Source organism: Pseudomonas soli, from assembly GCF_900110655.1.
GTDB classification, from domain to species: Bacteria; Pseudomonadota; Gammaproteobacteria; order Pseudomonadales; family Pseudomonadaceae; genus Aquipseudomonas; species Aquipseudomonas soli.
This window is the reverse complement of record NZ_FOEQ01000002.1, coordinates 1-224,856: the sequence shown is the minus strand read 5'-3', so window position 1 is coordinate 224,856 and position 224,856 is coordinate 1. Positions and strand designations below refer to the sequence as shown.

General features: G+C 63.3%; 212 protein-coding genes, 6 tRNA genes and 5 pseudogenes (1 of these 223 only partly in view). 90 read left to right on the top strand and 133 right to left on the bottom strand.

Translation table 11 applies throughout. The features are described 5' to 3' along the window. A protein-coding gene (zwf, locus tag BMY03_RS05675; RefSeq protein ID WP_023630066.1) for a glucose-6-phosphate dehydrogenase crosses the window boundary here: on the top strand, positions 1-1,279 show its 3' portion. 230 nt of this gene lie to the left of the window's left edge; the window shows 1,279 of its 1,509 coding nt (coding positions 231-1,509); the start codon falls outside the window, past its left edge; its stop codon occupies positions 1,277-1,279. 46 nt (positions 1,280-1,325) lie between these two features. On the opposite strand, the gene BMY03_RS05670 is transcribed toward zwf, so the two are convergent. Beyond that, entirely contained in the window at positions 1,326-2,375 is a 1,050-nt protein-coding gene (locus BMY03_RS05670; protein ID WP_023630065.1) for a 3-oxoacyl-[acyl-carrier-protein] synthase III C-terminal domain-containing protein, read from the bottom strand. A gap of 243 nt (positions 2,376-2,618) precedes the next feature. On the opposite strand from BMY03_RS05670, the gene BMY03_RS05665 reads away from it, so the two are divergent. After that, complete coding sequence (locus BMY03_RS05665) at positions 2,619-4,418, top strand: glycoside hydrolase family 15 protein (RefSeq protein WP_094010495.1); 1,800 nt, start codon at positions 2,619-2,621, stop codon at positions 4,416-4,418. Between the two features lie 141 nt (positions 4,419-4,559). Here the strand turns inward: BMY03_RS05665 and glpT are convergent, their stop codons facing one another. From glpT to BMY03_RS05635, 6 genes are all read right to left on the bottom strand, one after another. Beyond that, positions 4,560-5,912 (bottom strand): glycerol-3-phosphate transporter, encoded by a 1,353-nt coding sequence (gene glpT / locus BMY03_RS05660; RefSeq protein ID WP_046856272.1) that lies wholly within the window; start codon positions 5,910-5,912, stop codon positions 4,560-4,562. A 176-nt stretch (positions 5,913-6,088) separates the two neighbouring features. After that, positions 6,089-7,375: a PQQ-dependent sugar dehydrogenase gene (locus BMY03_RS05655; protein ID WP_038705791.1), complete on the bottom strand. Its 1,287-nt coding sequence runs from the start codon at positions 7,373-7,375 to the stop codon at positions 6,089-6,091. Then, entirely contained in the window at positions 7,372-7,794 is a 423-nt protein-coding gene (locus tag BMY03_RS05650) for a DUF2231 domain-containing protein (RefSeq protein WP_094010494.1), read from the bottom strand. Before BMY03_RS05650 ends, BMY03_RS05655 begins: the two co-directional genes overlap by 4 nt. A 137-nt stretch (positions 7,795-7,931) precedes the next feature. Further along, positions 7,932-8,237, bottom strand: coding sequence for an NIPSNAP family protein (locus BMY03_RS05645; protein WP_094010493.1), 306 nt, complete (start codon positions 8,235-8,237; stop codon positions 7,932-7,934). Between the two features lie 129 nt (positions 8,238-8,366). Continuing rightward, positions 8,367-8,921 (bottom strand): lipocalin family protein, encoded by a 555-nt coding sequence (locus BMY03_RS05640; protein ID WP_094010492.1) that lies wholly within the window; start codon positions 8,919-8,921, stop codon positions 8,367-8,369. A 63-nt stretch (positions 8,922-8,984) separates the two neighbouring features. Then, complete coding sequence (locus BMY03_RS05635; protein ID WP_094010491.1) at positions 8,985-9,572, bottom strand: hypothetical protein; 588 nt, start codon at positions 9,570-9,572, stop codon at positions 8,985-8,987. A gap of 190 nt (positions 9,573-9,762) precedes the next feature. Between BMY03_RS05635 and BMY03_RS05630 the strand changes: the two genes are divergently transcribed. From BMY03_RS05630 to BMY03_RS05620, 3 genes are read left to right on the top strand one after another with little or no spacing between them, the layout of a single operon-like run. Continuing rightward, on the top strand, positions 9,763-10,275 hold the full coding sequence (locus BMY03_RS05630; RefSeq protein WP_023629408.1) for a (2Fe-2S)-binding protein: 513 nt from the start codon (positions 9,763-9,765) through the stop codon (positions 10,273-10,275). Next, positions 10,272-11,258 (top strand): FAD binding domain-containing protein, encoded by a 987-nt coding sequence (locus tag BMY03_RS05625; protein WP_094010490.1) that lies wholly within the window; start codon positions 10,272-10,274, stop codon positions 11,256-11,258. Before BMY03_RS05630 ends, BMY03_RS05625 begins: the two co-directional genes overlap by 4 nt. Next, positions 11,255-13,453, top strand: coding sequence for a xanthine dehydrogenase family protein molybdopterin-binding subunit (locus BMY03_RS05620; protein ID WP_094010489.1), 2,199 nt, complete (start codon positions 11,255-11,257; stop codon positions 13,451-13,453). Before BMY03_RS05625 ends, BMY03_RS05620 begins: the two co-directional genes overlap by 4 nt. Here BMY03_RS05620 and BMY03_RS05615 read toward each other — a convergent pair. From BMY03_RS05615 to BMY03_RS05590, 6 genes are all read right to left on the bottom strand, one after another. After that, positions 13,450-14,463 (bottom strand): XdhC family protein, encoded by a 1,014-nt coding sequence (locus BMY03_RS05615; protein ID WP_094010488.1) that lies wholly within the window; start codon positions 14,461-14,463, stop codon positions 13,450-13,452. The two genes, BMY03_RS05620 and BMY03_RS05615, sit on opposite strands and share 4 nt — an antisense overlap. 41 nt (positions 14,464-14,504) lie before the next feature. Beyond that, the gene (locus BMY03_RS05610) at positions 14,505-15,839 is read right to left on the bottom strand and encodes a c-type cytochrome (protein WP_094010487.1); all 1,335 of its coding nucleotides are present in this window, start codon (positions 15,837-15,839) and stop codon (positions 14,505-14,507) included. Between the two features lie 17 nt (positions 15,840-15,856). Beyond that, positions 15,857-18,103 (bottom strand): xanthine dehydrogenase family protein molybdopterin-binding subunit, encoded by a 2,247-nt coding sequence (locus BMY03_RS05605; RefSeq protein ID WP_094010486.1) that lies wholly within the window; start codon positions 18,101-18,103, stop codon positions 15,857-15,859. Continuing rightward, positions 18,103-18,558 (bottom strand): (2Fe-2S)-binding protein, encoded by a 456-nt coding sequence (locus BMY03_RS05600; RefSeq protein ID WP_023631311.1) that lies wholly within the window; start codon positions 18,556-18,558, stop codon positions 18,103-18,105. Before BMY03_RS05600 ends, BMY03_RS05605 begins: the two co-directional genes overlap by 1 nt. A gap of 148 nt (positions 18,559-18,706) precedes the next feature. Continuing rightward, positions 18,707-20,209, bottom strand: coding sequence for a glycine betaine/L-proline transporter ProP (gene proP, locus BMY03_RS05595; protein ID WP_023631310.1), 1,503 nt, complete (start codon positions 20,207-20,209; stop codon positions 18,707-18,709). Between the two features lie 169 nt (positions 20,210-20,378). Next, the gene (locus tag BMY03_RS05590; RefSeq protein WP_094010485.1) at positions 20,379-20,837 is read right to left on the bottom strand and encodes a GNAT family N-acetyltransferase; all 459 of its coding nucleotides are present in this window, start codon (positions 20,835-20,837) and stop codon (positions 20,379-20,381) included. Between the two features lie 154 nt (positions 20,838-20,991). Between BMY03_RS05590 and BMY03_RS05585 the strand changes: the two genes are divergently transcribed. From BMY03_RS05585 to BMY03_RS05560, 6 genes are all read left to right on the top strand, one after another. Continuing rightward, positions 20,992-21,567 (top strand): hypothetical protein, encoded by a 576-nt coding sequence (locus tag BMY03_RS05585; RefSeq protein ID WP_094010484.1) that lies wholly within the window; start codon positions 20,992-20,994, stop codon positions 21,565-21,567. A gap of 12 nt (positions 21,568-21,579) precedes the next feature. After that, entirely contained in the window at positions 21,580-22,272 is a 693-nt protein-coding gene (locus BMY03_RS05580; protein ID WP_094010483.1) for a hypothetical protein, read from the top strand. 419 nt (positions 22,273-22,691) lie between these two features. Then, on the top strand, positions 22,692-24,401 hold the full coding sequence (locus BMY03_RS05575) for a ShlB/FhaC/HecB family hemolysin secretion/activation protein (RefSeq protein ID WP_094010482.1): 1,710 nt from the start codon (positions 22,692-22,694) through the stop codon (positions 24,399-24,401). Positions 24,402-24,439: 38 nt separating this feature from the next. Then, positions 24,440-28,660, top strand: coding sequence for a hemagglutinin repeat-containing protein (locus BMY03_RS05570; RefSeq protein WP_094010481.1), 4,221 nt, complete (start codon positions 24,440-24,442; stop codon positions 28,658-28,660). Positions 28,661-28,866: 206 nt separating this feature from the next. After that, positions 28,867-31,587, top strand: coding sequence for a hypothetical protein (locus BMY03_RS05565; protein ID WP_094010480.1), 2,721 nt, complete (start codon positions 28,867-28,869; stop codon positions 31,585-31,587). 2 nt (positions 31,588-31,589) lie between these two features. Beyond that, complete coding sequence (locus tag BMY03_RS05560) at positions 31,590-32,648, top strand: ComEC/Rec2 family competence protein (protein ID WP_094010479.1); 1,059 nt, start codon at positions 31,590-31,592, stop codon at positions 32,646-32,648. Between the two features lie 95 nt (positions 32,649-32,743). On the opposite strand, the gene glsB is transcribed toward BMY03_RS05560, so the two are convergent. From glsB to BMY03_RS05540, 5 genes and pseudogenes are all read right to left on the bottom strand, one after another. Then, positions 32,744-33,661 carry a glutaminase B gene (gene glsB, locus BMY03_RS05555; RefSeq protein WP_038705799.1) on the bottom strand — a complete coding sequence of 306 codons (918 nt, stop codon included), beginning with the start codon at positions 33,659-33,661 and terminating at the stop codon, positions 32,744-32,746. A gap of 149 nt (positions 33,662-33,810) precedes the next feature. Then, complete coding sequence (locus BMY03_RS26545; RefSeq protein WP_237750150.1) at positions 33,811-34,317, bottom strand: GNAT family N-acetyltransferase; 507 nt, start codon at positions 34,315-34,317, stop codon at positions 33,811-33,813. 9 nt (positions 34,318-34,326) lie between these two features. Beyond that, positions 34,327-34,884, bottom strand: a pseudogene (locus BMY03_RS26540) (HD domain-containing protein); the annotation flags it as partial. A gap of 96 nt (positions 34,885-34,980) precedes the next feature. Continuing rightward, positions 34,981-36,186, bottom strand: a complete 1,206-nt coding sequence (locus tag BMY03_RS05545; protein ID WP_094010478.1) for a diaminopropionate ammonia-lyase — start codon at positions 36,184-36,186, stop codon at positions 34,981-34,983. Positions 36,187-36,220: 34 nt separating this feature from the next. Continuing rightward, positions 36,221-37,456 (bottom strand): Zn-dependent hydrolase, encoded by a 1,236-nt coding sequence (locus tag BMY03_RS05540; RefSeq protein WP_094010477.1) that lies wholly within the window; start codon positions 37,454-37,456, stop codon positions 36,221-36,223. 131 nt (positions 37,457-37,587) lie between these two features. Here BMY03_RS05540 and BMY03_RS05535 point away from each other — a divergent pair, with 131 nt between their 5' ends. Further along, positions 37,588-38,049, top strand: coding sequence for an Lrp/AsnC family transcriptional regulator (locus BMY03_RS05535; protein WP_023632458.1), 462 nt, complete (start codon positions 37,588-37,590; stop codon positions 38,047-38,049). Positions 38,050-38,056: 7 nt separating this feature from the next. Here BMY03_RS05535 and BMY03_RS05530 read toward each other — a convergent pair whose 3' ends face one another. The 4 genes and pseudogenes from BMY03_RS05530 to BMY03_RS05515 form a co-directional block, all read right to left on the bottom strand. Then, entirely contained in the window at positions 38,057-38,710 is a 654-nt protein-coding gene (locus BMY03_RS05530; RefSeq protein WP_094010476.1) for an HD domain-containing protein, read from the bottom strand. Between the two features lie 174 nt (positions 38,711-38,884). Next, positions 38,885-39,178, bottom strand: coding sequence for a hypothetical protein (locus BMY03_RS26900; RefSeq protein WP_371041473.1), 294 nt, complete (start codon positions 39,176-39,178; stop codon positions 38,885-38,887). Positions 39,179-39,312: 134 nt separating this feature from the next. Next, positions 39,313-39,701, bottom strand: a pseudogene (locus BMY03_RS05520) (tautomerase family protein). 96 nt (positions 39,702-39,797) lie between these two features. Beyond that, positions 39,798-40,115 carry a hypothetical protein gene (locus BMY03_RS05515; protein WP_023632462.1) on the bottom strand — a complete coding sequence of 106 codons (318 nt, stop codon included), beginning with the start codon at positions 40,113-40,115 and terminating at the stop codon, positions 39,798-39,800. A gap of 226 nt (positions 40,116-40,341) precedes the next feature. On the opposite strand from BMY03_RS05515, the gene bla reads away from it, so the two are divergent. After that, entirely contained in the window at positions 40,342-41,217 is an 876-nt protein-coding gene (gene bla / locus BMY03_RS05510) for a class A beta-lactamase (protein ID WP_094010475.1), read from the top strand. 61 nt (positions 41,218-41,278) lie between these two features. Here bla and BMY03_RS05505 read toward each other — a convergent pair whose 3' ends face one another. The 7 genes from BMY03_RS05505 to BMY03_RS05475 all read right to left on the bottom strand — a co-directional run bounded on the left by BMY03_RS05505 (position 41,279) and on the right by BMY03_RS05475 (position 46,293). Continuing rightward, a complete protein-coding gene (locus tag BMY03_RS05505) occupies positions 41,279-42,142 on the bottom strand; it encodes a sensor domain-containing diguanylate cyclase (protein ID WP_094010474.1) in 864 nt (287 codons plus the stop codon). Between the two features lie 227 nt (positions 42,143-42,369). Further along, a complete protein-coding gene (locus BMY03_RS05500) occupies positions 42,370-43,185 on the bottom strand; it encodes an isocitrate lyase/PEP mutase family protein (protein WP_094010473.1) in 816 nt (271 codons plus the stop codon). Between the two features lie 167 nt (positions 43,186-43,352). Beyond that, complete coding sequence (locus tag BMY03_RS05495; RefSeq protein WP_094010472.1) at positions 43,353-43,733, bottom strand: hypothetical protein; 381 nt, start codon at positions 43,731-43,733, stop codon at positions 43,353-43,355. A 180-nt stretch (positions 43,734-43,913) separates the two neighbouring features. After that, positions 43,914-44,519, bottom strand: a complete 606-nt coding sequence (locus BMY03_RS05490; protein ID WP_094010471.1) for a hypothetical protein — start codon at positions 44,517-44,519, stop codon at positions 43,914-43,916. A 78-nt stretch (positions 44,520-44,597) separates the two neighbouring features. Next, on the bottom strand, positions 44,598-45,356 hold the full coding sequence (locus tag BMY03_RS05485; protein ID WP_094010470.1) for an ATPase: 759 nt from the start codon (positions 45,354-45,356) through the stop codon (positions 44,598-44,600). Beyond that, the gene (locus tag BMY03_RS05480; RefSeq protein WP_023631519.1) at positions 45,328-45,606 is read right to left on the bottom strand and encodes a hypothetical protein; all 279 of its coding nucleotides are present in this window, start codon (positions 45,604-45,606) and stop codon (positions 45,328-45,330) included. The genes BMY03_RS05485 and BMY03_RS05480 overlap by 29 nt, the downstream gene beginning before the upstream one ends. Before the next feature lie 222 nt (positions 45,607-45,828). After that, entirely contained in the window at positions 45,829-46,293 is a 465-nt protein-coding gene (locus BMY03_RS05475) for a nuclear transport factor 2 family protein (RefSeq protein ID WP_046856235.1), read from the bottom strand. 179 nt (positions 46,294-46,472) lie between these two features. Here BMY03_RS05475 and BMY03_RS05470 point away from each other — a divergent pair, with 179 nt between their 5' ends. Continuing rightward, a complete protein-coding gene (locus tag BMY03_RS05470; RefSeq protein WP_023631521.1) occupies positions 46,473-46,664 on the top strand; it encodes a hypothetical protein in 192 nt (63 codons plus the stop codon). A gap of 1 nt (position 46,665) precedes the next feature. On the opposite strand, the gene BMY03_RS05465 is transcribed toward BMY03_RS05470, so the two are convergent. From BMY03_RS05465 to nhaR, 3 genes are all read right to left on the bottom strand, one after another. Beyond that, entirely contained in the window at positions 46,666-47,304 is a 639-nt protein-coding gene (locus tag BMY03_RS05465; RefSeq protein ID WP_038705805.1) for a YceH family protein, read from the bottom strand. 124 nt (positions 47,305-47,428) lie between these two features. After that, complete coding sequence (gene sstT, locus BMY03_RS05460; RefSeq protein ID WP_038705806.1) at positions 47,429-48,640, bottom strand: serine/threonine transporter SstT; 1,212 nt, start codon at positions 48,638-48,640, stop codon at positions 47,429-47,431. A 72-nt stretch (positions 48,641-48,712) separates the two neighbouring features. Beyond that, positions 48,713-49,606: a transcriptional activator NhaR gene (gene nhaR, locus BMY03_RS05455; protein ID WP_023632244.1), complete on the bottom strand. Its 894-nt coding sequence runs from the start codon at positions 49,604-49,606 to the stop codon at positions 48,713-48,715. A gap of 131 nt (positions 49,607-49,737) precedes the next feature. On the opposite strand from nhaR, the gene BMY03_RS05450 reads away from it, so the two are divergent. After that, positions 49,738-49,977 carry a hypothetical protein gene (locus BMY03_RS05450; protein ID WP_023632245.1) on the top strand — a complete coding sequence of 80 codons (240 nt, stop codon included), beginning with the start codon at positions 49,738-49,740 and terminating at the stop codon, positions 49,975-49,977. Between the two features lie 15 nt (positions 49,978-49,992). Next, on the top strand, positions 49,993-50,745 hold the full coding sequence (locus BMY03_RS05445; protein ID WP_038705807.1) for a TerC family protein: 753 nt from the start codon (positions 49,993-49,995) through the stop codon (positions 50,743-50,745). 96 nt (positions 50,746-50,841) lie between these two features. Here the strand turns inward: BMY03_RS05445 and BMY03_RS05440 are convergent, their stop codons facing one another. Further along, the gene (locus BMY03_RS05440; protein WP_081941225.1) at positions 50,842-51,021 is read right to left on the bottom strand and encodes a hypothetical protein; all 180 of its coding nucleotides are present in this window, start codon (positions 51,019-51,021) and stop codon (positions 50,842-50,844) included. A gap of 328 nt (positions 51,022-51,349) precedes the next feature. On the opposite strand from BMY03_RS05440, the gene BMY03_RS05435 reads away from it, so the two are divergent. Beyond that, positions 51,350-52,093, top strand: a complete 744-nt coding sequence (locus tag BMY03_RS05435) for a peptidase C39 family protein (RefSeq protein WP_094010469.1) — start codon at positions 51,350-51,352, stop codon at positions 52,091-52,093. Between the two features lie 79 nt (positions 52,094-52,172). Here BMY03_RS05435 and BMY03_RS05430 read toward each other — a convergent pair whose 3' ends face one another. After that, the gene (locus BMY03_RS05430) at positions 52,173-53,456 is read right to left on the bottom strand and encodes an NAD(P)/FAD-dependent oxidoreductase (RefSeq protein ID WP_094010468.1); all 1,284 of its coding nucleotides are present in this window, start codon (positions 53,454-53,456) and stop codon (positions 52,173-52,175) included. 203 nt (positions 53,457-53,659) lie between these two features. On the opposite strand from BMY03_RS05430, the gene BMY03_RS05425 reads away from it, so the two are divergent. The 3 genes from BMY03_RS05425 (at position 53,660) to BMY03_RS05415 (ending at position 54,739) form a co-directional block, all read left to right on the top strand. Beyond that, positions 53,660-53,736: transfer RNA gene (locus BMY03_RS05425), tRNA-Val, on the top strand. A 202-nt stretch (positions 53,737-53,938) separates the two neighbouring features. Further along, positions 53,939-54,015 (top strand) — tRNA-Val (locus BMY03_RS05420). A 154-nt stretch (positions 54,016-54,169) separates the two neighbouring features. Then, positions 54,170-54,739 carry an SPOR domain-containing protein gene (locus BMY03_RS05415; protein WP_038705819.1) on the top strand — a complete coding sequence of 190 codons (570 nt, stop codon included), beginning with the start codon at positions 54,170-54,172 and terminating at the stop codon, positions 54,737-54,739. 39 nt (positions 54,740-54,778) lie between these two features. On the opposite strand, the gene BMY03_RS05410 is transcribed toward BMY03_RS05415, so the two are convergent. Next, complete coding sequence (locus BMY03_RS05410) at positions 54,779-55,819, bottom strand: helix-turn-helix domain-containing protein (protein ID WP_094010467.1); 1,041 nt, start codon at positions 55,817-55,819, stop codon at positions 54,779-54,781. Between the two features lie 135 nt (positions 55,820-55,954). Here BMY03_RS05410 and BMY03_RS05405 point away from each other — a divergent pair, with 135 nt between their 5' ends. Beyond that, the gene (locus BMY03_RS05405; RefSeq protein WP_094010748.1) at positions 55,955-56,776 is read left to right on the top strand and encodes a class I SAM-dependent methyltransferase; all 822 of its coding nucleotides are present in this window, start codon (positions 55,955-55,957) and stop codon (positions 56,774-56,776) included. Between the two features lie 58 nt (positions 56,777-56,834). Here the strand turns inward: BMY03_RS05405 and BMY03_RS05400 are convergent, their stop codons facing one another. The 4 genes from BMY03_RS05400 to BMY03_RS05385 form a co-directional block, all read right to left on the bottom strand. Further along, the gene (locus BMY03_RS05400) at positions 56,835-57,602 is read right to left on the bottom strand and encodes an SDR family oxidoreductase (protein ID WP_046856224.1); all 768 of its coding nucleotides are present in this window, start codon (positions 57,600-57,602) and stop codon (positions 56,835-56,837) included. A 26-nt stretch (positions 57,603-57,628) separates the two neighbouring features. Then, entirely contained in the window at positions 57,629-58,696 is a 1,068-nt protein-coding gene (locus BMY03_RS05395) for a phosphotransferase family protein (protein ID WP_094010466.1), read from the bottom strand. A gap of 197 nt (positions 58,697-58,893) precedes the next feature. Further along, positions 58,894-59,211 (bottom strand): SCP2 sterol-binding domain-containing protein, encoded by a 318-nt coding sequence (locus BMY03_RS05390; protein WP_023630010.1) that lies wholly within the window; start codon positions 59,209-59,211, stop codon positions 58,894-58,896. Positions 59,212-59,265: 54 nt separating this feature from the next. After that, positions 59,266-59,979, bottom strand: a complete 714-nt coding sequence (locus BMY03_RS05385; protein WP_038705820.1) for a histidine phosphatase family protein — start codon at positions 59,977-59,979, stop codon at positions 59,266-59,268. Between the two features lie 199 nt (positions 59,980-60,178). On the opposite strand from BMY03_RS05385, the gene sohB reads away from it, so the two are divergent. Both sohB and BMY03_RS05375 read left to right on the top strand, forming a co-directional pair. Next, positions 60,179-61,195: a protease SohB gene (gene sohB, locus BMY03_RS05380; RefSeq protein WP_094010465.1), complete on the top strand. Its 1,017-nt coding sequence runs from the start codon at positions 60,179-60,181 to the stop codon at positions 61,193-61,195. A 144-nt stretch (positions 61,196-61,339) separates the two neighbouring features. Continuing rightward, positions 61,340-61,413: transfer RNA gene (locus tag BMY03_RS05375), tRNA-Cys, on the top strand. Positions 61,414-61,509: 96 nt separating this feature from the next. Here BMY03_RS05375 and BMY03_RS05370 read toward each other — a convergent pair. Next, positions 61,510-61,770, bottom strand: a pseudogene (locus tag BMY03_RS05370) (site-specific integrase); the annotation flags it as partial. A gap of 798 nt (positions 61,771-62,568) precedes the next feature. Between BMY03_RS05370 and BMY03_RS05360 the strand changes: the two are divergent. The 3 genes from BMY03_RS05360 to BMY03_RS05350 all read left to right on the top strand — a co-directional run bounded on the left by BMY03_RS05360 (position 62,569) and on the right by BMY03_RS05350 (position 64,544). Further along, positions 62,569-63,531: a DUF6242 domain-containing protein gene (locus BMY03_RS05360; protein WP_094010463.1), complete on the top strand. Its 963-nt coding sequence runs from the start codon at positions 62,569-62,571 to the stop codon at positions 63,529-63,531. Positions 63,532-63,728: 197 nt separating this feature from the next. Next, entirely contained in the window at positions 63,729-64,166 is a 438-nt protein-coding gene (locus tag BMY03_RS05355; protein ID WP_143067521.1) for a hypothetical protein, read from the top strand. Positions 64,167-64,328: 162 nt separating this feature from the next. Beyond that, complete coding sequence (locus BMY03_RS05350; protein WP_094010461.1) at positions 64,329-64,544, top strand: hypothetical protein; 216 nt, start codon at positions 64,329-64,331, stop codon at positions 64,542-64,544. 23 nt (positions 64,545-64,567) lie between these two features. Here BMY03_RS05350 and BMY03_RS05345 read toward each other — a convergent pair whose 3' ends face one another. Then, positions 64,568-65,461, bottom strand: a complete 894-nt coding sequence (locus BMY03_RS05345; RefSeq protein WP_023628802.1) for a LysR family transcriptional regulator — start codon at positions 65,459-65,461, stop codon at positions 64,568-64,570. Positions 65,462-65,572: 111 nt separating this feature from the next. Here BMY03_RS05345 and BMY03_RS05340 point away from each other — a divergent pair, with 111 nt between their 5' ends. Together BMY03_RS05340 and BMY03_RS05335 are read left to right on the top strand one after the other, a co-directional pair. Continuing rightward, positions 65,573-66,223, top strand: a complete 651-nt coding sequence (locus tag BMY03_RS05340; RefSeq protein WP_094010460.1) for a DsbA family protein — start codon at positions 65,573-65,575, stop codon at positions 66,221-66,223. Continuing rightward, positions 66,220-66,612: a nuclear transport factor 2 family protein gene (locus BMY03_RS05335; RefSeq protein ID WP_023628800.1), complete on the top strand. Its 393-nt coding sequence runs from the start codon at positions 66,220-66,222 to the stop codon at positions 66,610-66,612. Before BMY03_RS05340 ends, BMY03_RS05335 begins: the two co-directional genes overlap by 4 nt. Positions 66,613-66,678: 66 nt before the next feature. Here the strand turns inward: BMY03_RS05335 and BMY03_RS05330 are convergent, their stop codons facing one another. Continuing rightward, positions 66,679-67,488, bottom strand: a complete 810-nt coding sequence (locus BMY03_RS05330) for an META and DUF4377 domain-containing protein (RefSeq protein WP_023628799.1) — start codon at positions 67,486-67,488, stop codon at positions 66,679-66,681. 244 nt (positions 67,489-67,732) lie between these two features. Between BMY03_RS05330 and BMY03_RS05325 the strand changes: the two are divergent. Next, positions 67,733-67,918 (top strand): annotated as a pseudogene (locus BMY03_RS05325) (anti-virulence regulator CigR family protein); the annotation flags it as partial. Positions 67,919-68,148: 230 nt separating this feature from the next. Here the strand turns inward: BMY03_RS05325 and BMY03_RS05320 are convergent. Then, positions 68,149-68,580, bottom strand: a complete 432-nt coding sequence (locus BMY03_RS05320) for a hypothetical protein (RefSeq protein ID WP_094010459.1) — start codon at positions 68,578-68,580, stop codon at positions 68,149-68,151. Positions 68,581-68,678: 98 nt separating this feature from the next. Continuing rightward, positions 68,679-69,371, bottom strand: a complete 693-nt coding sequence (locus tag BMY03_RS05315; RefSeq protein WP_094010458.1) for a polysaccharide lyase family 7 protein — start codon at positions 69,369-69,371, stop codon at positions 68,679-68,681. A gap of 242 nt (positions 69,372-69,613) precedes the next feature. Between BMY03_RS05315 and BMY03_RS05310 the strand changes: the two genes are divergently transcribed. Then, positions 69,614-69,802: a hypothetical protein gene (locus tag BMY03_RS05310; RefSeq protein WP_094010457.1), complete on the top strand. Its 189-nt coding sequence runs from the start codon at positions 69,614-69,616 to the stop codon at positions 69,800-69,802. 15 nt (positions 69,803-69,817) lie between these two features. Here the strand turns inward: BMY03_RS05310 and BMY03_RS05305 are convergent, their stop codons facing one another. From BMY03_RS05305 to BMY03_RS05295, 3 genes are all read right to left on the bottom strand, one after another. Continuing rightward, the gene (locus BMY03_RS05305) at positions 69,818-70,231 is read right to left on the bottom strand and encodes a DoxX family protein (protein ID WP_023628793.1); all 414 of its coding nucleotides are present in this window, start codon (positions 70,229-70,231) and stop codon (positions 69,818-69,820) included. Positions 70,232-70,336: 105 nt separating this feature from the next. Further along, a tRNA-Leu gene (locus BMY03_RS05300) sits at positions 70,337-70,421 on the bottom strand. Positions 70,422-70,669: 248 nt separating this feature from the next. Next, the gene (locus tag BMY03_RS05295) at positions 70,670-70,882 is read right to left on the bottom strand and encodes a hypothetical protein (RefSeq protein WP_094010456.1); all 213 of its coding nucleotides are present in this window, start codon (positions 70,880-70,882) and stop codon (positions 70,670-70,672) included. A 101-nt stretch (positions 70,883-70,983) separates the two neighbouring features. Here BMY03_RS05295 and BMY03_RS05290 point away from each other — a divergent pair, with 101 nt between their 5' ends. The 4 genes from BMY03_RS05290 (at position 70,984) to BMY03_RS05275 (ending at position 74,325) form a co-directional block, all read left to right on the top strand. Then, a complete protein-coding gene (locus BMY03_RS05290) occupies positions 70,984-71,268 on the top strand; it encodes a hypothetical protein (protein WP_177182885.1) in 285 nt (94 codons plus the stop codon). Between the two features lie 80 nt (positions 71,269-71,348). Further along, on the top strand, positions 71,349-72,509 hold the full coding sequence (locus BMY03_RS05285) for a two-component system sensor histidine kinase NtrB (RefSeq protein ID WP_244891299.1): 1,161 nt from the start codon (positions 71,349-71,351) through the stop codon (positions 72,507-72,509). Positions 72,510-72,515: 6 nt separating this feature from the next. Continuing rightward, complete coding sequence (locus tag BMY03_RS05280) at positions 72,516-73,961, top strand: ATPase domain-containing protein (RefSeq protein ID WP_094010455.1); 1,446 nt, start codon at positions 72,516-72,518, stop codon at positions 73,959-73,961. A 4-nt stretch (positions 73,962-73,965) separates the two neighbouring features. Next, positions 73,966-74,325 (top strand): response regulator, encoded by a 360-nt coding sequence (locus tag BMY03_RS05275; RefSeq protein ID WP_094010454.1) that lies wholly within the window; start codon positions 73,966-73,968, stop codon positions 74,323-74,325. A 77-nt stretch (positions 74,326-74,402) separates the two neighbouring features. Here BMY03_RS05275 and csrA read toward each other — a convergent pair whose 3' ends face one another. From csrA to BMY03_RS05240, 7 genes are all read right to left on the bottom strand, one after another. Further along, entirely contained in the window at positions 74,403-74,597 is a 195-nt protein-coding gene (gene csrA, locus BMY03_RS05270; RefSeq protein ID WP_023628788.1) for a carbon storage regulator CsrA, read from the bottom strand. A gap of 251 nt (positions 74,598-74,848) precedes the next feature. After that, on the bottom strand, positions 74,849-75,871 hold the full coding sequence (locus BMY03_RS05265) for a DNA topoisomerase IB (protein ID WP_094010453.1): 1,023 nt from the start codon (positions 75,869-75,871) through the stop codon (positions 74,849-74,851). 58 nt (positions 75,872-75,929) lie between these two features. Next, positions 75,930-77,021 carry a molybdenum ABC transporter ATP-binding protein gene (modC, locus tag BMY03_RS05260; protein ID WP_094010452.1) on the bottom strand — a complete coding sequence of 364 codons (1,092 nt, stop codon included), beginning with the start codon at positions 77,019-77,021 and terminating at the stop codon, positions 75,930-75,932. Between the two features lies 1 nt (position 77,022). After that, on the bottom strand, positions 77,023-77,703 hold the full coding sequence (gene modB, locus BMY03_RS05255; protein WP_038705823.1) for a molybdate ABC transporter permease subunit: 681 nt from the start codon (positions 77,701-77,703) through the stop codon (positions 77,023-77,025). Further along, positions 77,703-78,461, bottom strand: coding sequence for a molybdate ABC transporter substrate-binding protein (gene modA / locus BMY03_RS05250; protein WP_094010451.1), 759 nt, complete (start codon positions 78,459-78,461; stop codon positions 77,703-77,705). The genes modB and modA overlap by 1 nt, the downstream gene beginning before the upstream one ends. Positions 78,462-78,647: 186 nt before the next feature. Further along, positions 78,648-79,934: a Zn-dependent hydrolase gene (locus BMY03_RS05245; RefSeq protein ID WP_094010450.1), complete on the bottom strand. Its 1,287-nt coding sequence runs from the start codon at positions 79,932-79,934 to the stop codon at positions 78,648-78,650. 65 nt (positions 79,935-79,999) lie between these two features. Continuing rightward, complete coding sequence (locus BMY03_RS05240) at positions 80,000-81,490, bottom strand: NCS1 family nucleobase:cation symporter-1 (protein ID WP_094010449.1); 1,491 nt, start codon at positions 81,488-81,490, stop codon at positions 80,000-80,002. A gap of 613 nt (positions 81,491-82,103) precedes the next feature. On the opposite strand from BMY03_RS05240, the gene hydA reads away from it, so the two are divergent. The 3 genes from hydA to preA all read left to right on the top strand — a co-directional run bounded on the left by hydA (position 82,104) and on the right by preA (position 86,349). Then, positions 82,104-83,543 carry a dihydropyrimidinase gene (gene hydA / locus BMY03_RS05235; protein ID WP_094010448.1) on the top strand — a complete coding sequence of 480 codons (1,440 nt, stop codon included), beginning with the start codon at positions 82,104-82,106 and terminating at the stop codon, positions 83,541-83,543. A 163-nt stretch (positions 83,544-83,706) separates the two neighbouring features. Then, entirely contained in the window at positions 83,707-85,074 is a 1,368-nt protein-coding gene (locus BMY03_RS05230) for an NAD(P)-dependent oxidoreductase (protein WP_094010447.1), read from the top strand. Next, a complete protein-coding gene (preA, locus tag BMY03_RS05225) occupies positions 85,075-86,349 on the top strand; it encodes an NAD-dependent dihydropyrimidine dehydrogenase subunit PreA (protein WP_094010446.1) in 1,275 nt (424 codons plus the stop codon). A 48-nt stretch (positions 86,350-86,397) separates the two neighbouring features. On the opposite strand, the gene BMY03_RS05220 is transcribed toward preA, so the two are convergent. Continuing rightward, positions 86,398-87,306, bottom strand: coding sequence for a LysR family transcriptional regulator (locus BMY03_RS05220; protein ID WP_094010445.1), 909 nt, complete (start codon positions 87,304-87,306; stop codon positions 86,398-86,400). 94 nt (positions 87,307-87,400) lie between these two features. Between BMY03_RS05220 and BMY03_RS05215 the strand changes: the two genes are divergently transcribed. The 9 genes from BMY03_RS05215 to surE all read left to right on the top strand — a co-directional run bounded on the left by BMY03_RS05215 (position 87,401) and on the right by surE (position 97,566). Then, complete coding sequence (locus BMY03_RS05215; protein ID WP_038705829.1) at positions 87,401-88,573, top strand: MFS transporter; 1,173 nt, start codon at positions 87,401-87,403, stop codon at positions 88,571-88,573. A gap of 49 nt (positions 88,574-88,622) precedes the next feature. Beyond that, positions 88,623-89,453, top strand: coding sequence for a hypothetical protein (locus BMY03_RS05210; protein WP_094010444.1), 831 nt, complete (start codon positions 88,623-88,625; stop codon positions 89,451-89,453). Between the two features lie 216 nt (positions 89,454-89,669). Continuing rightward, complete coding sequence (locus BMY03_RS05205; RefSeq protein ID WP_094010443.1) at positions 89,670-90,908, top strand: ATP-grasp domain-containing protein; 1,239 nt, start codon at positions 89,670-89,672, stop codon at positions 90,906-90,908. An 85-nt stretch (positions 90,909-90,993) separates the two neighbouring features. Continuing rightward, entirely contained in the window at positions 90,994-92,037 is a 1,044-nt protein-coding gene (locus tag BMY03_RS05200; RefSeq protein ID WP_023630163.1) for an AbrB family transcriptional regulator, read from the top strand. Positions 92,038-92,064: 27 nt separating this feature from the next. Next, positions 92,065-93,078: a 4-hydroxy-2-oxovalerate aldolase gene (dmpG, locus tag BMY03_RS05195; protein WP_023630164.1), complete on the top strand. Its 1,014-nt coding sequence runs from the start codon at positions 92,065-92,067 to the stop codon at positions 93,076-93,078. 15 nt (positions 93,079-93,093) lie between these two features. Beyond that, positions 93,094-93,972, top strand: a complete 879-nt coding sequence (locus BMY03_RS05190; protein WP_094010442.1) for an acetaldehyde dehydrogenase (acetylating) — start codon at positions 93,094-93,096, stop codon at positions 93,970-93,972. Between the two features lie 24 nt (positions 93,973-93,996). After that, positions 93,997-95,184, top strand: coding sequence for a pyridoxal phosphate-dependent aminotransferase (locus BMY03_RS05185; RefSeq protein WP_094010441.1), 1,188 nt, complete (start codon positions 93,997-93,999; stop codon positions 95,182-95,184). A 54-nt stretch (positions 95,185-95,238) separates the two neighbouring features. After that, positions 95,239-96,756, top strand: coding sequence for an FAD/NAD(P)-binding protein (locus BMY03_RS05180; protein ID WP_094010440.1), 1,518 nt, complete (start codon positions 95,239-95,241; stop codon positions 96,754-96,756). 48 nt (positions 96,757-96,804) lie between these two features. Continuing rightward, positions 96,805-97,566: a 5'/3'-nucleotidase SurE gene (gene surE, locus BMY03_RS05175; RefSeq protein ID WP_094010439.1), complete on the top strand. Its 762-nt coding sequence runs from the start codon at positions 96,805-96,807 to the stop codon at positions 97,564-97,566. A 29-nt stretch (positions 97,567-97,595) separates the two neighbouring features. Here the strand turns inward: surE and BMY03_RS05170 are convergent, their stop codons facing one another. Both BMY03_RS05170 and BMY03_RS05165 read right to left on the bottom strand, forming a co-directional pair. Then, positions 97,596-97,997: a DUF4440 domain-containing protein gene (locus BMY03_RS05170; RefSeq protein ID WP_023631690.1), complete on the bottom strand. Its 402-nt coding sequence runs from the start codon at positions 97,995-97,997 to the stop codon at positions 97,596-97,598. After that, positions 97,990-99,345 (bottom strand): MFS transporter, encoded by a 1,356-nt coding sequence (locus BMY03_RS05165; protein ID WP_094010438.1) that lies wholly within the window; start codon positions 99,343-99,345, stop codon positions 97,990-97,992. The genes BMY03_RS05170 and BMY03_RS05165 overlap by 8 nt, the downstream gene beginning before the upstream one ends. 90 nt (positions 99,346-99,435) lie before the next feature. On the opposite strand from BMY03_RS05165, the gene BMY03_RS05160 reads away from it, so the two are divergent. Next, positions 99,436-100,338, top strand: a complete 903-nt coding sequence (locus tag BMY03_RS05160) for a LysR family transcriptional regulator (RefSeq protein ID WP_094010437.1) — start codon at positions 99,436-99,438, stop codon at positions 100,336-100,338. Between the two features lie 9 nt (positions 100,339-100,347). Here BMY03_RS05160 and BMY03_RS05155 read toward each other — a convergent pair whose 3' ends face one another. The 5 genes from BMY03_RS05155 to BMY03_RS05135 form a co-directional block, all read right to left on the bottom strand. Continuing rightward, positions 100,348-100,968 (bottom strand): TetR/AcrR family transcriptional regulator, encoded by a 621-nt coding sequence (locus tag BMY03_RS05155; RefSeq protein WP_023631488.1) that lies wholly within the window; start codon positions 100,966-100,968, stop codon positions 100,348-100,350. 156 nt (positions 100,969-101,124) lie between these two features. Then, positions 101,125-101,367: a hypothetical protein gene (locus tag BMY03_RS05150; RefSeq protein WP_094010436.1), complete on the bottom strand. Its 243-nt coding sequence runs from the start codon at positions 101,365-101,367 to the stop codon at positions 101,125-101,127. A 130-nt stretch (positions 101,368-101,497) separates the two neighbouring features. Further along, positions 101,498-102,199: a YoaK family protein gene (locus BMY03_RS05145; RefSeq protein WP_038705833.1), complete on the bottom strand. Its 702-nt coding sequence runs from the start codon at positions 102,197-102,199 to the stop codon at positions 101,498-101,500. Between the two features lie 34 nt (positions 102,200-102,233). Then, positions 102,234-102,707, bottom strand: coding sequence for a GNAT family N-acetyltransferase (locus BMY03_RS05140; protein ID WP_094010435.1), 474 nt, complete (start codon positions 102,705-102,707; stop codon positions 102,234-102,236). 96 nt (positions 102,708-102,803) lie between these two features. Next, positions 102,804-103,418, bottom strand: coding sequence for a dihydrofolate reductase family protein (locus BMY03_RS05135; protein ID WP_094010434.1), 615 nt, complete (start codon positions 103,416-103,418; stop codon positions 102,804-102,806). A 118-nt stretch (positions 103,419-103,536) separates the two neighbouring features. Here BMY03_RS05135 and BMY03_RS05130 point away from each other — a divergent pair, with 118 nt between their 5' ends. Further along, positions 103,537-103,911: a GFA family protein gene (locus BMY03_RS05130; RefSeq protein ID WP_094010433.1), complete on the top strand. Its 375-nt coding sequence runs from the start codon at positions 103,537-103,539 to the stop codon at positions 103,909-103,911. A 52-nt stretch (positions 103,912-103,963) separates the two neighbouring features. Here the strand turns inward: BMY03_RS05130 and nhaB are convergent, their stop codons facing one another. After that, entirely contained in the window at positions 103,964-105,466 is a 1,503-nt protein-coding gene (nhaB, locus tag BMY03_RS05125) for a sodium/proton antiporter NhaB (protein ID WP_094010432.1), read from the bottom strand. A 151-nt stretch (positions 105,467-105,617) separates the two neighbouring features. Here nhaB and BMY03_RS05120 point away from each other — a divergent pair, with 151 nt between their 5' ends. Beyond that, positions 105,618-106,430 carry a crotonase/enoyl-CoA hydratase family protein gene (locus BMY03_RS05120; RefSeq protein ID WP_023630716.1) on the top strand — a complete coding sequence of 271 codons (813 nt, stop codon included), beginning with the start codon at positions 105,618-105,620 and terminating at the stop codon, positions 106,428-106,430. Between the two features lie 35 nt (positions 106,431-106,465). Beyond that, a complete protein-coding gene (nudC, locus tag BMY03_RS05115; protein WP_094010431.1) occupies positions 106,466-107,296 on the top strand; it encodes an NAD(+) diphosphatase in 831 nt (276 codons plus the stop codon). A gap of 365 nt (positions 107,297-107,661) precedes the next feature. Here nudC and BMY03_RS05110 read toward each other — a convergent pair whose 3' ends face one another. From BMY03_RS05110 to BMY03_RS05085, 7 genes are all read right to left on the bottom strand, one after another. Next, positions 107,662-108,414: an RHS repeat-associated core domain-containing protein gene (locus BMY03_RS05110; protein ID WP_023630714.1), complete on the bottom strand. Its 753-nt coding sequence runs from the start codon at positions 108,412-108,414 to the stop codon at positions 107,662-107,664. A gap of 621 nt (positions 108,415-109,035) precedes the next feature. Further along, entirely contained in the window at positions 109,036-109,209 is a 174-nt protein-coding gene (locus tag BMY03_RS26290; RefSeq protein WP_177182884.1) for a hypothetical protein, read from the bottom strand. A 254-nt stretch (positions 109,210-109,463) separates the two neighbouring features. After that, the gene (locus BMY03_RS05105; protein WP_038705836.1) at positions 109,464-110,237 is read right to left on the bottom strand and encodes a TSUP family transporter; all 774 of its coding nucleotides are present in this window, start codon (positions 110,235-110,237) and stop codon (positions 109,464-109,466) included. Positions 110,238-110,401: 164 nt separating this feature from the next. Further along, positions 110,402-111,754, bottom strand: coding sequence for a glutamine synthetase family protein (locus tag BMY03_RS05100; protein WP_023632200.1), 1,353 nt, complete (start codon positions 111,752-111,754; stop codon positions 110,402-110,404). A gap of 10 nt (positions 111,755-111,764) precedes the next feature. Next, complete coding sequence (locus BMY03_RS05095; RefSeq protein WP_023632199.1) at positions 111,765-112,316, bottom strand: helix-turn-helix domain-containing protein; 552 nt, start codon at positions 112,314-112,316, stop codon at positions 111,765-111,767. Beyond that, positions 112,309-113,598 (bottom strand): NAD(P)/FAD-dependent oxidoreductase, encoded by a 1,290-nt coding sequence (locus BMY03_RS05090; RefSeq protein WP_094010430.1) that lies wholly within the window; start codon positions 113,596-113,598, stop codon positions 112,309-112,311. Before BMY03_RS05090 ends, BMY03_RS05095 begins: the two co-directional genes overlap by 8 nt. An 86-nt stretch (positions 113,599-113,684) precedes the next feature. Next, positions 113,685-115,631: a DNA topoisomerase III gene (locus tag BMY03_RS05085; RefSeq protein ID WP_094010429.1), complete on the bottom strand. Its 1,947-nt coding sequence runs from the start codon at positions 115,629-115,631 to the stop codon at positions 113,685-113,687. 236 nt (positions 115,632-115,867) lie between these two features. On the opposite strand from BMY03_RS05085, the gene BMY03_RS05080 reads away from it, so the two are divergent. Beyond that, positions 115,868-117,718, top strand: a complete 1,851-nt coding sequence (locus tag BMY03_RS05080; RefSeq protein ID WP_094010428.1) for a polyurethane esterase — start codon at positions 115,868-115,870, stop codon at positions 117,716-117,718. A 125-nt stretch (positions 117,719-117,843) separates the two neighbouring features. On the opposite strand, the gene BMY03_RS05075 is transcribed toward BMY03_RS05080, so the two are convergent. The 7 genes from BMY03_RS05075 to BMY03_RS05045 all read right to left on the bottom strand — a co-directional run bounded on the left by BMY03_RS05075 (position 117,844) and on the right by BMY03_RS05045 (position 125,611). Beyond that, positions 117,844-118,278 carry a GNAT family N-acetyltransferase gene (locus BMY03_RS05075; RefSeq protein WP_023631510.1) on the bottom strand — a complete coding sequence of 145 codons (435 nt, stop codon included), beginning with the start codon at positions 118,276-118,278 and terminating at the stop codon, positions 117,844-117,846. Next, positions 118,271-119,437: a ribosomal protein uL16 3-hydroxylase gene (locus BMY03_RS05070; protein WP_038705840.1), complete on the bottom strand. Its 1,167-nt coding sequence runs from the start codon at positions 119,435-119,437 to the stop codon at positions 118,271-118,273. Before BMY03_RS05070 ends, BMY03_RS05075 begins: the two co-directional genes overlap by 8 nt. A gap of 81 nt (positions 119,438-119,518) precedes the next feature. After that, a complete protein-coding gene (gene purB, locus BMY03_RS05065; RefSeq protein ID WP_046856178.1) occupies positions 119,519-120,889 on the bottom strand; it encodes an adenylosuccinate lyase in 1,371 nt (456 codons plus the stop codon). Between the two features lie 152 nt (positions 120,890-121,041). Beyond that, entirely contained in the window at positions 121,042-121,668 is a 627-nt protein-coding gene (gene hflD, locus BMY03_RS05060; RefSeq protein WP_038705842.1) for a high frequency lysogenization protein HflD, read from the bottom strand. Further along, complete coding sequence (gene mnmA, locus BMY03_RS05055; RefSeq protein ID WP_023630404.1) at positions 121,665-122,789, bottom strand: tRNA 2-thiouridine(34) synthase MnmA; 1,125 nt, start codon at positions 122,787-122,789, stop codon at positions 121,665-121,667. The genes hflD and mnmA overlap by 4 nt, the downstream gene beginning before the upstream one ends. Before the next feature lie 51 nt (positions 122,790-122,840). Then, positions 122,841-123,281, bottom strand: coding sequence for an NUDIX hydrolase (locus tag BMY03_RS05050; protein WP_094010427.1), 441 nt, complete (start codon positions 123,279-123,281; stop codon positions 122,841-122,843). 104 nt (positions 123,282-123,385) lie between these two features. Continuing rightward, entirely contained in the window at positions 123,386-125,611 is a 2,226-nt protein-coding gene (locus tag BMY03_RS05045) for an NADP-dependent isocitrate dehydrogenase (RefSeq protein ID WP_094010426.1), read from the bottom strand. A gap of 451 nt (positions 125,612-126,062) precedes the next feature. Here BMY03_RS05045 and icd point away from each other — a divergent pair, with 451 nt between their 5' ends. Further along, complete coding sequence (gene icd, locus BMY03_RS05035; protein ID WP_023630408.1) at positions 126,063-127,319, top strand: NADP-dependent isocitrate dehydrogenase; 1,257 nt, start codon at positions 126,063-126,065, stop codon at positions 127,317-127,319. Positions 127,320-127,392: 73 nt separating this feature from the next. Here icd and cspD read toward each other — a convergent pair whose 3' ends face one another. Continuing rightward, positions 127,393-127,647 carry a cold shock domain-containing protein CspD gene (gene cspD, locus BMY03_RS05030; protein ID WP_023630409.1) on the bottom strand — a complete coding sequence of 85 codons (255 nt, stop codon included), beginning with the start codon at positions 127,645-127,647 and terminating at the stop codon, positions 127,393-127,395. 231 nt (positions 127,648-127,878) lie between these two features. On the opposite strand from cspD, the gene clpS reads away from it, so the two are divergent. Next, a complete protein-coding gene (gene clpS, locus BMY03_RS05025; RefSeq protein WP_023630410.1) occupies positions 127,879-128,253 on the top strand; it encodes an ATP-dependent Clp protease adapter ClpS in 375 nt (124 codons plus the stop codon). A gap of 30 nt (positions 128,254-128,283) precedes the next feature. Then, a complete protein-coding gene (clpA, locus tag BMY03_RS05020; RefSeq protein WP_038705843.1) occupies positions 128,284-130,554 on the top strand; it encodes an ATP-dependent Clp protease ATP-binding subunit ClpA in 2,271 nt (756 codons plus the stop codon). A 128-nt stretch (positions 130,555-130,682) separates the two neighbouring features. Here clpA and infA read toward each other — a convergent pair whose 3' ends face one another. From infA to aat, 3 genes are all read right to left on the bottom strand, one after another. After that, the gene (gene infA / locus BMY03_RS05015) at positions 130,683-130,901 is read right to left on the bottom strand and encodes a translation initiation factor IF-1 (RefSeq protein ID WP_002553999.1); all 219 of its coding nucleotides are present in this window, start codon (positions 130,899-130,901) and stop codon (positions 130,683-130,685) included. Between the two features lie 103 nt (positions 130,902-131,004). Next, positions 131,005-131,712 carry an arginyltransferase gene (locus BMY03_RS05010; RefSeq protein ID WP_023630955.1) on the bottom strand — a complete coding sequence of 236 codons (708 nt, stop codon included), beginning with the start codon at positions 131,710-131,712 and terminating at the stop codon, positions 131,005-131,007. Positions 131,713-131,769: 57 nt separating this feature from the next. After that, the gene (aat, locus tag BMY03_RS05005; protein ID WP_023630956.1) at positions 131,770-132,450 is read right to left on the bottom strand and encodes a leucyl/phenylalanyl-tRNA--protein transferase; all 681 of its coding nucleotides are present in this window, start codon (positions 132,448-132,450) and stop codon (positions 131,770-131,772) included. Positions 132,451-132,865: 415 nt separating this feature from the next. Here aat and BMY03_RS05000 point away from each other — a divergent pair, with 415 nt between their 5' ends. The 6 genes from BMY03_RS05000 (at position 132,866) to cysG (ending at position 140,444) form a co-directional block, all read left to right on the top strand. Further along, positions 132,866-135,346, top strand: a complete 2,481-nt coding sequence (locus BMY03_RS05000) for a DNA translocase FtsK (protein ID WP_052062188.1) — start codon at positions 132,866-132,868, stop codon at positions 135,344-135,346. Positions 135,347-135,408: 62 nt separating this feature from the next. Continuing rightward, positions 135,409-136,032, top strand: a complete 624-nt coding sequence (gene lolA, locus BMY03_RS04995; RefSeq protein ID WP_031315274.1) for an outer membrane lipoprotein periplasmic chaperone LolA — start codon at positions 135,409-135,411, stop codon at positions 136,030-136,032. Positions 136,033-136,044: 12 nt separating this feature from the next. Further along, positions 136,045-137,370, top strand: coding sequence for a replication-associated recombination protein A (locus BMY03_RS04990; RefSeq protein ID WP_038705844.1), 1,326 nt, complete (start codon positions 136,045-136,047; stop codon positions 137,368-137,370). Continuing rightward, positions 137,367-137,741 (top strand): fluoride efflux transporter CrcB, encoded by a 375-nt coding sequence (gene crcB / locus BMY03_RS04985; RefSeq protein ID WP_023630958.1) that lies wholly within the window; start codon positions 137,367-137,369, stop codon positions 137,739-137,741. The genes BMY03_RS04990 and crcB overlap by 4 nt, the downstream gene beginning before the upstream one ends. A gap of 30 nt (positions 137,742-137,771) precedes the next feature. Then, positions 137,772-139,052 carry a serine--tRNA ligase gene (gene serS / locus BMY03_RS04980; protein ID WP_038705845.1) on the top strand — a complete coding sequence of 427 codons (1,281 nt, stop codon included), beginning with the start codon at positions 137,772-137,774 and terminating at the stop codon, positions 139,050-139,052. Continuing rightward, positions 139,053-140,444, top strand: coding sequence for a siroheme synthase CysG (cysG, locus tag BMY03_RS04975; protein ID WP_094010424.1), 1,392 nt, complete (start codon positions 139,053-139,055; stop codon positions 140,442-140,444). 116 nt (positions 140,445-140,560) lie between these two features. Here the strand turns inward: cysG and BMY03_RS04970 are convergent, their stop codons facing one another. The 8 genes from BMY03_RS04970 to BMY03_RS04935 form a co-directional block, all read right to left on the bottom strand. After that, positions 140,561-141,520 (bottom strand): glutathione S-transferase family protein, encoded by a 960-nt coding sequence (locus BMY03_RS04970; RefSeq protein WP_094010423.1) that lies wholly within the window; start codon positions 141,518-141,520, stop codon positions 140,561-140,563. A gap of 97 nt (positions 141,521-141,617) precedes the next feature. Further along, entirely contained in the window at positions 141,618-142,634 is a 1,017-nt protein-coding gene (locus tag BMY03_RS04965) for a glycosyl transferase family protein (RefSeq protein WP_094010422.1), read from the bottom strand. Beyond that, a complete protein-coding gene (locus BMY03_RS04960; protein ID WP_023632846.1) occupies positions 142,631-142,966 on the bottom strand; it encodes a TusE/DsrC/DsvC family sulfur relay protein in 336 nt (111 codons plus the stop codon). Before BMY03_RS04960 ends, BMY03_RS04965 begins: the two co-directional genes overlap by 4 nt. After that, the gene (tusB, locus tag BMY03_RS04955) at positions 142,963-143,259 is read right to left on the bottom strand and encodes a sulfurtransferase complex subunit TusB (RefSeq protein WP_094010421.1); all 297 of its coding nucleotides are present in this window, start codon (positions 143,257-143,259) and stop codon (positions 142,963-142,965) included. The genes BMY03_RS04960 and tusB overlap by 4 nt, the downstream gene beginning before the upstream one ends. Beyond that, a complete protein-coding gene (gene tusC / locus BMY03_RS04950) occupies positions 143,259-143,618 on the bottom strand; it encodes a sulfurtransferase complex subunit TusC (RefSeq protein ID WP_094010420.1) in 360 nt (119 codons plus the stop codon). Before tusC ends, tusB begins: the two co-directional genes overlap by 1 nt. A 1-nt stretch (position 143,619) precedes the next feature. Then, positions 143,620-144,012 carry a sulfurtransferase complex subunit TusD gene (gene tusD, locus BMY03_RS04945; RefSeq protein WP_023632843.1) on the bottom strand — a complete coding sequence of 131 codons (393 nt, stop codon included), beginning with the start codon at positions 144,010-144,012 and terminating at the stop codon, positions 143,620-143,622. Positions 144,013-144,097: 85 nt separating this feature from the next. Next, complete coding sequence (locus BMY03_RS04940; RefSeq protein ID WP_094010419.1) at positions 144,098-145,477, bottom strand: nucleobase:cation symporter-2 family protein; 1,380 nt, start codon at positions 145,475-145,477, stop codon at positions 144,098-144,100. Positions 145,478-145,689: 212 nt separating this feature from the next. Continuing rightward, entirely contained in the window at positions 145,690-146,361 is a 672-nt protein-coding gene (locus tag BMY03_RS04935; RefSeq protein ID WP_028692373.1) for a Bax inhibitor-1/YccA family protein, read from the bottom strand. A gap of 146 nt (positions 146,362-146,507) precedes the next feature. Here BMY03_RS04935 and BMY03_RS04930 point away from each other — a divergent pair. Continuing rightward, a tRNA-Ser gene (locus BMY03_RS04930) sits at positions 146,508-146,595 on the top strand. A 222-nt stretch (positions 146,596-146,817) separates the two neighbouring features. On the opposite strand, the gene BMY03_RS04920 is transcribed toward BMY03_RS04930, so the two are convergent. The 6 genes and pseudogenes from BMY03_RS04920 to BMY03_RS04900 form a co-directional block, all read right to left on the bottom strand. Continuing rightward, positions 146,818-147,147 (bottom strand): DHCW motif cupin fold protein, encoded by a 330-nt coding sequence (locus tag BMY03_RS04920; protein WP_094010418.1) that lies wholly within the window; start codon positions 147,145-147,147, stop codon positions 146,818-146,820. A 108-nt stretch (positions 147,148-147,255) separates the two neighbouring features. After that, on the bottom strand, positions 147,256-148,071 hold the full coding sequence (locus tag BMY03_RS04915; protein WP_023629164.1) for an alpha/beta fold hydrolase: 816 nt from the start codon (positions 148,069-148,071) through the stop codon (positions 147,256-147,258). A 97-nt stretch (positions 148,072-148,168) separates the two neighbouring features. After that, on the bottom strand, positions 148,169-149,125 hold the full coding sequence (locus tag BMY03_RS04910; RefSeq protein ID WP_094010417.1) for a nucleoside-specific channel-forming protein Tsx: 957 nt from the start codon (positions 149,123-149,125) through the stop codon (positions 148,169-148,171). A 531-nt stretch (positions 149,126-149,656) separates the two neighbouring features. After that, on the bottom strand, positions 149,657-149,842 hold the full coding sequence (locus BMY03_RS04905) for a hypothetical protein (protein ID WP_102682584.1): 186 nt from the start codon (positions 149,840-149,842) through the stop codon (positions 149,657-149,659). Between the two features lie 297 nt (positions 149,843-150,139). Continuing rightward, a pseudogene (locus tag BMY03_RS26535) lies at positions 150,140-150,280 on the bottom strand (alpha/beta hydrolase); the annotation flags it as partial. A 116-nt stretch (positions 150,281-150,396) separates the two neighbouring features. Then, positions 150,397-151,308: a LysR substrate-binding domain-containing protein gene (locus tag BMY03_RS04900; RefSeq protein WP_094010416.1), complete on the bottom strand. Its 912-nt coding sequence runs from the start codon at positions 151,306-151,308 to the stop codon at positions 150,397-150,399. Between the two features lie 103 nt (positions 151,309-151,411). Here BMY03_RS04900 and BMY03_RS04895 point away from each other — a divergent pair, with 103 nt between their 5' ends. From BMY03_RS04895 to BMY03_RS04885, 3 genes are all read left to right on the top strand, one after another. Further along, complete coding sequence (locus BMY03_RS04895; protein ID WP_023631240.1) at positions 151,412-152,116, top strand: SDR family oxidoreductase; 705 nt, start codon at positions 151,412-151,414, stop codon at positions 152,114-152,116. A 78-nt stretch (positions 152,117-152,194) separates the two neighbouring features. Then, positions 152,195-152,686, top strand: coding sequence for a GNAT family N-acetyltransferase (locus tag BMY03_RS04890; RefSeq protein WP_177182883.1), 492 nt, complete (start codon positions 152,195-152,197; stop codon positions 152,684-152,686). Between the two features lie 47 nt (positions 152,687-152,733). Continuing rightward, on the top strand, positions 152,734-153,087 hold the full coding sequence (locus BMY03_RS04885; RefSeq protein ID WP_023631242.1) for an SH3 domain-containing protein: 354 nt from the start codon (positions 152,734-152,736) through the stop codon (positions 153,085-153,087). Here BMY03_RS04885 and BMY03_RS04880 read toward each other — a convergent pair whose 3' ends face one another. Beyond that, positions 153,088-153,648, bottom strand: a complete 561-nt coding sequence (locus tag BMY03_RS04880) for a cysteine hydrolase family protein (RefSeq protein ID WP_094010415.1) — start codon at positions 153,646-153,648, stop codon at positions 153,088-153,090. It lies immediately after the preceding gene. A 610-nt stretch (positions 153,649-154,258) separates the two neighbouring features. On the opposite strand from BMY03_RS04880, the gene BMY03_RS04875 reads away from it, so the two are divergent. Further along, complete coding sequence (locus BMY03_RS04875) at positions 154,259-154,450, top strand: hypothetical protein (RefSeq protein WP_031315428.1); 192 nt, start codon at positions 154,259-154,261, stop codon at positions 154,448-154,450. A gap of 121 nt (positions 154,451-154,571) precedes the next feature. Here BMY03_RS04875 and BMY03_RS04870 read toward each other — a convergent pair whose 3' ends face one another. Further along, on the bottom strand, positions 154,572-155,489 hold the full coding sequence (locus BMY03_RS04870; RefSeq protein WP_094010414.1) for a LysR family transcriptional regulator: 918 nt from the start codon (positions 155,487-155,489) through the stop codon (positions 154,572-154,574). Positions 155,490-155,590: 101 nt separating this feature from the next. Here BMY03_RS04870 and BMY03_RS04865 point away from each other — a divergent pair, with 101 nt between their 5' ends. After that, entirely contained in the window at positions 155,591-156,352 is a 762-nt protein-coding gene (locus tag BMY03_RS04865; RefSeq protein WP_023631840.1) for a sulfite exporter TauE/SafE family protein, read from the top strand. 1 nt (position 156,353) lies between these two features. On the opposite strand, the gene BMY03_RS04860 is transcribed toward BMY03_RS04865, so the two are convergent. The 5 genes from BMY03_RS04860 to lpxO form a co-directional block, all read right to left on the bottom strand. Further along, positions 156,354-157,772, bottom strand: a complete 1,419-nt coding sequence (locus tag BMY03_RS04860; protein ID WP_094010413.1) for a GGDEF domain-containing protein — start codon at positions 157,770-157,772, stop codon at positions 156,354-156,356. Between the two features lie 115 nt (positions 157,773-157,887). After that, positions 157,888-159,717, bottom strand: coding sequence for an SLC13 family permease (locus BMY03_RS04855; protein ID WP_094010412.1), 1,830 nt, complete (start codon positions 159,715-159,717; stop codon positions 157,888-157,890). 144 nt (positions 159,718-159,861) lie between these two features. Then, on the bottom strand, positions 159,862-160,431 hold the full coding sequence (locus BMY03_RS04850) for a GNAT family N-acetyltransferase (RefSeq protein ID WP_094010411.1): 570 nt from the start codon (positions 160,429-160,431) through the stop codon (positions 159,862-159,864). Between the two features lie 78 nt (positions 160,432-160,509). Continuing rightward, complete coding sequence (locus BMY03_RS04845; RefSeq protein WP_094010410.1) at positions 160,510-160,854, bottom strand: carboxymuconolactone decarboxylase family protein; 345 nt, start codon at positions 160,852-160,854, stop codon at positions 160,510-160,512. A 139-nt stretch (positions 160,855-160,993) separates the two neighbouring features. Beyond that, complete coding sequence (gene lpxO / locus BMY03_RS04840; protein ID WP_023632669.1) at positions 160,994-161,893, bottom strand: lipid A hydroxylase LpxO; 900 nt, start codon at positions 161,891-161,893, stop codon at positions 160,994-160,996. A gap of 216 nt (positions 161,894-162,109) precedes the next feature. Between lpxO and thpR the strand changes: the two genes are divergently transcribed. Further along, entirely contained in the window at positions 162,110-162,655 is a 546-nt protein-coding gene (gene thpR, locus BMY03_RS04835) for an RNA 2',3'-cyclic phosphodiesterase (RefSeq protein ID WP_094010409.1), read from the top strand. Here thpR and BMY03_RS04830 read toward each other — a convergent pair. The 3 genes from BMY03_RS04830 to BMY03_RS04820 form a co-directional block, all read right to left on the bottom strand. Continuing rightward, positions 162,619-164,046, bottom strand: coding sequence for an ATP-binding cassette domain-containing protein (locus BMY03_RS04830; RefSeq protein ID WP_094010408.1), 1,428 nt, complete (start codon positions 164,044-164,046; stop codon positions 162,619-162,621). The genes thpR and BMY03_RS04830 overlap by 37 nt on opposite strands. Positions 164,047-164,170: 124 nt before the next feature. Then, complete coding sequence (locus BMY03_RS04825; protein ID WP_007956027.1) at positions 164,171-164,383, bottom strand: cold-shock protein; 213 nt, start codon at positions 164,381-164,383, stop codon at positions 164,171-164,173. 163 nt (positions 164,384-164,546) lie between these two features. Beyond that, positions 164,547-164,849: a hypothetical protein gene (locus BMY03_RS04820; RefSeq protein WP_094010407.1), complete on the bottom strand. Its 303-nt coding sequence runs from the start codon at positions 164,847-164,849 to the stop codon at positions 164,547-164,549. Between the two features lie 336 nt (positions 164,850-165,185). On the opposite strand from BMY03_RS04820, the gene thrS reads away from it, so the two are divergent. The 11 genes from thrS to BMY03_RS04765 all read left to right on the top strand — a co-directional run bounded on the left by thrS (position 165,186) and on the right by BMY03_RS04765 (position 176,026). Further along, on the top strand, positions 165,186-167,108 hold the full coding sequence (thrS, locus tag BMY03_RS04815) for a threonine--tRNA ligase (RefSeq protein ID WP_028691465.1): 1,923 nt from the start codon (positions 165,186-165,188) through the stop codon (positions 167,106-167,108). After that, positions 167,108-167,659 (top strand): translation initiation factor IF-3, encoded by a 552-nt coding sequence (gene infC / locus BMY03_RS04810; protein ID WP_023629190.1) that lies wholly within the window; start codon positions 167,108-167,110, stop codon positions 167,657-167,659. The genes thrS and infC overlap by 1 nt, the downstream gene beginning before the upstream one ends. Before the next feature lie 63 nt (positions 167,660-167,722). Further along, positions 167,723-167,917, top strand: a complete 195-nt coding sequence (gene rpmI, locus BMY03_RS04805) for a 50S ribosomal protein L35 (protein WP_003250667.1) — start codon at positions 167,723-167,725, stop codon at positions 167,915-167,917. Positions 167,918-167,944: 27 nt separating this feature from the next. Beyond that, positions 167,945-168,301: a 50S ribosomal protein L20 gene (gene rplT, locus BMY03_RS04800; RefSeq protein WP_003250671.1), complete on the top strand. Its 357-nt coding sequence runs from the start codon at positions 167,945-167,947 to the stop codon at positions 168,299-168,301. A 111-nt stretch (positions 168,302-168,412) separates the two neighbouring features. Continuing rightward, entirely contained in the window at positions 168,413-169,429 is a 1,017-nt protein-coding gene (gene pheS, locus BMY03_RS04795; RefSeq protein ID WP_023629191.1) for a phenylalanine--tRNA ligase subunit alpha, read from the top strand. 31 nt (positions 169,430-169,460) lie between these two features. Then, entirely contained in the window at positions 169,461-171,842 is a 2,382-nt protein-coding gene (gene pheT, locus BMY03_RS04790; RefSeq protein WP_094010406.1) for a phenylalanine--tRNA ligase subunit beta, read from the top strand. A 4-nt stretch (positions 171,843-171,846) separates the two neighbouring features. Next, positions 171,847-172,149 carry an integration host factor subunit alpha gene (ihfA, locus tag BMY03_RS04785; protein WP_009394049.1) on the top strand — a complete coding sequence of 101 codons (303 nt, stop codon included), beginning with the start codon at positions 171,847-171,849 and terminating at the stop codon, positions 172,147-172,149. Continuing rightward, complete coding sequence (locus BMY03_RS04780; RefSeq protein WP_023629031.1) at positions 172,130-172,486, top strand: MerR family transcriptional regulator; 357 nt, start codon at positions 172,130-172,132, stop codon at positions 172,484-172,486. Before ihfA ends, BMY03_RS04780 begins: the two co-directional genes overlap by 20 nt. Before the next feature lie 102 nt (positions 172,487-172,588). Next, positions 172,589-172,665: transfer RNA gene (locus BMY03_RS04775), tRNA-Pro, on the top strand. 202 nt (positions 172,666-172,867) lie between these two features. Further along, positions 172,868-173,806 (top strand): HamA C-terminal domain-containing protein, encoded by a 939-nt coding sequence (locus BMY03_RS04770; RefSeq protein ID WP_094010405.1) that lies wholly within the window; start codon positions 172,868-172,870, stop codon positions 173,804-173,806. A gap of 3 nt (positions 173,807-173,809) precedes the next feature. Then, positions 173,810-176,026 (top strand): DEAD/DEAH box helicase, encoded by a 2,217-nt coding sequence (locus BMY03_RS04765; RefSeq protein ID WP_094010404.1) that lies wholly within the window; start codon positions 173,810-173,812, stop codon positions 176,024-176,026. A 314-nt stretch (positions 176,027-176,340) separates the two neighbouring features. On the opposite strand, the gene BMY03_RS04760 is transcribed toward BMY03_RS04765, so the two are convergent. Next, positions 176,341-177,432 carry an HNH endonuclease gene (locus tag BMY03_RS04760; protein WP_094010403.1) on the bottom strand — a complete coding sequence of 364 codons (1,092 nt, stop codon included), beginning with the start codon at positions 177,430-177,432 and terminating at the stop codon, positions 176,341-176,343. Positions 177,433-177,904: 472 nt separating this feature from the next. Between BMY03_RS04760 and BMY03_RS04755 the strand changes: the two genes are divergently transcribed. From BMY03_RS04755 to BMY03_RS04745, 3 genes are all read left to right on the top strand, one after another. Continuing rightward, the gene (locus BMY03_RS04755; RefSeq protein WP_094010402.1) at positions 177,905-178,141 is read left to right on the top strand and encodes a hypothetical protein; all 237 of its coding nucleotides are present in this window, start codon (positions 177,905-177,907) and stop codon (positions 178,139-178,141) included. A gap of 76 nt (positions 178,142-178,217) precedes the next feature. Further along, positions 178,218-178,526, top strand: a complete 309-nt coding sequence (locus tag BMY03_RS04750; RefSeq protein WP_177182882.1) for a DUF3077 domain-containing protein — start codon at positions 178,218-178,220, stop codon at positions 178,524-178,526. A 148-nt stretch (positions 178,527-178,674) separates the two neighbouring features. Continuing rightward, entirely contained in the window at positions 178,675-179,139 is a 465-nt protein-coding gene (locus BMY03_RS04745; RefSeq protein WP_094010400.1) for a DUF6998 domain-containing protein, read from the top strand. A 105-nt stretch (positions 179,140-179,244) separates the two neighbouring features. Here BMY03_RS04745 and BMY03_RS04740 read toward each other — a convergent pair whose 3' ends face one another. Together BMY03_RS04740 and BMY03_RS04735 are read right to left on the bottom strand one after the other, a co-directional pair. Next, positions 179,245-179,634, bottom strand: coding sequence for a hypothetical protein (locus BMY03_RS04740; protein ID WP_094010399.1), 390 nt, complete (start codon positions 179,632-179,634; stop codon positions 179,245-179,247). Continuing rightward, on the bottom strand, positions 179,631-180,194 hold the full coding sequence (locus BMY03_RS04735) for a hypothetical protein (RefSeq protein WP_094010398.1): 564 nt from the start codon (positions 180,192-180,194) through the stop codon (positions 179,631-179,633). Before BMY03_RS04735 ends, BMY03_RS04740 begins: the two co-directional genes overlap by 4 nt. Before the next feature lie 283 nt (positions 180,195-180,477). Between BMY03_RS04735 and BMY03_RS04730 the strand changes: the two genes are divergently transcribed. Then, complete coding sequence (locus BMY03_RS04730) at positions 180,478-180,687, top strand: AbrB/MazE/SpoVT family DNA-binding domain-containing protein (RefSeq protein WP_094010397.1); 210 nt, start codon at positions 180,478-180,480, stop codon at positions 180,685-180,687. A gap of 97 nt (positions 180,688-180,784) precedes the next feature. On the opposite strand, the gene BMY03_RS04725 is transcribed toward BMY03_RS04730, so the two are convergent. From BMY03_RS04725 to BMY03_RS04660, 14 genes are all read right to left on the bottom strand, one after another. After that, entirely contained in the window at positions 180,785-182,608 is a 1,824-nt protein-coding gene (locus BMY03_RS04725; RefSeq protein WP_094010396.1) for a YaaW family protein, read from the bottom strand. A 68-nt stretch (positions 182,609-182,676) separates the two neighbouring features. Then, a complete protein-coding gene (locus BMY03_RS04720; RefSeq protein WP_084942470.1) occupies positions 182,677-183,099 on the bottom strand; it encodes a hypothetical protein in 423 nt (140 codons plus the stop codon). A gap of 479 nt (positions 183,100-183,578) precedes the next feature. Further along, positions 183,579-184,187 carry a His-Xaa-Ser repeat protein HxsA gene (hxsA, locus tag BMY03_RS04715; RefSeq protein WP_094010395.1) on the bottom strand — a complete coding sequence of 203 codons (609 nt, stop codon included), beginning with the start codon at positions 184,185-184,187 and terminating at the stop codon, positions 183,579-183,581. Next, positions 184,184-185,413, bottom strand: a complete 1,230-nt coding sequence (gene hxsC / locus BMY03_RS04710) for a His-Xaa-Ser system radical SAM maturase HxsC (RefSeq protein WP_094010394.1) — start codon at positions 185,411-185,413, stop codon at positions 184,184-184,186. Before hxsC ends, hxsA begins: the two co-directional genes overlap by 4 nt. Before the next feature lie 5 nt (positions 185,414-185,418). Continuing rightward, a complete protein-coding gene (hxsB, locus tag BMY03_RS04705) occupies positions 185,419-186,906 on the bottom strand; it encodes a His-Xaa-Ser system radical SAM maturase HxsB (RefSeq protein WP_094010744.1) in 1,488 nt (495 codons plus the stop codon). After that, the gene (gene hxsD, locus BMY03_RS04700) at positions 186,903-187,202 is read right to left on the bottom strand and encodes a His-Xaa-Ser system protein HxsD (protein WP_094010393.1); all 300 of its coding nucleotides are present in this window, start codon (positions 187,200-187,202) and stop codon (positions 186,903-186,905) included. The genes hxsB and hxsD overlap by 4 nt, the downstream gene beginning before the upstream one ends. Before the next feature lie 174 nt (positions 187,203-187,376). Continuing rightward, entirely contained in the window at positions 187,377-188,321 is a 945-nt protein-coding gene (locus BMY03_RS04695; protein ID WP_094010392.1) for a carbohydrate kinase family protein, read from the bottom strand. A gap of 41 nt (positions 188,322-188,362) precedes the next feature. After that, positions 188,363-189,853: a xylulokinase gene (gene xylB, locus BMY03_RS04690; protein WP_094010391.1), complete on the bottom strand. Its 1,491-nt coding sequence runs from the start codon at positions 189,851-189,853 to the stop codon at positions 188,363-188,365. Positions 189,854-189,869: 16 nt separating this feature from the next. Next, positions 189,870-191,339, bottom strand: a complete 1,470-nt coding sequence (locus BMY03_RS04685; RefSeq protein WP_094010390.1) for a mannitol dehydrogenase family protein — start codon at positions 191,337-191,339, stop codon at positions 189,870-189,872. An 11-nt stretch (positions 191,340-191,350) separates the two neighbouring features. Further along, positions 191,351-192,463, bottom strand: a complete 1,113-nt coding sequence (locus tag BMY03_RS04680; RefSeq protein WP_094010389.1) for an ABC transporter ATP-binding protein — start codon at positions 192,461-192,463, stop codon at positions 191,351-191,353. A gap of 54 nt (positions 192,464-192,517) precedes the next feature. Beyond that, the gene (locus BMY03_RS04675) at positions 192,518-193,351 is read right to left on the bottom strand and encodes a carbohydrate ABC transporter permease (RefSeq protein ID WP_094010388.1); all 834 of its coding nucleotides are present in this window, start codon (positions 193,349-193,351) and stop codon (positions 192,518-192,520) included. A 10-nt stretch (positions 193,352-193,361) separates the two neighbouring features. Next, on the bottom strand, positions 193,362-194,285 hold the full coding sequence (locus BMY03_RS04670; RefSeq protein WP_038705865.1) for a carbohydrate ABC transporter permease: 924 nt from the start codon (positions 194,283-194,285) through the stop codon (positions 193,362-193,364). Positions 194,286-194,356: 71 nt separating this feature from the next. Next, positions 194,357-195,667 (bottom strand): ABC transporter substrate-binding protein, encoded by a 1,311-nt coding sequence (locus tag BMY03_RS04665; RefSeq protein ID WP_094010387.1) that lies wholly within the window; start codon positions 195,665-195,667, stop codon positions 194,357-194,359. Between the two features lie 236 nt (positions 195,668-195,903). After that, a complete protein-coding gene (locus tag BMY03_RS04660; protein ID WP_094010386.1) occupies positions 195,904-196,809 on the bottom strand; it encodes an AraC family transcriptional regulator in 906 nt (301 codons plus the stop codon). A gap of 368 nt (positions 196,810-197,177) precedes the next feature. Between BMY03_RS04660 and BMY03_RS04655 the strand changes: the two genes are divergently transcribed. Beyond that, on the top strand, positions 197,178-197,474 hold the full coding sequence (locus tag BMY03_RS04655) for a DUF3077 domain-containing protein (RefSeq protein WP_160291170.1): 297 nt from the start codon (positions 197,178-197,180) through the stop codon (positions 197,472-197,474). Between the two features lie 84 nt (positions 197,475-197,558). Here the strand turns inward: BMY03_RS04655 and BMY03_RS04650 are convergent, their stop codons facing one another. Then, on the bottom strand, positions 197,559-199,238 hold the full coding sequence (locus tag BMY03_RS04650) for an alpha-keto acid decarboxylase family protein (RefSeq protein WP_094010384.1): 1,680 nt from the start codon (positions 199,236-199,238) through the stop codon (positions 197,559-197,561). Further along, positions 199,235-200,989: a flavin monoamine oxidase family protein gene (locus BMY03_RS04645; RefSeq protein ID WP_094010383.1), complete on the bottom strand. Its 1,755-nt coding sequence runs from the start codon at positions 200,987-200,989 to the stop codon at positions 199,235-199,237. Before BMY03_RS04645 ends, BMY03_RS04650 begins: the two co-directional genes overlap by 4 nt. Before the next feature lie 259 nt (positions 200,990-201,248). On the opposite strand from BMY03_RS04645, the gene BMY03_RS04640 reads away from it, so the two are divergent. Next, complete coding sequence (locus BMY03_RS04640; RefSeq protein WP_143067519.1) at positions 201,249-202,676, top strand: hypothetical protein; 1,428 nt, start codon at positions 201,249-201,251, stop codon at positions 202,674-202,676. A 59-nt stretch (positions 202,677-202,735) separates the two neighbouring features. On the opposite strand, the gene BMY03_RS04635 is transcribed toward BMY03_RS04640, so the two are convergent. The 6 genes from BMY03_RS04635 to BMY03_RS04610 form a co-directional block, all read right to left on the bottom strand. Continuing rightward, the gene (locus BMY03_RS04635) at positions 202,736-203,797 is read right to left on the bottom strand and encodes a PDDEXK-like family protein (protein WP_094010381.1); all 1,062 of its coding nucleotides are present in this window, start codon (positions 203,795-203,797) and stop codon (positions 202,736-202,738) included. A 72-nt stretch (positions 203,798-203,869) separates the two neighbouring features. Beyond that, positions 203,870-204,637 carry a hypothetical protein gene (locus BMY03_RS04630; RefSeq protein WP_094010380.1) on the bottom strand — a complete coding sequence of 256 codons (768 nt, stop codon included), beginning with the start codon at positions 204,635-204,637 and terminating at the stop codon, positions 203,870-203,872. A gap of 63 nt (positions 204,638-204,700) precedes the next feature. Then, a complete protein-coding gene (locus BMY03_RS04625; RefSeq protein WP_023629910.1) occupies positions 204,701-205,978 on the bottom strand; it encodes a bifunctional O-acetylhomoserine aminocarboxypropyltransferase/cysteine synthase in 1,278 nt (425 codons plus the stop codon). Positions 205,979-206,077: 99 nt separating this feature from the next. Then, on the bottom strand, positions 206,078-209,308 hold the full coding sequence (locus tag BMY03_RS04620; protein WP_094010379.1) for a DEAD/DEAH box helicase: 3,231 nt from the start codon (positions 209,306-209,308) through the stop codon (positions 206,078-206,080). Between the two features lie 202 nt (positions 209,309-209,510). Then, positions 209,511-210,473: an SCO family protein gene (locus BMY03_RS04615; protein WP_023629912.1), complete on the bottom strand. Its 963-nt coding sequence runs from the start codon at positions 210,471-210,473 to the stop codon at positions 209,511-209,513. Positions 210,474-210,642: 169 nt separating this feature from the next. Further along, entirely contained in the window at positions 210,643-214,038 is a 3,396-nt protein-coding gene (locus BMY03_RS04610) for an Ig-like domain-containing protein (RefSeq protein ID WP_094010378.1), read from the bottom strand. A gap of 429 nt (positions 214,039-214,467) precedes the next feature. Between BMY03_RS04610 and BMY03_RS04605 the strand changes: the two genes are divergently transcribed. Further along, a complete protein-coding gene (locus tag BMY03_RS04605; protein ID WP_094010377.1) occupies positions 214,468-215,208 on the top strand; it encodes a hypothetical protein in 741 nt (246 codons plus the stop codon). Positions 215,209-215,270: 62 nt separating this feature from the next. Here the strand turns inward: BMY03_RS04605 and BMY03_RS04600 are convergent, their stop codons facing one another. After that, positions 215,271-216,188 (bottom strand): LysR family transcriptional regulator, encoded by a 918-nt coding sequence (locus BMY03_RS04600; protein ID WP_094010376.1) that lies wholly within the window; start codon positions 216,186-216,188, stop codon positions 215,271-215,273. Between the two features lie 259 nt (positions 216,189-216,447). On the opposite strand from BMY03_RS04600, the gene BMY03_RS04595 reads away from it, so the two are divergent. Genes BMY03_RS04595 through BMY03_RS04585 form a run of 3 tightly spaced genes read left to right on the top strand, consistent with a single transcriptional unit; the run spans position 216,448 to position 220,032 of the window. Continuing rightward, positions 216,448-217,752: an MFS transporter gene (locus tag BMY03_RS04595; protein WP_038705870.1), complete on the top strand. Its 1,305-nt coding sequence runs from the start codon at positions 216,448-216,450 to the stop codon at positions 217,750-217,752. Between the two features lie 16 nt (positions 217,753-217,768). Further along, on the top strand, positions 217,769-219,010 hold the full coding sequence (locus BMY03_RS04590; RefSeq protein WP_094010375.1) for a Zn-dependent hydrolase: 1,242 nt from the start codon (positions 217,769-217,771) through the stop codon (positions 219,008-219,010). Then, positions 219,010-220,032: a histone deacetylase family protein gene (locus BMY03_RS04585; RefSeq protein ID WP_094010374.1), complete on the top strand. Its 1,023-nt coding sequence runs from the start codon at positions 219,010-219,012 to the stop codon at positions 220,030-220,032. Before BMY03_RS04590 ends, BMY03_RS04585 begins: the two co-directional genes overlap by 1 nt. Before the next feature lie 84 nt (positions 220,033-220,116). On the opposite strand, the gene BMY03_RS04580 is transcribed toward BMY03_RS04585, so the two are convergent. Further along, entirely contained in the window at positions 220,117-221,541 is a 1,425-nt protein-coding gene (locus BMY03_RS04580; protein ID WP_094010373.1) for an aminotransferase-like domain-containing protein, read from the bottom strand. 438 nt (positions 221,542-221,979) lie between these two features. Between BMY03_RS04580 and BMY03_RS04575 the strand changes: the two genes are divergently transcribed. Further along, positions 221,980-223,389: an amino acid permease gene (locus BMY03_RS04575; protein ID WP_094010372.1), complete on the top strand. Its 1,410-nt coding sequence runs from the start codon at positions 221,980-221,982 to the stop codon at positions 223,387-223,389. A 138-nt stretch (positions 223,390-223,527) separates the two neighbouring features. After that, on the top strand, positions 223,528-224,304 hold the full coding sequence (gene tam / locus BMY03_RS04570; protein WP_023631698.1) for a trans-aconitate 2-methyltransferase: 777 nt from the start codon (positions 223,528-223,530) through the stop codon (positions 224,302-224,304). Here the strand turns inward: tam and BMY03_RS04565 are convergent. Continuing rightward, a complete protein-coding gene (locus BMY03_RS04565; protein WP_094010371.1) occupies positions 224,281-224,655 on the bottom strand; it encodes a DUF2784 domain-containing protein in 375 nt (124 codons plus the stop codon). The two genes, tam and BMY03_RS04565, sit on opposite strands and share 24 nt — an antisense overlap. Positions 224,656-224,856: the final 201 nt, after the last annotated feature.

The following is a 224,856-nucleotide window of genomic DNA, read 5'->3' as shown; positions in this document are numbered from 1 at the left end:
GAGTGCCAAGTGCCTGGACGAAAAGCTCTGGGCGCGCCTGGCCAAGCGCCTGGACTATCAGACCGGCGACTTCCTCGACCCCGAGACTTACCAGGCCCTGGCGCGGCGCATCGCTAAAACCGGCCATGGCAATGCCATTTTTTACCTGGCCACCTCGCCACGCTTCTTCCCCGAGGTGGCCCAGCGCCTGGGCGACGCCGGCCTGCTCGACGAGTCGGGCGGCGGCTTTCGCCGGGTGGTGGTGGAGAAACCCTTCGGTACTGACCTTGCCAGCGCCGAAGCGCTCAACGCTTGCCTGCTCAAGGTGATGAACGAGCGGCAGATCTACCGCATCGACCATTACCTGGGCAAGGAAACCGTGCAGAACATCCTGGTCAGCCGTTTCTCCAACGGCCTGTTCGAATCGTTCTGGAACAATCATTACATCGACCACGTGCAGATCACCGCCGCCGAAACCGTCGGCGTCGAGACGCGCGGGGCGTTCTACGACAACACCGGCGCTCTGCGCGACATGGTGCCCAACCACCTGTTCCAGCTGCTGGCGATGGTCGCCATGGAGCCGCCGGCGGCCTTCGGCGCTGATGCCGTGCGCGGTGAAAAGGCCAAGGTGATCGGCGCCATCCGTCCCTGGTCGCAAAAGATGGCCCTGCGCAATTCCGTGCGTGGCCAGTACAGCACCGGCAAGCAGGGACGCAAGAAACTGCCCGGCTACCGCGAAGAAGCCAATGTCGCCCCGCACAGCCAGACCGAGACCTATGTCGCGCTCAAGGTGATGATCGACAACTGGCGCTGGGCGGGGGTGCCGTTCTACCTGCGCACCGGCAAGCGCATGAGCGTGCGCGACACCGAGATCGCCATCTGCTTCAAACCGGCGCCCTACGCGCAGTTCCGCGAAAGCGAACTGGAGCGGCCCAAGCCCAACTATCTGAAGATCCAGATTCAGCCCAACGAAGGCATGTGGTTCGACCTGCAGGCCAAGCGCCCTGGGCCGGAGCTGGTGATGGAAAATGTCGAGCTGGGTTTCGCCTACAAGGACTTCTTCAAGATGACCCCGGCGACCGGCTACGAGACGTTGATCTACGACTGCCTTACCGGCGACCAGACCCTGTTCCAGCGCGCCGACAATATCGAGAACGGTTGGCGTGCCGTGCAGCCGTTCCTCGATGCCTGGGCGGCCGAGGGTGGCGAGGTGCATGAGTATGCGGCGGGAGAGGATGGCCCCGAGGCCGGTGATGAGTTGCTGGCGCGGGACAAGCGCGAGTGGCATACGCTGGGGTGAGCTTGCAGCAACCTACCGCCGTTGGCGGTAGGCGCGCAAATATGCCCTACAAAGTGAACGACAGCGCCGAGAACACCATCCCGCCACTGCCCGCCCAGCCCATGCAGAACTGGCCTTGCTCGGCTTCGCCCCGGCTCATCGCATCAAAGATGCCGAAGGGAATCGACGCGGTAATGATGTTGCCGGTCTTGTGCCCGACGTGATGCAACTTGTGATCGACGCCGATCATCTGGCCAATATGTTCCCACATCTTTGGCGAGCCGGTATGGATGAACACTTTGTGCACGTCGTCCGCGGTGAGTTTTTGCAGGTTGAAGACTTTGATCGCTTCGTTACGACCATCTTCGTGCAGGGCGGCGGCATAGGAGTTGAATTGATATTGGCCACCGGTGGGTTCGATCTTGGCGATATCCGCCTCGTTGCAGAACAGTTTCCAATCCGGCAACGAGATGGTTGACAAGTCACTCAGGTCGGGTCGGTTGATGTACGAGAACTTGAAGTTGTCCGTTGCTTCATTACTGAGGATGGTGACAACGGCGGCTTCACCGATGGTAAAGCTCGGGAACTTGTAGGCCAGTTCGGCCGGCGACTGCAGCGAGAAGTTCTTGGGCATCACCGGCCCGCCCGCCGACATGCCGAACTCCATGTTGACGATGGCGGCGTAGCGGATTTCACCCGCCTGCATCTTGCTGTTGATGACGTCCATCGCCGTCACCCAGCCGTTGCAGGCGTCGACCACATCGAAGTTGCGGCAGTTCAGCCCCAGTGCCTTGGCTATGAAGGTACTGTTGGCCGGCTCGATGAAGCCACGGGTGACGTTGGGGTAGATCAGCAGGTCCAGGTCGGCCTTGCTGATATTGGCCTGGGCCAGCGCCGCGTCGAAGGCCGCTTCCATCAATTGCATCGGCGTCTCGTCAGCCGCCAGCCAATGGCGGGTGTCGCTGCCGCTTTTTTCCAGCAACTTGCCGATGGTCTTCAGTGTTTTCGGCAAGTCTTCCTGGAAAGTGTTGCGGGAGTGTTCTTCCACCAGGTTGATAACGTCCTGGTTGCTGACGCAGCGTGAGGGCAGTATTCCGGATAATCCGACAATCTTCATAAAACGTCCTTGTTGAAAGTAGTGACTCAGCGCAATGGTTGCGCACGGGCAGAAGCTTAATCATCCTGATAAGCAACCACTGGCGCGGTATTTCTAACACAGCGCAACAGTGAATCAGTGCCGTGGATCAATGTTCCTGCGCATCGATTCCAACGCCTCGGCAACCTGCGCCAAGTACATCTCAACGGAACCGGCAATCGCGCTTCGGCATCCAAACTCACGCCCACCGCCTGAGGATCCGAGATGCCCGCCCTGATCGAAGACTACGCCCTCATCGGCAACTGCCGCAGCGCCGCCCTGATCAACCGCGACGGCGCCATCGACTGGTTGTGCCTGCCGCGCTTCGACGCCCCCGCAGTGTTCGCCGCGTTGCTGGGCAACGAGGAAAACGGCCGTTGGCGCATCGCCCCCAGCGACCCGGTCGAGCACAGCGCGCGCCGCTACCTCGACGACACCCTGGTACTGGAAACCACCTGGACCACCGCCAGCGGCCGCGCCCGCGTACTCGACTGCATGCCCCTGGGCGAGGCCAATGCGGTTTTGCGTATTGTCGAGGGCCTGGCCGGCGAGACGGCGTTCGAGATGGACCTGGTGCTGCGCTTCGACTATGGCCGCAGCGTGCCCTGGGTGGAGAAGCTCGACCCGCTGACCCTGAGCGCGGTGGCCGGCCCCGATCGCCTTATCCTGCGCAGCAGCACCGAGACCCATGGCCGGGACCACCACAGCGTTGCCCGGTTTCGCGTGCGCGCCGGTGAGCGTCAGGTGTTCAGCCTTTGCCATCAGCCCTCGCACCTGCCTGTGCAGCCCGGTTGCGATGTCGACCACGACCTCGAGCAGACCATCAACCAATGGCAGGCCTTCGCCGCCCGCTGCCCCGACGTCGGCCCATACACCGAGCGGGTACGCCGTTCGCTGCTGACCCTCAAGGCCATGACCTACGCGCCCACCGGGGGCATGGTCGCCGCCGTCACTACCTCGCTGCCCGAGCGCGTCGGTGGCGAGCGCAACTGGGACTACCGCTACTGCTGGCTGCGCGACGCCACCATGACCTTGCTGGCGCTGATGAACCTCGGCTACTTCGACGAGGCCCAGGCCTGGCGCGAGTGGCTGCTGCGCTCGGTGGCGGGCAACCCCGAGCAGATGCAGATCATGTACGGGCTGGCCGGCGAGCGCGACCTGCCGGAGTTCAGCCTGCCCTGGCTGCCCGGTTACGAGCATTCGCAGCCGGTGCGGGTCGGCAATGCCGCGTCCGAGCAGTTGCAGCTGGATATCTACGGCGAACTGGCCGACGCCATGACGCAGGCCATCAAGGGTGGGCTGCCGCGTCATCCGCGCAGCGCCGCCATCGCCCGCTCGATCCTGCCGTACCTCGAAAGCATCTGGCGCGAGCCGGACGAGGGGCTGTGGGAGGTACGTGGCGGTCGTCAGCACTTCGTGCACTCCAAGGTCATGGCCTGGGTTGCCTTCGACCGCTCGGCGAGCCTGGCCGACACCACCGAGGAAGGGCGTGAACGGGGGCGACATTACCGCCAGGTGGCGGACCAGATCCGTGACGAGGTCTGCCGTCGCGGGCTGGATGCCGACGGGCGTCACTTCGTTCAGGCCTACGGCTCGACCGAGCTGGACGCGAGCCTGCTGCAGATCGCCCTGACCGGCTTTCTGCCGGCCGACGATCCACGTTTCCTGCGCACCCTCGAACAGATCGAAACCCGCCTGCTGCGCAACGGCCTGCTGCTGCGCTACGACAGTGACAGTTGCAGCGACGGCCTGACGCCAGGGGAAGGGACGTTCCTGGTGTGTTCGTTCTGGTTGGCGGATGTCTACGTGCTGCTGGGGCGGCAGGAGGAGGCGCAGGCGCTTTATGAGCGGCTCACGGCCTTGTGCAATGACGTGGGATTGCTGGCCGAGCAGTACGATCCGGTGGGCAAACGGATGCTGGGGAATTTCCCGCAGGCGTTCAGCCATATTGGCATCATCAATACGGCGTTGAACCTGCACCGGGCGCAGTGTCCGGTGCGGGAACGGGCACGGTGCGGTGACTGAGGTCAGGTGGTTTGATCTTGGTAGGAGCGGGCTCGGCCGCGATCACCAGCGCAACCGGTGATCACGCGGTTGCATCAAGCCGCTTGAAAAAAAGCCCGAGGTGCAGGCCCCGGGCTTTTACTTGAGCGTCAGCCGAGGCTGTCAGGCCACTGCCTCACGACCGGCACTGGCCACCTTGGTATGGCGCAAGGTCGGAATCAGGAACGCGATCGCCAGCACGCACGCGCTGACCAGCATCACGAAGCCACCGTCCCAACCGAAGTGGTCGACGGTGTAGCCCATCGCGGCGCTGGCCGCGACCGAGCCGCCCAGGTAGCCGAACAACCCGGTGAAGCCGGCTGCGGTACCAGCGGCTTTCTTCGGCGCCAGTTCCAGCGCCTGCAGGCCGATCAGCATCACTGGTCCGTAGATCAGGAAGCCGATGGCGAACAACGCGATCATGTCGATGGTCGGGTTGCCCGGCGGGTTGAGCCAGTACACCAGGGTGGCCACGGTCACCAGGGCCATGAACACGATGCCGGTCAGGCCACGGTTGCCGCGGAAGATCTTGTCGGACATCCAGCCGCACAGCAGGGTGCCGGGGATGCCGGCCCACTCGTAGAAGAAGTAGGCCCACGAGGTGGTGTCGACGCTGAAGTGCTTGGCTTCCTTCAGGTAGGTCGGCGCCCAGTCCAGCACGCCGTAGCGCAGCAGGTAGACGAACACGTTGGCCAGGGCGATGTACCACAGCAGTTTGTTGCACAGCACGTACTGGACGAAGATCTGCTTGGCGCTGAACTCCTGCTCGTGGCTCTCATCGTAGCCTTCGGGGTAGTCGTTCTTGTACTGCTCGACTGGCGGCAGGCCAACCGACTGCGGAGTGTCGCGCATGGTGGCGAAAGCGAACACGGCCACCAGCACGGCAACCGTGGCAGGCACGTAGAAGGCCGCATGCCAGTCGTTGGTCCAGGCCAGGCCCAGCAGGAACAGCGGGCCGATCAGGCCGCCGCCGACGTTATGGGCGACGTTCCACACCGACACCACGCTGCCGCGCTCTTTCTGCGACCACCAGTGCACCATGGTCCGCCCGCTTGGCGGCCAGCCCATGCCCTGGGCCCAGCCGTTGATGAACAGCAGCACGAACATGATCGTCACGCTGGACGTGGCCCAATGCGCGAAACCGAAAATGAACATCACCCCGGCCGAGATCAGCAGGCCGAAGGGCAGGAAGTAGCGTGGGTTGGAGCGGTCCGAGACCAGGCCCATGAGGAACTTGGACAAACCGTAGGCGATGGCGATGGCGGAGATCGCCAGGCCCAGCTGGCCGCGGGTGTAGCCCTCTTCCTCGATGAGGTAGGGCATGGCCAGGGAGAAGTTCTTGCGCAGCAGATAGTAGCCGGCATAGCCGAAGAAAATCCCGGCGAAGATTTGCCAACGTAGGCGGCGATAGGTGCTGTCGACGCGCTCGTCGGGCAGCGGCGCCTGGTGCGCGGCAGGGCGGAAGAAGGCAAACATGTGAAGCTCCCAGCTTGTTATAGGTATGCGAAAACGAATTTTACATTTTCGTTACAGAAAAAATACCGGTTTTGCTGGGAAGTACTGTTGTTTTGTGAACCTTGGCCAGCGCTATCCGCACCCGAGCCCTCTCCCGCGCGAATTTCGCGCAAGAGGGGCTGTTCAGCGTCAGGCGCTTACTGATTGCGTGTAACCCGCCAAACCGTGTTGGCCAGGTCGTCGGCGATGATTAGCGCGCCTTTCGGATCGACCGTGACCCCCACCGGGCGCCCACGGGTCTTGCCGTCCTCACCGAGGAAACCGGTGGCGAAATCCACCGGCTCGCCGGCCGGCTTGCCGTCACGGAACGGCACGAAGATCACTTTGTAGCCCACCGGGTTGGGCCGGTTCCAACTGCCGTGTTCACCCACGAACACGCCGTCGGCGAAGGTTCCGCCCATGGCCGGGTTGGAGAAGGCCACGCCCAGCGCCGCCACATGCGAGCCGAGGCTGTAGTCGGGCTTGATCGCGGCTTTCACCTTGTCCGGGTTCTGCGGGCGCACGCGCTCATCGACGTTCTGCCCCCAGTAGCTGTACGGCCAGCCGTAGAACGCACCTTCGCGCACCGAGGTCAGGTAGTCCGGGACCAGGTCCGGGCCCAGTTCGTCGCGCTCGTTGACCACTGCCCACAGTTGGCCGTCCCCCGGTTGGATGGCTAGCGCGGTCGGATTGCGCAGGCCGGTGGCATAAGGCCGGTGGGCGCCGCTCGCGGCATCGACCTGCCAGACCATCGCGCGGTCGACCTCCGCTTCCATGCCACGCTCGGTGATGTTGCTGTTGGAGCCGATGCCGACGTACAGGTAGCGACCGTCGGGGCTGATGGCCAACGACTTGGTCCAGTGGTGGTTGATCTCGGCGGGCAGGTCGGTGACCTTGGTCGGCGGGCCACCGGCCTGGGTCTGGCCGTCCTGGTAATCGAAGCGCACCAGCGCGTCCTGGTTGGCCACGTACAGCTTGCCGTCGGCATAGGCCAGGCCATAGGGCGCATTGAGGTGTTCGGCGAACACCGTCTGTAGTTCGTAGCGGCCATCGCCGTCGGCGTCGCGCAGCAGGGTAAGGCGGTTGCCGCCCTTGACCTGGGTGTTGCCCTTGGCCTTGATCTGGCTGGCGATCACATCCTTGGGCTTGAGTTTGGCGGCGTTGCCGCCACGCCCCTCGGCAACGAGGATGTCGCCATTGGGCAGCACCAGGATCTGGCGCGGGATCTTCAGGTCGGTGGCGATGGCGCTGACGCGGTAGCCCTGGGGCACTTGGGGTTTTTGCTCACCCCAGGCGGCCGGCTGGGCGATCTTCATGCTTGGCAGCAGCCCGCGTTCGGGGGCCGGCAATTTTGGATCCGGGCCATGGGCCTGGGTCTTCTCGCCATCGCCGCCACAGGCGCTGAGCAGCAGGGCCATGCTCAGGGCGCTCAATGCGTGCTTCATGCTTCGCCCTCCGTGCGCAGGCGGGTCAGGCCGGCCCAGGTGGCGAGGATGGCCAGCACCGTGACCACCACTGACAGCACCAGGCCTGCGGGCATCACGGCCCAGGCGTCCTTGGCGTGCTCGAAGGCGTTGACCAGGCCCAGTACCCAAGTGACAAGCAGCAACAGCACGTACAGCAGCGGGCGACCGGCCTTGCGTGGCGCACGGATCAGGTTGGCCAGGGCGAACAGCAGCGCCAGGCCGCTGGATAGCAGGGCCCCGGCGATCAGCCAGGCGGCGAAGTTGCTCCACTGGATCTGGTAGCTCTGGTAGTAGGCGATGTCGCTGAGCAGGGCGCCTAGAAACAGCGGCACGCTGCCGGCGAGCAGGGTCGCGTGCAGCGGCCCTGGGGTGCTACGGGGGAGGGTGGTGGTGGTCACTGGCTAGGCTCCTTGTCGATCGACGATCCTGGGTCGAGGGTGCTTAGATGAGGATCGTGATCGAGGCGCAATAGTTCAGTGGCGTTTGCCGTTGGCTTTACCGGCGCCTGCAGGAGCCTGGGTCTTGCCTGGGAAATTCAGTCGAGCACGGGTCGCAGGAAGCTTCGTTCATAGCTGAGGATGAAACGCTGCTCGGTAGCCAGGGCGAAGGCGGCGATGCACTCCGGGTCGGTTTCCGAGGCTTTGCGGTACTCCTCGTAGGTCGCCAGGCTGGGGAAGCTGAACAGCGCGTAGGCGACGTTGTTGGCGCCTTCGCTGGGCAGGAAGTAGCCATGGTGGCTGCCGCCCATGCGGTTGACCAGGCCGATCCACAGCTTGCCGTAGGCTTCGAAGGCGGGGACCTGGTAGGGGTCGATGATGTACTTGAGGTGGCAGGTGATCATTGCACGCAATCCTTTGGGTGAGCCGGCTGGCTCACCTTACAGGGCGTGGGTGTGGGCAGCTAGTGTGGTGTTTTGCAATTACGACCAAAAATCGCCGCGAGTTATGGTCGTTATTTGTGAAACACCACACTAGGGCATGGCCTGGCGCCAGATCAATTGCTCGGTGGGATAACCCTGCTTGCGCGCCAGCGCCAGTAGCTGGTCACGGGTCTGGTCACTGACGGTGGGGGTGCGCGACAGCAGCCACAGGTATTCGCGGTTCGGGTGGCCGACCACGGCCACGCGGTAATCCGCGTCGTGATACAGCACCCAGTACTCGCCCTTGGTCAGGTCCAGTGCCAGGCGGCTGAACCAGTTGTCGAAGCGTACCCAGAGCTTGTCGGTACGGCCGGGCACCTGCGCCTCGGCGATGCCGTTGGCCTGGTTCCATTGGCCGTCGTTTTCCAGGCAGCGGTTGGTGACGTCGATGCGCCCGTCCTCGCGCAGGCCATAACGGGCCTCGGACTGCACGCAGTTGCGCTGGAAGAACATCGGCAGGCGCGCCAGTTCGTACCAGGTGCCCTGGTAGCGCTGGAGCTCGACCTGTTGCGTGGTGGGTGGTGGCTGCTCGTCGCGGGCGCTGGTGCAGCCCGTGAGCACGAGGGTGAGACAGCAGCAAAACGGCACGGCCAGGCGCATCGACATGGGAAACCTCCTGATGGGGGGAAAGGCTCGCATGGCTTTCGATGCGCGGGCCGGCCAAAGGTTTTACTGGGCTGGGCGGGAAGTTTCCACGCTCAGTACTTCGGTAAAGATGGCTTCGACGGTCTGGTCGACCTTGAGGTTTTTCATGCGTGCCTGCAGCTCGGGATTTTCGACCTTGACCACCTGCAGTTTGCCTTCGGGCGGCAGCAGGGTGACTTCATGCGTGTTGAGGTCGATCTTCTTGATCTGCGAGGTGACCTTGACCTGGCGGAAAGCCTCGCCACCAGGGTTGGGGTTGGCCGCGGTGGCGCGGATGGTGCCCGATTCCTCGGAGGCCTTGGGCGCGCCGCCGACATTGGTGTTCAGGACATAGGCGATGGCACGGGTGACTTTGATGTCGACCTGGTCGCCGACCTTGAGGTTGGGCAGAGCCTTGGCCTGTTCGGTGAGCTGGAAGGTCACGTCCTTGTCGTGGGGGCCCTTGACCGTGACTTGGCGGTTGGACAGGTCGATCTTGGTCACTTCGGTGGTGATATGGCTTTCCAGCGCCTCGCTGGCGATGGGCAGTTCGGCTGCGTGGGCGCTGAGGCTGGCGGCGGACACTAATGAGGCGAAAGCGACAGCGCGTGCGAAGTAGCGGGTTGGCGTCATTGGCCTGTCTTCCTTGTGGTCGATACCAGGGTGGGGTTGCGAGGTGAAGCATAGTCATTGGCTTGCGATGTGCACGCTACCCAGCGTCACGTTCCTGGCAATCGCTTTGAACGGCCGGACTCCACCCTGGGTCGCACCTGAAAAAGCAGCCGTCGCTGCTGCTGCCTGAACCCACCGTGAGGCCTTGATCATGAGCGATTGCGAACCCCTGGCAGCATTGCTGCCCATCCAACTGACCGTCAATGGCCAGCATCACCTGTTGCAATTGCCGCCCTGGCTGACTTTGCTCGACCTGTTGCGTGACCAGCTCGACCTGGTGGGCACCCGCAAAGGTTGCGACCACGGCCAATGCGGGGCGTGCACGGTGTTGCGCAATGGTCGGCGGGTCAATGCCTGTCTGACCCTGGCTGTCATGTGCGACGGTGATACGTTGACCACCATCGAAGGTGTGGCCCAAGGGGGCACGCTGCACCCGTTGCAGCAGGCGTTCATTCGCCATGATGCTTTCCAGTGCGGCTACTGCACGCCAGGGCAGATCTGTTCGGCGCTGGGCCTGGCGAGTGAGGGCAGGGCGCATACGCGTGATGAGATTCGTGAGGGCATGAGCGGCAATTTGTGCCGCTGCGGCGCCTACTCCAACATCACCGCAGCGGTGGAGGAAGCGTTGCCGCTGATGAATGGGCAGGGAGGTTGCAGGCCATGACGCCTTTTACCTACGCCAAACCCTCCAGCATCGACCAGGCTGTGCAGCTCGCAGGGCCGGGCGCACGTTTTATCGCCGGTGGCACCAACCTGCTCGATCTGATGAAAGAGAATGTCGCCCGCCCCGCTCAGTTGATCGACATCAATGACCTGCCGCTGCGTGATATTTCCCCCACTCCTGACGGTGGGCTGCGCATCGGCGCGTTGGTCAGCAATGCCGAGCTGGCCTGGAACACGCTCGTTGAACAGGGCTATCCGTTGCTCGCCCAGGCGATCCTGGCCGGTGCCTCCCCGCAGTTGCGCAACATGGCCAGCACTGGCGGCAATCTGCTGCAGCGCACCCGCTGCCTCTACTTCTACGACACGGCGACACCGTGCAACAAACGGGCACCTGGCAGCGGTTGCCCGGCTCGTGACGGTCTCAACCGCAATCATGCGATTCTGGGCGCCAGCCCTCTGTGCGTGGCGGTTCATCCATCGGATATGTGCGTCGCCCTGGCCGCCCTTGAGGCCCGGGTGATCGTCCGCGGACGGAGTGGCGAGCGATGCGTGGCCTTTGCCGATTTTCACCGGCTACCTGGGGATACGCCGGAACGTGACAATACCCTGGCCGACGATGAGTTGATCCTGGCCATCGAGCTCCCGGCGCCGCGTTTCGCCGCGTACAGCCATTACCTGAAGGTCCGGGATCGCGCCTCCTATGCCTTTGCGCTGGTGTCCGTGGCCGCGGCGCTGGAGCTCGACGGCAGCGCCATCCGTACACTGCACGTGGCGCTGGGAGGGGTGGCCCATAAGCCCTGGCGCGATGCCGCGCTCGAGCGACAGGTCGTTGGCCAGCCGGCCACCGCAGACACCTATACCCATTTCGCCGACTCACTGTTGCGTGCTGCCCGGCCCTTGCCAGGCAACGTCTTCAAGGTTCGCCTTGCGCGCAACGCCATCGTCCGCGCCCTGATCCAGGCCCAACGAGGGAAATGCCAATGAACCTGCCACAACCTTCAAACGGCCAACCTCTGGACCGCATCGACGGGCCCGCCAAGGTAACAGGGACGGCGCGCTATGCGGGCGAATATCCCGCGCCTGGCCTGCTGCATGGCAGCGTGGTCGGCAGCCCGATTGCGCGCGGTAGCGTGCGGGCCATCGACTGTTCTGCGGCGCTGGCAGTACCGGGCGTGATCGCCGTGCTGCATCACCAGAACCGTCCACCCATGGCCGGCGACGACGCGCCCTACCAGGACGCCGATGCTGCCGATGGCCAGCCGTTTCGCCCCCTGTTCAACGACCAGGTGCTGTACAGCGGTCAGCCGCTGGCGCTGGTCGTCGCGCAAACACTGGAACTGGCCAGGTACGCTGGCACCCTGGTGCGGATCGAGATCGATGAACAGCCCCACCAGACCGATTTGCTCTGCGCTTTCGACCAGGCTCATGATGCGCCGGTTGAGTTGCCCAAGCCCCGTGGCGATTTCGCCTCGGCATATGCCCAGGCGCCGTTCAAGGTCGATGCCACCTACAGCACTCCGGTGGAGCACCACAACCCCATGGAGCCGCATGCCTCGACGGTGATCTACCAAGACGATGGTAGCCTGCTGGTGCATGACAAGACCCAGGGCACGCAAAACAGCCAGGACTACCTGGTACAGGTGTTCAACTTGCCCAAGGACCGTGTACGGGTACGCGCCGCCTACGTCGGCGGTGCGTTCGGTTCCGGCCTCCGACCGCAGTACCAGCTGGTGCTGGCGACGATGGCCGCGCTGAACCTCAAGCGGTCGGTCAGGGTCAGCCTGACCCGTCAGCAGATGTTCACCTTTGGCTACCGGCCCCGGACCGTGCAGCGCCTGCGCCTGGCCGCCGATGCCCAGGGCCGGTTGCAGGCGATCCATCATGAGGCCATTGCCCAGACTTCACGCTTCGAGGATTTCACCGAGCACGTGGTGGAGTGGAGCGGCATGCTCTATCGCTGCGACAACGTGGCTATGGCCTACAAGCTGGTGCCGCTGGATGTCTACACGCCGCTGGACATGCGCGCCCCCGGAGCCGCGCTGGGCTTGATCGGCCTGGAGTGCGCCATGGATGAACTGGCGCGGCAAGTCGGTATGGATCCGCTGGCCTTGCGCCGGGTCAATTTCACCGACATCAATGGCAACGAGGGCAAGCCCTATTCCAGCAAGGCGCTGCTGGCTTGCTACGACCAGGGTGCCGCCGTTTTCGGTTGGCACAGGCGCGAAGCCCGGCCGCGCTGCCGCTGCGAGGGCCATGAGCTGATTGGCTGGGGGATGGCTGGCGGCGCCTGGGAGGCGATGCAGATGAAAGCCAGTGCGCGGGCCCGACTCGACAGTGAAGGCCACCTGTGGGTGGGCAGCGCGACGACCGATATCGGGACGGGCACCTACACCGTGATGACGCAGATCGCTGCCGATGCTGCCTCTATGGCGGTGTCGGACGTGACCTTCGAACTGGGCGACAGTGCGCTGCCGACCGCGCCGTTGCAAGGGGGCTCGTTCACCGTGTCCTCGGTCGGCTCGGCGGTGCGCCAGGTGTGCCAACTGCTGCGCGGGGCCTTGGTCAAGGCGGCCAAGGCGCAGTATCCGGCGCTGGCTGGCGAAGCGCCGGAACGCTTCGTGGTGCGCGAGGGCAAGCTGTGGGTCGGTGACAGCGGCTACGCCCTGGACACGATCCTGCAGGGGCATGCGCTGGAGGTGAAGGTGGACGCCGAGCCGTCCGCGCGTCGCCAGGGTTTCGCCACTGCCACCCATTCAGCGGTGTTCGTCGAGGTGCGGGTGGACGAGGCGCTGGGCACGGTAAGGGTAACGCGCGTGGTCAGCGCCATTGCCGCTGGGCGGGTAATCAACCCCAAGACTGCCCGCAGCCAGATTCTTGGTGGAGTGGTCTGGGGGCTGGGCATGGCCTTGCAAGAACATACCCAGACCGACCATGGCCTCGGGCGCTTCATGAACCACAACCTGGCGGAGTATCACATGCCGGTGAACGCCGATATCGGTGACATCGAGGTTATCTTCGTTGACGAGCCGGACGACATCGTCAATGAACTGGGCTCCAAGGGTGTGGGCGAGATCGGCATCATTGGTGTCGCTGCAGCGGTAGCCAATGCCGTGCAGCACGCCACGGGCCGGCGCATGCGCGACTTCCCGCTGACCGTGGACAAGCTGCTGGCCGATTAAGCCATCGGCAGTTGCCACGCCTTGGCAGTGGAAACGCTGACAGTGCGTGGCAGGTCGACCGCATTCTTGGCGGCCAGGACCTCGGCCATCACGCTCACCGCGATTTCTGCTGGGGTCTTGCTGCCGATGTAGATGCCGATGGGGCCATGCAGGCGCTCAAGGGACTGTTCGGTTTCGCCGAAGTGCTCGATCAATCGCTCGCGGCGCAGTTGGCTGTTGCGCCGCGAACCGATGGCGCCGATATAGAACGCCGGGCTGTGCAGGGCCTCGAGCAGCGCCAGGTCGTCGAGCTTGGGGTCGTGGCTGACGGCAATGATGCAGGTGCGCAGGTCTGCGTTGAAGGCGCGCACCGCATCGTCCGGCATGCCCTTGAGGTGCTCGACACCGGCCACCGCCCAGGTCGCCATGTGTTCGGGGCGAGGGTCGCACACCGCCACGCGAAAACCGTTGAACAAGGCCATGGTCGCCAGGTATTCGGCCAGCGCGCCGGCGCCGATCAGCAGCATGCGGTAGCCGGGGCCGAGGGTGTTGATCATGTGTCGGCCATCGAAGCTGAACTGCTCGGGGGTGGCAGTGGCGGCCAGGCTCACCGCGCCACTGTGCAGGGTCAGTTGGCGGCGCATCAGCCGGCCCTGGTCGAGGTGATCCAGCAGTTGCTGCAGGGGCAGCTCGGCCGGTTCGAATTCCAGGATCAGTTCCAGGGTGCCACCGCAGGGCAGGCCGAAGCGGTGGGCCTCGTCGGCGCTGACGCCATAGCGGATCACCTCGGGCCTGCCCAGGGGCAGGCCGGGGCCGCCATGGGCGGTGGTGTAGCGATGGATCAGGTCGTCCTCGATGCAGCCGCCGGACACGCTGCCGACCACCCGGCCATCGTTGCGCAGGGCCATCATCGAGCCGACCGGGCGAGGGGAGGAGCCCCAGGTGCGGGCGACAGTGGCGAGCAGCACGCGGTGCCCGGCCTGGAGCCAGTCTTGGGTGGTACGCAGGACCAGCAGGTCGATGCTTTCCATGGTGTCCTCGGTTGTCTGTGGCCCACGCTGAGAATGTTGTATCAGCGCATATGCAGGATGATCGGGCTACTGCTGGCAGGGTCGGTATGCCCGCGCAGCTCGCCCACCGCCTTGGCCTGTACCGCGCCACCCTGATTGCCCCAGGCACTGCGGGCGAAACTCAGCACCTCGGCGATCTCCCGGTCCGACAGCTGCTCACGGAACGCCGGCATGCGGTAGGCGTCCGGCACCCCCGCGGCGACGATGCGCTGCGAGCCGTTGAGGGTGATGTTGATCGCCGAGGCATTCTCTGCGGCCAGCATCGAGGTGGCTCCCGCCAGCGGCGGCATCCACTCGGCCTGGCCCTTGCCATCGGCGCCATGGCAGCTGGCGCAACGGGTCGCGTAGGTGTGCGCGCCGGGCGCATCAGGCGCTGCGGCCGTCGCCTGGTACTGCCAGGGCGCACCATCACGCCGAGGTTCACCGGGCAATGCCTTGAGGTAGCGGGCGATCGCGCTCAGGTCGTCGTCGCTCATGAACTGCGTGGAGTTGTTGAACGCCTCGGTCATCGAACCGTACACCACTGCATGGCGATTGCGCCCGGTCTTGAGGAACTGCACGATCTCGGCTTCGCTCCAGCGCCCGAGCCCGGTGTTGTGGTCCTGGCGCAGGCTCGGCGCGTACCAGCCATCGAGCAGGGCCCCGGCGAGGAACGGCGCGCCGCTTTCGTCCAGGGCTTTCTCGTTGAAGGCCAGGCCCCGAGGCGTATGGCAACTGCCGCAGTGGCCGGGGCCCTGGACGATGTAGGCGCCGCGATTCCACAGCGGATCCTGGTCGGGTTTCTGCGCATAGGCGGTGGTCGGCGCGAAGAGGCCGTTCCACAGGGCTATGGGCCAGCGCAGGTTCAATGGCCAGGGAATGCTGCTGGGAATATTGGCTTCGGCTGCCGGTTGCACGCCCTTCATGAAGAACGCATAGAGCGCCCGCACATCGTCGTCGCTGAGCTTGGCATAGGACGGGTAGGGCATGGCCGGGTATAGCCGTCGACCTCCTGGCGCGACACCCTGGCGCACGGCGCGGTCGAAGTCGGCCAGGCTGTAGGCGCCGATGCCGTGCTCGCGGTCCGCGGTGATGTTGGTGGCATGGATCGCCCCCAGCGGCGTGGCCATTTCCAGGCCTCCGGCAAAGGGCGCCTTGCCCGGCAGGCTGTGGCAGGCCACGCAGTCGCTGAGGCGGGCGACGTATTCACCGCGGCTGACCAGGGCGGCGTTGGCGCTGTCCGAGGCGCTGAAGGGCGTGGCAGGCTCGCGGGTGACGTACCAGGCCAGCAGGCCTGCCGCGACCAGGCACGGCAAGGCCAGCCAGCCTGCGGTTCTTGCGAATCGGCTGTTGTTCATGGGCTGTCCTTGTCGTGTCAGCTGAAGGTATGGCGGCTCAGGGGCATGCTGCGCACGCGCTGGCCGGTGAGCTGCGCCACGGCGTTGGCCACCGCAGGCGCCACCGCCGGCAGCGGCGGTTCACCGATGCCGCCCATCTTTGCCCCGCTCTCGACGATGCGCACATGCACCCGGGCCATGCGCGACGGCGGCAGCACCGGGTAGAGGTCGTAGTTGCGCGCCCGTGGCATGCCGTTCAGCCACACCGATTCTTCCAGCAGCACCTGGGACAGACCCAGGGATACCGCGCCGTTGACCTGGGCCTCGATGATCGCCGGGTTGACGATGCTGCCCGGGTCGATGGCCTGCCAGATGTCGTGCACCTTGACCTGGCCGCCCTCCAGCGACACTTCGGCGATGACCGCCGCCTCCGAGCCGAACGGCGAGGCCATGGCCACGCCACGGGCGCGCTTGCTGCCGTCCTCGGCGGTGAACGGGCCGCGCTTCCAGCCGCCGGACAGCTCGCCCACCGCCTGCAGCAGGGTGGTCAGGCGCGGGTTGTCCCGCAGCAGTTGCAGGCGCAGCTCGAAGGGATCGTGGCCGCCCTTGTCGGCCAGCTCGTCGAGGAACGACTCGTAGAAGAAGTCGTTCAGCGAATTGCCCACCGAGCGCCAGTAGCCGAGCATGGCCGGGCCTTTGACATAGATCTGCGCGATGCGCTTGTTGGCGATGGCGTAGGCCTTGCCCGACAGCCCTTCGAGGGCGGTGGGGTCTACCGTGTCGCCCTGCTTGCCGGCAATGGCTTCAGTCGGGCCTTCGGTGGCGCTGATCGCCTCGATGGCCACCGGCAGGCCTTTTTCGTCCAGCGCGGCGCGGAACTTGACCACAGCCATGGGGCGCATGGCATCGCGCAGGAACTCCTCCTCGCGGCTCCAGATCAGTTTCACCGGCCTGCCGACCGCCTTGGCCAGGGCGATGGCCTGCGGGTAGGGGTTGGCCGAGTCGTACAGGAAGTGCCGACCGAAGAAACCGCCGAGCAGTGGCGAATGCAGGGTGATCCGCGCCGGGTCCAGGCCGGTGCGCTTGGCGATGTCGTCGCGGAACATGTCCTGGGCCTGGTTGGGCAGCCACACTTCCAGCGAGCCGTCGGGGTTGAAACGGGCGGTGGCGGAGGGCGGTTCCAACTGCGCGTGGTTGAGGAACTGGTTGTGGTAGGTGGCTTCGACCTTGGTCTTGGCCGCGGCCAGGGCGCCGGCGACATCGCCGTGGTTTTCCTCGTCGCGGCTTGGCCCGGTCTGGGCGGCCAGGTGTTCGCGCCAGCCATCGCTGGAGAAATCGGCAGGCATAGGCCGCACCTGGCTGTCGGCTGCCACTTCCTTCCAGTCCACCTGCAGCGCTTCCACCGCACGCTTGGCGTGCCACCAGCGTTCGGCGACCACGGCGACCGCACCGGGCAGTTGATGCACCGAGTGCACGCCCTTCATCGCCTTGACCTGTTCCTCGTTGCGCAGGTTGCCTACGGTCATGCCCAGGCGCGGGGCATGCTGCACGGCGGCGTGGAGCATGCCGTCGACCTTGACGTCGATGCTGTAGACGGCCTTGCCGGTGGACTTGTCGTAGGCGTCGAGGCGCTGCACCGGCTTGCCGATCCAGCGGAACTGGCTGGGGTCGCGCAGCTTGACGCTGGCAGGGTCAGGCACAGGCAGGTCCATGGCCTTGGCGGCCAGTTCGCCGTAGCCCAGCGCACGGCCCGAGGCCGCGTGCACCACCTTGCCAGGCTCGGTGCTCAGTTCACCCACTGGCACCCCCAGCTGCTCGGCGCCGGCCTGCAGCAGCATGGCGCGGGCCAGGGCGCCGAGGCGGCGCATGGTCGGGTAGCTCATGCGCACCGACATGCTGCCGCCGGTGATGCGCAGGCCGTTCTCCATCACCACGTAGGCCTCGCCCGCCGGCGCGCTTTCGACCACGAAGGTGGCCGGGTCGGCGTCCAGTTCTTCGCCGATGATCTGCGCCATGGCCGTGTTGACGCCTTGCCCGCCCTCCATGAACGGGCTGAGCAGGTGCACGCTGCCGTCGGGGCGGATTTCCAGTAAGGCTGGCACCTGGGTGCCGCGCTCGGTGTTCGCGGTGGCGGCCTGCACCCGCGCCGAGCCCAGCGGCAGGCCGAAGCCCAGCACCAGGGCGCCGATGGCGCTACCGGCAAGAAAACGCCGGCGTGACAGGTTGACCGTTTCGCCGCTGCGCAGCCGTGCCAGGTCGTCAGGGGTGTCGAGACGCGCGTTCATCAGGCGTTCTCCCCTTGGGCTAGTTCGTGCACGGCGGCATGGATGGCGTTGTAGGTGCCGCAGCGGCACAGGTTGACCATGGCCGCGTCGATCTGTTCGGTGCTGGGCTTGGGGGTGTGCTTGAGCAGCGCGGTGGCCGCCATCACCTGGCCGGACTGGCAGTAGCCGCACTGGGCCACCTGGTGCTCGACCCAGGCGGCGACCACGCGCTTGCCTACGGCGTCGGCTTCGATGGCCTCGATGGTGGTGACTTCACGACCGACCACGCCGGCCACCGGGGTGACGCAGGCGCGCACCACATTGCCGTCCACCAGCACCGAGCAGGCGCCGCATTGGGCCAGGCCGCAACCATACTTGGTGCCGGTCAGGCCGAGGTCGTCGCGGATTACCCAGAGCAAGGGCGTGTCGGCGTCGGCCTCGACCTGGTAGGTCTGCTGGTTGATTCTTAGTTCCATGGGCTCACCTGCTGATCATCGGTTCTGGAAGCGGGGAATACGCTGTTCCCCAATCCAGAAACGCTAGCACATGGCCTCGTTGCGCAATCGATGCACCCCGCAGGTTCAGAGGATCAGGCAAGCAATCCGGCGGAATGCGCAAGCCTCCTCAATCGATGCGTGGGTGCTGCTGGGCCAGGGTCTTGCGCTTGGCCTCCAGCTCGGCGATCTGCGCGTCGATGTCCTCGATCTTCTGTTCGATGTTGTCGTGGTGCTCCTGCAAAAGTTCGCGGGCTTCGTCGATATCCGAGGCGGCCGGGGCGGCGCCGCGCAACGGACGGTTGGCGGTCTCCTTCATGGTCAGGCCGGTGAGCAGGCCGATCACGGCGATCACCATCAGGTAATAGGCCGGCATGTACAGGTTGTCGGTGGTTTCCACCAGCCAGGCGGCGAGGGTCGGGGTCAGGCCGGCGATCAGCACCGAGATGTTGAAGGCGCTGGCCAGGGCGCTGTAGCGGATGTGGGTGGGGAACATCGCCGGCAGGGTCGAGGCCATCACGCCGATGAAGAAGTTCAGCAGCACGGCGAGGATCAACAGGCCGGCGAAGATCACCGCCAGCTTGCCGCTGGTGATCAGCATGAACGCCGGGATCGCCAGGGCGAACAGGCCGACGCTGCCGATGATGATGAATGGCTTGCGCCCCCACTTGTCGCTGAGCAGGCCGATGATCGGCTGCACGAACAGCATGCCGACCATGATCGCGATGATGATCAGCACGCCGTGGTCTTCGCTGTAGTGCAGGTTGTGCGAGAGGTAGCTGGGCATGTAGGTGAGCAGCATGTAGTAGGTGACGTTGGTGGCGATCACCACGCCGATGCAGGTCAGCAGGCTGCGCCAGTGCTGGGTCGCCACCTCCTTGAACGATACTTTCGGCCCGCTGGCCAGGCCTTCGCGGTCACCTTGCTCGAGTTTTTCGACGTGTTGCTGGAAGGCCGGGGTTTCTTCCAGCGCGTGGCGCAGGTACAGGCCGATCAGGCCCAGCGGCAGGGCCAGGAAGAACGGCAGGCGCCAGCCCCATTCGAGGAACTGTTCCTCGCCGAGGAGCGTCGAGATCAGCACCACCACGCCAGCGCCGAGGACGAAGCCGGCGATCGAGCCGAAGTCCAGCCAGCTGCCGAGGAAGCCGCGCTTGCGGTCCGGGGCGTACTCGGCGACGAAGATCGAGGCCCCGGTGTATTCACCGCCCACCGAGAAGCCCTGGGCCATCTTCGCCAGCAACAGCAGGATCGGCGCCCAGATGCCGATGCTGGCGTAGGAGGGGATCAGGCCGATGGCGAAGGTGCTCAGGGACATGATCACGATGGTCGCGGCCAGCACTTTCTGGCGCCCGTAGCGGTCGCCCAGGGCGCCGAAGAACAGCCCGCCCAGCGGGCGGATCAGGAAGGGCACGGAGAAGGTGGCCAGCGCCGCGATCATCTGCACGCCGGGGCTGGCGTTGGGGAAGAACACCTTGCCCAGGGCATAGGCGACGAAGCCGTAGACGCCAAAGTCGAACCATTCCATCGCGTTGCCCAGCGCGGCGGCGGTGATGGCCTTGCGCATCTTGGCGTCGTCGACGATGGTGATGTCCTTCAGGCCGATGGGCTTGACGGGTTTTCTGCGTGATTTCATGGGCCGTTGTCCTTGAAGGCTTGGGGGCATGGCCATGGTTTGGCCAGCCTTGTACCTAGGGTCAGATACAACGGCGCGCTAAATAATTCCCTGCTGGATCATTTGTGTGAGGCACGGATGGCTCTGACGCGGGGCAAGCCCGCTTCTACATAGGCCATCGGGCAAGCGATCAGAGCGTGCGTGACATCAGCCAGTGCTGCTGCCCCCAGGCCTCGAAGGGTTCCAGCGGCACCCAGCCACGCTTGGCGTAGTAGGCGCTCTGGTCGTGGGTGTGCAGGTAGAGCGTGGAGACCCCGCTGCTGCGTGCATGGTCGCAGATGCCTGCGATCAGTTGCTCCGCCAGGCCTTGCCCTCGTGCTTGCGGGGTGACGAACACGCAGGCCAGCCACGGACCAAGGTCGCCGCGCCCGGGCAGGTCGTCGCTGGCCAGGGCGGCGCTGCCCAGCAGGCGGTCGCCGTCGAGGGCGACCAGGCATCGCCATTGGCCGTTGCGCTGGCCCTCGGCGAACTCGCGTTGCCAGTCGCTAAGCGGCACGTCCGCGTACTCGTAGTGGAACTGTTGGTGCAGCCACTGGGCGAGGGTATCGCTGTGGGCCATGTGGTGTTCAAGCCAGTCCAGGCGGGGCATGACGATGTCCTTTTCAGGGGCAGGGAGGCCGCAGGTGGCTGCTGGCCTTTGCGCGAAGCATACACCGCGGGGCGTGAATCATAAGGGTGATGGCATTTTGATTTTCAGGGGGCGCAGCCGCTATCCTTGCGCCTGCATTTATCAAGGAAGAACCATGCGTCTGTCGTCCTGCTTCAAATCGGTTGTCGCCCTGTCACTTGCCGGCCTGCTCGGCGCCTGCTCCAACTACCACTACAAGGAATACCAGGGCGACTGGGCGCCGGAAACGATGGCGCCCCATGATCTGTCCGGTAACCAGGCCGACGCACCGGTCGTGTACTTCGCCACTGTCCGTTACCGAGCCTTGGGCGTGCCGTTCCATCGGCTACTGCTGGCCACCCATGTCGATGACCAGTTGCTCGAAGGGGCCGGGCGCCGGTCGATTCTCGATATTGCAGGCAAGCAGGCGCTGCGCCTGACGCCGGGCAAGCACTCGCTGAGTTGGTGCTGGGCCTCGATGAATGCGCTGGGAACCGGTGGCGGCAAATGCGGTTTCACCGCGCGTGACGTCGAGTTTCGTGCAGGCAAGCGCTACATCGTCGACTTTGATACGGTTGATGCCATCAATGGCCCACCTGGGCGAGAGACGATGACCATCACTATTACCTCCGAGATTCGCGACCTCGATACCCAGGAGGTGGTCTACCCGCCCAAGGGTAGCGAAGCGTTGACCAAGCGCATGGGCGGTTGAGGATTTGCTCTGATGCAGACTTACTGGCCACTGTTCTGGCCCAATAGCAGCAAGGTCGATCACAGCGCGCCGCAGGTGCGTCTCGATGCGCTGTTGCCGGTCGTAGGGACGGTCACGCTTGCCTATTTCGAGCGTCATGAGCGCATTCAGATTGATGAAACCGTACGGCTCATCTGGTGCCCAAGTGTTTCTGATCTCAATGGCTGGAGTGAGCAACCTTCTGAAATCGCCTTCAGCCATGTGCTGCAGGCCAGGGTGGTCGCACTGGATGCTGCTCCTGAATCGACAATCAACGCTGCGCATTTCGGTTTGCGTGGGCACATGCTTGAGGTTTTGTCCCTCGAGCGATTGCTACCGGCCTTGCGTGGGTGGGCAAACGGTACCGGGGCATGGTCGTTGCCTCAAGCAGCAGCCGGGGATGGCAGTCTGCAGCTCTGGGCAGAACTGAACTGGTGCGGTCGGGCAGAGGTAGCAGGGTACATTTATCTTGTCGGTAATACGCGGGCCGAGTCGCATCTTGAACTGATTTTAGAACGTGATGGCGATAATCTAGTCGGCTTGTTTCACGTACAGCGAAATCCCGCCGGGACCTTTTTCGATTTCGGCGCGACGTATTCTACCGAATTAGAACGTTGCTTGCTCGAGCGGGTGCTGAATAGCGCGCAGCCCTTGTGTGATACTCATCCCCTTTGTCTGCTCGAATAACCCGGGGCACAGAACACTTGATCAGTGACGCGATGTTTGGTTTTTAATCGATGTTCGCCAGGTTTTCCTTCTGCCCGCAAACCGGGAAGTTGAACCAGCAGGCCGCGTACGACTAAAGTCCGGTGTCTCCCGCTCGTGTCTAGAAGTACCGTTGGCTCAAACAGTCGGCAAGTTTGATTGTTGGACAATCTAGCGCGTCAGTCCCTCTAGCCTCTGCAATACGGGGTGTCGGGTGACCAGGTGGTCATGCGAGGCTTCGGGTGGTAATTGCCAGTCATTAACTTTTCCGTGAGCGTTCCAGTGAATAACGCTCAACTTTCTAAAGTTATTGCACGTGTGCCGATAACTCTCGGTAACCGTGCCGGGAAGTTCCAAGTGCTGCGATTCTCGCTGTGCCTTTGCCTGCGAATGGGTGTTGTATGTCGTACCTGTCTGCTATTGATTGCCGTCGCGTATCGCTGTGTGTCGTACTGGCTTGCCTGTCCCTGGGCAACGTGCGTGCCGAGACGTTCGTGCCCGGCCAGGAAGTGTTGCGCCAACAGCAACAGCAACAACAGGACCTGCAGCAACTGCAACTGGAACAACGCCGCCGCCAATTGCAGCGCGGTGCGTTCACAGGGCCCGATACTTCCGCGCAGGTCCCCCAGGCCGCGGCCCCGGACACGCACTGCTGGCCGCTGGCCGGAGTGCGGGTGGGCGGCGTCACCCTGATCGACCGTGCCGCCCTCGATGCGCGCATCGACCCGCTGGTGGCGGCGTGCATGGGCGTGGGGCAGATCAACCAGCTGCTGGCGAGTATCACCGCGCTCTATCTGGAAAAGGGCTATATCGCCAGCCGACCGTATCTGACCAGCGCCCCGGCGGCCGGGCAGTCGCTGGACATCCTGGTGGACGAAGGCTACCTGGAGGCCATCGAACTGGCCGACCAGCGCCTGCCGGTGTCCCTGGCCGGGGCCTTCCCCGGCATGCTCGGCGAGCCGCTGAACCTGCGTGACCTGGAGCAGGGCCTGGACCAGCTCAACCGCCTGCGCTCGGTCGACCTGACCGCCGACATCGCCCCCGGCAGCCAGCCGGGCGCCTCGCGGATCATCCTGCGCCCGCGCAGCGCCGGCCAGCCACGGGTGGCCGTGGGCCTGGGCCTGGACAACCTCGGCAGCGCCAGCACCGGGCGCGACCGTCGCGTGCTCAGCCTGGGCCTGGACAACCCGCTGGCACTCAACGACCTGCTCAGCCTGTCGGCCAGCGATACCCTCAACCAGGGCGACCGTTACAGCCGCAACGCCAGCCTGTACTACGCGATCCCCTATGGATACTGGACCTTCAGCCTGTTCGCCAGCCATGCCGAGTACCGCTCGCCGGTCAAGCTCAGCAGGCTGACCCTGCATAGCCGCGGCATCACCGACCAGCTCAGCCTGCGCGGCGAGCGCGTGCTGTGGCGCGACCAGCGCCATCAACTGAGCGCCAGCCTGCAACTGGCGCACAAGGATGTCGACAGCGAGTTCGCCAAGGTGCGCCTGGACGTGCAGAGCCCGACACTGACCGTGGCCGAGGCCGGGCTCAACCTGTTCTGGCTCGACCGCGCGGTGTGGAACCTGGACCTCAACTACGCCCAGGGGCTGCACTGGTTCGGGGCCGACGATGACGCCGATCGCCCGGTGCCCGACCTGCCCAGGGCGCAGTTCCACAAGTACCGCGCCGGGCTCAGCCAGTGGCGCAATGGCCAGCTGCTGGGTCAGGCCTGGCAGTGGCAGAGCCAGCTCAACCTGCAGTACAGCCCCGACCCGCTGCCGGCCATCGAGCAGTTGCTCGGCACCGACGATTCGGCCGTGCGCGGCTACCGCATCAGCAGCCTGTCCGGCGCCAGTGGGGCGGTATGGCGCAACACCCTGCGCCTGCCGTTGCGGGCGCAGGGGCCGTTGAGCGTCACGCCACGGCTGGGCCTGGACCACGGCTGGATCAAGGCCGACTACGGCGCCGCCAGCCAGCGCCTGAGCGGCGCGAGCCTGGGCGTGAACCTGGGCTGGAAGGCGCTGCAGCTGGACATCGACTACCAGCGCAGCCTCAACACTCCCCGCGGTTACCAGCGCGAGCCCGAAGTCTGGCTGTTGCGGGCCGCCGTGCAGATTTGAGCGCACCGATTCAGCAGTACCTACATGGAGAGTGACCTATGCCCAAGACCCCCTTTACCTTCAATTTGTCCCCGCAAGGCAAGCTGCGCTGGGCGATCGCCAGCCTGCTGCTGGCCACCAGCCTGCCCCAGGCGCTGGCCGGCGGCGTGGTGGTCGCCCCCGGGCCCGGGGGCACGGCGCAACTGCAGACCCAGGGCGGCGTGCCCATCGTCAATATCGTCGCCCCCAACGGCGCGGGCCTGTCGCATAACCAGTTCCTCGACTACAACGTTGACCGCCAGGGCCTGGTACTGAACAACGCCCTGCAGGCCGGGCACTCGCAGCTGGCCGGCGAGCTGGCGGCCAACCCGCAGTTCCAGGGCCAGGCGGCGAGCGTGATCCTCAATGAAGTGGTCAGCCGCAATGCCTCCGCCATCAATGGCGCCCAGGAAATCTTCGGCCGTGCCGCCGACTACGTGCTGGCCAACCCCAACGGCATCTCGGTCAACGGCGCCAGCTTCATCAACGCGCCCAACGCCAGCCTGGTGGTGGGCCGGCCCGAGCTGGAAGCGGGCCGGCTCAAGGCCCTGGGCACCCAGGACGCCAACGGCCGGTTGCAGGTGCAGGGCGCTGGCCTGCGCAACGACGGCGGTTCGGTCAACCTGATCGCCCCGCGCATCGACAGCCAGGGCCGCCTGGATGCCCGGGACCAGCTCAACCTCACCGTGGGCCGCAACCAGGTGGATTACACTAGCGGCCAGGTCAAGGTGCTTGACGGGGGCGCGGCCAGCGGCGAGCAGCGTATCGACGCCAGCCTGTTCGGCGCGATGCAGGCCGGGCGCATCAATATCGTCAGCACCGCGCAGGGTGCCGGGGTGCGGGTCGGGCCGGAGCAGATCGAAGGCCGCGACGGCGTGCGCATCGACTCGGCGGGTGACCTGAACATCAGCGGCGCCGCCGTGGCCGACTCGCTGCAAGCGACCCGCGCGGGCGTGCGCAGCAGCCAGGGCAATGTGCAACTGCGTGGTGCCCAGGACCTGACCCTGGCAGCCGCCGACGTGGCCGGGCGCGACGTCAAGCTCGACGCAGGGCGCAACCTCACCCTGAGCACCGTGCAAAGCCGCAAGCTTCAGGAAAAACGCGAGAACTGGCGCAGCGGCGCGTTGGGCATCGATTGGGAAACCTACCAACGCACCCAGACCGACAGTGATACCCGCGAGCATGGGGTGCAGGTCGTGGCCCAACGTGATGTACGGGCGAACGCCGGCCAGGATCTCACCGTCAATGCCACCAGCATCGAGGCGCCCGGCCAACTGAGTCTGAACAGCGGTGGCGACCTGCGCCTGACCGCCGCCACCGAACGCCAGGTCAACAGCGACCAGGGCAAGCACACCAAGGGCTTCTGGAAGGCCGACTGGGACAACCGCAGCGAAACCCAGCGCAGCGTCACCAGCCAGCTCAAGGGCGGCGATATCGAACTGCGGGCCAAGGCTTCGGTGCTGGCTGAAGGTGCCCAGCTGACCAGCGGCCAGGACATCCGCATCGCCGGCAAGCAGGTGCAGATCAGCAACGCCTCGCGCACCGACCAGCGCGACAGTCAGAACCAGCAGAGCAAGTTCTTCGGCGTCAGCCACAACGAAGCCAAGCAGAACAGCCGGGAAAGCACCGCCGTGCGCAGCGAGCTGGTGGCCGGTGGCAGTGTCGGCCTGAACAGCGCCGAAAGCATCGAGGTGGTCGGCTCCACGGTCAAGGCCACCGGCGCGTTGAACGCTGACGCGGCGGGCGACCTGAAAGTCGCCTCGGCCCAGGACACCCGCGAGCATGGCAGCGCCAGCAGCAGCCGTGGTTTCGTGGCCTCGGCCAAGGAGACCGCGTCGGGCTCGGGGCAGTATCGCGCTGGCGTCGGCTATGCGAGCGATCGCCAGAGCGCCACTGGCAGCCAGGTCAGCCAGCAGGGTTCCAGCCTCAGCGGCAGCGAGGTTCAGCTGACCGCCGGCGCTGACCTGACCGTCAAGGGCGCAGCGGTGAAGTCCACCGCAGGCGATACCACCCTGACCGGCAAGCAGGTGTCGTTGCTGGCCGAGCAGGACAGCCGCAGCGAGTCCCGCGACAGCAGCCACACCGGGGGTGGCGTCTACCTCACCGCCGGCCTCGACCGTGCCGGCGCCGGGGTCGAATTCGCCCATGGCACCCAGCAGGACACCTCGAACAGCAGCACTGCCAAGACCACCGGCATCGACAGCGCCGGCAGCTTGACCATCAAGGCCGACACCCTGGCCAGTGAAGGCGCGCAGGTCAACAGCGCCGGCACCCTCAGCGTCAGCGCCAACCAGGTGGACAACCGCGCGGCTCGCGACACCACCAGCAGCAGCCACCAGCAGAGCAACTGGACGGCGGATGTCGGCGTCAATGTCGAGTACAAGGACATCGCCCGGCCGATCGCCGGGGTGGTCAAGGATGTGGTGGGCGGCAAGGTATCGGTGAAGGACGCGCTCGACGGCAAGCTGCCGCTGGGCGATGTCAAGGACGTGCTTGCCGGCAATACCACGTTGACCGACGCCTTGGGCAAGCTCGGCACGCCGAACCTGGGCGTCGACCTGGCCGTGGGCCATGCCAGCCAGCAGCAGGGCGAGCAGGCCGGCACCGCGGTGGTCAGCCAGTTCAACGGCCAGGGCGTCCAGCTGGACGTGGCCGGTGCGCTGAAGGACCAGGGGACCCAGTACAACGCCAATGGCGGCGCGCTGAACATCAAGGCCGGCGCGTTGCAGGCCGACGCCGCCAGCAACACCCACAGCCGCAGCGAGCAGCAGGTGAATGCCGATGTATCCGCCCGGGTCTACACCAAGACCGGCGAGGACCTGAATGTAACCGCCAGTGGTTCGGGGGGGAGCAAGAGCCTGGCCGAAGACCGTTCCACTGCCGTGGTCGGCACCTTCACTGGCAATCAGGGCCTGAACATCCAGGTCGGCGGCGATGCCCGCTTCGAAGGCAGCCGCCTCGACGGTGGCCAGGGCGCGGTGGCCGTCAACACTGGCGGCAAGCTGGCCCTGCAGCAGGCCAGCAACCATGAGCGTCGCGACACCAGCAGCCTCGCTGGCAGCGCTTCGCTGACCGTGGGTACCTTGCCGGTGGGCGACAAGGTCGACCTGGGCGCGGGGCTGCAACTCGACCATGCCGGCGCACACAGCGCCGACAGCAAGGCCCAGGTGGCGAGCATCAGCGGCAGCGGCCCGGTGCGGCTGGGCAGCGGTGGCGACCAGACCTTGCAAGGTACGCGCATCGACGCGGCGGGCCCGGCCGAACTCAAGACCGGTGGCGCTCTTGACCTGCAGGCCGCCAGCGACACCCGGACCGTCAGCGGCAGCCACCTGGGCGGCGGCCTCAACCTCGGCGGCAAGGCAGCCACCGGCGAGCAGGGCCGCGACCTGAGCGGCAAGCTGGGCGGCAACTTCAATGTGGGCCAGACCAACGAACGCTCGCAGACCCTGAGCGGCGGCCAGCTGAACAGCCACGCCAATGTGGACCTGGCTGGCCAGTCGGTGCATCTGCAGGGCACGCAGGTCGCAGCTAGGGGCGTCAACGTCGGCGCAGGCGAGGGTGGCCTGGCGCTGGAATCGGCGCAGTCCACCCAGAGCCGCAACAACTGGGGCGTCGAGCTGAAGGCCGGCGGCAACCTGAGCCGCAATACCCCGGTCGACGCCGGCCAGCAGGCCACTGCGTCCCATGATTTCGACCTCGGCGGCAAGGTGCATGTGGATCATCTGCAGGGCACCACCCAGCAGAACAGCCGGATCGCCGCCGACACGGTGGCGTTGAACAGCACGGGCGCGGCGCAACTGAGCGGCGCCCGTGTCGAAGGCCAGCACATCGGCGGCAAGCTCGACGGCGGGCTCAGCATCCAGGAGCGTCAGGACACCACCACCTCGGTGCGTCTCGACCTGGGCGCCGGCCTGGTCGGCAAGCCGGGCGAGGCCAAGGAGGGCGAAGCCAAGCCCGCCTTCGGCTACACGCCGTCGTTCAATGCCCAGGGCGAGTTCGTGCGCAAGGCCGGGGTCCAGGAAACGTCGCAGATCACGGCGCAGCGCGAGCTGGGGCTGCAGGTCAAGGGCGTGGAGCAGGGCGGTAACACGGTCGGGGCCGAGGTGAAACCGCTCGGTTACCAGGTCAAGGCTACCCTCGACCTGCCCAAGCTGCCTGAAGCCGGCCTGCCCAGCGTATCGCTGGATGACGGCAAGCTGAAGGTCGGGCCGGTGACGGTCGAAGGTCATGTCGATGGCTGAGCATCTGCCCTCACACCAATGAGGTCCGGGGCGCTTTGCGCCCCTTTTTGTTGGTTTGCATTGGGGCGCGGTGCCTGTAGTCCGATCAATGATGCAGAGATGGCTTTAGGCCAGCGTTAAGCGTTATCTTCCCCTCCAATTTTGCTTTTGCGACCCACGCCGACTCGATACGGCACGGCGTTGCGTCGAATGGAAGGACGCCAGGAATGAATCGAAAGGAAAAAGACATCCTGTGGTTGGGTGAGGAGTACGCCTCGCTTGGGCCTGCAGTACGTGCGGCATTGGGTATCCTGCTGGAGCGCGGTGAGTGGGCGTGGTGGGATGCTCGAGCGCTGATACCGGTCCACCTGGAGAAAGCTGTTTGGCGCAACGGGCCGGTCAGTTGGGGGGGGGATGCCAGCGTGCTCGATGCAGAGCAGTGGGTCGATCCTCTGCGCGCCATCGCGCTTGGGCGGGCCTTTGAGAGTTTGTCATGGCGAGAGATGCCAGCGATCAAGCTTTCAAGATCGGTATGGGATTGGGAGGGGGGAGCCGATACCATCGCCTCGGTTTTAAGCGAGCTTTCCCTGCTGGTGGGGCCGGGTTATGTCTTTCCAGAATGGCAGCGTAATGCCAAACCTCGCTTTCCGCGGATCCACAAGGAGCGACCACGATCCTATGTGGCCGCTGGCCCTGATTTACCCTTAGAGAATCTATTGGTGGGGGAGTCGGAGCAACTGTCCTGGGAGCTGGCCACGCGTCGTGACGATGTGGTCGACATTCTGGTAGTCAGCAACCTCGAGTCCTTACGCGCGGTCGCTGCTGCAAAACTGGTCATCGTTCAGGGCAATCCACTGGGTAGCGTGCTCGCACAGGTCAGCCGTTTGCGTGATGACCTGAGTGCACAGTGTGTGTTGCAGATTAACGCTGCTAACCACGGCGTCATTCATTGGCTACATAATGTGCTGTGGTTGTGGTCCTATGCAGGCATGACCTTCGTCCAGGCAGTCAGGCAGGCAACGGATGAGCGTGGTCTGCAGTTCCACGTCCTTTCTTCCACGCAATCCTTCTTGAATGTTCGTGGGGGTTTTCCCGAAGACTCAATGATCAAGGCACGGAGGGTTCCTGACCCTGTACGCCGCGATCCAGGACCGGATCGACTTACGCCTGGGGTTATCGATTCCGTATCGAAAGAGCTCGTCAAGGAGACGCCGTCCATCGTGCCGCCCAAGGAGCCCCCGCCAAAGGTGTTGCCGCCGGAGATTACAGAGCGGCCAGTCGAGGATTACCGCGTTCCTGTTTTGCGCCCAATGCCTGATACTCGGCCGCCTTCTCCCTCTAGGGAGGCCGTTTCTCGGCCTCGGCGTCCAGTGAAGCCGAGGCCGTCCCCGCCGATCGAAAGGGTGCTGACTGCATCGGCCCGACAGGGCCAGAACCCAGTCGATTACTGGCCGACAACAGGCCAGGTCGAGTTGGATCTTGCGATTGTGGTAAAGACGCCGTTGCAATCCGGCACCCCGACATTCCCGGAGGACAGAATCGAGTGGGTAGATGATTACAAGGGGCTGCAGATCCACTTGTTCGAGTTTGGGCAAGCCCCCGTGACTCGTCCGCTGTACTTGCCAAAGACTGATGGGTCAGGAGTCGTTACCTTTATCCGGGAGGGGAGATGTGGCGAGGTCGACCTGCGCTTTGTGGTAAGCGACGGTGCGCAAATCCTTCAAACCGCCCGGTTGCAGGCTAAGCCGAATGAAACCATCAGTTTCTTTATCGAGAATGTGGTCACACCGCTGCATCGTGAAAAGAAGACGTTCGACCTTGCCCTGCTGGTCAACGACAGTCTGGGTAACCAGCCCAGCGTTTCTATCATTACCCAGGCAGGGAAACCGATATTCGTTCCGTTGGGCAATGATGAAATCGCAGAGGCCCGTAAAGAACTGCTATTTACGCTGCAGAGTGCGGTGAATAACCCCGAGGCAGATCTGGCCCCGCTGATGATGGACCTGGCAAACGACGGCGCGCTGCTTCAGCGATTTTTGACAGAGCGCGAACCGCAGTGGCCGGGCAGTGAAGGGCGTTTGCAGCTGGTTTCGCAAGATCACGCATTCTTTCCGATCGAGTATCTATACGATGGGCCGATCCCACCGTCCAGAAAGGCTCCGCTGTGTAGTCAACGCGTGACGTGCCTCAAACGAGGAAGTGCCGAGCCGGGCTGTGGAATCCGAAAGGCCCGTGAGCAACTATGCCCAATGGGGTTCCTGGGTATATCGGGCATCATTGAGCGGCATACCTGGACGCCGGGACAAGCGCCGAACCTATGGAACAGACCGCCCGTTGAACAGCCCGGAAGGCATCGGATCGATGACCTGTCGAAGGTGGTCTTTACCGCCAGTGACCGGGCCGATGTGTTCTGGGACGGTGATGTCGAACAAGAGGTCGTGCGGCTCCACACGATTGAAACAGCACTTGCGGTCAAGCGGGTGGCAACGTGGGAGGATTGGACTTACAGGCTGGAACTGGAATCACCTTCGATGTTGCTCATGATTCTGCACAAGGACAAAAACTGGCTGTACACAGGGGCGGAAGATTCACTCTCACTTGGCGGCATGAGCGAGCAGCATGTAGGCGGTGCTCCCCTGGTGATCGCAATTGGGTGTTCGACTGGGTTGGGCGAAATGCCCGGGAGCAGTTTGCCGGCAATTTTGCGCAACTGTGGAGCGAGTGTAGTGATCGCGGCCATGACCAGCGTACTCGGCCGCCATGCCAACCGCGTGGCCCGTGATCTGGCCAAGCACTTGCGTCAGGCGGCCAGCGCATGGGGCACCGTTCATATTGGAGAGATCATCAGTGCGTTGCGCCGCCAGTTGTTGATCGAAGGCGTGGCGCTGGGGCTTGCCGTGGTCGCCTTCGGTGATGCCGATATCGCCCTGGGCAAGGATGGCAGGTGAGCATGTTCAGAGTCAGGTCTATACAGGTTGACCACGGTGATTCGCTGCTGGTCAGCTACACGAGCGATGGCCATGTCCGTCATCTTCTCGTGGACGGTGGTCCGGCAAATCCCTCTAAAACCTTGCAGAAGGTGCTGAACAAGGTACTCGGGGAAGAAGGTGTGAATGGCCGGCTTCGCCTTGAGGCACTGGTTGTCACGCATTATGACCTTGACCACATCGAAGGCGTGATCGAACTGTTGCAGCAGAAACCGTCCTGGCTTGAGATCGGTGATGTCTGGTTCAACGGTTACGAGCACCTGCAGCCCGTGGACAAACTTGGCCCTGCGCAGGGCGATAAGTTGAGCAGGTTGATTCGATCCCTTGGATTACCCTGGAATGCATCTTTCCCAAATGACAGGGCGGGTGGCGAAGGAGGGGCGATCCACCAGGGCGTCTTGCCAGTAACCCTGCCAGGAGGGCTTGAAGTGCGTGTGCTTTCTCCCGATGAGCCAGGTTTGAAAGCGCTCGCCAGAGTATGGACGAACCCTCAATCACCGCCGCCCGATGAAGGCGTAGTGCACGGTGATAGTTTAGGCCCGAATGATCGCTGGCCGCTGAATGACTATCGTGACTACCGCATCGGGGGGTTCACCGCTGATGGATCGACGCCCAATCGAAGTAGCATTGCTTTGCTTCTGACCTTCGACAACAAGCGGGTATTGCTGGCGGCCGATGCGTTAGCTTCAGTGGTCACCAGCGGTCTCAAGATGCATCTGCCCGATATCAGACCCATTGATCTTTTGAAGGTTTCCCACCATGGCAGCAAGCGCAACACAGATCGGGATTTGCTGGACAGGATCAACTGTCGGCGATTCTTGATCAGCACGAGTGGCGCGAAGCATAAACACCCTGACTTTGATCTGATTGCTTTGTTGCTGAGCAGAAACAACTGTCCAGACATCATTTTCAATTATGGCAAGGGCCATTGGCCTGGAGAGTGGCGAAACAAGCCGCCCAGCTGGCGGTTTAACGCTGTCTTTCCTCGGTCTAACGATCTGTTTGTGGACATTGAACTCTAGGCTTTGTACGAACAAGCGCTGGGCGGGGCGAGCCCTAGGCATGACGTCATCGCAGGTCATGTGTGCAACCAGGCCCTTGCCTGCAACGCCCTCGCTCAGACCGCCGAAAACACCGACCCGGTAATCCGTTCGCTCAACAGCTCCAGAACCCGCAACCCCGCCAGCGAGTTGCCCGAGGCGTTCAGCGCAGGCGACCACACGCAGATGCTGTAGCGCCCCGGCACCACCGCGACGATACCGCCGCCCACGCCGCTCTTGCCCGGCAGGCCGACCCGGTAGGCGAAATTGCCCGCCTCGTCATACAGCCCGCTGGTGGCCATGATCGCGTTCACCTGCTGCGCCTGGCGTGGGCTGAGCACCTGCTCGCCGCTGTGCGGGCAGTAGCCGCTGTTGGCCAGGAAGGCGAAGCCACGGGCGACGTCGGCGCAGCTCATCGACAGCGCGCAGTGATGGAAGTAGCTGCGCAGCACCGCGTCGACATCGTTGTGGAAGTTGCCGAAGGCCTGCATCAGGTAGGCCATGGCCGCATTGCGTGCGCGGTGCTGGTACTCCGACTCGGCCACCACCGTGTCGCTGACGATACGCGGGTTGGCCGCCAGGCGGCGGACGAAGTCGCGCATCGACAGGGTAGGTGTGGCATAGCGCGATTGGTTGATGTCGCAGATCACCAGCGCCCCGGCATTGATGAACGGGTTGCGCGGGCGGCCCTTTTCCACCTCCAGCTGCACCAGCGAGTTGAACGCCTGCCCCGAAGGCTCGTAGCCCAGCCGCGACCAGATGTCCTCGCCGCTGTGATTGATCGCCTGCACCAGGCTGAACACTTTGGAGATGCTCTGGATCGAGAACGGCGTGCGCGCATCCCCGGCGCAGTGCAACTGGCCGTCCAGGCTCTGCACGGCGATGCCCAGCTGGTTGGGGTCGACCTGGGCGAGGGCGGGAATGTACTGCGCCACCTGGCCCTGGACGAGCAGGGGGCGGACGTGGTCGAGGATCTCTTGCAGGAGTGCTTGCATCGGAAAACCTGGTGCGGAGGAAAGACGCGGTGGAAAACGTTCAGGTAGACGATGGTCGCTGGCTGTGGAGCACATCTGCCCGCGTCGACTCTTGTGATGATGCGTTACCTGCAGGCGCAGGCTTGCCCCGCGCCTGCAGCGACCATGCTTTACGCGTTGGAGGTTGCCTCGAACGCCGTGGCGTACTGCACACTGCCCTTCGGCACATCACCGCTGAAGGCCAGGGCCTGGAAGTACTCGGCAGGCACGCCTGGCAAGGTCAAGCCCGGCTGGGCCTTGAAGCCGAAGCGGGCATAGTAGCGCGGGTCGCCCAGCACCACGCAGCCCTGGCCGCCCAGCCCATGCAGCCGGGCCAGCGCGGCATTGATCAGCGCCGAGCCGATGCCTTGCCCTTGGCGCGCCGGCGACACCGACACCGGCCCGAGGCCGAACCAGCCGCTGGCGCCCGACGCCAGGGTGACCGGGGAAATCGCCACATGGCCAACGACGGTGCCGGCTTCCACTGCCACCAGCGAGACAGTGAGCTGCCCCGCCCGACGCAACGCCGTGACGATGAACTGCTCGGTGTGGCTGCTGTGCTCGGCGTCGGCGAAGGCGGCTTCGGTCAATTGGCCGATGGCGTCGATGTCTTCGGGGCGTTCGTCGCGCAGGGCGATGCCATTGTCCAGGTGTCTGCGCGTGTCGGCGTCGATCAGGCCGCGCAGGGCCTCGAACAGCGGAGTGGCGGCGGTGTAGCGCTTGCCGTAGTTGAGGTTGAAGGCGTAGTCGAAGCCCGGAGGGTTGCGGCCCTGGTTGTGCTGCAACAGGGTCTCCAGTTTGTCCAGGGCCTTGACCGCCTGGGCCTCGGCGGACGTCGCGGCTTCATAGTCTTCCCACAGCCCCATGATCTCCTCGCGCAGGGGCGCATCCAGGCTCGCCATCAGTTGCAGCAGGTCGTCGCGCTCCTGCTGGCTCTTGTCGGGGAAACCCTGCTTGCTGACGGCGGGCACGTCGCCGCTGATGGCCTCGCCGAGGTCGTGGACCAGGCACATCTTCAGGACCTTGAGCAGGTCGAGGTCGCCCAGTTCGTCGGCGAAGGTGATGGCCATCAGGCACAGCCGCCAGGTGTGCTCGGCGGTGCTTTCGGCACGGCCGCTGGAGGTATGGGCGCTGCGCAGCACGCTCTTGAGTTGTTCGGCCTGGCGCAGGAAGTCCAGGCGGTTCTGCAGCTTTTCGATGTTCATGGTCACTCCATGTCCTGGGGCGGTTCAGCGTGTCGGCATGATAACCCCAGACGCCCGTCGGCTTTCATGGATCTGACGCTTGCATGTTCGGGGTACTCAATCCCACGCCCGTTGCCTGGCCAGCACCGAGGCCGGCGTTTCCCCCACCAACTCGGTATACAGGTTAGGCGCGGTGGCCCCTTCGGTGCTGATGAGCAACACCCTCGAATCGCGCCCGAGGCCCACCCGGGCCGCCAGCGCAGGCACCGCCATCAACCGCACCAACCCTGCCAGCCCGGCCACCGCCGACTCACCCGCCAGCAACGGAATGTCCCGGGCACCGCCTTGCGCCAGGCGACGCATCGCCGCGATGGCATCGCAGTCACCCAGGGTCATGAAGAAGTCGACGCTCGGCTGCAGGAATCGCCATGCCAACGGTGAAGTTTCCCCGCAGGCCAGCCCGGCCATCAACGAGTCCACCGAGCCGCTGGCGGCACCGGGCTGGCCGGCCATGGCGCTTTGCAGCAGGCAGTCGGCTTGCTCAGGTTCGACCACGATGAAGGTCGGACGCTGCTCACCCATCAGCTCCCACAGGTAGCTGACGATGCCCGCCGCCAAGCCACCCACGCCTCCTTGCAGGAACACATGGGTGAAGGCCGGGTCTTGTCCTCTGGCCTCGACCAGTTCGGCGGCGAGGGTTCCGTAACCCTGCATCACATCGCCGGGAATCTGTTCGTAGCCATCGTAGGACGTGTCTGAAACGACCTGCCAGCCGTGGGCCTGGGCCAAGCCCGCGGCGTGCGCCACCGAGGCGTCGTAGTTGCCCTCGACCCGTACGATCTGCGCGCCGTAGGCGGCAATGGCCTGTTCGCGCTCCATGCTGACGTGGGCGTGCAGGACGATGACGCAGCGACATCCCACGCTTTGCGCGGCGGCGGCCAGGGCGCGACCATGGTTGCCGTCGGTGGCGCTGACTACGCTGAAACCGGCCAGCTGGCTGGCGTACCGCCCGGCGAACAGGTCGGCGGCGGTGAAACCGTGCCCGGGGAAGGTGCGCAGGATCAGGCGCACCAGGGCGATGGGCGCCCCCAATGCCTTGAAACTGCCCAGGGGTGAGCGCACCGATTCGTCCTTGACCCGCACCTGGCCGACACCCAGTTCGGCGGCCAGGTCCGGCAGGTCGTAGAGTGGCGTGCCCGTGGCACGCAGTTGCGGCCAGTGCGCCAGCCATTGGCGGCTCTCGTTTGCCTGGCGGATGTTCATCAGGGCTTGCAGGGCGCGAGGGTAGGGCGTGCGGGTGGCGTTGGGGTTGGCGAAAAGCATGTGATTCTCCAATAGGTAGAGCAACAGGGCGGGATCAGCGTGTGGGGTTCAGCCGCGTGGTGACCACGTCCAGCAACACCCGCGCGCCGTCGAGCAACTGGGCGTCGTCGGTATGCTCGCGGGGGTTATGGCTGATACCGCCCTGGCTGGGCACGAAGATCATCGCCGCCGGGGCGATACGCGCGATCATCTGCGCGTCGTGCCCGGCGCCTGAGGTCATGCGCCGATGGCTCAGGCCCAGGCGCCGGGCGCTGGCCTCGATGGTGTTGGCCAGCGTGGCGTCGAATGTCACCGGCTGGAAACGCACCAACTGTTCGGTTTCGAGGGTGACCCCTTCGGCTTCGGCAAGCGCCCGGAGTATCCGCGCCAGGTGCGCCTCGGCCTGTTGCAGGCGCTGTTCATCCGGGTCGCGCAGGTCGACAGTAAAGGTGGCGCGGCGTGGGATCACGTTGATCACGTCGGGCTCGAAACGCATGCAGCCGGTGGTGGCCAGTGTCGTGCCGCTATCCCGGGCCAGGCGCCGCAGCTCGGTGACCGCGGCGCAGGCGACGAAGCCTGCGTCGTGGCGCAAGCGGGTCGGGGTGGTGCCGGCGTGGTTGGCGTTGCCTGTTACCGTCACCTGCTGCCAGGAGATCCCTTGCAGATCTTCGACCACCCCGATCTGCGTCTGCTCGGCTTCCAGTAGCGGCCCCTGTTCGATATGCAGCTCGAGGTACTCGTGGGGCATGATCGCGCCAGGTTCCATATCGCCGGCGTAGCCGATGCGTTGCAGCTCGTCACCCAGGCGGGTGCCATCGGTGCCGAGAGTATCCAGCGCCGTCTGCAGCGCGAGCCCGCCGGCATGCACCAGCGAGCCCATCATGTCCGGCTGGTAGCGCACGCCTTCCTCGTTGCTGAAGGCCGCCACGGTAATCGAGCGTGCGGGCGTCACGCCGGCCTCGCGGTAGGCCCGCTGTACCGCGAGCCCGGCCAGTACGCCATAGCAGCCGTCCAGGGCGCCGGCATTGGTAACGCTGTCGATATGCGAACCGATCATCAGCGGTGCGGCATCGCCGGGGGCGCGCAGCGTGCCGAAGATATTGCCGATGCGATCGATAGCGACTTCCAGTTCGAGCTCGCGCATCCAGGCAACCAGTCGGTCGCGGCCGGCCTTGTCCGTGTCGGTGAGGGCGATGCGCGTGCGGCCTCCGTTCTGCGCATCGGCGCCGATCTCGCCCAGTGCACGGATCTGTTCCAGCAGTTTCGGGCCGTTCAGGTGCAGTTTGATCATGCGTTTCTCCAGGGCCTCGTTCAAGCGGTGTGGGCGAAATGATATTTGCTTGTGCTGAACTGAAAGATTGATTTTCAGGCCAAAAGCGTAATTTCATTGCGGGTGCATACGCCTGCCAGGACCCCACCTACATGAGCCTTGACCCCTTCGACCGCGCACTGCTCGACGCCGTGCAGCGTGATGCCAGCACTTCCCAGATCGACCTAGGCGTGCAGGTGAACCTGTCGTCGGCTGCGGTTAACCGCCGGCTGAAGAAACTCACCCAAGACGGCGTGATTCAGCGCACCGTGGCCCAGGTCGATCCGCTGGCGCTGGGTTACACGCTGACGGTGATCACCGAAGTGGAGGTGGAGAACGAGCGGCTCGACCTGCTCGACGCCATGAAGCGCACCTTCATGGCCTGCCCGCAGGTGCAGCAGTGCTACTACGTGGCGGGAGCATGCGACTTCGTGTTGATCATGCTGGTGCGGGACATGGCGCAGTACACCCAGTTGACGCGGGAGCTGTTCTTCCAGAGCAACAATGTGAAGCGCTTCAAGACGCTGGTGTCGATGAGCAATGTGAAGACCGGCTTGCAGGTGCCGGCGACCTGAGACGAGCTCAGGCCACGCCGATCTCATCCATGAAGTCGTCCAGGAACGACGCCAGCCGTTCATGCCGCAGCATGGCCAGGCGAGCCCCCGCAGTTGTCTGGAACCCCGAGGCGAGCTTGAGCAGCTTGGTGTGGAAATGCTCGATGGCGTACCGGTTGTCCTGGTGGTCTCGCCCTTCGGCGGTGGGGTTTTCGAAGTCGTACAGTGACGAGCCCATGCGGCCCGCGACATAAAAACAACGGGCGACGCCCACCGCGCCGAGGGCATCGAGGCGGTCGCTGTCCTGGAGGATCTTCGCCTCCAGGCTCAGCGGCGCGATGCCCGCCGAGAAACTGTGGGTCTGCACAGCATGGGCCGCTTGTTCGACGCGTGCCGATGGCCAGCCCATGTCAGTGAGGATCGCGGCGGCCCGTTCGGCCGACAGTGTCGAGGCCTGGCTGCGCAGAGGCGAGTTCTTCTCCACCGCCACGCAATCGTGCAGCACGGTGGCGGCGAGCAGCAGTTCAAGGTCGCCACCTTCCTTGGCCTGGATGCGCCGGACGTTGCTCCACACCCGCTGCACATGGGCGAGGTCGTGGGAGCCGTCGGTGCTGGCAACGGGCAGGCAGGGCAGCAGTTCGTCCGCCAGGGGCTGCAGGGGAAAGAACGGCGCGTTGGCCATCGCGTGTGCTCCATCAATCAGGGGAGGGGTTGAACATTGTTTCGGCGCGGCAACGGTATACCAATCGTCGCTGCTTCGGGCAGGGCGTGCGGTCAGCGGCAACACAGGCAACCACCGCGATGACGACAGTTGTCGGTATTGAGCGGGCGTGAGCTCGCGGTCAATACCGCAAGTTCAAAGACTGCCTGTTGTTCTGCCGGCTGGCTGGGCGAGAAATGCTGTTATCAGTGAAGTGACCTGCTGCTGGATCACCTCGCGGGCGCGGCCGTTATCGCCGTCCAGGCAAAAGATGCCATCGCCGGGCACTTGCGCTTCGAGCAATGACTGTGCGCCAGGCTTGCACGCATTGTCGGCGATCAGTTGCGCGGTGGTGGTCGCTGCGGTCGGGTACCAGACCACCATCTGCAGTGGGCGGCCAGTGTGCGAATCCTGCAGTGTGGAGGATTGGAAGCCGATGGGCGTTCTCATCGGCAAAGGCAAGCGTCGTCAGGCAAGCCCACAACAGTGCGCCGAAAACTGTTTTCAATCTCTTTTCTTCCTTGAATGGGTGCGTGTCATGCCGGGGTGGACGCAGGTCCTCTGCGACAGGTGATCGTTTTACCTCAGAGCGCGTACTGGGCGATACCGTTGCCGAACGACCAGTTCTCCTTGCGCACTTCGACCAGGTTGATGAACACGTCCTGCGGGCGGACCCCGGCCTCGCGTTCGAAGCCTTCGGCGATCGCCTGGTACAGCGCTTTCTTCTGCTCCAGGGTGCGGCCTTCGCTGAGGGTGATCTGGATGAACACCTGGCCGTCGGAGCGCTGGATGCCCAGGTACTGCGGGTCGAACACCAGGCGATCACCGTCGTGCTCGGTCAGGACCTGGAAGTTGTCGTGCTCGGGGACATTGATCGTGCGCCGCAGGCAGTCGTAGACGATCTGGCCAAGCGTGCGCAGGTGGGTCGGGTCGGGTCGGGGTGGCGCTTGATGTCGATGCGTACCAGGGGCATGTGGACTCCTTGGGCTATGCCAGGCGAGACGCAGAAGCAGGTAGGACAGGGTCGGGGCAGGGCAGAGCCCGGCATGTGGCCGGGCTCTAGAAGGCATTACTGAGGCAACAGCTTGTGGGCGCGTTCGCTGGCGTTATTGAAGACCTCGATCAGTCTTTTCGCCAGTACGTCTTCGATTGCCGCGGCGGTGAGCAGGCCCTGGGTAAATCCGATGCCCTGATCCTTGGCGACCGCCAGTTGCTGGCTGTTCTCCGCTTCGGCCAGGTCGCCCAGGTAGTGTGCTGCACGAAAGGCGTAGCGCTCGGGGAGGGTCAGCTGTTCAAGCTCCTTCAACGAAAGGGCGAACTGGCTGGCGGCGGCGGGTTTCAGGCTGAGGTGCTCGAACTGGAGCAGGCTCAGGCGATCGGTAGTCAAGGCGAATCTCCGTTTCTCTGCGGGAATACCCGGTTACTGTCCTGCCTTTTGCCGGTCAGCGCAAGGGTGGCCAGGGCGGTGGCGCGAAAAGAATTGTCCTGGGGCGGTGACAGGAGAGGCGCGTGTCATGCGCCGCGCAGGCAGGCCTGGGCGCATCCTCTGCTTGGCGCGCATGCTAAAACGTTCTAGCCTTTGCGTTTTGCTCATTGCCGTAAGGAACACCCGCATGACTCCCACCCTCAGCCGCCGTCGCGTGCTCCAGGGCGCGCTCGGCGGCTTGGCCCTGCTGGCCCTGCCAACCTGGGCGGATGACCCGCTGCGCAAAGCATTGCAGCAACTGGAGGCCACAACCGGCAGCACGATCGGCCTGTGGGCCCTGGACACCGGCAGCGGCCAGCAACTCGCCTGGCGCGCCGAGGAGCGCTTCGCGTTCTGCAGCACCTTCAAGGCCATCCTCGCCGGCGCCATCCTGCACCGCAGCCAGGCCGAGCCGGGATTGCTGGAGCGGCGTATCGCCTACGGCGCCGAACAGCTGGTGGTGTATTCCCCGGTCACCGAAAAGCACGTGGGCGCCGGCATGACCGTCGCCGGGCTCTGCGCCGCCGCGGTGCAGTACAGCGACAACACTGCCGGCAACCTGTTGCTTGAGCTGGTCGGTGGCCCGTCGGGTCTTACGGCGTTTACCCGCAGCCTGGGTGACCCGACGTTCCGCCTCGACCGCAACGAACCGACCCTCAACACCGCCTTGCCGGGCGATCCGCGTGACACCACCACACCCCTGGCGATGGGGGTGACCCTGCAGCGTCTGTTGCTGGGCGATGGCCTGGCTGCTGCCGAGCGCCAACAGCTGCAGGATTGGCTCAAGGGCAACACCACGGGCGATGCCCGCATCCGCGCCGGTGTGCCGAAGGATTGGGTGGTGGGTGACAAGACCGGGTCGGGTGACTACGGTGTGGCCAACGATGTCGCGGTCATCTGGCCCAAAGGCCGGGCGCCGTGGATCGTGGTGGTGTTCAGCCGTGGAACCAAGGCGGATGCGCCATGGAACAGCGAGACGATCGCGGCAGCCACGCGGGTGGTCGTGGAGGCCTGGAAGGGCTGAGCAATCGCTTGGACCATTACCCGAACGCGTGGGAGTGGGCTTGCCCCGCGATGAGGTCGGCTCACCCTACGCGTACGCGCCGCCGTTTCTTGAGGTACATCTGGCCATCGGCGTGGCTGAGCAAGGTGTCGGCATCCTCGCCATCGCTGGGGTAGCAGGCCACGCCGATGCTGCAGGAAGGCATCAGGACCTCGCCGAACTCGGCGCCGAGCGGTTGCTCCATGACCTTGGCGATCTGCTCGACCATCTCGTACACGGCATCCTCCGAGGGCACGTCAGTCAGCAGCACGATGAACTCGTCGCCGCCGATCCGCGCCACGGTGTCCGCCGCCTGCACACTGTCCTGCAGCCGGCGGGCGATGGTGCACAGCACGCGGTCGCCAGCAGCATGGCCATGCACATCATTGATGCCCTTGAAATCATTGACGTCGAGAAACAGCAAGGCCAGCCGTCGGCGCTGCTGGCGAGCCATGCGCAGGGCCGTGGCGAGGCGATCGTTGAACAGCGAGCGGTTGGTCAATTTGGTCAGCGGGTCGTGATGGGCGAGGAAGCGTAGTTCCTGCTCGGCCTGGGTGAGGGCGGTGACGTTGCGGGCCACACCGATCCGCGCGCCTACTTCATCGGACCAGGAGGCCGCCCAGAGAATGTGCACGATCTCGCCATCCTTGCGCACATAGCGGTTGCGAAAGTCACAGTGGGCGTTGCCGTTCATCACCCGCACGATCGAGGCGCGGGTGGCCTCCAGGTCATCCGGGTGCATGTAGCGGGTGATCGGGGTGCCGGTGAGCTCGTCGGCGCGGTAGCCGAGCAAGGCCTCGCAGGCATCGCTCACGAACACGATGGTGTCCTCCCGGTCGACCACGAACACGGTGTCCAGCATCAGGTGGATCAGCCTGGGGTAGAGCGCTTGCAGGTCGACGGGCATAGGGCGGGGGTGTCCGATACGGGTAGCCCGGTCATGGTCCGATCACGCAGGGCGGCCGCGCGATGTCCTGCAAGCCGCCGTGGGCCGCTTGCCGCGCCCGAGCAGCATACACAGGGTCGGGGGCGGGGCACTACCGGTATGACGTTCATGTGTTGCGACCCGGCGCGTGGAGCCGCGAAGGTTTGCACGTGCAGCCTCAGCTTCTGCACGTGCAGCCTTTGCTTCGTTCAGGTGTTATCAGCCTTGGTGGCCATCAGTGCGTTGAGTTCTGCATAGCTGTGGGCCTTCAACCCGCTGGTGTCGAGCTGTCCGTTTTCCAGGAAGCGCTGGGTCAGGCCGCTCATGGCACCGTAGAGAAACTCGGCGATGCTCGAACCGGCGCTCAGGCGGCGAACGCCAAGCCGTTGCAATTCGGCAGAGCTGGGCAAGCCTGCGCGCCAGAGTAGGTTGACCGGCAACGTCACCTCCCGGCACAGCGTGGCGATCTCGCCGGGCTCGACCACGCCGGCGGCGAACAGCCCGTTTGCGCCACCGGCGGCATACTGCGTGGCGCGACGCAGGAGCTCTTCGAGGCGTTGCTCGGCGGGCAGCAGGTGCTTCAGGTAGACATCGCTGCGCACGTTGATGAACAGGTCGACCCCGCGCTGGCTGGCGGCGTTTCTGGCGGCGTCGAGCTTGCGCAGGAGCTGTTCGGGGGGGTGGGTGCCGTCCTCGATGTTGATGCCCACCGCGCCGGCGGCGATGACGGTCTCGACGACCTTGGCGACCTGTTCGGGAGCGTCCGAGTAGCCGCCTTCTATATCAACGGTCAGCGGCACGTTGAGTACCCTTGCCATCGACTCGACGGTGCCGGCCAGCAGCGCCAAGGGCAGCTTGTCACCATCCTGGTAACCATGGGACCAGGCCACGGCGGCGCTGCTGGTGGCAACTGCCTTGCTGCCCTGGCGCTCGACCAGGCGTGCACCGCCGGCGTCCGCCACATTGGCCAGCAGCAACAGCCCTTGCCGGTGAAGGTCATGAAAAACGCGATCCATTGCTGCCATGAGTGCATGACTCCGTCGAATATCCTGAAGAGGGTTTGCTGCGCGCCCTAGATTGCCATTCAACAGGTCGGGCCTGCACGATTTTTCAAGATATTCCAGCGAAGCGTTGCGGTGGACTCCAGCCCCCAGTGGAGCTTCAGCGCGGAGCTGAATACACGGGGTGCTGATCAGCGGCGATAGTAACGACGCTCGTCGTCATAGCGATGGTGCAGGGCGCGATCATGGTGGCGGTCCCAGTAGCGTTGCCGCTCCATTGCCCGGCGGTGCTGCTCCCGGCGCCATTGTTCGCGGCGCCACTGCTCTCGGCGCCAGTCGTCGCGGTGGTCATGCCAGCGCTCGTCGTGGCGGTAGCGGTCGTCATGGGCCAGCAGCGCTGCCGATGGCGCGCTTGCCAGGCTGGGCCAGGGGTGTTCGGCTGCGGGATGGCTCGCCGCGTCGAGGACCAGGGCGGAAGGTACAACAGTCTTCATCGGTGCGGCGGATGCCGAGCCTGCGGCCGCGAGTGCGAACAGGCCAACGAGCAGCATGCATGGGGCAGGGATTTTCATCAGTGAAGACAACCTCTGTGGGCAATTGAGCGTGTGGCCAGCGGATGCCAGGACAGCCGCGTGGCGCACTCACCCAATAGACCGGCAAAACGGAAAAAGTTCTGCCGGGCCCATGGCGGAATCATCAACGACTTCAGTGCGTTGCGCCTGGCGCGAGCCGGGCCACCTGATCGCCCTTGATCACTTCACCTGGCCGTTGTACACCACGGTCGCGGCGCCGTCCTTCTTGATGGTCAGCTTGTTGCCCTCGGCCATGCTTTCGACCATTTCCGAACAGCCGTCCACCTCCGCCTTGCCGTCCACATGCTCGCTGGCGGTGTCGAAGCTGAAGACATAGGTGGACGCCGGGCAGGCATTGCCGCCTTCGCCCGTGGACACAACGAGTACATAGCGGTTGGGGCCGAACGTATAGGCCTTTTCGATGGCAACGTAGCCGGTGCTTTCGGCATCGGCGACGACGGCCTCCATGACGTTCATCACGCCCGCCCGGGACTGGTAGTTCAGCGCGGTGCCCAGTTCCATGCCTTGCACGGTGAACGGCCCGGCGCCTTCGTCGCCGACTGGCAGCGGCTCGTAGGCGATGCTCGGCGCCAGTGGCGCGCTGGCCGGTTTGGCCAGCAGCGCGGGTTGCGGCTGGGGGTTGATGCACTGTCCACTTTCACAGATGCGCTCACCTTTGCAGTCGGTGTCCTTGGCGCATTGGCCAGACACTGCAGCGGTCTGTTCGGCCTTGTCGCAGCCGGCGATGGCCAGGGTGAGGAGGGCGAGGGTAAGCAGTCGCTTCATCAGCGAAGTCCTTTTCATGGATGAGGGCTGCGCAGTATCGCCAAACTGTGGGCAGATGTCGCGGGGCTCTATCTCAACCTAGGTCTCTGCTGGCTGCTCCACTTCATCCACGTAGGCTTCGAAAAACCAGTCGGGTATATCTTCGTTGCGGTACTCCAGTTGCACGCCATCGGTGATTTCCGCCAGCCACACCGCGCTCTGCCCGGAGTTGTCGAACACATAGGCACGATGGCTGGCGGCGATGGCCTCCGGGAGCAGGTCGAGGGAGCGCTCGTAGCGGCTGCGCACCAGATCGTCCCTGACGGGATGGCCGCCCGCGCGCACGCGAATGGCGACCCGCTCGATATTGATCCGCGGGTTTTCGGTCGAGACGAAATAGAGGTAGGTGCGATAGCCCTGGGTTTGTGCCAGGCGCATGAATTCGATCTTGCTCGGGTGCGACATGACGCTTTCGAAGGTGAAACTCTGCTTCGCCTCCAGCAGGCGCTGGCGAATGAAGTCGGCGATCACCGAGGCGAAGTACGAGTCCACTGGCACTGCACGGTAGTCGATCCGGTTGTCGAGCACTTGCAGTTGCCGGGCGTGCATGGCCAGTTGCCGGGAGGCAATCAGATGATGATCGAGATGGAACGTCAGCAGTTCGGCCTGAGCGGCCTGAATACCAAACGGGGCGAGGTCGACGAAGCCGCTGTCCTTTGCCTCTTGCTCGAGTTCGTCGGCATTGACGAAAAGGCGTGTCAGCGCCGCAGGCAGGCTTGCCTTGATGGTGCTCTTGCCCGAGCCGTTGGGGCCCGCAAAAACACGCAGCCTAGGCACGCCCGCCGGCCGTCTGGTCATCGACCCTGCGTACACTGATTATTTCGCCGACCCGGACCTTGCGCCGGGGGCTGGCTTGGCCCAGCACGGTCCGGGCACCATCGGCACCGACGCGCACCAGTTCACCGTCATCGACACACAGCACGCCGCGCTGGCTGGCCTGCAGGGCACGCAGGTAGGCCGAATGCGTAGCCTCGCTGGCGTGCAGGGGAATCTGTTGTTCAAGGGTATCGAGGTCCCGTTCGGAGACCTTCTTCGCTTTTGCTGCCATCGCTGGACACCTCCGCGCAATGTGAAACCGCTTGCGCACATGGGAGGCATCATAGCGTCGACGCTGTAAAAAGGCATCAAGGAGGGTCATCGGGCTGTCCTGAAGTGGATTCGCCGCAAAGTCTGGCACAGCGCTGCGCTCACTGTTTCCCCAGGCCGCGTAGTCCGTTTCCCAAACCTGAAACGGGGCCGTCGAGCGGCCCCGCTGATCCGGTGTCGGTCTTCAGAAGCCGAAGTCGCTCAGGCCCGGGTGATCGTCCGGACGGCGCCCCAGGGGCCAGCGGAACTTGCGCTCGGCTTCGCTGATGGGTTGTTCGTTGATGCTGGCGTGGCGATTGCGCATCAGGCCGTCCTCGGCGAACTCCCAGTTCTCGTTGCCGTAGGCGCGGTACCACTGGCCGCTGTCGTCGCGGTACTCATAGGCGTAGCGCACGGCGATGCGGTTGTCGGTGAAGGCCCAGAGCTCCTTGATCAGGCGGTATTCGAGCTCGCGGTTCCACTTGCGGGTGAGGAAGGCCTGGGCCTCTTCGCGGCTGCTGCAGAACTCGGCGCGATTGCGCCAGTGGGTGTCGGTGGTGTAGGCCAGGGCCACTTTGGCGGCGTCGCGGCTGTTCCAGCCGTCTTCGGCAAGGCGGACTTTCTCGATGGCGGTTTCACGGGTGAAGGGGGGCAGTGGTGGGCGGGACATCGTGGTCAATCCTCAAGGTCGGTGGGCTTGGTTTGCAGGATCGAGATTAGTCCGTTCGGCAGGTGGGGAGAATCGGTGCTCTCGGCACTTCATAATTGCTCTTTGCGGAACAATCCCCGCCTGGTTAGTCGGGCCCGTCTGTCTTCTATAGTTACCCCAGACATTCGCTGGAGCCCGCCATGACCCTGATCAGCCGCGAACCCTGGTGGCTCGTCCCGCCCAAGCCCGGGCAGACCGAGCAAGACCTGCACTGGGGCTACCTGGAAATCTACGCCGACGGCCGCACCGTGTTCGTCGACCAGCGCCCCAGTGAGCGGGAGCTGGCCGAACGCAAGAGTTGCCGTAACTTCCCCGACGCCGAAAAGCCCTGAGTCAACCTTCGAGCTGGGCCAGGCGCGCCTCCAGCGCAGCGACCCGTGCTTCCAGCGCCTCGATGCGCTCGTCCGCCGCGCTGGCGCGCGTGCCGCCTTCCTGCTGGCGGGCAGCGAGGATCGCCTCGATCTCGGCCGGGTCGCCCAGGGCGTGGGTGTAGCGGTCTTCGCGCTGGCCGGCCTGGCGCGGCAGGTGCAAGGCCAGGCCCCGCGAGACCAGGCGCTCGAGCTGGTGCTGGACCTGATCGACATCCTCGAACTCATGCAGGCGGTTGCTGCGCGTCAGCAGTTCGCTGAGGGTCTGCGGGCCACGCAGGAACATCAGGCCCATCAGCACCAGCTGCGCCGGTACCAGCTCCAGGCCTTTATCCACCCGCTGTTCCCAACGGTCGGCGCGGCTGCCCATCTGCAGGCGAGCCATCCCCTGGTTCTCCAGGGCGCGCAGGGCCTGGCCGACCTGGCCGGGGGAGAGGTTCATCACCGGTTCGCGGCTGGTCTTCTGGTTGCAGGCCAGGACCAGGGCATTGAGGGTCAGGGGGTAGGTTTCCGGGCTGGTGGCCTGTTTCTCGATCAGTGAGCCGAGCACGCGGATCTCGATGCTGTTGAAACGGCCTTCGCGGGTGCTTTCGTGTTCTGACATGGCCCTGTCTCATTGCGAGGAAAAGGCCACTAGCCTAGGTAAAGCGCCGGGCTTAAGCAATCACTGCTGGCGTCGCCGGCCAAGCCAGCTCCCCTGTGGCGTTGGAGCTGGCACGGCCGGGGTTTCAGCTGCTGGGCCGCTCCATGGCCTGGCAGGCCGCGGCGGTGAACAGCACGTCGGTCGAGGAGTTCAGAGCAGTCTCGGCCGAGTCCTGCAGTACGCCGATGATGAAACCGACCGCCACCACCTGCATGGCGATCTCGCTGGGCACGCCGAACAGGCTGCAGGCCAGCGGGATCAGCAGCAGCGAGCCACCGGCCACGCCCGAGGCGCCGCAAGCGCAGACCGCCGCCACCACGCTGAGCAGCACCGCGGTCGGCAGGTCGACCGGGATGCCCAGGGTGTGCACGGCGGCCAGGGTCAGCACGGTAATAGTGATTGCCGCGCCGGCCATGTTGATGGTCGCGCCCAGCGGGATCGACACCGAATAGGTGTCTTCGTGCAGGCCAAGCTTCTCCGACAGCGCCAGGTTGACCGGGATGTTGGCCGCCGAGCTGCGGGTGAAGAACGCGGTAATGCCGCTTTCGCGCAGGCACAGCAAGGTCAGTGGATAGGGATTGCGGCGGATCTTCCAGTAAACGATCAACGGGTTCATCACCAGGGCCACGAACAGCATGCAGCCCATCAGCACGGCCAGCAGGTGCAGGTAGCCGAGCAGTGCGTCCAGCCCCGACTGCGCCAGGGTGGCGCTGACCAGGCCGAAGATGCCCAGCGGGGCGAAGCGGATCACCATGCGCACGATCAGGGTCACGCCGTTGGACAGGTCCTCGACCACGGTGCGGGTGGTGTCACCGGCATGGCGCAGGGCCACGCCCAGGCCGATGGCCCAGGTCAGCACGCCGATGAAGTTGGCTTTGAGCAATGCGTTGACCGGGTTGTCCACGGCGCTGAGCAACAGGTTCTGCATCACCTCGGTGATGCCGCCGGGGGCGCTCAGCGTGGCCTCGCCGGTGCTCAGCACCAGGTTCGAGGGGAACAGCATGCTGGCCACCACGGCCACCACCGCGGCGGCGAAGGTGCCCAGCAGGTACAGCCAGAGGATCGGGCGGATGTGGGTTTCCTGGCCATGGCGGTGGTTGGCGATCGAGGCCATCACCAAAATGAACACCAGGATCGGCGCCACGGCCTTCAAGGCGCTGACGAAGACCTTGCCGAGGAACCCCAGGTCGCGGGCCACGTCGGGGGCGAGCAGGGCCAGGGCGATGCCGGCCACCAGGCCGATGCAGATCTGCGTCACCAGGCCGGTGCGGTTGATGAGGCGGAGGATGGGGGTCATGTGCAGCGCAATCCAGTTACGTGAAAGCGCGCGACTTTACCACAGACCACGCTGGCGCCTGTAGGCACGGTCCTACCAGTGAAACAGCTCGCGCCGCGCGCCCTCGGTGATCGCCAGGATCCCCGGGTGCTTGACCTTGCGCTCCACCGAAATGGCGTAGAACGACTCGTTCACCGCCTCGGTCTGGCCGATCAGGCGCACGCCGTACTGGCGGCAGACCTCTTCGGCGATGACGCTGGGGGCGACGAAAATGCCGCTGCCCGATTGACCGAAGGCTTGCATGAGTGCGCTGTCGTCGAACTCGCCGACGATTCGCGGTTGTACCTGCTGCTCGGCCAGCCAGCGTAGCAGCCGGCTGCGCAGCACGGTTTCCTGGCCCGGGATCAACAGTGGCGCATCGTCCAGGCAGGCGGGGAAGGGCCGAACCAGGCGCTCGGCCAATGCCGGTGTAGCGAAGAAGCTCAGGCCGCACTCGCCGAGCTTCTGGCTGTAGCCCTTGATGTCCAGGTGGCTGGGCATGGGGCTGTCGGAGATCACCAGGTCCAGGCGCTGGATTGCCAAGTCCGCCAGCAGGCGCTCGAGCTTGTCCTCGCGGCAGTTGATACGCAGTACCTCGTCCAATTCCATGGTTGGCGCCAGCAGGCGGTAGACGATGGACTTGGGCACCACATCGGCCACGCCCACGCGAAACAGGATCTGCTCCTGCGGTCCGGCCCGCAGCATGGCCTCCAGTTCGCCGCCGATCTGGAACATCTGCTCGGCGTAGGCCAGGGCCTGGCGCCCGGTCTCGGTCAGTTCCAGCTGGCGCCCGACGCGCTGGAACAGCTCCAGGTTCCAGGTCTGCTCGAACAGGCTGATCTGGCCGCTGATGGTCTGCGGGGTGAGGTTGAGCTGTTCGCTGGCGCGGGCGATGCTGCCGGTCTTGGCCACCGCCCAGAAATAGTGAAGCTGGCGATAGTTGAGCATGCGTTTCTCGATTCGGGAAAACCGAAGTATATACGCTGAAAATACGAATTTTCCGGATGTTTCAGCCCCACTAGAATGCCACCCCATCAGGCGCATGAAGCGCCGCCCGGAATTCGACAAGCGAGGACCTCATGCTACAACTCAAATCCATTGGCACACCGCTGGTGCTGGCCCTAGCCCTGTTCGCCATGTCTGGCTGCGACCAGGCCGAAAAATCCGCCCAGCAGATGCTTGACCAGGCCGCCGAATCGGCCAAGCAGGCCATCGACAAGACCAATGACGCCGCCCAGCAGGCCTTGAGCGACGCCATCGGTGGCGATGGCGGGAAAGCCAAGACCGAAGACGACAAGAAAGACACCCAGGACATCTGAGAGCAGGACTGACCAATGGAATATTTGCTGGAACTCGCCGCAAGCCCCACCGCCTGGGTAGCGCTTGCCACCCTGGTGGCCATGGAGGTCGTGCTCGGCATCGACAACCTGATCTTCATCTCCATCCTTACCAACAAGCTGCCCGAGGCCTATCGTTCCAAGGCGCGGCGCATCGGTATCAGCATGGCTCTGGTCATGCGCCTGGCGCTGCTCAGTACGGTGGCCTGGATTGTCCAGCTGACCGAGCCGGTGATCGAAGTCTTCGGCCACACGTTCTCGTGGAAGGACATGATCCTCATTGCCGGTGGCCTGTTCCTGCTGTGGAAGGCGACCAAGGAGATCCATGAAAGTGTCGACCCTCATGGCGCCAAGGAAGAGTCCAAGGCCGGCAACGTCGTGACTATCGGCTTCACCGCGGCGATCTTCCAGATCCTGCTGCTGGACATCGTCTTCTCGATCGACAGCATCATCACCGCCGTTGGCATGACCGAGCACCTGCCGATCATGATCATCGCCGTGATCAGTGCCGTGATCGTGATGCTGGTGGCCGCCGACCCGCTGGCCAAGTTCATCAACGACAACCCGACCGTGGTGATGCTGGCCCTGGGCTTCCTGATCATGATCGGCATGACCCTGATCGCCGAAGGCTTCGGCGCCCATGTGCCGAAAGGCTACGTATACGCTGCCATGGCGTTCTCGACCGCGATCGAGATCCTCAACATCATGGCCCGCCGGGCGCGCTTGAAACGTGAGGCGACCGAGGGCTGACCTGGCGTGAATCATCGCGGGGCCAGCCCGCCGCCACAAGACATGTAGCTTGTGGCGGCGGGCTGGCCCCGCGATGCGTTTCAGGAAAGCTTCAGCTCAATGCGCCCCGGCATGCCGACGCGCACGGCGCACAGGTTGTGGTTTGACCAGGGCTTGAGGGGGTAGGTGATGTGGGTGCGCATGGCGGCGCACGATGCGCAGTACGCCCCAGAGCATGGCGGCTGCGACGCTCAGCCACATGCCAACCAGCATTAGAATTGCCATTGTCAGGCTCATGTGTGCCTCCTTCTCTCTGGCGAGCCAGGCCCGCCATCCAGACACTGCTTTAGTCTAGCCTTTTACCTGTGACGTTCCATTGACCGAAGGTCTAGGCTTTGTACGAAAAGTGCCTGCGCGACGATCATGCTGCGTAGAAAACAGTCTGGTGCGCCAGCCCGGTCGGAATGCTCATTGACAACCAGTCAAGTCGGGCGCGACCCCGGTCGTTCCTCGCCTGTTTTGGCCTTGCCTGATCGCCGCTCGGCTACTTTTCATACAAACCCACGTGCTCGGGCCGTTTCGTTCCAAGCCCGCGTCGGGCTATACCCAAAGCCGCCCGCGCCCTATGATCGGCACTCATGGCCGGGCACCGCCTGCCTGGCGCTGGATCATGCGAGTGTCCATGTTGCAAAAACTCATCACGTCCCGGGCCCTGGGCCCACGTCGCCTGTTGGCCGCCTGCCTGGTGGCGGCCACGTTGTCGGGTTGTGCCAGCGCGCCACCGGCCGCGCTCAAGGGCCTGCCGCAGCGGGTCGAGATCAGCAGGGTTCCCTTCTACGGCGGCAACGCCAACCACAGTGGCTCGATGGCCCTGGCCGCCGTGTTGTCGCAGCAGGGCGCGCCGATCACGCCGGGCCTGCTCGACAAGTCGCTGGGCCTGCCTGCCGCCGCCGAGTCCCTGGAAACCGGCATTCCTCGGGTTGCCCGTGAATACGGCCGGGTCGTCTACCCGCTGGACAAACATCTGGATGCCTTGCTTGCCCAGGTGGCGGCGGGCTACCCGGTGTTGCTGCGTTATCAGGAAGGTTCGGCGTGGTGGAGCGAGCCGCGCTATGCGGTGCTGATCGGCTATGACCGCTACAAACAGCGGGTATTGCTGCGCTCGGGCATGCATCGGCGCCAGTTGATGGCCTTCGATGATTTCGAGTCGGCGTGGGCCAAGGAGGGTAACTGGGCGGTGTTGCTGCAATCACCACGGCAATTGCCGGCCCAGGTGGATCGCCAGCGCTGGTTGCAGGCGGCGGATGAACTGGCCCGTTCGGGGCAGGAGATCGCGGCGAGGCAGGCTGTCACCAGCCTCGGACGCTGAGGCTGAAATGATCGCGGGGCAAGCCCGCTCCCACAAGATTGGCCTTGTGGGAGCGGGCTTGCCCCGCGATGGCTTTACATCAGAAGCCCAGGCGATCGCGCAGGCTGTAGTACCAGGCGCCGATGGCGCTGAACGGCACACGGAGCATCTGGCCACCCGGGAACGGGTAGTGCGGCAGGCCGGCGAACGCGTCGAAGCGCTCGGCCTGGCCGCGCAGGGCTTCGGCCAGCACTTTGCCCGCCAGGTGGGTGTAGGTCACGCCGTGGCCCGAGCAACCCTGCGAGTAGTAGATGTTGTCACCGATGCGGCCGACCTGGGGCAGGCGCGACAGGGTCAGCAGGAAGTTGCCGGTCCAGGCGTAGTCAATCTTGACATTCTTGAGCTGCGGGAAAGCCTTGAGCATCTTCGGACGGATGATTGCCTCGATGTTTGCCGGGTCGCGCGCACCGTATACCACGCCGCCGCCGAAGATAAGGCGCTTGTCGCTGGTCAGGCGGTAGTAGTCGAGCAGGTAGTTGCAGTCCTCGACGCAGTAGTCTTGCGGCAGCAAGGTGCGGGCCAGTTCCTCGCCCAGCGGCTCGGTGGTGATCACCTGGGTGCCGCAGGGCATCGACTTGGCAGCCAGCTCCGGTACCAGGTTGCCCAGGTAGGCATTGCCGGCGACGATGATGAACTTGGCTCGCACTTTGCCCTGCGGGGTGTGTACCACAGGGTTGGCGCCACGTTCGATGCGCACGGCCGGGGTTTGCTCATAGATGATGCCACCCAGCGACTCGACCGCGGCGGCTTCGCCCAGGGCCAGGTTCAGCGGGTGGATATGGCCGCCACTCATGTCGAGCATGCCGCCAATATAGTTGTCGCAGGCCACCACTTCGCGGATACGCTTCTGGTCCATCAGCTCCAGCTGAGTATGGCCAAAGCGTTCCCACAGGCGTTTTTGCGATTCCAGGTGGCCCATCTGCTTACTGGTCAGCGCGGCGAACACGCCGCCGTCCTTCAGGTCGCACTGGATGTCATACTTGGCCACGCGCTCACGGATGATACGCCCGCCCTCGAAGGCCATCTGGCCGAGCAGTTGCGCCTGCTTGGGGCCGACGGTGCGCTCGATGACATCGATGTCGCGGCTATAGCTGTTGACGATCTGGCCACCGTTGCGGCCCGAGGCGCCGAAACCGACCTTGGCGGCCTCGACGATGCTCACCTTGAAGCCGTTCTCCAGCAGGAACAGGGCGCTGGACAGGCCGGTGTAGCCGGCACCGATGATGCACACATCGGTTTCCACCTCACCCTGCAGCGCCGGACGTGGCGGCACCGGGTTGGCCGAGGCGGCGTAGTAGGACTGGGGGTAGGGGGTGTTAGCCATGCTCGAGGAACCTCGTGTTTTATATTTTTAACGAATGTACCGATGCTATCAATAATAATAAACACCCGCTAGTCGTCCGGTGAAAATCCTTTACGCCCCCCCTGAAGCTCGGCCTTTCTATAAATAGTTTAAGATTCAGTAGCTTAGCGTGAAAAAAACAGTTGACAGGGTATCTGGATCGCGTAGAATGCGTCCCACACGACAGGCACATAGCTCAGTTGGTTAGAGCACCACCTTGACATGGTGGGGGTCGTTGGTTCGAGTCCAATTGTGCCTACCAAATCAGAAGAGGGCGATCCGCAAGGATCGCCCTTTTTGCTTTTGGTCGCGTCCAGCGGGCGAACCAGATGCGAGCTCGGCCGGTAAAAGCCTTTTCCGCAGGTCGCCGGGGCGGTTCGGATGAATTTCGCAAAGTTTTTGATTTTTTTGAAAAAAACGCTTTACAGGCGCGCAGTCGATCACTAATATGCGCCCCACACGACAGGCACATAGCTCAGTTGGTTAGAGCACCACCTTGACATGGTGGGGGTCGTTGGTTCGAGTCCAATTGTGCCTACCAAATCAGAAGAGGGCGATCCGAAAGGATCGCCCTTTTTGCTTTCCGCCGTTCCTGGCCGCCGACACACGCTGCAACTTTCCACCTTCGCCTCATCCCTGCGGCCGAGCGGTTCGCTCATGCTAGAATCCGCTCCTTCGAATCTGGAGGTACAGGCGTGCGCAAACTGGCGGTGGTAATGGCGGTGTTGGCCCTGGCGGGCTGTAACAACGAGGTCGAAGGCGTGCACAAGCAGGTGGCCGAGCACCTGAACAACCCCAAGACGGCCAAGTTCGCCAACGTGCGTTTCGACACCCAGGGCTCCATCTGCGGCCAGGTGCGCGGCAAGGATGATGCCGGTCAGTACGAGCCTTACCGCAGCTATGTGGCGATCAAGCACGATGGCCAGTACGAGATCCTCATCGACGAGACCGGCAACAACCTGCGAATCCGCGAAGTCTGCGGTGGCGCCGACCTGCAGCGCCGCGCCGAGGCGCTGGCCGACCAGCCGGCGCCGGAAGGTTGGGATGTCGAGGTGATCCAGGGGCCGAACATGGGCGCCCTGACCGACATGACCGCACGCCTGATCGAAAAGGGCATTCCGTCCTGGGTCGAATACCGCGACGGCAAGCCGGTGGTACTGATGGGGCCGTTCCCGGCCAAGGCCGAGGCGGACGCGCGCAAGGCCGAGGTGATGGCCAAGCTGGGCACCGACTCGATCGTCATCCAGCACGGCGTCAAACGCTGACTGTCACCTGTACCTATCAGGTTCGACGCTGGGCAGGTGTCAGTTAGGACGCGTGCTTGCCTCGCGTTCGGTGCCGATCTCCTCGAACACGCTGATCAGATGTTCCGGCTGCCCGTCGGCGCGGCGCTCCAGCGAGGTGCGTGCCCGCACCCAGAGGTAGTGCCCGTCTTTATGGCGAACACGCTTCTGTACTTCGTATCGCTCGATCTCGCCGGCCAGCAGGCGCCGCAGTAGCGCCAGGTTGTCCGGCAGGTCCTCGGGGTGGGTGAGTTGCTGGAACGTCGTTCCGTACAGCTCGTCCTCACGGTAACCCAGCAGTTCGCAAAGGCTGCCGTTGACCCGCTGCCAGCTGCCATCCGGGTCAATGTAGGCCAGCGCGCCCCAGGCCAGTTCGAATATGGTGCGAAAGCGCGCCTCGCTCTGGCGCAACTCTTCTTCAGCCACCTTGCGCTCGGTATTGTCCATGCTGATGCCAACCATTTTCACCGGGCGGCCGGCGCTGTCGCCCAGCACCGTCGCGCGCGAGGCGATCCAGCGTTGACCGCCGTCGGGGCGGGTGATGCGGAAGTCGCACTCGCAGCCAGTACCGTCGGCCACGGCCTGGGCATACATGCCCTGCATGTGGCTGGCGTCCTCGGGGTGGATGTGCTCCCAGAAGTCCTCGTTGCGCCGTAGTGGCCAGCCATATACCGCCTCGACATTGGGCGAGTAGGTCACGTCGTCGGTGACCAGGTTCCACTCCCAGGTGACGATGCGCGCACCCTCCTGCGCCAGCTTCATGCGTGTCTCGCTTTCCATGATTTCGGCGGTGTAGCGCCGGCGCACGTCGGTCATCGGCAGCTCGACCACCTCGGCCTGCTGCACGCTGTGCAGGGCCTCCTCGCCGTAGCGCAGCCAGATCCAGTTGACCTTGAGCAACTCGGCCAGTTTGCGCAGGTTGGTGTAGTCGATTTCGCCACCGCGGGTCCACTTGTGCACCGCCGTGCGCGAGATTCCAAGGGCCGTGCCCACCGCCTGCAGGGTCAGCTTGTGGTGTTCGAGCAGTTCCTTGAGGCGAAAGGCGAAGCTGTTTTCCGTCATGGGTGCTGGATCCTTGGGCATGGACGAGGCGCTCAGTATACCTGAGCTGTCAACCTCAGGTTGACAGAGCGGTTGCGGCGCCCGACGGCGCCAGTTAACGTGGCGCCTGACCTATTCAGGACAGGGATGCACCGCATGAGCCGATCACTGGAACTCAACCGCGCCAGTTGGAATGAACGGGCGCCACTGCACGCTGCCTCGAAGGACTACGAGGTCGAACGCTTTGTCGCCGAACCCGGCCATCTGTCCGAGGTGGTGCGTTTCGACCTGCCGCGCCTGGGCGATATCCATGGCCTGCGCGCGGTGCACCTGCAATGCCATATCGGTACCGACACCTTGTCGCTGGCGCGCCTGGGTGCGGATGTCTGTGGCCTGGACTTCTCTGCCGCCTCGCTGACCCAGGCGCGTGACCTGGCCGAACGGTGCGGCGCTGGTATTGCCTATGTCGAAGCGGACGTCTACCAGGCGGCACAGGTGCTGCCTGCCGATAGTTTCGATCTGGTCTACACCGGTATCGGCGCGTTGTGCTGGCTGCCGAGTATCGAGCGCTGGGCGCAGGCAGTGGCGGCATTGCTCAAGCCGGGCGGACGCCTGTTTCTGCGCGACGGCCACCCGATGCTGATGGCGGTCAACGAAGACCATGCGGACCGTTTGCAACTGGAGTATCCGTACTTCGAGCGCGAGGCGCCCACTGTGTGGATCAGCGACCAGACCTACGTCGACACCGACCAGGCCCTGACGCAGACTGAAACCCATGAGTGGAACCATGGCCTCGGCGAGGTGATCACCGCGCTGTTGCGCAACGGCCTACGCATCACTGCCCTGGACGAGCACCAGAGCATTCCCTGGGAGGCCTTGCCTGGGCAGATGGCGTTGGGTGATGACGGCGAGTGGCGCCTGGTCGAGGCGCCATGGCGGCTACCGCTGAGCTACACGTTGCAGGCAATAAAGGTCTAGGCCGCAAGCTTTGTGGGAGCAAGCCCGCTCCCACAAGCCAGTCAGGCCTGGTGCACCGTCAGGACAAGAACCCGCCGTCCACATTGAGCGCGGTACCGGTGGTATAGCTGGAGGCGTCGCTGGCCAGGTACAGCACCGCCCCGGCCATCTCGCTCGGGTCGGCCACGCGCTTGAGCGGGATCTGCTGCAACGCGGCATTGCGGATGCTGTCGTTCTTCACCAGCGCCGAGGCGAACTTGGTGTCGGTCAGGCCCGGCAGCAGGGCGTTGCAGCGGATGCCGAACTGCGCGCACTCCTTGGCAAACACCTTGGTCATGTTGATCACGGCCGCCTTGGTCACCGAGTAGATGCCCTGGAACAGCCCCGGTGACACTCCGTTGATCGAGGCCACGTTGATGATGCTGCCACCGCCGTGCTCGCGCATCAGCTTGCCGGCTTCCACCGACATGAAGAAGTAACCGCGGATATTGACGTCGACGGTCTTCTGGAAAGCGCCCAGGTCGGTATCCAGCACGTTGCAGAACTGCGGGTTGGTGGCGGCGTTGTTGACCAGGATGTCGAGGCGCCCGAACTGTTCGCGGATGCCGGCGAACACCTGCTGGATCTGCTCCATCTCACCGATATGGCAGGCCACCGCGGTTGCCTTGCCGCCGGCGGCTACGATCGCCTCGGCCACTTGCTGGCAGCCGTCGAGCTTGCGGCTGGAGACGATCACATGGGCGCCCTGCTGGGCCAGCAGGTGGGCGATGGCTTCACCGATGCCACGGCTGGCACCGGAAACGAAGGCGATCTTGCCGTCGAGGTCGAACAGGTGGGTCTTGGACATTCGGGTATTCCTTGTTGTGGGCCGGGTTACAGGCTGGATTTGCCGATCAGTTGCAGGCTCATGTGCTCCAGCAGCTTGTTCATGTGGATGAACTGGGCGAAGCGTTTGTCCTGGGTCTGGCCGTGGAAGAAGCGGTAGTAGATCTGCTGGACGATGCCGGCCAGGCGGAACAGGCCGTAGCAGTAATAGAAGTCGAAGTTGTCGATACGGATGCCGGCGCGCTCGGCGTAGTAGTCGACAAACTGCTGGCGGGTCAGCATGCCCGGCGCATTGCTCGGCTGGCGACGCATCAGCTGTACTGGCGCTGGGTCGCCGGCCTCGATCCAGTAGGCCAGGCTGTTGCCCAGGTCCATCAGCGGATCGCCGATGGTGGCCATTTCCCAGTCCAGCACGCCGATGATGCGCATCGGGTTGGTGCTGTCGAGGATGACATTGTCGAAGCGGTAGTCGTTATGCACGATGCCCGGGCGCGGGTGGTCGGCGGGCATTTTCTCGCGCAGCCAGGCGATCACCTGTTCCCAGCGTGGCGCGTCGGGGGTCAGGGCTTTTTCATAGCGGCTGGCCCAGCCTTCGATCTGGCGCTGCACATAACCTTCCGGCTTGCCCAGGTCGGCCAGGCCGCATGCCTGGTAGTCCACCTGGTGCAGCTCGACCAGGCGATCGATGAAGCTCTTGCACAGTGCCTCGGTCCGACCGGCGTCCAGGTCGAGTTCGGCGGGGATGTCCGAACGCAGGATGATGCCGTTGACCCGCTCCATCACGTAGAACTCGCCGCCGATCAGGGCTTCATCGGTGCAGTGCACGTGGGCCTTGGGGCAATAGGGGAAACCGGCGTTGAGCTGGTTGAGGATACGGAACTCGCGGCCCATGTCGTGGGCCGACTTGGCTTTGTGGCCGAACGGTGGGCGGCGCAGGACGAATTCCTTGCCCGGGTAGGCCACCAGGTAGGTCAGGTTCGAGGCGCCACCGGGAAACTGGCTGATGGTCGGGCTGCCCTGCAGGCCAGGTATATGACCCTTGAGGTACGGATCGATGACGGCCGCGTCGAGTTCTTCGCCGGGGCGTACCTGGGTGGACTGGTCGGTGAGCGTCATGCGATTTCCTTATGATCGATAGCAAGGACTATTGGCTAATCTAATTTCCTGTCGAAGCTGGTACAAGCGTGCCAGGCGCTTATTGGCCTGGGTGTTGCCGGCCGATCAATGGCCCTGATGGACCGGCGTTGCGCGGGCGAAAAAAAACCGAAGCGCATCAGGCTTCGGTCTTTTTCATTCGCGATCTACCGCGCCAATCAGGCCGGGAACAGCTCGCTGAGCTTCATCGACAGCATCATGTCGCCTTCGACGCGCAGCTTGCCGCCCATGAAGGCCTGCATGCCGTCGGTGTCACCGCTGACGATGCCCTTGAGGGTTTCGCTGTCCATTACCAGGGTGCAGTTGGCGTCGGCGTTCTCGCCTTCCTGGATCTCGCAGGTACCGTCCTTGACCAGCAGGGCGTAGTGCTTGTCTTCGTCGGTGATGTTGAAGCCGAACACCAGGTCCAGGCCGGCGGCAGCTGCAGGGTTGAATTTTGCCTTCATCGCCTCGACGGCTTTAGCTACATCGCTCATGGTGTATTCCTTGTTAAGTGATATTCGCGTCCGCAAGGACACAACAGACCGGGCTCATCGGTAGGTGACGAGCTCCGGCAACCGCAACAGCCGCACATGGGCTTGGCTGTTGAAGGAAGCCAGGGTGACGTCGCGGCCACGGAACTTCAGGTGGCTGAGCGACGTGTTGATGATCTGCCAGTTCAGGGTGAATGCCTGAGCCGGCGTGATTCCGCTTACCAGGTGGAGCAGGGCGGCGATGGTGCCGCCGGAAGTGAACAGGGCGATGTTGTCGCCGCTGGCGGCGCTGTCGAGCAGGCGCTCCAGGCCGTCGCCGACCCGGCCAGTGAAGGACTGCCAGGTTTCCAGGCGGTCGTCGTGGTCGTGGTCGCCATCGTGCCAGCGCTGCACCATCAGCGCGAACAGGCGCTGGAACTCGCTGCGGTGCTGGGCACCGTTGCGCAGTACATGCAGGGCTTCGGGCTCTTCAGGCAGCAGGCGCGGGAGCAGGGCGCGAATCACGCCATCGGCGTCGAACTCGTTGAAGGCTGCATCGGTCTCAATGGCCGGCACCGGGTTGCCATGGGCATGCAGCGCGTCCAGGGCCAGGCGGGCGGTATCCTGCTGGCGGCGCAAGGTACCCGCCACGCAGCGGTCCAGGCGCAGGCCCAGTTGGGCGAGGTGTTCACCCAGCGCCTGGCTCTGACGTTCGCCCACGGGCGACAGCACGTCGTAGTCGGCGGCACCAAAGGAGGCTTGGCCATGTCGGATCAGGTAGAGGTTTCCCACGTTGAAGTCCGGCCCGGTTGGAGGTTGTTGCGAGGTTAGGTTGCCCCAGGCGGGCTGTCAACGAAAAAACATACAAGTGTTTGAAAAGGTCGTTTGAACTGTGTTGCCAGCATTTTCACCCGCTGGCAGCGCCTCTGGCGCCCCGGTATGCTTGCATCCAGTTCGCGCCCTTGCGGCGCTGGTTTATCAAGGAGTCAATGTGGAGTTTCTTGCCGAATACGCAAGCTTTCTCGCCAAAACCGCCACCCTGGTGATCGCTATCCTTGTGGTGCTGTCGGCCATCGCCGGCCTGCGTGGCAAAGGGCGGCGCAAGCCGGGCGGGCAACTGCAGGTCACCCGCCTCAACGAGTTCTACAAGGAACTGCGCGAGCGCCTGGAGTCGGGCCTGCTCGACAAGGCCCAGCTCAAGGCTGTGCGCAAGCAGCAGGCCAAGGCGGAAAAACAGCAGAAGAAAAAGCCTGAGGACAAGCGCCGGGTGTTCGTCCTCGATTTCGACGGCGACATCAAGGCCTCGGCCACCGAGAGCCTGCGCAACGAGATCACCGCGCTGCTGACCCTGGCCACCCCACGTGACGAGGTGGTGCTGCGCCTGGAGAGTGGCGGTGGCATGGTGCACAGCTATGGCCTGGCGGCCTCGCAGCTGGCGCGCATCCGCGAGGCCGGTATCCCGCTGACCATCTGCATCGACAAGGTCGCCGCCAGCGGTGGCTACATGATGGCCTGTATCGGCGAGAAGATCGTCAGCGCGCCGTTTGCCGTGCTCGGTTCCATTGGCGTGGTGGCGCAGATGCCCAACCTCAATCGTCTGTTGAAGAAGCATGACATCGATTTCGAAGTGCTCACCGCCGGCGAATACAAGCGCACCCTGACCGTGTTCGGCGAGAACACCGAGAAGGGTCGGGAGAAGTTTCAGGAAGACCTGGACATCACCCACCAGCTGTTCAAGGATTTCGTCGCCCGCTACCGCCCGCAGCTTCATATAGACGAAGTGGCGACCGGCGAGGTCTGGCTCGGCATCGCTGCGCTCAATCGCCAGCTGGTCGACGAGCTGGGCACCAGTGACGAATACCTGAGCCGCAGCGCCCGCGAGGCCAACGTGTTCCACCTGCGCTTCGCCGAGCGCAAGAGCCTGCAGGAGCGCATCGGCGTGGCTGCCAGCGGGGCAGTGGAGAACACCCTGGTTGGCTTGTGGAGCAAACTCGGGCGTCTGCGCTAACACCTTGAACCCCTTGAAGATTTTTTTCTTCAAGGGGGTTGCAAGGTCCATCGAATGCCGACATAATGGCCTCCATCGAAACGCAGCTGACTTGAAAAAGCCCAGCGGTTTCAAGGAGATAGCGAAAGCTGACTCCGACTTTGAGGCCGAGTAGCAAAGTGGTTATGCTCCGGATTGCAAATCCGTCTACGCCGGTTCGATTCCGACCTCGGCCTCCACTATTCGAAACCCCGCAGATCTAGGTCTGCGGGGTTTTTCTTTGTACGCAAGAAACGCCAAGAGTTCCGAAACAAAAGGCATGGAGTTCCGAAACTTTAGCCTTTTGAAGGCTTGGCGATCGCTCCGACTCGACGATAAACGCGCTCGGTGATTCCCTCTTTCGAGTGGCCCAACAGCACACTTGCATCGCTCAGATCGTTGATCTCCGACGCCGCCTTCGGTCGGATGCCCCTGAACTGGAACTGCGCTATCCGGTTGACCAGGTCGGGTTTCTTCTCCAGTTCAGCCTTCACTCTGGCTGCCTCTCTTGCTTCTGCCCATCGGTTGCGAAGCATCCCCCAGCTCATGCGCTTCCCGACCCCACCAATTCAACGATGGACTAGCTCCAGCGAAAGCTGAAGAAAAACTCGAAACCGTGTCCGGGATGAGTTGACCACTACACAGTGGAGGTCCCGTTGGGTGCATCGGCTTGGCGCCGTGAGGCCACAGTGAGAGCTGCGGTTGCGGCAGGACAGGCTGCGAAGAAGCGCATCGAGGCGCTTGAAGAGGGTGTGATCACCCTGCCGGAGCTTCTACGACATGAACACCTGGGATCTTTGTGCTACGCCGGAGTCCACGCGCCGTCGATGGAGGCTGGAGATAAATGAAAAGTGGTTCTTCTTGCTCAAAGCGATTCACAAGTGCCATTCGATGTCCAATCAAAGCCAATTGTATTTTATCGAAATAATGACGAACTAGCTGACAGGTTGAATACGATGGTAGGTCGAGCAATGGTTGCTGGTCGAATGTATCGTTAGGCTTGACACCACTGAGCGATTGAGCGAAATTATCCCCATCCTGTCATTCCTGCGCGTGTTGAGGAGTGGCGCCAAAAGCCCGGCTACTACGTCGGGCTTTCGCGTTTTTGAGGCATGTGAATCCACTCAAACGCGGTGGATGCGTCGAAGTTCAGTGAATAAAAACTTCAGAATACTGGTTGAATATACAGTGCTCGTGTGGCATAATTTCCTACATCAGCGACAGGTCTGAGGTTGGTGAAACCTCGTCACCCCTGATCTTCGCCAGAAGACCTCGAGTCTCGAACCATCGCCCATGAGCGCCATACGCCCAATACAGAGGCCTGAACTTAAATCAGCTCAGTAACGGAGTTTAAAATGGATAACGCAAACTCGGCGTCTCAAACCTTGCAAGATCTTTGGACTCAAGTAGACCCGGTGGAGAACACCGGCATGCTTAGGCGCGTGGTTTTTGCGCAAGGCAAGTTTTATGCGGCTGGTGGCAACGGTCTTCCCACAACCACTCAGCTTGTCACTGGAGACGCAACTGGTACAGCGTGGACCAAGCTCAAGGGCGCCGTCACCTCTGATAGCGGAAAGGTCCTCAACGAGCTGTACTGGAACGGTCTTGGGACAACGCTTCAAGGCCTTTCTCAATCCGGCAATGTGGTCCAGGGCAGCATTGCACGCCCTTTAAGGGATTGGACAGACCTTACGGCAGCTGCTCGCGCGTATGTAGACTTGCATGGCATTGTGTATTATCAGCCAATTTACGGCGACATCGCGACCTGGATACTGGTTGGGTCTAACGGTAAAGTCTTTTCCCGTTATGAGGATTGGTCAGGCACGGTGGAGCGCACTACGACCTTCACTTCTAGCGAGACTGTGTACTGCGTCAACGTCATTGGCGTTTTTGTGTTGATTGCGGGATCGAATGGGAAGCTGCTTAGCGCTGTGAAGATGCCAACGGGTAATCCGCAATCATTCGCGACCAGAACCAGCACCTTCGGCACTAGCACCATCCTTTCCATGAAGCTTTGCAACGGGAAAATGTTTATCGTTGGTGCGGATGGCAAGATGGCATATTCATCCGATGGGCTTACCTGGACTGCTGTTGAAGATACCAGTTTCGGTGGAACCATCATCCGCGACATTGCTTACGGTAATGGCAAGTATGTAGCTGTCGGCGACGGCGGCAAGACAGCCGTTTCCGAGGATGGGATCGGCTGGGTTCAGCAAGCCAACACTTTCGCAGGAACCGATATCCGCAGCGTCGCCTACGGTAACGGCAATTTTGTAGCTGTTGGTGCAGCCGGCAAGATTGCTTACTGGACTCCATGATCTTCTATCTCCTTGCGTAATAGAGCCCAGCCGTCGCGCTGGGCTTTTTTCATTTCTGATTCAGGCTCGCCACAGCCAGGGTGGCGATTGCGCCGACGCGACGGTAAACGCGCTCGGTGATCCCTTTTTTGAGTGCCCTGCTGTATGCAATTGCCTTAGAATGGCCGCTTTTCACCCCTCAAAGGAATGATTACGTGGTGAGCAACAACGCCATCTGCTGCCCGCATTGCCAAGGCCAAAATGTCCAGCTGCTATCCGTGATTCACGCTGCTGGTACCACTCGCATTCAAGCAACTCACCAGACCAACTCCAGCTATGGTCCTGTCACGATAGAAACAACTGGTCGGCATCAGACCGATTTGGCTGCTAGCGTAGGTCCGCCCCCGGGCAAACGCCTGTTGGGTCCTGTGATCATGACCGGAGTAGGTATCATCATCCTCTACGATGGTCTCAAGCTGATTAACACTTACTGGGGTGTCGATTGGACCAGGTTCTTCATCGGAGCCACGCTCGCCACCATCGGTGTGATCGGATTTGTGCGCCACTGGAAGTTCAACGTTGCGCAGTACGACAAGCTGGAAGAATGGCGCCGCACATGGCTATGCCACGCGTGCGCCACGCGATTCCAGCCTTGAGCTACCTGGAAAGGCGCCTTCGCAGACTCTGTGAAAACTTGATCTCTTCGAGCCATTAAAAGCAAAGTCCGTTTACGTCGGTTGGATTCCGGTCTCGGTCTCCACCATTCAAAACCCCGCAGATCCAGGTCTGCGGTTTTGGTTATTCAAGGATGAAACGCAATGAAGAAACTCAAAGAACTGGACGCAGCCGCCACCCGTTACCTGAACAGGTACTCTCGCAAGCAGTTTTTCTCGATGTTCGTTGTGATAACGGCAATCAACTATTGGTGCGCCTACAACGTAGAGGGATACAAATCGATCTGGCTGGCAATGATCGGCGGCTGGTTCTTCGGTATGACCTTCGCGCCGTTCCATGCTAAAAAGAGCCAATCCTGAAGTTGGCTGCCGGCTAGCAGTCATTAAGCCAGGCGGCTTGCCAGAAGCTCGATAAACGCCCGCACCTTGACCGGTCGAAAGCGGGCCGTTGGAAAGACCGCATGGATCTCGCCTCGGGGCAGCGACCACTGCGGCAGCACTTCGATCAGCCGGCCTGCTTGCAGGTCAGGTTCAGCCACATAGTCCGGAAGGACCGATAGCCCGGCCCCGAGCAGCGTGGCTTCGCGCACTGCCAAGGTGGCGTTGAGCGACAGGCTGGCTTTCATCTCCACTGTTTCGCGCTGCGAGGCACCCTTGGCAAATAGCCAACGGGTCGGTTCTCGCAGCGCCAGGTTCGCCACGATCGGCAACTCGGCCAGATCCGCCGGGGCCTGCAGTTTGTCCACTCGCGCTTGCCACTGAGGGCCGGCCACCAATCGTTGCGCAAACTCGCCGATTCGCCGTGCCTGCAGATGTTGCTCGGTAATCCAGCCAACACGAATGGAAAGGTCCAGATCGTTGGCGCCCAGATCCAGGGTATGGTCGCTGAAGTGTGCCTCGACCTTGCACTGCGGATATCGCTGCGAGAATGCGGTAATGGCCGGCACCACGACACCGATGCCGTAATCGAAAGGGGCGGTCAGGCGTAGGGTGCCCGTCGGCTCGCTGGCGGCTTCGGACAATTCCTCGAAAGCCTCTTCAGCCTCCTTGAGGATCAATGCACAGCGGTGATAGAACTGTTGACCCGCCTCGGTGGTGCGGACTTTCCGCGTGCTGCGAACCAGCAGTGTGGTGCGACAGTCGCTTTCCAGTCGCGCCACCTGCTGGCTGACCACGGCCTTGGTGATGCCGAGGCGCTCGGCAGCGGCGGTGAAGGAGCCGGTTTCGACCACCGCGGTGAAGTACGCAAGCCTGTTCAGGCTGGAAGCGCCGGTCATTGATTTACCCTTGATGTATGCCAATAACATACAGTGTGTTTATTTTGTATGCGTTTAAATGTCAATTCGCGCGCTATAAGATTCGAGGCATTCCCCTCAAGGCGCGTCACTATGAACAAGACCCTGGTTTACCTCTACGATCCACTGTGCGGCTGGTGCTACGGTGCAGGGGGACCGCTGCCTCAGGTTCTCGAATCCACGGGCATTGCGTTGCGCCTGATACCGACGGGGCTGTTTTCTGGCAGCGGTGCTCGCGCCATGGATGATGACTTTGCGGCCTACGCCTGGAGCAACGACCAGCGTATCGAGCGCCTGACCGGGCAGGTCTTCAGTGAACGCTATCGTGACCAGATACTCGCCGACCGTCTTCAGGGGTTCGACAGTGCTCCGTCTACCCTGGCGCTCAGCGCAGTGAGCCTGACTTCGCCTGAGCACGAGTTCGAAGCGCTCAAGGCGATTCAGGCGGCGCGCTATGTCGATGGCCTGGACGTGACTCGACTGGAGACGTTGACAGCAGTGCTGGAGGACTTGGGTCTGGATGCCGCCGCGCAGCGGCTGACGTGTCCGGATTCGGGCTTGCTGCAGGCCAACGATGATCGTGTGGGGCAGGGGCGTGCCTTGTTGCGTCGCGTGGGCGGTCGAGGCGTGCCGACATTCGTTCTGCAACAAGCGGACAGCGCCATGCAGTTGTTACCTGCCAGCGCTATCTTTTCAGATCCGCAGGCTTTCATTCGCGAGCTGAACGTGGGGGTAAATCCATGAGCAGGAGCAACCTGGACATCATTCGAGCCTCGTACGAAGGCTCAGCCGAACAGAATGGCCGTAATCTTCTGGCAGCACTGGCTGCGGACGTGACCTGGACCGAGGCGGCTGGCTTCCCTTATGCCGGTACCTATGTCGGCCCCCAGGCGATCATGGAGGGTGTGTTTCATCGTCTGGCCACCGAATGGGATGGCTACCAGGCCAAGGTGCATACCTATCTGGCCGAGGACGACCGCGTCGCCGCCTTTGGCGTCTACTCGGGCACCTATCGCAAGACCGGGAAGGCGATGACTGCTAGCTTTGCCCATCTGTACCGGCTGAACAACGGCAAGATCGTCAGCATGGAGCAATACGTGGACAGTGCGCAGGTCAACGCGGCGCTTACCTGAGCCGTTTCACGGTCGCCGTCGGCTCCAGGCGCAGGCCGCTGCAGGGCGGCCTGCGCTGACAGACAATTATTTGCCCGAAGCGTCCTGCTCGACCACCAGGTCCAGCACATAGACCTGCGACGAAGCGTCGGCCGGCGGGTTCTTCCATTCGTATTGCTTCACACGCACCACGGTACGCACGCCATCACGGTGCTCGTAGCCCTCGATGGACTGGTACAGCGGGTGCCAGTTGTCCTGGGTCGGCAGTTGCAGGCCAGCGTCGTCATAACGGCGCTCGCGCACTTGCAGGCACTGATAGTTGGGGATCAGCGGATGGCTGCACTTGACGGTCTTGGCGGCAACTTCCAGGAACTTGGTCTCACCTTTGCTGCCATAGCGGGTCTCCGGAGTGGGTTCGCCTTGGAACTTCAGCACCGAGCCGTCCTGGGTGGTCAATTGCAGCACAGGTGCATGAGTTTCGCCGCTGAAGGCTGCACGCAGATCACCTTTCAACTGGCGTCCGATCTCGGCATCCAGGTCCATCAGGCGCTTGTCGCAGGCCATCATGGTCGAAGCCAGTTGCTGCACCTTCAGGACACCGTTCTGGTAGCTGTAGCCACCGAACTGGTTGTTGCAGCCACCGCTGATGTTCAGGCGCTGGTCACCGAAATTCAGGCGCAACTTGCGCTCGTTGCTTGTGGCCAGGGCTGCGATAGGCTTGCCGGCTGCATCGCTGGCCGATGCCAGGTTCCAGTAGTAGGCCGAGAGCTCAGGCTGGGTTGCGGCAGACGAGGTGGTGGCCGGCATGGAAGGCGTCCCTTCATGGGAGGTGGAAGCCGGGGCACATGCCTGGAGCAGGGCGGCACAGACGGCGACGAGGAGGATGTTATGTTTCATGATGCGCTCTTTCAGCCTTGAAAAAATGAGGGCGCCGTCCTCGAAAGAGGGAGGCGCGCGCCAGTTGAACCGGGGTTCGAGGTCGATTCAGGCCACTACCATTAATGGCGCTCACGACCTCGGCGGTAACCGATGGCAATCGGACAGCATTGACCCGACCTGGGTTCATAAACCGGGCGAATAATAAATGTTACGAGATCTTGCGCCATGGTCATGGCTTCGCGCACCAATGCGGATAACCGAAATCCAGCAGAATCTGGCCCGTGGCAAGCCGCTTCCTCCGGGTATTGCCAAGACGCTCGATGCTCGGCTTCTGGACCAGCTGCCGCACTCTGACGGCTACGAGTGGATGCAGGCGGGTGTGGACCTGATCCTGGTAACCGTTGCCCCAGGCGAGATTCACGAACTGCTCAAGGGTGCCTTCGACTGAGCGGGCAAAGAAAGGCCCGCTGGGGAGTGCGGGCCAAGGATGTTTCACGGATGAGGCTCCACCTTGGCACAGCGGAAGTGAAAATGTTGTCAACGAACGAACAGGGCGCTGATGAAGGCCCAGAAAAAAGAAAACCCGCCAGACCGGCGGGTTGAACAGAACGTATCGAAGCCAAGCCAGTCTGCCTTCTCGATTGTCAGAATTTCGTGAAGGCCACAGGTTGGAGGGGCTTAGTAACCGTTACTGAATTTTTCATCAATCTTGCGTCTTTCCAAGGCGTAATGCTTGGGATCGATTTCTTCAGAGATCAACCTGGTGTCGAGCGCATCCATCTGGCTTTTCTTCATGCGTGAAACATGGGCACGGGTGGCCTGGTAGTTGATCGATTCGGCCGCGTTGTAGCCACTGACTGGGTCCCAGAAGATCGAGACAGGCCACAGCAGCAGGTTGGCGACGCCATAGCCATAGGCACGGCCGTAGAATGAACCACCACCGGGCAGCAGGCCCAGGGCTGCTGCGGCACCTGGGCTTTTCTCCCTCACTTCGAGATTCTGCGCACGGTAGTAGCCGAGCTCCTGTTCCTGCACGGAGTTCAGGCCGCTGGCGCACCCGGTGGTCAGGGCGATGAGGCTGGCGGCGATCAGATGACGAGCAAATTGCATTGCGGATTCCTAGGCGTTTCAGTGATTTACCTCGCAGTCCAAGGCAAGGCGGCGGAATCCTACCTGAGATGATGGCACTATGCCTTGATTTATTGCATTCAGATGAATGTATCGACCTGGCGGTGAAATAAATCGAGCTGGCTGATCACACAGGTCGAAGCGTCCGTTGGGGGCGTGCTGTCACTGAAATCCACCTGGTTATAGACGCCGCCATGGAAGTTGAATGTTCGCCCACTCCAGCTCGCGGCCATTTTCAGCATCCCGCTGCTGCCGGTGCGGCCGGTGCAGGCGGCCGACACCGTAGCGGCGCCTGTCGCAGTGACCTCGATGGTGATGTCGAAAGGCATGCCCAACGGCACATCGGCCAGGACGGTGCTGCTGGTCGGTGTCACCTGGTTGAAGTCCTGGCGAAAACCGAGGGTGATCTTCCCTTTGTTCCAGAACACCTTGATCGCCGGGCTGTCGTCATCTTTTACATGCATTTGCGCGATCACCACCTTCTGTGCCGAGTTGACCCGCTCCAGCACCATGCGTTGGTGATTGACATGCCGGCCGGCGCTGGCCAGCGTCCAGTAGACCGCTTCCTTCCACTCGCAGCGGGTGCGATGGGTGCTCTTGCTCGCCGCCCCTTTGGTCGGTGCGTTCATGCGCACGGCGCCATCGGCCAGGCGGCTGATCACCTGGGGCAGGCTGGCGAGTGCCTGGGCGCCGGTCAATTCCAGCGCCACTGGGTTGCTGGATGACTTCGCCACTGGGGTAGTGATGATCAGGTTGTCGATGTTCACGGTCATGCTGAAAACCTCCTTGATGATAAAGATCCTGTACCGCATGCGAGCTCTGAAAGGGCACTCGGTTCATCGGGCGAGGGAGGCCCAGGCAAAAAAATGCCCGCCAGGGCGGCGGGCAAAGAACGTTTTTGAAGGGAGAGCCTGCACTGTGCGCCTGGTCGGTTAAGCCGGGGTTAAGTGCCATGAGGATTGACCCGGTGAGCCGATACGCCTATACAGGCCTGCCGTTGTTACCGGAGCCTGTAATGCACGACGAAGACGATCTGCACGAACCTGAGCACGACCATCTGCTCGACCCAGAATTCAACGAGGGCTACGACCCCGAGGCGGATGCCTACGGGGCTCTTGATGAAGTCGAGGAGGACGAAGAGTCACTCGACGACTTCGATGAGGAAGAGGACCACCCGGCCTGGCATGACGACTGCGACGACTGATGTCGACGCGAGTCCTCAGCGGCGGTCGAGGGAGAACCGTCCGGGACCGCTAACGGCCAGCAGCAGCAAACCGCCAATGATGCTGAGGTTCTTCAGGAACTGGGTCATGTTGGCGCTGCGCTCAGGTTCGACCATGTTCCAGAACGGATGACCGATCAGTGCGGTGCCGAGCACGAAGAGGGCGAACAGCAAGGCCAGGGGTCGGGTGTAGAACCCCAGGATCAACAGGATGCCGACCAGCAGCTCCATGATCACGGCGATCGCCGCAGCCAGCATCGGCGCGGGGGCACCCAGTGAGGTCATGTAGCCCACCGTGCCTTCGAACCCGGTCAGCTTGCTCCAGCCGGAGAGCACGAACAGGATCATCAGCAGGATGCGGGCGAGCAGCAGAATGAAGTCGCGTTGACCGTCGAGCAGGCTATAGCGCATGGCGGCGCTCCAGTGAACAGGGACAGGTTCCACTCTAGCAGCTGCGCGGCGGATTTCCGGCGTGTACGAAAAAGGCGCCGCAAGGGCGCCTTCATCGACAGAAGATGGTGCGAGTGGCGGGACTCGAACCCGCAAGGCTCACGCCGACAGATTTTAAGTCTGCTGTGTATACCAATTCCACCACACTCGCACGATTGGCTGGCGCGCCGCAGGGCAGCCTGGCCCAGACAATCAGGCGCGCTTTATAACCTATTGTTATAGAAGCGTCAACCAGCCTAGGCTCTGTACGAAATGTATCTGCACTCGCCCATACTGCGTTGAAACGGGGCTCGGAATGCTCATGTACTCCAGTACAGCCGGGCGCGACCCCGGCCGTTCCTCCCCCCGTTTCGCCTTGTCTGGCCTTCGCGCAGACACATTTCGTACAGACCCTGAGGTTCAGGGTTCGATAGCACGCGCGATATCTCGCATCTCACAGGCGCTATGGCGCAGGTCATCTACGTGCCCACCCATGGCGTGCGCATCGGCTTGATGAATCGAATGACGCAGGTAACGGACATGGCCTTCCAGCGCCTGGCTCAGTTCATCGAGTTCGCTGGCGCTGCGTATCAGGTCGTCCTGCAGCCCTTGCATGCGAAGGTTAAAGGTCATGATGGTTCCTGTGGGATCCGGGGCGCGGGCACTATAGTTCAATTGACAGGATGCTGCCATTGCGCCACTGTCGCGCATTGGATCCAACCAGGCCTGTTGCCATGTCATCGCTTTCCCCTGGCCCGGACGCAACGCGGCGTATCCGCCCGAAGTTGTTCTGGCGCCTGCTGTTCCTGCTGGTCTGCCTGCTGGCGGCGTTCCTGTATGCGGGCTTCATCAGCCTGGGTGGTTACCTGCTGATGCTCGGCTTCGACCAGGAGGCTGCCCAGCCCAGGCGCTTGCTCGCCTTTGCAGGCGCAGCGCTGATCCTGTTGGTGGGGGGGTGGCTGCTCAAGGTGGCGATGCCGCGCAAGCTGGTGCCGACCGTGGTGGATCGCGAGCGCTGACGATCGTCGTATAAGGTGCAGTACAGGCTGGACTTTTGACTACGCTCAATATGTCCTTTCGCGGTGCTTGTGGAGCTCGCATGGTTTCGACAGACCGCCCCACCCATTCGGTGATGTCAGAGGCACGCTACGAGCAGTTGGTCCAGGCGGTGGTGGACTACGCCATCTATATGCTCGACCCAACCGGCCATGTGGTGTCCTGGAACGCTGGCGCGCAGCGGATCAAGGGCTACGATGCCGATGAGATCATCGGCCAGCATTTCTCGCTGTTCTTCACCGCCCAGGATTGTGCCGACGGCCGCCCGCAACGCTTGCTGCGCCAGGCACTCGAAGAAGGCAAGGCGCAGGACGAAGGCTGGCGCGTGCGCAAGGACGGCACGCAGTTCTGGGCGCTGGCGGCGTTGGATGTGATTCGCGACGCACAAGGCGAGGTCATCGGCCTGGCCAAGGTCACCCGCGACATCACTGATCGCCGCGAGTCGGCCCTGCAGCTCGATGGCATGCGTGCGCAACTGTTCCAGGCGCAAAAGCTCGAGGCCCTGGGGCAACTCACCGGGGGCCTGGCCCATGACTTCAACAACCTGCTGACCATCATCCTCAGCTCTGCGCGGCTTGCCAGCAGCAGCCAGGATCCGGCACGCGTGAGGCGCTTGCTCGAGCATATCCTCGATGCCGGCCAGCGCGGCACCCAGTTGACTCAGCAACTGCTCAGCTTTGCCCGGCATCGGCAACTCAGCATCACGCGCATCGTGCCGGCCGAGGCGATCGATATCATTTGTGGGCTGGCGGAGCACGCATTGCCCCGGGAAATCGAACTGCTACCCCAGTTACAGCCTGACTTGCCGCTGATCGAGGTGGACGCCGGGCAGTTGCAGATGGTCTTGCTGAACCTGGTGTTCAACGCCCGCGACGCCATTGCCGCCACCGGGCAGATCCGTCTGGTGGTCGAAAGTGTGCAGTTGTCCGGGGAGGTGGATGGGTTGTACGGGCAGTTCGTGCGCTTCGATGTGCGTGATGACGGCCAGGGCATCGACCCGCAGGTGCTGCCTCGGATCTTCGAGCCATTCTTCACCACCAAGGCCTTCGGCAAGGGCACTGGCCTTGGCCTGAGTCAGGCCTATGGCTTCGCCCGGCAGAGCAATGGCATGATCGAGGTATCCAGCCGGCTTGGCGAGGGCACCTGCATGAGCTTGTACCTGCCAGCCCGGACGGGCCCCGATTCGCTTTCGACCGACGGATAGACAGCCATGGTAGAGCAACTGAAGCGACTGGCCACGGGCATCGAGGGGCTCGATGCGCTGCTCAAGGGTGGGCTGGTGGTCGGCGCCTCTTATATCGTTCAGGGGCATCCCGGCTCGGGCAAGACCATCCTGGCCAACCAGCTGGCGTGCAACCATGTGCGTGAGGGTGGTCGGGTCCTGGTGGCGACGTTGCTCAGCGAGTCCCATGAACGGTTGTTCCAGTATCTATCGACCCTGAGCTTCTTCGACGCGGCGCTTGTGGGCGACACCATCCAGTTCGTCAGCGCATTCGACACCCTCGAGCAGGACGGCCTGGACGCGGTGGTCAGGCTGTTGCGCCAGGAAATTGCCCGGCAGCAGGCCACCCTGCTGATCGTCGACGGGCTGCTCAACGCTCGCTCCAGGGCGGAAACCAGCCTCGACACCAAGAAATTCGTCTCCGAACTGCAGGGGCATGCGGCGTTTGCCGGCTGCACGTTGCTGCTGCTGACCAGTGCGCGGCTGGACGAGGGTAGCCCCGAGCACACCATGGTCGATGGCGTTATCGAACTTGGCGAGCACCTGGTCGGCAGCACGGCGGTGCGCCATGTCCAGTTGCGCAAGACGCGTGGCAGTGGCGCGTTGTCCGGGCGCCACGAATGCCTGATCACGGAGGCGGGGTTGCAGGTCTACCCGCGCCTGGAGTCGCTGTACAGTCGCCCCAGCCAGGCAGGGGCGCAAACCCTGAGCTGGGTCGCCACGGGTGTTGCCGACCTCGATGCCATGCTCGGTGGCGGGCTGGCCGAGGCGTCGGTGACCCTGCTGATGGGGCCATCAGGCGTAGGCAAGACAGCGCTGGGCATCGCGTTCCTGGCCGCTTCGACCAAGGCTGCACCGGGGCTGCACTTCGGTTTCTACGAGACGCCGGCGCGGTTGCGCTTGAAGGCTTGCGCGCTGGGTTTCGACCTGCCGGCACTCGAGCGTGAAGGCAGCGTGCAACTGAGCTGGCAATCGACCACCGAAGGCCTGCTGGACCAACTCGGCGCCCAGCTGTTGGCGCAGGTCGAGGCGCTCGGGGCCAGGCGTGTGGTGGTCGACAGCTTGGGAGCGTTCGGCCGACTGGCCCTTGAGCCCGCCCGTCTGAATGCCTTTTTCCGCGCGCTGACCGGCGAATTGCGTGCCCGTGGTGTGACAGTGCTGCTGACCTGGGAGATGCGTGACATCTTCGGTTCGGAGATCACCGCGCCGGCCCCCGACCTGTCGAGCATCGTCGACAACCTGATCCTGATGCGCTTCGCCGAGCTTGACGCGCAACTGCACAGGGCCCTGTCGGTCATCAAGGTGCGTGACAGCGATCACGACCCTGCCCTGCAGGCGTTGAGTCTTGGACCGAATGGCATCAGCCTCGCGCGAGCGTTCGATGGTGCCAGTGGCGTGCTCAGTGGTTCGGCGACACCGCCGGGAGATCGGTGATGGGGTGAACACTATCCTGGTCGTCGATGACGAGTACCTGATTGCCGACATCCTCGGTTTTGCCCTGGAGGATGAGGGTTATCTGGTTGAAAAGGCGAGCAACGGGCGCAAGGCCCTGGATGCCTTGAAGGAAAAGCGCGTGGACCTGGTAATCACCGACTACATGATGCCGGTGCTCAATGGCGAAGAACTGCTGCAGGCCATACGTGAAGAGCTGGAACTGGCGGACCTGCCGGTCATTCTCATGAGCGGCGCCCAGGCCAGCCAGGGCCGGGCCTGCCCCGGGAAGTTCGCGGCCGTGTTCGACAAGCCATTCGACATGGACCGGATGATCGCCACGGTGCGCGAATTGCTGGGCACCTGAGATTCAGGAGAGGCTCCCCGCATGGGCGGGCAATCGATCAGGCGCATCCGTGCGGCATGATGCGGTTGGCTTGCGGGTTACTCGTCGTTGCTTTTTTCGGGCGCGGGGCTACCGGCCTGGATACGCTTGTAGATCTCTTCACGGTGCACCTGGACATCTTTCGGTGCATCGATACCGATCCTCACTTGCATCCCCTTGACGCCCAGAATGGTGACTTTGATGTCATCGTCGATGACGATGCTTTCGCCAACCTTGCGGGTGAGTATCAGCATGTAGTTCTCCTTGGTGATGTAGAAAACCGCCGAGCCAGGTGCTCTGCGGTGGGAGCCTGTCCCTCTTCCTTCTCATTAAAGACGCTTTCGGCGGATAGTAATTCCCCGCCAGACAAATTCTGTCGTCGATCTTTAGTTGCAGGCGCCAGTGGGGCTGCGGCACAACCCCGCGGCAAGGTGCTCGATGGCAAGGATAGGGTGCTTGGTGCCATATGGGAAATTTCTCTATTCGATGAAGTAAATAGTGACCGTCAATGTTCGTCTTGGCGCTCGAGCATCTGCAGGAAACGCAGTAATGCCACTTCTTCGATTTCCAGCCCCTTGCGTGGGCGTGCGCGGGGCAAGGCAGACAGGCGCCCAAGGTGGAAATGCTCGAGGACTGCGGGATGGATGTAGCAGCGTCGGCAGACCGCTGGCGTGTTGCCCAGGCGCGTGGACACTTGGCGGACGATGGCGGCGACCTGGCGGCGAGCCTCGCTATCGGGTTCCCAGGCTAGCGGCTGGAGCAGGTTCAGCGCCAGGCTGCTGCCGGCCCAGGTGCGGTAGTCCTTGGCCGTGAAATCGGCACCGGTCAACTGCTGGAGGAACTGGTTCACCTCGGTGGACCCGATGCCATGGCGCTGCCCCTGTTCGTCCAGGTACTGAAACAAGGCCTGGCCGGGCAACTCCATGCAGCGCTTGACCAGGCCGGCCAGGCGCCGGTCGGTGAGGGTGACGTTGTGCTCGACGCCGCGTTTGCCGCGGAACTGGAAGCGGATACGGCTGCCCTTGACCTGCACATGGCGGGTGTCGAGGGTAGTCAGCCCGTAGGAGCGGTTCTGCCGCAGGTACTGGCGGTTGCCAATGCGGATCAGCGTGGTGTCGAGCAGGCTGATCACCAGCGCCATGACCTTCTCTCGCCCCAGGCCGGGGCAAGCCAGGTGGGCGTCCAGTTGCTTGCGCAGCCTCGGCAGTACCTCGGCAAAAGCCAGCATGCGTGCATATTTATGCTGATCGCGCACTTCGCGCCATTGCGCGTGGTAGCGGTACTGCTTGCGCCCTCGGGCATCGCGGCCGGTGGCCTGCAGATGTCCTTGGGGGTCGGCGCAGATCCACACGTCGGTGTAGGCCGGAGGGATCACCAGGGCGGCGATGCGCGCCAGGGTTTCTTCATCGCGCACCCGCTGGTTCCCGGCGTCGAAATAGTGAAAGCGATCGCGCCAGCGTCGGCGGGTCAGGCCGGGTTGGCTGTCATCGACATAATGCAGGGCGGCAGGCAACGGGCAATCGGGCATCGGCGCAGTCCATCGAGAACACTCTTGCTGCAATGGACAGCATTGGCCGCGACATTGCTCAGCCCAACAGCGCCACCGACTTTATCTGCGCACACAGCAACTGGCCTGGGCGTACATCGAGCTGGTCCGCCGAATAGCGCGTGATGCGCGCCAGCAGCGCAGTGCCAGAGGCATCCAGGCTGATCAGCACATGGGCCGGGTTTTCCGCCGGGTGGCATTCGCGTACCCGGACCGGCAGGCGGTTGAGAATGCTCGAGGCCCCCTGCGCAGCCAATGCCAGGCTGACATCCCGGGCCTGGACCTTCAGGCGCAGGGTGCTCCCCACCTGCAAGGCGGGGTGGGCGATCCGCAGCAGTTGCCCGTCCGCGCCTGGCAGGCGCAGGTCAAAAAGCCCGTAGTGCGGGTCGTGGCCCACCACCACACCTTCGAGCACCACTCCGGCATCCTCGCCCTGGGCCAACGGCAGGTCCAGGCGGGCCAAAGTCTCGCCGATTGGCCCGCTGGCCAGCGCCTTGCCCTGCTCGAGCAGGACCAGGTGGTCGGCCAGGCGCGCGACTTCGTCCTGGGCATGGCTGACATAGATCAGCGGGATATCCAGCTCGTTGTGCAGGCGCTCCAGATACGGAAGGATTTCGCGCTTGCGCGCGCTGTCGAGGGCCGCCAGAGGCTCGTCCATCAGCAACAGTCGCGGGCTGCTGAGCAAGGCTCGGGCGATGCCGACCCGTTGTGCCTCTCCGCCGGACAGCGTGGCCGGCTTGCGCGCCAGCAGGTGGCTGATACCCAGCAACTGGCATGCCTGTTCCTGGCTGATTTTACGGGCCTGGGGAGCAATCCGGCGCCAGCCAAACTCCAGGTTGCCTTGCACCGACAGGTGCGGGAACAGGCTGGCCTCCTGGAACACATAGCCGACCGGGCGTTGGTGTGGTGGGATGAAGCGCCCGCGGCTGCTGTCCTCCCAGACCTCGCCATTGATTTCGATGTACGCGCTGGCGGCCCGTTCCAGGCCGGCCAGGCAGCGCAGGCACGAGGTCTTGCCTGAGCCGGAGTGACCGAACAAGGCACTGATGCCGCGACCGGGCAGCTTCAGGTCGACGTCGAGGGTGAAATCGTCACGCGCGAGCTTCAGGCGTGCCTTTATCGATGCGCTCATTTCAGCTCCAGCCTGGTTTGCCACGGCGGCCGGCATAGAGCATCAGCAGCACCAGGAACGAGAACACCAGCATGGCCCCGGCCAGCCAGTGGGCCTGGCTGTATTCCATGGCCTCGACGTGATCGAAGATCTGCACCGAGACCACGCGGGTCTTGTCGGGAATGTTGCCACCGATCATCAGCACCACGCCGAACTCGCCGACGGTATGGGCGAAACCGAGGATGCTGGCGGTAATGAAGCCGGGGCGAGCCAGGGGCAGCACCACGTTGACGAAGGTGTCCCACGGGCTGGCGCGCAGCGTCGCGGCCACTTCCAGGGGGCGCTGGCCGATGGCGCCGAAGGCGTTCTGCAGTGGCTGCACCACGAAGGGCATCGAATACACCACCGAGCCGATCACCAGCCCGCTGAAGCTGAACACCACGCTGCCCAGGCCGAGGGCCTGGGTGGCCTGGCCGATCCAGCCATGGGGGCCGAGGGCCAGCAGCAGGTAGAAGCCGATTACCGTCGGCGGCAGCACCAGGGGCAGGGCCACCACCGCGCCGATCGGCCCGCGCAGCCATGAGCGGGTACGCGCCAGCCACCAGGCGATGGGCGTGCCCAGCACCAGGAGGATGGCGGTGGTGAGGCTGGCCAGCTTGATGGTCAGCCAGATGGCACCCAGGTCACTGGCGTCGAGGGGCATCAGAGCTCATAGCCATAGGACTTGATCACCGCGGCGGCCTTCGGGCCCTTGAGGTAATCGACCAAGGCCTTGGCGGCCGGGTTGTCCTTGCCTTTGTTGAGGATCACCGCATCCTGGCGGATCGGGTCATGCAGCTCGGCGGGCACGATCCAGGCCGAGCCTTCGCTGACCTTGCCGTCCTTGTAGATCTGCGACAGCGCGACGAAGCCCAGCTCGGCATTGCCGGTGGAGACGAACTGGAAGGCCTGGGTGATGTTCTGGCCCTCGACGATCTTGGCCTTGGTCGCTTCGGTCAGCTTCAGCTTGTCCAGCACCTGGGTGGCTGCCAGGCCATAGGGCGCGGCCTTGGGGTTGGCGATGGACAGGTGCTTGTACTCGTTCTTCTTCAGCACGTTACCCTTGGCGTCGACATAGCCTGGCTTGGCCGACCACAGCGCCAGGGTGCCGATGGCATAGGTGAAGCGCGAGCCTGCAACGATTTCCTTTTCCTGTTCCAGCTTGGCCGGGGTGCTGTCGTCGGCGGCGAGGAATACCTCGAATGGCGCGCCGTTCTTGATCTGTGCGTAGAACTGGCCGGTGGCGCCGTAGGCAGCGACCAGCTTGTGGCCGGTGTCCTTCTCGAAATCCTTGGCGATGGCCTGGATGGGCGCTGTGAAGTTGGCCGCGACGGCGACCTGGACTTCATCGGCCCAGGCGCTGTTGAGGCAGATCAGGCTGGCAAGGGCGCTGGCGGCCATATGGGACAAGCGAATACGCATGAAGACGGCTCCTGGGGATTATCGTTATGTTGCGAAATATATAGCGATAAGCCGTCTTTCGGGAAGGGGCTGGCATGATTCACCGTGGGGCAAGCCTTGTCGTGGCGCTGCGTGGCAGCGGCGCACGGCCGCTCCCACGCAGATGATGCTGAACGCTAGCGGCCGCGCGCAGTTCCGCGATCATCGCTACGCCGCCAACCGCCCGCCGGCAATCGCCTCCGACGCCGCCAGCATTGCCCGCAGCAGTACCGCGCAGCCGGCCGCGAGGTCCTCGGGGGCGGCGTTCTCGATTTCGTTGTGACTGATCCCGCCCTCGCACGGCACGAAGATCATCCCGGCCGGGCCCAGTTCCGCGAGGAAGATTGCGTCGTGCCCGGCGCCGCTGACTATGTCCATGTGCGCCAAGCCCAGGTTGCGCGCCGAATCACGCACCGCCTCGACGCAGCCTTTGTCGAAGTACAGGGCCGGGAAGTCGGCGGTGGGCACCAGGTCGTATTCCAGCCCGTGCTTGGCCGTGGTGGCCTCGATCACCTGGCGCACCTCGGCGATCATCGACTCCAGTCGCTGGCCTTCCAGGTGACGGAAGTCCAGGGTCATGCGCACTTCGCCGGGGATCACGTTGCGCGAGCCGGGGTAGGCCTGCAGGCAACCGACGGTGCCGCAGGCATGGGGCTGGTGGGCGAGGGCGCTGCTGTTGACCGCCTCGACCACGGCGGCGGCACCGACCAGGGCGTCCTTGCGCAGATGCATCGGGGTGGGGCCGGCGTGGGCCTCGACGCCGCGCAGGGTCAGGTCGAACCACTTCTGGCCGAGGGCGCCGAGCACCACGCCGATGGTCTTGTGCTGGTCTTCGAGGATCGGGCCCTGTTCGATATGCGCCTCGAAGTAGGCGCCGACCGGGTGGCCGGACACGGCGCGGCTGCCGGCGTAGCCGATGGCGTTCAATGCCTCGCCGACGCTCACGCCCTGGGCGTCGCGCTTGGCCAGGGTCTGCTCGAGGGTGAACTTGTTGGCGAACACCCCCGAACCCATCATGCACGGGGCGAAGCGCGAGCCTTCCTCGTTGGTCCACACCACCACCTCCAGCGGCGCTTCGGTTTCCACGCCGAGATCATTGAGGGTGCGGATCACCTCCAGCCCGGCCATCACGCCGAAGCAGCCGTCGAACTTGCCGCCGGTGGGCTGGGTGTCGATATGGCTGCCGGTCATCACTGGCGGCAGCTTGGCGTTGCGCCCGGGGCGGCGGGCGAAGATGTTGCCGACCGCGTCGATGCTCACCGTGCAACCGGCTGCTTCGCACCACTGCACGAACAAGTCGCGGGCCTGGCGATCGAGATCGGTCAGCGCCAGGCGGCATACGCCGCCCTTGGGCGTGGCGCCGAGGCGGGCCAGCTCCATCAGCGATTGCCACAGGCGGTTACTGTCGATGTGGCGTTGGCTGGATTGCAGGATTTCCTTGGCGGGGATGGTCATGGGGTGTCTCCTCAGGCTGTTATTTTTACCATCACGTGGGCGGGCTTGCCCCGCGATGCGGCGCATCAGGGCAGCGGCTTGGCCAGCCGCGCCGGGCCGCGCACCGCGATGCCGCCGAGGGCGTAGTAGAGCCCGCCGCCGAGCAGCGAGCCGGTGAACCAGCCGTAGTCGTAGAACCAGCTGAAACTGCTGTTGCCGATGGCCATCACGGTCAGCGCCACCGGTACGCCGAAGGCGATGAACCCGGCCCAGTTCCACGCCGGATACACGTCGTCGCGGTACAGCCCGGCGAGGTCCAGCTGCTGGCGGCGGACCAGGAAGTAGTCCACCACCATGATCCCGGCGATCGGCCCGAGCAGGCTGGAATAGCCCAGCAGCCAGTTGGAGTACACGCTCTCCAGGCTCAGGTCGGAGACGATCCAGCCGAGCTTCTTGAGCAGCTCGTGGCCCATCAGCGCCAGGCCGATGAAACCGGTCAGCCAGACCGCGCGGCTGCGCCCGATCAGGCGCGGGGCGATGTTCTGGAAGTCGTTGGTGGGCGAGACGATGTTGGCCGCGGTGTTGGTCGACAGCGTCGCGATGATGATCAGCGCCATGGCCAGGGCCACCCAGCCGGGGCTCTGGATATGGCCGATCAGGCTCACCGGGTCGGACACCGTCTGGCCCACCAGCGAGGCGGAGGCGGCGGTCATGATCACGCCCAGGGCGGCGAACAGGAACATGGTCAGCGGCAGGCCGAAGATCTGCCCGAGAATCTGGTCCTTCTGGCTTTTCGCATAGCGGCTGAAATCGGGGATGTTCAGCGACAGCGTGGCCCAGAAACCGACCATGGCGGTGAGCCCGGCGCAGAAGTAGCTGACCACGCTGGCGCCCTCGGGGCGTTTGGGCGGCTGCGCGAGCAGCTCGCTCATCGACATGTGCGGCAGCGCCCAGAACAACAGGCCGACACCGACCGCCACCAGCAGGGGGGCAGAGAGCGTCTCCAGCCACTTGATCGACTCGGCGCCGCGCAGCACCACCCAGAGGTTCAGCGACCAGAACAGCATGAAACCGATCACCTCGCCAGTGCCGCCCAGTGCTTTCCACTCGGGGAACAGCGAACCGAGGAACAGGTGGATGGCCAGCCCGCCGAACATCGTCTGGATGCCGAACCAGCCGCAGGCCACCACGGCGCGGATCAGGCATGGCACGTTGGAGCCGAAAACGCCGAACGAGGCGCGTAGCAGCACCGGGAACGGGATGCCGTACTTGGTGCCGGGGAAGGCGTTGAGGGTCAGCGGGATGAGCACGATGAGGTTGGCCAGCAGGATCGCCAGCAGCGCCTCGCCGACACTCAGGCCGAAGTAGGCGGTGAGCACGCCACCGAGGGTGTAGGTGGGCACGCAGATGGACATGCCCACCCACAACGCGGTGATGTGCCACTTGTTCCAGGTGCGCTGGTGCACCTTGGTCGGGGCGATGTCGTGGTTGTAGCGGGGGCTGTCGAGGACGTCGCTGCCGGCGTCGAGCTCGTACAGGCCATGCTGCTCGACCACATGTGATCTGCTCTGTTGCATGGGGTTCTCCAGGTCTTTTTCTTGTAGTTGTCGCTCATCGGGCTGACGCGATGGCCGGAGTACACACACCACCAGTACTGCACCTCCGGCCCGGCCAGGCGGTTATGGCCTGCGTTTTCAACAAACGTGCCGGGAAAGCCCGCGCCTTCCCGGCGGGCCGCCGCCGACCGGAGGTAACTCACTGACCTGCAAAGGCATTCATCAACACGGCAGGCGAAGCGGGAGCGCCCGCGCATGCCGTCTGTCTGGCCGGTCCATCACCCGCGTGATTCAAACGGGTGCAACCTGGAAAACCACCGGCGCGGCCTGCGCCATCCAGCCAGGAAACAAACACCTGATTTTGCGTAGAAAATCTTGACCAATTTGGCTTCCTGTCAAGTGCGTCAAAATGGTGAGGGGGTGTAACTTTTTGGTGATTTGTTAAATAAACCATTAAAAATCAGTTATTTAGTGTTTTTAATGGTTGCATATATTTTTTCTTGATCAATATCCGATCAGATACTAGCCTCGATTCTTGTCAGGCCTGACAGGATTGATGAACTCACCTCCAGCGCCCGGCCAACACAATTCCAAGAACCGGCCAGAAGACCGGTCAGCCTGCGAGGAAGACGGCATGTCCCTGTTGATCCGTGGCGCCACTGTGGTTACCCATGAAGAGAGCTACCCCGCCGATGTCCTGTGTGCCAATGGCTTGATCCGTGCCATCGGCAAAGACCTCGAAGCCCCCACCGACTGCGAGATCCTCGACGGCAGTGGCCAGTACCTGATGCCTGGCGGCATCGACCCGCACACCCACATGCAGCTGCCGTTCATGGGCACGGTGGCCAGCGAGGACTTCTTCAGCGGCACTGCCGCTGGCCTGGCCGGCGGCACCACCTCGATCATCGACTTCGTCATCCCCAACCCGCAGCAGTCGCTGCTCGAGGCCTTCCACACCTGGCGCGGCTGGGCGCAAAAGAGCGCCAGCGACTACGGCTTCCACGTCGCCATCACCTGGTGGAGCGAACAGGTCGCCGAGGAGATGGGCGAGCTGGTCGCCCAGCATGGGGTGAACAGCTTCAAGCACTTCATGGCCTACAAGAACGCGATCATGGCCGCCGACGACACCCTGGTGGCCAGCTTCGAACGCTGCCTGCAACTGGGCGCGGTGCCCACGGTGCACGCCGAAAACGGCGAGCTGGTCTATCACCTGCAGCAAAAATTGCTCGCCCAGGGCCTGACCGGCCCCGAGGCACACCCGCTGTCGCGTCCGTCCCAGGTCGAAGGGGAGGCCGCCAGCCGCGCCATCCGTATCGCCGAAACCCTGGGCACGCCTCTGTATCTGGTGCATGTCTCCAGCCGCGAGGCGCTGGATGAGATCACCTATGCCCGGGCCAAGGGCCAGCCGGTGTACGGCGAGGTGCTCCCGGGGCATCTGCTGCTCGACGACAGCGTTTACCGTGATCCGGACTGGGCCACCGCCGCCGGCTATGTGATGAGCCCGCCATTCCGCCCGCGCGAGCACCAGGACGCGCTGTGGGGTGGCCTGCAGTCGGGCAACCTGCACACCACGGCCACCGATCACTGCTGCTTCTGCGCCGAGCAGAAGGCCATGGGCCGCAATGACTTCAGCCGGATCCCCAACGGCACCGCCGGCATCGAGGACCGCATGGCGGTGCTGTGGGACGCCGGGGTGAACAGCGGGCGCCTGTCGATGCACGAATTCGTCGCGCTGACTTCCACCAACACCGCGAAGATCTTCAATCTGTTCCCGCGCAAGGGCGCGATCCGTGTCGGCGCCGACGCCGATCTGGTGCTGTGGGATCCGCAGGGCAGCCGTACCATCAGCGCCCAGACTCACCACCAGCGGGTCGATTTCAACATCTTCGAAGGCCGCACAGTGCGCGGCATCCCCAGCCACACCATCAGCCAGGGCAAGGTGCTCTGGGCCGATGGCGACCTGCGCGCCGAGCCGGGCGCGGGGCGTTACGTGGAGCGCCCAGCCTATCCGTCGGTGTACGAGGTGCTGGAGCGGCGTGCCGAACGGCAGAAACCGACGCCGGTTCAGCGCTGAAGCAGTTGGGGCTGCTGCGCAGCTCTATCGCCGGCAAGCCGGCGATACGGGCGCAAGGCGCCCCCTGATAACCACACACATGTTCCTGTTGACTGCCATCCCCCCAGAACGGACCGGCGCCTGACCACCGCCGCCTCCAATAAAAACGAGAGAGGCTACAACCGTGATCGATGCCCTGAACCACTTGCCGCGCCCCCGCGCCGGCGCCGACCAGCTGGCCGAGGCCTTCAGCGACCTCGCGCCCCCACTCACCGCCCGTCAGGCCGCAGTCGAGAGTGCACGCTGCCTGTACTGCTACGACGCGCCGTGCGTCAATGCGTGCCCCAGCGAGATCGACATCCCTTCGTTCATCCACCGTATCAGCGACGAGAACCTGCAAGGCGCCGCCGAGCGCATTCTCTCGGCCAACATCCTCGGCGGCAGCTGTGCCCGGGTTTGCCCCACCGAGATCCTTTGCCAGCAAGCCTGCGTGCGCAACAACGCCCAGGAGTGCGCTCCGGTGCTGATCGGTCAATTGCAGCGCTACGCTCTGGATCATGCTGACTTCACCGAGCATCCGTTCCAGCGTTCGCCGGCCAGCGGCAAGCGCATCGCCGTGGTCGGCGCCGGCCCCGCCGGGTTGTCCTGCGCGCACCGGCTGGCCATGCACGGCCACGACGTGGTGATCTTCGAGGCGCGGGAAAAGGCCGGCGGTCTCAACGAATACGGTATCGCCCGCTACAAGCTGGTGGACGACTACGCCCAGCGTGAAGTGGAGTTCCTGCTGGGCATTGGCGGAATCGAGATCCGCCATGGCCAGCGCCTGGGCGGCAACCTGTCGTTGGCCGAGCTGCATGGCCAGTACGACGCGGTGTTCCTCGGCCTGGGCCTGGGGGCCGTGCGCCAGCTGGGCCTGGCGGACGAAGACGCGCCGGGCCTGCTTGCCGCCACCGACTATATCCGTGAATTGCGCCAGGCTGACGACCTCGCCCAGCTGCCGCTGGCCGACCGCTGCCTGGTGCTCGGCGCTGGCAACACCGCCATCGACATGGCCGTGCAGATGAGCCGCCTGGGCGCCCGCGACGTCAACCTGGTGTATCGCCGCGGCGAAGCCGACATGGGCGCCACCGGCCATGAGCAGGAAATTGCCAAGCACAACCAGGTACGCCTGCACACCTGGGCCCGGCCCGATGCCGTGCTGCTGGATGATGCCGGGCGCGTGCGCGGCATGCGCTTTGCGCGCACGCAATTGATCGACGGACGCCTGGGCGATACCGGCGAAACCTTCGAGCTGGCTGCCGACGCGATCTTCAAGGCCATCGGCCAGCGCTTCGATGAGCAAGGCCTCGGCGATCCGCTGGCGGCGCAACTGGCCCGCGACGGCGAGCGCATCCAGGTGGACGCGCACATGCGCACCTCCATCCCCGGCATCTACGCCGGCGGCGACTGCACCGCCCTGGGCCAGGACCTCACCGTCCAGGCGGTGCAACATGGCAAGCTGGCCGCCGAAGCCATCCATGCCCAACTCATGCTCAATGTGGAGGCTGCGTAAATGGCCGACCTGTCCATCGTATTCGCCGGCATCAAGGCACCCAATCCATTCTGGTTGGCCTCCGCACCACCCACTGACAAGGCCTACAACGTGGTCCGCGCCTTCGAGGCCGGCTGGGGTGGTGTGGTATGGAAGACCCTGGGCGAGGACCCGGCGGCGGTCAACGTGTCGTCGCGCTACTCGGCGCACTACGGCGCCAACCGCCAGGTGCAGGGCATCAATAACATTGAGCTGATCACCGACCGTTCGCTGGAGATCAACCTGCGCGAGATCACCCAGGTGAAGAAGGACTGGCCCGATCGTGCGCTGATCGTGTCGCTGATGGTGCCGTGCGTCGAAGAATCCTGGAAGTTCATCCTGCCGCTGGTGGAAGCCACCGGCGCCGACGGCATCGAACTCAACTTCGGCTGCCCCCACGGCATGCCCGAGCGCGGCATGGGCGCCGCCGTCGGCCAGGTGCCCGAGTATGTGGAAATGGTCACCCGCTGGTGCAAGACCCATTGCACGCTGCCGGTGATCGTCAAGCTCACCCCCAATATCACCGACATCCGCCAGTCGGCGCGCGCTGCCCACCGGGGCGGGGCGGACGCGGTGTCGTTGATCAACACCATCAACTCGATCACCAGTGTCGACCTGGACCGCATGGTTGCCCACCCCATCGTCGGCGACCAGAGCACCCACGGCGGCTACTGCGGCTCGGCGGTCAAGCCGATCGCCCTGAACATGGTCGCCGAGATTGCCCGCGACCCTGAGACCCGCGGGCTGCCGATCTGCGGCATCGGCGGTATCGGCACCTGGCGTGACGCCGCCGAGTTCATTGCCCTGGGCAGCGGCGCGGTGCAGGTCTGCACCGCAGCGATGCTGCATGGCTTTCGCATCGTCGAAGACATGCAGGACGGCCTGGCGCGCTGGATGGACCAGCATGGCCACCGGAGCCTCGAGGCGTTTCGTGGCCAGGCCGTTGGGCATACCACCGACTGGAAGTACCTGGATATCAACTACAAGTCGGTGGCGCATATCGACCAGGACGCCTGCATTGGCTGCGGGCGCTGCCACATCGCCTGCGAGGACACCTCGCACCAGGCCATCGCCAGCACCCTGAAGGCCGACGGCACCCACGCCTACAGTGTGATCGAGGCCGAGTGCGTGGGCTGCAACCTGTGCCAGATCACCTGCCCGGTGCAAGGTTGCATCGACATGCAGGCGCAGGACACCGGCAAGCCGTACATGAACTGGACGCAGGATCCGCGCAACCCCTATCGCGAGGCGGGTTGAGGTCGCTGGGACGCCGACCTCACGCAGGTCTCTCGTGGGAGATTTGGTCTAACCACTCTGACCACTGCGCAAGGTCTGCTCGATCACCTCGACGAACGCCCGCACCAGCGGACTGCGCTCGTGCCTGCGCGTCAGTACCAGCAGCGGCGCGCAGGCGCCGGGCTCGGCCAACGGCAGGTAGGACACGCCACGCCTGACCAAGGACCGGGTGCACTGCGGTACCACCGCGACGCCGCGGCCCGCAGCGACCAGGGCGATGATCGAGGTGATCTGCCGGCCGCTCGGAGCCGGCCGTGGCGTCAGCCCGTGGCGGCGGTACAGGCCGAGGATGATTTCGTTCAAGCCCGAGCCGTAATCCGCGGGGAAGGTGATCAGCGGCAGTTCGCCGAGCTCGGCCAGGTTGACCTGCAACTGCCCGGCGAGAGGGCTGTCGCTGGGAACGGCCGCGACCAGCGGCTCGTTGTCCAGGCAGATGGCCTGGACCTGAGGGTTGTCGCCCGGCGGGTGCATGCGGCTCATGCCGATATCCAGGCGGCCTTCGAGCAGTTGCGTCCACTGGGTGCTGGAAGCACCTTCCTCCACATTCAACTGCACATCCGGGTACTTCGAGCAGAACGCCTGGATGGTATGGCTGAAGGTGTCCGAGAGGGCGATCGAACTGGCGTAGCCCACCGTCAGTTGGCCGGCCGAGCCCGCCGCCAGCTTGCTGGTGATCGTTGTGGTCAGGTCGACCTGCTCGAGCACGCCGCGAGCGTAGGGCAGCAGGTGACGGCCCGCGGTGGTCAGGCTGACATTGCGGGTGCTGCGGTCGAACAGGCGAAACCCAAGCTCAGTCTCCAGTGCCGATATCTGTCGCGTCAGCGGCGGCTGGGCCATGTGCAGGCGCGCAGCCGCACGGCCGAAATGCAATTCCTCGCTCACAACCAGGAAACAGCGCAGTCGGCGCAAATCCATGATGTTCTTCCTTGAGTATCAATCGGTCGGCAATAGGTATTGGATCCAAAATTCGTCCTACCTTATAAACATGTAAAAATTTTTTACGAGTGTTTGCATGCGTTTTTCCGCCGACTTCCCCCGGATTGCCCTATTTCTTGGCGGATGTGCCGCATTTCTAAACCTGTATTCCACCCAAGGCCTGCTTACTGAATTGACCCGTGCCTTTGCGGTCACGCTGCGACAGGCCAGCTGGAGCATCACCGTGACGATCCTGGTCGTGGCCTTGACCGCGCCTTTTGTCGGCTGGCTGACGGCTCGGGGTGAACAGCATCGGGTCATCGCCGGGGCGGCGCTGTTGCTGGCGCTGCCGGCGTTGTTGGCGGCGTGGGCGGGCAGCTTTGGTGAATTCCTGCTGTGGCGTTCGGTGCAGGGGTTGTTCATCCCGATGGTGTTCGCCACCAGCGTGGCCTACATCGGCGTGCGCTGGCAGGGCGGTGCCGTGACCGAAATGACCAGCGTCTATGTTGCCGGCACGATCTTCGGCGGTTTCTGCGGGCGTTTCCTCACCGGCCTGGTCACCGAGCTTGCCGACTGGCGTGTGGCATTGACGGTCCAGGCAGGGCTCAGCCTGGCGGTTGCGCTGGGCATCGCGCTGCTGTTGCCGCGCAATCCGCCAGCGGCCCGGCGTGAGCCGCTGGCGCTTGGCGAGCTTGCCAGCAGGCCGCTGCTGGGGGCCTATGCCGTGGGGTTCTGTGTCTTGTTCGCCCAGGTCGCGACTTTCACCTATGTGGGCCTGCACCTGAGCGAGGCCCCGTTCGCCCTGGGCACTGCAGCGCTGGGTGCCATCTACGCAGTGTTCCTGCTGGCGCTTGTGGTGGTGCCGCTGGCCGGACGCCTGAGCAAGGCGCGACCCCATGCCGACCTGGTGCGGGTGGCCGGATACCTGGGCATCGCCGGCTCGGCCCTGACCCTTTCCCCGTCGCTATGGTTGATCGTGCTGGGCCTGGCGCTCAGCTCCACCGGCGTGTTTCTCGCCCAGGCCGCTGCCAATGCCTTCATCACCGCCCAGGCACCACGGCAGAAATCCGCCGCGGTCGGTCTGTACCTGAGCTGCTACTACCTTGGCGGCAGCTTCGGCGCCTTCGTGCCCGGCGGCCTGTGGGAACGCTGGGGCTGGGGCGGCTGCGTCGCCCTGATCGTGGTGTTCCAGCTGCTGCCGCTGCTGATCGCGCGGGGCAGCTGGCGGGTGGCGCCGGTCCGCGGGCCGGCGGTCCAGCCATTGCAATGAATCGTTTCCTCAACGCGCTACATCATCATCCAACAAGGAAAAGAGTGAGATGACCGTGAGTAACTTGCCGACCGTGCACAGCCAGTTGCTGAGTGTGATTGAACCGGTGTTGCAGGAGATGCCTGCCGGCGTGCTGAAACAGGCGCTATGGGATGAGTTCCGCAACCAGGAGGCCGCGCTGGTCGACATCGAGGAGGCGTTCCAGGTGCTGACTTCGCGCCGCCATGACGCCGCGGCGTTACGCAAGTTCTTCGCCAGCTGGTCGAAGACCAACAACTCGGCCGCCAGCGTCTCCGGCCTGGCCAATCGCTTGACCCTGCTGGCGCGTTCCGAGCAGGGCAGCGCCGCCGCGCAGCAGATCTACCAGGTGTGCGGCAGCCTGCAGCGAATCACCGACGAGGACCTGGGGGCGCTGGGCAACATCTTGCATGCCGACCTGTTCTACAACATGGCCACGCCACTGTGTGGCGACGACCAGTGGCTGCTCAAGGAAAACTGCCTGCCGTCGGCGCAGGCGTTCAAGGACTGGACCGATACCCGCCGTCTGCGTGACCGTGACCTGCTCCAGGGCCTGCTGACCACGCTGGTGCATGAGGTCTACACCCACGGTGAGGTGGAGTACATCCATCCGTTGTACACCCGCTGGTTTGAGCGCGACATGGGGGTCCCGCCCGAGCAGGTGCGCAAGACTGTGGCCTGGGTCACCGTGCACACCGGGGGGACCGAAAGCAATCATTTCGCCCACGCGGTCGAGGCGGTCGAGGCCTTCGTCAAGGCCATGGGCATCGCCGTGGACAGGGCTACGGCCCGTGAAGTCTTTGCCCAATACCTGCAGCGCAAGGCCGAGGTGATGCGCGACTGCGCCGCCTGCCTGATCTGACCGGCTGAGTCCCGCCTGAAAGACGCCTGCCATGTTCCCCGACATGGCAGCGCTTTCGCACGCCTTGCAAACCACCTGCATGGGCTAGGTGGGGAGTATCAATAACGACTGAATCGGTATTGGCATCGGCCGCCGACTCCTCAGCAGAATCAGTGGTGAGCCTGGCCCTGGTGCCTGGTCACTTTCTGACTTATGCAAGCACGCAAGGAACGCCTCATGCAGCTGATCGTCTTCTGCCCACCCAAGATCATTCTCCAGCACAGCGCGCAAAGCTGGGCCGACGCCCTAGGGCCGGGAGGCATGCTGCTGAGCTGCAACTCCCGCGCCCAGGAAATCACCGCGCATCTTGGCGATCAAGTGGTGTACCGGTTGTTCGACTATTTCAACGACAACGCGCTGGTCGAGGTGGATGTCCATGACATGGCCCGCGAGATGCGCGATCCGTTGTGCGTGGCACTGGCCGAGATCGATGTGCTGCGGGTGGCGCGCATCAACGACCGGCTGGGTGTCAGCCAGGGCGCCGAGGGGCGCGCTATGTTCTATCGCGACAAGTTCTTCATGAAGCAGAGGGCCCGCGACCGTGGTTTCGCCGTCGCCGACATGGCGCCGCTGACCCATGCCACCGCAGCGATCCAGTTCAGTGAGCAGCACGGCTTCCCGGTGGTGGTCAAACCGCGCGATGGTCGTGGCTCGAACGGCGTGGAAGTACTCAGGGACATGTCGCAGCTTCGCCAGTGGCTGGCTGCGCGTGGCGCCACCACCTTCCACAACCTGATGATCGAGCGCTATGTGCGGGGCAGCCACTACATCGTCAACGGCCTTTACATCGACGGCAAGCCGATCCTTGTGTCGCCTGTGCGGGTGATGACCTCGGCGCTGGACTTCCTCGGCGGCAAGGCCCACGACCTGCACATGCTCGATGCCAGCAATCCGATGCGCGACAAGCTGGTGCGCTATGCCCGTGCGCTGGTCGAGGATGTGCTGCCTTCCGAGCCGACCCTGCTGTTCCACCTTGAGCTGTTCGTCACCGACACGGGCGAGATTGTCCTGTGCGAAATCGCCTCGAGGCTGGGCGGGGTGTTCTTCAACCAGGAGATCAGCCATGCCTGGGGCCTGGACCCGCGCATGACCTTCCTGCGCGCGCTGCGCGATCCCGCGTATCGTCCGGCGTCCATGATCGAACCGCGGCAGATGGTCGGGCACATCAGCATTCCACCGCGAGTCGGCCTGTTGCGCGAGGTGCCGAGCGACTGCCCGCTCGACGGCGTGCTGGAGTACCGCATATCGGCGAGCAGGATGACCGCCTACCGGTCGATGGAGTTCACCAACTCGGAAATCCTCAATGCCATCGTCGCCGGGCGCAACGAGCGTGAGCTGCAACTGCGGCTTGGCGAAGTCGAGCGCTGGTTCCACGAAAGCTGCGACTGGGCGGGCAACGAAGCGGCCGCCGTCTAGCCGCCTGACTGTCCTGTTCCTCAATCACTTTTGCTGACCGTGCCGCCAGTCGGGACGGTCATGCCTGCAGACAGGTGACGATGCCATGAAACCTTTGATCGAGAGCCTCATCCCCATTCCGGTCGCGGCCCTGGGGGCCTGGCTGGGATTTCTCAGCGGACTGCCGCTCGGTGAACTGATCGGCGCCATCTGCGCGGTCACGGCGCTGAGCAAGTGGGGCGTGCGCATGCGCATGCCATTCCCGTTCGTGGCCACCGTGCAGTTGCTGTTGGGGATCAGTGTCGGCTCCACGGTCACCGCCTCGATGATGCACGAGCTCACTGACTTCAGCATTCTGCTCGGGCTGCTGGTGTGCATGACCACACAGATCCTGGTGGGCTACAACTGGCTGCGCCGCATGGAGAAGTGGGGCCATATCGAAAGCCTGCTCAGTGCCATTCCCGGCGCCATGGCGGCGGTGATGACGGTGTCGGGGGAGGAGGGGCCGGCCTCTGGCCGAATCGCCTTCGTGCATATCGTCCGATTGTTGGCGCTGTTGCTGGTGGTGACGCTGATCGCAGGCGGGCATGGCGACAGTGCGGTGCCGGCCACCGGCACCCTGGGCGACTACCTGCGGATCGTCCCGGTGGCGCTGGTCGCGGTCGCCGCCGGCTATCTGCTGGAGCGCTTCGATGTGCCCGCGCCGTACATGCTTACCGGCCTGGTCTGTGCGGCCGCCGTCAACATCGGCATGCCGTCGGTCAACCTGCACGTGCCCGACCCGGTGGCGATGGTGGCGTTGATCCTGCTGGGTGGCTTGATCGGTATTCGCCTGCGCGACATCACCTTGGGAGACGTACTGCGATACGTGCGTGCTGGCCTGGTGGTGACCACGCTGACGTTTTGCACCACCTTGCTGGTGGCCGCGCTCGCCGCCCAGCTCACCGGCAAACCTTTCCTGGCGCTGTTCATGTCCTGGGTGCCGGGCGGTGTCGAGGTGATGACCGCGGCCGCCCTGTTGCTCAAGCTCGATCCTGCCTTCGTCATGCTCAACCACGTGGTGCGCATGTCGATCATTCATATCTCTCCGGCGTTCCTGCCCAAGCGGTTGCTCCAGCCCGAACCGGTTACCGATGCACCGCGCAACTGAACCTTCGATCACAAGGACCTGATCTCGATGACCGCTGCAATCGCCATTCATGATCCGACCCTGCGCGACGGCAACCATGCCGTCTCCCATTCGTTGAGCCTGGAAGATATCGCCGCCTATTGCCGTGCAGTCGACGGCTGCGGCCTGAGCGTGGTCGAGGTCGGCCACGGCAATGGCCTGGGAGCATCGTCCCTGCAGTTGGGGCTGGCCCGCCACGCCGACACCGAGATGCTCGAGACCGCGCGCGCCAACCTCAGTCGCACGCGCCTGGGCATCCACATGATTCCAGGCTTCGCCAGGCTGGACGATATCGATACCGCGCTGCGGATCGGTGTCGAGGTGTTGCGCATCGCCTCCCATTGCACCGAGGCGAGCGTGACCGAAAGCTATATCGAGCATGCGCGCGCCAACGGCGCGTATGTGCATGGCGTACTGATGATGTGCCACATGGCCAGCCCCGAGCGGTTGCTCGAGGAGGCGACGAAACAACAGGGCTATGGTGCCAACGCCATCGTGCTGATGGATTCGGCTGGCCACCTCGATCCGGACAGCACCCGTGAGCGGATTGCCTTGCTCAGCAGCGAACTGTCGATTCCGGTGGGCTTCCATGGCCACAACAACCTGGGCCTGGCCATCGCCAACTCGCTGGCCGCGGTCCAGGCCGGGGCGACGATCGTCGACGGTTGCATGCGCGGCTTCGGTGCCGGTGCCGGCAACACCCAGCTGGAGACCCTGTGCGCGGTGCTTGAGCGTTACCGCTTCGCCACCGGCGTGGACATTTTCGCCCTGTGCCGCGCCATCGAGCAGTTGGAGAGCATCGCCCCGGTCAGCACGCCCACGGTCGTCAAGACCGCCAACCTGATCAGTGGCCTGTACGGCGTGTGCAGTGGTTTCGAAAAACATGTCGCGCGCGCCGCCAGCGAGTTCGGCGTCGAACCACGGCGAATCTACGAAGCCCTGGCCCAGTGCAATGCGGTGGCTGGCCAGGAAGACCTGATCATCTCGGTGGCCAGCCGCCTTTCGCAACCTTCCGTTGCCTGACTCTGGAGTGCGTTAATGTCCCTGAAAACCGCCATCATCGGCAGCGGCAACATTGGCTGCGACATCCTGTGCAAGGTCCTGGCCCATCCGGACCTGGACTGCACGCTGGTCGCCGGACGCTCCCCACACTCAGCGGGCCTTGCCTTCGCCCGTGAGCGCGGGGTCGCCATCACCGCCGACGGTATCGAAGGCCTGTTCGCCCGGATCGGCGAGTTCGATCTGGTGTTCGACGCCACCTCGGCCGCCGACCATGAGCGCCATGCGCCGCGCCTGATCGAGGCCGGCAAGGTGATCATCAACCTCACCCCGGCAGCCCTGGGTCAACTGTGCGTGCCTTCGCTCAACGGCCTGGAGCTGACCGGAGCGAGCAACGTCAACATGATCACCTGTGGTGGCCAGGCCTCGATCCCGCTGGCAGCCGCCATCGCCCGGGCCAACCCTGGGGTGCGCTATATCGAGGTGGTGTCGTCGATCAGCGCCGAAAGCGCAGGCCCCGCCACCCGCCGCAACCTGAGCAACTACATCACCACCACCGAGCAGGCGCTGCGTCGCTTCACCGGCTGCACTCAGGTCAAGGCGATCCTTAACATCAACCCGGCCAAGCCCAATGTCTACATGCAGACGGCGGTCTCGGCACTGATCGCCCAAGTCGACCTGGCCGCCACCCGACGCGAGGTGGAGCGGGCCGTGGCGCTGGTGCGCGAGGCCGTTCCGGGCTACGAGGTGATCGTCGACCTGCACTACAGCGAAGGCCGCCTGTTCACCATGGTGCGGGTCGAGGGGGCGGGGGACTACCTCGATCCGAGTGCCGGCAATCTCGACATCATCACCGCGACGGCCACCCACATGGCTGCGCTCATGGCGCGTGGTCGCTCTGCCGTGCGCGCCGCTTGAAACGGAATTTCTGGAGAATCCTGCATGCCTTCGCTTTCACCAGATCTGGAATTCGCTCGATTCTGTCCGATCCTCGGGGTGGCGCAGAAGGTCAGTGAAGCGCCACAACCGGTCATCGACCTTGGGGTCGGCGTACCTGGCTTCTTGCCGGCGCCCCATATCGTCGAGGCGGCGGTGCGGGCGGCCCACGAGGACACCGGTGGCTATGGCGCCAGTCGTGGCGACCCGGCGTTGCTCAAGGCTTACCTTGGCTACCTGCGTCGCCTTGGCCATACGCATTTCGACGAGCGCAACCTGGTCGCGGGCCTCGGCGCCAAGCACCTGTTGTTCAGCGTGCTGCGGGCGATCATCCGGCCGGGGGACAAACTGCTGGTCTCGACCCCGTGCTGGCCAACCTATTTCGATATCGCCGAACTGGTCGGGGCGGATGTCGTCGATGTGCGCTGCACCGCGCACAGCGGCTACAAGATGTCCCCCCAGGCCCTGGAACAGGCCCTCGACGAACAGGTGCGGGTGGTGCTGCTCAACTCCCCCGGGAACCCTACGGGCGCTGTGTATTCGGCCGAGGAGCTCCAGGGGCTGGCGCAAGTCCTGCGCAAACATGACGTCTGGATCATTTGCGATGACGTCTACCAGCGCTTCGTCTATGACATGGACAGCTGTCCCGACCTGCTGACGGTGGCGCCGGATCTTGCCGGGCGCATCATCAAGATCGACAGCGTTTCCAAGCTCTACGGCATGCCGGGGTGGCGGGTCGGCTTGCTGGCGGCGGATCGACGCATCGCCGATGCGGTCACCACGCTGAATTCCAACTCGATCTCCAACCTGCCGGCCCCCGCTGCTGCGGCGGCGACAGCGGCACTGGAGGGTGACCAGGCTTTCTCCATTGCCGCCCGGCAGCGTCTGGCCGGGCAGCGTGAGGCCTTGCTCGAAGTGTTGCGCGGTGCGCCGTTGCTGCGCTTCTGCGAGCCTGCCGGAGCGTTCTACCTGTTTCTCGACATCGGCCAGGCGCTGGGCCGGTCGTTCCGCGGCCAGGTGATCGGTGATGACGAGTCGTTCTGCGACGTGCTGCTCAAGGAGTTCGGCGTTGCCCTGATCCCTGGCAGTTTCTTCGGCGCGGCGGGGCATGCCCGGCTGTCGTATTCCGGCGATGCCGGAAAAGTCCTGGCCGGTGCCGAGCGCATCAAGACTTTCCTGGGCGAGTTCGCCTGAGGCTGGAACGTAATCCGTGGACAGGGAAGCCATACTGGAGAGGGACGCAAGTTGATGAAAAACGCCTTTGCAATCGTCGGCTGCGGTGCGACGGCCATCGCCTTCCTGCAGCGCCATCTGGATCGTGTGGCCTCCGGCAGCGCGCCGGCCGGCGTCATCCACCTGTTCGAGAAACGGGATGACTTCGGCCGCGGCGCGGCTTACGAGGCCGACCTGGAGAGCAACCTGCTCAACACCAGGACCGGTCTCATCACGCCATACCCGCATCTGCCAGGGCATTTCCTGCAGTGGTTGCAGCAGAGCCCGCAGGCCTGGCGCCGCGCGTACCCCGATTTCCGCCCCGAGGCGGACGGGTTCGCGCCTCGGGCGCTGTTCGGTATCTATCTGCAGCATCAGCTCAAGCAGATCGTATTGCGTGGCGCGACCCTGGGCTGCCAGCTGGTGCAGTTGCAGGCAGAGGTCTGCGCGATCGACCTGATCGATGGCGTGGAAACCCTGCGCACCCGTTGCGGCCTCAGCTTGCCGACCGGCAAGGTCGTGCTGTGCTGTGGCCCGCTGGGCAAAAAGCCAGAATTGTCCGGTGATCCACGGGTGCTGGACACGCCGTATCCAGTTTCCCGTCTGCTGCGCGTGGTGGCGCCCCACGAGCGGGTGGCGGTGGTCGGCGCGCGACTGAGCGCCATCGACACCGTCATCGCGTTGATCGAACGGGGGCATAGAGGCCCCATCCGCATGCATTCGCGCAGTGGTTACTTTCCCGTGGTGCGGGGCACCCAGGAGCCGGTCACGCTGCGCTACCTGACCCGTGAAGGCGTCCATGCGCTGGTGGCACAGAACGGCCGTTTGCAGATCAGCGACCTGGTCGGCCTGTTCCGCAAGGAGCTGGCTTTCCAGGACCCGGGCAAGGCCAGCGCGGTCATCCCCATGCCCGCGCCGCCGGCCGACATCGCCTCTTTCATCGAAGGGGAACTCGAAAACGCCCGCTCACCGCGTATCTGGCAGGCAATCCTCTATGCCACCAACGAATTCGTCGAGGACATCTGGCAGGCACTGGATGATGCCGCGCAGGCGCGCTTCCTGCGCGAGTACTTCAGCTTCTTCATGGCCTATCGGGTTTCCATCCCGGCGCAGAATGCGCGCAAGATCCTCAGCTATCTGCGCAGTGGCCAGCTGGAGTTCGTCACCGGTCCGTTCGCCGCGCCGCAGCCGGGCGGCGACGGGCTGGTCCTGCAGGGCAGCGGCTGGCGCCATGTCTATGACCGGCTGATTCATGCCATCGGTTCCCCGCGCGACGTCGACCTGCTGGACTCGCCGTTGCTGGCTGCCTTGCTGGACAATGGCACGGTCACCCGCCATCCACAGGGGGGGATCTGCATCGACCCGACGAGCTATCGCGTGCAGGGCCGTACCGGCAGCTCCCGGCAGATCCATGCGGTGGGCGAACTGACAGTGGGCCAGTTCTTCTTCACCTCCGCGCTGGAGATCAATGGCCGCCACGCCGCCAGCTGTGCCGATGGGCTCGAGTGGAAGCAGGGCGTGCGTGCGGTCGGACGGGTGGAGGAGCATGTCTGAGCTATCGTTGCCGGGGCAACTTTGACCGGCAACTTCACAGGATTAACCATGACCTACCGATTCGAACGCATTCTGCTGACCAACGACGATGGCATCGACGCGCCCGGCCTGGCCGTGCTGGAACAGGTGGCGGCAGGGCTGGCCAGGGAGGTGTGGGTGGTGGCTCCCCACCGCGACCAGAGCGGCACCTCCCACTCGCTGAGCCTGCACGCGCCGCTGCGAGTGAGCAGTCATGGCGAGCGGCGCTTCGCCGTCACCGGCACGCCGGGCGACTGCGTGGCGCTGGCGCTGGGGCACCTGCTCAAGGGCGCCAGGCCCGACCTGGTGTTGTCCGGAATCAACCGTGGGGCGAACCTGGGCACTGAAACCGTGTTCTCCGGAACGGTCGGCGCGGCGATGACCGGGTTGCTGCTGGGCGTGCGCTCGATCGCCCTGAGCCAGGCCTACAGCGACCGCGAAGCGGTGCCTTGGAACATCGGCCTGAACCTGGCGCCCGAGGTGATTCTCGGTGTGCTGGACATGCCATGGCCGGCCGATGCCTGTCTCAACGTCAACTTCCCTGACTGTGCCCTGGAGGCCGTACGGCCGTTGAAAGTGACGCGCCAGGGCGTCGGGCCGTTGAACAGCATATCGGTGCGTACCGAGGTCGACCCGCGGCACTTCGAGTACCACTGGCTGCAGTTGAACAATCACCGCACCGAGGATGAGCCCGGCAGCGAAATGGCGGAACTGGCGCGTGGCCATGTCACGGTGACGCCGTTGCAGTTCGAGCGCACGCATGGCGCTGTGGAGCAGTCCTTGTCTGGATGATTGACGAGGGGTCGCAGGAGCGCAAACGCCTAGGCAGTCGCGGTTTCATGCAAGCAGCGCCACACCACGCCGCGATTGCTGCACTCCAACAGTGCCAGTGAGTAGCGAGCCTGAACCATCCCCTGCAATCGGTGGATTTCCTTGTAGCGCACCGCCACGTTCACCCCAGCTTGCCAGACCACCCGCACCTCGCTGATCTCGATCTCCAGGCCCGGTCGTGCGCCGGCCGCGCCCTTGAACAGTTGCTCCACCTGGGCGCGGGTCACCACCGTGCCCGCCGTGCCGACCATGCTGAAATCATCGGCGAACACCGCCATCAGCCCGCCGAGCACTGCCTGGGTCTCGGCCGCTGGGCGGGTGAAGATTCTGTGGATCAGCTCATGGACGTGATGAATGCTGCGCTCGGCGCGGGCAATCGCGTGGTCAGGCATGGCGAGGGTTCTCCGGGGGTAGTGTGTGCAGTGTCATCAGTGGCGCCAGCCCCAGCAGCGCGGCCAGGCTGAAGGTCAGGTGATAGGCGTCCGGCGTGCTCAGGCCTGCTAGCAACAGGTTGAAGATCATCAGCAGCAAGGCGGCGCCGACGCTGAAGGCCATCTGTCGATTGAGGTTCCACAGCACGCTGGCCTGCTGCATCCGCTCGCCGCCGAAGTCGAGCAGCGCGGTGGTCTGGGCGGTGTTGGCGCCGATGCCGCCGCCGATGCCCATGAGGCCGTAGGCCGCCATCAGTAGGGCGTTGTCCGCCGGCGTCTCGACCATGACCAGCAGGCAGATACCCAGGCTGTGCATGAGCATGCCGAGCAGCAACAGGCGGGCGGCACCGACGCGGTTGTACAGGCGGCCGGCCAGCAACATGGCGGCGAACGCCCCGGCCGCGTAGAGCAGCATGAACAGGCCGGTGGCCTGGGCGCTCAGCTGCAGCACATCCTGCAGATAGAAGATGTTCAACAGGTTGACCCCGGTGAAGACCCCGGGGATCGCATGGTACACCTGCATCGAGACCCGCAGGCGCGGGCTGGCTAGCAGTTTGAGTTCGACGATGCCTGTCGCCGCGCGTTGGTAGTGGGTGCGGTACAGCAGGGCGCAGGATACACCCGCCAGCAGGCAGGCGATGGCCAGCAGGGCGCCATGGCCGGCACCATACAGCGACAGGCCCAGCAGCAGGCAGGCCAGGGCGGCGCTGACCAGCAGCAATCCCTTGAAGTCCGGGCGTGGCGCTGTCGGTCCCGGCGCTTGGTCAAGCCAGGCCCAGGCCAGCGCCGCCGTCACCAGGGTCAGCGGAATGTTGCTGTGGAAGACCCACGGCCAGCGGCCATGGTCGACGATCAATCCGCCAAGGGTGGGTGACAGCGCCGGCGCCAGCAGCGCAACGGCCATCACCAGGGTGGACACGCGGGCGCGCTCCGGGCCCTGGAAGAGCTCGAAGGTCAGCGCCTGTCCTACGGGGATCAGCAAGCCACCGGCCATGCCCTGGACCAGGCGCCAGGTAATCAATGCAGCAAAGCTCTGCGCTTCGCCGCAGCCCCACACCGCCACGCTGAACGCCAGCATGGCGGCGCTCAACAGCCGCCGTGCGCCCCAGCGATTGGCCAGCCAGGTGCTCACCGGCACGGCCAGGGTCAGCCCGAGCATGTAGGCATTGCCAACCCATGCGCTGCTGGCGTTGCCAATGGCGAACTCGGCGGCGATCCGTGGCAACGCCACGGTCGGCATGAACAGGTTGATGCAGTCGATGAAGAACCCCATCAGGAAGATCGTTGCCACGCGATACCGGTACGTCATTGCCACTCCTTTTCGACGCGCAGAGTAGGTGTCGTGGACTGTCCCTGTCGATGTCGCTACCCTTGAAACTCTGTTTGATGGAAGTGAACAATGCCGCGCACGGCCCTCCACACCCAGCTCAACCGGGTGCAGACGTTTCTGGCGGTGGTCGATTTCGGCTCCTTCACCAAGGCGGCGGACTTTCTCGGCATCAGCAAAGCCATGGCCAGCCAGCACGTCAAGGCGCTGGAGCAGGCTCTGGGGGTGACGCTGCTGGCGCGCAGCACCCGTGCTATCGCCCCGACCGAAACCGGCCAAAGTTTCTATGAAGATTTCAAGGTGATCGTCAGCGATGTCGAGGGCGCCTTCGCCAGTGTGCTGCACCGGCACAACGGCCTATCGGGCAAGCTGCGCATCAGCACCACCGGGGAGTACGGTGAGCGCTTCATCCTGCCGCTGATCCCGCTGTTCGCCGCGCGCTATCCGGCGTTGTCACTCAGCTACGATACCGACTCGTCGCTGAGCGACCTGATTGCCGAACGGCTCGACCTGGTGGTGCGCCTTGGCGCGCTGCCGGATTCGAACCTGCGCAGTCGCCAGCTGGCCGAATACGACATTGTGGTGGTGGCTGCCCCGGCCTTTCTCGCCCGCCATGCCATCGAACGGCCCGAGGCACTGACGGAAACACCCTGGATTGCCAACAGCAATCTACAGGGCCCGACCGCCTGGACCTTGCACAGCGCGCAGGCGGGGAGTGCAAGCGTCGTCGGCCGGGTGGCCTACCAGTCCAATGCGTCGCACGCCATCCGGGCGATGGCTTGCGCCGGCCTGGGCGTGGCCGTGCTGCCGGCCTGGCTGGTCGAGCAGGACCTGGCCGACGGCACCCTGCGGCGGGTACTGCCGGACTACAGTCTGCCGAGGCAGCCGATCAGCGTGGTGTACCCGAACAGCAACCATGTGCCGCGCAAGACCCGGGTGTTCATCGATTTTCTGTGCGAGCACCTGGGGCGCTAAGGGCGCCGCTCACGGCTCCAGGCCAATGCCGCGCAGGATGACGCCGGTCACCGTCTGCACAGCTTGCTCGAACGCCATGTCCGACAGCGGCTCACCGTCATTGAGCAGGGTCACCTGGAAACCGAAGTCGGCGTAGTGCTGGGTCGCCGCCCAGATCATGTACAGCAGCGCCGATGGTTCCACCGGCAGGATGCGTCCGTCCTCGACCCAGCTGCGGATCTTCGCCTGCTTGAGCTGCGCCCAGGGCACCAGGATCTCGTCCAGGCTGGGGCTCAGCAGCGGGGCGCCGTGGAGAATCTCCTCGGCCCAGATCTTCGAGCCCAGCGGCCGCGAGCGCGAGTGGCCCATCTTGGCGCGGATGTAGCTGGTCAGTACCACCCGCGGGTCGTCGAAGTGCTCGAAGCACAGGGCATCCTGCTTCCAGACATCCAGCAGGTCCTGCAGCACGGCGCGGTACAGGTCGTCCTTGGTGCTGAAGTAGTAGTGCAGGTTGGAGCGCGGCAGTTGCGCCCGTTCGGCGATATCGCCCATGGAGGTGGCGGCGTAGCCCTTGTCGGCGAACACCTGCTCGGCGGCTTGCAGGATCTTTTCGACATTGCGCCGGCGGATTTCGATCTTGTGGTTGGCCATGGGCTGTCCGTGGTGACCTGAACAGGGCAAGGCTAACAGCTTTAGCGGGGCCGCGATAAGGTCAAGGTTGCCGTAAAAGGCCGTGGAGCGAGGTGCCCGTAGAAAAACCGGTGGCGGCCGAGGAGCACCTGCTCACGCTCCTGAACCACGTCGAGGTCAACCGCTGATCGCGGTCGTGGCCCTGGCGGCGTTGGTCATGGCTTGCTGGTGATCGGCGCGCACCACGGCCAGTTTGCGGCGTTCGTACTCTTCCTGGCTCAGGCCCTGGCGTTGCAATGCTTCGAGTTGCAGTTGACGGGCTTCCTCGGCGCTGTAGGGGCGTAGCTCAGGATGGCTGGCGCAACCGCTCAGCACAGCGATGGCCAGAGCGGCGAGGAGGAAGCGGGCGGTGGTGTTCATCGGGATGATTCCGGGGGCTGTCGGATCGATGAACCCAGGTTATTGGCCACAGTGGCACGATGGAAATCGCTGTGCTCGATAGTGACTATCGACGGCTGCGCGCCTGCTGTTCAGCGCAAGCTCTAGGCCCTCAGCGCGGCATGTAGCCCAGTTGCCAGGCTCGCGGAATGAACAGCGTCACCAGCGCCAGCACGCATGCCAGGGCGCAACTGGCCGCCAGCGCCTGCAAGCCCAGCCGTTGCTGCAGCCAAGCCCCGAGCGCGGCACCTAGCAACATGCCGCTCCAGGGCACCAGCTGTACCCGCCAGCCGTGGCGCCGCTCACCCAGCAACCAACGCCCCAGGCCACGGCCGAAACGCGACAGCGCGCCAGTGACGTAGGTCAGGCCGATTGGCAGGCCGTTCACCTGTTCGACTACGGCATTGAGCATGCCCATGGCCAGGGTGGCCGCGATTAGTGCAGGGAACGTGGTGGCGGCAGGCCAGGCCGTGGCAAACGCCAGCAGGCTGGCGACGATCAGCAGCAAGGGCGCGGCGCGGCGGCGCAAGCGGCGGGCCAGCAATACGCCCAGGGTGTTGCCCAGCACGAAACTGAGAATCGCCAGGGCCAGGCGCAGCATCAGCGAAAAGTCCGCCTGGCTGATGGCCACCGCCAGGCGCGTGGTGTTGCCGCTCATGAACGACACGAAGTCGCCCAGCGCCAGCAGGCCGATGGCGTCAGTCATGCCGGCCAGCACCGACAATCCGGCCACCAGCCCTAGGCCGACCCGCCCGCGCAGGGCCTGCAAGCGGACCCGACGGGCACTGTGCTGGGAGGTGGCGGTGGGCAGCATGGGGCGAGTCTCCGGGGCGCAGGGGGCCCTGATCTTATACCCCGACCAGCACCTTGCGCATGGGGATGCAGGACAGTTCGAGGCCGAATGGGGATTGGTAGACCGACAGCGCATCGCCGGTGTAGCCGCAGCGGCGATAGAACGCCGCTGCGTTCAGGGTCGAGTCCAGGTTGACCGCCTCCAGACCTTCGGCCCTGGCGATGCCTTCGAGGTGTTCGACCATCGCCCGGGCGATGCCACGGCCCATGAACGCCGGCAGCACGAACAGGGCACCCAGTTCACCGCTGTCCAGGTCGAGCATGCCGGTGGCGACGATCGTGTCGCCCATGCAGGCGAGGTGGAAATGCTCGGCGACCAGGGCCGCGTAACCTTCGGTGAAAGGTACGTCGGCCCAGGCCTGGGCCAGGGCGGCATCGTAGGCTTCGGTGCACTGCCACAGGATCGCCTGGCGGCGGATGGCGTACGTGTCCAGCGCGTCGTGACGGCTGGCGCGGCGTATGTCGAGCATGGGTTCCCTCCCGGTTGAGCCTGGATGATAACAAGGCGCCGGGGCAAACGGACGCAGGCCTCGCCAGCGCCATCAACCGCCTGCTCGACTGACTGGTCAGAACGATCCCGTTTGCACCTCGCCGCTGCGCACGTAGTGGGCGAGCAATACACCCTTGGGCGTGCTGCTCGACTCCACCAATGTGAAGGCCACAGCCTGGGCATCGTCACCGAACAGGCGCTTGCCACGCCCAAGAAGCAAGGGGTGGATCAGCAACCGCAGCTCATCTACCAGGCCCGCCGCTAGCAGTTGGCGTACCAGTTCGCCGCTGCCTTGGGTCAGCAGCGTCGGGCCGTCCTGTTGTTTGAGAGCGCGGACAGCTCCAGGCACGTCAGCGCCCAACGGGTAACTGTTTTGCCAGTCGATGGATTCGGGATGGTGCGTGGCGACATGCTTGGCCACGCCATTGAACAGGTCGGCCAAGGGCCGGTCCGGCGCCTCGGGCCCGACCTTTGGCCAGAACCCGGCGAAGATATCGTAGGTGCGTCTTCCCAGCAGCAGTTCGAACGGTTGGCTGAACAAGGTCTGCATGGCCTGGCCGAAGGCCTCGTCGGCCAGGGGCGGGATCCAGCCACCAAATGTGAAGCCGCCGCTGGTGTCTTCCTCCGGCCCGCCGGGGGCCTGCATGACGCCGTCGAGGGTGACGAAGGCGGCGACGATGAGCTTGCGCATGGGGTGAACCTCCTCTTGGGTGTGCTGGATAGTCGAACGGGGGTGGCATGAATCGACAGGAACCTTGAACGATAGTGGAGGTTCAACCATTGCATGGGACCACCAGAGGAGGTGAGTGATGGACAAGGTTACCGGCGGCTGCCTGTGCGGCCAGTTACGTATCGAAGCCCAGGGGCGGCCGCGACGGGTCGGGCTGTGCCATTGCCTGGATTGCCGCAAGCATCACGGTGCGTTGTTCGGCGCTTCTGCGATGTTCGCCGAGCAGACCGTGAGTATCAGCGGGGAAGCCTCGAACTACGGCGACAGGTATTTCTGCCCGCATTGCGGCTCGTCGGTGTTCGCGCGCAGCGGTGATGAAGTGGAGGTGCACCTTGGGGCACTGGACGCGCCGGATCGCTTCACGCCGACCTATGAACTGTGGGTGATCAGGCGCGAAGCGTGGTTGCCGGCTTTTGCGGATCTCGAGCGGTTCGATCGGGACCGGGCGGGTTAGCCGTTCCCAGCCCCGGCCAGTGAGGAGCGGCGCAGCGCCGCTCCCACGTGTTTCACAGCCAGAAGGTCACCGCCCACCAGCCCAGGCCGCCCATGACCACGGTATAGGGCAGCGCCATCCACACCATGCGTCCATACGACAGGCGAATCAGCGGCGCAATCGCCGAGGTCAGCAGGAACAGGAACGCCGCCTGGCCATTGGGCGTGGCCACGCTGGGCAGGTTGGTGCCGGTGTTGATCGCCACCGCCAGGGTCTCGAAGTGCTCGCGGCTCATCGCGCCATTGACGAACGCCTGCTTGACCTCGGTGATGTAGATGGTGGCGACGAACACGTTGTCGCTGATCGCCGACAGCAGCCCATTGGCCAGGTACAGCATGCCCGGCTGCTGCTCGCTGGGCAGCGCCAGCACCCAGGCGATCAGCGGGCTGAACAGTTGCTGCTGGTGGATCACCGCGACCACGGCGAAGAACACCACCAGCAGCGAGGTGAACGGCATGGCGTCCTGGAACGCACGGCCCAGGCGATGTTCGTCGGTGATGCCGGTGAAGGCGGTGATCAACACGATGACCAGCAGGCCGATCAGGCCCACTTCGGCAATGTGCAGCCCCAGGCAGACAATCAGGATCAGTGCGGCCAGACCCTGGACCACCAGTGCCACCCGTTGTGCCTGGGTGCGCGCGGCATCGTCCTCGGCGGCGTAGGTGGCCAGCACCTGGCGCACGCGCTCGGGCATCAGCGTGCCATAGCCGAACAGCCGCAGTTTCTCCAGCAGTACGCAGGTCACCAGGCCCGCCGCCAGAACCGGCATCGACACCGGCGCGACCTTGCGGAAGAAGTCGGCGAAATGCCAACCCATTTCATGGCCGATCAGCAGGTTCTGCGGCTCGCCCACCAAGGTGCAGACGCCACCCAGCGCGGTACCCACCGCGCCATGCATCAGCAGGCTGCGCAGGAAGGCGCGGAACTGCTCGAGGTCTTCGCGGTGCAACTGCTCGACCTCATGGTCGCTGTCCAGCGCCGACTCTTCGCGCGGATTGGCGCCCGAGGCGACCCGGTGGTAGACGGCATAGAAGCCGACTGCGGCGCTGATGATCACCGCGGTCACGGTCAGGGCATCGAGGAACGCCGAGAGAAACGCCGACAACACGCAGAACAGCAGGCTTAGCACCGCCTTGGAGCGCACTCCGAGCAGGATCCGCGAAAACAGGAACAGCAGCAGCTCTTTCATGAAATGGATGCCGGCGACCATGAACATCAGCAGCAGGATCACCGGGAAGTTGTGCTGCAACTCCTCGTACAGGGCTTCGGGCGTGGTCAGGCGCAGCAGCAGCGCCTCGACCAGCAGCAGGCCGCCGGGCATCAGCGGGTAGCACTTGAGTGCCATCCCTAAGGTGAAGATGAACTGGATCACCAGCACCCAGCCGGTGACCACCGGGCCGAGGGTCGCCAGCAGCAAGGGATTGAGCAGCAGGAACAGGCAGATGACGGCCTTGTACCAACGCGGCGACTGGCCCAGGAAGCTGCGGGCGAGGGCACCGGTCAGGGAACGGGACATGAATTTGTATCCTTTTGATTCAGCAGTGGCGCACGGTGCCGGATCGTGCGTCAGGGTGCAAGTTGTCCAGTCCGGCTTTTGGCACATGCACCGCCTTGCGGGTGCGCTAAGATCCGCCGTTGTGAATCCTTTCCCCACAGGAGTGCCGTCCGTGACCGAATACACCGCGTTCAAGGTCGAACTGACCGACAACATCGCCCACGTGCAGATCAACCGCCCGGAAAAGATCAACGCGATGAACGCCGCCTTCTGGGAGGAGCTGGTCCAGATCTTCCAGTGGATCGACGACACCGACGCGGTGAGGGTGGTGGTACTCAGCGGCGCCGGCAAGCATTTTTCCTCGGGCATCGACCTGATGATGCTGGCCGCGTTGGCTCAACAGCTGGGCAAGGATGTCGGCCGCAACGCCCGGGTGATGCGCCGCACCATCTTGCGCCTGCAGGGTTCGTTCAACGCCGTGGACAACTGCCGCAAGCCGGTGCTGGCGGCGATCCAGGGCTACTGCATCGGTGGCGCCATCGACCTGGTCTCGGCCTGCGACATGCGCTACTGCGCCAGCGACGCGCAGTTCTCGATCAAGGAGATCGACATGGGCATGGCCGCCGATGTCGGCACCCTGCAACGTTTGCCGCGTATCATCGGTGACGGCATCATGCGTGAGCTGGCCTACACCGGCCGTATGGTCGATGCCCAGGAAGCGCTGCGCATCGGCCTGGTCAACCGCGTCTATGATGACCAGGCGGCGCTGCTCGACGGGGTCTTTGCCATTGCCCGCGAGATTGCCGCAAAATCACCGATCGCCGTGGCCGGCACCAAGGAGATGATCAGCTACATGCGCGACCATCGCATCGACGATGGCCTGGAGTACATCGCCACCTGGAACGCCGCCATGCTGCAGTCCGAAGACCTGCGCGTGGCCATGGCCGCCCACATGAGCAAACAGCAACCGACGTTCGCCGACTGACTGACAGTGGCGGGCGCCATCTAGGGACCCGAACTATGTCAGCACGTTGGACAACCGCAGTACTCGACCCGCAGACCACCGGGGGGCTGGCCGTCGCCCGCAGCCCGGACGGGTTCCTGATGGACGCCAACGGCGCGCTGTTCCCCCGTGACTGGCTCAAGCGCCAGGACCTGGACGTGTTGTGCGAGCATGGCATCGGTCATCTGGACGGCGAGCCGGTGTTTCTGCTGGAGCTGCGCAGTGCCAGCGAAGTGTCGGGTTGCGGCTGGCAGGGGTTGCGGCGGTTCATGCTTGAAGGCGACTTCGATGCGTACAAGGTGCTCGGTTACGCCGCGCAGATCGGTACCTGGGCTCGCGAGCACCGGTTCTGCGGCAGCTGTGGTCAGCCGATGACGCAGATCCACTGGGAGCGGGCGATGTACTGCCAGGCGTGCGATTTGCGCAGCTATCCGCGGATTTCGCCGAGCATGATCGTGTTGATTACTCTCGGTGACGAGGTGCTTTTGGCCCGTTCGCCACGCTTTGTCACCGGGGTCTACAGCACCCTGGCCGGGTTCGCCGAGCCGGGGGAGTCGGCCGAGGATTGCCTGGTGCGCGAGGTGCGTGAGGAGGTGGCGGTCGAGGTGAAGAACATCCAGTACGTCGGCAGCCAGTGCTGGCCGTTTCCGCATTCGATGATGCTCGGGTTTCATGCTGAGTATGCGGGAGGGGAGATTGTCATGCAGGCGGATGAGATCGAGGATGCGCAGTGGTTCAATGTGCATGAGTTGCCGCCTTTACCGGCGGGGCGGTCGATTGCGCGGTACCTGATTGATTTGTATGTGGCGCGGCGGTTGGGGATGCCTGAACCGGTTTTGCCTGCCTGATATCTGGTTTCTGGTTTCTGGTTTCTGGTTTCTGGCTTTAGTTGGGTTGGTTAGTTTTGAAAGTTGTAGGCGCATTCATTTGCGATGGCGATGCTTATTCACCTTTCGGCCCGTACGGCCATTCCTTTCAAGGTCTTTGATACAGTCCGCTGAAATCCAGTCAGGAAGGCCCCCAGCGATGCGGACTAAGTGCAAGGTACGGCTGTGCATGCCTACGTTTTAACGGATCGGCTCATCACGGCCGCTAAATACAAAAGACCTTGAAAGGGATGATGATAAGGCCGGGCTTGGTCAGGCCAATGTTGCCGCGTCGAAAGTACAAGCGTTACCAGCTCCATTGAGGTGATTGAATTTGTATGTTTGGTTCACGTAACTTCCCTGATTTCTTTTTGATTTGATTGCATCTGAAGTGTTTGCAGATTTGGTAGTGGATCAATTTTGACAGGGGGTTCAGGCTTAACTTCAACGCTGGTGATAATTCTCAAGGTTTTGCTCAGGGTTTCGACATAGTGCTGCTGGGCCAATTTCCTTTGGTCCTCGGCCGAAATGATTGCTGACAAGCTAGGGTCAGGCTCGAAGGTGTCAAGTGCTAATTTTTTCTGGCTAAGTTTTGCAGCCTTCTTCAGGTGTGTTTTTGTCACGTGTGGGCTGTCGAACCATTTGCCATGAACAGCTAATTCGGGTATCGCTTGAGTCGCGGCGACAGCATTTTTGTAATAGTCTTTATTTTTATCTTTAATGCCGAAGGTGCTCTTCAGTGCTTTAAACATGTGCCCGGATGGGTCGATATAGTTGACCGGATTACCTGCGCAATAGACATAGGCGTTAATACCACCTTCACCAAATGGACTGAGGTAGTCCGGCGAACGGAACCTCATCAGGCAAGGATCGTAGTCACGGTAGCCATTGCCGAGTGGATAGCACCCTGTCACTGGGGCCTTCCTTTGCCCGTTGAAGCCAAGCATGACTTCGAGGCCAAGGCATCCCGGTCTGTATCCGTATGCCGTATACACCAAGGGATAGGGAGTTACGGGAGGCTTAGCCCCAATAACCGAGCCGTGATTATCGGTAACCAGGAGATATGCTTCGATCTTGGTCTTTTGCCCGTATCTATGCATGGGGTTCTCCGGAGCAGCGAGTGAATAGCAGTACATTCACTCATTTTTTGGGAACGGGCTACTGGCAAATTTACCAGGTACGGTTCATGGTCGGCTCATGGAGCTCGAGCTTGTCCGAGCCCGTGCTGCCGTTGCCGACGGGGCGGTCGATTGCGCGGTACCTGATCGATTTTTCTGTGGTGCGGCGGTTGGGTCTGCCTGATTTCTGATTTCTGATTTCTGATTTCTGATTTTAGTTGGGTTGGTTGGTTTTGGAAGTTGTATGCGCATTCATTTGTGATGGCGACGCTTATTCACCTTTCCGCCCTTACGGCGGCCTACTTTGGTCTTGGCCAAAGTAGGCAAAGCCGCTCGCTCCATTCATACGGCCCCTACGCTTCGCTCCGGGGTTCCCTCACTCCGGCCTTGCTCCCGGGAGGACCGCGCTGAACGCCCCATCCTGGGGCGCAGCGCTTGACGGGCATCCATGCCCGTCACCTCCCTCCGCAAGACCTCCGTTCGGCCTCCTGAAGTCGCGAAGTTACGAGCGGCGTCTGGACTGGCGCAGCTGTCGCTAGTTGGAAGCTTAGTTGATCTGTCGATTGTCGCTGGGCAGCCAATATATAACCAACTGTCAGTTAACTAGGTTTGAATTTTCATCTCTTGCTCTTGCTCTTGCTCTTGCTCTTGCTCTTGCTCTTGCTCTTGCTCTTGCTCTTGCTCTTGCTCTGCTTCTAAGCGCGCAATATTCCAGGCGCCGCCAATTGCGACTTCAGGAGGCCGAGTGGAGTTCTTGCGTAGTGGGGCGACGGCCATGGATGGCCGTCGAGCGCTGCGCCCCAGGATGGGGCGTACAGCGCGGTACCCACGGGAGCAAGAACGGAGCGAGGGGACCCCGGAGCGCAGCGCAGGGGCCGTATGAATGGAGCCAGCGGTTTTTGCCTACTTTTGCCCAAGAGCAAAAGTAGGTCGCCGTAAAGGCGAAAAGGTGACTAGATGTCGACACATTTCAAGAAGATGTATGCAAAATCAAAACAATCGAGCCAGGGCCAGAGCCAAATTTCTGATCCCTACCCAAACCAATGCTGCCAAGCCAACCGCACAGTCAACGCCAGCACCACAGTAACAAACACCGGCCGAATGAACTTGCTACCCCCGCTGATCGCCGTACGCGCCCCAAAAAACGCCCCGACCATCACCGACACCCCCATGCACAACCCAACGATGTAATCCACCTGCCCGGAAATGACAAACACCGTCAACGCCGCAATGTTGCTGACAAAGTTCATGCTGCGCGCCACACCACTGGCCCGAACCAGGTCGATGGGATAGAGCAGCAACGTGCTCACGGTCCAGAAAGCACCGGTACCCGGCCCGGCCACGCCGTCGTAGAAGCCCAGGGTGAAGCCCTGCGGAAACTGCCACTTCCTTTTGATCGGCGCATCGGCATCCACCGGCGCCTTCGGTGTTCCGCCGAACAGCAGGTAGACGCCACAGGCGAACACGATCACCGGGAGCATCTTGTTCAACCACTCGGCCGGCATGTAGTGAGCCACCACCGCGCCGATCAACGCGCCTACCAGGGTACCGACGATCGCCAGGCGCCATTGCGCCGGATGGAACAGCTTGCGCCGGTAGTAGGTGATGCTGGCCGTGGCCGCGCCGAAGGTCGAGCTGAGCTTGTTGGTGCCCAGCACCAGGTGCGGCGGCATGCCGGCAGTGAGCAGCGCCGGGGTCGTCAGCAGGCCGCCGCCACCGGCGATGGCATCGATGAAACCTGCAACAAAGGCGACCAGGGCGAGAATCAGCAGGGTGAGCGGTTCTACGGTGAGTTCGAAGGGCATGAGGGCACGGGCAGGCTGGACGGCGGGGTGCGGCAAACGGCCGCGCTAGAGGGGCACATGGTAATCCCGGATGGTAGGGGTTGCCAGTGCCGCCTCATCGCGGGGCAAGCCCGCGCCCACGTCTGTTCGTAGCGCGTGGGAGCGGGCTTGCCCCGCGAGGGATGTCACAGGAACCAGCGATACTCCCGCGCGCTGACCTCATGGAGAAACGCCAGCTGGTCCTGGCGCTTGTTCTCGCAATAGACCATCACGAACTCCGCGCCCAACCCCTCGTTGACCGCCGGATGCCCACGCATCGCTGCCACCGCGCCGAGCATGTCCTTGGGAAAATCGATCCCGCTGCCACGGTCCTCGTTGAGCGGCGCGATGGGCTCCTGCGCGGCATCCAGCCCGTGCTCCATGCCGCACAGGATCGCCGCCAGCACCAGGTACGGATTGGCATCCGCCCCGGCCAGCCGATGCTCGATCCGCAGGTTGCGCGGATCCGACTCAGGGATGCGGATACAGGCGTCGCGATCCTCGAAGCCCCAGCTGGCGCGGCTGGCGGCGTTGACCATGGCCCCGTAGCGGCGAAACGCATTATGGTTGGCGGCGAATATCGGCATGCAATGCGGCAGCAACGCCAGGCAACCGGCCACAGCATGACGCAGCGGCCGTTGGTTATCGGCAGACAACAGGTTGTTGCCCGCCGGGTCGTACAGGCTGACATGCACATGCATGCCGCTGCCCGGCGCGTGCAGATAGGGTTTGCTCATGAACGAGGCGCGCAGCCCGTGCTTGAGCGCCACGCCCCGGGTGCTGCGGCAGAACAGCGCCGCCCAGTCGGCGGCGCGCAGGCCATCGTCGCAATGGCCGAAATTGATCTCGAACTGGCCGGGGCCAAGTTCGGCGGTGATGACATTGGCGTCCACTCCTTGGGCATTGGCGGTCTCGACCATTTCGCGCAGTACGTCGGCAAAGCGCGACAGGCGCTCGATATGCATGTTCGGCTGGTCGTCGGCATCGCCACTGGCCGGGTCGCGGGGGAACTGCGGAAGGCCCTCCTTCAGCGTCCTGTCGAACAGGTAGAACTCCAGTTCGAACGCCACCACCGGGCGGATGCCTCGGCTTTCGAGGCGTTGCAGGACGCGGGCCAGCACCTCGCGTGGTTCGAATTCGATGGGCGCCGCAGTGCCGTCCGAGGTGATCAGCATCTGCCCCAGCGGCTCTCGCTCCCAGTTCACCGGCTTGAGCGTACCGGGTACCAGGCGGCGCGGGGCGTCCGGGTCGCCGTCGTTGAAGCAGTAGTCGCCAATCGGGAACAGCCCGCCCTGCACGCCGAGCAGTACGCAGTTCTGCGGCAGCTTGAGCGGGCTGCCGGCGGCGACGTTTTCCAGCATGTCGATGGGGTAGCGCTTGCCGTAGAAATGCCCGGGGATGTCCAGGCTGATCAGGTCAACGTAGCGCACGTCGGGGTGTCGGGCGCGGAAGGCGCGCACTTCGCTGAGCAGATCGGGGAAGCCTGTTGTACTTGTCATTGGCATGCTCTCAACGGAAGACCCAGAGAACCCGGGTGGTTCGGGCGGTCAGGTTGGCGTAGCGGAACTGGCTGTGGGGTGGCAGCTGGAAGCTGTCGTTGGGGCTGAGGGTGACGGCGTCGTCGCGGCCCTCGAGCCACAGGGTCAGCTCGCCCTCGAGGACGAAACCGCCTTGTTCCGAGCTGTCGTCCAGATGCCCCTCGCCACTGCTGGCACCGGGCGCCAGGTGGCTTTCGAGCATGGCGAAGCGGCCATTGAGGGTCGGCGAGACCAGCACGTCGGTGACCCCGGCGGCGTAGTACAGGGTGCGTCGCTCGCCGGGGCGGGTCACCCAGTCGATCTCGCGGGGCGGCACGGCCTGATAGAAATAGGTGGTCGGTACGCGCAGCGCTTCGCTGATGGCGGTCAGGTCGGCCACCGTCGGCCGCGACAGGCCGCGTTCGACCTGGGAGAGGAAGCCCAGCGAGCGGTTGACGCGAGTTGCCAGCTCGTCGAGGGTCAACCCCCGATGCTTGCGCAGGTCGCGGACCTGGCGGGCGAGGGTTTGGATATCGTCAGACATGATCGCGCATCCTGTACCAGGCCTTGGCCGCCGCTTCCAGCGGCGCGGCCAGCAGGTCGCCACCGGGGAAGCGGCCGTTATCGATGCCCTGGTAAAGCTTCAGCAGGTCGTCGTCACCGAGGATCGCGTCGCTGACCGCGCGTGCACCGGCCAGGGTCGGCAGTACGCCGTGGCCGGAAAAACCCTGCAGCCAGTAACGTTGGCCCTGGCGCCCGATATCCGGCGTGCGCTGGATGCTGCAATCGATGTGGCCGCCCCAGGCATGCTCGATGGCGACCCCTTGCAACTGTGGGAACACCCGTTCCAGGCACGGCCGGGTGGCGCCGGCGACGTCCTTGGGGATGCCACCGAGGTACGTGCAGCCACCGCCGAACAGCAAGCGGTGGTCGGGTGTAAGGCGGAAATAGTCGGGGACGAACTGGTTGTCGATCACGCAACTGTTGCGTGGCAGCAGCGAGGCGGCGAAGTCGGCGTCCAGCGGCGCCGTGGCCACCTGGTATGAGCCCACCGGCAGCAGACGACGCGACAGCGTGCGGTCGAGGCGGTCGATATAGGCGTTGCAGGCCAGCACCATTACGCGACTGCGCACCTCGCCCTGATCGGTTCGGGCGGCGAAGCCGTCGGCGTGTTCCTGGTAACCCATCACCTGGCTCTGCTCATAGATCCGCCCGCCATGCGCTTCGATCACGGCGGCCAGGCCCTGGGCCAGCTTCAGCGGGTTGAGGTGGGCGCCATTGGGATCGTACAGCGCGGCCTGGTAGCGGGGGCTGTCGACCCACTCGGACAGTTCCTCACGGTCGATCAGGCGCAGGCAGTCGTAGTCGAGCTTCTCCTGTGCTTCACGCCGGGCGTCCTCCAGCAGTTTTACCCGGCGCGGCAACACGGCGGTCCACAGACTGCCCAGGCGGTAATCGACGTCGAAGCCATGGCGCAGGGGCAGTTCGCGCAGCTCGCCGGCGGCCCAGCACATGCTGTCCCACAGGCGCCGGCTGCGCTCCAGGCCCAGGGCTCGCTCCAGCGGGGGCATGTCGGACGACCAGCCCAGCAGCGCCTGGCCACCGTTGCGCCCCGAGGCGGCCCAGGCCACCCGGCTGGCTTCCAGCAGGGTCACGCGCTGGCCGGCCAATGTCAGGCGCAGGGCCGTATGCAGGCCGCTGAAGCCGGCACCGACGATGAGGATGTCGGTGTCGTGGGCGCCCTGCAGGGTGGGGCGCAAAGGGATGGTGGCGGGGTAGGTGCGGGCGTAGTAGCTGGCGACGTGCTGGGCGGATTGCTTGAACATGCCGGGGCCTCGTGAAATTTTTTCTGATTATTTTCATGAAAAAATAGCAGAGGATTTTCATTTCGCCAGTAGATGGCGTCATCGTGCTAGGTAGCTGCCTTGCGCCGCGGCTGTCGGGGTTTGCCGGCTGCTGACTTGCCCTTGCCAGCGCTTTTGCGCTTCTTCTTCCAAGGTGCCGCGGCTTTGCCCGCCGCCGGCCCGCTGATGGTCAGGCGCATGCCGCTGCAGCGTTGCACCAGCTTGCCCATCCACGCCGATTGCCGGGCGACGAACTCCTCCAGGCTCATTTCCCCGCTTTGCACCATGTCCAGCGCCTGCTCCCAGATCGCCGTGGTGCCAGGATCGGCGATGGCCCGGGGCACGGCGTCGATCAGGCTGAAGGCGGCAGGCGTGGCCGACAGGGCCTTGCCGTTCTTGACCAGGTAGCCACGGTCGAGCAGGCCCTGGATGATGCTGGCGCGCGTCGCCTCGGTGCCGATGCCGGTGGTTTCCTTGAGCTTCTGCTTGAGCCTGGGGTCGTCCACCAGCTTGGCGACGTTCTTCATCGCCTTGATCAGGTCGCCTTCGGTGAAAGGCTTGGGGGGCTGGGTCCACAGGTCCTTCAATTGCAGATCCCGCACTGAACAGTCCTGGCCTTCGCGCAACGCCGGCAGCACTTGGGCCGGTGGCGCTTCGCGACCCTTGGCCGGGGCCAGCGCCTCAGGCAATGCCCGGCGCCAGCCCGGTTCGACGATCTGCTTGCCCACCGCCCGCAACGCATGGCCGGCGCAATCGAACTCGGCCTGGGTGCGGTCGTACTCATGGTTGGGCAGGAACTGCGCCAGGTAGCGGGCGCGGATCAGGGTGTACACCGCCTTGTACTTGGGTGGCAGGCGCGCCGGGTCGCTGGCGGCGGCGGTGGGGATGATGCCGTGGTGGGCGCTGACCTTCTGGTCGTTCCACGCCCGTGAACGGCGCTGTGGGTCCAGGTGGTCCCGCAGTGGCGCGAGGCTGCTGTCGGCGCGCTGCAAGGCAGCGAGGATGGCTGCGGCCTCGCCATGCTGGCTGAGGGGCAGGTACCCACTGTCGCTGCGCGGGTAGGTGATGAGCTTGTGGGTTTCGTAAAGGGCCTGGGCAATGTCCAGGGTTTCCTGGGCGCCGAGGCCGAGCTTCTTTGAACACAGCTCCTGCAGGGTGCCGAGGTCGAAGGGCAGCGGCGCGGCTTCGTGCACCCGTTCGGTGGCGATCTTCAGCACCCGGGCGCTGCCGGCAGCCTGCATGGCGGCAGCGGCTTGTTGCGCCAGGTCCTGTTTCAGGCAGCGGCCCTGATCGTCGCAGGCGTCCTCGGGGGCGCGCCATTGGGCGTTGAACACGGCGCCCGCACTTTCCAGCTGCACGTCGATGGCCCAGAACGGCACGGGTACGAAATCGGCGATGCTGCGGTCGCGGTCCACTACCAGGCGCAGCGTCGGAGTCTGTACCCGGCCCACCGGCAGCACGCCCTGGTAGCCGGACTGGCGGCCGAGCAGGGTGAACAGGCGGCTCATGTTCATGCCGATCAGCCAGTCGGCCCGCGAGCGGCCCAGGGCCGAATGGTAGAGGCTGAACGTCTCCTGGCCGGGCAGCAGGCGCCCAAGGGCCTTGCGGATCGAGGCATCGTCCAGCGCCGACAGCCACAGGCGCTGGATCGGCCCGCGGTAGCGGCAGTGCTCGACCAGTTCGCGGGCAATCATCTCGCCCTCGCGGTCGGCATCGGTGGCGATCACCAGTTCGCGGGCTTCGCCCAGCAGGCGCTTGACCGCCTTGTACTGGCTGGCGGTCTTGGGCTTGACCGTCATCTTCCATTTTTCCGGGATGATCGGCAGGTCTTCTAGGGTCCAGCGTTTGTAGCGCTCGTCGTAGCTGTCCGGCGGGGCGGTCTCCAGCAGGTGGCCGATGCACCAGGTCACGCAGACATCGGTGCCTTGCCAGCAGCCATCGCCGCGGCGATGGGCGCCGAGGACCTTGGCGATGTCTTTTGCCTGGGAGGGCTTTTCGCAGAGAAAGAGGCGCATGGCCGAAAACGCTTCATCGTGAAAGTGGCCCCTAGGATGCGCAAACCAGGGCGCGCAGGCAAGTTTTATCTGTATGTATGTACAGGTTTTTTGCCCGCATCTTTGGCAGGGACGTCATCCCTTCGGGTTGGACGAGGTGGCAAATGCGTGCCAGCTTTGCCTTTCGCCCGTCAGTCGTGTCACCGGACGATGTCGCTGGGGTGTCCTTCCTACAAGAACAACAGGGATGTAAACCAATGCCCGTATTCGATTACCGACAGCTCGACAGCACTGCCTCCTCTGCGCTGTACAAGGACGCCATGGCGCTGGCCACCTATGCCTACCATGGCATCGACGATGGCTTCAGCGCCGGCTACCAGAAGTACGGCTTCGGCCTTGGCCTGCCGGCCACGCTGGTCAAGGCGCTGATCGGCGGCACCGACAGCCAGGGCGTGATCCCCGGTATCCCCTGGAACCCCGACTCCGAAGCTCGGGCCCTGGCCCAGGTCAAGGCCGCCGGCTGGTCGCCGATCAGCGCGGCGCAACTGGGCTACCAGGGCAAGACCGACGCCCGCGGCACCTTCCACGGCGAAGCGCCGGGCTACACCTCGGCGCAGGTGGAGATCCTCGGCCGCTATGATGCCGCCGGCCAGCTCAGCGGTATCGGTATCGCTTTTCGCGGCACCAGCGGCCCACGCGAGAACCTGCTGGGCGACACCATCGGCGACGCCATCAACGACCTGCTGGCGGCGATCGGCCCGGCAGGTTATGCCCGTGATTACGCCGGCAACGCATTCGGGCAGCTGCTCGCCGATGTGGCGGCCTTTGCCAAGGCCAACGGCCTGAGCGGCGCGGATATCACCGTCAGTGGTCACAGCCTCGGCGGCCTGGCAGTCAACAGCCTGGCCGACCTGAGCGGCTCGCGCTGGGGCGGTTTCTACCAGGATGCGCGCTACGTGGCCTTCGCCTCGCCAACCCAGGCCGCCGACGCCAGCAAGGTGCTCAATATCGGCTACGAGAACGACCCGGTGTTCCGTGTGCTCGACGGCACCTCGGCAACCTGGGGCACCCTGGGCGTGCACGACGGCGCCAAGGCCTCGGCCACCAACAACATCGTCAACTTCAATGACCACTACGCGTCCGACGCCTGGAACCTGCTGCCGTTCTCCATCGGCAACATCGCCACCTGGCTGTCGCACCTGCCGACGGCCTACACCGATGGCCTTGGGCGTGTGCTGGACTCCTCCTTCTATCAGTGGACCAGCCGCGACTCGACCATCCTGGTCAGCAACCTGTCGGACGTGACCCGTGGCTCGACCTGGGTCGAGGACCTCAACCGCAATGCCGAGCCGCACAAGGGCAGCACATTCATCATCGGCTCGGACAAGGACGACCTGATCCATGGTGGGCGCGGCAACGACTACCTCGAAGGCCGGGCCGGCAACGATACCTTCCGCGATGACGGCGGTTTCAACCTGATCGACGGCGGTGCCGGCCATGACACCCTGAAGCTGCAGGATGCCTTGGCCAACCTGAGCATCGCCCGGGATGGCGAAGGCACGCTGTACGTGCGTGACGCCGAGGGCGGCATCAGCCTGGTGCGCAATGTCGAAAACCTGGTGAGCAAGGAGTCCAGCCTGCTGATCTTCAGCAAGGAAGTCAGTCACGCGGTGGCGGCGCAGGGGTTGTTCGAAAGCGGCAAGATCACCCCCTATGCGTCCTCGCTCAACGGCACCCAGGCAAGCGACCAGTTGGTGGCGGGCAACCAGGGGCAGTGGCTGTTCGGCCTGGGCGGTGACGACCGTCTGCAGGGCGGCGCCGGCAATGACGTGCTGGTCGGTGGCTCGGGCAACGATGTGCTGATGGGTGGCGGCGGGCGCGACACCTTCCTGTTCAGCGGCCATTTCGGCCAGGACCGGGTGCTGGACTTCACAGGCCAGGACCGGCTGGTATTCATTGGCGTGGAAGGCGGCACCGCCGCGCCGGACTGGCGTGCCCATGCCAGCCAGGTGGGGGATGACCTGGTGCTGAAGTTCGGCGGGGACAGCGTGACGCTGGTGGGGATTGCGGGGCAGGGGGTTGGGGATGGGCAGATCGTGATTGCTTGATCCTGGGGCTGCGGTTCGTCGGCACGACAAGTTGGCTCCCACAGCGACGGCGCTTGGCTTGAGAGGGGCGCGGTCGGTGTGGGAGCCGGCTTGCCGGCGATGGCCGGCGCTAGCCGGCCCACTGCTCAGGCGATTTCGCGCGAATCCCGTACCATGTCGACGTGCGGGATGCCTGCCTCAAGGAATTCCTCGCTGACCACGCGGAATCCCAGGCGCTCGTAGAATGGAGTGGCATGTACCTGGGCGCTGAGCATCTGCTTGGTAAGGTCGCGGTTCTGCGCCTCGACAATGACCGCACGCATCAATGCATCGCCCACGTTCAAGCCGCGCCAGTCCCTGAGCACCGAGACCCGGCCGATGGTGCCGTCAGGCAGCAGGCGCGCAGTACCGATCGGGTAGTCGCCCTCCAGGGCCAGGAAGTGCACGGCGGTCGGGTCTTCTGCGTCGAATTCCAGTTCCGGCGGCACGTGCTGCTCGGCGACGAACACGGCGCTGCGGATGCGGTGGATGTCGGCATTGTCCTTGTGCCAGTCGGCCAGTCGAACACTGATCTTATTCATCGGCGAATCCCAGGCTGCCTTGCATGACCAGCTGTTGTACCAGCATCAGGCCGTCTTCGTCCTGCAGCCACTGGCCAAGGTTGTCGATGTGCAGGGCATCGGCGGCGCACACCAGCTTGAGCAGCTCGCGCAGTTTGGCCGGCAGTGGGCAGCTGCGCCCGCTGGCGAACAGCATCAGGTCGTCGTTGAGCTCGGACCAGGCCATGCGTGCGCTTGGGTTGCGGATCAGCACGGCGCCCTGTTCGAGGTAGTTGATCAGCTCCTGCTCGCTCAGCTCTTCACCGACAACCTGCTCAGGGTAGCGCGGCTCGGTCATGAACTGGCCGAACCAGGTCAGCAGCAGGTCCTTGTCGGACATATGCTTGTCGATCAGCGCCTTGAGGCGGTCCAAGGCATCGTGCTGGATCTGGTGCGGGTCGCTGACCGGCTGGGCGTCGGCATCGCTGTAGCGCTCTTCATCCGGCAGGAACTGGCCGAGGAAATCGGTGAAGTGGGTCAGCACTTCGGCGGCGCTTGGGGCGCGGAAGCCGACCGAGTAGGTCAGGCACTCGCTCTCGGCGACGCCGTAATGGGCCAGGCGCGGCGGCAGGTAGAGCATGTCGCCGGGTTCCAGGGTCCACTCGTCGCTCTGCTCGAAATCAGCGAGGATGCGCAGATCGGCGTGGTCGATCAGCGCGCTGTCGCTGTTGCACATCTGGCCGACTTTCCAGTTACGCGTGCCGTCGCCTTGCAGCAGGAATACATCGTAGTTGTCGAAGTGCGGGCCGACGCTGCCGCCAGGCGCGGCGTAGCTGATCATCACGTCGTCGATACGCCAGCTGGGCAGGAAGCGGAACTCCTCCAGCAGCTCGGCCACTTCCGGGACGAACTGGTCCACGGCCTGTACCAGCAGGGTCCAGTCGCGCTCGGGCAGGTCGCTGAAGGCGTCCTCGGCGAACGGGCCGCGGCGCAGCTCCCACGGGCGCTCGCCGTGCTCGAGCACCAGGCGCGACTCGACTTCCTCTTCCAGGGCCAGGCCAGCCAGCTCGTCGGCGTCGATGGGGCTGACGAAGTCAGGGAAGGCCTGACGTACCAGCAGTGGCTTCTTCTGCCAGTAGTCGCGCAGGAATTCACGGGCCGTGAGGCCGCCCAACAGTTGCAGTGGAGTATCAGAATTCATGTTCAACCTATTGAAAAAACGTAATTTTCGTACGGGAATAAAAACGCCCGGCCAGGCCGGGCGTTGCACGCGACGGTCAGCTTAGATGCGTTTGGCCTGGGCCACCGCGTTGCCGATGTAGGTCGCTGGGGTCAGCTGCTTGAGCTCGGCCTTGGCTTCGGCCGGCATGTCCAGGCCGTCGATGAAGGTCAGCAGCGCGTCAGGGGTGATGCCCTTGCCACGGGTCAGCTCCTTGAGCTTCTCGTAGGGGTTCTCGATGTTGAAGCGGCGCATCACGGTCTGGATCGGCTCGGCCAGGACTTCCCAGCAGGCATCCAGATCGGCGGCGATACGGGCTTCGTTGACTTCCAGCTTGCCGATGCCCTTCAGGCTGGCCTCGTAGGCGATGACGCTGTGGGCGAAGCCCACGCCCAGGTTGCGCAGCACGGTGGAGTCGGTCAGGTCACGCTGCCAGCGCGAGATCGGCAGCTTGCTGGCCAAGTGCTGGAACAGCGCGTTGGCTATCCCTAAGTTGCCTTCAGAGTTCTCGAAGTCGATCGGGTTGACCTTGTGCGGCATGGTCGAGGAGCCGATTTCGCCGGCAACGGTCTTCTGCTTGAAGTAGCCCAGCGAGATGTAGCCCCAGACGTCGCGGTCGAAGTCGATGAGGATGGTGTTGAAGCGGGCGATGGCGTCGAACAGCTCGGCGATGTAGTCGTGCGGCTCGATCTGGGTGGTGTAGGGGTTGAACACCAGGCCCAGCTCGTCTTCGATGAAGGCGCGGGCGTTGGCTTCCCAGTCGATCTGCGAGTAGGCCGACAGGTGGGCGTTGTAGTTGCCCACGGCGCCGTTGATCTTGCCCAGCAGCGGCACGGCGGCCACTTGCGCGATCTGGCGCTCCAGGCGGTAGACGACGTTGGCCAGTTCCTTGCCCAGGGTGGTCGGCGAGGCCGGCTGGCCGTGGGTGCGCGACAGCATCGGCACGGCGGCGTGGGTGTGGGCCAGGGTGCGGATCGCTTCGGCGATCTGACGCATCAGTGGCAGCAGCACTTCGTCACGGCCGGCGCGCAGCATCAGGGCGTGGGACAGGTTGTTGATGTCCTCGCTGGTGCAGGCGAAGTGGATGAACTCGCTGACCTTGGCCAACTCAGGCAACTGCGCGGCCTGCTCCTTGAGCAGGTACTCGATGGCCTTGACGTCGTGGTTGGTGGTGCGCTCGATTTCCTTGACGCGTTCGGCGTGCTCGAGTTTGAAATCGGTGGCCAGGCTGTCCAGCACGGCGTTGGCTTCGGCGCTGAACGCCGGCACTTCGCCGATCTGCGGGTGGGCGGCCAGGCGCTGCAGCCAGCGCACTTCGACCAGGGCGCGGAAACGGATCAGGCCGAATTCGCTGAAAATGGGGCGCAGGGCCTGGGTTTTGCCGGCATAACGGCCGTCTACAGGGGAAACCGCAGTGAGCGAGGAGAGCTGCATGGGGTGTTCTCGGACAGTCAGGCTTTTGGAAGGGCGCATATCATACATGAAAAACGCGCCCGGGTCGGGTGGCTGACCAAAGGTCGGGCCATTTCGAAGCGTGTGGTGTCTGGCGTGGGAGCGGCGGCGCACCGCCGCTCCCACGGTTCATTTCAATCGGCGGTACGCATCATCCCGTACAGCTCGTTGAGCAGCTTGCGCCGGCTGAACACCAGCTGCCAGCGGTGCCCGCCCAGCTGGCGCCACAGGCGCGCGGCGCGAATGCCGGCCAGCAGCAGGGCGCGGATCTTCGAAGCGTTGCTGGCCTGCTGCAGGAAGCGCATGTCGCCATGCACCTGGATGCGCTGGCGCAGGGTGCTCAGGGTGTCTTGGTACAAGGCTCCGCTGGAGGCGATGACGTTTTCATGAACCAGGCCGAAATGCTCGGCCTGGGACTGGATCTGCGGCAGGCGGTTGCCGATGGTATCGAGCATGTCGCCACGCTTGTTCAGCTGGCGCTCGAGGCCCAGCATCGACAGGGCGTAGCGCAGCGGCTCGCGTTGCAGGCTGCTGGGGTCGCGCTCCAGGGCGCCGACCAGCGCCCGGTAGCCGTCGCGCAGGTTGATGTCGTCGCCGCCGAACACTTCCAGGGTGTCCTTGGGGTCGACCACCAGCAGGCTGCCGAGCATGCAGCCGATATTGGCTTCGCTGGCCTGGCCGGTGCGGGCGATACGGTCCACCAGCACGGCGGCCTGGAACACGCCGCCCAGGGCAATCAGTTGCTCCTGGAGGTTGTTCATGGGCGCGGGCTCCAGGGCTCGGCGACTTCGATCACGCCGCCGCCCAGGCATACCTCGCCGTCATAGAACACTACCGACTGGCCCGGGGTGACGGCGCGCTGCGGCTCGTCGAACACGGCGCGGTAGCCGCTGGCGGTCTGCTCCAGCGTGCACTGCTGGTCGGCTTGGCGGTAGCGCACCTTGGCGGTAAGTTTGCGCGGGCTCGACAGGTCGATCGGGTTGACCCAGAAGATTTCCGAGGCCAGCAGGGCGCGGGAGAACAGCCACGGGTGCTCGTTGCCCTGGCCGACCACCAGCACGTTGCGCGACAGGTCCTTTTCCAGCACGTACCACGGCTCGTCGCTGGCGTCTTTCAGGCCGCCGATGCCCAGGCCTTGGCGCTGGCCGATGGTGTGGTACATCAGGCCGTGGTGCTGGCCGATCACTTCACCCTCGGTGGTCTGGATCTCGCCCGGCTGGGCCGGCAGGTACTGCTTGAGGAAGTCGCTGAAGCGGCGCTCGCCGATGAAGCAGATACCAGTGGAGTCCTTCTTCTTGGCGGTGGCCAGGCCGTGTTTCTCGGCGATGGCGCGTACCTCGGGCTTTTCCAGTTCACCCACCGGGAACAGGGTGCGGGCGATCTCTTTGCCGCCGACGGCGTGCAGGAAGTAGCTCTGGTCCTTGTTCGGGTCCAGGCCCTTGAGTAGCTCGGTCAGCTCGCCAGTGTCGCGGCGGCGCACATAGTGGCCGGTGGCGATCAGGTCGGCGCCCAGGGACAGGGCGTAGTCGAGGAAGGCCTTGAACTTGATTTCGCGGTTGCAGAGGATATCCGGGTTTGGCGTGCGGCCGGCCTTGTATTCCTCGAGGAAGTGCTCGAACACGTTGTCCCAGTATTCGGCGGCGAAGTTGGCGGTGTGCAGCTTGATACCGATGCGGTCGCACACGGCCTGGGCGTCGGCCAGGTCTTCGCGGGCGGTGCAGTATTCGGTGCCGTCGTCCTCTTCCCAGTTCTTCATGAACAGACCTTCCACCTGGTAGCCCTGCTCCATGAGCAGAAGGGCGGAGACGGAAGAGTCCACGCCGCCGGACATGCCGACGATGACGCGGGTCTTGGCGGGGTCTTTGAGTGCTGGGCTGGTCATGGCTACCGATGTGTATCAGAGGGGAAAAACGCCGATTCTATCAAACCGGCGTCAGTCGCGCAGCAGGTCAAGGCTGTGCAGTGGGCCTTGGAGGTAGTCGTCGAGGCAGCGTGGCACCAACTCGCTGCGCCAGCGCGACGGCTCGGCCAGCAGTTCGTCGCGGGTCAGCCATACGGCGCGGACGATGTCGCTGTCCAGGGCGCGGTCCTGGTGGTGGCGCACGGGGCGGGCGGCGAAGCAGATGCGCTGGTAGGTGACGCCGTTGCTGGGGGCGGTGTACAGATAGATACCGACCACGCCGGTGAGCTCGACTTCCCAGGCGGTTTCCTCGAGGGTTTCGCGCAGGGCGGCCTGGGTGATGGTTTCATTGGCTTCGAGGTGGCCGGCGGGCTGGTTGAAGACATGCTGGCCGGCCTTGAATTCCTCGACGAAAAGGAACTTGCCCTCGTGTTCGACGACGGTGGCGACAGTGATGTGGGGTTGCCAGGTCATTGGGGTTGTCCTTTTGCATGCTGGGGGCTGCGCAGCAGACCCAGTCCCAGAAAGCACAAACCCCGGTGCGTGGCCGGGGTTTGTGTTGTTACGTCAAGCGAACCTTACAGTGCGGCGATGGCGCTGTTCAGGGTCTGGCTTGGGCGCATCACCTTGGCGGTCAGCTCGGCATCCGGGGCGTAGTAGCCACCGATGTCGGCCGGCTTGCCCTGGACGGCGTTGAGCTCGGCGACGATGGTCGCTTCGTTCTCGCTCAGGGTCTTGGCCAGCGGGGCGAAGCGCGCCTGCAGGGCGGCGTCGTCGGACTGGGCGGCCAGTGCTTCTGCCCAGTACAGGGTCAGGTAGAAGTGGCTGCCACGGTTGTCGATACCGCCAACCTTGCGCGAAGGCGACTTGTTGGTGTCGAGGAACTTGCCGGTGGCCTGGTCAAGGGTGTTGGCCAGGACCTTGGCGCGCGGATTGTCGTAGGTGTTGCCCAAGTGCTCCAGGGAAGCGGCCAGGGCCAGGAATTCACCCAGCGAGTCCCAACGCAGGAAGTTCTCTTCAACCAGCTGCTGCACGTGCTTCGGTGCCGAACCACCGGCGCCGGTCTCGAACAGGCCACCGCCGTTCATCAGCGGCACGATCGACAGCATCTTGGCGCTGGTGCCCAGCTCCATGATCGGGAACAGGTCGGTCAGGTAGTCGCGCAGCACGTTGCCGGTCACCGAGATGGTGTCCTTGCCTTCGCGGATGCGGGCCAGGGAGAACTTGATGGCGTCGACCGGGGCCAGGATGCGGATGTCCAGGCCGGCGGTGTCGTGATCCTTCAGGTACTGCTGCACCTTTTCGATCATCACGCCGTCGTGGGCGCGGGCCGGGTCCAGCCAGAACACCGCCGGTGTGTTGCTCAGGCGGGCGCGGTTGACGGCCAGCTTGACCCAGTCCTGGATCGGCGCGTCCTTGGTCTGGCACATGCGGAAGATGTCACCGGCTTCGACGTTCTGCTCCAGGACGACCTTGCCCTTGCCGTCGACCACGCGCACGACGCCGTCGGCCTTGATCTGGAAGGTCTTGTCGTGGGAGCCGTACTCTTCGGCTTTCTGCGCCATCAGGCCGACGTTCGGCACGCTGCCCATGGTGGTCGGGTCGAAGGCGCCATTGGCCTTGCAGTCTTCGATGGTGGCCTGGTAGATGCCGGCGTAGCAGCGGTCCGGGATCACGGCCTTGGCGTCCTGCAGCTCACCTGCGGTGTTCCACATCTTGCCCGAGTCGCGGATCATTGCCGGCATCGAGGCGTCGACGATGACGTCGCTCGGTACGTGCAGGTTGGTGATGCCCTTGTCCGAGTTGACCATGGCCAGGGCCGGGCGAACGGCGTACAGGGCCTGGATATCGGCTTCGATCTCGGCTTGCTTTTCAGCAGGCAGGTCCTTGATGCGGGCGTACAGGTCGCCGATGCCGTTGTTGGCGTTGAAGCCCACTTCGGCCAGCGCGGCGGCGTGCTTGACGAGCACGTCGTTGTAGAACTCTTCGACGATCACGCCGAACATGATCGGGTCGGAAACCTTCATCATGGTGGCTTTCAGGTGCACCGACAGCAGCACGCCGGAGGCCTTGGCATCGGCGATCTGCTCGGCGATGAAGGCTTTCAGGGCCTTGCGGCTCATGGTGGCGCAGTCGATCACTTCGGCGGCTTTGACGGCGGTCTTTTCTTTCAGCACGGTGGTGCTGCCGTCCTTGCCGACCAGCTCGATGCGCAGGCTGTCGTCAGCCTCGATCAGCGCGGCCTTCTCGCTGCCGTAGAAGTCGCCCTGGGTCATGTGGGCAACGTGCGACTTGGAGTCGGCGGCCCAGGCGCCCATCTTGTGCGGGTGCTTGCGGGCGTAGTTCTTGACCGACAGCGGCGCGCGGCGGTCGGAGTTGCCTTCGCGCAGGACCGGGTTCACGGCGCTGCCCTTGATGCGGTCGTAGCGGGCGCGCGATTCTTTCTCTTCGGCGCTGGCCGGCTCGTCGGCGTAGTCGGGGATGTTGAAGCCCTTGGCTTGCAGCTCCTTGATCGCGGCCTTCAGCTGTGGAACCGAAGCGGAAATGTTCGGCAGCTTGATGATGTTGGCTTCAGGGGTGGTGGCCAGCTGGCCCAGTTCCGCCAGGTGATCGCCTACCTGCTTCTCGGTGCCCAGTTGCTCCGGGAAGGCGGCGAGGATACGGCCGGCCAGGGAGATGTCGCGGGTTTCGACGGCGATGTCGGCGCAGGCAGTGAAGGCCTCGACGATCGGCAGCAGCGAGTAGGTGGCGAGGGCGGGGGCTTCGTCGGTGAAGGTGTAGATGATCTTGGAACGGGTGGGCATGCGGGTTAACTCTCTATGTGCTGAGCGTACTCGAGTCTCGAGGTGCGCAGGGTAGGCGCTTCGCCCTGGCGACGCCATGAGCGGAAAGTCGAGAGGCTGCGAGCGGTGATGGTGGATGCATCAGTCGAGCGTCAAGTGCTGGGCCGCGGTAACGACCCAGGCTTTGTGGTCATTCATGACCAAGGGCGAGCCGCATTTTCCTAGGGTTCGCCCCGGTGACCCTATGGTCGCGCCGGAGTATATCAAACCCTTTGGGCTAATCAGCAAGGCGAAGTGGTATCAGCGTATTTATAAGACCAAAGACGTAGGGGCAATGTGGCGTGTTGCCGCAGGCATTTGCCAGCTGTTTGCCGGTGTTGGCGGGCTCCTGCCTTGCAGGTCGGCGGATGTGGTTTAGGCTCAGTGGATCGCACGATTTCCAATCACACCAGGAAAAGCGGAGTAGTGCAGCATGGGATACCAGAAAATCAAGGTTCCGACTGATGGTGCCAAGATCACCGTCAATGCAGACCATTCGCTCAATGTTCCCGATAACCCCATCATTCCCTACATCGAAGGCGACGGCATCGGCGTGGACGTCTCGCCGGTGATGATCAAGGTGGTCGATGCCGCCGTGCAAAAGGCCTATGGCGGCAAGCGCAAGATCGCCTGGATGGAGGTGTATGCCGGCGAGAAGGCCACCCAGGTCTATGACCAGGACACCTGGCTGCCCCAGGAAACCCTGGATGCGGTGAAAGACTACGTGGTGTCGATCAAGGGGCCGCTGACCACACCGGTCGGTGGCGGCATCCGTTCGCTCAACGTGGCGTTGCGCCAGCAACTCGACCTGTATGTGTGCCTGCGTCCGGTGGTGTGGTTCCAGGGCGTGCCGAGCCCGGTGAAAAAGCCAGGCGACGTCGACATGGTGATCTTCCGCGAGAACTCCGAGGACATCTATGCCGGTATCGAGTGGAAGGCCGGCTCGCCCGAGGCGAACAAGGTGATCAAGTTCCTCAAGGAGGAAATGGGCGTCACCAAGATCCGCTTCGACCAGGACTGCGGCATCGGCGTCAAGCCGGTGTCGAAGGAAGGCACCAAGCGCCTGGTGCGCAAGGCTCTGCAATATGTCGTTGATAACGACCGCAAGTCGCTGACCCTGGTGCACAAAGGCAACATCATGAAGTTCACCGAAGGTGCCTTCAAGGACTGGGGCTACGAGGTGGCTCGCGACGAGTTCGGCGCCGAATTGCTCGATGGCGGCCCGTGGATGAAGTTCAAGAACCCGCGGACCGGCCGCGAGGTGATCGTCAAGGATGCCATCGCCGACGCCATGCTCCAGCAGATCCTGCTGCGCCCGGCCGAGTACGATGTGATCGCCACGCTCAACCTCAATGGCGACTACCTGTCCGACGCACTGGCGGCGGAGGTGGGCGGTATCGGCATCGCGCCGGGGGCCAACCTGTCTGACACCGTGGCCATGTTCGAGGCCACCCACGGCACCGCGCCGAAGTACGCCGGCAAGGATCAGGTCAATCCGGGGTCGGTGATCCTGTCGGCCGAGATGATGCTACGCCACATGGGTTGGACCGAGGCCGCGGACCTGATCATCAAGGGCACCAATGGCGCCATTGCGGCCAAGACCGTGACCTACGACTTCGAACGCCTGATGGAGGGCGCGACCCTGGTCGGCAGCTCGGGCTTTGGCGAGGCGCTGATCAAGCACATGTAAGCGTGAAAAAACCGGTCGCCTCTTTGTTAAAGGGGCGACCGGTTTTTTCGTTTACCGGCAGACAGCTCAGAGATCAGACTTCGACGGTGCTGCCTGGGTTCGTGGCGCTGGCCTGTACCGTGCTGGTGGCGCTTTTGATCTCTGTCGCGTGAAGCCCTTTGGGGCCCTGGATGATCTCGAAGTTCACGGATTGGCCGGCTTTCAGCGTCTTGTACCCGTCCATCTGGATCGCTGAATAGTGGGCGAACAGATCATCGGTCTTACCGTCCTCGTTGATGAATCCGTAGCCCTTGGCATTGTTGAACCACTTGACTTTACCGCTTGCCATCCCTATGTCCCTCTGCAAAGGACTCCATCACTGGAGTATCATCCACTTCATCCGCATACGAACCTTGCGAGAAAATCTGGTTGACTGCGCGGATCTTTATCGACCACGGTGGGTTCTTATTGGTTGTAACACCGTTTTGCCGATAGTCAAGGTCAGCCGGCGCCCGCGCCGGGAGGGGCCTGCGCGGTCAACCCACAACCTTAACCTGTCGATCATGATGAAATTCTTTCCATGCATGTACTCAGTGAGATTCGACTAACATTCAATCAGGATCGCCCGCAGTCGCATGAGGACGGGCACGAGGACGATGGCGCGGGCCTTGCCGTCCAGGAGGCCAAGCCGATCCTGCAGGCGCCACCGATGTACAAGGTGGTTTTGTTCAACGATGACTACACGCCAATGGATTTCGTCGTCGAAGTGCTCGAGACGTTCTTCAATCTGAACCGCGAGCTGGCGACCAAGATCATGCTGACCGTCCATACCGAAGGGCGGGCAGTGTGCGGATTGTTTACCCGTGACATCGCCGAAACAAAGGCCATGCAGGTCAACCAATACGCCAGGGAAAGCCAGCATCCGCTACTCTGTGAAATCGAGAAGGACGGTTAATCGCCGACCACTTGGGTATGAGGTGAAGCTATGTTAAACCGCGAGCTCGAAGTCACCCTCAATCTGGCCTTCAAGGAGGCCCGTTCGAAACGTCATGAGTTCATGACCGTCGAACACCTGCTGCTGGCACTCCTTGACAATGAGGCTGCCGCGACCGTTCTGCGCGCCTGTGGCGCCAATCTCGACAAGCTCAAGCACGACCTGCAGGAGTTCATCGATTCCACCACCCCGCTGATCCCCGTGCATGACGAGGACCGCGAGACGCAACCGACGCTGGGCTTCCAGCGCGTGCTGCAGCGTGCCGTGTTCCACGTGCAGAGCTCCGGCAAGCGCGAAGTGACCGGCGCCAACGTGCTGGTGGCGATCTTCAGCGAACAGGAAAGCCAGGCGGTGTTCCTGCTCAAGCAGCAGAGCGTGGCGCGTATCGACGTCGTCAACTACATCGCCCATGGCATCAGCAAGGTGCCGGGCCATGGTCCGAACACCGACAGCGACCAGGACATGCAGGATGAGGAGGGCGGCGAGGCTTCCTCTTCCAGCAACCCGCTGGACGCCTACGCCAGCAACCTCAACGAACTGGCCCGTGCCGGTCGTATCGATCCGCTGGTTGGCCGGGAGCAGGAGGTCGAGCGCGTCGCGCAGATCCTAGCTCGTCGGCGCAAGAACAACCCGTTGCTGGTCGGCGAGGCCGGCGTCGGCAAGACAGCCATCGCCGAAGGCCTGGCCAAGCGCATCGTCGATGGCCAGGTGCCCGACCTGCTGGCCCAGAGCGTGGTCTATTCCCTGGACCTCGGCGCGCTGCTGGCTGGCACCAAGTACCGTGGCGACTTCGAGAAGCGCTTCAAGGCGCTGCTCGGCGAGCTCCGCAAACGGCCGCAGGCGATCCTGTTCATCGACGAGATCCACACCATCATCGGTGCCGGCGCGGCTTCCGGGGGCGTGATGGATGCCTCCAACCTGCTCAAGCCGTTGCTGTCGTCCGGTGAGATCCGTTGCATCGGCTCCACCACGTTCCAGGAGTTCCGCGGCATCTTCGAGAAGGATCGTGCCCTGGCGCGTCGCTTCCAGAAGGTCGATGTCACCGAGCCGTCGGTGGAAGACACCGTGGGCATCCTGCGTGGCCTGAAAGGCCGCTTCGAAAGCCACCACAACATCGAGTACAGCGACGAGGCCCTGCGCGCCGCCGCCGAACTGGCTTCGCGCTACATCAATGACCGGCACATGCCGGACAAGGCCATCGACGTGATCGACGAAGCCGGTGCCTATCAGCGCCTGCAGCCGGAAGCCAACCGGGTCAAGCGCATCGACGTGCCGCAGGTCGAGGATATCGTCGCCAAGATCGCGCGGATCCCGCCAAAGCATGTCACCAGTTCCGACAAGGAGCTGCTGCGCAACCTTGAGCGTGACCTGAAGCTGACCGTGTTCGGCCAGGATGCCGCGATCGACTCGCTGGCCACTGCCATCAAGCTGTCCCGTGCCGGCCTCAAGGCACCGGACAAGCCGGTGGGCTCGTTCCTGTTCGCCGGCCCCACCGGCGTGGGCAAGACCGAGGCTGCTCGGCAGCTGGCCAAGGCCCTGGGGGTCGAGCTGGTACGCTTCGACATGTCCGAGTACATGGAGCGGCACACTGTGTCGCGGCTGATCGGTGCGCCGCCCGGCTACGTCGGGTTCGACCAGGGTGGCCTGCTGACCGAGGCCATCACCAAGCAGCCGCACTGCGTGCTGCTGCTCGATGAAATCGAGAAGGCCCACCCGGAAGTCTTCAACCTGCTGCTGCAGGTGATGGACCACGGGACCCTGACCGACAACAACGGGCGCAAGGCGGACTTCCGCAACGTGATCCTGATCATGACCACCAACGCCGGTGCCGAAACTGCCGCGCGGGCCTCGATCGGCTTCACCCACCAGGACCACTCCTCCGACGCCATGGAGGTCATCCGCAAGAGCTTCACGCCAGAGTTCCGCAACCGCCTGGACACCATCATCCAGTTCGGCCGCCTGTCCCACGAGACGATCAAGAGCATTGTCGACAAGTTCCTTATCGAACTGCAGGCTCAGCTGGAAGACAAGCGTGTGTTGCTGGAGGTCACCGACGCCGCGCGCGGCTGGCTGGCGGCCTCGGGCTACGACGTGCAGATGGGCGCGCGGCCAATGGCGCGGCTGATCCAGGACAAGATCAAGCGGCCGCTGGCCGAAGAGATCCTGTTCGGTGAGCTGGCCGAGCATGGCGGTGTGGTGCACATCGACCTGCGCGATGATGAGCTGGTGTTCGATTACGAGACCACGGCCGAGGTTGCGTAACGACCATCGCGGGGCCAGCCCGCTCCCATGCCAGCAGAAACTGACGTGGGAGCGGGCTGGCCCCGCGATGCTTTTAAGCGTCCACAAAAAAGCCCGGCACAATGGCCGGGCTTTTTCATGGCTTGAGCTTAGCGCGCACGGTAGGTGATGCGGCCCTTGCTCAGGTCGTACGGCGTCAGTTCGACGCGGACCTTGTCGCCAGTGAGAATACGGATGTAGTTCTTGCGCATCTTGCCAGAGATGTGCGCGGTAACGACGTGCCCGTTTTCCAACTCCACGCGGAACATGGTGTTGGGCAGGGTGTCGACGACAGTGCCTTCCATTTCGAAGCTGTCTTCTTTCGACATGCAGTAAAGCCCTCGGTATCCAGTGATGGCCCGACGCACGACTGCACCGGGCAAAAAAGTGGCGTGGATTATGCCCGAAAATTGTGTTTCAAGCCAATGCCTTTCAGTTGAGGGTGACCCAGCGCTGATTGATCAGCAGTTCAATGGGGCGATACTGGGTCTTGTAGTTCATCTTCTTGCAGTTCTTGATCCAGTAGCCAAGGTAAACGGCCTCGAGGTTTTGGCGCAGGGCTTCGGTGATCTGCCAGAGGATCGCGTAGCGGCCGAGGCTGCGGCGCTCTTCCTCGGGCTCGTAGAAGGTGTAGACCGCTGACAGGCCGTTGGGCAGCAGATCGCACACCGCCACGGCCAGCAGTCGGCCTTCCAGGCGGAACTCGTAGAACCAGCAGAACGGCAGGTCGCGCACCAGGAAGGTGGAGAACTGGTCGCGGCTTGGCGGATACATGTCGCCATCGGCGTGGCGCTGCTCGATGTAGCGCCGGTACAGGTCGAAGTACTCTTCCTTGTACGCTGGACGGGCGGCGGTGACGGTCAGGTCGGCGTTACGTTTGAGGATGCGTCGCTGCTGGCGGTTGGGAATGAAGCGCGCAGCAGGAATGCGCGCCGGCACGCAGGCGTTGCACTGCTGGCAATGCGGGCGATAGAGGTGGTCGCCGCTGCGACGAAAGCCCATTTCCGAAAGGTCGGCGTAGACATGCACATCCATCGGCTGGCTAGGGTCGAGAAACAGTGTGGTTGCCTGCTCATCCGGCAGGTAGCTGCAGGAGTGGGGTTGAGTGGCATAGAACTTCAACCGCGCCAGCTCTGTCATGATCAACCCCTTAGGTGAGACGTTGTATCTAAGTGTAAGCCAGCTCCGGGAACTCGCCTAGGCAACCCAGCTGGCCGCACTGGGCTGATCCAGGTGTTGCGCCAGGTAATCGGCGAAGCTGGCCCGGCTGATGGCGCGGGCGCCCAGGCTGTGCAGGTGATCGGTGGGCATCTGGCAGTCGATCAGCACGAAGCCTGCCTGCTTCAGGTGTTCGACCAGTGTCACGAATCCCACCTTGGAGGCATTGTCGGCGCGGCTGAACATCGATTCGCCAAAGAACAGGCGGCCCATGGCCAGGCCATACAGGCCGCCGACCAGTTCACCCTCCCGGCGTACCTCGACCGAGTGGGCGATGCCGCGCCGATGCAGCTCGCAGTAGGCGGCGCGCATGGTGTCGGTGATCCAGGTGCCATCGGCGTAGTCCCGGGGCGCGGCGCAGGCAGCAATCACCGCCGCGAAGTCGCTGTCGAAGCTCACCTGGTAGCGGCCTTGGCGGATCAGCTTGGCCAGCGAGCGCGAGACATGCAGTTCGTCCGGAAACAGCACGGTGCGCGGGTCGGGCGACCACCAGAGGATCGGCTGGCCGTCCTGGTACCAGGGGAAGCAGCCGTGGCGATAGGCTGCGACCAGACGCTCCGGGGTCAGGTCGCCACCAGCGGCCAGCAGGCCGTTGGGGTCGTGCAGGGCCTTTTCCAGGGGCGGGAAAGTCAGCGAGTCGCGGGTCAGCCAGGTGAGCATGGGGTTCTTGAGCGGCGGGGGAGGGGAGGGCCTCCAGCATGGCGTGGCTTGTGGATGAGGTCAACGACCGTCCTCGCGGGCGCGGTCCGCGTGGGAGCAGCGATGCGGCGACCCGACTTGCCCCGCGACAGGGCCGGACCTGGCAGAATCTACCGCCAATCAACCACCCATTCGAGCCGCCACCGGCACCATCTGGCACATTTGCTGTCACACCTGTGCAAAAACACAGCATAAGCCTTTGTCACAAAAGAAAATGCATGCTCAAATTGCATCAATATGAAAGTCGCCCCGTTCACGCGCCATACAGCGTGCCGCCATGGCGGCGGGTGGGCAGTAATGTTAAAAGTAGTGGTTCATTGGCCGGTGACCGGCCAATCACTATTGGACGCGCAGCACGCGCAGGAATAGACGCGTTTTGAAGAAATCCACCGCAACCCCAGCCCCCTTGCCAGTGCCCCTGTGGCGGCAGCAGCTGCACTATCGCCTGAAGGAAGGTGCGCTGATTGCCGTCGGCGCCCTGTGCCTGTACCTGTGGATGGCACTGGTCACCTATGACACCGCCGACCCGGGCTTCAGCCACACCAGCAACGCCGAGCAGGTGCAGAACGCCGCCGGCCGCGCCGGGGCCTATTTCGCCGACATCCTGTTCATGGTGCTCGGCTACTTCGCCTACATCTTCCCGCTGCTGCTGGCGATCAAGACCTGGCAGATCTTCCGCGAGCGCCACCAGCCCTGGCAGTGGAGCGGCTGGCTGTTCTCCTGGCGGCTGATCGGCCTGGTGTTCCTGGTGCTGTCGGGCGCGGCCCTGGCGCATATCCACTTCCACCCCTCGGCGAACATCCCGTTCTCCGCCGGCGGTGCCCTGGGCGAAAGCCTGGGCGATCTGGCGCGCAACCTGCTGAACGTGCAGGGCAGCACGCTGATGTTCATTGCCCTGTTCCTGTTCGGCCTGACGGTGTTTACCGACCTGTCCTGGTTCAAGGTGATGGACCTGACGGGCAAGATCACCCTCGACCTGTTCGAACTGGTGCAAGGCGCAGCCAGCCGCTGGTGGGAGGCGCGTAATGAGCGCAAGCGCCTGGAAGCCCAGCTGCGTGAAGTCGACGACCCGGTCTTTGACCTGGGCGGCAAAGGCGACAGGCGCGAGCCGGCCAAGGCGCAGCTGCGCGAGCGCGCCGAACCTGTGATGACGCGTGACGAGCCGCCGGCCCGCCCGGTGGTGCCGCGCGAAGCTGCGGTGGCCCGCGAATCGGCCGCGCCGCGCGAAACCGTGGTAGCTCGCGCACAGCCCGCCGCCCCGGTGATCATCCCGCCGACCGCGGACAAGGCGCCGGAACCTAGCAAGCGGGTCATGAAGGAAAAACAGGCGCCGCTGTTCATCGACAGCGCGGTGGAAGGTACCTTGCCGTCCATTTCCATCCTCGACCCTGCCGAGCAGAAGAAGATCGAGTACTCGCCTGAGTCCCTGGCCGGTGTCGGCCAGTTGCTGGAGATCAAGCTCAAGGAATTCGGCGTGGAAGTCGCGGTGGACTCGATCCACCCGGGGCCGGTGATCACCCGTTACGAAATCCAGCCGGCCGCGGGCGTGAAGGTCAGCCGCATCGCCAACCTGGCCAAGGACCTGGCGCGTTCGCTGGCAGTGACCAGCGTGCGCGTGGTCGAGGTGATCCCCGGCAAGACTACCGTGGGCATCGAGATCCCCAACGAGAACCGCCAGATGGTGCGCTTCTCCGAAGTGTTGTCGTCGCCGCAGTTCGACGAGAACAAGTCGCCGGTCACCCTGGCCCTGGGCCACGACATCGGCGGCAAGCCGGTGATCACCGACCTGGCCAAGATGCCCCACCTGCTGGTGGCAGGTACCACCGGCTCCGGTAAGTCGGTGGGGGTGAACGCGATGATTCTGTCGATCCTGTTCAAGTCCGGCCCGGAAGACGCGCGGCTGATCATGATCGACCCGAAGATGCTCGAACTGTCGATCTACGAAGGCATCCCGCACCTGCTGTGCCCGGTGGTCACCGACATGAAGGATGCCGCCAACGCCCTGCGCTGGAGCGTCGCCGAAATGGAGCGGCGCTACAAGCTGATGGCGGCCATGGGCGTGCGCAACCTGGCGGGCTTCAACCGCAAGATCAAGGACGCCCAGGAAGCCGGCGAAGTCATCCATGACCCGTTGTACCGTCGCGAGAGCATGGACGACGAGCCGCCGACGTTGAAGACCCTGCCGACCATCGTGGTGGTGGTCGACGAATTCGCCGACATGATGATGATCGTCGGCAAGAAGGTCGAGGAACTGATCGCGCGTATCGCCCAGAAGGCCCGTGCCGCCGGTATCCACCTGATCCTCGCCACCCAGCGCCCGTCGGTGGACGTGATCACCGGCCTGATCAAGGCCAACATCCCGACCCGCATGGCGTTCCAGGTGTCGAGCAAGATCGACTCGCGGACCATCATCGACCAGGGCGGCGCCGAACAGCTGCTCGGCCACGGTGACATGCTCTATATGCCGCCGGGCACCAGCCTGCCGATCCGCGTGCATGGCGCCTTCGTCTCCGACGACGAAGTGCACCGCACGGTCGAAGCATGGAAGCTGCGCGGCGCGCCGGACTACAACGACGACATCCTCAATGGCGTCGAAGAGGCCGGCAGCGGCTTCGACGGCGGTGGCGGTGGCGGCGGCGATGGCGAAGACTCGGAAAGCGACGCCCTGTACGACGAAGCCGTGCAGTTTGTGCTGGAAAGCCGCCGGGCGTCGATCTCGGCGGTGCAGCGCAAGCTCAAGATCGGCTACAACCGCGCCGCGCGCATGATCGAGGCGATGGAAATGGCCGGTGTGGTCACGCCGATGAACAGCAACGGCTCGCGGGAAGTGATTGCCCCGGGCGGCCCACGCGATTGATGAACAACCTGCCGGGCGCCATAGACGGCGCCCGGCCCCTTCACTGTGCAATGAGGATTTCCATGCGCGCGATTCGCATGCTGTTGGTTTCTGCCCTGGCTGCGGCCAGCCTGTCGGCCCACGCCGGCGAACAGGACGTCCAGCGCCTGACGCAATTGCTGGAGAAGTCGCAGACCATCGAGGCCAATTTCTCCCAGCTGACCCTGGATGCCAGCGGCACCAGCCTGCAGGAGACCAACGGCAAGATGACCGTCAAGCGCCCGGGCCTGTTCTACTGGCACACCGACGCGCCCCAGGAGCAGGTGGTGGTGTCGGACGGCAAGAACGTCACCCTGTGGGACCCGGACCTGGAGCAGGCCACCGTCAAGAAGCTCGACGTGCGCCTGAACCAGACCCCGGCGCTACTGCTGTCCGGCGATGTGTCGAAGATCAGCCAGAGCTTCGACATCACCTCCAAGGAGCAGGGTGAGGTCATGGACTTCACCTTGAAGCCCAAGACCAAGGACACCCTGTTCGACTCGCTGCGCGTGTCGTTCCGCCGGGGGCTGATCAATGACATGCAGCTGATCGACAGCGTCGGCCAGCGCACCAACATCCTGTTCAATGGCGTCAAGGCCAACCAGGCGGTGCCGGACAGCAAGTTCCAGTTCGACATCCCCAAGGGCGCGGACGTCATCAAGGAGTAAGCGGAGCCCGTGATGGACCTGTTTCGAAGCGAACCCGTCGCCCAGCCCCTGGCCGCCCGCCTGCGCCCGTCGAATCTGGACGAGTACGTCGGCCAGGAGCACCTGCTGGCGCGCGGCAAGCCGCTGCGCGAGGCGCTGGAGCAGGGTGCGCTGCACTCGATGATCTTCTGGGGCCCGCCCGGGGTGGGCAAGACCACCCTGGCGCGGCTGCTGGCGCAGTTCTGCGACGCCCACTTCGAAACGGTGTCGGCGGTGCTGGCCGGGGTCAAGGAGATCCGCCAGGCCGTCGAGGTGGCCAAGCAGCAGGCCGGACAGTATGGCCGGCGCACCATCCTGTTCGTCGATGAAGTGCATCGTTTCAACAAGTCGCAACAGGACGCCTTCCTGCCCTACGTGGAGGACGGCACGCTGATCTTCATCGGCGCGACCACCGAGAACCCGTCCTTCGAACTGAACAACGCGCTGCTTTCGCGGGCACGGGTCTATGTGCTCAAGAGCCTGGACGAGGCCGCGCTGCGCAAGTTGGTCGATCGCGCCCTGAGCGAGGAGCGCGGCCTGGGCAAGCGCAACCTGCGGGTGGGTGACGAAGCCTTCAAGATGCTCATGGCCGCCGCCGACGGCGATGGCCGGCGCATGCTCAACTTCCTCGAGAACGCCTCGGACCTGGCCGAAGATGGCGGCGAGATCGGCGTCGAGCTGCTGCAGAGCCTGCTCGGTGACAGCCGCCGCCGCTTCGACAAGGGTGGCGAGGCGTTCTACGACCAGATCTCGGCACTGCACAAGTCGGTGCGCGGCTCCAACCCCGACGGTGCGTTGTATTGGTATGCGCGCATGCTCGACGGCGGCTGCGACCCGCTGTACATCGCCCGGCGCGTGGTGCGCATGGCCAGCGAGGATATCGGCAACGCCGACCCCCGCGCCCTGAGCCTGTGCCTGGCAGCCTGGGACGTGCAGGAGCGCCTGGGTAGCCCCGAGGGCGAGCTGGCGGTGGCCCAGGCCATCACCTACATCGCCTGCGCGCCGAAGAGCAACGCCGTTTACATGGGCTTCAAGGCGGCGATGCGTGAGGCCGCCGAGCACGGCTCGCTGGAGGTGCCGCTGCACCTGCGCAACGCGCCGACCAAACTGATGAAGCAACTGGGCTATGGCGAGGAGTACCGCTATGCCCACGACGAGCCGGACGCCTATGCCGCCGGCGAGGACTATTTCCCCGAGCAGCTCGAACCGCGCCAGTACTATCAGCCAGTGCCCCGTGGCCTGGAACTGAAGATCGGCGAGAAACTCAAGCACCTGGCCGAGCTCGATCGCGCCAGCCCCCGCCAGCGGAGAAAACCGTGATTGCACTGATTGCCGCAGTCAGCGCCGGCGGCATCGCCGGCACGCTGTTGCGTTTCGCCACTGCCAACTGGGTCACGGCCCACTGGCCGCGACACTTCTATGCCGGTACGCTGGCGGTCAACCTGGTTGGCTGCCTGCTGATCGGCCTATTGTACGGGCTGTTCCTGCACAAGCCGCTGGTGCCGGTCGAGCTGCGCGCCGGGCTGATCGTCGGCTTTCTCGGCGGCCTGACCACCTTTTCCTCCTTCTCGCTCGATACCGTGCGCCTGATGGAAAGCGGGCAGGTCCCGCTGGCCTTGGGCTATACCATTATCAGCGTGGTGGGCGGCCTGCTCGCGACCTGGGCTGGCCTGTCCCTGACCCGATTCTGAACCAACACCTACTTATAACGAGAGAACGATATGCTCGATTCCAAACTGTTACGCGGCCAACTTCAGGAAGTGGCTGACCGCCTGGCCTCCCGTGGCTTCAGCCTGGATGTCGCGCGCATCGAATCGCTGGAAGAGCGTCGCAAGGCCGTGCAGACCCGCACCGAGCAGCTGCAGGCCGAGCGTAACGCCCGCTCCAAGTCCATCGGCCAGGCCAAGGCCAAGGGCGAGGACATCGCCCCGCTGATGGCCGACGTCGAGCGCATGGCCAACGAGCTGGCCGCCGGCAAGACCGAGCTGGATGGCATCCAGGCGGAACTGGACGGCATCCTGCTGACCATCCCCAACCTGCCGGACGCCAGCGTGCCGGTCGGCGCCAGCGAAGACGACAACGTCGAAGTGCGCCGCTGGGGCACGCCGAAGGCCTTCGATTTCGAAATCAAGGACCACGTCGCCCTGGGCGAGGTCAGCGGTGGCCTGGACTTCGAGGCCGCGGCCAAGCTGTCCGGCGCCCGCTTTGCCGTGCTGCGTGGCCCGGTGGCCCGCCTGCACCGCGCCCTGGCGCAGTTCATGATCAACCTGCACACCGGCGAGCACGGCTACGAAGAGCACTACACCCCGTACCTGGTGCAGGCCCCGGCCCTGCAGGGCACCGGCCAGCTGCCGAAGTTCGAGGAAGACCTGTTCAAGATCACCCGCGAAGGCGAGGCTGACTTCTACCTGATCCCGACCGCCGAAGTGTCGCTGACCAACCTGGTGGCGGGTGAGATCCTCGACGCCAAGCAGCTGCCGCTGAAGCTGGTCGCCCACACCCCGTGCTTCCGCAGCGAGGCCGGTGCCTCGGGCCGTGACACCCGCGGCATGATCCGCCAGCACCAGTTCGACAAGGTCGAGATGGTCCAGGTGGTCGAGCCGTCCAAGTCGATGGAAGCGCTGGAAGGCCTGACCGCCAACGCCGAGCGCGTGCTCCAGCTGCTGGAGCTGCCGTACCGCGTACTGGCGCTGTGCACCGGCGACATGGGCTTTGGCGCGGTGAAGACCTACGACCTGGAGGTCTGGGTGCCAAGCCAGGACAAGTACCGCGAGATCAGCTCCTGCTCCAACTGCGGCGACTTCCAGGCGCGCCGCATGCAAGCCCGCTGGCGCAACCCGGAAACCGGCAAGCCGGAGCTGGTGCACACCCTCAATGGGTCGGGCCTGGCCGTCGGTCGTACCTTGGTCGCCGTGCTGGAGAACTACCAGCAAGCCGACGGTTCGATCCGTGTGCCTGAGGTGCTCAAACCGTACATGGGTGGCGTCGAGGTCATTCGCTGAATGGACTACCTGCCGCTGTTCCACAAGCTGCAGGGTGGCCGTGTGCTGGTCGTCGGCGGCGGCGAGGTCGCCTTGCGCAAGGCGCGCCTGCTGGCCGATGCTGGCGCCGCGCTGCGGGTGGTAGCGCCTGAGGTCGACAGCCAGCTCGCCGCAATGGCCCGAGAGGGCGGGGGCGAAGTCCTGGTGCGTGGCTACCAGGCCCCGGACCTGGACGGTTGTCGGCTAGTGATCGCGGCGACCGACGACTCGGCGCTCAACGCCCAGGTCTCGGCCGAGGCCCAGGCGCGCAGCCTGCCAGTCAACGTGGTGGATGCGCCGGCCCTGTGTACGGTGATCTTTCCGGCCATCGTCGACCGTTCACCGTTGGTGGTGGCGGTTTCCAGCGGCGGCGACGCTCCAGTGTTGGCGCGCCTGATCCGCGCCAGGCTGGAGGCCTGGATCCCTTCCGCCTACGGCGAGTTGGCTGGGCTGGCGGCGCGCTTCCGTCACAAGGTCAAGGCCTTGTACCCTGACGTGAACCAGCGTCGTGGCTTTTGGGAAACCGTGTTCCAGGGGCCGATCGCAGAGCGCCAGCTGGCCGGGCAGGGCGCCGAGGCCGAGCGCCTGTTGCAGGCGATGGTCGATGGCGCGCCGGTGCAGCAGGGCGGCGAGGTGTACCTGGTGGGCGCGGGGCCGGGCGATCCGGACCTGCTGACCTTCCGCGCCCTGCGCCTGATGCAGCAGGCCGACGTGGTGCTGTACGACCGCCTGGTGGCTCCTGCCATCATCGATATGTGTCGGCGTGACGCCGAGCGCATCTATGTCGGCAAGCGCCGCGCCGATCATGCCGTGCCGCAGGACAAGATCAATCGCCTGCTGGTCGACCTCGCTCGCCAGGGCAAGCGCGTGCTGCGGCTCAAAGGTGGCGATCCGTTCATCTTTGGCCGGGGTGGCGAGGAGATCGAGGAGCTGGCCGACGAAGGTATTCCGTTCCAGGTGGTACCGGGCATCACGGCAGCCAGTGGTTGTTCGGCCTATGGCGGGATTCCACTGACCCACCGCGACTATGCCCAGTCGGTGCGCTTCGTTACCGGCCACCTGAAGGATGGCACCAGCAACCTGCCCTGGAATGACCTGGTGGCTCCGGCCCAGACCCTGGTGTTCTACATGGGCCTGGTCGGCTTGCCGACCATCTGCGCCGAGTTGATCCGCCATGGCCGTGCGGCGAGTACGCCGGCTGCGCTGGTGCAGCAGGGCACCACCCGCAACCAGCGGGTGTTCACCGGCACCCTGGCCGACCTGCCAGCGTTGGTGGCACGCCACGAAGTGCATGCGCCGACCCTGGTGATCGTCGGGGAAGTGGTGCAGTTGCGCGAGAAGCTGGCGTGGTTCGAAGGCGCGCAAGACGCCTGAAATGACTGGGGCCGCCTTGCGGCCCATCGCCACGATAAGCCGGCTCGCACAGGATCATACAAGCCCCTGTGGGAGCCGGCTTGCCGACGGTGGGCTGTAAAGCAGCCCCAGCTTTATCAAGCCTTCCAGATCCCTTTGCCCATTAACCGCTCCCGGTCATGCGGCAAGCCGAAATCCTGCAACGGCCCCTTGGGCACGATGCCGTTCGGGTTGATGGTCTTGTGGCTCATGTAGTAGTGCTTCTGGATATGCTCCATGTTCACCGTGCCCGCCACGCCCGGCCACTGGTACAGCTCGCGCAGCCAGTTGGACAGGTTCGGGTAGTCGCTCAAGCGGCGCAGGTTGCACTTGAAGTGCCCGTGGTACACCGCATCGAAACGCACCAGCGTGGTGAACAACCGCACATCGGCTTCGGTCAGGTACTCACCGGCCAGGTAACGCTGGCGGCCCAGTAGCTCTTCCAGGTGGTCCAGTTCGTTGAAGACATCGTCGAAGGCGGCCTCGTAAGCTTCCTGCGAGGTGGCGAAGCCTGCGCGGTACACGCCGTTGTTCACGGCCGGGTAGATACGTTCGTTGAGCCCATCGATGGTAGCGCGCAGCGGCTCGGGGTAAAGGTCCAGGGTGTTACCGGTCAGTTCGTTGAATGCGCTGTTGAAGATACGAATGATCTCGGCAGACTCGTTGTTGACGATGCGCTTCTCTTGCTTGTCCCACAGCACCGGCACGGTTACGCGCCCGGTGTAGTGCGGGTCGTCCTGGGTGTAGCGCTGGTGCAGGTACTGCAATGCGTCCAGATGATCGCCGCTGGAGCCCTGCTGCTGGTCGAAGGTCCAGCCGTGCTCGCCCATCAGCCAGCTGACCACGGAGACGTCGATCAGCGGTTCCAGGCCCTTGATGGCGCGGAAGATCAGGGTGCGATGCGCCCAGGGGCAGGCCAGTGACACGTACAGGTGATAACGGCCGGCCTCGGCGGCGGGCAGTTGATTGCGGCGTTGAGCGTTCTCGCGCTTGAACGCGCCATCCTGGCTGGTCTGGTACCACTGGTCATGCCAGCGGCCATCGATCAAAAGGCCCATTGCAAAGCTCCTCGGAACAAAGTCGTTTGTCGTTGGAGCTCAGTCTAGTGAAAAGCGTTCGAATAAATAGCGCAAAGACTGCGCCCTATCTATCGGCTTATTCGATGCTTCTGCGGTTGGTCCAGTAGTCGCGAGCGCGGCTGAACGCCTGCTCGCGGTCCTGGCCCAGCCCGCGCAGGGCTAGGGCCATGGTCGCGACCACGGCCAGCTCGCCATAGCTGTCCTGTGCCTCGCCACGCCATACCGCCAGCAGGTGCTCGGGCTGCAGGCTGGCCGGCTTCACATGGCGCTGGGCGCTGAGGGCCGGCCACTCCTCGTCCCAGGCCTCGCCGGCCGAGGTGCCGTACAGGTGGCTGATGACATCCGGGTTGACCTCGATCTCGCCGCCGTCACCTTTGATCACCACTGTGTGGTCGCCGAGCAAGCGGCTGGCCTCGCGGTGCACCGCCTGGTAGCCGGGGTGGAAGATGCTCTGCAGGCCGCAGCGGGCGCCGAGCGGGTTGAGCACCCGGGCCAGGGAGTGGATGGGCGAGCGCAGGCCCAGGGTGTTGCGCAGGTCGATCATGCGCTGAAGCTGTGGCGCCCAGTCCTGCAACGGGAAGAAGGCCAGTCGACGACTGTCCAGGGCTTGCTCCACGACCGTCCAGTTGCGACACAGCGGGATACCCAGCAGGTCGAGCAGTTGCTCGGTGTACAGCCTGCCCGCCGTATGGGCGCCGCCGCCGTGCATCAGGATCCGCAAACCGTTGCCCGCCAGGCACTTGGCCGCCAGCAGGTACCATGGCAGATGGCGCTTCTTGCCGGCGTAGCTGGGCCAGTCGAGGTCGACGGTGATCTGGGGCGCGTGCAGATGGGCGCGCAGGGCCTCGGTGAAGCCGGCCAGCTCTTCGGCGCTTTCCTCTTTATGCCGCAGCAGCATCAGGAAGGCGCCCAGCTGGGTGTCCTCGACCTTGCCCTCGAGCAGCAGGGTCATCGCGGCGCGGGCTTCCTCGCGGGTCAGGCCGCGGGCGCCACGCTTGCCCTTGCCGAGGATGCGTACGAACTCGGCGAACGGGTGTTCGGCCGGGGTTTCCAGGGTCAAAGGGCGTGCTTCGTTCAGCTGTGGCTCGGTCATATGCAGTTGGTCGGCTTGGGCAGGCCCGCCAGCTTGGCGGCAAGTTTGGCGGGGGTGCCGTTGAACAGGCGGTTGAGGTGTGGGCTGTTGCCTTTCTCGGCGCCGAGCTTGAGCGCGGTGTACTTGATCAGCGGGCGGGTGGCCGGTGACAGCTGGTACTCCTGGTAGAACTGGCGCAGCAGCTCGAGGATTTCCCAGTGGTCCGCGGTCAGGGCGATGCTTTCGCGCGTGGCGAGGGCCTCGGCGACTTCGCGGGACCAGTCCTGCAGCTCGACCAGGAAGCCGTCCTTGTCCAGGGCGATGTTACGATCGCCGACAGTCAGGGTACTCATAGCCAGCTGTTGACCTTGTCGTGGTGCAGGGTGAGCTCGACAAAGGCGGGGTAGTCCACTACCTTGGCCAATTGGCTGTCGAGGGCGCGGGCCTGCAGGTCTTCGGCGAGGGCGAACAGGCGCTCGCCGAGATTGGCGGCCTGCAGGGCAGCGAAGGGCTCGGTGCCGGCCTGGAGCGCGTAGGTGGCGTCACCGCACAGCAGCAGCGCGTCCTGCGGGCCGAGTAGACGCAGGCAACTGGCCAGGCGCTCGTCACCGAAGGGCGAATGGGCGATTACATGCAGGGTCGTCATCAGAGCGTCACCACCTGGTCGAAACGGGCAATCAGTGCGGTCAGCGCGGCGTTGTCGAGCACTTCCACCGGCAGTGACAGGGCGTCGTTGTCCAGCCCTCGGCGGGCGAGGCTGTGACCACAGGCGAACAACTCCTCCACACCGAACATAGGCAGGGCCTGGAGATTGGCGGCCAGGTTCTTCTGTTGCACGGCGTCTGGCTGCTGTGCGGCGGCGAGCTGGAACACGCCGTCATCGAGGAACAGCATGCCCAGCGGCAAATCGAAGGCGCCGCCGGCCAGGGCGATATCCAGCGCTTCGCGAGCGGACGGGCCGCTCCACGGCGCCTGGCGGCTGATGATCAGCAGGGACTTGGCCATTTCAATCACCTCCGAAGCAGACCAGGCGGTCGGCCAGTTGCGCGGCTTCGTGCAGCTGGCCCAGGCCGGACAGCTCCCACGGCATTGGCAGGTTTACCGCCGGGCGCTGGTAGCGGTTGGCCTCGGTGTCGTCGAGTACCCCACGACGCAGGGCGGCGGCAATGCACACCACGGCGTCGAGCCGGTGATCGCTGACGAAGGCACGCCACTGCGCGGCCACGTCCAGCTCATCCTGGGGCGCGACGATATTGGCCGAAGCACTGTGTACCCCGTCCTGGTAGAAGAACAGCCGGGCAATTTCATGCCCGCCGGCCAGCACCGCCTCGGCAAAGCGCAAGGCGCGGCGCGAGGAGGGCGCATGGGCCGGGGAAAAGACCGCGATGGCGAATTTCATGTAAGGCTCGAGCAAATGAATGCGGCCATGATAAAGCAAAAAGCCCGTGCGGGTGGGCACGGGCTTCTGCTCTGGCTGGCGGGGCTCAGGCCTGGTCTTTGCTTTCTGGCAGGAACCAGTTGAGCACCAGGGCACAGATGCCGCCGGTGGCGACACCCGACTCCAGCACGTTGCGCAGCGCCGCCGGCATATGCGCGAGGAACTCCGGTACCTGGGCCACGCCCAGGCCCAGCGACAGCGACACGGCGATGATCAGCAGGGCACGGCGGTCGAGGCGGGTGCTGGCGAGGATATTGATGCCCGAGGCCGCGACGGCGCCGAACATCACCATGGCCGCGCCGCCGAGCACCGGCTCCGGCACTGCCTGGATCACCCCGGCAACCGACGGGAACAGGCCCAGCAGGATCAGCATGGCGGCGATCCAGATGCCGATATGGCGGCTGGCGATGCCGGTCAGCTGAATCACGCCGTTGTTCTGGGCGAAGATCGAGCTGGGGAAGGTGTTGAACAGGCCCGCCAGCAGCGAATTGGCGCCGTTGACCAGCACCCCGCCCTTGATCCGCTGCATCCATACCGGGCCCTCGACCGGCTGGCGCGAAACCTTGCTGGTCGCAGTCACGTCACCGATGGCCTCCAGCGAGGTGACCAAGTAGATGACCAGCATCGGGATGAACAGCGACCAGGAGAAGCCCAGGCCGAAGTGCAGCGGCGTCGGCACCTGGAACAGCGCGGCCTGGTGCATGCCGGTGAAGTCCAGGCGGCCCAGGTAGCCGGCCAGGGCGTAGCCCACCGCCAGGGCGATGACGATGGCGCAGCTGCGCATCCATACCACCGGGACACGGTTGAGGATGACGATGATCGCCAGCACCACTCCCGACAGCAGCAGGTTCTCGCCATCGGCGAAGGTACCGTTGGCCATGGCGCCAAAGCCGCCGCCCATGCTGATCAAGCCGACCTTGATCAAGGTCAGGCCAATCATCAGTACGACGATGCCGGTCACCAGCGGCGTGATCAGGCGCTTGACGAAGGGCAGGATGCGCGACACGCCCATTTCCACGAACGAACCGGCGATGACCACGCCGAAGATCGCCGCCATCACGCCTTCAACTGGCGTGCCCTGCTTGACCATCAGCGCGCCGCCGGCGATCAGCGGGCCGACGAAGTTGAAGCTGGTGCCCTGCACGATCAGCAGCCCGGCGCCGAACGGCCCAAAACGCTTGCACTGGACAAAGGTGGCGATGCCCGAGATCACCAGCGACATCGACACGATCAGGTTGGTATCACGCGCCGACACGCCTAGCGCCTGACAGATCAGCAAGCCCGGCGTGACGATCGGCACGATGATCGCCAGCAAGTGCTGCAGAGCCGCCAGCAGGCCGATCAGCAGGCGAGGCTTGTCCTCCAGGCCAAGGACCAGTTCATTGGCAGGCGACGCCGCGCCTGGGCCGTGTTCGTGTGAACTCATGGGAAAATGCCGCCCCGGAAGGAAAAAGGAGCGCATTCTACGGGCAGAACGGCCATTGCGGTAGAGGCAAGCACGATGGGCGCACAATCGCGGAGGAAGGCGCTAATAAGCTGACTTTTGAGTCAATGTTTGTGAGGTGCCCGCCGCGGTTCAGCGGGCACGAAAAAGCCCGCCGAAGCGGGCTTTTCCTGTGGCGCTGGCAACCGATTCGATCAGTCGTCGCGGCCCATGATGCCAAACAGTTGCAGCAGGCTGACGAACAGGTTGTAGATCGACACGTACAGGCTGATGGTAGCCATGATGTAGTTGCGCTCGCCGCCATGGATGATGGCGCTGGTCTGGAACAGGATGCAGACCGACGAGAACAGCACGAAGCCAGCGCTGATCGCCAGTTGCAGGCCGCTGATCTGGAAGAAGAAGCTGGCCACCACGGCACCCAGCAGGACGAAGAAGCCGGCGGTGATGAAGCCGCTGAGGAAGCTCATGTCCTTGCGGGTGATCAGCACGTAGGCCGACAGGCCGCCGAACACCAGGGCGGTCATGGCGAAGGCCGAGCTGACCACTTCGGCGCCACCGGCCATGCCCAGGTAGCGGTTGAGGATCGGGCCGAGGATGAAGCCCATGAAGCCGGTGAGGGCGAAGGTGGACACCAGGCCCCAGGCCGAGTCACGCAGCTTGTTGGTGAGGAAGAACAGGCCGTAGAAGCCGATCAGCACCACGAAGATGTTCGGGTAGCCGACACGCATCTGCTGGGCGACGAAGGCCATGATGCCGCTGAAGGCGAGGGTAAGGGCCAGCAGGCTGTACGTGTTGCGCAGGACCTTGCTGACCTCCTGCTGCTCGACCTGCTGGCCGTGTTGGACGGCGTAATCCTGTTCGCGCATGGCGCACTCCTTTGGGGTGAGACCGCGGTCCGAGACCTGCGGTAGTGGAACGTATAGTGCAGAGCATATCAGAGCTGTCGCAAGCCGCGACACAGAGAGTTTGACAGCTTGTTACATTAAGGTATTATTGCCGCCGCAAAACAGCTGGAAGCGTGGCCGAGTGGTTTAAGGCAACGGTCTTGAAAACCGTCGATGGGCAACTATCCTAGAGTTCGAATCTCTACGCTTCCGCCATTTTTGAAGCCCTGACAATGTCAGGGCTTTTTGCGTTTCTGGGGGGGATTGTCCAGGAGGACGTTCTTGGAGGGACGAGCAGTTAAGGACCCGGAATCCAAGAATTTCACAGTTGATCCTCAGGTTTTCATCACCACCCAGCCTGATTGCATTCTGCAAATGATTTTGTCGTTAGCACCGTTGCGCGCCAGCTCCACCCGCTGTGCAATCAGAGCCATCTGTTTAATCCACAATGAAGAGCTTGGCTCCGATAGTCGTCGATGACCGGTGCGCCTCCGCATTGTCGCCCACCTGATAGCTCATGCCCGGCTGCAGGGTGAAAGTCCGACCATCCTCCAGCTCAGTGTCCAGTCGACCTTCCAGGCAAAACAGAATATGCCCCTTCCGGCACCAATGATCGGCCACATATCCAGGGGTGTACTCAACCCATCGAACCCGAACCTCCCCAAACAGACAGGTACGCCAATACGCCGTACCGTTCTCGCCCGGATAAGCGACGGGATCGATCTTTGACCAGTCCGTGGTGCCAAACGGGATTGCTGTCAGGTCCATGACAACCTCGTAGAAACAGTGAGGCCTGAACCGTACCGATGAAGTCGCTCTGCCGATAGGCACAGACCGCTGGGAATTTGAACATACAGACAGCCCAGCGAACCTGTCTCAGAGGCCAATCTGCTTCAAAACCGCCGCCACAATCGCTTCCGGCCTGTCTTCTTGCATCAGATGGCCTGAGTTCTCCACTCGGACGCAGGGCTGTTGGGAGATAAGCCCAGCAAGACGCTCCCCTTGGGAATAGGGAATCCAGGCGTCCTCCGAGCCCCAAAGCACCGACACGGGGCAATCCAGCTTCCCGTAAAGCGGTTCAATTTCCTCGGTATAGACCTGATCCATCTGTGCGATCTGTCGGTAAAAGGCCGCCTGGCCAATCGGCCCCAGCCATGGTGCGCTGTAAACCTGCAGGGCTTCGTCACTGAGGGGATTGGCCGCAGAGGTTTGCAGATAGGCGGCCAGTAGCGCGCGGTGCATGTAGTCGGGCATCCCGGAAAAGGCGGCCTCATATTGACGGACATGCTGAACAAAAGGAGAGCCCCAGGGTGCCAGGGCTACGGCATCAAAAATGGTGAGGGATGCATAGCGCAGACCGTTCAGGTAGTACGCGCGCAGCGCTGTAGCGCCGCCAAAATCATGGGCCAGGACGTCGGGGCGCTCGATGCCCCACTCCTCGAAAAGCGCAGTCATGACGTTGTTCTGAATCGCCAGTGAAACGTCCTGGCCCTCCCGCATTTCAGACAGGCCATAGCCAACCAGGTCGAAGTAATACACGGTTCTGCGGTCAGTGAGGTGCGGTATGACGCGCCTCCAGACCTGCGAAGAGAAAGGGGTGCCATGGATGGCGACCAGCGGCGCGCCTGTGCCTATTTTTCCCCATCTGACGGTGTTGCCTTCGATGCTCGATGTGTAGGGTAAATCCAACATGGCTCACCTCATCTAGTCAAAGATTCTACAACGCCCGTGCAAATCCACTGCTCGGCATCGCTCCGTGTAGCAGGGTAGGCCTCCATGGCCCAAGTAATCAGAACTGGTAACCAACCCCGGCGTAATACCCCCAACCATCGGACCGACCGCGGAAATCGCCGTCGCCGAAATTCAGCTGGCTGCCGTCCTGCCAGTTGCCGCCATTGTGGAAATGACGGCCCACCAGGGTGAAGCGCAGGTGAGTGAAGGCGTACAGCAACACGTTGGTGGATACCGTGGCATTGGCCGTGCGGTTGGGGTTGTCCTTGTGCAGGTCCGAGCCGAAATCGAAGTTGGTGAAACCGATATAGGTCAGCGAGGCGCCGTTGTCGAACTTGCCAAGGGGCACGATGTACTTGAGCTGGGCCCGGTAACCGTCCCACGAATACTCGTTGCTGGCGCCATAGTTTTCCCACTGGTAGCGGCCGTAGAAGTTGGCCGACAGGTTGACCCGCGAATGGGTGTCGATGTCGGTGCCCAGGCCGCTGAAGAGGGTATTGGCACGGTTGGCGCTGTTGCTGCCGTGGTCGTAGATCCAGTCGAAGGCTAGGTACCACTCCTTGAACGGGCCGACGGCCAGGCTGCGTCCGGCCAGGTAGTCGATGGAGATCCGCGGCTCATGCTCCATGAACAACGGTGAGCCGTGGTCCCACGCGCCTTTGTCATGGCTGTTGCCGATGTCGAGGATCTTCGGGATGTCGATGTAGCCGTACAGCTCGAACGGCCCCCTGCGGCCGAAGTACTCGTATTCGAGGTAGATATCATCGACCGGGCGGGGGCCGAAACTGATGTCCTTGGTGCCGATCAGGGTGAAGTTCTGGTTGTACCAGTCCGACAGATAGGGGCCCGATTTGGCAGGCGCGGCGGCCGGGCTCAAGGTCTCGCCCTGGGCCGACTCGCTTGCGGGATTGTCTTGGGCCTGGGTGGTGACGCTGAGTAGTCCCGTAACAGCGCCCAGTAGCAGTTTGGCAGGCAGGGAGAAGTGGGCGGTTGCGGGTAAAGACGGTCGGTGCATTGAAAATCCTTGTTCATGCAGTGGTAAGCCCCTGGAGGCTGCGATGTGGCGAAAGCTGCAGCGATTGTTCGCTCAAAGGTTTGGAGCAAACGTTTGCATAGTCTGTACCAAATCACCCGAGGTCTTTGAAATAACAAGCCGATTCGGCGCTTGAGCTGATCATTGAGATAGAAAAACGCCCCGAAATCAGGCATGGCGCGTGCGCATGAACGCATGGAGGGGTCTGATCGTTCTGTGTTGCAACAACCCGTTCGATTGAAACAATCCAGCAAAAAATGCTTTCTGGCATGACCGCCGCCCTCGGGAGGCATGTGTGCCCAGGGAACAGAGGAGCAGGCCGAGGCCGCGCCCTCCGCTGAACCGCGGCGAAGCGGGCTTCAGCTAAGCCATGAGGGCGACGTACCGTGGAACTTGAACGTTGGTCTGCGAGCGCCTTCGGCAATGCCGGCTGGCTGTTGACCCTGCTTCGGGGCTGAGCGATGGGGAGCCCGGAGCACACCGCATACCCATCGCCATTTGCCGGGTATCACTTCACTGCAACGTCTCGGGCTTCCTCCCCTGGGAAGCCTCCTTCAATCCCTGTTCCATCCGCCCGATCACCTGCGCCAGTATCGCCGCTCTTTCCAGCTCTCCTGACGCCTTCATTCGGGCATGATCTCTTCGCAGGTTCAACAGGCATTTTTGCAGTCCAAGTGCCGAGCTGTCGTAGTTGTCCATGCTGTACTCGTTGGTCGTGGGCATCCGTGCCGTTGTAAGTGAGGCTCGACGGTATCAGCTCAATTCTCCCGCCAATACTGATTATTCATACACAGGCTCACAATCCCGTAGAAACGTCCTACGGAGACGAAAGAGGCGTCTTACAAGATGGTTTGGGTGACTGTTTCGGGATGCTTCCGCGCATTTTGCGGCAGGCCCCGAAATACAAGGCCTGCCGCGCAAAAGACCGGTTGTAGCGATAATGCGAGCATCCCGGCACCCGACACGCGCTACTGAAACGATATGTTGCAATTACCCCTATAGATGGTCCGCATCCACCACCGCCTTGACGAACGCCTCAGGCGCTTCCTGCGGCAGGTTGTGGCCGATCCCGCCGCTCACCAGGCGATAGGCGTACTTGCCGGTGAAGCGCTTGGCATAGGCGTCGGCCGGAGGGTGTCGCTGGCGAAGCTATGTCTGAAAGGATCTTTCTAAAAAACTCCCTTCAAGACAGTTGCTCCCACTCCGACCGCGCCGCCCTCAGGCCAAGTGCCGTCGCGTGGGGCGATACAGGCTCAGTCTTGCTTGTTCGCTTGCATCTGCAACCACTGCACCACCTGCTCGGCGGCCGAGCCTGCCAGCGGTGCATGGCTGGCCAGCAAGTGGAAGCCAGCGTCGCTGTGCAATTCATGGCCTTCCAGGGCCAGCACCAAGGTCCCGGCCTTGAGCGCGTTCTCCACCAGCAGGCGGGGCACCAGGGCGATGCCCATGCCTTGCTCGGCGGCCTCGATGGCGAGGATGGTCTGCGAGAACACCGGACCGTTGAAGCGTGCGCCGGGCAACGCGTAGTGATCGAACCAGCGCTTCCAGTTGTTGTGGCTGTCGGAGATCAGCGGGTGGTGCGCAAGATCCGCGGCTTGCCGCCAAGGGTGCGCGCCGCGCAACCCCGGCGCGCACACTGGCACCGCCACGCCGGGCAGCAGGGGCAGGGCGTAGGCTTCGACGAAGGGCGGCGCCCCCCAGCGCACGGCCAGGTCCACCGCACCCTTGCCGCTCAGGGGGCGGGTACTGTCGGAGGCGTCGATCATCAGGGCCACCTGCGGATGCGCCTCGGCCAGGCGCCCCAGGCGTGGGATCAGCCAGCGGCTGGCGAAGGCGGGGGTGGTGCTGAGCAGGACCTGCTGCGGATCGCGCTGGTTGTCCCGCTCCAGCAGTTCGCCGGTGGCGTCCTCGATGATCTCCAGGGCCAGGCGCACGCGGGCCAGGTAGTCGGCGCCGTCCCGGTTGGGCCGCAGGCCGCGGGGCAGGCGCTCGAACAAGGGGCGGCCGAGCTTGTCTTCCAGGGTGCGCACCTGCTGGGCGACCGCGCCCGGCGTGACATGCAGCTCGTCGGCGGCAGCGCGGAAGCTGCCCAGGCGGGCGGCGGCCTCGAAGGCCACCAGGTGATTGACGATGGCGGGGGCGTTGCGTCGCTTGGGCGCGCTCATCCAGTAGATTTCCTGCAGGCTGCTGCCAGTATTCGTGATTGGTGCGTTGAGCCGGATTCTGGCTTCATGGGCCCACTTGATCAACTCCCGGAAGGAGCGGTATATGTCTTCTCAGAAAGTGGCAATCATCACCGCAGGTGGCAGTGGCATGGGCGCGGAGGCTGCGCGGCGGCTGGCTGCCGACGGTTTCAGGGTGGCGATCCTGTCGTCCTCGGGCAAGGGCGAGGCCCTGGCGGCCGAGCTGGGCGGCATCGGTGTGACGGGCTCCAACCAGTCAGCAGAGGACCTGCAGCGTCTGGTCGATACCGTGATGCAGCAATGGGGGCGTATCGATGTACTGGTCAACAGCGCCGGGCATGGCCCGCGTGCACCGGTGCTCGAGCTCAGCGACGAGGACTGGCACCGAGGCATGGAGGTGTATTTCCTCAACGTGGTGCGCCCGACCCGCCTGGTGACCCCGATCATGCAGCGGCAGCAGGGCGGGACCATCATCAATATCTCGACCTTTGCCACCTTCGAGCCGGATCCGGCGTTCCCGACCTCCGGCGTGTTCCGTGCCGGGCTCGCGGCCTTTACCAAACTGTTCGCCGACCGTTACGCGGCCGAGAACATCCGCATGAACAACGTACTGCCAGGCTTCATCGACAGCCTGCCGGAGAAGGAGGAGTTCCGTAGCCGGATTCCCATGGAGCGGTACGGCAAGGCCGAGGAGATCGCGGCCACTGTCAGCTTCCTTGCCTCCGAGGGCGCGGGTTACATCACCGGGCAGAACCTGCGGGTCGATGGGGGTATTACCCGTTCGGTGTAAGAGACATGGCGAGCCTGTAGCAGGGCGGCGACTTCCGTTAGGATGTCGCCCCTGTTTCCCGCTATCCGGATTCCGCCCATGAGCACACCGACATTCCGCCAGGCCACCTCCAGCGACGTGGACCATTGCTACCAGATCGAGACCAGCGCCTATGAAGGCGACGAAGCCGCCACCCGGGAAAAGATCGCCACGCGCATCGCCCAGTATCCGGAAGGCTTTCTCGTGCTGGAAACCGAGGGCCAGGTGATTGGCTTCATCAACAGCGGTTGCGCCGACCAGGTGGTGATGTCGGACGAGGCTTTCAAGGAACTGGTCGGGCATGACCCCCAGGCGCCCAATGTGGTGATCATGTCGGTGGTGCTCGACCCCGCGTACCAGGGCCAGGGCCATGCCAGCCGGTTGATGGCGCGCTTCGTCGCGCAGATGCGCGAGCGCGGCAAGGCCACCATCCACCTGATGTGCAAGGAGCGCCATGTCGGGTTGTACGAGAAGATGGGCTACGCCTATGTACGCCCGTCGGCTTCCGACCATGGCGGCATGGCCTGGCATGAAATGGTCATGGTGCTGTAGAGGCCCTTGGTCTAGCATCGACGCTTTTCGCAGCCAGGGAGAGGCCTGTGAAGTACGTCGTGATCGAGACACATCGCAGTGAGTACCCTGCGCCCATCACTTTCGCCCGTGGCACGCTGCTGGAGATCGGCCAGCGCTATGAGGGCGACGAGCAGTGGGAGGACTGGTACCTGTGCAGTTGCCAGGGCCAGGCAGCGGGTTGGGTGCCAGCCCAGTTCATCGAGCGGCTGGGCGTGGGCCGGGGCAGGGCGCTGGAAGCCTATTCGGCCCATGAACTGGACGTCGACCCCGGCCAGCAGCTCGATAGCCTGCGCCCCTTGAATGGCTGGGCCTGGTGCCGCCGTGTGAGCAATGGCGAGCTCGGCTGGGTGCCGCTGGCCAAGCTGCGCGCCCTGGCGTGATCAGCCTGCGGCCAGCACCGCCGTGCTGTCCAGAATGCGCGCATAGTCCATGGCCAGGTTGCTCAGGGCCAGGGCATGGACATCCTCCGCCGACCACAGCCGGCCTTGCAGATCGCGCTGGTCGAAGGTGTAGCAGGCGTCGCCCACCACCACCGTTGCAAACCCCAGGTTGCCCGCCGAGCGTGCAGTCGATTCCACCGAGTTGTTGGTGACCACGCCGAGGATGACCAGTTGATGAATGCCGCGCTGGTGCAGCCAGTGTTCCAGGCCGCTGTTGCAAAAAGCATCGGGCAGGTGTTTTTCAAACACGGCCTCGTGAGCCTGCGGGACGAACGCGGGTTGAAACTCGCAGCCGGGCTGACCTGGCCGGAACACCGAATCCGGATCGCGGGAGATATGCCGCACGTGCACCACCGGGCGCATGCTCGCGCGCCAAAAGGCCAGTAGTTCGCTGATGCGCTGTTCGGCTTCGGGGTTGTTGCGACGGCCCAGGCGAGGGTGGTTGATGCCGTTCTGCATGTCGATGATCAGCAGGGCGGCATTGCTGGCGAGCGCGGTCATCTGCGGTAGTTCTCCTTGTCTGGGCTTCGGACCGTAGCACAGGTGTGCTGCCTGCGCGGATGTATCGCTGGGCAAGCCCGCTCCCACGCCAAGCGCATTGACCTCCGGTTGTGCACACGCGTGGGAGCGGGTGCCCCGCGATGGTCGGCTACCATCTGATCCGCTTTTTTTCCGCGAACCTGAATCTGTAACCGTATCAGCCGCTGCCGGACAATACGTTCAGGCCCAGCCTTCCAATCCGGTGTGCGCTGGGCAGGCTGCCCTGCTGCACTACCGCAGCGGCCAGCCCCGCCGTTACGTCATTACACTGTAGAGGTTCCGATGGGCAAGCTCGCGCTGTTTCTGGGTGGTTTTCTGCTGCTGACTATCATGATTGGCCTGCTGGGCACCATTCCGCCAAGCTGAGCCGCAATTTTTCCTGTCCCGGCCCGCCTGCCGCAATGGCGGGCCAGACCCTTCCCTCCAGGCTTCCCCGCCAAAGACCGCGGTCGTCTAGACAAGCGGTAGCTGCATGTCGTTCTCAAGTTCAAGGCGCTCGTGTAATCTCCCGCCCCCAATCAAAGGGCCCGGGCACACGGGCTATTCACTTGCCTTGGAGACAATACACACTATGGAATGCAAGAAAGGCACTGCAGCGATGCTGGAGTGGCGCGGTCGTTTTCTCGGCGAGGGCATCCTCCACGAAGAGGATTACGATCAGGCACTGCGCCGTGCCGAAGAGTTGGAGCGTTCCGGTGTGATCAGTGCAAGCGAATGGATCGAGTTGGTCAAGCTGGCCAACGTGGCTTTGCTGCGTTTGTAATTTTTCCTTCAAGCCTTGCGGAAACTGTCCACAAAAATCGTGGGTAGGTCTGTGGATAAAACGCTACAGGCCAGTATTGGCAAGCACTCTGTTAGATTGAGCAGAAATTGAGCAGCCCTGTTCAGGGCTGTTCCCCCAGGCGCGGACGGCCATCGCGCAGTGCCTGCAACAGGTCGCGAGCCCGCGCCGGCAGGTCGCCGGCGGGGTATACGGCATGCATCTGCGGGTCGTGCCCCGTGCTGGATGTCAGGTGAAAGTCAGGGCAGACCCGCACCAGCCGTCCGGCGCGTACCTCCGGCTCCCCCAGCCAATCCGCCAGCCGCGCGATGCCGGCCCCCGCCAGCGTGCTTTGCAATACTGCGGCCCCCGAACCCAGTCGCAAACGTGGCCGTGGGCGCAGGCTGGAGATACGCCCGTTCTTGCTGAAATGCCAGGCCTTGAGGATGCGCGGCGCGGTATGCAGGATCAGTGCATGCCGTTCCAGGTCTTCCAGCCCTTGGGGGGTGCCAGCCTGGGCCAGATAGTCGGGGCTGGCGTACAGGTGGCGGCGGTAACGCCACAGTGGATAGCCAATCAGCTCGCTGGACTGCGGGAAGGCTCCGCGGATCACGAAGTCCAGCTTGCCCTGCAGCGGATCCAGGGCCTGGTCGCTGTACTGCACGTCGAGGGTGACATGGGGGTGGCGACGAGAGAACTCGGCCAGCACTCCCGGCAATACATGCTGGGCTAGCACTTCGGGCGCGGCCAGGCGAATCCAGCCCTGGGCGTTGCCAGTCAGCGCGGCCAATTCGTCGGCGGCATCCCGTTGCACATCCAGCAAGCGTTCGGCGTGGGGCAGCAGGCGTTCGCCAGCCTCGGTCAATGACACCGCGCTGGCGCTGCGGTTGAGCAGCTTGGCGCCGCTGTTGTCCTCCAAGGCCTGTACGGCCCGTGTAACCGCGCTGGGCGAACGGCCCAGCGCGCGGGCGGCGCTGACGAAGCTGCGCTTGTGCGCAACACTGACGAACGCTTGTATTTCACGCAGCATGTCCAGGGCCATGCGGGAGCTCCTTATTGCAGTTTTTGCAATGTGGCATTTCAACACAACAGCACCACTTTGATTAGTCTGGCAGCCTGTTTTGTGCCGCCTGGTCCCCCGAGATGATGGATATTGCCCTGCTTTCGCTGTTTGCCTTTGCCGCTGGCCTGATCGACGCTGCCGTCGGTGGCGGTGGGTTGATCCAGATCCCCGCGCTGTTCAACGTGCTGCCCAACGCCCAGCCGGCGGCGCTGCTGGGCAGCAACAAGCTGGCTTCGGTGTGCGGGACCTCGTTCGCGGCGCGCTCTTTCATCCGCAAGGTCAAGCTGGACTGGGGGTTGATCGTGCCGGCGGCGCTGAGCGCCTTCGTGATGTCGTTCTTCGGCGCGGCCACCGTGTCCCTGGTGCCGGCAAGCGTGATGCGGCCGATGGTGCTGGTGCTGATCGTGCTGATGGCCATCTACACGTTCTGCAAGAAGGATTTCGGCACCCTGCACAAACCCATGGCCATCGGCCGCAAGGAGCAATGCCTGGCGGTGCTGATCGGCGGCGCCATCGGCTTCTATGACGGGCTGTTCGGGCCGGGCACCGGCAGTTTCCTGATCTTCCTGTTCATCCGTTTCTTTGCCCTGGATTTCCTGCATGCCTCGGCCTCGGCGAAGCTGGTCAACATCGCCACCAACCTGGCCGCGCTGGTGTTCTTCATCCCGTCGGGCAATGTGCTGTGGGCCATTGCACTGCCGATGGCGCTGTTCAATGTCCTTGGCGCGCTGACCGGCACCTGGCTGGCGGTGCGCAAGGGCGCGGGGTTCGTGCGAGGGCTGTTCCTGGTGCTGCTGTGCGTGCTGATCGCCAAACTGAGCTGGGACCTGCTGGCAGGTTGACTCACACCACCTGGCGCTGCCCGTCGGCCTGTTCGACGCGGTTGCGGCCCTGGGCCTTGGCCCGGTAGAGCGCCTGGTCGGCGCTGGCCAGCAGCTCGTCGAGGCTGGGGGCCAGGGTGTCGGCAGCGCACCCGCTCACACCGATGCTCACGGTGATCCGCAGCGGCTGCCCGGGCTGTGCGATGTGTTGGTCCTGCACCGCGCGGCGCAGGCGCTCGGCGGTAAACCTGGCCAGCTCCGGCGCCAGCCCCGGCACGACGATGACGAACTCCTCGCCGCCCAGGCGGGCGAACAGTTCACCGTCGTGCAACTGGTCCTGCAGGGTCGTGGCGAACTGGCGCAGCACCTGGTCGCCGACAGCGTGGCCATGCTGGTCGTTGATGGTCTTGAAGTGGTCGATGTCGAGCATCATCAAGGTCAGCGGCGCTTGCTCGCGGTTGTCGAGCAGGGCGTGGGCACGGCGGATGAAGGCGCTGCGGCTGAGGGCACCGGTCAGGTGGTCGATGGTCGCCTGATGCGCCAGGCGCGCCATCAGGCTGCGGTTGGCGCTGCTGACGCAGGCCAGCACCAAGGGGCCGAGCACCAACATGGCGATGCCCAGGCGCGCCGACATCAAGGTAGTGACCCCAGTCTCGCTCTGCGGGATGTTGAAGTGCATGAGGTTCTGCGCTACAGCGACGATCAAGGTGCTGCCCGAGGTGAGGGCCAGCAACGAGACGAGGAAGGGCGAATAGCTGAGCGCGCACCACAACAGCGCGGCAATCGGGAAGGCGATGGCGCCGGGGCCGCCGAAGACGATGCTGACGCTCAGCGAGGCCAGCAGCACCAGCAACGGCGCTAGGCGCACCGTTTGGCTGGCACTGCCCGGCCGCGTCAAGGCTCTGGGTGATGGCGCGGTGAGTAGCACCGGCAGCACCAGCACGCTGGTGGAGAACTGTTCGCTGAACCAGGCCAGCCAAGTGGCGCGCAGCGATTGTTCGAACCACGGCGCGGCCATCACGCAGGCCAGGCTTGCGGCGACAATCGCCCCAGCGGCGCAGGCGCCGAACAGGCACAAAGTACCATGCGGGGTGCGCAGGCGACGATGCACGCGTGGCAGCCGAGCCATCAAGAACCAGATGGTGGCGATGGCGCCGAGGTTGCACAGATTGAACCACACGGCCGGACGCCAGGCACTGCCACAGGCCAGGTCGGCAGCGACCATGGCCAGGTAGATCAGGGCGAAGCCGCCGGGGTTGGCCTGGCGGGAATTGCGCAGCAGCACGCCTGCGAGCACCGCGTTGACTGGCCAGAACAGCGACAGTGACTCGATCGGGCGGGCGAGGATGCCGCCCAGCGTCAGTGCCAGGGTCAAGCCGAACAGGATCAGCGGGGGCAGCAGGCGCGACGGGACTGGAGACACCATGGGCTCGACCGGCAAGCGAAGACAGAATCCAGGAAAACGGCTGTAGGCACCTGGGACGATGTCATGTCAGTGTCTTTCAACTGGTCATTTGATGTCAATTCGCCGCAATCAGCGCGGTTCGTGCCGACGATTACAGCCCGAATACCCACGGCACCATCAGCACGGTCACCAGCATCACCAGCAGGGTGAACGGCACGCCAACCTTGACGAAGTCGGCGAAGCGGTACTGACCGGGCCCCAGAACCAGGGTGTTGACCGGCGACGACACCGGCGTCATGAACGCCGCCGATGCCGCCAGGGCCACGGTCATGGCGAACGGGTAGGGCGACATGCCCAGCTGCTGCGCAGTGCTCACCGCCACCGGGGCCATCAGCACCGCAGTTGCGGTATTGGAGATGAACAGCCCGATCAGCGCCGTCACGGCGAACAGGCAGGCAAGGATCACGCTGGGCCCGGCACCGCCGAGCGCACCGACTAGCGCACCGACGGCCAGGTCGATGCCACCGGTCTTCTGCAGAGCCAGGGCAAAGGGCAGCATGCCGACGATCAGCACCAAGCTCTGCCAGTGGATGGCGCGGTAGGCGCTGTTCATGTCGATGCAGCGCCCGGCGCCCATCAGCAGGCAGCCGATCAGCGCGGCGATGACGTTGGGCACCAGGCCGCTGACCATCAGCCCGACCATTACCGCCAGGCTGATCAGTGCATAGGGTGCTCGGGCGCGCGCCGGCGCGACCTGGTCGATTTCCGCCGGCAGGCTCAGCACCAGGAAGTCGCGCGGCTTGCCCTGCAGCTGGCGTACAGCCTTCCACGGGCCGACCACCAGCAGGGTGTCGCCCAGGCGCAGCTTTTCTTCCACCAGTTGCCCTTCGATGGCTTGCTGGTCACGGCGCAGGCCGACCACGTTGAGGTCGTAGCGGGTACGGAAGGCCAGTTCGAGGATGCTCTTGCCGATCAGTTGCGAGCCGGGCGGCAGCGAGATCTCCGCCATGCCCAGCTCCTGGGACTGGTCGATGAAGTAGGCGGCCTTGAAGTGCAGGGGCTCGAGCAGCATGGTCTGGCACAGGCTGCGCAGGTCGTCGCGGTTGGCGAACAAGTCCAGCAACAGCACGTCGCCCTGCTGCAGCAGGGTGCCGGAGTCGGCGCTGATCACCCGGGTGGTGAACTTGTGCTGGCGCTCGATGCCGATCACGTTGGCGCCGTGGCGGGTGCGCAGTTCCAGCTCGCCAAGGGTATGACCGATCAGCGGCGAATGGGGGCGGATGCGCAGGCGCCGCTCGCGGCCGTTGAGCTTGTAGTCCAGCACCAGGTCGAGCAAGGTGCGGCGGCTCTCGACCCGGCCGTCCTTGCGCACCTCGCCGTTGAGCCAGTGGCGGGTCAGCAGCATGTAGCCGATCCCGAGCACCAGCACCACCAGGCCGAAAGGGGTGAAGCTGAAGAAGCCGAAACCCTGTTCGCCGTGGCGCACCAGTTCGCTGTGCACCACCACGTTCGGTGGCGTCGCCACCAGGCTCAGCATGCCGCTGATCAGGCCGGCGAAGCTCAGTGGCATCATCAGCCGGCTGGGCGAAAGCTGCTGGCGCGCGGCAATGCTCAGCACCACCGGGATAAAGATCGCCACCACGCCGGTGGAGCTCATCGCCGAGCCCAGCCCGGCCACGGCCACCATCAGCAGCACCAGCAGGCGCGCCTCGCTGTTGCCGGCGCGCTCGCTCATCCATTCGCCGATGCGGTAGGCGATGCCGGTGCGCACCAGCCCTTCGCCGATCACGAACAGCGCGGCGATCAGCACCACGTTGGGGTCGCTGAAGCCGGCCATGGCCTGCTCCACGGTGAGGATGCCCGACAGCGGCAGGGCGACGATCACCAGCAGGGCGACCACGTCCATGCGCGGGCGGTTGAGGATGAACAGGAGGACGACGACGGCCAGCAGGCCAAGGACCCAGAGCAGCTCATGGTTCATGGGGAGGGGGTGTTCCTTCACACAGGCACGAAAGGCAATGGCTCTAGTGTGGCAGCTTGACGCGACGGCGTCGTTGACGTGCTGCAGTGTTTTGCCGGGTGATGACCCGGCAAGGGGCGGGGGCGCGGCCCGCTGGAGCAGTCGCTAGCGGCCGCGCCGCCGCGACACCCGCGCCTCGATGTTCTTGCGCCCGATCAACAGCGGCGGTTTCTCCACCACCGGCTCGTCGGCCAACCACTTGTACATCACCAGGCAATCGACCAGGCCCAGCTCGCCATGGCGGTAGGCCTTGGGCAGGCGGCCGACAGTCTCGAAGCCGAGCTTGTGCCACAGCGCCACTGCCACTCCGTTGGTCGCCACCACCGAATTGAACTGCAGGGCCAGGAAGCCTTCCTGGCGGGCGAGCTTCTGCGAATGCTCGCACATCAGCCTGGCCACGCCGCGGCCACGGGCGTTTTCGCACACCATGTAGCCGCAGTTGCCCACATGCCCGCCAGGGCCGGCGGCATTGGGCTTGAGGAAGTAAGAGCCGAGCAGCTCGCCGTCCGCCTCGGCCACCAGGGTGCGCAACGGGTTCTCCAGCCACAGCGTGCGGGCCTGGTCGATATTCAGGGCGGGGTCGAAGGCGTAGGTCTGGCGAGCCTGGACAATGGCCTGGAAGGTCGGCCAGAAGCGCTCGAAGTCTTCCGGGGTCATGGGGCGAATCTGGATCATAGCGGTTCCTGCACGGGCTGGGCCGCCAAGTCTGGGTGGCGCGGCGTCGTCGCGCAAGGGCGGCGACGCCTTGGTGTGTCAGGCGCCGGTCTTGCCCACCGCGTCCAGGGCCCGGGCCGAGTAGACCAGTGCCGCGCCGGCGTTCATCGCCACCGCTACCCCCAGGGCCTCGGCGATCTCCTCGCGGGTGGCGCCATGCTTGACCGCCTGCTGCGAGTGAACGGCGATGCAGCCGTCGCAGCGGGTGGTGACCGCCACGGCCAGGGAGATCAGTTCGCGGGTCTTGGCGTCCAGGTGGTTGGTGTTGGCCCCGGCGCCACTGGCAGTCATGTAGCCGGCCACGGTATCGGGGGACAGTTGCCTGAGATCGCCGATGCCGGCCATCAACTGCTTACGGTAGGCGTCCCAGTCCATCATGCTCATCGTCTTCACCTTGTCAGGTTGGCAACAGGAGCTTTCAGGCTAGTCGAAGACGGGGTGTGCAGCGGAGAAAACACTCGCGGGGCAAGCTCGCTCCCACTGTTGGCAGGAGCGGGTTTGCCCCGCGAGGACGACGTCCGGATCAGATGTAGATGAACACCAGTACCAGCGCCGCGACCACTGCCCACTTCTCCAGGTAGTAGCGGGTGCGGTTGCGCTTTTTCATGGCCTTGCCGCGCTCACGGATCTTGTAGATGCGCGTGAACAGGCGGTTGATACCCCCGGTCTTGTCATTGGCGTCGTTGGGCGCGGCGGCGGCGGCCATCACGTTGCGGCTGAACCAGCGGTTGAACGCGGCTGCCCAGCGGTACTTGAGCGGGCGCTCGACGTCGCAGAACAGGATGATGCGGTTGTGCTCGGTGGTGTTGGCGGCGTAGTGGATGTAGGTCTCGTCGAACACCACGCCCTCACCGTCGCGCCAGGAGTACTTCTCGCCGTCCACGTCGATGTAGCAGCCATCGTCATTGGGCGTGTCCAGGCCCAGGTGGTAGCGGTACGAGCCGGCGTAGGGGTCGCGGTGGCGCACCAGCTTGGCGCCCGGCGGCAGGGTGGCGAACATCGCCGCCTTGACCGTGCCGATGCCTTGCAGCAACTCGGTGGTACGTGGGCACAGGGTCATCGCCGAGGGGTGGCTCTCGCCGTACCACTTCAGGTAGAAGCGCTTCCAGCCGGTCTTGAAGAACGAGTTGAAGCCGACATCGTCATAGTTGTCGGACTTCTTGATCTCGCCGGCCTGCAGCAGTTGCTGGCCTTCCTTGCGGATCTCCTGCCAGTGGTCCTGCAGTACCTGCAGCTCGGGGAAGGCACTGACCGGCAGGTAAGGCTTGGCCGGGTGCTTGGAGAACAGGTACAGGAAGGCGTTGACCGGGGCCAGGAAGCTGGAGTGGTCGCCCAGCTGGCGGGTCAGCTTGTGACGTACCCGACCGCGCAGGTGAACATAGGCGATCGAGAGGACGAAGATCAGTACGAGTGCAATTTTCATGGACGTTTACTTGTCGAAAAATGGCCATGCGCCATGGCGTAAGCCAGCCAGCATAAACAATCGTGGCGCGGGTTTGTACTTATTGTTACGACAAAACCGCCCGACTTAGGTGGCATGGCCTACAGCTTGCGCAAACGATTCATCCGTATGTGCGGGTATTTTCTGGCGACCCGGCGTTTACAATCGGGTGGACGTCCATCCAGCAAGGAACTCCCGATGATCCAGGATGTACGCCCCAGCGGGGCTCCCTTCAAGCGGCTGTTTTTCGCCCTGTCACTGGGCGAAGAACAGCGCCGTGGCATCAGCCAGTGGCGGCGTGGCCTGGGCTTGCGCAGCGGCAAGCCGGTGCCCAGCGAGAACTTCCATGTCACCTTGCTGTTCCTGGGCGATGTCGATGCCGCCCAGGTGCCGGCGGTGTGCGCCGTAGTGGATGCACTGCGGCTTCCTGAAGCCAAGCTGCGCCTGGTCCTGGACCAGTTGCAGGTATGGCCGCGGGCTTCGGCGTTGGTGCTGGCGCCGGCGCAGGCGCCGTTGGCCCTGCGCCAGCTGGTGTACGACTTGCAGCAGGCGCTGCTGCCGCTGGGCATCGAGCCGTCGGTGCGTGAGTACCGGCCGCACCTGACCCTGTCCCGGGATTTTCGCGAGCCATTGCCGGAGGCGGGCGAGGCGCCGACGTTCCACCTCGTCGCCCGCCACTTCACCCTGTACGAGTCACGCAAGGGCCGCTACTGGCCTTTGGCCGAGTGGTCCCTGACGCAGTGAAAGTGACGGTCGATGCCCAGGCCGTCGAGGAAGTCCCGGTCGTGGGAAATAACCAGCAGCGCGTTGGGGTAAACCACCAGCACTTCCAGCAGGTGGGCACGCATGCGCAGGTCGAGGTTGTTGGTCGGCTCGTCGAGGATCAGTAGCTGCGGCGGCCGCGCGGCGATGCAGGCCAGGGACAGGCGCGCCTTCTCGCCGCCGGACAAGCCCGCCACCGGCGCCTGCACCGCATCGGCATGGCGGAACAGAAAGTCTGCAAGGTGGGCGCGCAACTGTTCCAGCGGCCAATCCGGCACTTGTCGCGACAGGGCTTCCTGCACATTGGCGTCGGCAGGCAGGGTGGCGTAGTGCTGGTCGATGTAGCCGATCTGCTCGGGCGCCGGCAGCAGCCAGTCGCCGCGCCGCCAGACCCGTGGATCGCCGAGGATCGCCCGCGCCAGGGTGGACTTGCCGCTGCCGTTGTTGCCGGTCAGGGCCAGGCGTTCGCCGCCGTCCAGCTGCAGGTCGATGCCGTTGAGCACCGCTGTGTCTGCGTAGCCCACACAGCCGTCACGCACCTGGATCAGCACCCGCGATGACTGGCCCGTCGCCGGCAGATGGAAGCGTGGCACGATCACCGGCTCCGGGCGCAGTTCGGCCAGCTGTTCGCCGAGCTCGCGCTGTTGCTGCAGGATCTGCGCTTGCTTGCGCCCGGCCGTGGTGTTCCCGCGGCCCAGCTTGGTCGGCGAGCGCACGGTAGCCCACTTGCTGTTCTGGATCGCCTTGGCCCCACGCTTGCGGGCGCCGGCGGCGCGGGCCTGTTCCTGCATCAGTGAGTCGTGGGCGTCGTCGCGGGCGCGGCGCACCTCGGCGATGCGCTTGTCGAGCAAGCCGCGCTGCAGGTCGCGCTCGGCCATGTAGTCGGCGTAGCTGCCGTTGAACACGTCCAGGCGCCCGTTGTGCAAGTGCCAGAGCGTGTTGCAGGTCTGGTTCATCAGCGCCACGTCGTGGGTCACCAGCACCAGGGCGCCGTGGAAATGCTCGAGCATGCGTGACAGCGAGCGGCGGTTGGCGGCGTCCAGGTGGTTGGTCGGCTCGTCCAGCAGCAGCAGGTCGGGGTCCAGGGCCAGTGCCTGGCTCAATGCCTGGTTGACACGCTGGCCGCCGCTGAGCGACGACTCGCCGCCCAGTACCTGTGCCACATGGCCGACACGCAAACCGCCGTGGCGCTCCATGTGCCCCTCGCTGGGTGCCAGGCCGCCCTGCAGCAAATGCAGCAATGACGACTTGCCGCTGCCATTGTCGCCGATGATGGCGATGCGCTGCCCCCATTCGATGCGCGCGTCGAGTTCGCTGAAGAGGTGTTTGCGGCCATGGAACAAGCCCAGGCCGTGTAGTTCGATCATTGCCATGGGATGGTGGCCCTCCTGGCCACTGTCGCGCTTGATCGGCAGCGCACATGGGCCCAGCCTGCCTTGGCAGGCGCCCAATAAAAAACCCGCCACAAGGGCGGGTTTTTTTGCAGCTATCCGAAAATTACTCCGGACGAACCTGCGCAGCCTGCATGCCCTTCTGGCCTTTTTCGGCAACGAAGGAAACAGTTTGGCCTTCTTTCAGGCTTTTGAAACCGTCGGTTTCGATAGCCTTGAAGTGTACGAACAGGTCGTCGCCGCCGCCTTGAGGAGTGATGAAGCCGAAGCCTTTTTCATCGTTGAACCACTTGACGGTGCCGGTTTGGCGATTGGACATGGGGTGAATCTCCAGAAACATGATTTTTTATCGGGGTGCAGTGTCGCCTAAGCTTCAGTGGCACCGACGACACTATAGTCTAATTCTTCGCATCTAGCGCCTATTACCTTCGCCGGATGTTGATCCAAGGCAAAAGATGCGACGGAACGCCGGAAAATCCGGCCTATTTTGGCTTGCAGCTGGCCTGGACCACATGCTGAGCCTTCTGCATCAGCTTGGCGTCTACGCCGTCCTGGCTGTCGAGGTCCTCGATCTCCTTATCGTTGAAATTCTTCTTGATGGCTTGGGCACCACACTCGCAGTGCTTCTTGGCTGTTGCCGCATCCACGCCTTGGCCGCTCGCCACTTGTTGGCACTGCGCCATATAGGACGCTTCCTTGCCGGCGGGGAAATCGCCTGCGTTGGCAGCCAGGGGCAGCAGCAGGGCGCTCGCGGCGCAGGCAGCCAGAAGGGACTGAAGTCGCATAACCGGACACTCCTTGGTTAATGGTCTCATCAAGAGTAGGTTGCTTCAGAAAGTCTGATAGGAAATTTTCCGCAAGAGTTCACCTCCACGGCGTAAATTCCAAATATTTCTGCCGGCCGCTCTAGCCCCGTGCTAGCATGCCTCCCTTGCACCACGCCCTGTGCGGGCGCATTTCTTTTTATACCTTCCAGTCACTCTGGTTCGTCCCTGGCAGGCCGAAAGGTCTCTGCCACTGTGAGGCAGGCTTTCCCGCGGGAAAGGCAGGGCGGATCTTGTACTGGCTCATCCCAACCCACGTGACCTTTGGTAGGGGTCACCACTAGGAGAGGAGGCGCCATGCCCGTTATTACTCTTCCCGATGGCAGTCAACGCACGTTCGACCAGCCGGTATCCGTAGCCGAAGTCGCCGCCTCGATCGGCGCAGGCCTGGCCAAGGCCACCCTGGCCGGCAAGGTCGACGGCAAGCTCGTCGATGCCTGCGACAAGATCGACCACGACGCCACCCTGCAGATCATCACCCCTAAAGATGAAGAGGGACTGGAGATCATCCGTCACTCGTGCGCGCACCTGATCGGCCACGCAGTGAAGCAGCTGTACCCGACCGCCCGCATGGTGATCGGCCCGGTGATCGACGAAGGCTTCTATTACGACATCGCCTACGAGCGTCCCTTCACCCCGGACGACCTCGCCGCCATCGAAAAGCGCATGCAGCAGCTGATCGACACGGACTACGACGTCGTCAAGAAGATGACCCCGCGCGCCGAAGTCATCGACGTGTTCACCCAGCGTGGCGAAGACTACAAGCTGCGCCTGGTCGAGGACATGCCGGATGAACAGGCCATGGGCCTGTACTACCACGAAGAATACGTCGACATGTGCCGTGGCCCGCACGTGCCTAACACTCGCTTCCTGAAAGCGTTCAAGCTGACCAAACTGAGCGGCGCCTACTGGCGCGGCGATGCCAAGAACGAGCAGCTGCAACGCGTGTACGGCACCGCCTGGGCCGACAAGAAGCAGCTGGCCGCCTATATCCAGCGCATCGAAGAAGCCGAAAAACGCGACCACCGCAAGATCGGCAAGCAGCTCGACCTGTTCCACCTGCAGGAAGAAGCCCCGGGCATGGTGTTCTGGCACGCCAACGGCTGGACCGTGTACCAGGTGCTCGAGCAGTACATGCGCCAGGTCCAGCGCGAAAACGGCTACCAGGAAATCAAGACCCCGCAGGTAGTCGATCGCATCCTCTGGGAGCGTTCCGGCCACTGGTCCAACTACGCCGAGAACATGTTCACCACTTCGTCGGAAAACCGCGACTACGCGGTAAAACCGATGAACTGCCCGTGCCACGTGCAGGTGTTCAACCAGGGGCTGAAGTCCTACCGCGACCTGCCGCTGCGCCTGGCCGAGTTCGGCGCCTGCCACCGCAACGAGCCCTCCGGCGCGCTGCACGGCATCATGCGCGTGCGTGGCTTCGTGCAGGACGACGCGCATATCTTCTGCACTGAAGACCAGGTGAAGAAGGAAGCCGCCGACTTCATCAAGCTGACCCTGGACGTATACAAGGACTTCGGTTTCACCGACGTCGCCATGAAGCTGTCGACCCGTCCGGCCAAGCGCGTGGGCTCCGAAGAGCTGTGGGACCGCGCCGAAGGCGCGCTGGCCGACGCCCTGAACGAGTCGGGCCTGGAGTGGGAATACCAGCCGGGCGAGGGCGCCTTCTACGGCCCGAAGATCGAGTTCACCCTGCGCGACTGCCTGGGCCGTAACTGGCAGTGCGGTACCCTGCAGTACGACCCGAACCTGCCCGAGCGCCTGGACGCCAGCTACATCGCCGAAGACAACAGCCGCGTGCGCCCGGTGATGCTGCACCGCGCCATCCTCGGTTCGTTCGAACGCTTCATCGGCATGCTCATCGAGCACTACGCCGGCGTGTTCCCGGCCTGGCTCGCCCCGACCCAGGCCGTGATCATGAACATCACCGACAAACAGGCCGATTTCGCCCTCGAGGTGGAAAAAGCCCTGAATGGTAGCGGATTCCGTGCCAAGTCGGACTTGAGAAATGAGAAGATCGGCTTTAAAATCCGCGAGCATACGTTGCTGCGGGTCCCTTATCTTTTGGTTATAGGGGATCGCGAAGTCGAAACGCAAACCGTCGCTGTGCGCACCCGCGAAGGCGCAGACCTGGGCTCGATGCCCGTCGCGCAGTTCGCTGAGCTGCTGTCGCAAGCGGTTTCCCGGCGTGGTCGCCAAGAATCGGAGTAATGACTATTAAGCGTGAAATGAGAAACGATAAACGAACTGCACCGAAAGCCCCGATCAACGAGAATATCTCGGCACGCGAGGTTCGGTTAATTGGTGCTGACGGCGAGCAGATTGGCATCGTCTCGATTGATGAAGCGCTGCGTATCGCTGATGAAGCGAAGCTGGATCTGGTGGAAATCTCTGCAGACGCGCAACCGCCCGTCTGCAAGGTGATGGACTACGGCAAGCACCTCTTCGAGAAGAAGAAGCAGGCCAACGAAGCCAAGAAGAACCAGAAGCAGATCCAGATCAAAGAAATCAAGTTTCGTCCAGGGACGGAAGAAGGGGATTACCAGGTAAAACTACGCAACCTGGTACGTTTCCTTAGCGATGGGGACAAGGCCAAGATCTCTCTGAGATTCCGCGGCCGTGAGATGGCCCACCAGGAGCTGGGCATGGAGCTGTTGAAGCGGGTCGAAGCTGACCTCGTGGAATACGGCACCGTTGAGCAGCATCCGAAGATGGAAGGACGCCAGCTTATGATGGTCATCGCCCCCAAAAAGAAGAAGTAATCTCCCGGGCACGGCAGGCCTGATGATTATTGTGTAATTTTTATTCGAATGCGGAGTTCCAACATGCCAAAAATGAAAACCAAGAGCGGTGCTGCGAAGCGCTTCCTGAAGACGGCTTCCGGCTTCAAGCACAAGCACGCTTTCAAGAGCCACATCCTGACCAAAATGTCGACCAAGCGTAAGCGTCAACTGCGCGGTGCCAGCTTGCTGCACCCGTCTGACGTGGCAAAAGTCGAGCGCATGCTGCGCGTTCGTTAATTCTGGTTAAGATAGAGGAAGTTACTCATGGCTCGTGTTAAGCGCGGCGTTATCGCTCGTAAGCGTCACAAAAAAATTCTGAAACTGGCTAAAGGCTACTACGGTGCACGCTCGCGCGTATTCCGCGTTGCCAAGCAAGCGGTCATCAAGGCAGGCCAATACGCCTACCGCGACCGTCGCCAGAAGAAGCGTCAGTTCCGCGCACTGTGGATCGCTCGTATCAACGCCGGTGCCCGCACCAACGGTCTGTCGTACAGCCGTCTGATTGCTGGCCTGAAAAAAGCGTCGATCGAAATCGACCGTAAGGTTCTGGCTGATCTGGCAGTGAACGAAAAAGCGGCGTTTGCTGCGATTGTCGAGAAGGCTAAAGCCGTACTGGCTTAAGTACCCACGACAATCATCCGGCGGCGCCTGCGCCGTCGGGTGTAAAACGTCATCGGATAGGGGAAGAGCCTTCAAAAGCTCTTCCCCTATTTTCGTATCTGGAGTCTGTACATGGAAAACCTGGACGCGCTGGTCGCCCAAGCCCTCGAGGCCGTGGAACGCGCTGAAGACATCACTACCCTGGAACAGATCCGGGTCCAATATCTTGGCAAGAAAGGCGAGCTGACCCAGGTGATGAAGACCCTGGGCAACCTGCCAGCCGAAGAGCGCCCCAAGGTCGGCGCGCTGATCAACGACGCCAAGGAACGCGTCACCGACGTGCTCAACGCACGCAAGGCCGCCTTTGAAGAGGCCGAGCTCAACGCTCGCCTGGCCGCCGAATGCATCGACGTGACCCTGCCAGGCCGTGGCCAGACCACCGGCGGGCTGCACCCGATCACCCGTACTCTCGAGCGCATCGAGCAGTTCTTCACCCACATCGGCTACGGCATCGCCGAAGGCCCTGAGGTCGAAGACGACTACCACAACTTCGAAGCGCTCAACATCCCCGGCCACCACCCGGCCCGGGCGATGCACGACACCTTCTACTTCAACGCCAACATGCTGCTGCGCACCCACACCTCGCCGGTCCAGGTGCGCACCATGGAAAGCACCCAGCCGCCGATCCGCATCGTCTGTCCAGGCCGTGTGTACCGTTGCGACTCGGATATCACCCACTCGCCGATGTTCCACCAGGTCGAAGGCCTGCTGGTCGATCGCGGCATCAACTTCGCCGACCTCAAGGGCACCATCGAAGAGTTCCTGCGGGTGTTCTTCGAGAAAGAACTGGCCGTGCGCTTCCGCCCGTCGTTCTTCCCCTTCACCGAGCCGAGCGCCGAAGTCGACATCCAGTGCGTGATGTGTTCCGGCAAGGGCTGCCGCGTGTGCAAGCAGACCGGCTGGCTGGAAGTGATGGGCTGCGGCATGGTCCACCCGAACGTGCTGCGCATGTCCGGCATCGACCCGGAAGAGTACCAGGGCTTCGCCTTCGGCATGGGCGCCGAGCGCCTGGCCATGCTGCGCTATGGCGTCAACGATTTGCGTCTGTTCTTCGACAACGACCTGCGGTTCTTGGCTCAATTCCGCTAGGCCCAATCGACGCAACTTTCAGGAGAACAGCATGAAATTCAGTGAACAGTGGCTGCGCGGTTGGGTAAACCCGCAAGTCTCCCGTGACGAACTGGTCGCCCGCCTGTCCATGGCCGGCCTCGAAGTCGACAGCGTGACCCCCGCTGCCGGCCAGTTCAGCGGCATCGTGGTGGGCGAGATCCTCACCACCGAACAACACCCGGACGCCGACAAGCTGCGCGTGTGCCAGGTAAGCAACGGCGCGGAGACCTTCCAGGTGGTCTGCGGCGCCCCGAATGCCCGCCCAGGCATCAAGATCCCGTTCGCCATGATCGGCGCCGAACTGCCGGGCGACTTCAAGATCAAGAAGGCCAAGCTGCGCGGCGTCGAATCCTTCGGCATGCTCTGCTCGGCTGCCGAGCTGCAGATCAGCGAAGAGAACGACGGCCTGCTGGAACTGGCCGCCGACGCCCCGGTTGGCCAGGACATCCGTCAGTACCTGAACCTGGACGACGCCAGCATCGAGATCGGCCTGACCCCGAACCGCGGCGACTGCCTGTCCATCGCTGGCCTTGCCCGTGACGTCAGCGCCCTGTACGACGTGCCGGTCACCCGCCCGGTGGTGCCAGCCGTACCGGCTGCCCACGACGAAGTACGCCCGGTCGAAGTCAGCGCCCCGGCCGCCTGCCCGCGCTACCTGGGCCGCGTGATCCGCAACGTCGACCTGAGCAAACCGACCCCGCTGTGGATGGTCGAGCGCCTGCGCCGCAGCGACGTGCGCAGCATCGACGCCGCCGTCGACATCACCAACTACGTGATGCTCGAACTCGGCCAGCCGATGCACGCCTTCGACCTCGCCGAAATCAACGGCGGTATCCGCGTGCGCATGGCCGAGGAGGGCGAGAAACTCGTCCTGCTGGACGGCCAGGAAGTTGCCCTGCGCGCCGACACCCTGGTGATCGCCGACCACACCCGCGCCCTGGCCATTGCCGGCGTGATGGGTGGCGAGCACAGCGGCGTCAACACCGAGAAGACCCGCGACCTGTTCCTCGAGAGCGCCTTCTTCGAGCCGATTTCCGTCGCTGGCAAGGCCCGTTCCTACGGCCTGCACACCGACGCCTCGCACCGCTACGAGCGCGGCGTGGATTCGCAACTGGCCCGTGAAGCCATGGAGCGCGCCACCGCCCTGGTACTGGAGATCGTCGGCGGCGAAGCAGGCCCTGTAGTCGAAGCCGTGAGCGAGCAGCACCTGCCGAACATCGCGCCGATCACCCTGCGCGACGAACGCATCACCCAGATGCTCGGCATGCAAATGCAAGCCGCCCAGGTCGAGCAGCTGCTCAACGCCCTGGAGCTGAACACCAGCGCCAATGGGGCAGGGGAATGGACCGTCACCGTCCCAAGCCACCGCTTCGACGTCAGCCTGGAAGTCGACCTGATCGAAGAGCTGGCCCGCCTGTACGGCTACAACAACCTGCCGGTCCGTTACCCGCAGGCCCGCCTGGCCCCGCAAGCCCGCCCGGAAACCCGTGGCGAGCTGCCGAACCTGCGCCGCTTGCTGGTTGCCCGCGGCTACCAGGAAGCCATCACCTACAGCTTCATCGACCCGAAACTGTTCGAGCTGTTCACCCCAGGCGTCGAGCCGCTGCTGCTGGCCAACCCGATCTCCAACGACATGGCCGCCATGCGCGCCTCGTTGTGGCCGGGCCTGGTCAAGGCCATGCAGCACAACCTCAACCGCCAGCAAGACCGCGTTCGCCTGTTCGAAAGCGGCCTGCGCTTCGTCGGCCAGCTCGGTGACCTCAAGCAGCAACCGATGATCGCCGGCGTCGTCACTGGCAGCCGCCTGCCGGAAGGCTGGGCCAACGGCCGCGACAGCATCGACTTCTTCGACGTCAAAGCCGACGTGGAAGCCCTGCTGGGTTACTCCGGTGCCCTGAGCGACTTCACCTTCGCTGCCGGCAAGCACCCGGCCCTGCACCCCGGCCAGACCGCCCGCATCGAGCGCGACGGCAAGGAAGTCGGCTACCTCGGCGCCATCCACCCCGAGCTGGCCAAGACCCTCGGCCTCGACCGCCCGGTGTTCGTCTTCGAGCTTGTGCTCGGCGATGTAGTCGAAGGCCGCCTGCCGAAGTTCAGCGAACTGTCCAAGTTCCCGGAAACCCGTCGTGACCTGGCTTTGATCGCAGGACGTGATGTAGCTTCTAGCTCGGTGCTTGAAGTAATTCGTGACAATGCGGGCGAATGGCTCACAGACCTCAGGCTGTTTGACGTCTACCAGGGTAAAGGCATTGATCCTGATAGAAAAAGCCTGGCGGTCGGCTTGACCTGGCAACATCCATCGCGCACTCTTAACGACGATGAGGTGAATGAAACCCTGCAAACCATCCTCACCTCGCTTGAACAAAGGTTGAACACCACGTTAAGGAAATAACGGCATGGGTGCTCTGACGAAAGCTGAGATGGCCGAAAGGCTGTACGAGGAGCTGGGGCTTAACAAGCGTGAGGCCAAGGAGCTGGTCGAGCTGTTTTTCGAAGAAATTCGGCACGCGCTTGAAGACAACGAGCAGGTCAAGTTGTCCGGTTTCGGCAACTTCGACCTTCGCGACAAACGCCAGCGGCCGGGCCGCAACCCCAAAACAGGGGAAGAGATCCCGATCACCGCGCGCCGCGTCGTCACCTTTCGTCCAGGGCAGAAGCTGAAAGCCCGGGTAGAGGCCTATGCTGGAACCAAGCCATAACGACGAGCTGCCCCCCATCCCGGGCAAACGCTACTTCACCATCGGTGAAGTCAGCGAGCTCTGTGCGGTAAAACCGCACGTGCTGCGCTACTGGGAGCAGGAATTCACGCAGCTCAACCCGGTGAAGCGCCGTGGCAACCGGCGGTATTATCAGCGCCAAGATGTGCTGATGATCCGCCAGATCCGCGCTTTGCTGTATGACCAGGGCTTTACCATTGGCGGGGCGCGACTGCGGCTCTCCAGTGATGAGGTCAAGGATGAGTCCAGCCAGTACAAGCAGCTGATTCGGCAGATGATTGCGGAGTTGGAGGATGTGTTGGTGGTGCTCAAGAAGTGATCAGAGCCGACGAATGGAAAGTTTTTTGAAAAAAAGCTTCCATTAATCAAAAGGTTAGGGTACATTTCTTCTCGTTCTCGGCAACATTGAGAGCCGCCTTGTCGGGGCGTAGCGCAGCCCGGTAGCGCACTTGCATGGGGTGCAAGGGGTCGAGTGTTCGAATCACTCCGTCCCGACCATTATTGAAACGAAAAAAGCCCAGTCGGTAACGACTGGGCTTTTTTCGTTTCAATAATGGTTCTAGCCCGGCCACTCCATAGTCAATAAAGCTTGCTCCACGGTGATGGCAATGAGATATTGCCAATGAAGTATGCTTTCTATGGATCTTAGTGTCCATCCGGAGTTCCCTCTTAACGCGAGAAAGGAAGCGGGTTAAGCGTGATGACAGGCTATTTTGGCTCACGAGACATCATTCAAGAAATCACTGTAAATGAAAGTATGCGGTGTTTTTTTGTCGGCTATGATCTTGCTGATGATTCTCAAAATGGGCAGTACAGATGGAAAGATTTCGTTAATGTTCTGATTTCTGCAGTTCATGAATTTGCTTTCGGAATGCATGAGGGAGACTCAGTTCAGAGCAATAATTTGGTTGTCACGTTAAGTGATGCAGCAAAATCAATATATAAAATTGATAATTTCAATCGCGTTAAAGATATTTATTTGTCTGGCGGTCACTTGGATGACGAACTAGAAGATAAGTACTTGCGAAGAGGTGAGTTTGGGGAGCTTCTACTTCATTTGATTTTGCGTGATAACTTCGGAACTATTCCTCTCCTCTCGAAAATCTATTTTAAAGACTCTTACGGTCATACTGTCCATGGCTTTGATTCGGTTCATATTAATCCGGAGACGAAAAGCTTATGGTTGGGAGAGTCGAAGCTCTACATGGACCCTTTCAAAGGAGTTGCTGCACTTGTAAAGGATCTAGAAGAGCACATTCGCTTAGACTACATGGCGGATGAATTTTCTATTATTTCTAAAAAGATAAAGCACTTCTCTTTCCATGAAGATGTAGAGTATTGGACTCAATGGATGGCCAGTGCTACTCGACTCAAAGACAAGCTTTCCGATATTTACATACCGATGCTTTGCACATACTCTTGTGATATCTTTGATCTTTATGATGATGAGGTCGAGGGTTTTAAGGCGCAACTTGTAGCTCAAGCCAAGGAGGTTGCGGACAAGTTTCATGATGCGAATAAGCATCCTTGGAAAGCCAAAATCAATATTGTTCTAATTTTGCTCCCGGTTAAATGTAAGAAAGAGTTGGTTAAGAGGCTGCATCAGAAGTTAGGTATTATGCAATCCCTAGGAGATTGATGAATGGATTCGTCAGGGCTTTTGTCATTACTTTTATCAGTCGACAAGCTGAATTTTGATGAGGCTTTTCATGTCTTGAGGGCTGCTGCAGATTTACTTAGAAATGGAAAAGATCCAGAAAATGAGCTAGCTATTTCAATTTTGGAAAATCGTGGGAAGTTTCCAAATACTTTTGATGAGATGCTTGCTGATGTTATCGAATCATATGGTCTGTACCCTTATTTACAACGAGAAAATTTGGCACCTTCGTCCACAAGTCACTCCATTAGGGTGGCTTACCATCAAGCGGTCTCTGGTGGTAATCGGTTGCTCCATGAAGAACAGAAGTACATTTACAATTTATTGGTCAATCGTCGCTCTAATCTCGTGGTTAGTGCACCCACGAGCTTTGGTAAGAGCTTAATAATCGAAGAGCTTGTTGCCTCCGGAATTTATAAGAACATTGTAATTATACAGCCTACGCTTGCTTTGCTTGATGAAACCAGACGAAAGCTTTCGAAATATAGTGATAAGTTTAAGCTGGTGGTGAGGACTTCTCAAGAGCCGTCTGAGCAACTCGGTAATATCTATCTGCTTACAGCTGAGCGAGTTAATGAGTATAAATACTTTGCTGCAATTGATTTGCTCGTCATGGACGAATTTTATAAATTGAGCGCGAGGCGTGAGGATGAACGCTCAGATGCTCTGAATAATGCATTTTACTACATGTTGACAAAGTTCTCTCCTCAGTTTTATTTATTGGGGCCAAATATTGATGGTATTTCTCCGGGTTTTAATGATAAGTATGGGTCGATATTTTTTAAAAGTAACTATAAGCTCGTTCTAAATAGTGGTGTTAATGTATATGAAAATTATCCTGGGCAGTTTGGGGCTCGGGGGAAGAAAAAGGAAATAAAAGAAAAGGCCCTTTTTGAGCTGCTGGATAGTTTTGACGGGCAGCAAACAATTGTATATTGTTCGTCGCCTGCTCGCGTTAGGTCGTTAGCAAGGGTTTACCTGGAACATTTGGCATTTTCAGGCAGAACCCTCATGCAGGATGAACTGAGCATTATTCCTTGGATAGAATTGAATGTTGGCTCCGAATGGGTGTTGATAGATCTATTGAAATCAAGGATTGGGATCCATGATGGGGCGCTGCAAAAACATATCACAAATAGCATGCTCGGTTTTTTTGAAAGTGGTCAGTTGGACGTTCTGTTTTGCACCTCCACGATCATTGAGGGGGTAAACACTAGTGCAAAAAATGTCGTATTTTATGATGATGTAAAAGGTGATAAGCCTATTGATTACTTTGACTATTCAAATATCAAGGGGCGTGCGGGGCGAATGATGCAGCACTACAGTGGTGTGGTATTCAACTTCAACCCTGTGCCTGAAAAGCAAGAAACCATTGTTGATATTCCTTTCTATGAACAACTCCCAATATCTGACGAGGTGCTCATACAGTTAGATGGTTCGGAGGTTAAGGATAAAGAGAGTAAGCAATACCAAGATCTAATGGCTTTGCATTGGGATGTACGTGAGCTCGTAAAGTCTAATCACATGAGTGTCCAAGGTCAGGTTAATCTGATCAGGTTTCTGCGGGAGAATGTAAGGTCTAAATATGACTTGTTGAGCTGGCGTTCTTACCCTGACTACAATCAGTTGCTTTTCGTTATGGGGCTTGCATGCGAGTTTTTGGCGCAGCCAGGGGAAATAAAGAATCCCATGTCTGCTGCTAGATTGACCAAGTTGACGTATGATTATGGCAGGCAGAAAAGTATTTATTCTTTAATTAGGAATATGCAAAGCTATAATCTTGGTAAGTTGGATCCAGATTCTCTGAGTCCTGAGGATTACTTGCGAAAGCGGAAGAATATTTTAGATGATTCTATAAGGGATGGTTTTCAAATACTGAAGCATTGGTTTCAGTATAAGGTTCCTAAATGGCTTAGTGTTGTAAGTAGTATTCAGGATTTTGTTTGTCGCGAAGCTGGTCTTAGGCCTGGAAGTTATTCACACTACGCTTCCGAGATTGAAAATGATTTTATACAGTCTAATTTGTCTATTCTCGATGAGTACGGTGTTCCGGCGACAGCAGCAAAAAAATTAGAAGGGGTGGTGCCTAAGGATATTCCCGAGGACAATGTTCTCAGATATATTCATGAGCGGCGTTTGTATTTAAGGTCCGATTTTCTAGATTACGAACGAGACAAAATTATAAATTTGTTGAAGGGTTAATTTTTTTGGTGATATCCCGGCATCACATGTGGACTAGGGCGTCAATCTTTTCTGTAGATGATGGGCTTAACATGTTTTCATGTGAGGATTAATTGAAATTCTCCTTTCATTTTTATCTGGCAAAGAGGTGTGTGCTGAGATGTACAAGATTTCTCGGAAGAGCGTTTGAGTCGAGTTTATTATTTTTACGATCCAGAGAGCGTTGGCAGCGATCGGAAGGGGCGGGTTGACTAGCCCCAAACTAGGTGTTCGACCCTAGAGGGTCATGATGTATCACTAGGTATAGGCGGCGTTGTCAATTTTATATATTAATTTTATCCTTCAATTGCATTAAGTCGCTGTTTCAACTGCTCATTGAGCGACACGCCGTGCACACCTGAGTGAATCTCACGATGGCAAGATGGGCAGATAGCACCTACATACCGAGGGTGGTCGAGACCTCCATCGGAAAGCCGATTTACATGATGCGGCTCCAGGTATGGGCTTCCATCTTTCTTAAAAAACGGAGCTGGCTTGTCACAGCTTTCACATAAGCCTTTGGCACGCATGAGGACGTAATGAGCGACCTTTCGGCTGCGCTGGTAAATTTTGCGTTGCGCTGATTGGCCCATTGCATTCGTTACCGGCTTGCAGGCAGCCAGAGCGGCTATCCGAGCAGCAGCTAACGAATCTTCGAGTTCAACCCCCGTCCCCAACTCAGTTTCGATATTCAGCTCTGGACTGCTCACAGACACCAATCTGAATACAAGAGCAGTACGATCCTTGCCATCAACATCCGGCTGGGTTCGCTCAAAGACGTCGGCGCAGCAGAACTCACCTATATAGCGATTACCTTTTCCTTTGCCGAGCGATTGGAACAGATGAAGCGCACGACCTGTCTCCGCGTGCTCAGCGACAGCTCTGTTGCCACGATTCAATGTCATAGGCCCACGCTTCCCTTCACCGGTGTAGAGAAACGCACCGTTGTCCCAACTGTCGGCATAGCCATATTGCTCGCCACTATCGCCTGTAAACAAGAAAATCGCCGGGTGGGTAGCGGATGCCGCTATGCCGCTCTGCCGGCTACCCCCGAATGGTCCGTTGATTTCAGTCACGCGATCGTAAATGGCCCCAGGCTCGAACTGCAGGACTGGTTCTAGACCAGTGCTCTGCAGCTCGATGATGGAAAATCCACGCTTTTCTAAATAGCGGTTTGTGAGGTGTCCGCCTGGGAATTGGCTAACTGCGATGCCGGTAGCCAAGGAGACTATTTTCTTTGCTGGGTACGATGTACCCCCTACAGCAATCGCGTAGCGGTGGGCAGGGTTCGTCTCCCAACCATGCCACTCTCGTCTTCCTCTAAAGTCGCGGTCAAATTCCAGCAAAGCCTCATCAATACGTTCCTTCGATACAGCTTTGATCGCCACGTGCGCTGCCCTTTGTCGCCGATGTTTGTAGGAAATTTCCCCATCGTCGCCAAAGTGATCAAACGGTTCAAGAAAAACTGGCAAAGCGCCACTGCGATCGTAGCGTCCGCGCGAGAGTTCGTATGCGTTCCAGGTCCATATTCGTTGTGGCAGCAGGCGTGCCTAAGGTCTACGGAATCGGATTTTCCCTCTTCTCTGTAGTCCGTTTCCGAAACATACTTCTACCCCCTTACAGCCCGTTGCAGCCGCTGCATCACCCATCTAGTCTCGCCAAGTCGCTGCCAATTCAGCGACCGGTTTTGACAGACCGGGAAGATAGTAACGCGCGTGCATAGCCGTCTATGGTGGCTGTACGTGGGGCACTTCGGTGCGCCGGTTTCCTATTTTCCCGGTCTGTCAACCCGCGTACAGCTGCCACCTTTCTGTTTGACAGCAGAGAACGGTAGCTCCATTTGAAAATAGGAGCTCTACCATGCTGAAAATAGTCCCCGATCCACCCCTACACGACAAATGCACCACCCACACCCTCGAAGACCTCCTGGTCCAAATCTCCGAATACCTCGTCTGCGCCCTCACCGTCAGCCAGCAGACCGTCCTGCTCCACGCCAAACCCCCAGGCCAGGTCCTGACCCTCGCCGCCATGCACGAAATCGACAGCGCCCGCACCTTGGTGGAAGTGGCGCTTAGCCGCCTGCAGTCCCGCCACTGACCTGCCGAGCCTGGGCTCGCACTTCATGTTCACCAATCAGGCCCCGCGCCGTTCGCGGGGCCGCAGGAGGAATGGTATGGAGAAGGAATTGCAAATCCCGCGCATCAAGAAACTCGCCACAACCGGCGTCGGGCATTTCGGCGAGGGCGCGGAGGTGGGGGTGCAAGACCCGCTGTTCCGCGTCGTGGCGGGGCATCCGCTGGACCATGCGGTGGAGCAGGCGACCGTGTTGATGTGTGCGGTGCACAAGATCAGTGATCTGGCGATGGTGGAGACTGATCATCTGCCTACGCTGCAGACGGCGGTGCATTACCTCAGTGGCATGGCCAAGGCGTTGGCCCAGGATGTGAATCATGGGCTGACGGTTCGCTTGCCGGCCGAATAGCGATTGAGTACATCGCCCGGGCAATGTTGCCTGGGCGCTTTCCCATTCTGACGTTGTGAGGGAATATTCAGCTGCACTAATCCAGCGCTACCGAGCAAGGTTGTGCGCTGTACCGCCGACGACACCGCTTTCAGCTATAGGCCCGCCCATGGATGCGACCATTGAACTGAAGATCAAAAACGCACTGCACGATCTATTCGCCGCTGTCGGGCAACTGCAGGCGGCCTATCCTGGCAAGCCTTTTACGCTGGACGGCAGGCTGGTCGGCGATATCGGAGAGGTGGTGGCGAGCCTGGCGTACAGGCTGACGCTCAATGACGGGCTCACCAGGCATCACGATGCGGTTTGTGATGTGGGGCGTAATGTGCAGATCAAGACCACCTTCGGCACCACACTGACATTCCCTGTGCACCACGTGCCTGACTATTACCTCGGTATTCGCATGAGCCGTGACGGCACGTTTGAAGAGGTCTACAACGGTCCGGGCTACTTGATTCAGCAGCAACTGGCTGGGCGTAGGCCTACGCGTACGGGGTTGCATGGGAATCTGATGGCCATGCTCAGGCGGTTGAATGGCACGGTGGCTGAGCAGGATCGAATACCGCGGCGTTGAGCGGGGCTGTTTTGGCAGGGTAGGCCCCCGTTCGCTACGAAGCTAGATGGCACCGGCTGCGCCGGTGTAAGCCCGCTCCCAAAGGATTTGTTTTTCGCCTTGTCGCTATGGCGCTAGGTTCACCCCGTTACAGCGCCCCTTGGTGGAGAAGTCGTTGATCTGCCGCGCCTTGTTCACCGACATCAGGATCGTGCAGCCGCCAGGATGGGCCACATCGTCCCAGTAGTTGGTATGGACCATCACGTTGCCTTGCATCTCGGCGGTGCTGCCGACCACCTCCTTTTGCACGTAGGTGGTATCGCGGTACCAGCCCAACTGCACCCCAGTGCCGCCGGGCAACGGCTCCATGCGCATGGGTGGGCCGAAGAAGTCGATGGCCTGCTTGGCGTCGCGCCCTTGCCATTGGTTGCCCGCCATCAGCTCCGGCAGGGTCGGGATGCAGCCGGCCAATGTCGGCAGCAACAGGCCAAGGATCAGCAGATGGCGCGTGTTCATCGTGGGGTGTTCGCCAGCATGTCGTCCAGCTCCTGCACCGCCTGGCTGTTGGCCTGGACGCCGATCAACTGGATGAACATGGCCTGGATGGTGGCGACCATCTTCGCCGCCGGCATCTTGCCGATCGACAGCATCTGGTTGCGCGCACGGTTGTCGGGGGCGCAGACGAAGGCGAAGGTGCGCTGCAGCCAGTAGTCCTTTGGTGCGACCCAGTCTTTGGCGTTGGTTTTCACATCGCGCACGGCACCGTCGAAGCGACGTATCGCCCGGGCGCTGTCCAGGCGGATCTGGCGCTGTTTGCATTTGACCTGCACCTCGTAGGCGGCGAGGGTCGGGAAGGCCGGGTCTTCGAACAGCTGCATGACCTGGGCCGATTGCACCCCGCCGGGCTTTTGCAGGATGCCGGCGGCATCGGCGACGTAGACCTCGTTGTGCAAGCGTTCCCCTTTGCCGTAGATGATCCAGTAGTCGCCTGCGGCTTGTTCGGCCAGGGCCGGGGTGCTGCAGGCCAGGGCCAGGATGGCCAGCCACTGGCAGAGGGGTGGAAGTTTGTAACCCATGGCGTCCTTTCCCGGTTTTTTGTAATCCAAGGGGGACTATACGAGGCATAAGGGAGGAGGGTCGATTAGGGCACTTGTGCTAATGGCCAAAGGCCTGCGGCGTTCAGGTGCGGTGTAGAGCAAGCGCCTGTGTTGATCGAACGGCAATGGGTATGTAGTCCCGTTCTGAAACCATGCAACGGTGGGCTTGCCCTTCATTTCTCTCGAGTAATTCTGCTGTACATTCCCTTGGTCAGATCGCACATGCGGCAGTCGTCGCATGGTCCGGATGAAGGAGCAAAACATGTCCGAATCAAAGGGGAGCGTGGCTCTTTTAGCCATCAAACGCGAAGCACAGGAGGCCCAAGAAACCATTCTTGAGCTTGTGCACACGGACATGACCGAGAGCCCGGAACTTCTCCAGCCCATCCCTGCATCGTTGCTGAGTCGCATGGCTGATCTTCGGGCACGGGCACAAGCGAATCGCAAGCGCACCGTGCTGTTCGAAGGTTGAGAGCGTGATCGTCAGCAGACAATTTCTGCACGCGCGCCCCCGGTCCTGCCTATGGCATCCTTCGTTTCGCTTACGCCAAAGGCTACGTTGGTTGTCTTCAGACCGCCCGTTCCAGCAGTTGGGCTTCAGCGATCTGTCCGTTCTCATAACGCAGCAGTATCTGACGCTCCCCTTGATCGAACAACGACTGCTGTAGTTGCTGGGTGTCCCGCGGGCCTTGGACCAAGGCGCTGGTCAGGCCGTCCAGTTGTGCCGTGAAGCTCTGTTTCAGCGAGGCGTCGAGGCTGAACATGCGTGAGCTGGTCAGTTCCATCTGCGAGCTGTAGATGCTACGGCTCTGGTTGCCGATTTCATCCAGCTGGCCGAGGCTTTCGAGAGCCTTGGCCGCCTGGGCGCGATAGCGTTGCAGTGGCTCGGCCAGGTAGCGCAAGGCACTGCTGACCACTTGCAACTGTGCGGTTTGCAGGTAACCGCTGACCCAACCCTCCATCTTCGTCAGGCTGTCCTGCAATGCCTGGCGGGTGCTGTCCACACCGAACAGTTTGTCAGCCTGCACATCCTGGGCGCGCTTCAGTTCTTCGCTCATCTTGCGAGCGAAGTACTGGGCCAGGGAGGTGATCTGGCTATGATGATTTTCCAGAGTCTGGCGGGCAGTGCTGTCGATGCCTTCTTGCGCATAGTGATCGAGCACGCCTTGGGTGTACTCGAACATCCCGGTCAGCTTTTCCCACTGCTTTTCGTCCAGATCGTGCTGCACGGCATCCAGTTGACGCTTGATGACGTCCAGCTTTTCGTTGATGTCGTGCAGGTGCTTCTGGCCCACCGCCGAGGACACTGCGTTCCACACCGCGCCACTGAGCAGCACGTTCTGCAGGTCTTCAGGGAGCGACAGGCTGGCCTGTTCACTGATCTTGCCGCCGGTACGCACGAAGGCCCGGACGCTACCGTCGCCGTTGGCGTTCTTTGTCAGTGTCTCGAACGGCAGGCTGCACATCACGTAGTTGCCGCTGGCCAGCTCGCCCATGGCGGCCAGGCCGGGCACATTGGCCAGCAGCGGGTTGAGCGCACTGATGTGGTCGGTTGGCAGCGGGCGGTGGGTACCTGCGGGCGGACGTTGTACGACGTTGAGCTTGAGCAATGTGCCGCCCTGGCCGTCCTGGATCACCAGGTCGGCAGTGGTCTGGGAAGATGTGGCCACTGGCTGGGTGTCGGGGCGTGTGGCCGGGGGCGTGGCGGGCGACTCCCGGCGTAGGCGGATCCAGCCCATCTGGGCAACGAAGGGCACGGTCACGCGGTAGGCTTCAGCCACGCTGCTATGCAGGCCCACGCCAGCAGTGAAGGCGGCGCCAAAGGGGTTCAGGCGCAATCCGGTGGTCGCGGCCATGGTGAACAGTGCTGCGCTGCGCGAGGCGGAAAGGCCGATCATGCTGGCGGCCCCTTTGGGCAGCGCCTCTTCAAGTTTGAACAGCCCGGTCAGCACCTTGGTGCTGGTGGCCCGCTCGAAACGCTCGCTGGCCGGTAGCTCCCGCCAGCCAGCGCCGAACAGCGCCAGGGCGATCTGGCGTTCCTTGTCCGCCACGCTGGTTGCGCCGCTGCCGTTGAGCTTCTGGTACACGTCGTTGACGATCTCGGCGTAGGGCACCGCCGACTTCTTCAACAGGCGGCGGGCCAGGTTCATTGCCGAATGCCCGCCGAATTGCTGCAGCTCGTGGCCCAGCAGGTCGAGTTGCTGCTCGGTATAACCCGCCGGTCGCGAGCTGTGCTTGGCTTGTACCAGCTGCTTCTTGATGTCCGCATCCAGGCCGGCGCGGCCCCGGGAGAAGTCGGTGATGATGTCCACCAGAATGTCCACTTCCTCGGGCGTGGCGCTGATGAGGCTGGTGAACAAGTCGTCGTCGCAATCGATTCCTGAGGTTGCCATCGTGTGTCCTTACCTTTTGAACGGTGTATCGGGTAAAGGGAGCTGGTGCCCCCTACAAGGTGGGGGGCTCAAGGCACCAGCCAGGTGCTGGTCGGCCTGGCGTCTCGCTGAATGGCGACAGCCTGGCAGTGTTCCAGTATCGGCAGGATGTAGGTGATGACGACGGTTCCTGGACGGCCGTCGGGTTGGCGACGAGCGGCGTGGCAAAGCGGGCCGGCGTTTTCTGGCGCTAGATTGGAGCGAATCTCCACTGCGTGTGCTTCCCCGAAGTGTCGGTTGCTGGCCAGGTAATCCAGCGTTTGCTGGAAGGCCGCACGGGTCAGGGTGATCGAGCTGTTGTTCGTGCCGGTTACCACCCTTACGTGGTCGTTGTTGACCGCCGCGATTCTGAAACGGGTGTTGCTGGCGTTGGAGGGCGTTCGCAGCTCCGTGCCCTGCAAGCGGCTGATCAGTGCCCAAAGAGTGTTATCGACTTGGGTAATGTGCTGCATGGCGTCCTTCCTTGTTGTTCGCTGGTCGTCTTTCTAGATTAGCGTGGCTTGATGTCCGAATGACATCATCCTTTGGACTTACCAGTGTAACGATCCACGGCGGTCCTGCAGCTGCAATTAGGGGTGCAGCAGGTGTCCTGCCGCGTGTCGCCTGCATCGCGGGGCAAGCCCACTCCCACGATGATTTCGATGGTGTCGATTGCCCTTCGCGGAACGTGCCTTCGTCTCTTTAATGTTGTAGTCCCTGGGCTACTAAAATGAGGATGTCTACGAATTTTGTAGCCTCGGTGACACAAAGCCGCCTGGATGAACCACGGTCTGGAGTTGCTTGACCATGACCTTGACGTCCATGTCCGTTCAAGGCTCGTGGCCAAGCTTTATCGGCGCATGACAATAACGCGGCGATGATCGAGCAGCTTTGCGTCTGAATTGCTGGGCAAAAGGTAATCCCGCTCGGGGTTGTCAGGTGAGCCTTGCCTTTATGGAATCTTGATCCCCAGTGAATTGAGAGTGGGTGTATCCATTCTGCCATTCACGGTCAGCGCACTATCCATTTGGAAGGCCATTAACGCGCCACGAGTAGCCTTGCCCATGACCCCATCAATTGTGCCTTGATAATACTGGCGAACCATAAGTGCAGTCTGTACGCGCTTGACCAGGTTGCTTTTCTGTTCGTTGGTCGCGCGGGTCTTTGACGTACCCGGGCTCGCTCCGGGAGTTGTGCCGGACGACTGATAAAGGCTATTGCTACCTGAAGTACTGTGCGAGGTACTCGGCGCACTGTAGCTCCGTGTGCTGGTTGCGGGCGGGCTGTAGTAGCGAGGTGCGCTATAGCCACCCGACCCGCTGTAATGGGAGCTGTGGGAGCTATGGGACCGATGTGAGCTGTGCGAGCGATGTGCCGCATAAATGTTCACTGCGTCTGCGGCATTGAGCGTATCGGCAAAGACTGGAGGCTGCAGTTTGTCGTTTGGTTGCCAGTTCGCATCGGCGAGCGGTGTGTGGCCCGCCTGTGCCAATGTGGTACCAGCCATTGGCAACAAGGTGATGCCACTGATCAGGATTTTCCAGCGGTCAAGCAATTTCACTGTGCACTCCTTGCATAGGCGCTAAAGGCCTCGGTCGATAATTGTCGTACGCCGCGGCTCTGCCAGCGGTCAGTGTGGGATTTGAAGAACCCTGAGCAATGTTTGACGGCAGCGCATTGCTGGCAGGTATCGATGAACAGGTTTTTCCAGTCGGAGATGCTCTGGCGGGCGAATCGTGAGAGATGGGGTGGGATCAAACACAAGGGCAGGTTGTAGATCGAAACCGGCATCCCACGGTTGAAGAGGAAATAGGCGGTTTGGCTCAATGCCTCTTGATAATCCAGCGGGTCAATCCACAACTCCTCGTAGTGCTTTCTGGCCAGACCAGTACTTTCGATACCCATCAACGCAACGTGCCGTACGAAGGGGAGGTTCCTGAACACGTAATGGGCTAATTCAGGCAAGCGTGGTGTGGTCAGGCGACTGAGTACCACGCGTATCTCAATGATCTGGTTAGCGCGCGCGAGGTTATAGAGTCCTTGCACGGTTTCGCTGAAGGCGCCCGGGGCCTGAACTACATGGTCATGGTCGACTGCGTTGTCTGCATACAACGGAATGCCCCAACTCAGCTGGGGGTGGCCCAGGGCCGCGAGGGCTGCGATCCAGCTCGGATCTTTGAACAACCGTCCATTGCTGAGCACGTGTACGGACTTCTGTGGCAAAACGGTTTTGCACTTGGCCAGAATCTCAAGCAGGCCATCACGATAAAGAGTGGGCTCTCCGCCGCTGATCCCCAGGTTTTCCTCGCCCGCGTCCATCAGGTCGATCAGTCGAAGGTTTTCCTCGATATGCCAACGGTCATCAATATCTTTAGGCGGTTGTGAGCACATCAGGCAGAGGCTGTTGCAACGATCCGTCATGAAAAGCAGGTTACTGTCTGATCCGCGTCGATAGAGCACTCTTACCAATGTATTGCCAGGGGTAATGGCAATGACATCACCAGGTTGAACGACATCCGGATTTTTGGGGGAATGCAGGTGCAGTCTGCCGTTGTCGAATGGGCTAGTGAGTGACTCTGGGGTCAGGAAGCCGCCCACCGGCAATGAAACCAGATGTGGATTTCGCTCAAGATCTTCGCTGGGTAGCCAGAGCAGTAAATCATTGAATTGCGTGGCACCGGCGCAAACTGCGACTCCTTGCTCAATGAACTCATCCAGGGTGATGACCTTGAGCAGCTTTGGTTCATTCAGGTATTGAATTTCGAAGTGGGTATCTTTGCGCAGCATCGTCCTCAGCCCCTGTAGCCAGGGAAGCGAACATCGCTGTATGAGCGCCTGTTCAACCAGGACAGCAGTACCCTTTGGACGTTGTCATCTCCGTCGCGAAGCAAGGCGAACAAGTGCTTTAACAGCCCCATGTTCTTCTTGCAGAAACTGCTGAACAACCGGTGTCCGATTGGATCGCCTTGGCGAGCATAATGTTCGACCGGGTCTGCGCCGCAGTAGGGAACCAATGCGCAATCCGAACAGCCCGGCAATGCCTCCGCGACGCCACTGGCAAGCAGCGTCTCCATAACGGGTGAGGCCAAAAGTTCTGACAAGGGGTGCTGGACTGTGCCCAACCTTAAACCGTCCTCGCCCATCTCCAGCAGCATCCGAGCCTCGTCCGACGGGTAGACGTAACCGTCATAGTTGTAGACCAGCGCCGCTGTACCCGCGCCGGCGGGTGAGCGCAGGTCGACATAGCCGGATGAGAAGGGCGTCAGGATATTTTTCAGCAGCAAGCTGGTGTAGCTCTCCGACAGGTAGGTCCCTTGCTGGTTGATCTTCAGCAGATAGGTCAGAGCCTTCGTGTAGAAGGTCAGGTACTGCTCAATCGGATAGTCAAGGCGATGTGCACTCTTGGAGGCAAACCCGTAAGGGCTGAGCGGTCGAAGTGAAATGCTGGAAAAGCCCTGCTTTACATACTCGTCGATGATAGCTTCAGGCTGTTCAAGGCTTCGAGAGGTCAACGTTGTCAGCGCGGAGACTGCGTCGTGTCCAAGATGCTCGCGGACCCGTTTGATGCCTTCCACGGTGCGCTCGTAAGAGTCCCGTGAAGGCGTCGGGCGGTTGGCATTGTGCAAGGGCGCCGGTCCATCGAGGGAAGTCGAGAACTGGATGCTGTGCTGTTTTGCGAAGTCGAGTATTTCGTCCGTCAGGTGGTGCAGCGTTGTGGTTATGACGAACTGAATATCCCGTTGCTCGACCAGGTTTCGTGCAGCTACCCATTCGACAATCTGGCGTACACGTTCGAAGGCCAGAAGTGGCTCGCCGCCCTGGAACTCTACCGTCAGGGCGGGAGCGTTCGATTCGAACAAGCGATCAACGGCAGCGAGTGCATCCGCTTCCGATAGGTCATGGCCCGAGCCACCCAGCGGTGCGCGCGAAACTTGACAGTACTGGCAGGTATGGTTGCAGCGTAGCGTTACAACGAACAAGTGCAGGGCCGGCCCCTGGAAAAGAAAGTCCTTGCGGCTGCGATATTGCGCCGCCATTTCGGGAAAAGGATCGTGGCGTGTCGGTTCGTAAATGAAATGGCGAGCTAGCAGGTCCTTGTAAAAAGATGTGCCTGCTTCTATGTCGAAGTAACTGAGGGCCCGTAACTGCGCGTCGTTCACGTACAGATACTCGCCTGTATCGGAGGTGAGCAAAATGTCGCAGTCATTTGCGGTGTTCAGGCGCATGAAGCGGAAGGGCAGCAGACGGTAGCTGTTAGCGTCGGTCGCAATCAGTGTCACCGCGAAACCCCGCATCCAGCAAGCGCTGCTCGAGCCAGCACCTCACGCAACCCAGCTGTCTCACGATTGATGTGATCACGTAGGGCAAAGTCATTTAAATGCTGGAGGATCAGCGAATGTGCCTGCTCCTGAGGCAGCATGACTTTCGTTTTAGCAGGGAAGGCAGTGAGGCTGATCTGGTCAGCTTCAATGCCGATCTGAATCGCGACTGTGTCAGCCAAGGCGTAAGCGGTTCGTTGCACCGCGCTGAGGGAATAGGCTGCGCTGTCGAGTTTCAGAATGACTGGCCATGTCATTGGAACCGGTCCTTCAAATCCGTTGGGAACGTGTGGATTTTGCCGGCTAACGAGGCATAGTGCCATCATATTTTTTTACATTTGCATACATTCAGTCAGGATTTTGATGGGCGGTTCGGGAAATTGTGAGAATGGGAAACCATCGTATGAAGTCTCCCAGACTATGGTTGATCCTCAGAATGTCGGTGGTAGTTCATGCACATAGGGCAGGTTCGGGCCTGTTCGTGAGCAGGTGATCGCTGCGGCACGGATCGCGTAGGCGAGGATCGCATCGATGGTTTCATGGGTGAGAATCGCCACGCCGGCCGGGCTATCTGCATCGAGGCGAGCCAGGCAGGCAAGCACCGCAGCCTGGAAAGTATCACCAGCACCCACTGTGTCGCTAACCGGCAACGAAGTATCCGCCGGCCGCTGCCATGACCCATGCGCGCAATGCACGCTGGCACCGTGAGCACCATGGGTGATGAACACCAACCTGCACCGTTCGTTCAACCAGCCTCGGGCCACGTCACGCGCCTCTCGACCTGGATAGAGGATGCCGATGTCTTCCTCACTGGCCTTGATCACATGCGCATGCCCGGCAAAGGCTTCCACCTGCCGCCGCCACAGCGCCACATCCGGCTGCGGATTAAGCCGCACATTCGGATCAAGGCTGATCAAGCGCCGGTCCCGCTCGCGCTTCACCAGCTCCATCAGCGTATCGGCCACGGGCTGCACCACCAGGGTGTACGAGCCTACATGCAACCCCCGCACACGCTCATCCAGCACCGGCAAATGCTCCAGCATCACCTGCCGATCCGCACACCCTTCACCGCGAAACTGATACTGCGCCGAGCCATTGGCATCCAGCCCGACCATGGCCAGCGTGGTCGGCGCAGCGCTGGTCACCACGTAGCGGCAGTCCACCCGTTCCTCTTCCAGCACCCGGCGCAGCCTGGCACCGAGGTAGTCGCTGGACAACCCGCCGAACAACGCCGACGCCACGCCCAACCGGCGCAGGCCGACGGCCACGTTGAACGGCGACCCGCCGGCAATCGCGGTAAATCCCAGCTCGCTGCTGCGGTTGCTGTTTTCCAGGCTGAAGACATCGAACAGGGCCTCGCCACACACCAGGTACATGCAGTTCTCCAGAACGATAGATAAGGGCAGGATACCTGCGCTCAGTGCGCAGGCAGTTGATCCCGGTAGCGTTGATAGGCGACCTCGTACTCGGCCTGTTGCGCCGGGCGGGGCAGGGTTCGGGTGCTTTCGTCGAGGGCGACGCAGCGTTCGCACAGGGTTTCGAGGCTGTCGCCCTGGCCCAGCTGGCGGCCGAGGCTCCAGGCGGCCTGGATCGCGGCGCCCAGGGCGGCGGCTTCGGTCTGCTGAGGGCATACCACTGGCAGGCCGAGCAGGTCGGCCAGCACCTGCCGCCACAGCGGACTTTTCGCCGCGCCGCCGACCAGGCGGATTTCGCTGCCTGGCAGGCCGCTGGCGCGCAGCAGGTCGAGGCCGTAACGCAGGCTGAAGCAGGTGCCTTCGAGCACGGCGCGGCAGAGGTTGGCGCGGGTCAGGTTGGCGCTGGTCATGCCGTGCAGGCTGGCCGTGGCTTCGGGCAGCGCGGGTACGCGTTCGCCGTCGAAGAAGGGCAGCATCAGCAGGCCGTCGGCGCCGATCGGGGCTTGGGTGGCGAGCTCGGTGAAACGGTCGAGGTCGAGTTCCAGCAGGTCGCGCACCAGGGCGCAGGCGCTGGTGAGGTTCATGGTGCAGATCAACGGCAGCCAGCCGCCGCTGGAGGTGCAGAAGGTCGCAACTTCGCCCTGGGCGCTGACGTGGGGCTGGTCGGCATGGGCGGCCAGGGTGCCTGAGGTGCCGAGGCTCAGGGTGATCATGCCGGGGGCGATATTGCCGGTGCCGATGGCGCCGAGCATGTTGTCGCCGCCGCCAGTGGCGACCCAGGTCTGTGGGCTCAGGCCGAGGGTAGTGGTGGACTGCGCGCGCAGGGTGCCGAGGCAATCGCCGGATTCGACCAGTTCAGGCAGCGCAGCCAAAAGACGCTCGCCGGGCTCGATGTGCTGAAGAACATCAGGCGCCCAAGCGCGGCGGCGCACATCGTAGTAGCCGGTGCCGGAGGCGTCGCCGGGCTCAGTACAGACGCGACCAGTCAGCCAGTAATTCAGGTAGTCGTGGGGCAGCAGGAGATGGGCGAGGCGGGCGAACAGTTCGGGATGTTGGCGCTTGGTCCACAGCAGCTTGGACAGGGTATAGCCCGGCGCGATCACCAGCCCGAGGCGTTCAAGCGAGCCCTGGGCACCGCCGAGGGCATCGAGCAACTCCGCGTTCTCAGGCGCGCTTTCGGTGTCGCACCAGAGTTTGGCCGGGCGCAGCACCTGGCCTTGGGCGTCGAGCAGCACCAGACCGTGTTGCTGGCCGGACACCGCCAATGCGCGAATGGCCTGGCCATCCACACCGGCATCGCGCAACGCAGCGGACACCGCCGTGCGCAGGGCTTGCAGCCAGTCGGCCGGATCCTGCTCGCGCCGGCCATCGCGACCTTGGGGCGGCGCATGGGCGGCACTGCCCAGGCCCAGCACCTGGCCGCTGCCGGCGTCCAGCACCAGGGCCTTGGTGCCCTGGGTGCCGCAATCGATGCCGAGGAACAGTCCGTCCATTTCGAAAACCTCCGTGTCAGTCGCCGAGGACCTGGCGCAGGGTTTCACTCACGCCGACTTCGCGCAAGCTGTCGTACAGGCGCTCGAAGGCGCTGACGAAGGCTTTGGATGCGGGGATCGCCGTGCCGAAGATCGCCTCGTCGCCGAGCACCCGGGCGGCCAGGCCGTCGCGCTGCGCCACCCGGGCCTGGCAGTCGGCGGCGCGGGGGTCGGGGATGCTGTAGCGGGTGCCCTGTTCGTCCTCGCCGCGCAGGTACAGGGCCCAGGCGGCCACCACCAGGGCCACGCGCTCCAGGGGCTTGCCGTCGGCGATCAGGCGGTTGGCGGTGGGCACGATGAACTTGGGGAATTTCGACGAGCCGTCGGAGCACACGCGCTCCAGCTGGTCGGCGATGGCGCGGTTGGCGAAGCGCTCGGTAAGGCTGTGCTTGTAGCGCGTCAGGTCGATGCCCGGTACCGGGGCCAGTTGCGGGGTTACGTCCTGGTCCATGAAGGTGCGCATGTAGCGCTGCAGCAGCGGGTCGGCGAGGGTTTCGTGGACAAAGCGGTAGCCTTGCAGAAAGCCCAGGTAGGTGAGGGCCAGGTGGCTGCCGTTGAGCAGCTTGATCTTCATTTCTTCATAGGGCGTGACGTCGTCGGTGAACTGCACGCCGACCTGCTCCCAGGCCGGGCGGCCGGCGACGAACTTGTCTTCCACCACCCATTGCAAAAACGGCTCGCACACCACCGGCCAGGCATCGTCGACGCCGTGGCGCTCGAGCAACTGCTGGCGGTGGGTGGGGCTGGTCATCGGGGTGATGCGGTCGACCATGGCATTGGGGAAGCTGACGTGGCCGTCGATCCAGCGGGCCAGGTCGTGGTTCTGCAGGTGGGCGAAGGCCAGCAGGGCCTTGCGGGCGACGTCGCCGTTGTGCGGGAGGTTGTCGCAGGACATCACCGTGAAGGGGCCGATGCCGGCCTCGCGGCGGCGGCGCAGGGCTTCGCAGAGGAAGCCGAACACGCTCTGCGGGGCTTGCGGGTTGGCCAGGTCGTGCTGGATCTGCGGCAGGTCGGCGCGGAATTCACCGGTGCTGTCGTCGATGCAGTAGCCGCCTTCAGTGATGGTCAGCGAGACGATGCGGATGTTGGGTTCGGCAAGCTTGGCCAGCAGCGCTTCGGCGCCGTCCTCGGCCAGCAACATGCCGTTGATCGCGGCGATCACGCGGACCTGGGTGTCGGGTTGGTCACCCAGTTCAAACAGGGTGTAGAGGTGGTCTTGCGCGGCCAGGGCATCGCGCATGGCGCGGTCTTCGCGGCGCAGGCCGGCGCCGCAGATGGCCCAGTCGAGGCATTCGCCCAGGTTCATCAGGGCGTCGGTGTAGGCGGCCTGGTGGGCGCGGTGGAAGCCGCCGACGCCGATGTGCACGATGCCCTGGCGCAATTGGCTTGGGTCGTAGCTGGGGCGGGCGACCGCCAGGCGGGGGAGGTTGTGTTGGTTGAGTTTCATCCTGAAGGTCCTTAGGCCGCCTGCTGCAGGCGCTTGTCGAGGGCTTGGCCGTTGCTGTCGAACAGGTGGCAGTGGGTGGGGTCGAAGGTCAGCTCCAGGGCCTCGCCGAAGGTCGGCGCGAAGTCGCCGCGCACGCGCACGGTGAGCATCTCGCCGGACGCGGCGCGCACATGGCAGTAGCTGTCGCTGCCGAGCCGCTCGCTGACATCGGCCGTCACCTGCAGCGAGCCAGGCGCGCCCTGGCACACCGGGCTGATGCTCAGGTGCTCGGGCCTGATCCCCAGGGTCACCTGGCTGCCGGTATGCAGCTCGCCCGCGCACAGCGGCAGGGCGATTCGCGCACCACATTCGAGGGCTACCTCGCACTGGTTGCCCTGGTTACGGCTCAGGTGGCCACGCAGGAAGCCCATCTTCGGCGTGCCGAGAAACCCCGCGACGAACAGGTTGGCTGGATGGTGGTAAAGCTCCAGCGGCGAGCCCACTTGCTCGACGCGCCCGCCGTTGAGTACCACCACTTTGTCGGCCAGGGTCATGGCCTCGACCTGGTCGTGGGTCACGTAGATCATCGTCGCGGCCAGCTCCTGGTGCAGCCGCGCCAGCTCCAGGCGCATCTGCACGCGCAGGGCGGCGTCGAGGTTGGACAGCGGTTCGTCGAACAGGAAGATCTTCGGGTTGCGCACAATGGCGCGGCCGATTGCCACCCGCTGGCGCTGACCGCCGGAGAGCTGGCGCGGCTTGCGTTCGAGCAGCGGTTGCAGCTCGAGAATGCGCGCGGCGTTGTCGACCTTGGCGGTGACCTCGTGCTTGGCGACGCCGGCCAGGTCCAGGGCGAAGGACAGGTTCTTGCGCACGGTCATGTGCGGGTACAGGGCGTAGGTCTGGAACACCATGGCCAGGTCGCGCTTGGCCGGGGCGGTGTCGGTGATGTCGGCGCCGTCGAGGGTGATGCTGCCGCTGCTGACCTCCTCGAGGCCGGCGATCAGGCGCAGCAGGGTGGACTTGCCGCAGCCGGAGGGGCCGACGAACACCACGAACTCGCGGTCGCGCACGTCCAGGTCGATGCCCTTGATGATGGCGTGGCCATCGAAGCCTTTGTGCAGGTTGCGGATTTTCAGGTCAGCCATGGTGGGTGTCCTTGTCAGAGGCGAGAACAGAATTGGCGTGGGAATGGCGGGAAATCATTTCACGGCACCGAAGGAGAGTCCGCGCACCAGCTGCTTCTGGCTGATCCAGCCAAAGATCAGGATCGGCGCGCAGGCCAGGGTCGAGACGGCCGAGAGCTTGGCCCAGAACAACCCTTCGGGGCTGGAGTAGGAGGCCACCAGCGCGGTGAGCGGGGCGGCGGCGGACGAGGTCAGGTTCAGCGACCAGAACGCCTCGTTCCAGCACAGGATCAGCGACAGCAGCAGGGTCGAGGCCAGCCCGCCGCGGGCGATCGGCAGCAGCACGCGGACGATCTCCTGCCAGGTGCCGGCGCCATCCAGGCGCGCCGCTTCAAGGATGTCCACGGGGATATCCTTGAAGTAGGTGTACACCATCCACACCACGATCGGCAGGTTGATCAGGGTGTAGACGATGACCAGCGCCAGGCGCGAATCGAGCAGGCCGAACTGCTTGGCCAGCAGGTAGATCGGCATCAAGACGCCCACCGGCGGCAACATCTTGGTCGACAGCATCCACAGCAGCGTGCGCTTGGTGTGGCGGGTTTCAAAAAAGGCCATCGAGTAGGCGGCCGGCACGGCGATAAGCATGCACAGCAGGGTCGCCGAGAACGAGATCAGTACCGAGTTCCAGGCGTAGGCGAAGTAGTCGCTGCGCTCGTTGATGTGCAGGTAGTTCTCCAGCGTCGGCGCGAAGATGAACTGCGGCGGCGTGGCGAAGGCATCCAGCTCGGTCTTGAAGCTGGTCAGCAGCATCCAGAAAATCGGGAAGAAGATCACCAGGGCGAGGGCCCAGCACAGCAGGCCGAGCAGGGCGTTCTTCAGGGTGCGGGTTTGCTTGAGTGTCAGCATGGCGGGCTCCTCAGCTGCGCGCGGTGAGGTTCTTGCCGATCATGCGGACCAGCACGATGGCGGCGATATTGGCGATCAGCACGGCGATCAGGCCACCGGCCGAGGCCATGCCGACGTCGAACTGCAGCAGCGCCTGGTTGTAGATCAGGTAGGCGAGGTTGGTGGACTCGTATCCGGGGCCGCCGCTGGTGGTGGTGAAGATTTCGGCGAACACCGACAGCAGGAAGATGGTCTCGATCATCACCACCACGGCGATGGGCCGCGCCAGGTGCGGCAGGGTCAGGTGCCAGAAGATCGCCAAGGGGCCTGCGCCATCCAGGCGCGCGGCTTCCTTCTGTTCCAGATCCTGCGACTGCATGGCGGTCATCAGGATCAGGATGGCGAACGGTAGCCACTGCCAGGAGACGATCAGGATGATCGACAGCAGCGGGTAGTGCGCCAGCCAGTCCACCGGTTGCGCGCCGAACAGGCGCCACACGGCGGCGAGGATGCCCGACACCGGGTGGAAGATCAGGTTCTTCCACAGCAGCGCGCTGACCGTGGGCATGATGAAGAACGGCGAGATCAGCAGCACCCGCACCACGCCGCGGCCCCAGAACTCGCCGGCCTCCAGCAGCGCAGCAATGAGCACGCCGAGCACCACGCTGATCGCCAGCACGCTGCCGACCAGGGTCAGGGTATTCAGGGCGCCGGGCATGAAGCCGGCGTCGGTGACGAAGAAGGCGAAGTTCTCCAGGCCCACGAACTGGTTTTCGCCCGGGTACAGCAGGTTGTAGCGGATCAGCGAGAAATACAGGGTCATGCCCAGGGGCACGATCATCCACAACAGCAGCAGCGCCACCGAAGGGCTGACCAGGAACCAGCCGGGGCCGACGCGGCGTTTGCCGGGGCGTGCGGTGGCGAGGCTCGGGGTGTCGAGGGCCGATGTGTTCATGGCGACTCCGTGTGCAGCAAAAAGGGGCGGTCACCGCGCCGGGGGGCGGCGCGGTCGGGGGACGCTGCGGGCTACTTGGGGTAACCGGCGCGCTTCATCTCGCGTTCGGTGGACTGCTGGGCCGAGGCCAGCACCTGGTCCACTTTCATCTGCCCGGTCAGCGCGGCGGCGAACAGCTTGCCGACCTGGGTGCCGATGGCCTGGAACTCGGGGATGGTCACCAGCTGGATGCCCACGTAGGGCACGGGCTTGAGGGTGGGGTGGTTGGGGTCGACGCGCTTGAGTGATTCGAGGGTGACCTTGGCGAATGGCGCGGCGGCCAGGTACGCGTCGTTGTAGGTCGAGGCGCGGGTACCGGGCGGCACGTTGGCCACGCCTTCTTTCTCGGCCACCAGCTTGCCGTAGGCCTCGGAGGTGGCCCAGGTGGCGAACGTCCTGGCGGCGTCCTTGGATTTGGAACTGGTGGGGATCGCCAGTGCCCAGGAGTACAGCCAGGTGGCGCCCTTGTCGGTGACCTCCTTGGGCGCGAAGGTGAAGCCGACCTGGTCGGCGACCTTGCTCTGGGTCTTGTCGGTGACGAACGAGCCGGCGACGCTGGCATCGACCCACATCGCGCACTTGCCGCTGTTGAACAGCGCGAGGTTTTCGTTGAAGCCGTTGCTGGAGGCGCCGGGCGGGCCGTATTGCTTGAGGGTGTTCACATAGAAGTTCAGCGCGTTCTTCCACTCGCTGCCGCTGAACTCGGGTTGCCATTGCTCATCGAACCAGCGCGCGCCGAAGGCATTGGCCACGGTGCCGATCAGCGCCATGTTCTCGCCCCAACCGGCCTTGCCGCGCAGGCAGATGCCGTACTGGCCCTGATCGGGGTGGTTGAGCTTGGCGGCGAACTCGCCGAGCTGGGTCCAGGTGGGTTGCTCGGGCATGCTCAGCCCGGCTTGCTCGAACAGGTCCTTGCGGTAGTAGGTGATCGAGGCTTCGGCATAGAAGGGCAGGGCGTACAGCGTGCCGTTGGCCGACAGGCCGTTGCGTACCGAGGGAAACACGTCGTCGAGGTTGTAGTCGGCGGGCAGGTCGGTCATCGGCGCCAGCCAGCCCTTGGCACCCCACAGCGCGGCTTCGTACATGCCGATGGTCAGCACGTCGAACTGGCCGCCCTGGGTGGCGATATCGGTGGTCAGGCGCTGGCGCAGCACGTTCTCTTCAAGCACCACCCACTTGAGCTGGATGTCCGGGTGCTGCTGCTCGAACACCTTGGCCAGGCGCTGCATGCGGATCATGTCATTGTTGTTGACCGTGGCGATGGTCAGGGTGTCGGCGGCCTGGGCATGCAGCGGCAGGCTGAGGCAGGCGGCGGCCAGGCAGGCCTTGATCGAGTCGTTCATCAGTGAACTCCCTTATTGTTTTTGTATCGCTCGGCGCTGATTACACCCGTGCACGGCGACGCCGACAAAGCCTCGCCTGCACCTTGGCTGATACTTTTTTGCAGTGCTTGAACAGGGGCCGTTGCGCGCCCCATCGCCGACAAGCCGGCTCCCACGGGGATGGCGCTGGCTTGAAGGCGCTGCGGTCGGGATGGGAGCCGGCTTGCCGGCGATGGGCTGCAAAGCAGCCCCAAGGCTCAGCCGCGGTTCTGCTCGGTCAGGCGCTGGGTCACCAGGCTGCGGTAGTCCGAAGGGGTCATGCCCTTGAGTTGCAGAAAGCGCCGGTTGAAGTTCGACAAGTTGCTGAAGCCCGATTCGAAGCACACCTCGGTCACCGGCAGTTCGCCCTTGGCCAGCAGCTCGCACGATTTGCTCACCCGCAGCCGGTTGACGAACTCGACGAAGCCGCGCCCGGCGGCCTGCTTGAAGAACCGCGAGAAGTAGGTCGGCGTCATGCCCAGGTGCTCGGCCACCTCGTTCTGGCTCAGGTCCTGGGCGTAGTGCTGGAAGATGTAGTCCACCGCCCGGTTGATACGCTCGACATTGTGTTCGTCTGCCAGTTGCGAAGAGGTGACGGTGGACAGCAGTTGGTAGTCATCGCAGGCGGCGAGCTGTTCCATGAGGATAAAAAAGTATCCCAGGCGGGTCATGCCGCGGCTGTCGGCGATACGTTGCAGCAGCTGGCGGCTCTCGTTTATCAGTGCCGGGTCGCGGAACTCGATGCCATAGCGCGCCCGGGCCAGCAGCGGGGCCAGCTGGGTGAGCTCGGCGAACACCTGGCTGCCATCCTCGAGTACCTCGTCGGTGAAGTTGACCAGCATGTCGCGCTTGCCCACCACTTCGTCGGGGCCGACCTGGCTGATCCAGTTGTGCGGCAGGTTGGGGCCGGTGAGGAACAGGGTGTCGGGAGCGAAGTTGCCGATGTAGTCGCCGATGAACACCTTGCCGGCGCTGGCGACGATCAGGTGCAGCTCGTATTCCTTGTGGAAATGCCAGCGCACCAGCGGGCTGGGGAAGCCATGCTGGCGGTAGATCAGCGAGGCGCCTTCATGGTCGTCCATCAGTTCGTAGGACGGGTCGGTGACTTTGCTTGTTCTGGGCATGGCAGTGGCTGGGCCTGGCGGGGCGAGGTGACATCCTAGCCTGAAGTGGCGGAGCAGGGCAGAGCAGAAAGCTGAAGGCGTATGCGCTGCGACCGTCCCATGCGGGTGCTTGTTCAAGGCGGATTTTGTAGGTCCTACAGCCATTCTTCCGCTGTTCGTGTAGTCCATTTCCTAAAGGTAGCTTTTCCACCTGTCGGGCCGTTGTAGCGAGTGGGTAGGCCCTTTAGTCTCGCCCTGCTCGTCGTGTTTCGCCGTTCGGGGTTGGCCGGGCCTTTGGGCAGAGCACCGTGCAAGGATCGCGCGGTTTGGCCCGTTGGCGCCAGACGATGAAACGCGGCGGGCTCTTTCATTTTTTCGGGGGTGGGGTCATGGACAAGGACGAACAAGCAAAGGGCAAAGACGTACTGAACATCGTTAGCCTGGTTGGCCGTACCCGGCGTCGGTCGATACGCGACTGGGTGCAGGCTGTACCGGGGTTGCCGACGGCCGAGGTGTTGCAGGAAACGTCGATCATTCTGGGCTGCATCACCGCGCTCACGCAGCAGGCGTTGAGCAAGCCGAAAGAGGCGCAGACGCTTATGCGGGCAACGTATTACCTCAGCGGGATCGCCAAGGCTATGATTGATGGGCAGCTGCCGGTGAGCGAGGGGAAGGGCGACAGTTGAGCCGCGCTGTCAGCGCAATAGCCGCTTTCGAGCAGTCGAAAGCGGCTAACTGTTTGGCGGCAGGTGTGGCGATCAACCGTGCAATCAACTCAGCCCGGCTAACCGTTTGATCTGCTCGGCAAAGTCTTTCTCGGCAATCTTCACCTCCACCAGTACTGGCCGCTGCACAACCATCAGCAACTGCGGCAGCAAGCGTTCCAGCTCGTCCACCGTTTCCACCCGATACCCCAGCGCGCCATAGCCGCAGGCCAGCGCTGTATAGTCCAGCGCGGGCAAGGTGTCGAACGGCGCGAATTCACCTTCTGGCGTGAACGCATCAGGGTCGACGAAGGCCTGCTCGATCGCATACACCTGGTTGCTCATCACGAACACCACCGCATTGACCTTGTTGCGCGCCAGTGCTGCCAGCGACTGGCTGACCATCATGAACCCGCCATCGCCGGCCACTACCACCGGGCGCCGGCCGCTGCCCAGCGCCACGCCAAGGGCGCAGCCGGTCTCGTGGCCGAGCGAGCCCCAGATGGCATCGGAGATGAAACTGCCGCGGGGCATGCCGTTGATGTTGCTGGCCACATACAGCGACGAGCTTTCACCGAGGATCAGCGTGCTGGTCTGCCACAGGCGATGCTCGTGGGCGAAATTCACCAGGCTGTCGAAAAAGCTCGCATAACTCAGCGCGCTGGGCACCGCGCCGCTGCCCAGCAGCGGGCGCGAGGCGGCCAGGGCGGTGCCAGGGCGCGGGAACTGAGTATCCACCTTCAGGGCCTTGAGCAGGGCCTCGACATAGTCGGGCAGGCGCACGTTGGGGTAGTAGTCGGCGCCGGCGCGGGCCAGTTCGCAGTTGACCTGGACGATTTCGCCATAGCGGGCCTTGAGCAGGTCCAGGTAGTCGTCGGTGAAGATCACGCCAATGGCCAGGATGCAGTCGCAGGCATCCACCCGGGCCGAGGTTTCCGGGCGGGAGGCGGGGCCGGCATAGGTGCCGATGAATGGCGCCTGGCTTTCGTCGAGCACGGTCTTGGCGTCGAGGGTGGTGGAGAAGGGCAGGCCGCAACTGTCGATCAGGCGTTGCACGGCGTCCTGCAAACCGTAGCGAATGATCTCCACCCCCAGCAGCACCAGCGGCTGGCGCGCCGTGGCCAGGCGTTGCACGCTGGCCTCGACCAGGCTTTGCAAAGCCTGGGGGTTGGACGGGCGCGGGGCGGGGGTCAATTGGCCGTGGGGGCGACTGACCTCGGCGCCCCAGATGTCCTGATAGGCCTCCAGGTAGATGGGCTGGCGGTGGGTGAGCGCCGCGATCAGCGCGTTGTCGATCTGCCACGGCGCGCGGTGCGGATCGGACAGGATCTCGCAGGCCACGGTCACCTGCTCCAGCACGTTGCGGTCGGCCTCGAAGTTGCCGGTGGAGTGGTGGAACAACACGTTCTGGGCATTGGCCTTGAGGCGGTCGCTGGTGGAGGGGCTGGCGGAGATCACCACCACCGGGTTGCGCTCCACGTAGGCCCCGGCGATGGCGTTAACCGCGCTGAAAGTGCCCACCCCGTACTGCAGCGACACCGCGCCCAGGCCGTGCACCCGGGCGTAGCCGTCAGCGCTGTAGGCGGCGCCCATCTCGTAGATTTCGCCCACGGCATCGATGCCGTCGAAGGCGTCCAGCGCGCTCATGAACCTGGAGCAATAATCCCCAGGCACCTGGAACACCTTGTCCAGGCCCAGCTCCTTGAGCCGGGTCAGCAGGTAGTCGGCCACGGTAAAAGTGCTCATGGCTTGACCCCCGCGCAGATGGCCTGGGTGATAGCTTCGAGCACCTGCGGCGCGTGGCTGGGCATGGGCGGGGTGGCGTAGTCGATCTCTTCCGGTGCCGGGGTCGGCAGCAGCTGGTAGCTGGCCGGAAGCCAGTTGGGGCGCGGCAGTTCGAAGAACTCCTGCAAGGCGGACTCGGCGGTGGTCAGCGCGCCCTCGACCCAACCCTGGCCATAGGAATACGCCTCGCCGACGATGAACACCTGCTGGTCCTTAACTGGGTGGCGCATCTTCTGGATGATCAGGTCCAGGCGGTAGTTGGCCTTCCACTCGTGCCAGCCGCCACCGTAGGGGTCGGCGTCCCAGGCGTGGTACACGGCACTGTAGGGGGCCGGCAGCTCGACCTGGGCGTGCAGCTGGGTGACCTGGCGCTGGGCGATGCGCACCATCTCGTCGCTGATCTGGAACTGCGTGCGCGGCACCACCGCGTCATTGGCGATGCGCCCTTCGAGGCTGCGCGGGGTGTAGCCGGTGAATTCGGGGCCGTCTTCGAGTCCTTTCCAGAACGGCACGGTGCCGATGTCGTTGTAGGAGGCCATCAGCAGCGAGTTGAAGGTGTTTTCGCCACCGGCCTGATCGCACTCGGTGCCCATGTAGTAGCACTGGCGGATCGGCAGGTCGCTGACCGAACGCCCGGCCACCAGGCCCAGGTTGCGCCACCAGGGTTGCTCATAGGCCAGGAACAGCTTGAACGCCGACTGCACCAGCACCGAGCCGAGGTTGTCCTTGAGCCACGGGTCGTCGAACAGCGGCGAGTCGATCAGCTCCAGCGCGCGGCGCGGCAGGGCGAGGATCACCTGGCGGGCGTGGACGATGTCCTCGCCTTCGAGGTCGTGGGTCTTGCCGTTGACGGTCTCGGTGTGGCGCAGGTGCAGGCGGTAGGGGTACTCGGTGTCATCGCTGTAGCTCAGGGCGGCCAGGCGGCGGTTCATCTGGATGCGCTGGTCGGCGGGCACCAGGCCGCCGGCCTGTTCGCTGAAGCGCTGGGCCAGGGTCAGCGGCAGGCTCTGGAAGCCATCCTTGAGCGTGCGGAACACGGTGGCGTCGCTGTATTCGGTGGCGGGCAGCTGGGTCACGGCGCTGGCGTTGGCGACGTTGGCCTCGTAGCCGCCGGCGTCCTTCATGAACTGGTAGCCCTCGTTGCTCAGCACGCGGTAGAGCAGGTCCCAGAAACCGTAGCGCCAGATCGGCTTGCCGAATACCTGTACCTGCATCTGCTCGGCCAGGCTCAGCTTGTCGAACCCGGGATAGATGCTGTTCATCACGTTGACCTGGAGGTCTTCGGGGTTGTAGCCGCGCTCGGTCCAGCCCAGGTCGTAGGGAATCTTGTGCGGCGCCTCGACGAAATCGCGGAAACGGAAGCGCTGGCCGCGCAGGTAGAACAGGTTGTCCTGGGCGCCGATGGGCGCGTCCTTGGGCAGTTCGTTGCCCATGGGGAAGTCCTTGCTCGGCAGGCCCAGGTGCTGCACCAGGGTGTCGACCATGACATGGCCGTCGGCGCCGGGCATGTAGCGCATGCCGCCCACCTCGGCGACCACATTGGGCAGGCCGGGCAGCTTGACGCTGAACAGCCGCCCGCCGATGCGGTCGCCATATTCGAACAACTGGATACGCAGGCTGTCGCCGTGGGCCTGTTGCAGGCGCCAGGCGCTGTAGGTACCGGAGACACCGCCGCCGATGATGGCGACGTCCAAGGGTTGGGGCTGGCTCATCGCAAATTCCCTTTTGTTGTTGTGGGCAAGGAATCCATGTGACGAGCCAGTATTGTCGAGGTTTGGCGGAATGCCAGTTTGCCATCATTGAATTTTCAACGTGGTCCCGGCGCGGTTACAACGAGGTGCGCGGGGAACCCAGGCGATGGTGATCTCGACATAGCTGTCGATGGCCTAGGCACTACGGTGGCGTGGTATCGTTTTGGCATTATTTGTTGCCAGAAGCCTGCCAAGGCATGCGATTTTGATGAGGAAGGTTATGGACGTGCTGGAAACGCTGTTGCTGGCAGCGGTCAGGGAGTGTTGGGGGGAGCAAGTCGACTTTGTTGGCGTTACCCGCGATGTACTGTCCTGCGTACTCGATCAGCGCGAGCTGTTCGAGGCGTTGCCTGAGCGTATGGCAGTTGAAGTAATTCCAATCGAACAATGTGGGCTGGACTCCCCCCGTACTCGTTCAATGGAAGAGTTTCACTCCTCCAAGGCGGTCCTGCTGTTCGATGGCCTTACGGCGGCGGCAGGTGGCAGAAGGTCCTATATCTACAAAAGCAAAGGGTTTCGAGTCTATCTGTTCGAGTCAGGTGAGGTCTGCACACTTACCCCCTATTGCAAGATAGATGATCGCGGTTTCTCGCTGGGCAACGAGCTCTGGGATATCCCCTGCGACTTTCATGTCCATATGCTGCGCACTGCTGAGCCAGTTGCGGATCTCTTCGAGATGATCAGCGAAAAAAAACCGGCCTTTCTACCTGATGCCCGCATAGGTCTTGGGTTGATCAAGATGATCACCAGCCTGCGTAGCAGGTTCCCCATCGATTACTGTCTGGAGTATGTGATTGTCCCGCCCGATGTCGACATCCTCTCTGGCTTTTCCCAGGGGACGAGGCGAGATCTGTGGGATGTGTGTCTCTCCCGCAGGTTCGAACGGGAGGCCGGGCATGAGGTGCAAACGCGAGCTATTGCTTTGCTCATGGAGGCCGGCATAAGCCCGCAGCCTGACCAGATCCTGGATTATTTGCAGAGAATCGGTAGGTCATCGTCTTGCGAAGATCTCCTCCAGCGCATGGATGAACTGAAACTTGCAGTTCTTGGCCGTATCGATCAACTCGCAGATGACTTGAGTGATCCGGATTTCTGGCAGCGGCTTGGCAGCGAGCAACGGCGGACGCACTCGGCGGTCGTCCGGCAGTTCCAGAACGCCCCCTGTGTACGGACCATGAATGATGTGGTGCATGAAATTCTTGAAGTATTCAAGACGCAGATTGAAGCGCATGGATTGTGGAAGGAGCTTTGGGACCGAGACAAGCCCAAGCCAGAAAGCAGTGTGCAAAATCTGTTCTTCAGCAGTGCCATTAGCTTTTGCCGTGCGTACGGCCTGGATATTTCGCCTGAGTCGGACGGCGGAAGTGGGCCGGTTGATTTCAAGATCTCTGCCGGCTGGCACGACAAGGTCGTGGTCGAGTTCAAGCTGTCGACCAACACCAGTGTGGTGCATGGTTATGAGTGTCAGTTGGAGCGCTACAAGGATTCGGAAAACACCGAGCATGGGATTTTCGTGCTGGTGGATGTTGGGGAACTGGGTGGAAAGCTTGAGCGGGTCCGCTCGTTGCAATCTGCCAAGGGCGAAAGGGCATCCGATATTGTCTATGTCGATGCACGGCCCCGGGTGTCGGCCAGCAAGAAACGCTGAAAACCACATTACCCCGCGCTTGCGCAAGTGCGGGGCGGCCTGCCCATTGTGGCTTGATGTCAGCGCATTTCGGCCTCGAATTGCATCAACAGCCGCATTTTCTCCAGGACCGTGTCGATTACCACGCGTTCGTCGAAGCTTTCCAACTTCCATTCAAAACCGATCACGCGCCGGCCTTCGGTCCAGGGCTGCCTTGTGGTGTCAAGGAACAGATGGCGGCCAAACTCCATCTGGCGCGTGTCGACGTTGATCAGGTACACGCGGATGGTCGGTCGCAGTGGCGCCTGGCTGCCATCCAGGTAGAGCACCACATCCGACCACTCGACCCAGTCGTTGCAGGCGTAACGCAGCGCCGGTCCGTCCGCCCAGGGTTGCCGGCGGGTGTAGGTTTCGAAGCCGTCGATCTCGGCCTGCAAGTGGGCGATGATCTTGCTATCCAGCGCCTCGAGTGCCTGGTCACGCAGCTTGTTCAGGGCATTGATCTGCGGCAGGTGATCGAAGATGAAATCAATGCTCTCAGGGTTCATGTCACGCTCCACGGTGATGTTTTCCAGATGCAGCAGGAACTCGTCTGCCAGCACACGCCATTTGTTCAGCCGGCTGTGCTCGACGTTTTGCGACAGTGCTCTGCGCAGGGCGCCGAGCAGGTCGGCATAGCTGAGCCCTGTCCAACCATCGGCGACGTTGCTGCCCGACGGTGACAGCACCGCGAACAACACGCGCTTGTCGCGGCCACCCACCAATGTTTCGGCATAGAGTTCGTAATCGGCGAACGGGTTGACCTGAGCGTGGAAGATCTTGTTCTCGAGAATCAGCAGCCAGTCCTCACCTTGCAGCAGCAGGTCGATGCGCTTGCCATTGGTGGTGGTCACTTCACGTTGCGGAGGCAGGCGCAGGGTCGGCTCGGGAGGTGACTCTTTGCAGATGCAGCCTAGCAGGGCGCCGAGGAAGCAATCACCAAAACCATGGACCTGGTTGGGGTCGAGAAAGAATGCGAGCAGGTCAGTGGTGGGGTTTTCGTAGTAACCGCGCCCTCCGAGGGCAAAAATGCTTGGCTCATACGCCGGCTGGCGATGCCGTTCAGCCTCGGCAAGCAGGGTGCGTGCCTGATCCAGATCCATGGTGTCTCTCCGTGTGTTCCCCTTGCGGGGGTAGCAATGTCGGCGATACCGATGTGCCGTCGATTTCGGCAGCTAGGCACGCCCTTTCAACAGTGCTGCCAGGGCGACGGTGAGGCCAACGGCGGTCGCCATCGCAACCAGCATGGTAATGGCGACGCCCGTATGTTCGAGCAACCCCGCCATCGCCAGATAAAACGCAATCACCCCCACCGCCCCAATCGCATTGCCCCGCACCATCGCCGCCATCCCGGCGCGGCCGCCCTGGACATGGGCGAACACCACCAACGGCCAGGCAATCACCGGGATCGGCGCCAGCATCCCGCTGGTCGCCGGCCCCAGCCAACTGGCCAGGCTGGTGGTGAGCATCAGCAGCGCGGTGGCGGACACCATGCGCAAGGGGATCTCCCAATAACGGTGCCGAGGCCGGGCAAGCGTATCGGGCCTGGGCTCGCGGCCGCTGGCGCGGATCAGCACGCCGATCAGCAGCAGCGCCACGCCGACCGACAGGTACAACCCGCCCCAGTGGGTGAAGGCATAGGCCGCCAGGCCATAGAACAGGATCGCCAGCGATACCGCCGCAGCGATGCCGAGCTTGCGCGTGGCGAACAGGTAGAAGGTGTAGGTGGCCTGCACGGCCGCCAGTCCACCCAGCGCACCCGGCACCGCGCCCAGGGCGAAGGCCGTGCCTTGCTCCAGGCACAGAAAGGTCATCACCAGCGCCGAGGTGATTGGCAGGCCGGACAGCAAACCACCGAGCAGGCCGCCCCAGCGCCTTGAGGCGAGGGAGATGGCCCACATCAGCAGCGGGGTGACGAGGAGTTTCAGGTAGAAGAGGGTCATTGCGCGCGGTTCCGGTTCTGCAAGGGGGCGCCCGCCGTCGGCATTGGGTGGGGCGCGGGTGGATCAGCCGCGGCTGGCCTCCAGGGCCTGGGCAAGGTCGGCGATGATGTCGTCGCTGTGCTCGATACCTATCGACAGGCGCACCATGTCCCGTGGTACGCCGGCTTTTTCCAGCTCTTCATCGTTCAACTGGCGGTGGGTGGTGGAGGCAGGATGGCAGGCCAGCGACTTGGCGTCGCCGATATTCACCAGGCGCACCACCAATTGCAGCGCATCGATGAAGCGGGCCCCGGCCGCTTGGCCACCCTTGATGCCGAACGAGAGGATCGACGCCGGTTTGCCACTGGTATAGCGCTGGGCCAGGGCATGTTCGGGGTGGTCCGGCAGGCCTGCGTACTTCACCCAGGCCACCTGGTCGTGTTCCTGCAGGAAGCGGGCAACCTTGAACGCATTCTCGGTATGGCGCTCCATGCGCAGGGCCAGGGTCTCCAGGCCTTGCAGGATCAGGAAGGCATTGAACGGCGACAGCGCGGCGCCGGTGTTGCGCAGCGGCACCACGCGGCAGCGGCCGATGAAGGCGGCAGGGCCGAAAGCTTCGGTGTAGGTGACGCCGTGGTAGGACGGGTCGGGGGTATTGAGCAGGGCGAAACGTTGCTTGTGATCGGCCCAGGGGAATTTGCCCGAGTCGATGACGATGCCGCCGATGCTGGTGCCGTGGCCGCCGATGTACTTGGTCAGCGAGTGCACGACGATATCGGCGCCGTGTTCGAACGGGCGGCAGAGGATAGGCGTGGCCACGGTGTTGTCGACGATAAGCGGCACGCCGTGGCGGTGGGCGGCCTCCGCCAGCGCGGCAATATCGACGATGTTGCCGGCAGGGTTGCCGATGGACTCGCAGAACACCGCCTTGGTGCGATCATCAATCAGTGCCTCGAGGGCGGCGATGTCGTCGTGGGCGGCGAAGCGGGTGGTGATGCCCTGGCGCGGCAGGGTGTGCGCCAGCAGGTTGTAGGTACCGCCGTACAGCTTGGCCACCGAGACGATGTTGTCGCCGGCTTCTGCCACGGTCTGGATGGCGTAGGTGATGGCGGCCATGCCCGAGGCCACCGCAAGCGCACCCACCCCGCCTTCAAGGGCGGCCATGCGCTGTTCGAGCACATCGTTGGTGGGGTTCATGATGCGCGAGTAGATGTTCCCGGCCACCTTGAGGTCGAACAGGTCGGCCCCGTGCTGGGTGTCGTCGAAGGCGAACGAGGTGGTCTGGTAGATCGGCACGGCCACCGCCTTGGTGGTCGGGTCGGGGCTGAAGCCCGCGTGGATGGCGAGTGTTTCCAGCTTCATGCGGTCATTCCTTGAGCGTGGGGTGGAAGCGGACGAGCATGGAGTCATGGCGACACGGCGGTCAAGGGGCGAGCCTCCCGAGACCGCTGTCAGCGGTTGTCAGGCGGGCGCGTTGATCGTTACCGGCTGTCTGTTGAGCAGTGGCAGCCAATGCATGACATCCCGCAAGTGCAGGCGTGTAGACCAATCGTGGTAGTCGCCAATCACATAAAGCCGGCGTTTGGCGCGGGTAGCCGCCACGTTGAGCAGGTTTGGCTGTTCAACGGCCCAGTCGCGTGCACCGCGTTGCTCGCTGTTGCCGCCAAGCACGAGGATGACGACGGCGGCCTCCTTGCCTTGCATGGTGTGGATCGTGCCGTGCACCATCTTCTCTGGAAGGCGGCCCTTGAGCTGGTTGCGCACGTCCTGGAATGGCGTGATCACGGCGATATCAGAGCGCTTCACACCGTCGACATCGAGCTTGGCAAGCAGGCGTTCGAGCGCAATGCCTTCATTCTCTACCCAATTGCCACTTGAAGGGCCGGCCACATGAATCCACCCCGTGGGCAGGCTGGCGGGCGTTTCCTTGTCTGGGCTAGGGGTAAGCGTGCCGTATACCATGGCATTGTCGTAGGCGATGAGGTTGGCCAGATCAAACATAGGTTTGTCACAGCGGCGGTGCACCACCAGAGGTAGGCCTATCCAGCGCTTTCCAGCCCTGGGGCCGGCCATGCGTCCCCAAGACGTGCCGAGGTCGGCCAGGCCTTGGGCGCTGTAGCGATTGGGCAGCCAGTGCGCGTTCACCTGATACTTGTTGCGCATGTATTCAAGGACCGCGTCGGAAACAGTGACGATAGGCTTGAGCTGCAAGGGGTCGCCAACCAGTACCGCCCTGCGTGAGCGCCACAAGGCGCCGACCGTTGCCTGTGGCGTGGCCTGCCCGGCTTCATCCACCAGCAACCAGCCGATCTCGCCGCAGCCGAAGCTGCCGAACGAACGCGCGAAGGAAGCAAAAGTGCTGCTCAGTACCGGTACCAGCATGAACAGCGATGCCCAAGCGCAGCGCAGGGCGTTCGGTGACATCCCGGCGAAATGGCCGTTGCAGATCACGCTGGTAATGAAATCGAGGTTGGCCTTCAGGCGAGTGGGCTCGAGTTCGTAGAAAGTGCGGTGCAGCGCCAGCGCTTCGATGAACACGTTGGCCCTGGCCTGCCGCCAGCCGTCAAGCATCCAGGGTTCGCGCAGTTCGGTGCTGGCGCTGCGATCGAGTTCGCCACGCTCAAGCCAAGTCAGCAAGTGCCTGGCCTCGCCAGCAAGGGCAAGGCTGCGGGTAGTTTCGATCTGCGTGGTAGCCAGATCTATGGCTTGGGCGATGGCTTGTTCGTCCTGCGCCAGTTGTTGAGCCGCTGCGTCTCGGCGTGCGCACAGCTCTTGGACCTGGCGCTCGGCACTGGCGAATGCTTCGCGTGCCAGGGCGTGGCCGCTGTCCAGTAGCCGCTGTCGTGCGGCCCAGGCTCGACGGGCACCCCAGAGGCTCAGCAGGCTGGCCAATAGGCCGGGTTTTTCTGCACTGTGTGCGGTAATCGCCTGCAGCGCCTGGCGCAATTGTTCACGGGCCGGTTGTAGCGTGCTGCTTTCGACTTCGCGTTGCCGATCGGAAAGCGAGCGAAGCGCTTCGACGTGAGTCTGGCGAGCCTGTTCAGCCTGTTTGACCTGCTGGCGGGCAGCGACTACGGCATCGATTTGTGTGAGTAACCTGTCGAGCTGGGCGCGAGCAGCCTGCTCCGCCTGAGTAGCCTGGCGATAGCGGGCAATAGCGCTCTGCCAGACCCTGGCTTTTTCGGTGGTCGTCAGTGCCTTGCTGCGCGGTATGCGCTCGTTCAACCAGGCTGTCATGCCCTGCACAGGAGGCAGCTCGGGAGAGGGGGGCTGTGGTGCAGGTGCGCTCGAAGCGCCGAGGCCATCCATGTCGTCGTTGTCGTCCTCAAGCTCTGCGGCTTCGACGGGGAGCCCCGCCTTCGACGTTTTTGCAGGGCGCCTGCCATCAAGAAGACGTTCCACGAACTGCTTGCGCTTGGCCTTGCTGCCCAGCGCGGCGGAGACCAGCCCCCAGGCTGGCTGGCCGCTGACTAGCCCTCCCAGTTCGCTGAAATACGCGGCTTGCGGCAGCCAGGAGGCATCGATCTTGTCCTGCTGTGGCAGCTCGAGCGTGATGTTCTCGACGGCGCCATTGTTCGAGGAGGCGACGACGATTTCGAACCCCAGCAGGTCTGGATGCAGCGCGTAGGTCGTTCGGCCGGTGCCTCCGTCGCTGGCTACCTCTCGGCCATCCTGCAGGAAGGCGTCGGAGGCTTTTTCGAATGACGCCAGTACGTCCGCTCGTTCGGTGACGACTGCTGCGATCAGGTCTCGCAACAGAGTGGTCTTGCCAGTGCCAGGCGGGCCATTGATCCCCATCAGCCCATGACTGTCTCCCAGGGTCTCGAGCAGGCTGTTGATCGCCACTTGTTGTGAGTGAACCAAGCCCAGATGGCGGTCTGCCGGCCAGCAACCCTTGGGATAGCGAGCGGGGGCCAGGCATCGAATCAAGGGCAGGTCGGCATCGCGGCTATCCAGATGCAAGCGCGGTTCGCTGTGTTGCTCTGTCAGGTAACGTGCCAGTGGCGGGCTGACGTGGCCCTGATCAAGTGCGCTAGCTACCTTGACCAGGTCGTCGAGCAGGAAACTGTTAAGGGGATCGTCTTCCTGCTCGGGTTGCTTCGGATCGACCGGCTGGGAGCGGAAGCGATGCTGACGGTTCTGGGCACCGAAGAACTCGTCCAGCCCGAGATGATGTCGAACCTGCCAGGTCATTTCTTCCAGGGCGTCAGCGCTCACCACGCCACCGAGCAGGCGCTTGCTGTCCTCGCGCAAAGCGTTCTGCGTGTCTTCGAAGCCCGATGTCCAGTCTCGCTTGTGGATAGCGCAGCCAAGGAACCATGCTTCGCTGGACAGTACGAAGCTGTCGACGACCATCTGCCCCAACTCGTCGAATTTCAGCGAGAACAGAGCCGACTCTCTGGTTTGCGGCTCTTTGTAGCCTTGATCCGCACCGTACAGCGCTTCGAGTCGGCGAGCGACGTGCAGGCTGTCGTAGAGATGGGCGTAAAGCGTGTGACTCCAGACCCGCTTGTTTGGCAGCCGCTGTCGACCCAGCACGTTCGTCGCTGACCAGGGGAGCGAGCGGGCGGTGATCGGCAGGTCCTGGAAGAATGGTTCGTAATCCTTGTTACGCTTCTTTTTCTTCGGGGCGGCCTGCGGCTGCAGGAGCTCGACGGCGTGCCAATAACGCACGATGCTTGAAGAGTTCATCAACATCCTTGTCAGCGATTTGTTTGGCTTTGCGCCAAGCGATGGTGGTTCAAAGTGAGTGGCGGTAGTTTCAGCGCTTGAAGGCATCCGCAGCAATGAACAGGCGTCCCGCCTGCTTGCGCGGATGCTCAGGCTGGCCGCAAGCTTAGCGTGTATTGGTAGCCATATGATATTGGTAGTGGCTTTACGCTAAGGTCGGTGGTCACTGAGCGGGGCGCTGCAAGCGTGTCGTTTCCTCTTCGAGGTAGCCGATCAGCGCCGCCACTTCTGTTTCCCCCAATCGCATGTTGGGCATCGCCAGTTGGTTGTACTGCGCGAACAGCAGCATCGCCAAGGGGTCTTTCTCCGCGAGCATCTGGTCGGGCTCCATCAGCCAGCGCTTGAGCCAAGCCTCTTCACGCTGCCGGGTCACCCCGAGCAGGTCCGGGCCGATGCCATGGGTGGCTCCAGGCTCGGCGTCTCCCAGGGTGTGGCACGACGAGCAGCGGGTCCTGAACAGTTGCTCGCCTGTGCTGGGCGGGCGGATGTCGGGGGCCTGGGTGTAGTCGCGGTGTTGGGCGCTGGCGGTTTTCCAGTTGTGCAGGCTGTTGGCCAGGCGGTCGGCGAGGATGTACGGGCTTTCGAAGGGCGAGGCCTTCATCCAGCGGCCGGTGGCCTGGTTGCCGATGATCAGGCTGAGGTTGTGGTCCTTGCTGCGGCCATTCTCCAGGCCCTCGATGTACAGGCCCAGGCTGCGTCGCAGTTGTTCGATGTCGGCGGCCTCGCCGGTGAGGAGTGTCCAGCCCGGGCCGATAGCGAATTTCTCGGCGTAGCGTTTGAGGGTGGCAGGGGTGTCGTTATAGGGGTCGATGCTGATCGAGTAGATGAAGATGTCCTGGCCGACACGCTCGCCCAGCAGCTTCTGTACCTGGCGCAGGCGCGCGGTTTCCACCGGGCAGGAGTCGCCGCAGCCGGTGAAGATGAAGTTGATGGCCACCACCTTGTCCTTGATCAGGTCGTCGAAGAAGCGCACCTGTTGGCCGTCCTGGGTGAGCAGGGGGATGTTGGGGAAGTAATCGGCGCCCCAGGGGGTGTCGGGGTCAGCGCTGGCGCTGGTCGGGGGCAGGGCGCAAGGCAGGCTGAGGATGATCAGCAGGGGGAGCAGCAGACGCCAGGTGTGGGGCATGGTCTTACCCTCTTGGATATCTGATGGGGCCTGCGATGCAGGCCATCGCTGGCAAGCCAGCTCCCACATGTACAGCGCCGATCACAAGGCATGCGCAATACCTGTGGGAGCCGGCTTGTCGTGGCGACGAACCGCGGCGAAAGGGGCGCAGCGCGCCCCCGCCCTTCTTTCACTTGATGCTCAAAGGTACCGTCGCACTCTGCCCCAGCGCCGATTTGACCGTTACCGCCGGTGGCGAGACCGGGCCGCTGCCGGTGGTGGTCACCGACAATTTCCAGCGCGCCCCGGAACCGCTGGCGCTCAACGTCGCCAGGCCCAGGTCGAGCGGCCCGCTGGTGGTGTTGCTGGTCACCCGGATGCTGTTGCCGGCGGCCACCGAGGTGGTGCCCGAAACCTCCCAGGTCCAGCGGTTGTTGCTGCGCAACTGCACCGAAGCGCTGCTGACCTGGATCTCGTCCATTGGCACTGCGGGCGAAACCGCGATGTTTACCGTAGCCGGGGCCAGCGACTCGAGGCCCTTGGCGTCGCGTGCGGCGTAGGTGAAGCTGGCGGTGAATCCCGTGCCCACGGTGGCCGGTGGGGTGTAGGTGACCTGTGTGCCGTTGCTGGCGACCGTGCCCTGGCCGGAGTCGGGCTGGGCCAGGCTGCTGACGCTCAGCGGCACGTTGCCGTCGGGGTCGGTGTCGTTGGCCAGCACGTTGAGCACGATCGGCTTGCCGGCCATGGTCGCGGCGCTGTCGTTGACCGCCACCGGCGGCTTGTTGCTGTCGTTGCCCGAGCCACTGCTCGAGGTGCGGAAGGTCGGCAGGGCGGCGGAATTGACGTATTCCACGCCATCCCAACCAGGCAGCGGCGTTGGCATCATCTGGAACTGGCCGGGGTGCTCCAGGTCCCAGCGCAGCAGCATCGAGGTGTCTTCGTGCTGGGTGTTGTGGCAGTGTTCCATGTAGGTGCCGGCGAACTCGCGGAAGCGGATGGCCATCTCGACTTCCTCGGAGGAGTCTGTGTCCGGGCCGATGCGATAAACATCCTTGCGCGCCCATTTTTCCCACTCCGGCGGGGCCTTGCCGTCACGGCTGAGGACCACTCCTTCCTCGAAATGCACGTGCACCGGGTGGCTCCAGCCATTGCCGCCGTTCTTGATCTTCCACACTTCCAGGGTGCCGTCGCCGCTGAAACCGCCGTCGGTGGCCTCGTTGGCCAGTTGCGGAGCGGCGCCGATGCGGCGTGGGTCCATGCTGTAGCCGAAGCCACCGTCGGTCTTGATGGTCCAGGGCGCGCTGTCGGTGCCGTCGGAGCGGCCGAAGATGAACTCTCGGTGGCGGGCGGCCTTGATCTTGACCTGGTCGCTGGCGCTATTGCGGTCGATCGGCAGGGGAATCATCACCAGGCCGGCAGCCTTGCCGGGCTTGGCCGGTTCATACAGGCTCGGGTCCATGCTCAGGTCCTGGCCGGTGTAGGGCTGCACGATCAGTTGCATGAACTTGCCGACCACCGGGTCGCCGCCATCCCATTCCGGGCCCTTGCTGGTCTGCTTGATCACGGCCTTGTATTTTTGCGACAGCACGTCGGCCAAGGCGATGGCCTGTTTCGGACCTTTGCCGGTGTCGTGTTCCATGAGGTTGACGAAGTACAGCTTGTCGCCGACCTTGATCCCGTTCTTGGCGAAATTGATGATGATGTCGTAGCGCTCGGCGATGCCCTGCAGCGGCAGGATGGCGTTGTTGTCCTGCAGGTTGCCGTCGCCGTTGAGGTCGAGGGTGCCGTCGAACGGCACCGCGTGTTCCATGATATTGCCGTCGTTGGCGATCATGTGGAACGGCACGCGGGCATAGGAGACGTTGGAGCCGCTCGGGCCTTTGAACTCGCCAGCGTTGCCGGCGATTTCACGGACCACGGCGAACTTGAAGTAGCGCGACACCGAGCCGTTGAGAATGCGGAAGCGATAGCTGCGCGCGCGCACCTTGAGCTTGGGCTGGTACTGCCAGTTGACCAGGATCTGGTCGCCGAGGAAGCCGTCGGTGTTGAACGGGTTGAACCACAACTGGCCGTTGGCGTCCCAGGCCTTGTCGGCGATCACCAGGTTGACGTCGTAGTCACGGTTGCCCCACGGCATCGCCGCGCCGCTGGGGAAACGCAGGTTGACGCCATCCTCCAGGGCCTCGTTGCCACGGTCGATGGCCGAGTAATAGTTCATCATCACCGCGTTGCCCTTGTAGACGTTCTGCGCGGTGAAATCGAGCATGTGGTCGTGGAACCAGTGGGTGCTCATGGTCTCGCGCCAGTCGCCGCGGATCCTGATGCTGCCGTTCTCGCAGGTCTTGAGGCCCGGGGATGCGTCGTTGACGAACAGGGTTTCGCCCGGCGCGCAGGGGAAGGCCGCGCGCGGGTCCTGGGCGCGGGTGTTGATGGTGTCGTAGCCGGCCAGTTGGATCGGCCAGCGATAGTCGTAGTACTGGCCGGGGAAGAAGTAGGCGTTGGCGAAACCGTCGCTCTCGGCCGGCGAGTGGCCATTGTGCTCGTGGGTGGAGATGGTATGCAGGCCAAAGCCGTTGTTGGCCGAAGGGTCGATCGGCAGGGCGTTGTAATGGCGCATCAGCACCGGTTGGCCGTAGCGTACCATCAGAAGCTTGGGTGGAAAGGTGCCGTCGAAGGTCCACAGCGTCTTGTGGCCCTGCAGGGGCATCTTCGGGTGGAAGCGGGTATCGATGCCCTTGGTGGTGCCGAGGGTGGTGGGGATGTCGGAGGTCTGGTAGTACAGCCCGCCCGGGGCGAACTCGCCCTTGGCATAGTTGTGCAACTGCTTGCGGTCGCGCAGGCCCTGGTTGATGCGCGCCCCGGCCTGGGCGGTCTTGAACGCGGCCTGGGGGTAGAACTCGTTCCAGCGCTGGTGCGACCAGCCCTTTCCTGGCGGTCGGCCTTCGGCGGGCGAGCCGACCCCGGTGCGGTTGAGGAACATCTCGATCTGCGCCTTCCACGGGTTGCGGTCGAGCACGTTGGCGTACTGTGACGGGAACGGTGTCAGCCCTGGCTGGGTGAGGAAGGCCTCCAGGGCGTTGCCGTTGGGGCTGCTGCGCGCCACATAATCCGGATCCTGCGCGGGCGCGGCACCGATTACGGGGGGCGGGAAGGTGAGGGTGTAGGGCGCAGTGGCCGGGTCGAGTTTCTCCGGGCCGAATTCTTCGAACAGCAGCAACTGCTGGGTGAAGGGCTCGGCGCCGAACAAGGGGCTGGGTTTGCCGTTCGTGGGATAGTTGCGTGAAGTCTGCTGCGCGGGGGGCAGGGCATTGTTGCTGGTCACCGTGGCGCGGGTGCCGTAGACCCCGTCGGTCAATTCGAGCGAGCCCTCGTTGGCTTCCGGCATGCTCTTCAAGGTCTCCAGCGCCGCCGCCTGGGCCAGCGGATCGGCGGCTGGGTCACTGAAGGCGGACGGATCGGTGGGCGGCGGTTGGCTCACGTCGTCGAGCGACCCGGCGAACACGTTGGCCAGCCCCAGGCTGAGCAGCAGCGCCGTGATGGCGGACAACCTGAACACCTGGGTCGATGTTGCAGTTGAATTCTTCATTACCGTATGCCCCGTGTTGTACAGGCTGGCATCTATTGCCACTTTCAGTGAGTGGCGATATGCCCTGTAGAGGGGACCAGCAACGGCTGTGCCAAGCGGAAAATGGCCAAACGCCACGTGTTTCAAGATGTTGCAAAGTCGCGAAAAACGCCTGCTGAGGCAGTTGCCGCAAACCTGGGGGAAGACACCCAGGGCTGGGTGGGGAATGTGCCCCATTTCCCGCCCAAGCGGCCGGGCAAGGGGTCTGCTTTACCTCATGGGCCTGGGCGCTGTCATCGCCAAGCCTGCGGTTGGTGGTGGGCGGCCCGGCTGAGGCTGGCGGCGCGGTGGCTGGCGGGCCGTCAGCAGTGCCCCTTGCCCGAATCCCCTGTTCTTGGCACCCTTGCCAGCCATTGCCTCTCGTCACCCGCCAAACTAAGGAACCTCAAGGTGAGTTGGGAAAAAGTCGGTAAATCCATGGTGGGCCTGCTGGTCCTGGTCGCCGTCGCCGCCACGCTCTATGTGACGTTGCGTGAGGACGACCGGCTGCAGGCGCGCCTGACATACGCCCATCTCACCTACCCGGGCCAATTCAGCGAACGCATCAGCGAGGCCAACGACCTGCTCAAGTATGAGCGGCTACACACGCAGATCAGCGCAATCAGCGCCGGCACACTCAGCCATCCGCAGATCGACAAGTTGGTGGATCTGGCCCAGGCACCCTACCTGCAACTGTTCGCCAGGCCCTTCGAAGCAGGTCTTGTGGACCACCGCACCGGCTTGCTGATCGAGTTGTCCAACCCCGCCCGAGTACCGCTCAAGGCCGTGCACATACGTCTGCCGGCCAAGGGGCTGGTGCAGGTGCGCGATGCGGCCGGCAACGACACGCTGGTGCCGACCCCGACCAGCAGCATCGACCTGCCGGCCATCGACGGGGTGAGCGAGAGCAAGGTGTGGGTGTACTTCGACGCCGATTATTCACAGATTCGCCAGGCAGGAATCAGTATTCGCGATGCCGACGGCAGCGCCGATATCCAAGTGGTTCGCGAAGTGACGGGGTTCCCGGCATTGCTGGCGCGTTACAGCCAGGTGGTGGTGGCGATGCTCGCCGCGCTGGGGCTGGGGTGGCTGGCGCTTGCGTATGCCTGGTGGGGGCGGGCACGGGTGGCCGGGGTACCGCAGAGCCTGTAGGCGATCACCGCGAACTTGGGCAGGCCTGACGCTCGACCGCTGTCCGCCTACAGGGTTGCCCGCTAGATCACCGCCGTTGCGGCCGACAGCAAGGCCTCTATGAACAGGCTTTCCGCTCGGCTCATGCGTTGGTCCCTTTTCCACAACAGGTGGATGTCGACGTCGGCAATGCCCTCCTGCGGCGGCAGTTTCCACAACAACCCTGCGTCCACATCCGGCGCCACCACATGCTCGGGCAGGCAGCCGATGCCGAAGCCGGCGATCACCAGGCGGCGCACTTCTTCCAGGCTCGGCGACGAGGCGACGATACGCCCGGCGAAGCCCTGCTGGTCGCGGAAGATGGTCAGCGGCGAGAGCATGCCGCCGATCTGGTCGCTGGTGAAACTGACAAAATTCTCCCGCTGCAGGTCGCCTTCCATCTGGCCGAACAGCGCGTGGTGCTTGCCGCAGAAGAACGCGTAGCGCTGGCGCAGGAACAACCGCTGCTCCAGCCGTGGCTGGGGTCGGCGGTTGAGGCTGAGGCCGGCGGTGGCGGTTTTTTCCTGCAGGGCTGCGACGATGTCGGAACTGCGCATCACGTCGATCTCCAGCTCAACCCGGGGGTGCTGGCGGTGGAAGTCGGCGAGGAAGTCGTCGAAGCGTTCGTTGACGATACGGCTGATCATCAACAGGCGCACCTTGCCCACCAGTTCGTCCGCCGGCTGCTCCAGCAGGCCGCCGATCTGTGACATCTGCCCGTACACCTCGCCGGCCAGCTGGAACAGCTGCTCGCCCACCTCCGTCAGCACGAAGCGCGGCCCACGGCGGGCGATGAGCTGGCGCCCGAGTTGCTCCTCGAGGCGCTTGAGCGCCTGGCTCACGGCGGGCTGGGTGAGGTGCAGGCGGGCGGCGGCGCGGCTGATCGACAGTTCCTGGCCGATGACGCGGAAGGTGCGCAGCAGGTTCCAGTCGAGGCGGTCGTTGAGCAGGCGGTCGGGCATTGTCGGGCTCGATGATAAGCGTGGTTAATAGTTCGAATAATAAATAGAAAATTGAATTATAGGCGCCCGCGATGAATGATCTCCAGCAGTGCAGGCCTCATTGCGGGGCAAGCCCGCTACCACAGCTGCCTCCAGATCTTGACGGAGACCCAGGCCTGGTGGGAGCGGGCTTGCCCCGCGATGCGTCCGCCCAGGCGCCGTCAGAGCGCCACCGTGACCCGACAACTCCTGCCAGAAAAACAACCAAAGGAGCCACCCCATGAAGCCCGCCGCTTCGCCCCAACCGCGCCGTGCCGCCGCCGCCGCGTTCATCGGCACCATGATCGAGTGGTACGACTTCTACATCTACGCCACCGCCGCCGCGCTGGTGTTCGGTGCCTTGTTCTTCCCCTCCGACAACAGCCTGTTCAGCACCATGGCTGCCTTCGGCACCTTTGCCGTGGGCTTCTTCGCCCGGCCCTTGGGCGGCATCATCTTCGGCCATATCGGCGACCGTATCGGGCGCAAGAAATCGCTGATCATCACCTTGCTGATGATGGGCGTGGTCACCGTCGCCATCGGCCTGCTGCCGACCTACGCGCAGATCGGCGCCAGCGCGCCGGTGCTGCTGGTCCTGTTGCGCGTGGTCCAGGGCATAGCCGTCGGTGGCGAGTGGGGAGGGGCGGTGCTGATGGCCGGGGAGCATGCGCCCAAGGGCCGGCGCAACTTCTTCGCCTCGTTCGCCCAGCTGGGTAGCCCGGCAGGCCTGATCCTGTCGCTACTGGCTTTCAGCGCGGTCACCCGCCTGCCGGAAGACGACCTGATGAGCTGGGGCTGGCGCCTGCCGTTCCTGGCCAGCGCGCTGTTGCTGCTGGTGGGCCTGGCAATCCGCCTGGGGGTCAACGAGTCGCCCGAGTTCCTCGCCAGCCGTGAGCAGGCCGAACAGACCCGGCGCAAGGAGCAGGCACCGGTGCTGGAAGTGCTGCGCAGCGCCTGGCGGCCGTTGCTGCTGTGCATAGGCGCCAACACCCTGGGCATCGCCGGGGTCTATTTCACCAATACCTTCATGATCAGCTACACCACCCAACAGTTGCACCTGGAGCGTTCGCTGATCCTCGAATGCCTGTTCTTCGTGGCGATCATCCAGTTCTGCGTGCAGCCGTTGGCGGCGTGGCTGTCGGAGCGGCTTGGTGCCACGCGCTTCCTGGCCCTGATGGCGCTGCTGGCGATGGCCTCGCCGTACCCGATGTTCGTGCTGGTGAGCAGCGGCGAAGGCCCGCTGATCGTGCTCGGCATCGCCCTGGCGGCGGCGTGCATGGCGTCGTTCTATGCAGTGATCGCAGGCTACGTCAGCGGCATGTTCGCCACCCGCGTGCGCTACACCGCCATCTCCCTGGCCTATCAGGTGTGCGGCGCCATCGCCGGTGGCCTGACCCCGCTCATCGGTACCTGGCTGGCCCACAGTTTCAGCGGCCAATGGTGGCCGATGGCGGTCTTCTACAGCCTGATCGCCTGCACTTCCCTGGTCTGCGTGCTGGCGCTGGCGCGCCGCTACGCCCTTGGCCGGCAGCTCGAGCTGGCCTGAATCTGGAGTATCCGCAATGTTGAAAAGCAATGGCGATCGCCTGTGGGCGAGCCTGATGGCCATGGCCGAAATCGGCGCCACCGCCCGTGGCGGCAGCTGCCGCCTGGCCCTGAGCGACGAGGACAAGGCCGGGCGTGAACTGTTCGGCCGCTGGTGCCGCGAGGCCGGGATGAGCCTGAGCGTGGATGCCATTGGCAACCTGTTCGCCCGCCGTGAGGGCAGCGACCCGCATGCCGCGCCGGTGATGATGGGCAGCCACCTGGACACCCAGCCCGAGGGCGGGCGTTTCGATGGCGTCTATGGCGTGCTGGCCGGTTTGGAAGTGGTGCGCCGCCTGAACGACCTGGGTATCCGTACCCGCAAGCCGCTGGAGATCGCGGTATGGACCAACGAGGAGGGCGCCCGCTTCACCCCGGCCATGTTCGGCTCGGCGGTGTTCACCGGCACTTTGCCGCTGGCCCAGGCCCTGGCGATCCGCGATGCCGACGGCATCAGCGTCGCCGATGAACTGGCGCGCACCGGTTATGCCGGCCAACGCCCGCTGGGCGGCAAGGTGGACGCCTATTTCGAGGCGCATATCGAGCAGGGCCCGATCCTCGAGGACAACGTCAGGAGCATCGGTGTGGTCAGCGGCGGCCAGGCGATCCGCTGGCTCGATGTCACCGTCGAGGGCATGGCCGCGCATGCCGGCACCACGCCGATGAAGCTGCGCAAGGACGCCTTGTACGGCGTGGCACGGATGATCCAGGCCATCGAACAACTGGCCAGCGACTTCTCCCCCGAGGGCCTGACCACGGTGGGTGAGCTGAGCATCGCCAAGTCGTCGCGCAACACCATTCCCGGCCTGGTGCGCTTCACCCTCGACCTGCGCCATCACCGCGACGAGGCCATCGACGCCATGGAGCGCGATATCAGCCTGCAGTTGCAGGCCATCGCCAGCCAGCGTGGCCTGGCGGTGCGCATCGAGCGCCACTGGGTCAGCCCGGCCACCCCGTTCGACGTCGACTGCGTGGCCGCCGTGCAGCAGGCGGTGGATGGCCTGGACTACAGCCAGCAGTCCATCGTCAGCGGCGCCGGCCATGACGCGATCCTGCTGGCGCGCTACTGCCCCACGGCGATGGTGTTCATCCCCTGCGTCGGTGGTCTGAGCCACAACGAGGCCGAGGATGTGCTGCCCGAGGATGCCCGCCAGGGCGCCGATGTATTGCTCAACGCCGTGCTGGCCCGTGCCGGCCAGGTTGTCGAAGGAGAAGCCTGATGCGCTGCTATTTCCACCCGGAACAATTGCTCCACCACCCGCGCAGCTACTATTCGCGCGGCGCCATGCGCACCCCGCAGGAAGTCCCCGAGCGCGCCCAGCGCCTGCTGCAGGCCGCCAAGGACCTTGGCTTCGATATCCGCAAGCCCGAAGATGCCGGCCTTGCTCCGCTCAAGGCGGTGCATGGCGAAGCCTACCTGGCGTTCCTCGAAGAAGCTCATGCGCGCTGGAAGGAGGTGCCCGAGGACTGGGGCGACGAGGTGATGTCCAACATCTTCGTTCGCGAACCCAACGCCCTGCGCGGCATTCTTGCCCAGGCCGGGCGCTACCTGGCCGATGGCAGTTGCCCGGTGGGGGAGCATACCTGGCGCTCCGCCTACTGGTCGGCACAGAGCGCCGTCGCCGCGGCCCAGGCCATCCTTGACGGAGAATCCGCCACCTATGCCCTGTGCCGTCCGCCGGGGCACCATGCCCGGTACGACGCCGCTGGTGGCTTCTGCTACCTCAACAACGCCGCCGTCGCGGCCCAGGTGTTGCGCGGCCGCTACCAGCGCGTGGCGATCCTGGATACCGACATGCACCATGGGCAGGGCATCCAGGAGATTTTCTACGAGCGGGACGACGTGCTGTACGTCTCGGTGCATGGTGACCCGACCAATTTCTATCCAGGAGTAGCGGGCTTTGCCGACGAGCGCGGTAGCGGAGCAGGAGAGGGCTGCAATCTCAACCTGCCGATGGCCCACGGGGCGAGTGAAGCGGACTTCATGGCGCAGCTGGAGGTTGCGTTGCAAGCGGTGAAGGACTTCGGCGCCGAGGTGCTGGTGCTTTCGCTGGGCTTCGATATCTACGAGCTGGACCCGCAAAGCAAGGTGGCGGTGACTACCGAAGGGTTCGCCCGGCTGGGTGAACAGATTCGTGGGTTGCGTTTGCCGTGTCTGATCGTGCAGGAGGGCGGGTACCACCTGGAGAGCCTGGAGGCGAATGCTCGGGCATTCTTCGGCGAAGAGCGCGATTGGCGTTAAGCCTGTCGAGGGGCAAGCCCGCTTCCACAGGTTGAATCGCCACGGTGGAAGCGGGCTTGGCCCGCGATTGCGTTGGTATGGGTATTACACCCCGCCCCGGCGCACATGCTTCACCAACACCTTCTCCAGCAACTCCCACATCGCCGGGTCGGTACTGAACGCCACGTTGAAGCGCATCCACCCAGTGGCCTTGGCATCGACCATGAACAACTGCCCGGGCCCGAGCATGATGCCTTTCTCCAGCGCATCGTCGAGCAGGGCGGCGCTGTCGGGGATGGCCGGATGCCGGGTCCAGATGTACATCCCTTCGTCCGACTCGATGAACAGCTCGAAACCCAGCCGATGCAGGTGCCGGCCCACTTCCTGGTGCGCCTCGGCCAGGCGCTGGCGCAGGCGCTTGAGGTGCTTGCGCCAGCGGCCGTCGATGATCGCGGCGTACACCACGCGCTCCATCACCTGCGAGGTGGTCAGGCCCGAGCGCATCTTCAGGTGCAGCAGTTGCTGGGTCAGCTCGGGGTTGGCCAGCAGGTAGCCGACGCGCACGTTGGGCGAGATGCTTTTCGAATAGCTGCCCACGTACACCACCTGCTGCAGGTGGTCGAGGCTCGCCAGGCAGGGCAGCGGGTCGGCGATCATGTCGGCGTAGAGGTTGTTCTCCACCAGGCGGAAGCCATGCTGGCTGGCCAACTGCAGTAGGCGGTGCAGCTGCGCCAGCGGGGTGCGCGAGCAGGTCGGGCTGTGCAGGTGTGGCTGGGTGAAGAAGGTCGTGGGGCGGTGGTGGGCCAGCAGGCGCTCAAGCTGGTCGAGGTCATAGCCGGCCGGGGTGCGCGGCACGCCCACCAGGGTGGCGCCCTGGGTGCGCAGGATGCTCATCAGGTTGGGGTAGCCGGGGTCGTCCACCAGCACCACGTCGCCGGGGCGCACCAGGGTGCGCACGGCCAGGTCCAGGGCCTGGCTGGCACCGTGGGTGAGCATGAGTTGCGCCGGGTTGGCGACGATCGACAGTTCCTGCTGCAGGTTCTGCGCAGTCAATGCGCGCAATTCCGGCAGGCCCATGGGGTCGCCGTAGCCGGACAGCTCCAGCGGGCTACCGGCGACCTGGCGCAGGCCGCGGCGCAAGCCTTCCTCGTACATCCAATCGTTGGGCAGCCAGCCACAACCCGGTTTGAACGGCAGCTGGCGGATCTCGAAGATCTGCTGCAGGTACCACTCCGAGTTGAAGGTGGGGCGGCTGGTATCGGCCTCGACGCTGTGCTTGTCCAGCAGCTCGTTCGCCGCACGATTGACGAAGAAGCCCGCATTGCCCTTGCTCACCAGCAACCCCTGGGCCACCAGGCGATCGTAGGCTTCGACCACGGTGAAGGTGCTCACCGAGTAGGTCGAGGCGAACGCCCGGATCGACGGGACCTTCGCCCCGGGCTTGAGGGTCTGGTCGTCGATCAGCGCGCGCAAGCCGTCGATGATCTGGTTGACCAGCGGGGTGGAGGAGTCCGGGTGTAGCTGGAGCATTCGGGGGCCTTCAGGTGTGCGCGACGCCAGGCGCCTGCGGGGCACAGCGGGTGTATTGCATCGGCGGCCTGTACAGTGCAGTGCGTTTTTCATGCCGCTGTGCATGGCTCAATGTGTTCGACATTTTTACATTACGTGTCAGATATAGCCAACACAGCACATGACAGCGCCATGAATAATCACAACATCGCTGCTTTACCGTCGAGGTCCGCCTCGCACCTTCTTCCCGCGTGGCCGGACGCTGCTCGTCCGTCCCCAGCATGGTTCAGTTCGTCCAGAGGGTCGCCTCTGGCCGCGTAAGCAGGCCGCCACGGATGGCCTGCGTGTGCTCGCGCACACCTCCCTGCCCGCAGTAGCACTGATGTACAGGTGAGACCGATAACCATCGGGGTTTCACAGTTTTTCCTTGGATAAAAAGAAGCACGGGGTAAATAACTGATGGACGCTACATCCACATCCACCACCGCGAAGGATGGGCACGAGAGCAAGCTCAGTGCCTCGCTCAAGTCGCGCCACCTGACGATGATGTCCATCGCCGGGGTGATCGGCGGCGCCTTGTTCGTCGGTTCCGGCAGCGTGATCCACAGCGCCGGCCCGGCCGCTGTCCTGGCTTACCTGGCCGGCGGCATCCTGGTGGTGCTGATCATGCGCATGCTGGGTGAAATGGCGACTTCCTCGCCGGACACCGGCTCGTTCTCCACCTACGCCGACCGCGCCATCGGCCGCTGGGCCGGTTTCACCATCGGTTGGCTGTACTGGTGGTACTGGGTGATCCTCATGGCCTGGGAGGCCTACGTGGCAGGCAAGATCCTGCACGGCTTCTTCCCCGACGTGAGCGTCAACGTGTTCGTGCTGGCCACGACCCTGCTGCTGATCACCGTCAACTTCTTCAACGTCAAGCACTACGGCGAGTTCGAGTTCTGGTTCGCGCTGATCAAGGTGGTGGCGATCGTCTGCTTCCTGGTGGTGTGCACCGCCGCGGTGATGAACGTCTGGCAGTTCGGCGAGGTACGCGGCATCAGCCACCTGACCGCCGAAGGCTTCATGCCCAACGGCATCACCACGGTAATCGGCGCCTTGCTGGGGGTGATGTTCGCCTTCCTCGGCGCCGAGATCGTCACCATCGCCGCCTCTGAAGCGAAGGACCCGGCCACCCAGATCGTCAAGGCGACCAACTCGGTGGTCTGGCGGGTGTGCCTGTTCTATGTCGGCTCGATCTTCCTGATCGTCTGCCTGGTGCCGTGGAACGACCCGCACCTGGGCGTCTCCGGTTATGGCGCCTACCGCCGCACCCTGGAACTGCTGGGTGTGCCCTATGCCGAAGTGCTGATGAACTTCGTGGTGCTGACCTCGGTGAGCAGCTGCCTGATCTCCGGCCACTACACCGCCTCGCGCATGCTGTTCTCCCTGGCCCAGCGTGGCGATGCGCCGCGCCTGTTCAAGTTCACCCGTACCGGCACTGGCGTACCGGTGAACGCGATCATCGGCTCGTGCCTGGTGGCGGTGTTCTGCGCGCTGATCAACTTCAGCGATACCCTGCGCCCGAAGGACGTACTGGAAACCCTGATGAACACCACCGGCATGATCGCCTTGCTGGTGTACCTGGTGATCGCCTTCTCGCAGCTGCGCATGCGTCGCAAGCTGGTGGCCGAGGGCAAGGAAGTGCGCTTGAAGATGTGGCTGTTCCCGTGGCTGACCTACCTGGTGATCGTGTTCATCGTGGCGGCGCTGGTGACCATGGCTTTCATGCCTGACTACCAGATCCTGGTGATCTCCACCGGCATCGCCGCAGCCATCGTGGTGGCCATGGGCGTGGTGCACCAGATGCGTACCGCCAAGCGTCACTGAATACGGTAGCGCCTCGCGCAACGGCCGGTCTCCGTCAAGGGGCCGGCCGTTTTCGTTTTCGCCAATCGGATCATCCCTACGTTGTGCGGTGCCGACATGGCTTATGCTGCACGCAATTGCCCTACAAGGAGTCGTCCCATGTCCTGGTCCGCCACCCAGTATTCGCTGTTCGAAGACGAACGCACCCGCGCCGTACGTGACCTGCTTGCCGCCGTGCCGACGCGCCCGGTGCGCCACGCCACCGACCTTGGCTGCGGTCCGGGCAACTCCACCGAAGTGTTGCTGCAACGTTGCCCCGATGCGCAGGTCGTCGCCCTGGACAGCGATCCGGACATGGTCGACAAGGCCCGGCAGCGGCCACGCTTGAGCATTCCACGGGTGCGTTGCGAGATTGGCGAGATCGCCGGCTGGGCGGCCCAGGTGCCCCAGGACCTGATTCTCGCCAACGCTTCGCTGCAGTGGGTGCCGGACCATGCCAGCCTCTATCCGCATCTGGTGCGGCAGTTGAACGAGGGTGCGAGCCTGGCGGTGCAGACGCCGGACAACCTCGACGAGCCGGCCCATCGCCGCTTGCGCGAGATTGCCAGCCAGGGGCCTTGGGCCGACAGGTTCGCTGACTTCAGCCTGCCGCCGCGGCACAACGCGGGTTTCTACTACGATTTGCTCAGCCCTTTGTGCGCGCGGGTGGATGTGTGGCGCACCACCTATCACCACCCCTTGATCGGTGGCGCCGAGGCGGTGGTGGAGTGGTTCAAGGGCTCTGCGTTGCGGCCTTACCTGGCGCGGCTGGATGAGCAGGAGCAGGCGGATTTTCTGCAGTTGTATCTGCAGGCCATGCAGCATGACTACCCGGCGGCCAGCGACGGTCGAGTGTTGTTGCCGTTCCCGCGGCTATTTGTGGTGGCCACGCGTTAGGCGCCAGAGCACATAGGTGTAGATGCCGAGGTTGAGCGCCAGCACGATGGTGCCCAGCCACAGCTGGATCTGTGGGGTCAGGCCGGCGGGGTAGATCACGGGCCAGATGTAGTGTTCGACGAAACCACCGTGGTAGCCGGCGTCGCCGGCGGCTTTACGCAGGTGGTTTTCCCAGTCGGTCAGGGGGCATTCCAGGTGCAGGCCTTCCACGGCCAGGCCCCAGGCTAGGGCGGGGAGGTGGATCAGCAGGGCGCGGCGGCGCCAGAGCACCAGCAGGCCGCCGAACAGGACGAGCAGGATGAACGAGAGGTGGAACAGGACCAGGGTGTCGGCGGCCAGGCGGTGGAGCATGGTGGGTGGGGCCTTGCTGGGGGAGATGGGTTAGTGTGTCACGGTTTTTCGTTCTTGAGTTTGGGGTGATTGTTTTGATAGTTGTATGCGCATTCATTTGCTATGTCGACGCTTATTCACCTTTCCGCCCTTACGGCGGCCTACTTTGGTCTTGGCCAAAGTAGGCAAAGCCGCTCGCTCCATTCATACGGCCCCTACGCT

Bases quoted from the DNA above. Each gene is read 5' to 3' on its own strand.
- BMY03_RS05445 (WP_038705807.1), top strand. From the start codon at position 49,993: ATGGAATATTTGCTGGAACTCGCCGCAAGCCCCACCGCCTGGGTAGCG.
- BMY03_RS04820 (WP_094010407.1), bottom strand. From the start codon at position 164,849: ATGCGACTTCAGTCCCTTCTGGCTGCCTGCGCCGCGAGCGCCCTGCTG.
- BMY03_RS04635 (WP_094010381.1), bottom strand. From the start codon at position 203,797: ATGGATCTGGATCAGGCACGCACCCTGCTTGCCGAGGCTGAACGGCAT.
- BMY03_RS05315 (WP_094010458.1), bottom strand. From the start codon at position 69,371: ATGACCGTGAACATCGACAACCTGATCATCACTACCCCAGTGGCGAAG.
- BMY03_RS04670 (WP_038705865.1), bottom strand. From the start codon at position 194,285: ATGAACACATCGGCCCTCGACACCCCGAGCCTCGCCACCGCACGCCCC.
- BMY03_RS04620 (WP_094010379.1), bottom strand. From the start codon at position 209,308: ATGAACTCTTCAAGCATCGTGCGTTATTGGCACGCCGTCGAGCTCCTG.
- BMY03_RS04590 (WP_094010375.1), top strand. From the start codon at position 217,769: ATGTTGAAAAGCAATGGCGATCGCCTGTGGGCGAGCCTGATGGCCATG.
- BMY03_RS04960 (WP_023632846.1), bottom strand. From the start codon at position 142,966: ATGAGTACCCTGACTGTCGGCGATCGTAACATCGCCCTGGACAAGGAC.
- clpS (WP_023630410.1), top strand. From the start codon at position 127,879: ATGCATGTACTCAGTGAGATTCGACTAACATTCAATCAGGATCGCCCG.
- BMY03_RS05145 (WP_038705833.1), bottom strand. From the start codon at position 102,199: ATGCTGCCCACCGCCACCTCCCAGCACAGTGCCCGTCGGGTCCGCTTG.
- BMY03_RS04740 (WP_094010399.1), bottom strand. From the start codon at position 179,634: ATGAACACGCGCCATCTGCTGATCCTTGGCCTGTTGCTGCCGACATTG.
- BMY03_RS04735 (WP_094010398.1), bottom strand. From the start codon at position 180,194: ATGGGTTACAAACTTCCACCCCTCTGCCAGTGGCTGGCCATCCTGGCC.
- BMY03_RS05645 (WP_094010493.1), bottom strand. From the start codon at position 8,237: ATGATCACCTGCCACCTCAAGTACATCATCGACCCCTACCAGGTCCCC.
- BMY03_RS05265 (WP_094010453.1), bottom strand. From the start codon at position 75,871: ATGCCCGATTGCCCGTTGCCTGCCGCCCTGCATTATGTCGATGACAGC.
- BMY03_RS05095 (WP_023632199.1), bottom strand. From the start codon at position 112,316: ATGTCTGACGATATCCAAACCCTCGCCCGCCAGGTCCGCGACCTGCGC.
- glsB (WP_038705799.1), bottom strand. From the start codon at position 33,661: ATGCAAGCACTCCTGCAAGAGATCCTCGACCACGTCCGCCCCCTGCTC.
- BMY03_RS04895 (WP_023631240.1), top strand. From the start codon at position 151,412: ATGTCTTCTCAGAAAGTGGCAATCATCACCGCAGGTGGCAGTGGCATG.
- BMY03_RS05010 (WP_023630955.1), bottom strand. From the start codon at position 131,712: ATGACAGAGCTGGCGCGGTTGAAGTTCTATGCCACTCAACCCCACTCC.
- BMY03_RS04660 (WP_094010386.1), bottom strand. From the start codon at position 196,809: ATGCCCAGAACAAGCAAAGTCACCGACCCGTCCTACGAACTGATGGAC.
- BMY03_RS05130 (WP_094010433.1), top strand. From the start codon at position 103,537: ATGGACAAGGTTACCGGCGGCTGCCTGTGCGGCCAGTTACGTATCGAA.
- BMY03_RS05090 (WP_094010430.1), bottom strand. From the start codon at position 113,598: ATGTTCAAGCAATCCGCCCAGCACGTCGCCAGCTACTACGCCCGCACC.
- BMY03_RS05180 (WP_094010440.1), top strand. From the start codon at position 95,239: ATGAAAAACGCCTTTGCAATCGTCGGCTGCGGTGCGACGGCCATCGCC.
- BMY03_RS05655 (WP_038705791.1), bottom strand. From the start codon at position 7,375: ATGAAGCACGCATTGAGCGCCCTGAGCATGGCCCTGCTGCTCAGCGCC.
- BMY03_RS05340 (WP_094010460.1), top strand. From the start codon at position 65,573: ATGAACAAGACCCTGGTTTACCTCTACGATCCACTGTGCGGCTGGTGC.
- tam (WP_023631698.1), top strand. From the start codon at position 223,528: ATGTCCTGGTCCGCCACCCAGTATTCGCTGTTCGAAGACGAACGCACC.
- xylB (WP_094010391.1), bottom strand. From the start codon at position 189,853: ATGGACGGACTGTTCCTCGGCATCGATTGCGGCACCCAGGGCACCAAG.
- modA (WP_094010451.1), bottom strand. From the start codon at position 78,461: ATGCGTATTCGCTTGTCCCATATGGCCGCCAGCGCCCTTGCCAGCCTG.
- BMY03_RS05245 (WP_094010450.1), bottom strand. From the start codon at position 79,934: ATGACCATCCCCGCCAAGGAAATCCTGCAATCCAGCCAACGCCACATC.
- BMY03_RS05310 (WP_094010457.1), top strand. From the start codon at position 69,614: ATGCACGACGAAGACGATCTGCACGAACCTGAGCACGACCATCTGCTC.
- BMY03_RS04855 (WP_094010412.1), bottom strand. From the start codon at position 159,717: ATGAACCATGAGCTGCTCTGGGTCCTTGGCCTGCTGGCCGTCGTCGTC.
- BMY03_RS04990 (WP_038705844.1), top strand. From the start codon at position 136,045: ATGGACCTGTTTCGAAGCGAACCCGTCGCCCAGCCCCTGGCCGCCCGC.
- BMY03_RS05475 (WP_046856235.1), bottom strand. From the start codon at position 46,293: ATGTCCCGCCCACCACTGCCCCCCTTCACCCGTGAAACCGCCATCGAG.
- BMY03_RS05210 (WP_094010444.1), top strand. From the start codon at position 88,623: ATGACCGTGAGTAACTTGCCGACCGTGCACAGCCAGTTGCTGAGTGTG.
- BMY03_RS05605 (WP_094010486.1), bottom strand. From the start codon at position 18,103: ATGAACGCGCGTCTCGACACCCCTGACGACCTGGCACGGCTGCGCAGC.
- surE (WP_094010439.1), top strand. From the start codon at position 96,805: ATGACCTACCGATTCGAACGCATTCTGCTGACCAACGACGATGGCATC.
- BMY03_RS05480 (WP_023631519.1), bottom strand. From the start codon at position 45,606: ATGGCAGCAAAAGCGAAGAAGGTCTCCGAACGGGACCTCGATACCCTT.
- BMY03_RS05150 (WP_094010436.1), bottom strand. From the start codon at position 101,367: ATGAACACCACCGCCCGCTTCCTCCTCGCCGCTCTGGCCATCGCTGTG.
- BMY03_RS05185 (WP_094010441.1), top strand. From the start codon at position 93,997: ATGCCTTCGCTTTCACCAGATCTGGAATTCGCTCGATTCTGTCCGATC.
- pheT (WP_094010406.1), top strand. From the start codon at position 169,461: ATGAAATTCAGTGAACAGTGGCTGCGCGGTTGGGTAAACCCGCAAGTC.
- BMY03_RS04725 (WP_094010396.1), bottom strand. From the start codon at position 182,608: ATGGCAACCTCAGGAATCGATTGCGACGACGACTTGTTCACCAGCCTC.
- BMY03_RS04915 (WP_023629164.1), bottom strand. From the start codon at position 148,071: ATGTTGGATTTACCCTACACATCGAGCATCGAAGGCAACACCGTCAGA.
- BMY03_RS04580 (WP_094010373.1), bottom strand. From the start codon at position 221,541: ATGCTCCAGCTACACCCGGACTCCTCCACCCCGCTGGTCAACCAGATC.
- ihfA (WP_009394049.1), top strand. From the start codon at position 171,847: ATGGGTGCTCTGACGAAAGCTGAGATGGCCGAAAGGCTGTACGAGGAG.
- BMY03_RS04870 (WP_094010414.1), bottom strand. From the start codon at position 155,489: ATGGCCCTGGACATGCTGCGTGAAATACAAGCGTTCGTCAGTGTTGCG.
- BMY03_RS05615 (WP_094010488.1), bottom strand. From the start codon at position 14,463: ATGGAAAGCATCGACCTGCTGGTCCTGCGTACCACCCAAGACTGGCTC.
- BMY03_RS05435 (WP_094010469.1), top strand. From the start codon at position 51,350: ATGATCGGCACTCATGGCCGGGCACCGCCTGCCTGGCGCTGGATCATG.
- BMY03_RS04965 (WP_094010422.1), bottom strand. From the start codon at position 142,634: ATGACCGAGCCACAGCTGAACGAAGCACGCCCTTTGACCCTGGAAACC.
- BMY03_RS05165 (WP_094010438.1), bottom strand. From the start codon at position 99,345: ATGACGTACCGGTATCGCGTGGCAACGATCTTCCTGATGGGGTTCTTC.
- BMY03_RS05405 (WP_094010748.1), top strand. From the start codon at position 55,955: ATGAGCCGATCACTGGAACTCAACCGCGCCAGTTGGAATGAACGGGCG.
- BMY03_RS05070 (WP_038705840.1), bottom strand. From the start codon at position 119,437: ATGAATTCTGATACTCCACTGCAACTGTTGGGCGGCCTCACGGCCCGT.
- BMY03_RS05600 (WP_023631311.1), bottom strand. From the start codon at position 18,558: ATGGAACTAAGAATCAACCAGCAGACCTACCAGGTCGAGGCCGACGCC.
- BMY03_RS04865 (WP_023631840.1), top strand. From the start codon at position 155,591: ATGATGGATATTGCCCTGCTTTCGCTGTTTGCCTTTGCCGCTGGCCTG.
- BMY03_RS05280 (WP_094010455.1), top strand. From the start codon at position 72,516: ATGGTAGAGCAACTGAAGCGACTGGCCACGGGCATCGAGGGGCTCGAT.
- BMY03_RS05135 (WP_094010434.1), bottom strand. From the start codon at position 103,418: ATGCGCAAGCTCATCGTCGCCGCCTTCGTCACCCTCGACGGCGTCATG.
- BMY03_RS04850 (WP_094010411.1), bottom strand. From the start codon at position 160,431: ATGATCCAGATTCGCCCCATGACCCCGGAAGACTTCGAGCGCTTCTGG.
- BMY03_RS05190 (WP_094010442.1), top strand. From the start codon at position 93,094: ATGTCCCTGAAAACCGCCATCATCGGCAGCGGCAACATTGGCTGCGAC.
- BMY03_RS05045 (WP_094010426.1), bottom strand. From the start codon at position 125,611: ATGCCCACCCGTTCCAAGATCATCTACACCTTCACCGACGAAGCCCCC.
- BMY03_RS05290 (WP_177182885.1), top strand. From the start codon at position 70,984: ATGTCATCGCTTTCCCCTGGCCCGGACGCAACGCGGCGTATCCGCCCG.
- cysG (WP_094010424.1), top strand. From the start codon at position 139,053: ATGGACTACCTGCCGCTGTTCCACAAGCTGCAGGGTGGCCGTGTGCTG.
- modB (WP_038705823.1), bottom strand. From the start codon at position 77,703: ATGCCCCTCGACGCCAGTGACCTGGGTGCCATCTGGCTGACCATCAAG.
- BMY03_RS04575 (WP_094010372.1), top strand. From the start codon at position 221,980: ATGGACGCTACATCCACATCCACCACCGCGAAGGATGGGCACGAGAGC.
- glpT (WP_046856272.1), bottom strand. From the start codon at position 5,912: ATGTTTGCCTTCTTCCGCCCTGCCGCGCACCAGGCGCCGCTGCCCGAC.
- BMY03_RS04770 (WP_094010405.1), top strand. From the start codon at position 172,868: ATGACAGGCTATTTTGGCTCACGAGACATCATTCAAGAAATCACTGTA.
- BMY03_RS04755 (WP_094010402.1), top strand. From the start codon at position 177,905: ATGCTGAAAATAGTCCCCGATCCACCCCTACACGACAAATGCACCACC.
- BMY03_RS05610 (WP_094010487.1), bottom strand. From the start codon at position 15,839: ATGAACAACAGCCGATTCGCAAGAACCGCAGGCTGGCTGGCCTTGCCG.
- BMY03_RS04745 (WP_094010400.1), top strand. From the start codon at position 178,675: ATGGATGCGACCATTGAACTGAAGATCAAAAACGCACTGCACGATCTA.
- infA (WP_002553999.1), bottom strand. From the start codon at position 130,901: ATGTCGAAAGAAGACAGCTTCGAAATGGAAGGCACTGTCGTCGACACC.
- csrA (WP_023628788.1), bottom strand. From the start codon at position 74,597: ATGCTGATACTCACCCGCAAGGTTGGCGAAAGCATCGTCATCGACGAT.
- pheS (WP_023629191.1), top strand. From the start codon at position 168,413: ATGGAAAACCTGGACGCGCTGGTCGCCCAAGCCCTCGAGGCCGTGGAA.
- BMY03_RS04875 (WP_031315428.1), top strand. From the start codon at position 154,259: ATGGAATGCAAGAAAGGCACTGCAGCGATGCTGGAGTGGCGCGGTCGT.
- BMY03_RS04585 (WP_094010374.1), top strand. From the start codon at position 219,010: ATGCGCTGCTATTTCCACCCGGAACAATTGCTCCACCACCCGCGCAGC.
- BMY03_RS05635 (WP_094010491.1), bottom strand. From the start codon at position 9,572: ATGACGCCAACCCGCTACTTCGCACGCGCTGTCGCTTTCGCCTCATTA.
- BMY03_RS05575 (WP_094010482.1), top strand. From the start codon at position 22,692: ATGTCGTACCTGTCTGCTATTGATTGCCGTCGCGTATCGCTGTGTGTC.
- BMY03_RS05665 (WP_094010495.1), top strand. From the start codon at position 2,619: ATGCCCGCCCTGATCGAAGACTACGCCCTCATCGGCAACTGCCGCAGC.
- BMY03_RS04615 (WP_023629912.1), bottom strand. From the start codon at position 210,473: ATGCCCCACACCTGGCGTCTGCTGCTCCCCCTGCTGATCATCCTCAGC.
- BMY03_RS05215 (WP_038705829.1), top strand. From the start codon at position 87,401: ATGCGTTTTTCCGCCGACTTCCCCCGGATTGCCCTATTTCTTGGCGGA.
- hflD (WP_038705842.1), bottom strand. From the start codon at position 121,668: ATGAACAACCTCCAGGAGCAACTGATTGCCCTGGGCGGCGTGTTCCAG.
- BMY03_RS05670 (WP_023630065.1), bottom strand. From the start codon at position 2,375: ATGAAGATTGTCGGATTATCCGGAATACTGCCCTCACGCTGCGTCAGC.
- BMY03_RS05585 (WP_094010484.1), top strand. From the start codon at position 20,992: ATGCGTCTGTCGTCCTGCTTCAAATCGGTTGTCGCCCTGTCACTTGCC.
- BMY03_RS05540 (WP_094010477.1), bottom strand. From the start codon at position 37,456: ATGATCAAACTGCACCTGAACGGCCCGAAACTGCTGGAACAGATCCGT.
- BMY03_RS05170 (WP_023631690.1), bottom strand. From the start codon at position 97,997: ATGCCTGACCACGCGATTGCCCGCGCCGAGCGCAGCATTCATCACGTC.
- BMY03_RS05590 (WP_094010485.1), bottom strand. From the start codon at position 20,837: ATGCCCCGCCTGGACTGGCTTGAACACCACATGGCCCACAGCGATACC.
- BMY03_RS05100 (WP_023632200.1), bottom strand. From the start codon at position 111,754: ATGACAAGTACAACAGGCTTCCCCGATCTGCTCAGCGAAGTGCGCGCC.
- BMY03_RS05430 (WP_094010468.1), bottom strand. From the start codon at position 53,456: ATGGCTAACACCCCCTACCCCCAGTCCTACTACGCCGCCTCGGCCAAC.
- BMY03_RS04920 (WP_094010418.1), bottom strand. From the start codon at position 147,147: ATGGACCTGACAGCAATCCCGTTTGGCACCACGGACTGGTCAAAGATC.
- nhaB (WP_094010432.1), bottom strand. From the start codon at position 105,466: ATGTCCCGTTCCCTGACCGGTGCCCTCGCCCGCAGCTTCCTGGGCCAG.
- BMY03_RS05295 (WP_094010456.1), bottom strand. From the start codon at position 70,882: ATGACCTTTAACCTTCGCATGCAAGGGCTGCAGGACGACCTGATACGC.
- BMY03_RS05470 (WP_023631521.1), top strand. From the start codon at position 46,473: ATGACCCTGATCAGCCGCGAACCCTGGTGGCTCGTCCCGCCCAAGCCC.
- BMY03_RS05620 (WP_094010489.1), top strand. From the start codon at position 11,255: ATGAACCTGCCACAACCTTCAAACGGCCAACCTCTGGACCGCATCGAC.
- BMY03_RS04830 (WP_094010408.1), bottom strand. From the start codon at position 164,046: ATGGCAATGATCGAACTACACGGCCTGGGCTTGTTCCATGGCCGCAAA.
- BMY03_RS04625 (WP_023629910.1), bottom strand. From the start codon at position 205,978: ATGAAGCTGGAAACACTCGCCATCCACGCGGGCTTCAGCCCCGACCCG.
- BMY03_RS05140 (WP_094010435.1), bottom strand. From the start codon at position 102,707: ATGCTCGACATACGCCGCGCCAGCCGTCACGACGCGCTGGACACGTAC.
- BMY03_RS04680 (WP_094010389.1), bottom strand. From the start codon at position 192,463: ATGGCTGACCTGAAAATCCGCAACCTGCACAAAGGCTTCGATGGCCAC.
- BMY03_RS04665 (WP_094010387.1), bottom strand. From the start codon at position 195,667: ATGAACGACTCGATCAAGGCCTGCCTGGCCGCCGCCTGCCTCAGCCTG.
- BMY03_RS04730 (WP_094010397.1), top strand. From the start codon at position 180,478: ATGTCCGAATCAAAGGGGAGCGTGGCTCTTTTAGCCATCAAACGCGAA.
- BMY03_RS05360 (WP_094010463.1), top strand. From the start codon at position 62,569: ATGGATAACGCAAACTCGGCGTCTCAAACCTTGCAAGATCTTTGGACT.
- BMY03_RS05450 (WP_023632245.1), top strand. From the start codon at position 49,738: ATGCTACAACTCAAATCCATTGGCACACCGCTGGTGCTGGCCCTAGCC.
- BMY03_RS04645 (WP_094010383.1), bottom strand. From the start codon at position 200,989: ATGAGCCAGCCCCAACCCTTGGACGTCGCCATCATCGGCGGCGGTGTC.
- BMY03_RS26900 (WP_371041473.1), bottom strand. From the start codon at position 39,178: ATGAGAACGCCCATCGGCTTCCAATCCTCCACACTGCAGGATTCGCAC.
- BMY03_RS04825 (WP_007956027.1), bottom strand. From the start codon at position 164,383: ATGTCCAATCGCCAAACCGGCACCGTCAAGTGGTTCAACGATGAAAAA.
- BMY03_RS05410 (WP_094010467.1), bottom strand. From the start codon at position 55,819: ATGACGGAAAACAGCTTCGCCTTTCGCCTCAAGGAACTGCTCGAACAC.
- BMY03_RS05500 (WP_094010473.1), bottom strand. From the start codon at position 43,185: ATGGCAGCAATGGATCGCGTTTTTCATGACCTTCACCGGCAAGGGCTG.
- BMY03_RS05465 (WP_038705805.1), bottom strand. From the start codon at position 47,304: ATGTCAGAACACGAAAGCACCCGCGAAGGCCGTTTCAACAGCATCGAG.
- BMY03_RS05335 (WP_023628800.1), top strand. From the start codon at position 66,220: ATGAGCAGGAGCAACCTGGACATCATTCGAGCCTCGTACGAAGGCTCA.
- aat (WP_023630956.1), bottom strand. From the start codon at position 132,450: ATGCTCACCTGGCTGACCCGCGACTCGCTGACTTTCCCGCCCCTGGAA.
- BMY03_RS05545 (WP_094010478.1), bottom strand. From the start codon at position 36,186: ATGCTTTTCGCCAACCCCAACGCCACCCGCACGCCCTACCCTCGCGCC.
- BMY03_RS04695 (WP_094010392.1), bottom strand. From the start codon at position 188,321: ATGTACCTGGTGTGTGGCGAGGCCCTGTTCGATGTCTTCAGCCTGGAA.
- BMY03_RS04765 (WP_094010404.1), top strand. From the start codon at position 173,810: ATGGATTCGTCAGGGCTTTTGTCATTACTTTTATCAGTCGACAAGCTG.
- tusC (WP_094010420.1), bottom strand. From the start codon at position 143,618: ATGGCCAAGTCCCTGCTGATCATCAGCCGCCAGGCGCCGTGGAGCGGC.
- BMY03_RS05630 (WP_023629408.1), top strand. From the start codon at position 9,763: ATGAGCGATTGCGAACCCCTGGCAGCATTGCTGCCCATCCAACTGACC.
- tusB (WP_094010421.1), bottom strand. From the start codon at position 143,259: ATGACGACCCTGCATGTAATCGCCCATTCGCCCTTCGGTGACGAGCGC.
- BMY03_RS04595 (WP_038705870.1), top strand. From the start codon at position 216,448: ATGAAGCCCGCCGCTTCGCCCCAACCGCGCCGTGCCGCCGCCGCCGCG.
- sstT (WP_038705806.1), bottom strand. From the start codon at position 48,640: ATGACCCCCATCCTCCGCCTCATCAACCGCACCGGCCTGGTGACGCAG.
- BMY03_RS04935 (WP_028692373.1), bottom strand. From the start codon at position 146,361: ATGCGCGAACAGGATTACGCCGTCCAACACGGCCAGCAGGTCGAGCAG.
- hxsC (WP_094010394.1), bottom strand. From the start codon at position 185,413: ATGCTGCGCAAAGATACCCACTTCGAAATTCAATACCTGAATGAACCA.
- BMY03_RS05345 (WP_023628802.1), bottom strand. From the start codon at position 65,461: ATGACCGGCGCTTCCAGCCTGAACAGGCTTGCGTACTTCACCGCGGTG.
- serS (WP_038705845.1), top strand. From the start codon at position 137,772: ATGCTCGATTCCAAACTGTTACGCGGCCAACTTCAGGAAGTGGCTGAC.
- BMY03_RS05560 (WP_094010479.1), top strand. From the start codon at position 31,590: ATGTTCAGAGTCAGGTCTATACAGGTTGACCACGGTGATTCGCTGCTG.
- BMY03_RS04940 (WP_094010419.1), bottom strand. From the start codon at position 145,477: ATGAGTTCACACGAACACGGCCCAGGCGCGGCGTCGCCTGCCAATGAA.
- thrS (WP_028691465.1), top strand. From the start codon at position 165,186: ATGCCCGTTATTACTCTTCCCGATGGCAGTCAACGCACGTTCGACCAG.
- hydA (WP_094010448.1), top strand. From the start codon at position 82,104: ATGTCCCTGTTGATCCGTGGCGCCACTGTGGTTACCCATGAAGAGAGC.
- BMY03_RS05320 (WP_094010459.1), bottom strand. From the start codon at position 68,580: ATGCAATTTGCTCGTCATCTGATCGCCGCCAGCCTCATCGCCCTGACC.
- BMY03_RS05490 (WP_094010471.1), bottom strand. From the start codon at position 44,519: ATGAAGCGACTGCTTACCCTCGCCCTCCTCACCCTGGCCATCGCCGGC.
- BMY03_RS04910 (WP_094010417.1), bottom strand. From the start codon at position 149,125: ATGCACCGACCGTCTTTACCCGCAACCGCCCACTTCTCCCTGCCTGCC.
- BMY03_RS05330 (WP_023628799.1), bottom strand. From the start codon at position 67,488: ATGAAACATAACATCCTCCTCGTCGCCGTCTGTGCCGCCCTGCTCCAG.
- BMY03_RS05110 (WP_023630714.1), bottom strand. From the start codon at position 108,414: ATGCATAGATACGGGCAAAAGACCAAGATCGAAGCATATCTCCTGGTT.
- preA (WP_094010446.1), top strand. From the start codon at position 85,075: ATGGCCGACCTGTCCATCGTATTCGCCGGCATCAAGGCACCCAATCCA.
- BMY03_RS04845 (WP_094010410.1), bottom strand. From the start codon at position 160,854: ATGAGCATGATGGACTGGGACGCCTACCGTAAGCAGTTGATGGCCGGC.
- BMY03_RS04890 (WP_177182883.1), top strand. From the start codon at position 152,195: ATGAGCACACCGACATTCCGCCAGGCCACCTCCAGCGACGTGGACCAT.
- nhaR (WP_023632244.1), bottom strand. From the start codon at position 49,606: ATGCTCAACTATCGCCAGCTTCACTATTTCTGGGCGGTGGCCAAGACC.
- clpA (WP_038705843.1), top strand. From the start codon at position 128,284: ATGTTAAACCGCGAGCTCGAAGTCACCCTCAATCTGGCCTTCAAGGAG.
- BMY03_RS05505 (WP_094010474.1), bottom strand. From the start codon at position 42,142: ATGCCCGTCGACCTGCAAGCGCTCTACCCCAGGCTGATCCACCTGATG.
- BMY03_RS05570 (WP_094010481.1), top strand. From the start codon at position 24,440: ATGCCCAAGACCCCCTTTACCTTCAATTTGTCCCCGCAAGGCAAGCTG.
- hxsD (WP_094010393.1), bottom strand. From the start codon at position 187,202: ATGACATGGCCAGTCATTCTGAAACTCGACAGCGCAGCCTATTCCCTC.
- cspD (WP_023630409.1), bottom strand. From the start codon at position 127,647: ATGGCAAGCGGTAAAGTCAAGTGGTTCAACAATGCCAAGGGCTACGGA.
- BMY03_RS05495 (WP_094010472.1), bottom strand. From the start codon at position 43,733: ATGAAAATCCCTGCCCCATGCATGCTGCTCGTTGGCCTGTTCGCACTC.
- BMY03_RS05105 (WP_038705836.1), bottom strand. From the start codon at position 110,237: ATGCCCTTCGAACTCACCGTAGAACCGCTCACCCTGCTGATTCTCGCC.
- mnmA (WP_023630404.1), bottom strand. From the start codon at position 122,789: ATGACCAGCCCAGCACTCAAAGACCCCGCCAAGACCCGCGTCATCGTC.
- BMY03_RS04880 (WP_094010415.1), bottom strand. From the start codon at position 153,648: ATGACCGCGCTCGCCAGCAATGCCGCCCTGCTGATCATCGACATGCAG.
- BMY03_RS05350 (WP_094010461.1), top strand. From the start codon at position 64,329: ATGAAGAAACTCAAAGAACTGGACGCAGCCGCCACCCGTTACCTGAAC.
- BMY03_RS05075 (WP_023631510.1), bottom strand. From the start codon at position 118,278: ATGAATAAGATCAGTGTTCGACTGGCCGACTGGCACAAGGACAATGCC.
- BMY03_RS05535 (WP_023632458.1), top strand. From the start codon at position 37,588: ATGAGCCTTGACCCCTTCGACCGCGCACTGCTCGACGCCGTGCAGCGT.
- BMY03_RS04900 (WP_094010416.1), bottom strand. From the start codon at position 151,308: ATGAGCGCGCCCAAGCGACGCAACGCCCCCGCCATCGTCAATCACCTG.
- BMY03_RS04685 (WP_094010390.1), bottom strand. From the start codon at position 191,339: ATGAAACTCAACCAACACAACCTCCCCCGCCTGGCGGTCGCCCGCCCC.
- BMY03_RS04970 (WP_094010423.1), bottom strand. From the start codon at position 141,520: ATGGGCCTTTTGATCGATGGCCGCTGGCATGACCAGTGGTACCAGACC.
- BMY03_RS04780 (WP_023629031.1), top strand. From the start codon at position 172,130: ATGCTGGAACCAAGCCATAACGACGAGCTGCCCCCCATCCCGGGCAAA.
- BMY03_RS05155 (WP_023631488.1), bottom strand. From the start codon at position 100,968: ATGGCCAACCACAAGATCGAAATCCGCCGGCGCAATGTCGAAAAGATC.
- BMY03_RS05530 (WP_094010476.1), bottom strand. From the start codon at position 38,710: ATGGCCAACGCGCCGTTCTTTCCCCTGCAGCCCCTGGCGGACGAACTG.
- BMY03_RS05205 (WP_094010443.1), top strand. From the start codon at position 89,670: ATGCAGCTGATCGTCTTCTGCCCACCCAAGATCATTCTCCAGCACAGC.
- BMY03_RS05400 (WP_046856224.1), bottom strand. From the start codon at position 57,602: ATGTCCAAGACCCACCTGTTCGACCTCGACGGCAAGATCGCCTTCGTT.
- BMY03_RS05160 (WP_094010437.1), top strand. From the start codon at position 99,436: ATGCCGCGCACGGCCCTCCACACCCAGCTCAACCGGGTGCAGACGTTT.
- BMY03_RS04720 (WP_084942470.1), bottom strand. From the start codon at position 183,099: ATGCAGCACATTACCCAAGTCGATAACACTCTTTGGGCACTGATCAGC.
- lolA (WP_031315274.1), top strand. From the start codon at position 135,409: ATGCGCGCGATTCGCATGCTGTTGGTTTCTGCCCTGGCTGCGGCCAGC.
- thpR (WP_094010409.1), top strand. From the start codon at position 162,110: ATGATCCAGGATGTACGCCCCAGCGGGGCTCCCTTCAAGCGGCTGTTT.
- rpmI (WP_003250667.1), top strand. From the start codon at position 167,723: ATGCCAAAAATGAAAACCAAGAGCGGTGCTGCGAAGCGCTTCCTGAAG.
- dmpG (WP_023630164.1), top strand. From the start codon at position 92,065: ATGACCGCTGCAATCGCCATTCATGATCCGACCCTGCGCGACGGCAAC.
- BMY03_RS26290 (WP_177182884.1), bottom strand. From the start codon at position 109,209: ATGGCCGTCGCCCCACTACGCAAGAACTCCACTCGGCCTCCTGAAGTC.
- BMY03_RS04630 (WP_094010380.1), bottom strand. From the start codon at position 204,637: ATGACCCTCTTCTACCTGAAACTCCTCGTCACCCCGCTGCTGATGTGG.
- modC (WP_094010452.1), bottom strand. From the start codon at position 77,021: ATGAGCGCATCGATAAAGGCACGCCTGAAGCTCGCGCGTGACGATTTC.
- purB (WP_046856178.1), bottom strand. From the start codon at position 120,889: ATGCAGCTCTCCTCGCTCACTGCGGTTTCCCCTGTAGACGGCCGTTAT.
- BMY03_RS04655 (WP_160291170.1), top strand. From the start codon at position 197,178: ATGGACAAGGACGAACAAGCAAAGGGCAAAGACGTACTGAACATCGTT.
- BMY03_RS04750 (WP_177182882.1), top strand. From the start codon at position 178,218: ATGGAGAAGGAATTGCAAATCCCGCGCATCAAGAAACTCGCCACAACC.
- bla (WP_094010475.1), top strand. From the start codon at position 40,342: ATGACTCCCACCCTCAGCCGCCGTCGCGTGCTCCAGGGCGCGCTCGGC.
- BMY03_RS04905 (WP_102682584.1), bottom strand. From the start codon at position 149,842: ATGGACAACTACGACAGCTCGGCACTTGGACTGCAAAAATGCCTGTTG.
- BMY03_RS05395 (WP_094010466.1), bottom strand. From the start codon at position 58,696: ATGACGCTCACCGACCAGTCCACCCAGGTACGCCCCGGCGAAGAACTC.
- BMY03_RS05565 (WP_094010480.1), top strand. From the start codon at position 28,867: ATGAATCGAAAGGAAAAAGACATCCTGTGGTTGGGTGAGGAGTACGCC.
- BMY03_RS05200 (WP_023630163.1), top strand. From the start codon at position 90,994: ATGAAACCTTTGATCGAGAGCCTCATCCCCATTCCGGTCGCGGCCCTG.
- tusD (WP_023632843.1), bottom strand. From the start codon at position 144,012: ATGAAATTCGCCATCGCGGTCTTTTCCCCGGCCCATGCGCCCTCCTCG.
- nudC (WP_094010431.1), top strand. From the start codon at position 106,466: ATGTCAGCACGTTGGACAACCGCAGTACTCGACCCGCAGACCACCGGG.
- BMY03_RS05625 (WP_094010490.1), top strand. From the start codon at position 10,272: ATGACGCCTTTTACCTACGCCAAACCCTCCAGCATCGACCAGGCTGTG.
- BMY03_RS05050 (WP_094010427.1), bottom strand. From the start codon at position 123,281: ATGACCTGGCAACCCCACATCACTGTCGCCACCGTCGTCGAACACGAG.
- BMY03_RS05485 (WP_094010470.1), bottom strand. From the start codon at position 45,356: ATGACCAGACGGCCGGCGGGCGTGCCTAGGCTGCGTGTTTTTGCGGGC.
- BMY03_RS04640 (WP_143067519.1), top strand. From the start codon at position 201,249: ATGGACGTGCTGGAAACGCTGTTGCTGGCAGCGGTCAGGGAGTGTTGG.
- BMY03_RS05440 (WP_081941225.1), bottom strand. From the start codon at position 51,021: ATGAGCCTGACAATGGCAATTCTAATGCTGGTTGGCATGTGGCTGAGC.
- BMY03_RS04675 (WP_094010388.1), bottom strand. From the start codon at position 193,351: ATGCTGACACTCAAGCAAACCCGCACCCTGAAGAACGCCCTGCTCGGC.
- BMY03_RS05240 (WP_094010449.1), bottom strand. From the start codon at position 81,490: ATGCAACAGAGCAGATCACATGTGGTCGAGCAGCATGGCCTGTACGAG.
- BMY03_RS05085 (WP_094010429.1), bottom strand. From the start codon at position 115,631: ATGCGCCTCTTTCTCTGCGAAAAGCCCTCCCAGGCAAAAGACATCGCC.
- BMY03_RS04565 (WP_094010371.1), bottom strand. From the start codon at position 224,655: ATGCTCCACCGCCTGGCCGCCGACACCCTGGTCCTGTTCCACCTCTCG.
- icd (WP_023630408.1), top strand. From the start codon at position 126,063: ATGGGATACCAGAAAATCAAGGTTCCGACTGATGGTGCCAAGATCACC.
- rplT (WP_003250671.1), top strand. From the start codon at position 167,945: ATGGCTCGTGTTAAGCGCGGCGTTATCGCTCGTAAGCGTCACAAAAAA.
- BMY03_RS05285 (WP_244891299.1), top strand. From the start codon at position 71,349: ATGGTTTCGACAGACCGCCCCACCCATTCGGTGATGTCAGAGGCACGC.
- BMY03_RS05580 (WP_094010483.1), top strand. From the start codon at position 21,580: ATGCAGACTTACTGGCCACTGTTCTGGCCCAATAGCAGCAAGGTCGAT.
- BMY03_RS04610 (WP_094010378.1), bottom strand. From the start codon at position 214,038: ATGAAGAATTCAACTGCAACATCGACCCAGGTGTTCAGGTTGTCCGCC.
- BMY03_RS05305 (WP_023628793.1), bottom strand. From the start codon at position 70,231: ATGCGCTATAGCCTGCTCGACGGTCAACGCGACTTCATTCTGCTGCTC.
- BMY03_RS05080 (WP_094010428.1), top strand. From the start codon at position 115,868: ATGCCCGTATTCGATTACCGACAGCTCGACAGCACTGCCTCCTCTGCG.
- BMY03_RS04650 (WP_094010384.1), bottom strand. From the start codon at position 199,238: ATGAGCACTTTTACCGTGGCCGACTACCTGCTGACCCGGCTCAAGGAG.
- BMY03_RS05640 (WP_094010492.1), bottom strand. From the start codon at position 8,921: ATGTCGATGCGCCTGGCCGTGCCGTTTTGCTGCTGTCTCACCCTCGTG.
- lpxO (WP_023632669.1), bottom strand. From the start codon at position 161,893: ATGAAAATTGCACTCGTACTGATCTTCGTCCTCTCGATCGCCTATGTT.
- BMY03_RS04600 (WP_094010376.1), bottom strand. From the start codon at position 216,188: ATGCCCGACCGCCTGCTCAACGACCGCCTCGACTGGAACCTGCTGCGC.
- BMY03_RS05390 (WP_023630010.1), bottom strand. From the start codon at position 59,211: ATGAGCGATGTAGCTAAAGCCGTCGAGGCGATGAAGGCAAAATTCAAC.
- proP (WP_023631310.1), bottom strand. From the start codon at position 20,209: ATGAAATCACGCAGAAAACCCGTCAAGCCCATCGGCCTGAAGGACATC.
- infC (WP_023629190.1), top strand. From the start codon at position 167,108: ATGACTATTAAGCGTGAAATGAGAAACGATAAACGAACTGCACCGAAA.